The sequence below is a fragment of the Phytoactinopolyspora limicola genome (genome assembly GCF_011320225.1).
GTDB classification, from domain to species: domain Bacteria; phylum Actinomycetota; class Actinomycetes; order Jiangellales; family Jiangellaceae; genus Phytoactinopolyspora; species Phytoactinopolyspora limicola.
The window spans coordinates 229,332-460,017 of record NZ_JAAOEN010000003.1 but is presented as its reverse complement, the minus strand read 5'-3'; the positions used below and the strand labels follow the sequence as shown (position 1 = coordinate 460,017).

193 protein-coding genes and 2 pseudogenes (2 of these 195 only partly in view) are annotated in these 230,686 nt (G+C 67.1%); 120 read left to right on the top strand and 75 right to left on the bottom strand.

What is annotated here, in order from left to right; genetic code table 11:
• The 4 genes from G8760_RS11000 to G8760_RS10985 all read left to right on the top strand — a co-directional run.
• A protein-coding gene (locus tag G8760_RS11000) for a branched-chain amino acid ABC transporter permease (RefSeq protein WP_166350796.1) crosses the window boundary here: on the top strand, positions 1-168 show its final stretch. 729 nt of this gene lie to the left of the window's left edge; 168 of the gene's 897 nt are visible here — the last part of the coding sequence; its start codon lies off the left edge, out of view; it ends in the stop codon at positions 166-168.
• Positions 168-1,277, top strand: a complete 1,110-nt coding sequence (locus G8760_RS10995) for a branched-chain amino acid ABC transporter permease (RefSeq protein ID WP_166350794.1) — start codon at positions 168-170, stop codon at positions 1,275-1,277. Before G8760_RS11000 ends, G8760_RS10995 begins: the two co-directional genes overlap by 1 nt.
• A 20-nt stretch (positions 1,278-1,297) precedes the next feature.
• On the top strand, positions 1,298-2,581 hold the full coding sequence (locus G8760_RS10990) for an ABC transporter substrate-binding protein (RefSeq protein WP_166350792.1): 1,284 nt from the start codon (positions 1,298-1,300) through the stop codon (positions 2,579-2,581).
• A 79-nt stretch (positions 2,582-2,660) separates the two neighbouring features.
• Positions 2,661-3,899, top strand: coding sequence for a TetR/AcrR family transcriptional regulator (locus tag G8760_RS10985; protein WP_166350790.1), 1,239 nt, complete (start codon positions 2,661-2,663; stop codon positions 3,897-3,899).
• A 15-nt stretch (positions 3,900-3,914) separates the two neighbouring features.
• On the opposite strand, the gene G8760_RS10980 is transcribed toward G8760_RS10985, so the two are convergent.
• The 6 genes from G8760_RS10980 to G8760_RS10955 are packed head-to-tail and all read right to left on the bottom strand — an operon-like array spanning position 3,915 to position 9,516.
• Positions 3,915-5,480 (bottom strand): tannase/feruloyl esterase family alpha/beta hydrolase, encoded by a 1,566-nt coding sequence (locus tag G8760_RS10980; protein WP_166350788.1) that lies wholly within the window; start codon positions 5,478-5,480, stop codon positions 3,915-3,917.
• A gap of 29 nt (positions 5,481-5,509) precedes the next feature.
• Positions 5,510-6,655 (bottom strand): acyl-CoA dehydrogenase family protein, encoded by a 1,146-nt coding sequence (locus G8760_RS10975; protein ID WP_166350786.1) that lies wholly within the window; start codon positions 6,653-6,655, stop codon positions 5,510-5,512.
• Between the two features lie 7 nt (positions 6,656-6,662).
• Complete coding sequence (locus tag G8760_RS10970; RefSeq protein ID WP_166350784.1) at positions 6,663-7,493, bottom strand: SDR family NAD(P)-dependent oxidoreductase; 831 nt, start codon at positions 7,491-7,493, stop codon at positions 6,663-6,665.
• 24 nt (positions 7,494-7,517) lie between these two features.
• The gene (locus tag G8760_RS10965; protein WP_207782232.1) at positions 7,518-7,919 is read right to left on the bottom strand and encodes a MaoC/PaaZ C-terminal domain-containing protein; all 402 of its coding nucleotides are present in this window, start codon (positions 7,917-7,919) and stop codon (positions 7,518-7,520) included.
• Positions 7,916-8,329: an FAS1-like dehydratase domain-containing protein gene (locus G8760_RS10960; protein ID WP_166350782.1), complete on the bottom strand. Its 414-nt coding sequence runs from the start codon at positions 8,327-8,329 to the stop codon at positions 7,916-7,918. The genes G8760_RS10965 and G8760_RS10960 overlap by 4 nt, the downstream gene beginning before the upstream one ends.
• 2 nt (positions 8,330-8,331) lie before the next feature.
• Positions 8,332-9,516, bottom strand: coding sequence for a lipid-transfer protein (locus tag G8760_RS10955; RefSeq protein ID WP_166350780.1), 1,185 nt, complete (start codon positions 9,514-9,516; stop codon positions 8,332-8,334).
• Between the two features lie 196 nt (positions 9,517-9,712).
• Between G8760_RS10955 and G8760_RS10950 the strand changes: the two genes are divergently transcribed.
• The 3 genes from G8760_RS10950 to G8760_RS10940 are packed head-to-tail and all read left to right on the top strand — an operon-like array spanning position 9,713 to position 12,264.
• Positions 9,713-10,669 (top strand): ATP-binding cassette domain-containing protein, encoded by a 957-nt coding sequence (locus G8760_RS10950; protein WP_166350778.1) that lies wholly within the window; start codon positions 9,713-9,715, stop codon positions 10,667-10,669.
• Positions 10,666-11,415, top strand: coding sequence for an ABC transporter permease (locus G8760_RS10945; protein ID WP_166350776.1), 750 nt, complete (start codon positions 10,666-10,668; stop codon positions 11,413-11,415). The genes G8760_RS10950 and G8760_RS10945 overlap by 4 nt, the downstream gene beginning before the upstream one ends.
• A 12-nt stretch (positions 11,416-11,427) precedes the next feature.
• Positions 11,428-12,264: a DUF4097 family beta strand repeat-containing protein gene (locus G8760_RS10940; RefSeq protein ID WP_166350774.1), complete on the top strand. Its 837-nt coding sequence runs from the start codon at positions 11,428-11,430 to the stop codon at positions 12,262-12,264.
• Between the two features lie 2 nt (positions 12,265-12,266).
• On the opposite strand, the gene G8760_RS10935 is transcribed toward G8760_RS10940, so the two are convergent.
• Together G8760_RS10935 and G8760_RS10930 are read right to left on the bottom strand one after the other, a co-directional pair.
• Positions 12,267-15,401, bottom strand: a complete 3,135-nt coding sequence (locus G8760_RS10935; protein WP_166350772.1) for an ATP-binding protein — start codon at positions 15,399-15,401, stop codon at positions 12,267-12,269.
• Entirely contained in the window at positions 15,355-15,891 is a 537-nt protein-coding gene (locus G8760_RS10930) for a ribonuclease FAU-1 family protein (protein WP_166350770.1), read from the bottom strand. The genes G8760_RS10935 and G8760_RS10930 overlap by 47 nt, the downstream gene beginning before the upstream one ends.
• Between G8760_RS10930 and G8760_RS10925 the strand changes: the two genes are divergently transcribed.
• The 3 genes from G8760_RS10925 to G8760_RS10915 all read left to right on the top strand — a co-directional run bounded on the left by G8760_RS10925 (position 15,890) and on the right by G8760_RS10915 (position 19,982).
• A complete protein-coding gene (locus G8760_RS10925; protein ID WP_343074385.1) occupies positions 15,890-16,702 on the top strand; it encodes an ABC transporter ATP-binding protein in 813 nt (270 codons plus the stop codon). The two genes, G8760_RS10930 and G8760_RS10925, sit on opposite strands and share 2 nt — an antisense overlap.
• Entirely contained in the window at positions 16,699-18,186 is a 1,488-nt protein-coding gene (locus G8760_RS10920) for a hypothetical protein (RefSeq protein ID WP_166350766.1), read from the top strand. Before G8760_RS10925 ends, G8760_RS10920 begins: the two co-directional genes overlap by 4 nt.
• 254 nt (positions 18,187-18,440) lie before the next feature.
• A complete protein-coding gene (locus G8760_RS10915) occupies positions 18,441-19,982 on the top strand; it encodes a SulP family inorganic anion transporter (protein WP_166350764.1) in 1,542 nt (513 codons plus the stop codon).
• Between the two features lies 1 nt (position 19,983).
• On the opposite strand, the gene G8760_RS10910 is transcribed toward G8760_RS10915, so the two are convergent.
• Entirely contained in the window at positions 19,984-20,469 is a 486-nt protein-coding gene (locus G8760_RS10910; RefSeq protein WP_166350762.1) for a hypothetical protein, read from the bottom strand.
• Positions 20,470-20,812: 343 nt separating this feature from the next.
• Here G8760_RS10910 and G8760_RS10905 point away from each other — a divergent pair, with 343 nt between their 5' ends.
• Genes G8760_RS10905 through G8760_RS10895 form a run of 3 tightly spaced genes read left to right on the top strand, consistent with a single transcriptional unit; the run spans position 20,813 to position 23,414 of the window.
• Positions 20,813-21,541 carry an ABC transporter ATP-binding protein gene (locus G8760_RS10905; protein ID WP_166350760.1) on the top strand — a complete coding sequence of 243 codons (729 nt, stop codon included), beginning with the start codon at positions 20,813-20,815 and terminating at the stop codon, positions 21,539-21,541.
• Positions 21,538-22,797: a hypothetical protein gene (locus G8760_RS10900; RefSeq protein WP_166350757.1), complete on the top strand. Its 1,260-nt coding sequence runs from the start codon at positions 21,538-21,540 to the stop codon at positions 22,795-22,797. Before G8760_RS10905 ends, G8760_RS10900 begins: the two co-directional genes overlap by 4 nt.
• A complete protein-coding gene (locus G8760_RS10895; RefSeq protein ID WP_166350755.1) occupies positions 22,794-23,414 on the top strand; it encodes a hypothetical protein in 621 nt (206 codons plus the stop codon). The genes G8760_RS10900 and G8760_RS10895 overlap by 4 nt, the downstream gene beginning before the upstream one ends.
• Here the strand turns inward: G8760_RS10895 and G8760_RS10890 are convergent.
• Entirely contained in the window at positions 23,392-24,504 is a 1,113-nt protein-coding gene (locus tag G8760_RS10890) for a helix-turn-helix transcriptional regulator (RefSeq protein ID WP_166350753.1), read from the bottom strand. The two genes, G8760_RS10895 and G8760_RS10890, sit on opposite strands and share 23 nt — an antisense overlap.
• Before the next feature lie 158 nt (positions 24,505-24,662).
• On the opposite strand from G8760_RS10890, the gene G8760_RS10885 reads away from it, so the two are divergent.
• Positions 24,663-26,051, top strand: a complete 1,389-nt coding sequence (locus G8760_RS10885) for an FAD-binding oxidoreductase (RefSeq protein WP_166350751.1) — start codon at positions 24,663-24,665, stop codon at positions 26,049-26,051.
• A 28-nt stretch (positions 26,052-26,079) separates the two neighbouring features.
• Here G8760_RS10885 and G8760_RS10880 read toward each other — a convergent pair whose 3' ends face one another.
• Positions 26,080-27,435 carry a hypothetical protein gene (locus tag G8760_RS10880; RefSeq protein ID WP_166350749.1) on the bottom strand — a complete coding sequence of 452 codons (1,356 nt, stop codon included), beginning with the start codon at positions 27,433-27,435 and terminating at the stop codon, positions 26,080-26,082.
• A gap of 17 nt (positions 27,436-27,452) precedes the next feature.
• On the bottom strand, positions 27,453-27,776 hold the full coding sequence (locus tag G8760_RS10875; protein WP_166350747.1) for a hypothetical protein: 324 nt from the start codon (positions 27,774-27,776) through the stop codon (positions 27,453-27,455).
• Between the two features lie 204 nt (positions 27,777-27,980).
• Here G8760_RS10875 and G8760_RS10870 point away from each other — a divergent pair, with 204 nt between their 5' ends.
• Entirely contained in the window at positions 27,981-29,294 is a 1,314-nt protein-coding gene (locus G8760_RS10870) for an HNH endonuclease (protein ID WP_207782231.1), read from the top strand.
• On the opposite strand, the gene G8760_RS10865 is transcribed toward G8760_RS10870, so the two are convergent.
• Complete coding sequence (locus G8760_RS10865) at positions 29,266-31,788, bottom strand: DUF4118 domain-containing protein (RefSeq protein ID WP_166350743.1); 2,523 nt, start codon at positions 31,786-31,788, stop codon at positions 29,266-29,268. The genes G8760_RS10870 and G8760_RS10865 overlap by 29 nt on opposite strands.
• Positions 31,789-32,038: 250 nt before the next feature.
• On the opposite strand from G8760_RS10865, the gene G8760_RS30250 reads away from it, so the two are divergent.
• The 12 genes from G8760_RS30250 to G8760_RS10805 all read left to right on the top strand — a co-directional run bounded on the left by G8760_RS30250 (position 32,039) and on the right by G8760_RS10805 (position 45,960).
• Positions 32,039-32,215 (top strand): potassium transporter Trk, encoded by a 177-nt coding sequence (locus tag G8760_RS30250; RefSeq protein WP_166350097.1) that lies wholly within the window; start codon positions 32,039-32,041, stop codon positions 32,213-32,215.
• The gene (kdpF, locus tag G8760_RS10855; protein ID WP_166350741.1) at positions 32,212-32,301 is read left to right on the top strand and encodes a K(+)-transporting ATPase subunit F; all 90 of its coding nucleotides are present in this window, start codon (positions 32,212-32,214) and stop codon (positions 32,299-32,301) included. The genes G8760_RS30250 and kdpF overlap by 4 nt, the downstream gene beginning before the upstream one ends.
• Positions 32,301-34,013 (top strand): potassium-transporting ATPase subunit KdpA, encoded by a 1,713-nt coding sequence (gene kdpA, locus G8760_RS10850; protein WP_166350739.1) that lies wholly within the window; start codon positions 32,301-32,303, stop codon positions 34,011-34,013. The genes kdpF and kdpA overlap by 1 nt, the downstream gene beginning before the upstream one ends.
• A gap of 46 nt (positions 34,014-34,059) precedes the next feature.
• The gene (kdpB, locus tag G8760_RS10845; protein WP_166350737.1) at positions 34,060-36,174 is read left to right on the top strand and encodes a potassium-transporting ATPase subunit KdpB; all 2,115 of its coding nucleotides are present in this window, start codon (positions 34,060-34,062) and stop codon (positions 36,172-36,174) included.
• 1 nt (position 36,175) lies between these two features.
• Entirely contained in the window at positions 36,176-36,784 is a 609-nt protein-coding gene (gene kdpC / locus G8760_RS10840; RefSeq protein ID WP_166350735.1) for a K(+)-transporting ATPase subunit C, read from the top strand.
• Entirely contained in the window at positions 36,781-37,503 is a 723-nt protein-coding gene (locus G8760_RS10835) for a response regulator (RefSeq protein ID WP_166350733.1), read from the top strand. Before kdpC ends, G8760_RS10835 begins: the two co-directional genes overlap by 4 nt.
• Before the next feature lie 237 nt (positions 37,504-37,740).
• Positions 37,741-37,896 (top strand): hypothetical protein, encoded by a 156-nt coding sequence (locus G8760_RS10830; RefSeq protein ID WP_166350731.1) that lies wholly within the window; start codon positions 37,741-37,743, stop codon positions 37,894-37,896.
• Between the two features lie 88 nt (positions 37,897-37,984).
• Positions 37,985-40,351, top strand: a complete 2,367-nt coding sequence (locus G8760_RS10825; RefSeq protein WP_166350729.1) for an HAD-IC family P-type ATPase — start codon at positions 37,985-37,987, stop codon at positions 40,349-40,351.
• Positions 40,352-40,365: 14 nt separating this feature from the next.
• The gene (locus G8760_RS10820; RefSeq protein WP_166350727.1) at positions 40,366-41,226 is read left to right on the top strand and encodes a cobalamin-dependent protein; all 861 of its coding nucleotides are present in this window, start codon (positions 40,366-40,368) and stop codon (positions 41,224-41,226) included.
• The gene (locus G8760_RS10815; RefSeq protein WP_166350725.1) at positions 41,223-42,578 is read left to right on the top strand and encodes a cryptochrome/photolyase family protein; all 1,356 of its coding nucleotides are present in this window, start codon (positions 41,223-41,225) and stop codon (positions 42,576-42,578) included. The genes G8760_RS10820 and G8760_RS10815 overlap by 4 nt, the downstream gene beginning before the upstream one ends.
• On the top strand, positions 42,575-44,617 hold the full coding sequence (locus G8760_RS10810; protein WP_207782230.1) for an MMPL family transporter: 2,043 nt from the start codon (positions 42,575-42,577) through the stop codon (positions 44,615-44,617). The genes G8760_RS10815 and G8760_RS10810 overlap by 4 nt, the downstream gene beginning before the upstream one ends.
• On the top strand, positions 44,614-45,960 hold the full coding sequence (locus G8760_RS10805) for a TIGR01777 family oxidoreductase (protein WP_166350722.1): 1,347 nt from the start codon (positions 44,614-44,616) through the stop codon (positions 45,958-45,960). Before G8760_RS10810 ends, G8760_RS10805 begins: the two co-directional genes overlap by 4 nt.
• A 2-nt stretch (positions 45,961-45,962) precedes the next feature.
• On the opposite strand, the gene G8760_RS10800 is transcribed toward G8760_RS10805, so the two are convergent.
• From G8760_RS10800 to G8760_RS10780, 5 genes are all read right to left on the bottom strand, one after another.
• Complete coding sequence (locus G8760_RS10800) at positions 45,963-46,727, bottom strand: anti-sigma factor (protein ID WP_166350720.1); 765 nt, start codon at positions 46,725-46,727, stop codon at positions 45,963-45,965.
• Between the two features lie 2 nt (positions 46,728-46,729).
• Positions 46,730-47,326: an ECF RNA polymerase sigma factor SigK gene (sigK, locus tag G8760_RS10795; protein ID WP_166350718.1), complete on the bottom strand. Its 597-nt coding sequence runs from the start codon at positions 47,324-47,326 to the stop codon at positions 46,730-46,732.
• A gap of 230 nt (positions 47,327-47,556) precedes the next feature.
• Entirely contained in the window at positions 47,557-48,270 is a 714-nt protein-coding gene (locus tag G8760_RS10790) for a fasciclin domain-containing protein (RefSeq protein WP_166350716.1), read from the bottom strand.
• A gap of 69 nt (positions 48,271-48,339) precedes the next feature.
• Positions 48,340-49,875 carry a molybdopterin-dependent oxidoreductase gene (locus G8760_RS10785; protein WP_246222504.1) on the bottom strand — a complete coding sequence of 512 codons (1,536 nt, stop codon included), beginning with the start codon at positions 49,873-49,875 and terminating at the stop codon, positions 48,340-48,342.
• A gap of 73 nt (positions 49,876-49,948) precedes the next feature.
• Entirely contained in the window at positions 49,949-51,295 is a 1,347-nt protein-coding gene (locus G8760_RS10780) for an HNH endonuclease (protein WP_166350714.1), read from the bottom strand.
• 352 nt (positions 51,296-51,647) lie between these two features.
• On the opposite strand from G8760_RS10780, the gene G8760_RS10775 reads away from it, so the two are divergent.
• The gene (locus G8760_RS10775) at positions 51,648-53,375 is read left to right on the top strand and encodes a bifunctional 3'-5' exonuclease/DNA polymerase (protein WP_207782228.1); all 1,728 of its coding nucleotides are present in this window, start codon (positions 51,648-51,650) and stop codon (positions 53,373-53,375) included.
• A 30-nt stretch (positions 53,376-53,405) separates the two neighbouring features.
• Here the strand turns inward: G8760_RS10775 and G8760_RS10770 are convergent, their stop codons facing one another.
• Together G8760_RS10770 and G8760_RS10765 are read right to left on the bottom strand one after the other, a co-directional pair.
• Positions 53,406-54,983: a sialidase family protein gene (locus G8760_RS10770; protein WP_166350708.1), complete on the bottom strand. Its 1,578-nt coding sequence runs from the start codon at positions 54,981-54,983 to the stop codon at positions 53,406-53,408.
• Between the two features lie 110 nt (positions 54,984-55,093).
• On the bottom strand, positions 55,094-56,107 hold the full coding sequence (locus tag G8760_RS10765; protein ID WP_166350706.1) for a LacI family DNA-binding transcriptional regulator: 1,014 nt from the start codon (positions 56,105-56,107) through the stop codon (positions 55,094-55,096).
• 82 nt (positions 56,108-56,189) lie between these two features.
• On the opposite strand from G8760_RS10765, the gene G8760_RS10760 reads away from it, so the two are divergent.
• From G8760_RS10760 to G8760_RS29805, 6 genes are all read left to right on the top strand, one after another.
• Positions 56,190-57,551, top strand: coding sequence for an ABC transporter substrate-binding protein (locus tag G8760_RS10760; protein WP_166350704.1), 1,362 nt, complete (start codon positions 56,190-56,192; stop codon positions 57,549-57,551).
• Positions 57,548-58,411 carry a carbohydrate ABC transporter permease gene (locus G8760_RS10755; RefSeq protein WP_166350702.1) on the top strand — a complete coding sequence of 288 codons (864 nt, stop codon included), beginning with the start codon at positions 57,548-57,550 and terminating at the stop codon, positions 58,409-58,411. Before G8760_RS10760 ends, G8760_RS10755 begins: the two co-directional genes overlap by 4 nt.
• A gap of 4 nt (positions 58,412-58,415) precedes the next feature.
• The gene (locus G8760_RS10750) at positions 58,416-59,273 is read left to right on the top strand and encodes a carbohydrate ABC transporter permease (RefSeq protein WP_166350699.1); all 858 of its coding nucleotides are present in this window, start codon (positions 58,416-58,418) and stop codon (positions 59,271-59,273) included.
• 3 nt (positions 59,274-59,276) lie between these two features.
• Positions 59,277-61,400, top strand: a complete 2,124-nt coding sequence (locus tag G8760_RS10745; RefSeq protein ID WP_166350697.1) for a glycoside hydrolase family 2 protein — start codon at positions 59,277-59,279, stop codon at positions 61,398-61,400.
• A 68-nt stretch (positions 61,401-61,468) separates the two neighbouring features.
• Positions 61,469-62,122 carry a TM7S3/TM198-like domain-containing protein gene (locus tag G8760_RS10740; RefSeq protein WP_166350695.1) on the top strand — a complete coding sequence of 218 codons (654 nt, stop codon included), beginning with the start codon at positions 61,469-61,471 and terminating at the stop codon, positions 62,120-62,122.
• 122 nt (positions 62,123-62,244) lie between these two features.
• Positions 62,245-63,405, top strand: coding sequence for a fibronectin type III domain-containing protein (locus G8760_RS29805; RefSeq protein WP_207782227.1), 1,161 nt, complete (start codon positions 62,245-62,247; stop codon positions 63,403-63,405).
• A gap of 5 nt (positions 63,406-63,410) precedes the next feature.
• On the opposite strand, the gene G8760_RS10730 is transcribed toward G8760_RS29805, so the two are convergent.
• Positions 63,411-63,854 (bottom strand): DoxX family membrane protein, encoded by a 444-nt coding sequence (locus tag G8760_RS10730; RefSeq protein WP_166351151.1) that lies wholly within the window; start codon positions 63,852-63,854, stop codon positions 63,411-63,413.
• Between the two features lie 250 nt (positions 63,855-64,104).
• Here G8760_RS10730 and G8760_RS10725 point away from each other — a divergent pair, with 250 nt between their 5' ends.
• Together G8760_RS10725 and G8760_RS10720 are read left to right on the top strand one after the other, a co-directional pair.
• Positions 64,105-64,596, top strand: a complete 492-nt coding sequence (locus G8760_RS10725) for a MarR family transcriptional regulator (RefSeq protein WP_166351149.1) — start codon at positions 64,105-64,107, stop codon at positions 64,594-64,596.
• Positions 64,597-65,283: 687 nt separating this feature from the next.
• On the top strand, positions 65,284-65,802 hold the full coding sequence (locus tag G8760_RS10720; RefSeq protein ID WP_166350692.1) for a hypothetical protein: 519 nt from the start codon (positions 65,284-65,286) through the stop codon (positions 65,800-65,802).
• Positions 65,803-66,262: 460 nt separating this feature from the next.
• Here the strand turns inward: G8760_RS10720 and leuE are convergent, their stop codons facing one another.
• Together leuE and pdxR are read right to left on the bottom strand one after the other, a co-directional pair.
• Positions 66,263-66,937 (bottom strand): leucine efflux protein LeuE, encoded by a 675-nt coding sequence (gene leuE, locus G8760_RS10715; protein ID WP_166350690.1) that lies wholly within the window; start codon positions 66,935-66,937, stop codon positions 66,263-66,265.
• A gap of 70 nt (positions 66,938-67,007) precedes the next feature.
• Positions 67,008-68,405, bottom strand: a complete 1,398-nt coding sequence (gene pdxR / locus G8760_RS10710; RefSeq protein ID WP_166350687.1) for a MocR-like pyridoxine biosynthesis transcription factor PdxR — start codon at positions 68,403-68,405, stop codon at positions 67,008-67,010.
• A 47-nt stretch (positions 68,406-68,452) separates the two neighbouring features.
• Here pdxR and G8760_RS10705 point away from each other — a divergent pair, with 47 nt between their 5' ends.
• Positions 68,453-68,944, top strand: coding sequence for a carboxymuconolactone decarboxylase family protein (locus G8760_RS10705; protein WP_166350685.1), 492 nt, complete (start codon positions 68,453-68,455; stop codon positions 68,942-68,944).
• Positions 68,945-69,006: 62 nt separating this feature from the next.
• Entirely contained in the window at positions 69,007-69,708 is a 702-nt protein-coding gene (locus tag G8760_RS10700; RefSeq protein ID WP_166350683.1) for a GntR family transcriptional regulator, read from the top strand.
• An 11-nt stretch (positions 69,709-69,719) separates the two neighbouring features.
• Here the strand turns inward: G8760_RS10700 and G8760_RS29800 are convergent, their stop codons facing one another.
• The 4 genes from G8760_RS29800 to G8760_RS10680 all read right to left on the bottom strand — a co-directional run bounded on the left by G8760_RS29800 (position 69,720) and on the right by G8760_RS10680 (position 74,012).
• Positions 69,720-69,941: a hypothetical protein gene (locus tag G8760_RS29800; protein ID WP_207782225.1), complete on the bottom strand. Its 222-nt coding sequence runs from the start codon at positions 69,939-69,941 to the stop codon at positions 69,720-69,722.
• Between the two features lie 1,181 nt (positions 69,942-71,122).
• Entirely contained in the window at positions 71,123-72,439 is a 1,317-nt protein-coding gene (locus G8760_RS10690) for a cytochrome P450 (protein ID WP_166350679.1), read from the bottom strand.
• A 9-nt stretch (positions 72,440-72,448) separates the two neighbouring features.
• Positions 72,449-73,489, bottom strand: a complete 1,041-nt coding sequence (locus G8760_RS10685; RefSeq protein WP_166350677.1) for a hypothetical protein — start codon at positions 73,487-73,489, stop codon at positions 72,449-72,451.
• Between the two features lie 7 nt (positions 73,490-73,496).
• The gene (locus G8760_RS10680) at positions 73,497-74,012 is read right to left on the bottom strand and encodes a GNAT family N-acetyltransferase (protein WP_166350675.1); all 516 of its coding nucleotides are present in this window, start codon (positions 74,010-74,012) and stop codon (positions 73,497-73,499) included.
• A 62-nt stretch (positions 74,013-74,074) separates the two neighbouring features.
• Here G8760_RS10680 and G8760_RS10675 point away from each other — a divergent pair, with 62 nt between their 5' ends.
• Both G8760_RS10675 and G8760_RS10670 read left to right on the top strand, forming a co-directional pair.
• The gene (locus tag G8760_RS10675) at positions 74,075-74,341 is read left to right on the top strand and encodes a type II toxin-antitoxin system Phd/YefM family antitoxin (protein ID WP_166350673.1); all 267 of its coding nucleotides are present in this window, start codon (positions 74,075-74,077) and stop codon (positions 74,339-74,341) included.
• Positions 74,310-74,783 carry a type II toxin-antitoxin system VapC family toxin gene (locus G8760_RS10670; RefSeq protein ID WP_207782224.1) on the top strand — a complete coding sequence of 158 codons (474 nt, stop codon included), beginning with the start codon at positions 74,310-74,312 and terminating at the stop codon, positions 74,781-74,783. The genes G8760_RS10675 and G8760_RS10670 overlap by 32 nt, the downstream gene beginning before the upstream one ends.
• Here the strand turns inward: G8760_RS10670 and G8760_RS10665 are convergent.
• Complete coding sequence (locus G8760_RS10665; RefSeq protein WP_166350671.1) at positions 74,764-75,597, bottom strand: class I SAM-dependent methyltransferase; 834 nt, start codon at positions 75,595-75,597, stop codon at positions 74,764-74,766. The genes G8760_RS10670 and G8760_RS10665 overlap by 20 nt on opposite strands.
• A 1,416-nt stretch (positions 75,598-77,013) precedes the next feature.
• Between G8760_RS10665 and G8760_RS10660 the strand changes: the two genes are divergently transcribed.
• The 3 genes from G8760_RS10660 (at position 77,014) to G8760_RS10650 (ending at position 83,213) form a co-directional block, all read left to right on the top strand.
• A complete protein-coding gene (locus G8760_RS10660) occupies positions 77,014-81,477 on the top strand; it encodes a DUF6531 domain-containing protein (RefSeq protein WP_166350669.1) in 4,464 nt (1,487 codons plus the stop codon).
• A 741-nt stretch (positions 81,478-82,218) separates the two neighbouring features.
• Positions 82,219-82,527 (top strand): hypothetical protein, encoded by a 309-nt coding sequence (locus G8760_RS10655; RefSeq protein WP_166350666.1) that lies wholly within the window; start codon positions 82,219-82,221, stop codon positions 82,525-82,527.
• A 416-nt stretch (positions 82,528-82,943) separates the two neighbouring features.
• On the top strand, positions 82,944-83,213 hold the full coding sequence (locus G8760_RS10650; protein ID WP_166350664.1) for a hypothetical protein: 270 nt from the start codon (positions 82,944-82,946) through the stop codon (positions 83,211-83,213).
• A 335-nt stretch (positions 83,214-83,548) separates the two neighbouring features.
• Here G8760_RS10650 and G8760_RS10645 read toward each other — a convergent pair whose 3' ends face one another.
• A complete protein-coding gene (locus G8760_RS10645) occupies positions 83,549-84,085 on the bottom strand; it encodes a helix-turn-helix domain-containing protein (RefSeq protein ID WP_166350662.1) in 537 nt (178 codons plus the stop codon).
• Between the two features lie 156 nt (positions 84,086-84,241).
• On the opposite strand from G8760_RS10645, the gene G8760_RS10640 reads away from it, so the two are divergent.
• The 11 genes from G8760_RS10640 to G8760_RS10590 all read left to right on the top strand — a co-directional run bounded on the left by G8760_RS10640 (position 84,242) and on the right by G8760_RS10590 (position 96,306).
• The gene (locus tag G8760_RS10640; protein ID WP_166350660.1) at positions 84,242-85,882 is read left to right on the top strand and encodes an ABC transporter substrate-binding protein; all 1,641 of its coding nucleotides are present in this window, start codon (positions 84,242-84,244) and stop codon (positions 85,880-85,882) included.
• A gap of 2 nt (positions 85,883-85,884) precedes the next feature.
• Entirely contained in the window at positions 85,885-86,967 is a 1,083-nt protein-coding gene (locus tag G8760_RS10635; RefSeq protein ID WP_425502310.1) for an ABC transporter permease, read from the top strand.
• Positions 86,964-87,914, top strand: coding sequence for an ABC transporter permease (locus G8760_RS10630; RefSeq protein WP_166350658.1), 951 nt, complete (start codon positions 86,964-86,966; stop codon positions 87,912-87,914). Before G8760_RS10635 ends, G8760_RS10630 begins: the two co-directional genes overlap by 4 nt.
• On the top strand, positions 87,911-88,951 hold the full coding sequence (locus tag G8760_RS10625) for an ABC transporter ATP-binding protein (RefSeq protein WP_166350656.1): 1,041 nt from the start codon (positions 87,911-87,913) through the stop codon (positions 88,949-88,951). Before G8760_RS10630 ends, G8760_RS10625 begins: the two co-directional genes overlap by 4 nt.
• Positions 88,948-89,901: an ABC transporter ATP-binding protein gene (locus tag G8760_RS10620; RefSeq protein ID WP_166350654.1), complete on the top strand. Its 954-nt coding sequence runs from the start codon at positions 88,948-88,950 to the stop codon at positions 89,899-89,901. Before G8760_RS10625 ends, G8760_RS10620 begins: the two co-directional genes overlap by 4 nt.
• A complete protein-coding gene (locus G8760_RS10615; RefSeq protein WP_166350652.1) occupies positions 89,898-91,163 on the top strand; it encodes a metal-dependent hydrolase family protein in 1,266 nt (421 codons plus the stop codon). Before G8760_RS10620 ends, G8760_RS10615 begins: the two co-directional genes overlap by 4 nt.
• Positions 91,160-91,486 (top strand): TIGR04076 family protein, encoded by a 327-nt coding sequence (locus G8760_RS10610; RefSeq protein WP_166350650.1) that lies wholly within the window; start codon positions 91,160-91,162, stop codon positions 91,484-91,486. The genes G8760_RS10615 and G8760_RS10610 overlap by 4 nt, the downstream gene beginning before the upstream one ends.
• Positions 91,487-91,488: 2 nt before the next feature.
• Positions 91,489-92,508 (top strand): LLM class flavin-dependent oxidoreductase, encoded by a 1,020-nt coding sequence (locus G8760_RS10605; RefSeq protein ID WP_207782222.1) that lies wholly within the window; start codon positions 91,489-91,491, stop codon positions 92,506-92,508.
• Positions 92,505-94,199, top strand: coding sequence for a DUF885 domain-containing protein (locus tag G8760_RS10600; RefSeq protein WP_166350648.1), 1,695 nt, complete (start codon positions 92,505-92,507; stop codon positions 94,197-94,199). The genes G8760_RS10605 and G8760_RS10600 overlap by 4 nt, the downstream gene beginning before the upstream one ends.
• A gap of 1 nt (position 94,200) precedes the next feature.
• On the top strand, positions 94,201-94,608 hold the full coding sequence (locus G8760_RS10595; protein WP_166350646.1) for a nuclear transport factor 2 family protein: 408 nt from the start codon (positions 94,201-94,203) through the stop codon (positions 94,606-94,608).
• Between the two features lie 240 nt (positions 94,609-94,848).
• Positions 94,849-96,306 carry an HNH endonuclease gene (locus G8760_RS10590; RefSeq protein WP_166350644.1) on the top strand — a complete coding sequence of 486 codons (1,458 nt, stop codon included), beginning with the start codon at positions 94,849-94,851 and terminating at the stop codon, positions 96,304-96,306.
• On the opposite strand, the gene G8760_RS10585 is transcribed toward G8760_RS10590, so the two are convergent.
• Together G8760_RS10585 and G8760_RS10580 are read right to left on the bottom strand one after the other, a co-directional pair.
• Positions 96,303-97,235, bottom strand: a complete 933-nt coding sequence (locus G8760_RS10585) for a dihydrodipicolinate synthase family protein (protein WP_166350642.1) — start codon at positions 97,233-97,235, stop codon at positions 96,303-96,305. The genes G8760_RS10590 and G8760_RS10585 overlap by 4 nt on opposite strands.
• Before the next feature lie 38 nt (positions 97,236-97,273).
• Positions 97,274-97,999, bottom strand: coding sequence for a FadR/GntR family transcriptional regulator (locus G8760_RS10580; protein WP_166350640.1), 726 nt, complete (start codon positions 97,997-97,999; stop codon positions 97,274-97,276).
• A 41-nt stretch (positions 98,000-98,040) separates the two neighbouring features.
• Between G8760_RS10580 and G8760_RS10575 the strand changes: the two genes are divergently transcribed.
• Positions 98,041-100,752, top strand: coding sequence for an FIMAH domain-containing protein (locus G8760_RS10575; protein WP_166350638.1), 2,712 nt, complete (start codon positions 98,041-98,043; stop codon positions 100,750-100,752).
• A gap of 19 nt (positions 100,753-100,771) precedes the next feature.
• A complete protein-coding gene (locus tag G8760_RS10570) occupies positions 100,772-101,719 on the top strand; it encodes a succinylglutamate desuccinylase/aspartoacylase family protein (RefSeq protein WP_166350636.1) in 948 nt (315 codons plus the stop codon).
• A 15-nt stretch (positions 101,720-101,734) separates the two neighbouring features.
• On the opposite strand, the gene G8760_RS10565 is transcribed toward G8760_RS10570, so the two are convergent.
• Positions 101,735-102,301: a VanZ family protein gene (locus G8760_RS10565; RefSeq protein WP_166350634.1), complete on the bottom strand. Its 567-nt coding sequence runs from the start codon at positions 102,299-102,301 to the stop codon at positions 101,735-101,737.
• 286 nt (positions 102,302-102,587) lie between these two features.
• Here G8760_RS10565 and G8760_RS31090 point away from each other — a divergent pair.
• A pseudogene (locus G8760_RS31090) lies at positions 102,588-102,647 on the top strand (hypothetical protein); the annotation flags it as partial.
• Between the two features lie 327 nt (positions 102,648-102,974).
• Here G8760_RS31090 and G8760_RS10555 read toward each other — a convergent pair.
• From G8760_RS10555 to G8760_RS10545, 3 genes are read right to left on the bottom strand one after another with little or no spacing between them, the layout of a single operon-like run.
• Positions 102,975-103,376, bottom strand: coding sequence for a hypothetical protein (locus G8760_RS10555; protein ID WP_166350632.1), 402 nt, complete (start codon positions 103,374-103,376; stop codon positions 102,975-102,977).
• Positions 103,376-103,969, bottom strand: coding sequence for a nucleotidyltransferase domain-containing protein (locus tag G8760_RS10550; RefSeq protein WP_166350630.1), 594 nt, complete (start codon positions 103,967-103,969; stop codon positions 103,376-103,378). Before G8760_RS10550 ends, G8760_RS10555 begins: the two co-directional genes overlap by 1 nt.
• A 36-nt stretch (positions 103,970-104,005) precedes the next feature.
• Entirely contained in the window at positions 104,006-104,758 is a 753-nt protein-coding gene (locus G8760_RS10545) for an AraC family transcriptional regulator (protein WP_166350627.1), read from the bottom strand.
• A 54-nt stretch (positions 104,759-104,812) separates the two neighbouring features.
• Between G8760_RS10545 and G8760_RS10540 the strand changes: the two genes are divergently transcribed.
• Positions 104,813-106,006 (top strand): MFS transporter, encoded by a 1,194-nt coding sequence (locus G8760_RS10540; protein WP_166350624.1) that lies wholly within the window; start codon positions 104,813-104,815, stop codon positions 106,004-106,006.
• An 86-nt stretch (positions 106,007-106,092) separates the two neighbouring features.
• Positions 106,093-106,431, top strand: a complete 339-nt coding sequence (locus tag G8760_RS10535) for a hypothetical protein (protein ID WP_166350622.1) — start codon at positions 106,093-106,095, stop codon at positions 106,429-106,431.
• 8 nt (positions 106,432-106,439) lie between these two features.
• Here the strand turns inward: G8760_RS10535 and G8760_RS29790 are convergent, their stop codons facing one another.
• The 4 genes from G8760_RS29790 to G8760_RS10515 all read right to left on the bottom strand — a co-directional run bounded on the left by G8760_RS29790 (position 106,440) and on the right by G8760_RS10515 (position 111,346).
• Positions 106,440-108,035, bottom strand: coding sequence for a LysM peptidoglycan-binding domain-containing protein (locus tag G8760_RS29790; protein ID WP_207782221.1), 1,596 nt, complete (start codon positions 108,033-108,035; stop codon positions 106,440-106,442).
• A 16-nt stretch (positions 108,036-108,051) separates the two neighbouring features.
• Complete coding sequence (locus G8760_RS10525) at positions 108,052-109,518, bottom strand: hypothetical protein (RefSeq protein ID WP_166350620.1); 1,467 nt, start codon at positions 109,516-109,518, stop codon at positions 108,052-108,054.
• Between the two features lie 11 nt (positions 109,519-109,529).
• Entirely contained in the window at positions 109,530-110,450 is a 921-nt protein-coding gene (locus tag G8760_RS10520) for a phage tail tip lysozyme (protein WP_166350618.1), read from the bottom strand.
• A gap of 104 nt (positions 110,451-110,554) precedes the next feature.
• Positions 110,555-111,346, bottom strand: a complete 792-nt coding sequence (locus tag G8760_RS10515) for an alpha/beta hydrolase (protein WP_166350616.1) — start codon at positions 111,344-111,346, stop codon at positions 110,555-110,557.
• Between the two features lie 69 nt (positions 111,347-111,415).
• Between G8760_RS10515 and G8760_RS10510 the strand changes: the two genes are divergently transcribed.
• A complete protein-coding gene (locus G8760_RS10510; RefSeq protein WP_166350095.1) occupies positions 111,416-112,333 on the top strand; it encodes an aminoglycoside phosphotransferase family protein in 918 nt (305 codons plus the stop codon).
• Here the strand turns inward: G8760_RS10510 and G8760_RS10505 are convergent.
• The 5 genes from G8760_RS10505 to G8760_RS10485 form a co-directional block, all read right to left on the bottom strand.
• Positions 112,323-113,306, bottom strand: coding sequence for a carbohydrate ABC transporter permease (locus G8760_RS10505; RefSeq protein WP_166350614.1), 984 nt, complete (start codon positions 113,304-113,306; stop codon positions 112,323-112,325). The genes G8760_RS10510 and G8760_RS10505 overlap by 11 nt on opposite strands.
• Positions 113,303-114,190 (bottom strand): carbohydrate ABC transporter permease, encoded by an 888-nt coding sequence (locus G8760_RS10500; protein WP_207782220.1) that lies wholly within the window; start codon positions 114,188-114,190, stop codon positions 113,303-113,305. Before G8760_RS10500 ends, G8760_RS10505 begins: the two co-directional genes overlap by 4 nt.
• Before the next feature lie 32 nt (positions 114,191-114,222).
• Positions 114,223-115,629, bottom strand: a complete 1,407-nt coding sequence (locus tag G8760_RS10495; RefSeq protein ID WP_166350612.1) for an ABC transporter substrate-binding protein — start codon at positions 115,627-115,629, stop codon at positions 114,223-114,225.
• Positions 115,626-117,299 (bottom strand): glycoside hydrolase family 13 protein, encoded by a 1,674-nt coding sequence (locus G8760_RS10490; protein WP_166350610.1) that lies wholly within the window; start codon positions 117,297-117,299, stop codon positions 115,626-115,628. Before G8760_RS10490 ends, G8760_RS10495 begins: the two co-directional genes overlap by 4 nt.
• Before the next feature lie 71 nt (positions 117,300-117,370).
• Complete coding sequence (locus G8760_RS10485) at positions 117,371-118,378, bottom strand: LacI family DNA-binding transcriptional regulator (RefSeq protein ID WP_166350608.1); 1,008 nt, start codon at positions 118,376-118,378, stop codon at positions 117,371-117,373.
• 257 nt (positions 118,379-118,635) lie between these two features.
• Between G8760_RS10485 and G8760_RS10480 the strand changes: the two genes are divergently transcribed.
• Complete coding sequence (locus G8760_RS10480; protein WP_207782219.1) at positions 118,636-122,268, top strand: discoidin domain-containing protein; 3,633 nt, start codon at positions 118,636-118,638, stop codon at positions 122,266-122,268.
• A 175-nt stretch (positions 122,269-122,443) separates the two neighbouring features.
• On the opposite strand, the gene G8760_RS10475 is transcribed toward G8760_RS10480, so the two are convergent.
• The 4 genes and pseudogenes from G8760_RS10475 to G8760_RS10465 all read right to left on the bottom strand — a co-directional run bounded on the left by G8760_RS10475 (position 122,444) and on the right by G8760_RS10465 (position 125,173).
• Positions 122,444-122,965 carry an Rpn family recombination-promoting nuclease/putative transposase gene (locus tag G8760_RS10475; RefSeq protein ID WP_281355144.1) on the bottom strand — a complete coding sequence of 174 codons (522 nt, stop codon included), beginning with the start codon at positions 122,963-122,965 and terminating at the stop codon, positions 122,444-122,446.
• Between the two features lie 61 nt (positions 122,966-123,026).
• A pseudogene (locus G8760_RS30790) lies at positions 123,027-123,092 on the bottom strand (hypothetical protein); the annotation flags it as partial.
• Between the two features lie 36 nt (positions 123,093-123,128).
• Complete coding sequence (locus G8760_RS10470; protein WP_166350604.1) at positions 123,129-124,286, bottom strand: DUF4232 domain-containing protein; 1,158 nt, start codon at positions 124,284-124,286, stop codon at positions 123,129-123,131.
• A 56-nt stretch (positions 124,287-124,342) separates the two neighbouring features.
• A complete protein-coding gene (locus G8760_RS10465) occupies positions 124,343-125,173 on the bottom strand; it encodes a helix-turn-helix transcriptional regulator (RefSeq protein WP_166350602.1) in 831 nt (276 codons plus the stop codon).
• Between the two features lie 90 nt (positions 125,174-125,263).
• Here G8760_RS10465 and ilvD point away from each other — a divergent pair, with 90 nt between their 5' ends.
• Both ilvD and G8760_RS10455 read left to right on the top strand, forming a co-directional pair.
• Positions 125,264-127,117, top strand: coding sequence for a dihydroxy-acid dehydratase (gene ilvD / locus G8760_RS10460; protein ID WP_166350600.1), 1,854 nt, complete (start codon positions 125,264-125,266; stop codon positions 127,115-127,117).
• A 180-nt stretch (positions 127,118-127,297) separates the two neighbouring features.
• On the top strand, positions 127,298-128,617 hold the full coding sequence (locus G8760_RS10455) for an AAA family ATPase (protein WP_166350598.1): 1,320 nt from the start codon (positions 127,298-127,300) through the stop codon (positions 128,615-128,617).
• Positions 128,618-128,628: 11 nt separating this feature from the next.
• On the opposite strand, the gene G8760_RS10450 is transcribed toward G8760_RS10455, so the two are convergent.
• The 3 genes from G8760_RS10450 to G8760_RS10440 all read right to left on the bottom strand — a co-directional run bounded on the left by G8760_RS10450 (position 128,629) and on the right by G8760_RS10440 (position 131,227).
• Complete coding sequence (locus G8760_RS10450) at positions 128,629-129,396, bottom strand: hypothetical protein (RefSeq protein ID WP_166350596.1); 768 nt, start codon at positions 129,394-129,396, stop codon at positions 128,629-128,631.
• Positions 129,397-129,467: 71 nt separating this feature from the next.
• Positions 129,468-130,088, bottom strand: coding sequence for an FMN reductase (locus tag G8760_RS10445; protein WP_166350594.1), 621 nt, complete (start codon positions 130,086-130,088; stop codon positions 129,468-129,470).
• A 38-nt stretch (positions 130,089-130,126) separates the two neighbouring features.
• Positions 130,127-131,227 carry an LLM class flavin-dependent oxidoreductase gene (locus G8760_RS10440; protein WP_166350592.1) on the bottom strand — a complete coding sequence of 367 codons (1,101 nt, stop codon included), beginning with the start codon at positions 131,225-131,227 and terminating at the stop codon, positions 130,127-130,129.
• A gap of 163 nt (positions 131,228-131,390) precedes the next feature.
• Between G8760_RS10440 and G8760_RS10435 the strand changes: the two genes are divergently transcribed.
• Entirely contained in the window at positions 131,391-131,849 is a 459-nt protein-coding gene (locus G8760_RS10435) for a MarR family winged helix-turn-helix transcriptional regulator (protein ID WP_166350590.1), read from the top strand.
• Here G8760_RS10435 and add read toward each other — a convergent pair.
• Positions 131,842-132,846, bottom strand: a complete 1,005-nt coding sequence (gene add / locus G8760_RS10430; RefSeq protein WP_166351137.1) for an adenosine deaminase — start codon at positions 132,844-132,846, stop codon at positions 131,842-131,844. The two genes, G8760_RS10435 and add, sit on opposite strands and share 8 nt — an antisense overlap.
• Positions 132,847-132,972: 126 nt before the next feature.
• Here add and G8760_RS10425 point away from each other — a divergent pair, with 126 nt between their 5' ends.
• From G8760_RS10425 to G8760_RS10405, 5 genes are all read left to right on the top strand, one after another.
• A complete protein-coding gene (locus tag G8760_RS10425; protein ID WP_166350588.1) occupies positions 132,973-133,980 on the top strand; it encodes a hydroxyacid dehydrogenase in 1,008 nt (335 codons plus the stop codon).
• Positions 133,981-133,986: 6 nt separating this feature from the next.
• Complete coding sequence (locus G8760_RS10420; protein WP_166350586.1) at positions 133,987-135,279, top strand: enolase C-terminal domain-like protein; 1,293 nt, start codon at positions 133,987-133,989, stop codon at positions 135,277-135,279.
• Between the two features lie 21 nt (positions 135,280-135,300).
• Positions 135,301-136,686, top strand: coding sequence for an aldehyde dehydrogenase family protein (locus G8760_RS10415; protein ID WP_166350584.1), 1,386 nt, complete (start codon positions 135,301-135,303; stop codon positions 136,684-136,686).
• A 17-nt stretch (positions 136,687-136,703) separates the two neighbouring features.
• Positions 136,704-137,390, top strand: coding sequence for a phosphotransferase family protein (locus G8760_RS10410; protein ID WP_166350582.1), 687 nt, complete (start codon positions 136,704-136,706; stop codon positions 137,388-137,390).
• 76 nt (positions 137,391-137,466) lie between these two features.
• Positions 137,467-138,219, top strand: coding sequence for a maleylpyruvate isomerase family mycothiol-dependent enzyme (locus G8760_RS10405; protein WP_166350580.1), 753 nt, complete (start codon positions 137,467-137,469; stop codon positions 138,217-138,219).
• Positions 138,220-138,228: 9 nt separating this feature from the next.
• Here G8760_RS10405 and G8760_RS10400 read toward each other — a convergent pair whose 3' ends face one another.
• Entirely contained in the window at positions 138,229-138,978 is a 750-nt protein-coding gene (locus G8760_RS10400; RefSeq protein WP_207782217.1) for a helix-turn-helix domain-containing protein, read from the bottom strand.
• 79 nt (positions 138,979-139,057) lie between these two features.
• Here G8760_RS10400 and G8760_RS10395 point away from each other — a divergent pair, with 79 nt between their 5' ends.
• Positions 139,058-139,639: a TIGR03086 family metal-binding protein gene (locus tag G8760_RS10395; protein WP_166350576.1), complete on the top strand. Its 582-nt coding sequence runs from the start codon at positions 139,058-139,060 to the stop codon at positions 139,637-139,639.
• A 13-nt stretch (positions 139,640-139,652) separates the two neighbouring features.
• On the opposite strand, the gene G8760_RS10390 is transcribed toward G8760_RS10395, so the two are convergent.
• Positions 139,653-140,513: a helix-turn-helix domain-containing protein gene (locus tag G8760_RS10390; protein WP_166350574.1), complete on the bottom strand. Its 861-nt coding sequence runs from the start codon at positions 140,511-140,513 to the stop codon at positions 139,653-139,655.
• 126 nt (positions 140,514-140,639) lie between these two features.
• Between G8760_RS10390 and G8760_RS10385 the strand changes: the two genes are divergently transcribed.
• Positions 140,640-141,398: an SDR family NAD(P)-dependent oxidoreductase gene (locus G8760_RS10385; RefSeq protein WP_166350572.1), complete on the top strand. Its 759-nt coding sequence runs from the start codon at positions 140,640-140,642 to the stop codon at positions 141,396-141,398.
• Positions 141,399-141,492: 94 nt separating this feature from the next.
• Positions 141,493-141,855 (top strand): hypothetical protein, encoded by a 363-nt coding sequence (locus tag G8760_RS10380; RefSeq protein ID WP_166350570.1) that lies wholly within the window; start codon positions 141,493-141,495, stop codon positions 141,853-141,855.
• Here G8760_RS10380 and gap read toward each other — a convergent pair.
• A complete protein-coding gene (gene gap, locus G8760_RS10375) occupies positions 141,833-142,825 on the bottom strand; it encodes a type I glyceraldehyde-3-phosphate dehydrogenase (RefSeq protein WP_166350568.1) in 993 nt (330 codons plus the stop codon). The genes G8760_RS10380 and gap overlap by 23 nt on opposite strands.
• Before the next feature lie 62 nt (positions 142,826-142,887).
• Complete coding sequence (locus tag G8760_RS10370) at positions 142,888-143,691, bottom strand: ribosome hibernation promotion factor (protein WP_166350566.1); 804 nt, start codon at positions 143,689-143,691, stop codon at positions 142,888-142,890.
• Positions 143,692-143,844: 153 nt separating this feature from the next.
• On the opposite strand from G8760_RS10370, the gene G8760_RS10365 reads away from it, so the two are divergent.
• Positions 143,845-145,464, top strand: coding sequence for a cation:proton antiporter domain-containing protein (locus G8760_RS10365; RefSeq protein WP_166351135.1), 1,620 nt, complete (start codon positions 143,845-143,847; stop codon positions 145,462-145,464).
• 57 nt (positions 145,465-145,521) lie between these two features.
• On the opposite strand, the gene G8760_RS10360 is transcribed toward G8760_RS10365, so the two are convergent.
• Complete coding sequence (locus G8760_RS10360) at positions 145,522-147,441, bottom strand: glycoside hydrolase family 18 chitinase (RefSeq protein ID WP_207782215.1); 1,920 nt, start codon at positions 147,439-147,441, stop codon at positions 145,522-145,524.
• 220 nt (positions 147,442-147,661) lie between these two features.
• On the opposite strand from G8760_RS10360, the gene G8760_RS10355 reads away from it, so the two are divergent.
• Entirely contained in the window at positions 147,662-148,597 is a 936-nt protein-coding gene (locus G8760_RS10355) for a helix-turn-helix transcriptional regulator (protein ID WP_166350564.1), read from the top strand.
• Entirely contained in the window at positions 148,594-149,580 is a 987-nt protein-coding gene (locus G8760_RS10350; RefSeq protein WP_166350562.1) for a WYL domain-containing protein, read from the top strand. Before G8760_RS10355 ends, G8760_RS10350 begins: the two co-directional genes overlap by 4 nt.
• Positions 149,581-149,605: 25 nt before the next feature.
• Here G8760_RS10350 and G8760_RS10345 read toward each other — a convergent pair whose 3' ends face one another.
• Positions 149,606-150,934: an HNH endonuclease gene (locus G8760_RS10345; protein WP_166350560.1), complete on the bottom strand. Its 1,329-nt coding sequence runs from the start codon at positions 150,932-150,934 to the stop codon at positions 149,606-149,608.
• Between the two features lie 464 nt (positions 150,935-151,398).
• Between G8760_RS10345 and G8760_RS10340 the strand changes: the two genes are divergently transcribed.
• From G8760_RS10340 to G8760_RS10310, 7 genes are all read left to right on the top strand, one after another.
• A complete protein-coding gene (locus tag G8760_RS10340; protein ID WP_166350558.1) occupies positions 151,399-153,747 on the top strand; it encodes a M14 family metallopeptidase in 2,349 nt (782 codons plus the stop codon).
• Between the two features lie 130 nt (positions 153,748-153,877).
• Complete coding sequence (locus tag G8760_RS10335) at positions 153,878-154,549, top strand: response regulator transcription factor (protein ID WP_166350556.1); 672 nt, start codon at positions 153,878-153,880, stop codon at positions 154,547-154,549.
• Positions 154,550-154,556: 7 nt separating this feature from the next.
• Positions 154,557-155,936: a sensor histidine kinase gene (locus G8760_RS10330; protein ID WP_166350554.1), complete on the top strand. Its 1,380-nt coding sequence runs from the start codon at positions 154,557-154,559 to the stop codon at positions 155,934-155,936.
• Complete coding sequence (locus G8760_RS10325; protein ID WP_166350552.1) at positions 155,933-156,889, top strand: TAXI family TRAP transporter solute-binding subunit; 957 nt, start codon at positions 155,933-155,935, stop codon at positions 156,887-156,889. Before G8760_RS10330 ends, G8760_RS10325 begins: the two co-directional genes overlap by 4 nt.
• Positions 156,890-157,028: 139 nt before the next feature.
• Positions 157,029-159,695 carry an N-acyl-D-amino-acid deacylase family protein gene (locus G8760_RS10320; protein ID WP_166350550.1) on the top strand — a complete coding sequence of 889 codons (2,667 nt, stop codon included), beginning with the start codon at positions 157,029-157,031 and terminating at the stop codon, positions 159,693-159,695.
• A 68-nt stretch (positions 159,696-159,763) separates the two neighbouring features.
• A complete protein-coding gene (locus G8760_RS10315; RefSeq protein WP_166350548.1) occupies positions 159,764-160,837 on the top strand; it encodes a TAXI family TRAP transporter solute-binding subunit in 1,074 nt (357 codons plus the stop codon).
• Positions 160,838-160,909: 72 nt separating this feature from the next.
• Positions 160,910-162,928: a TRAP transporter permease gene (locus G8760_RS10310; RefSeq protein ID WP_166350546.1), complete on the top strand. Its 2,019-nt coding sequence runs from the start codon at positions 160,910-160,912 to the stop codon at positions 162,926-162,928.
• A 190-nt stretch (positions 162,929-163,118) separates the two neighbouring features.
• On the opposite strand, the gene G8760_RS10305 is transcribed toward G8760_RS10310, so the two are convergent.
• The gene (locus G8760_RS10305; RefSeq protein ID WP_166351131.1) at positions 163,119-163,760 is read right to left on the bottom strand and encodes an LOG family protein; all 642 of its coding nucleotides are present in this window, start codon (positions 163,758-163,760) and stop codon (positions 163,119-163,121) included.
• Positions 163,761-164,010: 250 nt separating this feature from the next.
• A complete protein-coding gene (locus tag G8760_RS10300; RefSeq protein WP_166350544.1) occupies positions 164,011-164,568 on the bottom strand; it encodes a hypothetical protein in 558 nt (185 codons plus the stop codon).
• Positions 164,569-164,779: 211 nt separating this feature from the next.
• Between G8760_RS10300 and G8760_RS10295 the strand changes: the two genes are divergently transcribed.
• The 3 genes from G8760_RS10295 (at position 164,780) to G8760_RS10285 (ending at position 169,988) form a co-directional block, all read left to right on the top strand.
• A complete protein-coding gene (locus G8760_RS10295) occupies positions 164,780-165,685 on the top strand; it encodes an ATP-grasp domain-containing protein (protein ID WP_166350542.1) in 906 nt (301 codons plus the stop codon).
• A gap of 126 nt (positions 165,686-165,811) precedes the next feature.
• Positions 165,812-167,101 (top strand): serine/threonine-protein kinase, encoded by a 1,290-nt coding sequence (locus tag G8760_RS10290; RefSeq protein WP_166350540.1) that lies wholly within the window; start codon positions 165,812-165,814, stop codon positions 167,099-167,101.
• A gap of 10 nt (positions 167,102-167,111) precedes the next feature.
• The gene (locus G8760_RS10285; protein WP_207782214.1) at positions 167,112-169,988 is read left to right on the top strand and encodes an FtsW/RodA/SpoVE family cell cycle protein; all 2,877 of its coding nucleotides are present in this window, start codon (positions 167,112-167,114) and stop codon (positions 169,986-169,988) included.
• Between the two features lie 22 nt (positions 169,989-170,010).
• Here G8760_RS10285 and G8760_RS10280 read toward each other — a convergent pair whose 3' ends face one another.
• On the bottom strand, positions 170,011-170,997 hold the full coding sequence (locus G8760_RS10280) for a rod shape-determining protein (protein WP_166350538.1): 987 nt from the start codon (positions 170,995-170,997) through the stop codon (positions 170,011-170,013).
• Between the two features lie 99 nt (positions 170,998-171,096).
• Here G8760_RS10280 and thrS point away from each other — a divergent pair, with 99 nt between their 5' ends.
• From thrS to G8760_RS30545, 3 genes are all read left to right on the top strand, one after another.
• Positions 171,097-173,094, top strand: a complete 1,998-nt coding sequence (thrS, locus tag G8760_RS10275; protein ID WP_246222502.1) for a threonine--tRNA ligase — start codon at positions 171,097-171,099, stop codon at positions 173,092-173,094.
• A gap of 64 nt (positions 173,095-173,158) precedes the next feature.
• The gene (locus G8760_RS10270) at positions 173,159-173,677 is read left to right on the top strand and encodes an HIT family protein (protein WP_343074384.1); all 519 of its coding nucleotides are present in this window, start codon (positions 173,159-173,161) and stop codon (positions 173,675-173,677) included.
• Between the two features lie 414 nt (positions 173,678-174,091).
• Entirely contained in the window at positions 174,092-177,655 is a 3,564-nt protein-coding gene (locus G8760_RS30545; RefSeq protein ID WP_166350536.1) for a S8 family peptidase, read from the top strand.
• Between the two features lie 8 nt (positions 177,656-177,663).
• Here the strand turns inward: G8760_RS30545 and G8760_RS10260 are convergent, their stop codons facing one another.
• Complete coding sequence (locus tag G8760_RS10260; RefSeq protein ID WP_166350534.1) at positions 177,664-179,814, bottom strand: elongation factor G-like protein EF-G2; 2,151 nt, start codon at positions 179,812-179,814, stop codon at positions 177,664-177,666.
• Between the two features lie 240 nt (positions 179,815-180,054).
• On the opposite strand from G8760_RS10260, the gene pgsA reads away from it, so the two are divergent.
• The 4 genes from pgsA (at position 180,055) to G8760_RS10240 (ending at position 183,347) form a co-directional block, all read left to right on the top strand.
• Positions 180,055-180,666 (top strand): phosphatidylinositol phosphate synthase, encoded by a 612-nt coding sequence (gene pgsA, locus G8760_RS10255; RefSeq protein WP_166350532.1) that lies wholly within the window; start codon positions 180,055-180,057, stop codon positions 180,664-180,666.
• The gene (locus G8760_RS10250; protein ID WP_166350529.1) at positions 180,663-181,604 is read left to right on the top strand and encodes a phosphatidylinositol mannoside acyltransferase; all 942 of its coding nucleotides are present in this window, start codon (positions 180,663-180,665) and stop codon (positions 181,602-181,604) included. The genes pgsA and G8760_RS10250 overlap by 4 nt, the downstream gene beginning before the upstream one ends.
• A complete protein-coding gene (locus G8760_RS10245; RefSeq protein WP_166350527.1) occupies positions 181,601-182,743 on the top strand; it encodes a glycosyltransferase family 4 protein in 1,143 nt (380 codons plus the stop codon). The genes G8760_RS10250 and G8760_RS10245 overlap by 4 nt, the downstream gene beginning before the upstream one ends.
• A gap of 70 nt (positions 182,744-182,813) precedes the next feature.
• Positions 182,814-183,347: a hypothetical protein gene (locus tag G8760_RS10240; protein ID WP_166350525.1), complete on the top strand. Its 534-nt coding sequence runs from the start codon at positions 182,814-182,816 to the stop codon at positions 183,345-183,347.
• A 33-nt stretch (positions 183,348-183,380) separates the two neighbouring features.
• Here G8760_RS10240 and G8760_RS10235 read toward each other — a convergent pair whose 3' ends face one another.
• Entirely contained in the window at positions 183,381-184,232 is an 852-nt protein-coding gene (locus tag G8760_RS10235) for a PAC2 family protein (RefSeq protein WP_166350523.1), read from the bottom strand.
• Between the two features lie 380 nt (positions 184,233-184,612).
• Here G8760_RS10235 and G8760_RS10230 point away from each other — a divergent pair, with 380 nt between their 5' ends.
• Together G8760_RS10230 and G8760_RS10225 are read left to right on the top strand one after the other, a co-directional pair.
• Positions 184,613-187,414, top strand: a complete 2,802-nt coding sequence (locus tag G8760_RS10230) for an ATP-binding protein (protein WP_166350521.1) — start codon at positions 184,613-184,615, stop codon at positions 187,412-187,414.
• A gap of 13 nt (positions 187,415-187,427) precedes the next feature.
• Positions 187,428-188,105, top strand: coding sequence for an HAD family hydrolase (locus tag G8760_RS10225; protein WP_207782213.1), 678 nt, complete (start codon positions 187,428-187,430; stop codon positions 188,103-188,105).
• A gap of 77 nt (positions 188,106-188,182) precedes the next feature.
• Here the strand turns inward: G8760_RS10225 and G8760_RS10220 are convergent, their stop codons facing one another.
• The 5 genes from G8760_RS10220 to G8760_RS10200 all read right to left on the bottom strand — a co-directional run bounded on the left by G8760_RS10220 (position 188,183) and on the right by G8760_RS10200 (position 194,652).
• Entirely contained in the window at positions 188,183-190,738 is a 2,556-nt protein-coding gene (locus tag G8760_RS10220) for an ABC transporter permease (protein WP_166350517.1), read from the bottom strand.
• A 4-nt stretch (positions 190,739-190,742) separates the two neighbouring features.
• Complete coding sequence (locus G8760_RS10215) at positions 190,743-191,507, bottom strand: ABC transporter ATP-binding protein (protein WP_166350514.1); 765 nt, start codon at positions 191,505-191,507, stop codon at positions 190,743-190,745.
• Positions 191,508-191,697: 190 nt separating this feature from the next.
• On the bottom strand, positions 191,698-192,381 hold the full coding sequence (locus tag G8760_RS10210) for a response regulator (RefSeq protein WP_166350512.1): 684 nt from the start codon (positions 192,379-192,381) through the stop codon (positions 191,698-191,700).
• A 2-nt stretch (positions 192,382-192,383) separates the two neighbouring features.
• Complete coding sequence (locus G8760_RS10205) at positions 192,384-193,607, bottom strand: sensor histidine kinase (protein ID WP_166350510.1); 1,224 nt, start codon at positions 193,605-193,607, stop codon at positions 192,384-192,386.
• Between the two features lie 136 nt (positions 193,608-193,743).
• A complete protein-coding gene (locus tag G8760_RS10200) occupies positions 193,744-194,652 on the bottom strand; it encodes a RecB family exonuclease (RefSeq protein WP_166350508.1) in 909 nt (302 codons plus the stop codon).
• Between the two features lie 125 nt (positions 194,653-194,777).
• Between G8760_RS10200 and G8760_RS10195 the strand changes: the two genes are divergently transcribed.
• From G8760_RS10195 to G8760_RS10145, 11 genes are all read left to right on the top strand, one after another.
• Complete coding sequence (locus G8760_RS10195; protein WP_166350506.1) at positions 194,778-195,884, top strand: site-2 protease family protein; 1,107 nt, start codon at positions 194,778-194,780, stop codon at positions 195,882-195,884.
• 68 nt (positions 195,885-195,952) lie between these two features.
• Complete coding sequence (locus G8760_RS10190; protein ID WP_166350504.1) at positions 195,953-196,810, top strand: tRNA (adenine-N1)-methyltransferase; 858 nt, start codon at positions 195,953-195,955, stop codon at positions 196,808-196,810.
• A gap of 140 nt (positions 196,811-196,950) precedes the next feature.
• Positions 196,951-198,639: a proteasome ATPase gene (gene arc / locus G8760_RS10185; RefSeq protein ID WP_166350502.1), complete on the top strand. Its 1,689-nt coding sequence runs from the start codon at positions 196,951-196,953 to the stop codon at positions 198,637-198,639.
• Positions 198,640-199,484: 845 nt separating this feature from the next.
• Positions 199,485-200,507: a Gfo/Idh/MocA family protein gene (locus tag G8760_RS10180; protein ID WP_166350500.1), complete on the top strand. Its 1,023-nt coding sequence runs from the start codon at positions 199,485-199,487 to the stop codon at positions 200,505-200,507.
• Positions 200,508-200,545: 38 nt separating this feature from the next.
• Positions 200,546-202,057 (top strand): depupylase/deamidase Dop, encoded by a 1,512-nt coding sequence (dop, locus tag G8760_RS10175; RefSeq protein WP_166350498.1) that lies wholly within the window; start codon positions 200,546-200,548, stop codon positions 202,055-202,057.
• 166 nt (positions 202,058-202,223) lie between these two features.
• Positions 202,224-202,445, top strand: a complete 222-nt coding sequence (locus G8760_RS10170) for a ubiquitin-like protein Pup (RefSeq protein ID WP_166350496.1) — start codon at positions 202,224-202,226, stop codon at positions 202,443-202,445.
• Between the two features lie 39 nt (positions 202,446-202,484).
• On the top strand, positions 202,485-203,294 hold the full coding sequence (prcB, locus tag G8760_RS10165; protein ID WP_166351123.1) for a proteasome subunit beta: 810 nt from the start codon (positions 202,485-202,487) through the stop codon (positions 203,292-203,294).
• Positions 203,295-203,380: 86 nt separating this feature from the next.
• Positions 203,381-204,115: a proteasome subunit alpha gene (gene prcA, locus G8760_RS10160; protein ID WP_246222510.1), complete on the top strand. Its 735-nt coding sequence runs from the start codon at positions 203,381-203,383 to the stop codon at positions 204,113-204,115.
• A 9-nt stretch (positions 204,116-204,124) separates the two neighbouring features.
• Entirely contained in the window at positions 204,125-205,486 is a 1,362-nt protein-coding gene (gene pafA, locus G8760_RS10155) for a Pup--protein ligase (protein WP_166350492.1), read from the top strand.
• A 147-nt stretch (positions 205,487-205,633) separates the two neighbouring features.
• Entirely contained in the window at positions 205,634-206,635 is a 1,002-nt protein-coding gene (locus G8760_RS10150) for an FKBP-type peptidyl-prolyl cis-trans isomerase (protein WP_166350490.1), read from the top strand.
• A gap of 87 nt (positions 206,636-206,722) precedes the next feature.
• Entirely contained in the window at positions 206,723-207,085 is a 363-nt protein-coding gene (locus G8760_RS10145; RefSeq protein ID WP_166351121.1) for an FKBP-type peptidyl-prolyl cis-trans isomerase, read from the top strand.
• A 37-nt stretch (positions 207,086-207,122) separates the two neighbouring features.
• Here G8760_RS10145 and G8760_RS10140 read toward each other — a convergent pair whose 3' ends face one another.
• The gene (locus G8760_RS10140; protein ID WP_166350488.1) at positions 207,123-208,205 is read right to left on the bottom strand and encodes a DUF3866 family protein; all 1,083 of its coding nucleotides are present in this window, start codon (positions 208,203-208,205) and stop codon (positions 207,123-207,125) included.
• Between the two features lie 136 nt (positions 208,206-208,341).
• Here G8760_RS10140 and G8760_RS10135 point away from each other — a divergent pair, with 136 nt between their 5' ends.
• The 6 genes from G8760_RS10135 to G8760_RS10110 all read left to right on the top strand — a co-directional run bounded on the left by G8760_RS10135 (position 208,342) and on the right by G8760_RS10110 (position 214,620).
• The gene (locus G8760_RS10135) at positions 208,342-209,319 is read left to right on the top strand and encodes a helix-turn-helix transcriptional regulator (RefSeq protein ID WP_207782211.1); all 978 of its coding nucleotides are present in this window, start codon (positions 208,342-208,344) and stop codon (positions 209,317-209,319) included.
• The gene (locus G8760_RS10130) at positions 209,316-210,317 is read left to right on the top strand and encodes a helix-turn-helix transcriptional regulator (protein ID WP_211198962.1); all 1,002 of its coding nucleotides are present in this window, start codon (positions 209,316-209,318) and stop codon (positions 210,315-210,317) included. Before G8760_RS10135 ends, G8760_RS10130 begins: the two co-directional genes overlap by 4 nt.
• 11 nt (positions 210,318-210,328) lie before the next feature.
• Complete coding sequence (locus tag G8760_RS10125; RefSeq protein WP_166350484.1) at positions 210,329-210,514, top strand: hypothetical protein; 186 nt, start codon at positions 210,329-210,331, stop codon at positions 210,512-210,514.
• Between the two features lie 69 nt (positions 210,515-210,583).
• The gene (gene tatA / locus G8760_RS10120) at positions 210,584-210,874 is read left to right on the top strand and encodes a Sec-independent protein translocase subunit TatA (protein ID WP_166350482.1); all 291 of its coding nucleotides are present in this window, start codon (positions 210,584-210,586) and stop codon (positions 210,872-210,874) included.
• Positions 210,875-210,898: 24 nt separating this feature from the next.
• Positions 210,899-211,762 carry a twin-arginine translocase subunit TatC gene (gene tatC, locus G8760_RS10115; RefSeq protein WP_207782210.1) on the top strand — a complete coding sequence of 288 codons (864 nt, stop codon included), beginning with the start codon at positions 210,899-210,901 and terminating at the stop codon, positions 211,760-211,762.
• A 110-nt stretch (positions 211,763-211,872) separates the two neighbouring features.
• On the top strand, positions 211,873-214,620 hold the full coding sequence (locus tag G8760_RS10110; RefSeq protein ID WP_166350480.1) for a DEAD/DEAH box helicase: 2,748 nt from the start codon (positions 211,873-211,875) through the stop codon (positions 214,618-214,620).
• A gap of 11 nt (positions 214,621-214,631) precedes the next feature.
• On the opposite strand, the gene G8760_RS10105 is transcribed toward G8760_RS10110, so the two are convergent.
• On the bottom strand, positions 214,632-215,540 hold the full coding sequence (locus tag G8760_RS10105; RefSeq protein ID WP_166351115.1) for a 5'-3' exonuclease H3TH domain-containing protein: 909 nt from the start codon (positions 215,538-215,540) through the stop codon (positions 214,632-214,634).
• Positions 215,541-215,650: 110 nt separating this feature from the next.
• Here G8760_RS10105 and G8760_RS10100 point away from each other — a divergent pair, with 110 nt between their 5' ends.
• On the top strand, positions 215,651-216,757 hold the full coding sequence (locus G8760_RS10100) for a M24 family metallopeptidase (protein WP_207782209.1): 1,107 nt from the start codon (positions 215,651-215,653) through the stop codon (positions 216,755-216,757).
• Between the two features lie 15 nt (positions 216,758-216,772).
• Here G8760_RS10100 and G8760_RS10095 read toward each other — a convergent pair whose 3' ends face one another.
• Positions 216,773-217,405 carry an NAD(P)-dependent oxidoreductase gene (locus G8760_RS10095; RefSeq protein ID WP_166350476.1) on the bottom strand — a complete coding sequence of 211 codons (633 nt, stop codon included), beginning with the start codon at positions 217,403-217,405 and terminating at the stop codon, positions 216,773-216,775.
• A 144-nt stretch (positions 217,406-217,549) separates the two neighbouring features.
• Here G8760_RS10095 and G8760_RS10090 point away from each other — a divergent pair, with 144 nt between their 5' ends.
• The 8 genes from G8760_RS10090 to G8760_RS10055 all read left to right on the top strand — a co-directional run bounded on the left by G8760_RS10090 (position 217,550) and on the right by G8760_RS10055 (position 224,315).
• On the top strand, positions 217,550-218,140 hold the full coding sequence (locus G8760_RS10090; RefSeq protein ID WP_207782208.1) for a TetR/AcrR family transcriptional regulator: 591 nt from the start codon (positions 217,550-217,552) through the stop codon (positions 218,138-218,140).
• Positions 218,141-218,215: 75 nt separating this feature from the next.
• Positions 218,216-218,656, top strand: coding sequence for an Lrp/AsnC family transcriptional regulator (locus G8760_RS10085; protein WP_166350474.1), 441 nt, complete (start codon positions 218,216-218,218; stop codon positions 218,654-218,656).
• A 106-nt stretch (positions 218,657-218,762) separates the two neighbouring features.
• Complete coding sequence (locus tag G8760_RS10080; protein WP_166350472.1) at positions 218,763-220,097, top strand: extracellular solute-binding protein; 1,335 nt, start codon at positions 218,763-218,765, stop codon at positions 220,095-220,097.
• A 10-nt stretch (positions 220,098-220,107) separates the two neighbouring features.
• Entirely contained in the window at positions 220,108-221,043 is a 936-nt protein-coding gene (locus tag G8760_RS10075; RefSeq protein ID WP_207782207.1) for a carbohydrate ABC transporter permease, read from the top strand.
• The gene (locus G8760_RS10070) at positions 221,040-221,870 is read left to right on the top strand and encodes a carbohydrate ABC transporter permease (protein ID WP_166350470.1); all 831 of its coding nucleotides are present in this window, start codon (positions 221,040-221,042) and stop codon (positions 221,868-221,870) included. The genes G8760_RS10075 and G8760_RS10070 overlap by 4 nt, the downstream gene beginning before the upstream one ends.
• Positions 221,867-222,739: an ROK family protein gene (locus G8760_RS10065; RefSeq protein ID WP_166350468.1), complete on the top strand. Its 873-nt coding sequence runs from the start codon at positions 221,867-221,869 to the stop codon at positions 222,737-222,739. Before G8760_RS10070 ends, G8760_RS10065 begins: the two co-directional genes overlap by 4 nt.
• Entirely contained in the window at positions 222,730-223,479 is a 750-nt protein-coding gene (locus tag G8760_RS10060; protein ID WP_166350466.1) for a GntR family transcriptional regulator, read from the top strand. Before G8760_RS10065 ends, G8760_RS10060 begins: the two co-directional genes overlap by 10 nt.
• Before the next feature lie 59 nt (positions 223,480-223,538).
• Positions 223,539-224,315, top strand: a complete 777-nt coding sequence (locus G8760_RS10055) for a sugar isomerase domain-containing protein (protein WP_166350464.1) — start codon at positions 223,539-223,541, stop codon at positions 224,313-224,315.
• Between the two features lie 7 nt (positions 224,316-224,322).
• Here G8760_RS10055 and G8760_RS10050 read toward each other — a convergent pair whose 3' ends face one another.
• From G8760_RS10050 to lat, 4 genes are all read right to left on the bottom strand, one after another.
• Complete coding sequence (locus tag G8760_RS10050; protein WP_166350462.1) at positions 224,323-225,498, bottom strand: acyl-CoA dehydrogenase family protein; 1,176 nt, start codon at positions 225,496-225,498, stop codon at positions 224,323-224,325.
• A gap of 68 nt (positions 225,499-225,566) precedes the next feature.
• Entirely contained in the window at positions 225,567-227,810 is a 2,244-nt protein-coding gene (locus G8760_RS10045) for a thiamine pyrophosphate-dependent enzyme (RefSeq protein WP_166350460.1), read from the bottom strand.
• A 1-nt stretch (position 227,811) separates the two neighbouring features.
• Positions 227,812-229,368, bottom strand: coding sequence for an aldehyde dehydrogenase family protein (locus G8760_RS10040; RefSeq protein WP_166350458.1), 1,557 nt, complete (start codon positions 229,366-229,368; stop codon positions 227,812-227,814).
• A 14-nt stretch (positions 229,369-229,382) separates the two neighbouring features.
• Positions 229,383-230,686: the 3' portion of an L-lysine 6-transaminase gene (lat, locus tag G8760_RS10035; RefSeq protein WP_166350456.1), read on the bottom strand. Its footprint extends 37 nt past the window's final position; only the last 1,304 of its 1,341 coding nucleotides appear in the window; its start codon lies off the right edge, out of view; it ends in the stop codon at positions 229,383-229,385.

Genomic DNA, 230,686 nt, shown 5'->3' with positions numbered 1-230,686 from the left:
GGGCTCCTGATCGGGCTGGCCGAGGCGTTGACCCGCGGCTATCAGGACCAGCTGTTCTCCTGGGCCGGCGACAACGTGTCCACGATCGTGCCGTACCTGCTGATGATCGCGATCTTGTTGATCCGCCCCTATGGGCTGCTCGGAACCAAAGAAGTGAGGCGGATCTGATGCTTAAAGGCGCCCAACGCCCACACCATCGACTCGTTCGCGGATACGCCGACGACCTCAAGCTGTGGCGCACCCCGTGGTCACGCTTCGGCCTAGCCGTCTTGGTGACGGTGTTCCTCGCCCTGCCGATCGTGGTTCAGCAGGACTTCTGGCTCTCGGTGCTCATCTATGCGGGTATCACCGCCATCGGTGCGATCGGACTGAACCTGCTCACCGGCTACGCCGGGCAGATTTCCCTCGGGCATGCCTTCTTCATCGCCGCGGGCGCCTACTGCGCGGCCCGCGTTGGCGGTGACCTCGGGCTGAGTATGCCCTGGTGGCTGCTCGCCGCCGCCGTCGCCGGTGGGGTACTCGGGGGACTCATCGGCCCCTTCACGTTGCGCATTCGCGGGTTCTACCTGGCGGTTGTCACGCTGGGCCTGGTTTTCATCGGTGAGCACGTCTGGCGCAACTACACCGGTCTCACCGGCGGCAACAGCGGAACCCCGGTGAACGCGGCGGCGGCCGTGGGCCCGGTCGACTTTAGTCAGCTCACCATCGCCGGTGAGACGTACTCGCGTAATCAGGGCTATTTCTGGCTGGTGTGGGCCTTGGTGGCGGTGGTCGCGCTGCTGGCGAAGAATCTCGTCCGGACCCGCCCAGGACGTGCGCTGCAGGCCATCCGAGACCACGACCAGGCCGCGGAGGTCATCGGTGTCCGGGTCGGTCGCCACAAGATTGGCGTGTTCGTCGTCTCTAGCGCGATGGCTGCCGTCGCCGGGGCCCTGTTCGGCTCCTATCAGCAGTTCGTCAGCCCCGACGAGTGGACTCTTCTCCTCTCCGTGCAGTACATCGTGATCATCATCGTCGGAGGTCTCGGCACCATCTTCGGATCCGTGCTCGGCGCTCTCTTCGTCGGCGGCCTGCCAGCGCTGATCGATCGATACAGCACCACGATCCCCGGCGTGCGCTCCGGCGCGGGGAGCGACGGCATCATCACCGCCTACACCCTCAACGCCATTCTGTTCGGCCTATTGATCGTGCTGTTCATCGTGTTCGAGCCCCGAGGCATCGCCGCGATGTGGCTACGGATCAAGGCCTACTTCACCTCCTGGCCATTCACCTACTGATCGCGAAGGAGACGCCCACCATGAGCACCCGAAAGATCCGAAGCGCAACAACCACACTCGCCGCCACCGTCACCGTCGCCCTGGCCACCGCGGCCTGCGGCGGTGCGGGCGGAACTTCTGACGACGCCGACCGGAACGCCGGCGAACCCGCCACGACCACCGGCTTCGACGGTGAATCGATCAGGGTCGGGGTGCTCGGCGCCTTCTCTGGTCCGGTCGCGGTCATCGGCGAACCGATGACCACCGGCCACCAGGTCTGGTTCGACCACGTCAACTCCGCCGGCGGCATCGCCGGGAGATACCCGGTCGAGCTCGTGCTGGAAGACACGCAGTACAGCGCCGACGTCGCGGTGCGGCAGTACAACAAGATCAAGGGGGACGTGGTGGCGATCGTCCAGCTGCTCGGCACCCCCTCGACCCAGGCGGTGCTCCCGCAGTTGGACAGCGACGGCGTACTTGCCGTACCAGGTTCACTCGACGGGCTCTGGGTCACCGAAGACAACCTGCTCCCGGTTGGCGCCCCGTATCAGATACAGGTCATCAACGCCATCGAGCACTACTTCACCCACGGCGGCGGCGACGATGCCGCCATCTGCACGATGGGACAGGATGACGTCGTCGGCGACGCGGCCGAAGACGGTGCCGAGCACGCCGCCGCCGAACTCGGCATCGACATCGCCAGCAAACAGCGCTTCAGCTCCGGCACCGAGAACTACTCGGGCCAGATCGGGGCGCTGCGCCGTGCGGGCTGCGACATGGTGGTGCTCGCCACGACACCCAGCGACGCCGCCCGAGTGTGGGGCGCAGCCGCGCAGGCCGGATACACACCGCAGTGGTACGGCGTAGCTCCGACCTACATGGGTGCCATGGCCGAATCGCCGATCGGTGAGTACCTCCAAGAGCACGTCATCGTCGTCTCTGAGGGCACCGAATGGGGAGACGACACCGTCGCGGGTATGCGCGAGCTGATCGCCCACGTCGAGGAGTATGCACCAGAGCAGCAACCCGACAGTTACTTCATCTACGGCTACCTCATGGCGCAGGCCTTAACAGCGGCGTTGGAAGCGGCCGTAGAACTCGGGGACCTGTCCCACGTGGGGGTTCTGGAAGCTGCACATGGCCTCGGTGTCGTGAGCTTCGATGGCCTGACGGGCGACTACCAGTACGGCGCCCCCGACTCGCGGGTGCCACCGCTGGAGAGCACCATGTTCGTCGTCGACCCGGAGAAACCGTTCGGACTGGCCGTTCTGGACAGCGCCGTCACCTCCGAGGCCGCCACGTCGTACGAGTTCGCCCTGGAGTAGCCCGCCTTTACGACCTGAGGCATCGCGCGGCGTCTAGAGTAATGGCATCGTCAGCGCGAAAGGGGTGGGAAGGCACACGATGCACACACCATCGGCGCGACGTAGCACGGCCCGCACCCGTCCCCGCAACCGCAGGGCGCTGATCCTGGCCGCGGCGGCTCGGCGGTTTCACCGCTACGGCTACCACCGGGTCAGCATGGCCGACATCGCACAGGACGTCGGTGTGACTCCCGGTGCGCTCTATCGCCACTTCCGCAACAAGCAGGAGTTGCTGAGCCACGTCATCGACCACTCGCTGGAAGTGCTCGACAACAGCCTGGCCAACCGCCAAGCGGGCGACCAACCCGAGCTACTGCTGTCCGACCTGGCCGAGCTGACCGTCGAGCACCGCGAGCTGGGTGTGTTGTGGCAACGAGAAAGCCGTCATCTGCCGGAGGAGCAGCGACTCGCCCTGCGTGAGCATGTGCGGACTCTCGCGGTCCGGATCGGGGAGCTGCTCCGGCAGACCCGAGCCGACATCTCACCCGCTGACATCGACTTTCTCACCTGGTCCACCACCGGCGTCCTGCTCAGCCCGTCCTTCTACGCCCTCGACCTGCCGTCCGACCACACCGTCGCCGTCCTGGTCACGCTCAGCCGGGCGGTGTGGGACAGCGATATCCACACCGGCCAGACCCAGTCCGTGCCGTACACCAACAACCGCGGTATCACCCCGGTATCGCGGCGCGAAGTGCTGCTCGGCGCGGCGATCCGGCTGTTCAACGAGCGCGGCTACCACGACGTCAGCATGGACGACATCGGTGCCGCCGCCGGCATCGTCAGCGCCAGCGTGTACAACCACTTCACCTCCAAGGCCGATCTGCTCATCACGGCATTATCCCGAGGAGCAGCCGGCCTGCAACTCGGACTGAGCCATGCCCTCGCACACGCGTCCAGTCCTCGCGAGGCGCTCGAGATGGCCCTGCGCAGCTACGTCGAGCTGATGATCGCCCACCCGGAACTGGTCGGCACCCTCCTGACCGAGGTCGCCCACCTGCCGGAGGAGGACAAAGGGCAGATCGTGGCGCTCGAACACAGCTACGTCGGTGAATGGCTACGGTTGCTGGGCGAGGCGAATCCGGCGCTGTCCGAACCAGAATCACAGATGTGTGTACAAGCCATCTTCACCATGGTCAACAATGTCGCCCGCACCAAACATCTGCGAACGCGCACCCACCTCGTCTCCGACACGGTCGCCGTCGGCCAGGCCATCCTTCACGCGGCGATCAGCCTGGGCGATTCCCGGCCCGACACGTCCTCAGTCGTGGCGAGCCGGTAACCGCGCCGGACTTCTTTACTCGCAGCTCCACAGATCGTCGCCGTTCTCTTTCGCCACGATCTGGGCAGGGTATGGGCACAGCGGAGCCTGGCGTTCCGCGGTTTCGTCCGTCGCGCGGAGCTCATCGGGTGCGGTGCCGTCGTGTACCCACTTCTCCATCGCGTCGAGCGCGTCGAAGTGGGTGAGCCCAGCGCCACCGCGGCAATGGTCCATTCCGGGCACGAGATAAAGGCGCGCCAGGTCGGCGATGTCGGAACCCATCGTCTCGTGGACCTGCTCGTAGTATCCGATGGTGTGCTGTGCGTTGATGGCGGGATCGGCTAGGCCGTGAGTCATCAGCAGGCGGCCGCCACGATCCTGAAACTCGGAGAGATCCGGATCGTCGGCGTCGAGTAAGGATGCGAGTTCGCTCAGGTGGCTGAGGTCGGTGTCCAGATCGAACGACGCGAGGTCGTACTCGGGATCGTCGAAGACGAAGTAGCGCAGGATCTCGCTGGCCAGGATCCAACCGACGGGGATGCCCTCGGCGGCCGGGAAGGTGAGTCCATTGTCACCTGGCACCGGCGCGACCATGCCGGTGAGGTAGGCCGGCCAGGTCGATTCGTGGCCGATCGGGTGACCGGGCACCAGATCGCTGCGGTCCGGCCAGCCACCGTGGATCGCCGTCACCGCCGCCGCTTGCTCCGCGGTCAGAATGTCGGCCTCGACCAACGTCGCCGCGACACCCCCGTCGATGCGGTCAGGTGCCACCACCAGGTCGGCCACCGCGGCATCGGCGGCGTACGCGGCCTCCAGGGTGGCCGCGTCCAGCGCGGCGATGTCCTCAGGAGGCAACCATGCACCTTCGGTTCGCAGCTGCGCCTGGATCTGCCATACCCACGACGCCACCATCGCGACGAGCGAAATACCCGGAGCGTGCACCACGATGCCATCGAAGTCGTCGGGATAACGCTGAGCGGCCATCAGACCTTGCCGACCACCGTTCGAGCATCCCTCGAAGTAGGAGTAGCGCGGCGTCGACGCGTAGTACTCCTCAACGATCGCCTTCGAGGCCAGCGTCGCGACATGTGTGCCACGGTGGGCCCAATCGAGCTGCGCCGGATAGTTGTGCAACGCCCAGCTGCCGTCGACCGAGCTTGCCCGGTGCCCCGTGTCGGTCGACGCCGCGGCGTGCCCGCGCACCAGACCCGCATCCAGACTGCCTACCTCGCCCGCGAAGCCGCCGACGCCTTGGAAGAAGAAGTCGCCCGTCCAGGTCGACGGGAGCCCGACGTGAAAGCCCACGTCGTTCCCATCGACGGTGTCGTCTCCGGGGGTACGGATCACGGCTTCGACCAGACAGTGTTCACCAACCCCATCGGCCTCGGCGACCAACGTGGTCGATTCCACGGTGACGCTGTCGGCGACGTAGCCGACCAGTGCGTCGCACTGCTCACCGGCGTCCTCGGAACTTAACTCCTTACCGAGCGGCGCTTCGCCGACGTCGTCATCGCCGGCGTCTCCGGCACAACTGACCAAGGCCACACAGACAACCGTCCCGGCTGCGATCCACGAACCGCGACGCGGCGTTCTATGAGACATGGGAAGCTCCCGTCGTTGATGAATATCCGTCAGTCCAGGTCGAGCGACCGGCCGATGATCTCTTTCATGACTTCCGTGGTGCCCGCGTAGATGCGGGAAATCCGCGAGTCCTGCCAGGCGCGGGCTATCGGGTACTCCAGCATGTAGCCGTAGCCGCCGTGCAACTGAACACAGGTGTCCATCACCCGGCCCTGCAACTCGGTGGTCCACCACTTTGCCTTCGCCGCGGTCACCGGATTCAGCTCACCAGCGACGACGTCCGCCACGCAGCGGTCGACATAGTGCTGGGCGATGTCGATCTCGGTGGCGAGTTCGGCGAGCCGGAAGCGGGTGTTCTGCAGCGCTCCAATGGGTTGGCCGAAGGCGGAGCGTTCCCGTACGTAGTCGATCGTCCAGCCGAGCGCCGCGACGGACTGGGCGACCGCGGACACCGCGCAGGACACCCGTTCCTGCGCGAGATTGCGGGTCAGGCCGGCGAATCCGTCGCCCTCACCACCGAGCAGGTTGGCCACCGGAACCCGGGCGTCGGTGAACGCCAGCTCGGCGGTGTCCTGGGCATGCAGGCCGACCTTGGCCAGATTGCGGCCGCGCTCGAAGCCTGGTGTGTCACGTTCCACGACAATGAGCGACAGGCCGCGGTGCGGGTGGTCGCCGGTGCGCACGGCGGTGATCACCAGATCGGCGTTGATGCCGTTGGTGATGAAGGTCTTCGCGCCGTTGACCACGTAACATTCGCCGTCGCGGACCGCGCGGGTGCTGATGCCCGATAGGTCTGAGCCGGTGCCCGGTTCGGTCATCGCCACGGCGGTGATCAGCTCCCCGGCGGCGATGCCAGGCAGCCAGCGGGCCTGCTGTTCGGCATTGGCCAGCTCCAGGAAGTAGGGCAGGCAGATGTCGGACTGAAGGGACAGGCCGAGGGTCGCGGGTGTCACGGCGGCGGCCGCGGCCTCTTCGGCGAACACGGTGTTGTAGCGGAAGTCCACCACACCGGCACCGCCGTGCCGCTCCGGCACGGCGGCGAACAGCCCGAGCTCACCGGCCTTGACGAACAGGTTGCGCGGCACGATGCCAGCCGTGTCCCATTCTGGGTAGTGCGGCGCGACTTCTCTGGTGATGAAGGTGCGCGCGCTGTCCCGGAAGGCCTCGTGCTCCGGCTCGAATAGGGTCCGTTTCATGATGGTCTTAGAACATGAAGCCGCCACCGCAGACCAGGGTCTGGGCGCTGACGTAGTCGGATTCGGGGATACAGAACAGGTAGACCGCCCCGGCCGCGTCCGTGGGGGTGCCGGCACGGCCGAGCGGGATCATCTGCTCCATGGTGGCGACCAGAGCCGGGTTGACGCCCACCTTGATCTCCTTGCCCGCGACCTCGATGGTTGAGTCTCCGTCGGCGCTCGCCTCGGTGAGCCGGGTCTTGATCAGGCCGAAGGCGACGGTATTGACGGTGACGTTGTAGCGGCCCCACTCTTTGGCCAGTGCCTTGGTGAGGCCGGTGACGCCGGCCTTGGCGGCGGCATAGTTGGCTTGGCCGGCATTGCCGCCGAGCCCGGCCACCGAGGAGATGTTGACGACCTTGCGGCAGGGAATCGGTTCACCGGCTTCCCTGGCCTGTTTGGCGGCGGCGGCGATCACTGGTTGGGCGGCGCGCAAGATCTTGAACGGCGCTGTGAGGTGTACGTCGAGAATGGTGTCCCACTGCTCGTCGGTCAACTTCTGGATGACCGAATCCCAGGTAAAACCGGCATTGTTGACGATGATGTCCAGGCCGCCGAAGGAGTCGACGGCGGTCTGCACGAACCGGTCGGCGAAACCGTCGTCGGTGACGCTGCCCGCACAGATCACGGCCCTTCCGCCAGCGGCCTCGATCGCCGCGGCGGTTGCCTTGGCGGGTCCGTCGTCGAGGTCGTTGACCACGACGGAGGCTCCATCAGCGGCCAGTTTGAGTGCGATCTCGGCGCCGATGCCGCGGCCGGAACCGGTGACGATGGCGACCTTGCCGTCCAGTTTTCCCATGGTGTTGTTGCCTTTCAGACGATGTCAGTTGATGGCGACGGTGGCATCGCCGGTGAGGGTGACCGTGCCGTCGGCGAGGGTGACGGCGAGCTCCAGCGTGGCCAGCCCGTCTTCGACCGACACGACGCGACCGGTGCAGGTGGGTTCGCCGTGCACCGGTGTGATCGACACGAACCGCACCCGGTAGGAACGGATCCGTTCCTGTGACACCCAGTCGGTGAGCAGCCGGCCGAGGTAGGCCATGGAGAGCATGCCGTGCGCGAACACGTCGTCCAGCCCCGCTGAGCGGGCCACGTCGAGGTCGATGTGTACGGGGTTGTGGTCGCCGGACGCCGCGGCGAACAGGGCGAGTGTGGTACGCGAGATCGGCTTGATCCGCAACGGCGGCAGTTCGGTGCCGGCCTCGATCGCGACGGTGGTGGTCATTGCGCTGGGCTCCTCACGATGATGACGGTGCTCAGGTCCGCCACGGATGAACCGTCGGCGCGCGACACCGCGGTCTCCTTGACGATGAACTCGAGTGCACCGCCGCCTTTGCTGTAGGTGTCGGCGATGCGAGGCTTCGCGGTCAGTACGTCACCCGCGTGGGCGAGCGAGTGATAGGTGAAGGACTGCTCTCCGTGTAGGACGAACCGCATGTCGACGCCGGCGTTGGCGAGCCACGCGAACGGGTTGGGATTCTCCAGCTCGATGGAGAACAAGAACGTGGGTGGCACGGCGAGGTCGGCGCTTATCTCGTGGCCGATCACCGTGCTGAAGAACCGCAACCGTCCCTCGTCGACGGTCATCGTCGTCGAGGGAAGCTCTGTGCCGATGATCGCGGGATCTACTGCCATGCTCAGCTCACCTTCTCGTACAGGGTCACCACGGCGGCGCCGCCGAGGCCGATGTTGTGCTGCAGGGCCAGGTGTACGTTGTCGACCTGCCGGGCCTCGGCCTGTCCGCGCAGTTGCCAGACCAGCTCGGCACACTGGGCTAGTCCGGTGGCGCCGAGTGGGTGGCCCTTGGACAGCAGACCCCCAGATGGGTTGGTGACGACGCGGCCGCCGTAGGTGTTGTCGCCGTCGGCGATGAACTTCTCCGCCGTGCCCTCGCCGGTGAGGCCGAGTGCCTCGTAGGTGATCAGCTCGTTGGCGGTGAAGCAGTCGTGCAACTCGGCCACGCGGATGTCCTCAGGGGAGACACCCGCGGCTTCGTACACCTGGTGGGCGGCGGCTTTCGACATGTCGTAGCCGACGAGTCGCATCAGGTCTCCGTCGAAGGACGACGCGGTGTCGGTGGTCATGGCCTGCGCCCTGATCGCCACGTCGCGCCGCAGACCGTGTTTTCGGGCGAACTCGTCGCTGACGATCACCGCGGCCGCCGCACCACACGTCGGTGGGCAGCACTGCAACCGGGTCAGGGGGCCGTAGATGGGTGGCGAGGCCAGTACTTCCTCGATGGTCACCGGGTCGCGGAAGACCGCGTACGGATTGTTGGCGGCGTGGGTGCGAGCCTTCACCGAGATGGCAGCGAACGTTTCCGGCTTGGTGCCGTACCTCCGTGCGTAGGCGGCACCGGCACCGCCGAAGTAGCGGGCCGCCATCGGCACATCGAGGTCCGCACCCAGCGCCTTCTCCAGCACGTCGTCGAAGCGGCCGAACGCGTTGGGCCGGTCGTCCCAGTGCGACTTCAACGCGCCGCGCTGCATCTGCTCGAACCCGAACGCCAGCACGCAGTCCGCGGCGCCGGAGGCCACCGCCTGCCGGGCGAGGAACAGCGCGGACGAGCCGGTGGAGCAGTTGTTGTTGACGTTGATCACCGGTATGCCGGTCATGCCGACCCGGTACAGCGCGTTCTGCCCGCTGGTTGAGTCGCCGTACACATAACCCGCGTAGGCCTGCTGGACCTGAGCGAGATCGACGTCCGCGTCGGCCAAGGCGGCGGCCACCGCACCCTCGGCCAGCACGTCGTACGTATCGCTCTTACTCGGCGTGGCGAACGGCACCATGCCGACCCCTGCCACCGATACACGTGCACTCATAAGACCTCCATGACTATTCAAGATTTACATCAAGCAACTGTACACAGGTCGACATGCTTCATCAAGATATCCGCGAGATAATCAGGACGATTAAACATTTACTACATGGTGCTGGGTGTGGCCAGTTCGGCGGTGTCAGTAGGCGTGACGGGTTCGTGTCAGGTCCGTGACAGGACGGCCCGGCACGGTTGGTGCCATGACGAACACAGCGATAGCGGTTTCGGGGCTACGAAAGGCCTTCGGAGACAAGGTCGTCCTCGACGGCATCGACTTCGATGTCAGTGCGGGCACGATCTTCTCCCTGCTCGGCCCCAACGGTGCGGGTAAGACGACAACGGTGAACGTGCTCAGCACGTTGATCAAGGCCGACGGCGGGACGGTCCGGGTCGCCGGACACGACGTCGAGTCCGAGGCCAAAGCGGTGCGTGCGGCCATCGGGGTCACCGGCCAGTTCGCGGCGGTCGACGAGTTGCTCACCGGGCAGGAGAACCTGCAGCTGATGGTCGACCTGAACCGTCGCATCTCATCCCGCGACGGCGCCAAGATCATCGCCGACCTGCTGGAACGGTTCGAGCTGACGGAGGCCGCGAAGAAGCCGGCGTCCACCTACTCGGGCGGCATGCGCCGCAAGCTCGACCTGGCGATGACGCTCGTCGGAAACCCTCGGATCATCTTCCTCGACGAACCGACGACGGGCCTGGACCCACGCAGCCGGCGCACGATGTGGTCGATCATCCGGGAGTTGGTGGCCGACGGCGCGACCATCTTCCTGACCACCCAGTACCTCGAGGAAGCCGATCAGCTGGCTGACCGGGTCGCGGTCCTCGACCAGGGGCACTTGGTCGCGGATGGCACTCCGGACCAGCTGAAGCGGGAGATCCCGGGTACTCACGTCCGATTCCGGTTTGCCACCGTCACCGAACTCGACACCGCGGCACCTCTGTTCGCCGACGCTACGCGGGACGACGAAGCCCTAACTCTGCGGGTACCCAGCGATGGCGGCACCAGGTCGGTGCGGGCGCTGCTGGACCGGCTCGACGAATACGCACTCAGCGCCGACGAGTTCTCCGTGCACACGCCGGACCTCGACGACGTTTTCCTCGCCCTGACGGGCCACACCACCACGACCGACACGACGGAGGCCGGGAAATGAGCAGCAAACCCCAATCGATGGTGATGCTGGGACGCAACGTCAAACACATCACCCGAAACCCGACCACCGTCTTCAACGCGGTCCTGATGCCGATCGTCATCCTCCTGATGTTCGTGTACATGTTCGGCGACGCGTTCGACGTCGGTGTCGACTACATCGACTACGCCACGCCGGGCCTGATGCTCCTGGCGGTGTGTTACGGGCTGAGCTCGACGGCGATCTCGGTGAGCTCGGACTTCACGAAGGGCATCATCAACCGCTTCAAGGTCATGGACGTCACCCGGGCTTCAGTGCTCACTGGCCACGTCGTCGCCAGTCTGCTGACCAATCTGATCGCCATCGCCGCGCTCATCGGAGTGGCCTTTCTGCTGGGATTCCGGCCGTCGGCGAGCTTCGCCGAATGGCTAGGTGTGGTGGGCATCGTTCTCCTACTCGGGTTCGCGGCCGGATGGTTCACCGTCGCCATGGGACTGGCGTCGAAATCCCCTGAGACGGCCGGGATCGCCGCTGTGCCGCTGGTGATGTTGCCCTTCTTCAGCAGCGCGATCGTGCCGGCGGAGACGATGGGGCCGGGTCTGCGGCAGTTCGCCGAATATCAGCCCTTCACCGCGATGATCGAGGCGATCCGCGGACTCCTGGAAGGCGCTGCGGAGAGCAGCGACGTGATCACCGCCATTGCCTGGTGCCTCGGGATCGCTCTCGTCGGGTTCCTGTGGGCCGGATCGACATTCAAGAAGCGCGCTTAGAAGGAGTTTGTGATGCCAACATTCACTACACCAAAACCCATCGCCGCCACCGTAGAGGTCGCCGGAGCCCAGGTGCAGGTCACCGCCAGCGATCGCACCGACACCGTCGTCGACGTCCGGCCCCTCGACCCGTCGAGGCGGAAAGACGTGAAGGTCGCCGAGAACACCAAGGTCGAGCTCATCGACGGTCAGTTGTCGGTCAAGATGAAGACCGCGGGGGACAAGAAGGGTTCGGTCGCCATCAGCGTCGATCTGCCCACCGGATCTCGCCTCGCCGTCTACCTCGCGCACTCCGTTGTCCGTTCCGGCGGCACGCTGGGTGACTGCGAACTGCACATGGCTTCGGGTCAGGTCCAGCTGGACAGCACCGACACCCTGAAAGCGAGCATCGCCTCGGGGGATGTCGAGATCGGCCACATCGCGGGGCGCACCGATATCGACGGCGCGGCATTCACGATGCGGATCGCCGAAGTTGAGGGGACAGTCGCACTACTGAATTCGGGCGGCCGGGCCTGGATTGGCCGTGCCGCGGCCGACGTCGGCCTCAGGAGCAGCAGTTGCGACTTCGACATCGACCGGGTCGACGGCAGTATCACCGCTACGACGAGCAGCGGTGCCATTCGGATCGGCCGAATGAGCAACGGCCGGGCGAACCTCACGAACGGCTCGGGTGACATCGAGGTTGGCATCGCCGAAGGCGCCGCCGCGTCCATCGACGTCAACAGCGAACGAGGAGCGGTGCACAACTTCGTCGCATCGCCCGGAGAACCAGGCCCTACCGATGCCAAAGTTTCGGTTCACGCCCGTACCCGGCACGGTGACGTCACCGTCCAGCGTGCCAAGAGTTGACCCTACGAAGCGAAGGTGTCCTCGACCAGATCAACCGGACTAGCCTGTGCACCCTGCTGCGTCACCTCGGCGAACCGTTGTTCGCCGAGGTGACGCAGTGCTGTGTGCTCGATCCTGGCCGCATCCGGATCGGAGCGGTCCGGTAGGCCGCGCAGGTGATCGCTGGCGGCGAGTAGTTGTGCTGCTTGTTCGTACTGCTCGAGGCGGAGGGCGAGGTCCGCCACGCCGACGAGAGCCTGCGCCACTACCGGTGGGGCTTCCAGCTCCGAGGCCGCTTGCCAGGCAACCACCCGGTGGGTGCGGGCTTCCCGGATATCGTCGGAGAGGTAGCCCAGGATGTGGTGGATTTGCGCCCGGACAATAGGCCGGTCGGCGGCATCACCCAAGAGGGTCGTCGCGGTTCCGAGATACTGCCGCGCTTCCTCCGTCTCGCCCCGCCAGCGCGCCAGCGCCGCGTTGGCGAGCGCGAGGTCGACCAGCGCATATGGCCAGGTGATCCCCTCGGCCTTCCGTTCGGCGTCGGCAATGGCGGCGGCGCTAGCCTCCTGATCTCCGTTCAGCCAGTACAACGGTGCCTGCAGGGTCCGCACCTCGATGACATCCTCGACGGCGCCGAGATCGGTGAGGACCGCAACCGCTTGGTCGTAGTACTCACAAGCGCTGGTGAGCTCGCCCCGCATCGCATGCTGGCGGGCCAGTTCGGACAGCGCCAAGTAGATCCCGAATCGTTCGCCGAGCGTCCGGAACTCCGCGAGCGCCAGCTCCAGTTGCGCTTCTACGTCCTGGCCGCCCTGGCCGAGCAAGGAGCGCATCTTGGCGAGCTGCCACCGCGCCATGGCGCGCACCCATGGATCAACACTGTCCAACAACGACTCGATCGCGGGCAACACTTCATCCGGCGCGTCCAGCATGCGTTGCAGCGGAACCGCGAACTCGAGCAGAGGGTTGCCGCCGCTGGAGCGCTGGCCGAACTGGTATGCCTTACGGATCCATTCCGCGCCGACGTGTTCATCGCCCTGTCCGGAGGTGACGAAGAGCACGACGAAGCCATACGTGAGGGCCCGAACCTCGTCGGGTACGTCACCGGGGAGGTCGGCGGCGGCGATCAGCAGGTCAAGGCCTTCGGTCCGGCGGCCACCGAGCCACCAGTACCAGCCGGTGGCGGCGGCAAGCCGCATCGCCATAGGCGCGTCACCGGCCGCGATCGCCCCGCGCAGAGCGGCGCTGATGTTGTCGTGATCGGCGGCCAGCGTGGCGAGCCAGGTCAGCTGCTCGGCGCGGCGTAAGTGTGGTTCGGCGGTTTCGGCGAGTGTGGTGAAGTAGGTGAGGTGAGCCTTCCGGGCCTGATCGGCTTCGCCGGCTTCGGCTAGCCGGTCCGCGGCGTACTCCTTGATCGTGGTGAGCATCCGGTAGCGAGGGGCGGCGCCACCTACCGCCACGAGCAGCGACTTCTCGGCCAGCGACGTGAGCAGCTCCAAGATCTCGCCCTCGTGGACCACATCGCCGGCGCAGACCTGCTCGGCCGCCTCCAGGCCCACGCCACCGGAGAACACCGACAACCGGCGCAGCACGGTCCGTTCGGCGTCGGTAAGCAGTTCCCAGCTCCAGTCGACCACGGCACGAAGCGTCTTGTGCCTCGGCAACGCCGTGCGGCTCCCGCTGGTCAGCAATCGGAACCGGTCGTCGAGCCGGTTGGCGAGCTGCTCGATGGTCATGGTGCGCAGGCGGGCCGCCGCGAGCTCGATCGCCAGCGGCATCCCGTCGAGCGCCCGACAGATGCGCACCATCATTGCCTGGGTGTGCTCATCGGTGCCGAGGTCCTTGCGTACCGCGCTGGCCCGGTCCCTCAGCAACGTCACCGCTGGTGAGGAGGCGGCCTCGGCACGGCTAGCGCCGGTGGGCACCGTCAGGGGTTCAACCTGCCACAATGCCTCGCCGGTGATACCGAGCGGCTCTCTGCTCGTCGCCATGATCCGCATCCGGCGGCACTCGCGAAGGACACGTTCGGCCAGCGTCGCCACCGACTCGATCACGTGTTCACAGTTGTCCAGGATCAGCAGCATCTCGCGGTCACGGAGCGCCGCGATCAATCTATCCGCCGGGCCCGTACTCGGGTCCGCGCCGAGGAGAGCGTCGCGGAGCCCGAGCCCAGCCAGGGCGGTCTGTGCCACGTCACCGTCGGCGCGGATGGGGGCGAACTCGACCAGCCAGGTCCCGTCCGGCAGGTCGCCGAGCATGGCTCGTGCCGTCTCCGTGGCAAGCCTCGTCTTCCCTGAACCACCCGGTCCGATCAGCGTGGTCAGCCGGTGCTTCACGACGAGTTCGCGGACCGCGGCGAGGTCAGCGTCGCGACCGACGAAACTCGTGAGCTCAGCCCGCACGTTGGTCGGGTGGTTCTCCTCCCGTCGGTCGACCTCGCCCCGCAGCAGTGCGACGTGCAGCGCCGACAACTCCGGTGAGGGGTCGACGCCCAACGTGTCCGCCAGAGTCTCCCGGGTGCGTTCGTAGGCCATGAGGGCATCGGAGTCCCGCCCCGCGGCCACCAGGGCTCGCATCAGCGCCGCGACCAGCCGTTCCCTTAGCGGATGCGCCGCGACCAGGTCGGTCAGTTCGGTGACCAGGTCCGCACCGTGGCCCAGTTGGACTTCGGCGTCGAAACGATCCTCCATGGCGACGATGCGGAGCTCTTCCAGCCGTGCCGTGGCGGCGTCGAAGGCGTCGCTGTCCTGTAGGCCGACGTCCTGCATGGCGGCGCCTCGCCACAACCCGACGGCTTCGCGGAGCAACTCGAGTCGTGTGGAACCCTCCTGTTGGCGCGCCTGGGCAAGGAGATGTTCAAACCGCAGCGCGTCGACGGACGCCGGCTCCACCACTAGCCGGTAGCCACCCGTCCGTCCCTCGATCGCGCCGTCGGGTAGGGCCTTGCGCAGTCGGGACACCAAGCGTTGCAGGGCATTGGCCGCATCGGCGGGTGGATTCTCTCCCCAAACCCAATCGACCAGCGTAGCTTTCGGAACTATCCGCCCGGGCGTAAGCGCCAGAGCGATCATGAGTGCGCGCAGCCGCGCACCCGGTACGTCTGCCGCCTCGCTACCGTCGGTGCGCACCTCGAACGGTCCGAGCATCTTGATTTGCACTCTGGCGATTCTGCCAGGCTGACACCGGCAATTGGGGGAGTGGCCAGCCCGGATCTGGTCGCCATAGTGGCCAATCGTCGTCGAAGGGTGCTCCGCGAGCCCGCGCTATTCCGAGGATGTCCCGCGCGTGGTGATGGAAGGATGCGGCGTCGGCTGCGGTGAAGCGCCCTGCCGCGACGGCGGCGTCCAGCTCGTCTTCGTCTTTGATCTTGGTCGATCCGTCGGCGCGGATGACGACGTCGAGCTCGTGATCACGCGTCACGATTCCGGCGTCGTCCCGGACGTGGACATCTTCGAGATTCACGTACCAGCAGAGGTGATGCCAGTGGTCGTCCCAGAAGAGCCAGACCGACCACGGCCGCCCAGTGGGCGCGATCTTCAGCGTTCCGTTGCCACGCCAGACGTCGCGTTCGGACGCTCGAGGGTGTTGGTGCCGTTCATGGAGCGGAGCGTGGCGGAGTTCTCGTCCGTCCGGCAGTGCGGCGCGCATGATAGGCGTGCCGGGCGCCAGCCACGCGACCAGGCCGTCGGCGGGGCGCCGGAAGGGCGGCGAACACCCGACTCAGCGACGACACCTACACCGTGATCATGTTGCGAATCCATTGCGGCACAGTCTAGGAGCCGGCAGGTATCGTGCGGTCGATGGATGGTGTTGCTGGGGTGGGGACCCCGATCCGATGATCGACGTCCGGTCCGTCTCCGTAGGGGAGGGCGACGTCGTACGGCTGAGGCCGACCTCATTCAGTGTTGTCCGAGGACAGTGCCTGAGCCTGACCGGTCAGAACGGGGCGGGGAAGACAACTCTGCTCTCCGTGCTGGCGGGCCTGGTAACACCGTCGTCAGGCACCTGTCTCGTGCGCGGCATGACACCTGATGACCGGAATCGGGAGTTCCGTCGCTGCCTGGCCGCGTCGATCGGTGCGCCGGCCTTCGCGCGGAACTTGACGGTTGCCGAGCACGTCGAGTTCGTATCGGACACCTGGGCGGGGTTCTTCGCTCCGGACGAGCCCATCGCTGATGACGCTCTTGCCGGGTTGGGGATCGATCACTTGGCGACGAGGTATCCGCACGAGTTGTCGACGGGGCAGGCGCAGTTGTTTGCGCTCGCGCTGGTGTTGTCTCGCCCGTTCGATGTTCTGATCCTGGATGAGCCGGAACAGCGGCTTGATGATGAGCGCGTGGACCTGGTGGCCGAGGTCATCGACCGGCTCCTGGCGGACGGTCGGACCGTGATCATGGCAACTCATAACGCACGCTTGCGCGCTCATTTCGCCGGCTACCAGATCCATCTCGAGGGATGACGACGCGGTTGACGTGGTCGAAGATCGCCAACGCGGCGTACATGTCCGTACTCGTGCTCGTTGTGGTCATCGGACCTCTGGGCTTGGCCGCCGTCACCGCCTTGCGCGATCCAGGCGCCTTGGCAGTGATGCAGTCGGACTCGATGACCGTCATCGTCGGCGCGGTGAGTGGGGCACTTCTCCTGCTGGCGTTCGGGTTCGGCCAGGTCAGAGGGCCAGCGATGCTGGACTCGTTCGCGGTCGACGTGGTGGTGCAAGGCCCACGCTCCCGTCGCGGCACCCTGGGCCGGCCGTTCCTCGTCGCGGCGGGGCTGCTGACGGTGTTCGTGGGTGTGTTGGGTGCACTTCCGCTGGTGATTCTGTGGCTCGAAGACGCCGTTGCGGTCCGGTCCGTCGTCGCGTTCACGTCGGTGAGCATCCTCGTCGGCGTCATCACCTCGGTGACCTGGCTGGCGGGTCAGGTTGTCAGCAGGCGCAAGCACGCGGCTATCGTCGTGGTGGGCGGCGCGGTCTACCTCGTCTACCTGCTGGTCGAACCCGTCCGGCCGGTCATTGCGTGGCATTGGGTTGCGGCGGGCTGGCCGGGCGACGACGGGCCGGGCGCGCTGGCTTTCGTCCTGCTCGCGGCCGTGGCGGCGGCCGGCGTCGTGGCCGTTCCGAGGTTGCTTGACACCATTCGCTACCGCGATCTGCGCGAACAGGCGCAGACGTTGTCGACGGCCGGATCGTGGGCGCTCACCGGTGATCTCGCGGGTGCTACGGCGGTCTTCCGGGCGCCACCCGCCGTGGGCCGGAACTGGCGCACCCCACGTCACCTACCGAAAGGCGCACGATGGCTGTGGCGTGACGTCCTCGCAATGTCGCGGAACCCGGCCAGACTTCTCCGGGGTGTGACGAGCGTCGGCGGGTGCGTACTCGTATTAGCCCAGGTTGATTCGGTGCCTTCGAGTATTCAGCCGGCACTCGTCGTACTGGCCGTTGTCCTGGGTTATTCGGGTATGACGGTTTTCGGTGACGGTTTCCGGCTTGCCGCCGACAGCGCTCCGCGGCCCCGGCTCGTCCGCTATACCGTTGGGCACCGGCTAGCCCTGCATTCGATGGCGCCCCTGTCCGTCTGTGTGGTGCTCTCGGCCATGGTGGCGGCGGGCACTGGAATGAGTGATCGGTTGTCGCTGCCGGGCGCGGCGCTCGCCCTCGAGTCGGTTGTCATCATCCTGATCTCGACCGCGTACGCCGCTGGCAAAGGGCCGATGCCGGTGTCGCTGTTGATGCCGGTGCCTACGCCATTCGGAGATGCGTCGGCACTGGCCATGTTCGCTTGGCAGTTCGACGGCCTCATTCTGTCCGCGGCCACTGTGGGTGCATGTGTGTACCTCTTCGTCACCACCGGCCTCGGCGCCTCATTCGTCGCCTTCGTCGCGGCCTTGCTCGTCATCGGTTATTGGGCGCGCCGACGGTACAGGGCGCTGAGCACCCCGGGGTAAACGACGTGTGACGTGATCAAGGGCACAGGGACAAGTTCGTTCGCGAAGGCGCTACTGGTCGGTCATCGGACCGTCATCCCCGTAAGATGCAATAGCGCGTGAAGCTCTCCGCGCCATATGCCTGAGAAAGACCCGGCACCACTGTGCTGGCCGTACCACCTTGCTCCAGCGCCGTCGACGTCGCTGTGTGAGCTTGAGACATGTCCGCCGCCCGGGGTGGCGGAGCTTCGCGCACCCGGGTGTCACACACGAGGATGACGTTGCCGACAACGCCTGACCCTGCCCTGTCCGCACAACCCCGCACCACCAACCTCAAGACCCGCGGCTCCAGCCTCTGGACTCGATTCCGGCAGGCCTGGCTGTCCAACCCGAAGGCGGACATCCTGGCCGGGATCGTCGTCGCCCTGGCCCTGATCCCGGAGGCCGTCGCCTTCTCGATCATCGCGGGGGTAGATCCGAAGGTTGGCCTCTACGCCTCCTTCTCCATCGCGATCATCATCTCCATCGCTGGTGGCCGTCCGGGCATGATCTCCGCGGCGACCGGAGCGATGGCGTTGGTCATGGTGCCGTTGGTGCGTGAGCACGGCGTCGAGTATCTGTTCGCCGCCACGATCGTGGCGGGAGTGCTCCAGGTGCTGTTGGGCATGCTGGGTGTTGGCCGGTTGATGCGGTTCGTGCCCAGAACCGTGTTGGTCGGGTTCGTGAACGCACTCGCGATCCTGATCTTCCTGGCCCAGGTGCCCCACGTGGTCGGGGAGTCCTGGCCGGTGTATGTCCTGGTGGCGGCCGGGCTAGCGATCATCTACCTGTTGCCGCGGCTCACCAAGGCGGTTCCCTCGCCGCTGGTGGCGATCGTGGTGCTCGGCGTCGCGACCGTCTCGTTCGGGATCAACGTGCCGACCGTGGGTGACATGGGGGAGTTGCCCAACGCGTTGCCGGTGATCGGGGTGCCGATGGTCCCGCTGACCCTCGAGACGCTGATGATCGTCTTGCCGTTCGCGGTGACCTTGACCTTCGTCGGGCTGCTGGAATCCCTCCTGACCGCGCAGATCGTCGACGACTACACGGACACGACGTCGAACAAGGACCGCGAAGCTCGTGGACAGGGCATCGCCAACGTCGCCACCGGATTCTTCGGTGGTATGGCTGGCTGCGCGATGATCGGCCAGACGGTGATCAACATGAAGTCGGGTGGACGTACCCGGCTGTCCACGTTCACCTCCGGTGCCACCCTCATCGTGTTGATCTTGGTGCTGGGTGACCTCGTCGCGGCCATCCCCATGGGGGCACTCGTCGCGGTTATGGTGATGGTGTCGATCTCGACGTTCGACTGGTCCAGCATCCGGCCCAGTGTGCTGAAACGGACGCCGCTCACCGAGACGGCGGTGATGGTGACCACCGTGGTGATCGTCGTGGCCACCCACAACCTCGCGTACGGTGTCATCGCCGGTGTGCTGCTGGCCGCGATCTTCTTCGCCCGGCGCGTCGCGCATCTGGTCGACGTCTCCAGCGTCCTGGACCCGGACGGCGGCATCCGGATCTACGCGATCACCGGCGAACTGTTCTTCGCCTCCACCAACGAACTGGTCCACAGCTTCGACTACGCCGAGCCGACGCCCCGGGTGATCATCGACCTGACCGACGCCCATGTGTGGGACACCTCAGCCGTCGCCACCTTGGACACCGTCGTCGCCAAGTACGCCGCACGTGGTGTCGATGCCGAGATCATCGGGCTCAACCCCCACAGTGCCGCGCTGCACGCGCGCACCACGGGCCAGCTCAGCGGCCAGCATTAAACTACATTTGGCGGTTCGGCGGGCGGGTCTTGGAAACCGCCGAGCGCAACCGGGCCGCGAGGGCCGGCAAGTCCTCCCGGACACCGAAGTGCCAATCCCACAACGTCTGGCAACGCACTGTTATGGCGACGTGATGGCCCTGAGCGATGACGGCCTCTGCGCGCAACCGTCCGTCGGGTCGGATCCGGACGCTCAGCCGAGTACTACGGTCACCCAGGCTGGCCGTCTCCGCGCTGGGCGCGACGGCGAGGTCGGTTAGCTCGTCAGCGAAGCGCAGCACGTCATCCCAGGCGAGAAAGAAGACACCTGACGTCAAGCGTTGCTTAAGGTCCGTCGACGGAAGAAGCGTGTCACCGGGCAGATCAATCTGGCAATGTGCATGTTGTGGGTCACCGCCGGGCTGGTCCATCCAACTGCGGCCACTACCAGCCGCGATGCGCAACCCGATGCCGTAGACCTGATCAAAGAAGGTGATCCTCTCCTGCACGTCCGGACATTACCACTGCCGACGGGAGATATCCGGAATCCGCACGGTTCGGCTTGGGGTCTATTTCTGGATGTGTTGTTTCCGATAACATTCGGTCACTTTCAGCCTCGGTTCAGCGAGACTGGCAGGCACCAAGGAGGGGGCGATGCCGTCGGCCGGGGTGCGTGCGCGGGGCCAGATACGGGTCACTCTCGACCGGCGTACGTTCAAACCCGACAAACACTCGTCCTGGATCTACCGGGGACCAACCAGCTACTGAGTTCGACTTTTCTTGCGCCAGGAGACAGCCGTTCGGTGTCTCCTGGCGCAACCTATGGGTTGCCTGAATGTTTGGGAGGAATGGGTGACGGTGTTGTCGCCGGGTGCCATCGTGGCTAAAGACCTCGTGAAGAAACACGGGCGTCGGTTTCAGTTGGGCCCGTTGTCGTTGCACCTTGAGCCTGGTGTGACGTGTCTGGTGGGAGCGAACGGCGCGGGAAAATCGACCCTGTTCCGGGTGGTGGCCGGGATTGACCGGCCAAGTTCAGGTTCGTTACGCCTCGAGGGGCCAGGAAGCCAGTTGCTTGGATATTTGCCGGAGGAGCTGGACCTGCCCAGAGCCGCGACGTGCGAGGAGTTCCTGCACTATGTCGCGTGGTTACACCGCGTGCCGAGGAAGGATCGCGATGCGGCTGTGACGAGTGTGCTGGAGCAGACTCGGCTGTTGGACCGTCGGCAGAGCAAGATCCGCGAATTGTCGAAAGGAATGCGGCAGCGGCTGGGGATTGCGCACGCGCTCGTTCACAACCCGCCGGTGGTTTTGCTGGACGAACCCAGCGGGGGACTTGATCCTCGGCAACGTGCGGTGCTGCGAGAAACGATCGTTGGGAACGCCCAGAACCGGGTGGTGCTTGTGTCGACGCACCTTGTTGAGGACGTCCGTGGGTTAGGTGGGCGGGTGATCGTCATCCGCAACGGTTCGTTGGTGTTCGACGGCTCGGTGGTGGAGCTGGAGCGCTGTGACGTGGCGTCAGCACCGGGGGAGACGCCGCTCGAGCGCGCCGTGTCCGGACTGATCGGAGAATCGGAGTGAGTGTGCGATTCGCGGCGGTCACGCTGTTTGGTGTGTGGGCGGCGCCGGTTCACCTGGTCGGGTTCATCCTTGACTTTTCCCTGACGGGGATGCCGTATCGCGGTGAGGGGATGTGGACCGTTGACTGGTTGTCCGGGGTGTTGTGGCTGGTCGGCCCGCTGGCCGCGGCGTTGAGCGCGGTGGATGCGGCTCGGTTCACCCGTCCGGGGCGGGTACATCTGGTGGTCACTGCGGCGGGGCATCAACGGCCGCTGGTGTGGGCGGCGATGTGGTGTGCGGTTCCGTTGATGGGTGTTCATCTTGTCGCTGTGGGCGTCGTTCTGGTGCTGGGTGGTGTCACCAGGCCTAGTGCGGGGTGGGGTCCGATGATGCTGGCCTTGGCAGTGGGCCTCCTGGTGATCGTTTGGTGTGTTGCCCTGGGGTCGGCGATTGGCCGTTTTCTGGGGCCGATCGTCGCCGGATTGGCGGCCGGGGTGGTCTGTGTGGTGCTCTTCCTGGTGATTGGTGATGAAGGCAGTGGTTTCTCGGGGCGGTTCGCGCTTCTTGAGACGGGTGCTGGATCGGCGCCGCGGATCGGCTACGGATACAACCTCGATTATCTGGGCGGGCAGGCTCTGGTGCTCGCCGTGACCGCAGGCGTGTTGCTTCTGCTCGGGGTTCGGGAGAGATCTGGCCGGGTGCTGCCCACGGTTGGCGGGGCGCTGCTGGCGCTTGGTGTGGTCGCGGTGGTGCCGGCTGCGTCGGCGGTGTTGCCGGGTGACCGTTATGTTGTTGATGCGTCTCCGCCCGATCACTGTTCCGGGTCTATGCCACGGATCTGTACGTACGTCGAGCATGATCGGGTTCGCGCGGATCTGGTCGCGAAGATCGAGGTTTTGTCGGAAGCGGCACTTGACGCTGGTTACCCGGCGCTGGTGCCGGACGCCGTGCACGAAAGGAGCCGCACCTACTGGCCCGACAACTTCGACACCCGCGGGTTCCAGATCCCCACCGAGGTACTGGAAGGCCAAGAGATGCAATGGTTTGAGGTCGCCTATGGGCTGGTCGACCCGGTTCATTGTGATGCCCTGAGGGCTGACATCGGACCCCCGGACGAGTTCTGGGGCGACTTAACGGCATTGATTTTCACCTGGCTGGACCTGGCGTCGCTCCCAACCGGGGACCGGTGGTTCGATCCGGACCACGACCGGTTGCTCTCGCCGGGTGAGACCACCGAGGTTATCGATCGGTTCGCCCGATGTGAGCTTGAGCGGTGACGACAGCCGGGCGAGCGTGGGTCGGCGTACATCACAGTCGGCTCGCTGGCCTCGTCATGATCATCACTGCCCTGGCGTCACTCATCTGCGCCGAGGTATCAGTACGACGGCTCGGTATGGTGGTGTTCGCGGACCCGGTGGCGGCACTGCTGCTGATTCCCGCCATCGCCGGGGTTGCCGCCGCCGTCGCCTGCGCCTATCCCACGAGCGCGCCGCTACCGGATCCGCCCAGGGCAGCGTTGGCCCGCCTGTTGTGGATCCTCACCTGGACCACCGCCGCGGTGGCGGCTGCCAGCGTCGGCGTCCTGGCCGGCGCGGACGTAGACGCGGCGCCCATCGCTCGCAATGTTCTGGTGTGTGCCGGGTTGGCGACCGTCATGGTTGTTGTGGGGCGGCCCTTGCTGACGTGGCTACCGCCCATGGTGGTGCTGCTGGTCAGTGCCATGTTCGGGATGCCGGACCAGTCTGACCCCGAAAGCGACGGAGGCGCCTATTGGTGGGCGGTGCTGATCGCGGATGAGGTGACTCCGGCAATGTGGGTGATGGCGGGAGGGCTGTTCCTCGTGGTGGTTGCCGCCTACGTCGCGGTGCCATTCAGTGGTGCACGACGTTGGTGACGGGGTAGGCGTGCTGGTGGAACATGGTGCTCATCAGCTCACCCCGCGACGTGGTGGCCGTCTTCGCGAAGATCGACTTTATGTGATCACGCACGGTGTGTTCGGAGATGAACAGCCGGGCGGCGATCTCAGCGGTACGACGGCCCGCCGTGAGCTCACCGAGTACCTCCTGTTCTCGGGCGGTGAGGTTGTAGGCGGCGACGAGCAGCGGCGTGATCTCGGACGGTCGCGAAGGTTCGATGACCAGGACGACGTTGACGATCTCACCCGAGCGTGCCGTCGTGCAGTCGCCCCGGAGGGTGAGCCATCGCCCGGATGAACCCCGAACCCGGGTGACCGGACGCAGTGCGCTGCCGTGGCCGGTGGCGCGAGCGCGGGCCAAGGTGACCACCATGTACGCCTGACCCGGCACTTGGACGTCGGGCCCGGCGTCGATGGGCAGCATGTCGAGTTCGTCCAGAAGGGCGGCCGCGTTCTCCGACATCGAGAGGATGTGCCCATCGGGATCGAACGTCACGATTCCGGGGATGACGTCGTCGTTGTCGTGGACCCCGGAGCCGAGGATTCTGCGCCGCAGAGCGTCGGCGATCGGCCGGCGAAGCTGTTCGACCCAGGCCAGCTCGACGTCGTCGAAGTCCTGAGTTCCGCTTTCACGCAGCAGATTCGCGATTCCCCAGCAGGCGCCATCCATGGAAAACGTGGTGCGCAGTTCCGGGCCGAACCCGACGGGTTGATACAGCTCGACGTAGCGCGGGCTCAGAACCGGGTGGTTCTGTGTCGCCCGGTGCAGGGTGGCCACGGCGCTAGCGTTGCGATGCAGGTCGGCGAACTTGTTGAAGTCCTCGGCGAGAAACTCGTTGTGGAACCACGGTGCACACATCGCCAGCGGGAGGTTGTCGACGACGGCGGCCGTAGCGACGATCGTGGTGTCCGGGTCGGTGGCACTGATGAAGGACGCACATACGCCGAGAGAGCGGGCGAAGACCTCCCGTAACGCGTCGACGAATTCTGTCGGTTCGACGGCGTCGGCGCATATTTCGTGAACGCGATGTGCGCCGTGGCGGAGCTGGACCGAGTCCGCATTCCCCATTGTCCGAGGCTACTCGCATGGAACGGCTCGCGATATCCCTAGCTTGAGGGGGACGCCTCGGCGAAGAACCCACTGCCGGCGGGATGGCCCCCGCACCCCGCACGGCGAAGACTGACCACAGCCATGAGGTGCCGACAACGATTAGCAGGGGGTCCGACATGACGATTTCCTTTTCCCGCCCATCACGCATCGACGCACTGACCACCGCGGTCCGCGGATCGGTGATCACTCCGGGGGATACGCGATACGAGACGGCTGCGGCCGCCTGGAACCTGGCCTGGACCCACCGGCCGGCGGCCGTCGTCGTTCCGGCCGACGAAGACGACGTCGTCGTGACCCTCGCTTACGCTCGCCAGCTGGGGTTGAGTGTCGCTGTCCAAACGACGGGACACGGCGTGGTGGTCCCCGCCGACGAGCAGTCCATTCTGATGGTGATGTCAGCGTTCGACGGCGTCCGCATCGATCCGGCCGCGCGCACCGCGACGATGGGTGGCGGCGTCACGTGGCGGCCCGTGCTCGCCGCTGCCCAGGAACACGGGCTCGCCCCCTTGCTGGGTTCGGCACCACACGTGGGCGCTGTCGGTTACACCGTTGGTGGCGGCACTGGCTGGTTGGCACGCCACTATGGGTTGGCGGTGGATAGTGTGCGCTCCTTGCGCGTTGTGCTCGCCGACGGCCGGGTGGTCGTCGCGACCGCGGAATCGTCGCCGGAGTTGTTCTGGGGACTATGCGGCGCCGGCGGCGGCACGCTGGGGGTGATCGTGGAGATGACGGTTGCCCTCGCCCCGGTCGACGAGGTGTATGCGGGTAACCTCTTCTATCCCGTCGACGCGGCCTTGGACGTCTTCGACCGGTTCCGCACCCGGACCGCCGACGCTCCCACCGAGTTGACCAGCGCGTTCAACATCACAGCGTTCCCGCCGCTGGATATCGTGCCGGAACCGCTGCGTGGACAGACGTTCGCCATATTCCGCGGCTGCCATTCGGGAGACCTCGCGGAGGGCAAGGCCATGGTCGACGAGTGGCGGCGGTGGCGGTCTCCGCTCCTGGACACGTTCGGGGTGCTGCCGTTCGCCCGCTGTGCCGAGATCTCTCAAGACCCCGTCGATCCGCTGCCGGCGGCGACCAGCGGGCGGTGGCTACACGAGGCAGGCACAAACGTGGGCGAAGCGATGATCGACGCCGTGGTGGGTGACCAACCGCCGTCTCCCGTCCTCTTCGCCGAGCTACGCCATGCGGGTGGTGCCATCTCCACACCGAATCCTCATGTGAGCTTCGACGCCCGCACTGGTGCGTACGTTCTCGAACTGGTCGGATTGATCATGTCGCCGGAAGCGGACGTGGAACTCGAGCAGCGGTTCGGCCACACCTGGGAGCGCCTGGCGGAGAACCTTGCCACGTTGCCGGGTTATCTCAACTTCACCGAGGGGCAGGAACGCCATGCCCTCGCCCGGCACGCCTTCGCCGCGGGGACCCGAGACCGGCTGGCCAGGCTGAAGCAGGACGTCGACCCGAGTGGGATCTTCCGCCACGGCATCGGCCTGTAAGCGGACTCGCCTCGTCCGACATGTGCTGTCACGGTGGTGTGGTGGGGACCCACACGCCGTCATGACGGTACTCGCGCCCCACATGATGCCGTTGAACGGCGTCGAAACCTGCGCCGGCCCCTACACCTATGCCTTTGATCTCGGCGTCGGCGAACCCGGCGACGTCATACTCACTGAGGGCGTAGGTATCTCGGTAGATGAAGCCTCGTTCCGCGATCTCGGTGGCCAGCCGAGCCGCCGCCGTTCCCGCCATCGAACTGACCGGGGTTCCGAGGCCGCCGAGAGTGTCGCGGATGAGCTCGGCATCGGCCGGCCAGTCGATGGGAAGCTCGCAGGTGAGCTCCACATACTGTGGGTCTTCGGTGCCCAACAGGGTGTCGCCTCGCTCGCGCACGTAGCCTTCGCCGATCCCGGCGGCCCGGAACCGGAGCGCGGTCGGGTTGCCGTTGGCGTCGAGGTCCAGTTCGACGAGCATCTCCCCGTCCAGGGCGAATCCCGCCTCGACGCCGAATGGGATCACGTGTGCGCTCCATGCCCACTCGGCGGTGCCACGGAGGTACACCGTGGCGGTGCCGTCGCGCCGATATGTTCCACCAAGGTAGTTGCCCCGTGCTGCCTCACCGCCGACGACCGCGAGTGTCCCCATTGCACGAGCTTGGGCGCGGCCTTCGACGCCGACCTCAGCGAACCATTCATCCGTCTCCGGCATCCAGGGCGTCTGCTGCTTGATCCATGGGTGAAACGGCCTGGGAACCGGCAACATATCGAGCGCGGTTGACGTGGCCCCATCCAGAACGAGGAACCGCTGTACCTCAGCCAGATCGTCGAAGTGGTACGCCGTGCCCTGCCGCAACGACAACATGACGTCGGCCGACGCAGACCCGCCGAGACCGTACTCGTTGCCATTGATGACGACGCCGGCTTGTGCTCCTGTGCCGATGCCACCACCCACCGCGAACTCTTGGCCGCGGGTGACCCGGAATCTGCCGTCGCTGAGCTCTTCGATGAGTACGTTCTCGCCTGTCTCCAAGGTGACGACGAACGTGGCGGACACATTGAGACCGCCGCCGAATGCCCGGAGAGCGATCGGATCGGTGAGTTGGTGGTTGAGCGCAGACTCGGAGAAGCTGACGACGGCGCGACCATCAGCAGCGCTGGTGTCTATCGCTTCGGCCAGCCGAAGCCGCGCGCGTAGCCCCGGTAACTCGTCCTGGGCCCACTGCCCGATGTGCACCATCTGCCGGAGTTCGTCCGCCGCCAATCCGTGGTACGACGCACGTGAGCGCAGCCGCGAAGCTGCCGCGAGTAATCCGGCGCCGCCGTCGTCGAGTGATCTGATCATCACCTGCATGGCTGGGATATCGATCTGCGAAATATCGTTCACCGTTGAGTCCTTCGTGCCTAATAGCCGGAGTTTCCGTCGAGCAGCATCTGGAGCGCAGCGGCCTCGCTCTCGGGTACCTCGGGTTCCGTGGTCCGGATTCTGTCGTCGATGTGGCCGAGGATGGTGTCAACCGCGCTACGCAGCCATTGATGGTGGCCGGTGAGTTCGGCCTCGAAGGCAGCCGCGGTGGTCCGTCCTCGCCACGCGCCGCTCTCCATCTGCTTCATTGCGTCGGACAGAGCTTCGCTCATGTCCGGCGCGAGCTGGTCGAGGGTGTGACGGAGCAGCTGCAGATCCACATAGACGGGGTTGGGCACAAGCGCTTCTTCAGGGTCGCTCATCTGGGCTCCAGTAGGCAGCCTGGTAGGACCTCTGCGCTTTGTGATCTTGCTGGGTGGCATCCTACGGGACGCGGGCCGATACTTTGCCTCTGGTTCGGACCGGTGCTGAGGCTCCTGTTGTAATGATAATGGTTGCCGATCTATAATCGAACACACGAACGAGCAGATGTGGGTGGTCCAATGGAAGTGGGCGGTTCCACGGACGTGGATGGTCGGGACACGGTGGCGGGTGAGCTCGCTGTGATGGTGTCCCGGCTGGCCGAGTTGTCCACCACCATGAGGGGCGACGCCGCGCGCATCGATGTGCTGGCTGGGTTGGAGCGGTTGAAAGCAGCCGCGGCGGCGGCGCAGTACGAGGTGATGGTCCAGTTCGCCGAGTCTCAGCGTGCGGCTCGGCGTGGGATGGGGTTCGCTGAGCGGCACGCCCTGCGGGGTGTGCCCGAGCAGATCGGGCTGGCCACCAAGACCTCACCCTCGGCCGCGGCGCGTCAGCTCGGCCGGGCCCGGGCGTTGACCTGCCACCTCCCGGCCACCTTCGACCTGCTACGCAGGGGTGAGATTTCCGAGTTCGCTGCCACGGTGATCGTGAACGAAACCTCCCACCTCGCCCCCGAGGAGCGCCGCCAGGTCGACGCGCGCCTCGCCAGCGGTGGGATCACCGGGGTGGGGGTGCGGCGGGTTCAAGGCCTGGCCCGGCGTTACGCCATCGAGGCTGACCCTGCCGCCGCCGTCGCCCGGGCCGCCCGAGCCCGCAAAGACCGCCGGGTCGGCATCCGCCCCGCACCGGACACCATGACCGTGCTCTCCGCGCTGCTGCCCTGTGAACAAGGCGTCGCGGCCTATGCTGCGCTGCGCCGCCATGCCGACGCGGTGATCGCTGGCGGGGACGGGCGCTCCCGGGATCAGATCATGGCCGACACCCTCGTGGAGCGGCTCACCGGGCAAGCCACCGCCGACTCCATCTCCGCCGAGATCGGGCTGGTCATGACCGACAACGCACTGCTCGGCGGAGACAACACTGAGGCGGCGGAGCTGTTCGGGTACGGACCCATCCCCGCCGAAACCGCCCGCGACATCACCCGTCGCAGCGCAGACAGCCATGACGGTGACAGCCATGGCCGTGGTGGTGACGAGCACCGGGCGCGGGTCTATATCCGCCGGTTGTTCACCGACCCGGTCACCGGGATCGTGGTCGACTGCGACCCCCGGCGGCGCCGCTTCGACGGGTCTCTGGCCCGGTTGTTGACCTACCGCGACGGCGGCACCTGCCGCGACCCGTTCTGCGACGCACCCATCCGGCACTTCGATCACATCCAACCCCACGCCCACGGTGGACCCACCACGCCGGCCAACGGGCGAGGCACCTGCGCCCGAGGCAACTACATCAAACAAATGCCGGGCTGGACCATCCGGCTGGTCGACCCGTACCGGCACACCGTGGAAACCACCACCCCCACCGGACACCGATACACCTCACACCCTCCACCCGCTAGTCAGCGGGGGAAAGGGCGATCCTGATCGTCAGGCCGCCGCCGGGGGTGGTCGCTGGCGTCAGCGAGCCACCCATGGCTTCGACCAGTCCGCGGGACAGCGCGAGACCGAGGCCGACGCCGGCGTCGTTGTTGGTGTCTCCGAGCCGCTGGAATGGGATGAAAATGCGGTCGCGGTCCGACTCCGGCACGCCTGGCCCGTGGTCGATGATGTTCAGCTCGACCTGATCACCGATCGTCGACGCTGCGACGGTGGGCGGGTGGCCGGCCGGGCTATGACGCAGTGCGTTGCCGATGACATTAACCAGCACGCGTTCGAGGAGGCCGGGGTCCGCGCGTACCGGGGGTACGGCGGCAGGAAAGTCCATAGCGACGGTGTGCCCTGCGGTTCCGAGCTCATCAAGGGCGCGGGGGACTGCGTCGTCGAGGGATACCTCGGTCAGAGTGACGCCCAAGGCCCCGGCTTGTAGCCGGCTCATGTCGAGCAGATTGGCGATGAGGCGGGCCAGCCGGTCGAGCGCCTGATCCGCGGTGGCGAGTAGTTCGTCCTGGTCCTCCTGGCTGAACTGGACCTCCTGGCTGCGCAGGCTCGTGACCGCCGCCTTCGCCGCGGCCAGCGGGGTGCGGAGGTCGTGACTCACGGCAGCAAGCAGCGCGGTACGCATCCGGTCTACCTCGGCGAGAGGTTTGGCCGCCGCGGCCGCCGCCGCTAGCCGTTCCTGACGCAATGCCAGGGCGGCCTGTGCAGCGAAGACCTCGATGATGCGGCGATCGCTAGCTGGAAGGGACCGGCCGCGTAATGCTAGCGACATGTCCTGATCGATAGACACCTCGACGTCGCCTTGCGCGGGAGTGGCGCAGACGGGTTCGCCAATATGGGCGGCGACGGTCCAACCGGTTGGGTCGGATTGTCGGGACGGGCCCGCCGGCACGTCGGGACGTCGTTCCAGGAGCGTCACCGACGTGAGGGCGAATGCTTCGCGGAGCCGTTCGAGCAACGCCGTCAACGGGCGCGAACCACGCAGGACGTGGCCAGCGACGGAGGCGAGTGTCTGGGCTTCGGTGCTGGCCATCGTGGCCTCACGGGTGCGCCTGGCGGCCTGGTCGACGACGACGCTGACCGAGACCGCCACCACCAGGAACACGATGAGTGTGAGCACGTTCTGCGCCCGGTCGATGGCGAACGTGTGGTAGGGCTCGGTGAAGAAGAAGTTGAGGAGAAGAAAACCACCAATGGCGGCGACGACGGCGGGCACCATCCCGCCGGTGAGCGCCACGGCGGTGACCAGGGCCAATACCAGTAACACCCCGCTCGGGAAGGAGTCCTCGTTGCGGGGCAGTCCGAGCGTCACCGCCGCCAGGCCGACAACGGTCAGGATGTACCCGACGAACCTCCGGTGTGCCGATAGCGCGCTGCCGGCCGCACCCCGGCGGCGGCCTTTACCAGCTTCTTCGTGGGTGACGAGATGAACGTCGATCGGGCCTGACAGCGCCGTGGCGGTCACGCCGACGCCGGGGGAGAACAGGTGCGCCAGCTGCCCACGCCGGCTGGCACCAAGGACAAGCTGGGTGGCGTTGACGCCGCGGGCGAAGTCGATGAGCGCCGTTGGCACGTCGTCGCCCAGGACCTGGTGGAAGGTGCCGCCGAGGTCCTCGACCAGCACCCGCTGCCGTTCGAGCAGGACGGGGTTGGCGCCCACCAGGCCATCACCTCCGGCCACGTGCACCGCCATCAGGTCTGCACCTTTGCTCCGTTCGGCGATTCGGGCGGCCCGGCGAATCAGGGTTTCTCCCTCGGGCCCACCGGTGAGGGCGACCACCACGCGCTCGCGCGCTTCCCACGGGGTGGCCACGCCATGCTCGCTGCGGTGCCGGTCGAGTTGTTCGTCGACCTTGCCCGCTAACCACAGCAGCGCCAGCTCACGCAACGCGGTCAGGTTCCCGACCCGGAAGTAGTTCGTCAGAGCCGCGTTGATCTTGTCGGGGCCGTAGATGTTGCCGTGTGACATCCGGCGACGCAGCGCTTCGGGTGTCATGTCGACGATCTCGATCTGGTCGGCGTTGCGCACCCACGCATCGGGCACGGTCTCGCGCTGGGTGATGCCGGTGATGCGCTCGACGACGTCGTTGAGCGACTCCATGTGCTGAATGTTCACGGTGGACAGCACCGTGATGCCGGCATCCAGCAGTTCGTCGATGTCCTGCCATCGTTTGGTATGACGTGAGCCGGGCACGTTGGTGTGTGCGAGTTCGTCGACGAGGACCACCTCCGGACGGCGCGTTAGTACCGCCGCGACGTCCATCTCCTCGAATTCCGCGCTGCGATAGCTGAGAGTGGCGCGGGGCACCACCTCCAGTTCGCCGATCATGGCCGCTGTTTTGGCCCGGCCATGGGTCTCGACGAACCCGATCACCACATCGGTGCCGCGCTCCTTGCGCCGATGTGCCTCACCGAGCATGGCGAAGGTTTTACCCACACCCGGTGCCGCGCCGAGATAGATACGTAGCTGGCCACGCGCCATGTCTTCTCCACCACTCCTTCCGGCCATCCATTGTCCTCGGTGCCGCGGCCGGTGCGGGCGCTTCCGGCGCTAAGGAACCGCTAAATCGGTCCGACCGGGCCGCTAAGGCTGCGTTATGCGCCTTGTCGCCGCGGGTTTGCCGCCAGAGAGTCGACCGGGGTGCGTTGTGCCGGTGCCACTCGGTCATCGTTTGCCACTCGGTCACCAGGCGCCCTCGTCTCTATCCACATCGAAGAAAGGAGTGCGACGGATGGCCGACAACCTGGCCGACGTCGTCTTCGTCCTGATCGGTATCGCGTTCTTCACCGCATGCGTCGGGTACGTGCGCGGCTGCGACCGGATCATTGGGCCGGACCAGACAGATCTTCCTGCCGACACCGCGCAGCAGCCATCCCACCCGGCGCCGATTGAGGTGAGCCGGACATGAGCTGGGACAACGTCGTCGCGTTGGTGATTGCTGTCCCGCTGGCCGGCTACCTGGTGGCCGCGCTGCTGTTTCCGGAGAGGTTCTGATGTCTGGCGCCGGTTGGGTGCAGTTCGTCGTACTGATCATTGTTCTGCTGGTCACGGCACCACTGCTGGGCCGCTACATTGCCCGGGTCTACGGTGACGAGAAGAAGGCCCCAGGTGACCGTGTCTTCCTGCCGGTAGAGCGGTTGATCTACCGGATCTGCAGAGTGGACCCGGAGCGCGAGCAGCGCTGGACCCGGTACGCGCTGTCGCTGATCGGGTTCAGCCTGGTGTCGTTCCTGGCGCTGTTCGGATTGCAGCGGCTGCAGGGTTCGTTGCCCCTGAACCCCGTGGAACTGCCCAGTGTGGCCCCGAACGTGGCGTTCAACGTCGCGGTCAGCTTCACCACCAACACGAACTGGCAGGCCTACGGTGGTGAGAGCACCATGAGCCACCTCACCCAGATGGGCGGGCTCGCGGTGCAGAACTTCGTTTCGGCCGCGGTCGGCATGGCGGTGATGGCGGCGTTGATCCGTGGGCTGGCCCGGCGGCGCGCGTCGACGCTCGGCAACTTCTGGGTGGACCTAACCCGCGGGACTGTCCGCATCCTGCTGCCGTTGTCGTTCCTCGTCGCTTTGGTCCTGATCAGCCAAGGGGTGATCCAGAACTTCAACGGGCACACGGTGGCCACCACGGTGGAGGGGGCCCGTCAGCTCATTCCGGGTGGCCCGGGCGCCAGCCAGATCGCCATCAAACAGCTGGGCACCAACGGCGGCGGGTTCTTCGACATGAACTCCGCGCACCCCTTCGAGAACTCGACCGTGGTCAGCAACTTCGTCGAAACGTGGGCGATCCTGATCATCCCATTCGCGATGGCCTTCGCCTTCGGCCGGATGGTCGGTGACCGCCGCCAAGGCCGCGCGGTCTTCGGGATCATGCTGGCCGTGTGGGGTGCGATGTCGATCGGCGCCATGCTCACCGAGAGCGGAGGTAACCCGCGCCTCGACGACCTAGGGGTCAGCCAGACGATCACCGAAGACCAGTCCGGTGGCTACCTGGAGGGTAAAGAGGTCCGGTTCGGTCCGGCCGCGTCCGGCCTGTGGGCAGCGTCCACGACGGGCACCTCCAACGGATCGGTCAACTCGATGCATGACAGCGCGACCCCGCTTGGTGGTGGGCTCGCGATGGCGCACATGATGTTCGGCGAGGTCAGTCCCGGCGGCGTGGGCGTCGGGCTGAACGGGTTGTTGATCATGGCGATCCTGGCGGTGTTCATCGCTGGTCTTATGGTCGGGCGGACGCCGGAGTACCTGGGCAAGAAGATCCAGGCGGCGGAGATGAAGCTGGTCATGTTGTACGTGCTGGCCATGCCGGCCGTGCTGTTGACGTTCGCGGCGATCTCCGCGGTGTACGGCAACGCCCTTGGGTCGTTGAACAACGACGGACCACACGGGCTGTCGGAGATCCTCTACGGATTCGCGTCGGCGGCGAACAACAACGGCTCCGCCTTCGCCGGACTCGACTCGAGTACCACCTGGTACACGACGACCCAGGGCATCGCGATGCTCGTGGGCCGGTTCCTCCTGATCATCCCGGTGCTGGCGCTGGCCGGATCGATGGTCCGCAAGGAACGTGTGCCAGCCTCGCCCGGCACCATGCCGACGCACACTCCGCTGTTCGGCGGGCTGGTGGTTGGCGTCGTCGTGATTGTTGCCGGACTCACCTTCTTTCCCGCGTTGGCTCTAGGCCCGATCGTCGAGCACCTGTCGCTCTAGACCGCGTCATCAGCCCTACCTGTCGCAAGGAGTACCACAACCACCCATGGAAACCATCGAGATGAACCGGTCCGCGGGCAGCAGCGCTCGGGATCGGCACCCGCTACCAAAACGGTCGTTGTTCGACCCCCGTATCGTGCGTGGCGCGCTGGTGGAGGCGGTGAAGAAGTTGCATCCGCGGGTCCAGGCCCGTAATCCGGTGATGTTCGTCGTCCTGGTCGGCAGTGTTGTCACCACGGTGCTGTTCATCGTGGACGCCGGTGGCAACACCGCTGCGGAGAACGTGTTCGCCGCCCTGGTCACCCTGTTCCTGTGGTTCACGGTGCTGTTCGCCAACTTCGCCGAGGCGATGGCCGAAGGGCGGGGCAAGGCGCAGGCGGACACGTTGCGCAAGACCCGCGCGGAGACGATGGCGCTGCGCCGCCGCCCCGACGGCACCGTCGAGAAGGTGCCCGCCACTCAGCTGACGGTGGGGGATGAGTGTGTGGTCGCCGCTGGTGAGATCATCCCTGGTGACGGCGATGTGATCGAGGGTGTGGCCAGCGTCGACGAGTCGGCCATCACGGGAGAATCGGCCCCGGTGATCCGCGAGTCCGGCGGTGACCGGTCTGCGGTGACCGGCGGCACCAGGGTTCTGTCCGACGTGATCGTGGTCCGGATCACCGCCCGCCCCGGCGAGACCTTCCTGGACCGGATGATCGCACTGGTGGAAGGTGCGGAACGGAAGAAGACCCCGAACGAGATCGCGCTCAACATCTTGCTCTCCGGGCTGACCATCATCTTCCTGCTGGCCGTGGTGACGCTTCAACCGTTCGCCTTCTACTCCGGCGCCCAGCAGAACGTGGTCGTGTTGATCGCGTTGCTGGTCTGCCTGATCCCGACGACGATCGGCGCGTTGCTGTCCGCGATCGGGATCGCCGGCATGGACCGGATGGTTCAACGCAACGTCCTGGCGATGTCCGGACGGGCGGTGGAGGCCTCCGGCGACGTGACGACGCTGCTGCTGGACAAGACCGGCACCATCACACTGGGCGACCGGCAGGCGGCGGCCTTCGTGCCTATGCCTGGTGTGTCGGAAGACCGGCTGGCGATCGCCGCCTACCGGTCCAGCCTCGCCGACGACACCCCGGAAGGGCGGTCCATCGTCAGCTACGCGAAGGCTCACCACGGCGTCGAAGGGCACGGCGTCAATGGGCACGGCCAGGGTGACACCGCGGTGCTCGTGCCGTTCTCCGCGACGACCAGAATGAGCGGCGTCGACGACGACGGCTACCAGGTGCGCAAAGGCGCCACCGATGCGGTGCAGCGGTGGGTCAAGGAGTCCGGCGGTGAGGTACCCGGTGCCTTGGCGGACGTGGCCGAGGGCATCGCCGGGGCCGGTGGTACTCCGCTGGCCGTCGCCGAGGTGCACGATGGGACCGCGCGGGTGCTCGGCGTCGTCCACCTCAAGGACGTCGTCAAGGCCGGGATGCGCGAGCGGTTCGATCAGTTGCGCGCGATGGGCATCCGCACCGTCATGGTCACCGGCGACAACCCGCGCACCGCCCGGGCCATCGCCGACGAAGCTGGCGTCGACGACGTGCTAGCCGAGGCCACCCCCGAGGACAAGCTGGCGCTGATCCGGCGGGAGCAGCGCGGCGGCGCACTGGTGGCGATGACCGGCGACGGCACCAACGACGCACCAGCGCTGGCGCAGGCCGACGTCGGCGTGGCGATGAACACCGGCACCCAGGCGGCCAAAGAAGCCGGCAACATGGTGGACCTCGACTCCAACCCCACGAAGCTGATCGAGGTAGTCGAGATCGGCAAACAGTTGCTGATCACGCGGGGTGCGCTGACCACCTTCTCCATCGCCAACGACGTCGCGAAGTACTTCGCGATCATCCCGGCGATGTTCTCCGGTGTGCTGCCCGCATTGGATCGGCTGAACATCATGGGACTGGCCTCGGCGGAGTCGGCGATCCTTGCCGCAGTGATCTTCAACGCGCTCGTCATCGTGGCGCTGATCCCGATCTCGCTGCGTGGAGTGAAGTTCCGGGCCTTGACCGCGGCCACGATGCTGCGCCGCAACCTGCTGCTGTACGGACTGGGCGGGCTGGTTGCCCCATTCGTCGGCATCAAACTCATCGATATAGCGATTTCCGCATTGGGAGTGTTCTGATATGCGTCGTCTCAGTATTCGGCTGAATGGTCCGTGGACCGGGCCGCTCACTGCGGCCGTGGGCATGCTGTTGGTGTTCACCCTGATCACCGGGGTGGTGTACCCGCTAGCGGTGACCGGCGTGGCGCAGGTTGCGTTTAATGATCAGGCCAACGGTTCGCTGCTGGAACGGGACGGTGAGGTGGTCGGCTCCCGCTGGATGGGGCAGCCGTTCACCAGCGTTGAGTACTTCCACTCCCGTCCGTCTGCCGTCGAGTACGACGGTTCGGCCAGCGGTGGGCACAACCTCGGCCCGACCAACCCGGTTCTGCTCGACGAGATTGACCGGTTGGCGGGGGAGTATCGCCAGGTCAACGGCCTGGCCGCGGATGCGGACGTGCCGGTCGACGCGGTCACCGCGTCGGCATCCGGTCTCGATCCACATATCTCGGTGGCCAATGCGGTCCTTCAGGCCGATCGGGTAGCCGTCGAACGTGGAGTACCGGTCGACGAGGTACTCCGGCTGGTGGACGAGCACACGTCTGGGCGCACCTTGGGTTTCCTCGGGGAGCGTGGAGTCAACGTGCTGGAGCTCAACCTCACGCTAGACGGCCTATCATCACGGTCATGACCACGGGGAAGGACGGCCCGGGAAAGGGCGCCACGGGCCGGGTGCTCGTCGTCGACGACGACCCCGGCATCCGTAAGACACTCGACGTCAACCTGCGGGCCCGGGGCTACGTCACCGACGTGGCCGGCACTGCCGAGCAGGCCCTGGAGTTGGCCGCCCGCCACCACCCCGACCTTGTGGTTCTTGATCTCGGGCTGCCCGGGATGGATGGGCTGGACGTCGTGCGTGGTCTGCGGGGGTGGACCTCGGTGCCGATTGTGGTGCTCTCCGGACGAGATACGGAGTCGACCAAGGTGCAGGCGCTGGACCTCGGCGCTGACGACTACGTGACCAAACCCTTCGGCATGGACGAACTGTTCGCCCGGCTACGCGCGGCGATGCGCCGGGCCGTGTTGCCCGAGGGCGCCGCGGTGATGAGCACCCCGGACTTCACCATCGACTTCGCCGCCAAGCAGGTGACCCGCGACGGCGAGCCGGTCCGGTTGACGCCTCGGCAGTGGCACATCGTGGAGGTCCTGGTGCGCAACGCGGGGCGGTTGGTCACTCACGAGCAGCTACTTCATGAGGTGTGGGGGCCTTCTTACGGAACCGAGACCAATTACCTGCGGGTCTTCATGACCCAGATCCGCCAGCGCCTCGAACCGGTGCCGTCCCGCCCTCGGTACTTCATCACCGAACCCGGCATGGGATTCCGTTTCGAGGCCGAGTCGCTGCCATGAATCCCAGTAGTAGGACGCAAGGATAAGAACATGACCGACAGCGACGCGCAGGCCAGCCACCATCTGCGTCGTCGCGGTTGGTGTGCACTCGGCGGGATACGTCGGGCTTGAGGTGCGGCCCGCCGCTCAAGGTAAGGACACGCCGCCGCACGGCAGCGGTTCATGATTGTTTCCGCCGCGGGTGGGTACTTCAGTGGTGTCCGATACATCCGATTTGATCGAGATTGGGGCGCCAGCATGATTGTCTTGGGCGTTGTTCTGCTGGTCGTTGGGCTCGTTGCGAACATTGGGCTATTGGTGACCATCGGGGTCATCGTGGCCGTGATAGGCGCTGTGCTGGGGTTGTTCGGTGCCGTTGGCCGCCCGGTTGGTGGTCGCCGGTTCTACTGGTAGTACGCGACCCTGCCGAGAAACCGTCACCCCCATTCGTCCTCCGCCGTATGCTGCCCAGAAGTGAGGGCTCTGGCACGGTGGGGGATGAATGGCTGTTGTGGGCGGTATCGATCAAGGGTTGACCTCGGCCGAGGTGGCACAGCGGGTGGCCCAAGGGCGTACCAATGACGTGCCGGTTCGGGCCAGCCGCGGCATGGGGGAGATCGTCCGGGCCAACGTCTTCACCCGGATCAACGCCATCTTGGCCGTGCTCTTCGTCATCGTCATGTCGACGGGGAGCTACCTGGACGGGCTGTTCGCCGGGGTCATCGTCGCGAACAGCCTCGTCGGCATGGTGCAGGAGGTCCGCGCCAAGCGGACGTTGGACAAGCTGACCATCGTCGGGCAGGCCAAGCCGCGGGTGCGCCGTGACGGCCAGGTAATAGAACTCGAACCCGACGAAGTGGTCGCCGACGACATCATTGAGATGTCCGCCGGCGAACAGATCGTGGTGGACGGAGACGTGGTCGCCGGCGAGGCCTTGGAGCTGGACGAGTCGATGTTGACCGGCGAGTCCGATCCGGTCATGAAGGTTGCCGGCGACCACATCTTGTCCGGCAGCTTCGTGGTGGCGGGTCATGGCGCGTACCGGGCCACCAAGGTGGGCCACGAGGCCTACGCCGCCAAGCTCGCCGCGGAAGCGGGCCGGTTCACGCTCGTCAATTCCGAACTGCGCAACGGGATCAACAAGATCCTCAAGGTCATCACCTATATGTTGATCCCCGCCGGGGTGTTGTCGATCTACAACCAGCTCGCCGGTGATCAACCACTCGACGAAGCACTACGCGGGATGGTTGCGGCGCTGGTCCCGATGGTGCCAGAGGGCCTGGTGCTCATGACGTCCATCGCCTTCGCGGTCGGAGTAGTGCGGCTCGGGCAGCGCAAGTGTCTGGTCAACGAGCTTCCTGCCATCGAAGGCCTGGCCAGGGTTGACGTGGTCTGCGCCGACAAGACGGGAACGCTAACCGAGAACGCCATGCGGGTAGCCGACGTCCGCCGGTTCGGTGACGGTGCCTCCATCGACCAAGCGTTAGGTGCGCTGGCCGCCGCCGACCCGAGGCCAAACGCGAGCCTGGCGGCGATTGGCGAGGTGTTCCCCAACCCGGAAGGGTGGGGTGTCGAGTCGGTGGCCGCGTTCTCGTCAGCGCGCAAGTGGAGCGGTGCGAGCTTCAACGGTCAGGGCCACTGGGTACTCGGAGCGCCGGACGTGTTGCTGCCGGCGCGCAGTGATGAGGCGCTCGAGGCGGAGCGGATCAGTTCGACGGGGCTTCGGGTGCTGCTGCTCGGGCGCGCCGACATAGCAGTTGACGCGCCGTCGGCTCCGGGGCGGGTGGCGCCGATGGCTCTGGTGGTGCTCGAGCAGAAGGTCCGGCCCGACGCCAAGGCCACCCTCGACTACTTCGCCGAGCAGAAGGTCACCGTCAAAGTGATCTCCGGCGACAACGCCGCGTCGGTGGGTGCGGTGGCCGCCTCGCTGGACCTTCCCGGCGCCGACCACCCGGTGGACGCACGCTCGCTCCCTGAGGACCCGGACGAGCTGGCCCGCGCTATGGACGCCTCCAGCGTCTACGGCCGGGTTACTCCGGTGCAGAAGCGGTCGATGGTCGGCGCCTTGCAGGCCAACGGGCACACGGTTGCGATGACCGGCGACGGAGTCAACGACGTGCTCGCTCTCAAGGATGCCGACATCGGGGTGGCCATGGGCTCCGGTACGCCGGCCACCCGGTCGGTGGCACAGATCGTGCTGCTCGACAACCGATTCGCCACCCTGCCGTACGTGGTCGGCGAGGGACGGCGGGTGATCGGCAACATCGAGCGGGTCTCCAATCTGTTTCTCACCAAAACCGTCTATTCGGTCATGCTGGCCATCCTGGTCGGTATCCCCGGACTGATTGGGTTCGACGCGCTTCCTTACCCGTTCTTCCCGCGCCACGTGACGATCACCGGGTGGTTCACCATCGGTCTGCCCGCGTTCGTTCTCGCGCTTGCACCCAACTATGAACGGGCCCGCCCGGATTTCGTGCGCCGGGTGATGCGGTTAGCGGTGCCGGCCGGTGTTGTCATCTCCGTGTCCTGCTTCACGTCGTACGTGCTCGTCTACGAAGGTATCGACGCGTCTGTGCAGGCCCGGACTCAGGCCAGCACCACCGCGCTCATCACGCTGATCGCCATCGCGTTGTGGGTGCTAGCCATGGTCGCCAGGCCATATACCTGGTGGAAAGCGCTGCTGATCGGGGCGATGGTGGCATCGTCGGCGCTGATGTTCATCACTCCGCTCACCCAGGAGCTGTTCCTGCTCGACCCGTCCAATCAGCAGTACACCCTGATTGGCGCCGGGTGCGCGGTGGCGGGGATCGCTCTCGTCGAAGTGTTGTGGTGGATCAACCGGATGGCTGAGCGGCGCCGCCTGTTTTAGTGCTAAAAAGGGGCATGCCTGTTGAAGTGTCCCGCGGGGCCGACGCGTCGATTGACCTCGCAGAGGTCGCGCGGCGGCTAGGCGTGCACTACATGACCGCCTATCGCTATGTGCGCATGGGCCGGTTACCGGCAGTGCAACGAGCCGGCCGGTGGTGGGTGCAGCCCGAGGACCTGGACACCCTGCGGCCAGGGCGCACCGACCCTGGCCAACGACGAGCACACCCACAGCCCCAGTCCCGGCGCCGCGCCCTACGAGCGCGACTGTTGGCCGGTGACGAGCCGGGGGCGTGGCGGATCATCGAGGCGCAGTTGTTCGCCGGGGCCGAACCTGCCACGGTGCTGGTCGAGGTCGTGGCGGCAGCGCTACGCGACATCGGCGACGGGTGGGAGCGAGGTGAGCTGACGGTAGGCGACGAACACCGTGCCACGGCGGTCGCGGTGCGCCTCGTCGGCCGCTTAGGAGCGGTATCGACCCGGCCCGGGCGGCGGCGCGGCACCGTTGTGCTCGCCAGCGCGCCATACGATTCACATGCTCTACCGGGCGCCATTCTCGCGACGGTGCTGCGCGGCGCGGGTTACCGTGTGGTCGAACTCGGCGGCGACACGCCGGCCGACGCGGTGGGTGCAGCGGCCGCCGCGGTGGGTGCGGGCCTCTGTGCGGTCGGGATCAGCGTCGGGGCGCGGGAACGGTTCGATGCGGTGCCGGGGGTGGCCACTGTGGTCCGCGATGCCGCCCCCGGTACCCCGGTGCTCATTGGTGGTCCGGCGGTGACGTCGGCGACCTTCGCGGCCGAACTTGGTGGCGACGGCTGGGCCGCGGACGGTTTCGGCGTCGTCGCCCTGCTCCGCGACATCGCCGGAGGGTCCGCATGACCGCCGTCGTTCTGTTCACGCGCGATCTGCGCGTCCATGACCACCCTGCACTGGCCCGGGCCTGCCGCGAGCATGCAACGGTGGTGCCGCTGTTCGTCGTCGACGGCCGGATCCGCCGCTTGACCACGGCCTCGCCCAACCGGGCGCTCTTCCTGGCCGAGGCGCTCGCCGATCTGCGGTCAGCCCTACGTGCGTTGGGTGGCGACCTGGTGATCCGCACTGGTGAGGTGGTGGAGGAAGCCATTCGGCTCGCGGTCTCCGCAGGTGCGTCGACGATCCTCGGCTCCGCGGATGTCAGTGGTTATGCCCAGGCTCGCGAGCAGGCGCTGGTCCGCGCGGGCCACCAGTCCGGACTGAAGGTCGAGTTCGGCCCAGGCGTGACGGTTGTTCCGGCCGGTGAACTGACCCCGGCCAGCGGTGATCACTATCGCGTTTTCACTCCGTACTTCCGGGCTTGGCAGGCCACCCGCTGGCGCGACGTCGTACCGGCCCCGTTGGCCGTACCGTTCCCGGGTGGTATCGACATCGGCAAGCTCCCGGCCGGCGACGACATCGTCGCGGGTGCACGTTCGCCGGTGTTGCCGTCGGGTGGTGAGGGGGCCGGCCAGGCGGCCCTCGACGTCGCTGTCAACGCAGTGCAGGCCAGCGAGCCGGACCGGGACGACCTCGCCGCCGACCAGACCACCCGGTTGAGTCCGTACCTGCATCTGGGGTGCGTGTCACCACTGCACGTCGCCCGGCGGTTCGAGAACGTCGCACCGGAGGTGGTCCGGCAACTGGCGTGGCGAGACTTCATGCATCAGGTAACCGCCGCCTTTCCCACGATCTCCACCCGCGACTACCGCCCGCGCGACATCACCTGGCGCGAAGACACCCACGCGTTGGACGCTTGGCGGGAGGGCCGTACCGGCTTGCCCATCGTCGATGCCGGCATGCGCCAGTTGCTCGCCGAAGGCTGGATGCACAACCGGGCGCGGCTGATCACCGCGTCGTTCCTGACCAAAACACTTCGGGTGCACTGGCGCCACGGCGCCGCACACTTCGCCCGCTGGCTGGTCGACGGCGACGTCGCCAACAACAACGGCGGCTGGCAGTGGATGGCCGGGACCGGGAACGACACCCGACCGAACCGAGTCCTCAACCCGATCCGGCAAGCACACCGCTTCGACCCCGAAGGGCACTACGTCCGGCGCTACGTGCCTGAGCTGGCACACCTCTCCGGCGCCGCGGTGCACGAGCCGTGGCGGCTTCACGACACCGAACGGGCCGACCTGGACTACCCACCACCACTGGTTGAGCCCGGAAACCCCGGCCGCCGCCCGTCCCAGCCAACCCTCTGGAGTGCTCGGTGAAGCAGAACACGCTCCGATCCCCGGTGGCTCGCTGGCTCCTGCCCGCGTTGATCGCCGTCGTGTGGGTTGCCCTGGGTGGGCTGCTAGGCCCGTACACCGGCAAACTTTCGGACGTACAAACCAACGACAACACGGCGTTCCTACCCAGCGACGCCGAGTCGACTCAGGTGGCCGACCTCCAACGGGCTGCCCAAGGCCAGGACTCAACTCCGGCGATCATCGTGGTGGAGCACGACGGCACGGACGAGAACATCACTGAGGTCGAGGCGCTGGCGGAACGCGTCAGCGGTATCCCCGGCATCGTTGGACCGCCGGCCACGGTGATCCCGTCAGCCGATGGCGACGCGGCACAGTTCGTCGTGCAGATCGAAGAAACGCAGGACGTCAGCAGTTCGACCGTGGTCGAGGAGATCCGGGAGTTCGCGGGGCAGACGCCGGGTGAGGTCTACGTCACGGGTCCCGCCGGATTCTCCGCAGACCTGGGGGAGGCCTTCGGCGACATCGACGGGTTGCTCCTCCAGGTCGCGGTAGCCGCTGTGCTGGTCATCCTGCTTGTTGTCTATCGGAGCCCGTTGCTGCCGATCGTGGTGCTCACGTCAGCCTTGCTGGCCCTGTCCGGTGCGGCCGGGGCGATCTACTGGCTCGCCGACCGCGAACTGCTGACCCTGAACGGTCAGAGCCAGGGCATCATGTTCATCCTGGTGGTCGGCGCCGCCACCGACTACGCGTTGCTGCTGGTCTCTCGGTTCCGGGAGGAGCTCCGCGGCCAGGCGTCGCGATTCGGCGCCATGCGTTCGGCGATCCGAGGCGCCCTGCCGGCCATCGTGGCCTCCGGTGGGACGGTCATCCTCGGCGTGTTGTGCCTTCTTGTCAGCGAACTCAACTCGAACCGCAGCCTTGGACCCGTGGCGGCCATCGGGATCGCGATGGCGCTGGCCGCGTCGCTGACCTTTCTGCCGGCGATCCTCCTGCTGCTGGGCCGGGCGGCGTTCTGGCCGTTCCGGCCGCGGCACGGATCCCCGGCTCCGGAGCGGTCCGGTGTGTGGGGATGGCTCGCGGCGCTGATCGGACGGAGAACACGTCCGGTGTGGATCCTGACCGTCCTCGGCCTGGCCGTACTGGCGGCTTTTGTTCCCAGGCTGGACGCGGACGGCGTCGCCCAGCGCGACCTGTTCCGTACCGACGTGGAAGCGGTAGCCGGACAGGAGGCGCTGGCGCGGCATTTCCCTGGAGGATCCGGTAGTCCGGTGGTGGTGGCGGGGCCCGACGATGCCCTTGACCAGGTGCTGGACGCGGCTAACGCTGACCCGGGCATCGTGGACGTCGAAGTGCTGACCGACGAACCGGTCATCGTCGCCGGTACCTTGGCCAACCCGCCGGATAGCGACGCGGCGAAAGACACCGTGATCCGGCTGCGTACCGAGCTCGGCGACGCGGTGCCGGGTGCGCTGGTGGGTGGCGACACAGCGGTCCAGTTGGATACCGACGCGGCCTCGGTGCGTGACCGGCAAGTCATCATCCCGCTGGTGCTGGTGGTCGTCTTCATCGTGCTGGCGATCCTGCTCAGAGCGCTCGTCGCACCGATAGTGTTGCTGCTGGCGAACGTGTTGTCGTTCGCCGCCACGCTCGGCGTGGCGGCGCTGGTGTTCGAGTTCGTGTTCGGCTTCGACGGTGTCGATCCGGCGGTACCGCTGTTCGGTTTCGTGTTCTTGATCGCGCTCGGCATCGACTATTCGATCTTCCTGATGACCAGGGTGCGGGAGGAAGCCGGGGTGATCGGGACCCGGCCCGGCATCCGGCGGGGATTGTCGGTGACGGGTGGAGTGATCACAAGCGCGGGTGTGGTGTTGGCAGCCACGTTCTCCGCGCTTGCGGTGGTGCCGCTCTCGTTCCTGATCCAGATCGCGTTCATTGTCGCCTTCGGGGTACTGCTTGACACGTTCGTAGTGCGCTCGCTGTTGGTTCCGGCGCTGGCGCACGACATTGGATCCCGCGTGTGGTGGCCTGCCCGCGCCGGGAGGAAGGGCGGAACGGGATGACTTTCATCTATCAGAGCGATGTGCCCGTGCCAATCGAGGAGGTCTTCGCCTGGCATGAGCGCCCCGGTGCGTTCACTCGGCTGCTGCCGCCGTGGCAGCCGGCGCGGATCACCCAGGAATCAGATTCCTTGCGCGACGGGCACGCGACGGTCAAGCTTCCGGGCGGTGTGACGCTGCGGGCCCAGCACCGTGCCGAGGAGTATCAGCGGCCACATCGATTCGCCGACGAACTGGTCGGCGCACCACTGCGCAACGCCGTCCCCTGGCGGCACGTGCACTCGTTCGAGAGTCTGGGCGAGTCCGAAACTCGCATCATCGACCGGGTGGACACTCGCGTGCCGAGGTCGATGCTGGAATCCACCTTTCGGTACCGGCATGACCAGCTAGCCGCCGATCTTGCCGCACATCAGCGTTCACAGCGATGGTTGTCCGGATCGGTGAGGTTCGCCATGACCGGTTCGTCCGGCCTGGTGGGCTCGGCGTTGTCGGCCTTTCTCACGACGGGCGGGCATTCCGTCGTCCGGCTAGTCCGGCGGCCGCCGCGAACCCGTGACGAGCGGCAGTGGAACCCGGATGACCCCAACCCGCGGCTGCTCGACGGGGTCGACGTCGTCATCCACCTGGCCGGGGCATCGCTGGCCGGGCGGTTCACCGAGGCTCACCGGCGGGCCGTCCGCGAGAGCCGGGTGGCGCCGACTCGGCGGCTTGCCGAGGTCGCCGCCCACGCATCGGACGGCCCGCACACCATGGTCACCGCGTCGGCCATCGGGTACTACGGCCCGGACAACGGCGACGAGATCCGCACCGAGGACAGCGACAGCGGTGCTGGTTTCCTGGCCGGTGTGGTGCAGGACTGGGAAGCCGCCGCCCAACCGGCGGCAGACGCCGGACTGCGCCTCGTGCAGGTTCGCACCGGCCTCGTGCTGACCCCGGCCGGAGGCCTTCTGCGGCTGCAACATCCTCTGTTCTGGACCGGGCTCGGCGGTCGGCTGGGTCATGGCCAGCAGTGGATGGCGTGGGTCGGGATCGATGACCTCGTCGATATCTACCTTCGAGCCGCCATCGACGAGTCCCTCAGCGGCGCGGTCAATGCGGTGGCACCGGAACCGGTGACCAACGCCGAGTACACCCGGACCCTAGGACGTGTGCTCCGCCGCCCGACGCTGCTGACGGTCCCGATGATCGGCCCGCGGCTGCTGCTCGGCGAGGAAGCTACCGAAGAGCTGGCCGCGGCGAGCCAACGGGTGTTGCCCGCCAGGCTCAGCGCCGCCGGTCACACGTTCCGGTACCCCGGCCTCGAAGCGGCACTACGCCACGTTCTCGGCCGACCGGCCCGGCGCTGATGTCATGCCGGCAGTTCTATGAGCATCACCGGGTCCGTCGTTGGCTGATCGGATCCGCCCGCCGGCTCGATGGTGACACCCAGATGATCCGCGTCGTCGAGTCCGTGTGCGGTGAATGGCCCGATCTCACCGTTGTGGGTGTCGCCGAGCACACCCGCGGACCGGGCTCCGTCGTCGCCGATGAACCACAGCTGGTAGGTGTGCTCAGTGGGTGCCGGGTCCATGCCGCTCATCTGGACCACCGCGATTCCCTGCGAACGGGCCATGATCACCATGCCGGAAGAACCGTCGGCCTCGGCCCGGATGAGTTCCATGTCCGGTGCGGTGACCAGTTCCCGCATCTGCGCGCCGATCTGCTGAGCTTGTTCGAGGTCTTGACGCGTCTCGTTGAGTTGCATACCCAGGGCGATGACCCCAGCGGCCATAGCCGCGGCCAGTCCGGTGGCCACCGGAGCCCACCAGCGTCGCCATGCCGGCCGGCGAGCCCCGACCTCGAGCACTTTGCGATCGCCGTCGTCGGTTGCCGCCTCGGGCGGAAGCGGGCGGACCTGCCGGATCCGGTGTAACACATTGGCCTTCATATCCGCGGGCGGAGATACGCTGGTTGCGGTGCCGAGCCGTGCGGCCGTTTCTCTGATCTCATCCACCTCGACTCGACACGCTCCGCAGTCAGCGAGGTGTCGCTCGAACAGTTCGGCATCCTCACCGGACAACGCGTGCAGCGCATACGGCGCGGCCAGGGTGTGGATCTCGGCATTCGTCGCCATCGTCATCTCCCCAGCCCCATGCAGTCGCGCAACCGGATCAATCCGTCTCGTAGCCGAGTCTTGACCGTTCCCAGGGGTGCATTCAAGAGCTGGGCGACCTCCCGGTAGGTGTATCCGTCGTAATAGGCGAGGGTCACGGATTCCCGCTGCAGGTCGGTTAGTGCGTCGAGGCAACGGCGGGTCTGTTGCTGCTCAAAACGGGATTCGACTTGCTCGGACACCTCGTCGAACGGGCGAGGTTCGTCCCGCGCGGCCGCCCGCTCTTCTCGGTCGGTGGCCGCCTGCTCACGGCGGACCCGATCGACGGCGCGGCGGTGCGCGATCGTCATGATCCACGCCATGGCGCTACCCCGCTCCGGGGTGTAACGCGACGCCATCCGCCAGATCTCGACCATCACATCTTGAGCGACCTCTTCGGCATGGGCGCGGTTGCGTAGCACCCGAAGGGCCACGCCCAGCACGGCGCCGGCAACCTCGTCGTAGAGCTGCTCGTACGCCTGAACATCACCGCGTGCCGACCGACTCAGCAACCGACCGAGGACGTCGACCCCGTCGGGCTCGGTTGGCTCCGGAGGCGGAACCGCGTGTAGGTCCGGCATCAGGAACACCAGCTGTAACAGGCCGTCGTCATGGTTCCTCCGTGCTCTTCAGCAGCCAACGTGTCACCATCGATTCGGCACCGCGTCGACGGCGGATTGGTGCCGACCAAGAAGAACGTCCACGCCACCATACTGACCGTCGGCGGCCCTCGAGTTAAGCGAAAGCAGGCGAAGCGCGGTCCCTTGCTCCCCCGAGGCAAGGGACCGCGCTACTTCTCAGATCCGCGCCGTCAGTCCATCGGCGGCAAGAGCACACCGTCGATGAGGTAGACCGTGGCGTTGGCGGTCTCGACACCGCCGCAGATCACGTTGGCGTCGTTCACCGCCAACATGTCCGGGCTTCCTTCGACGGTGACGGTGTCGCCCTGAACGGTTTCGTGCTCACCGGCGATGTCCTCAGGACCCACCTGGCCGGGCACGACGTGGTAGGTGAGCACCGTCGTCAGCAGATCGGCGTCTTCTGCGAGCGCACCCAGGGTTTCCTCGTCGACCTCGGCGAAAGCATCGTCGACCGGTGCGAAAACGGTGAACTCGCCGCCGTTGAGGGTGTCGACGAGGTCCACGTCAGGGTTGAGCTCACCGGACACGGCCGCCACCAGTGTGGTCAGCAGCGGGTTGTTCGACGCGGCCGTAGCGACCGGGTCTTGGGCCATTCCCTCGACCGAGCCGTCACCGTCGGGCACCATGGCGGCGTAGTCGGCGCAGCCCGGTCCGACCGGACCGGCCATGGCGTCGTCAGGAGCGTCGTCAGCTGTGTCTTCGTCGGGCTCATCGTCAGTGACGCCGTCGTCCATGTCCTCATCGGGAGCGTCCTCCTCGGGGGCGCTGACCGAATCGTCGGAGGTGGTGTCGTTGGCGTCGTCGCTACCACAGGCGGCCATGGTGAGCGACAAAGCGGCCACCGCCGCCAGAACTGCGGACGTGCGTCGGGTGGTCAGTCTCATGATCTGTTCCTTTCGAGTGAGTTCCTTGTGCTGTCCGGGATTCGTGGAGTGGAGGGTTAGATCTGCTCTTCAGACCACCTCCACCACGACGGAATGCCAGCCACTGGCGCCATCGGGAATCGGTGGTGCTTTGTCGCTGGTCTGAAGCTCGCCGTCGCCATCGGTGGCCCGGACTCGGAGGGTGTGCCGGCCGGGGGTGGCGTCCCAGTCCCAGAACCACTGCCGCCACGTGTCGGCGGATGCCTCGGCCGTCAGCTCAGCGTCCTGCCACGGACCGTCGTCGACATTGACCTCCACCCGGCTGATGCCACGGTGCTGCGCCCACGCCACCCCGGCGACGACATTCGTGCCAGCATCGAGGCGGGCGAACGAACCCGGAACGTCGATGCGGGATGCGGTCTTGATCGGTGCCCGATCCGCCCAGCCACGATCCGTCCAATACGCGGTGGCCTGGTCGAACCTGGTCACTTCGAGGTCGACGACCCATTTCGTCGCCGAAACATAGCCATACAGGCCGGGGACGACCATGCGGACTGGAAAACCGTGCCGTAGCGGCAACGGTTCGCCGTTCATAGCAACGGCCAGCAAGGCGTCTCGACCGTCGGTCAACACGTCCAGGGGCGTGCTGGCCGTGTAGCCGTCGACACTGGTAGAGAGCACCATGTCGGCGTTGGCGTCGGGGCCGGCCTCGAGAAGCAGCTCTTCGAGCGGATATCCACGCCAGACCGCGCTCCCGGCCAAGTTGCCGCCGATCTCGTTGGACACGCAGGTCAGGGTGATCATCCGTTCGACGAGCGGCAGCGAGACGAGCTGATCGAAGGTGAGGACAACGGTCCGGTCGACCATCCCGTGGATCCGGAGTTGCCAGTCGTCGGGATGGACGACGGGAACCTCAAGGGCGGTATCGACCCGGTAGAAGTCCGAGTTCGGCGTGGTGAACGGGGTGACTCCGTCGACGTCGAGTTCGACGTCCGCCGGCAGGCTCGGCGCCGGGTCCGCGGCCCGCGGCATCCGCAACCGGTCTCTGGCTTCCAGGACGTCCTGCCGGGTCTGGCCCAACCGGCGGCTACCGAGGAAGGCGAACACGGCGAGCCCGGCCGCACCAGCGGTCAACATGAGGAACCGGCGCCGGTCCGCGCCGGAGACTATGTTCGTCGGCTCCGACGGCTGTCGCACCAGAAGCCAGAGCGTGGTGATTCCCGCCGTGACGCCAATGATGGACGGAATGGCATACGCAGCATCGCTGCCCGGCCGGTTGACCGCGGCAGCAATGGCGGCTACACCGAGCAGTGCCACCAACATCAGGCCTAGCGGCGGCCTGCGCAGCTGCAACCAGCCCGCCACCGCCGCGAAAAGCGTCAGCACCGCACCAAGTGTCAGCAGCAGGACGTTCTTGTCGTTCTCACCGAACGTCGAGATGGCAAAACTCTTGAGCCATTCCGGGGTCAGATCGACAATCGTGTTTCCGACCGCGAAGAACGGTGAGGTCATCGGCCCCACCAGGAGACTGGCCAGCTCACCCACACCAAGGGTGACCCCGCCGGCGACGACACCAGCCAGGGCAGCCATCACCCCTGGCCACCGGAAGCGTCGTTGGTGCGTCATGCCCCTCGTTCGGACCTGTTCCGGACCCGGATTGGTGAACGATGCGGCGTAATCTGTTTGTTATTCGACGCCCTCAGGCGGCGCGTTGTCGTCCGCCGGGTGCCGGTGGGGGTTGTGAGGTGTATCGGTGTCCGGTGGGGGTGGTGGTTTCCACGATGTGCCGGAACGGATCGACCAGCCGGATGCTCCAGCCCGGCATTTGTTTCACGTAATTGCCGCGGGCGCAGGTGCCTCGGCCATTACCCGGCTTGGTTACTCCACCGTGGGTGTAGGGGTGGATGTGATCGAAATGCCGGATGGGTGCGTCGCAGTAGGGGTCGCGGCAGGTGCCGCCGTCGCGGTAGGTCAACAACCGGGCCAGGGTGCCATCGAACCGGCGCCGTTTCGGGTCACAATCGACCACGACCCCGGTGACCGGGTCGGTGAACAACCGCCGCAGAAAGACCCGTGCCCGCCGCTCGTCCTCACCCTGGCGGTCCCCGGCGCAGCGGGTGATGTCCCGCGCGGTTTCAGCGGGGATGGGCCCGTACCCGAGCAACTCCGCAGCCTCACCATCACCACTGCCACCGGCGCCGCCGTTGCCGCCGAGCAGTGAGGTGTCGGTCATGACCAGCCCGATCTCAGCCGAGACCGCGTCGGCGCTGGCCTGTCCGGTGAGGCGTTCGACGAGGGTGTCGGCCATGACCTGATCCCGGGTACGCCCATCACCACCGGCGGCGATCACCCCGTCAGCATGACGACGCAACGCCGCATACGCGGCCACGCCCTGTTCGCACGGCAGCAACGCCGACACCACGGTCATGGTGTCCGGTGCCGGGCGCACCCCGACCCGCCGGTCCTTACGTGCCCGGGCGGCCCGGGCCACCGCAGCAGCCGGGTCGGCCTCGATGGCGTAGCGCCGGGCCAGGCCTTGAACCCTGCGCGGCCCGATCCCGGTGATGTCACCGGCCAGGCGGGCGTCGACCTGGCGGCGCTGCTCCGGGGCGAGGTGCGAGGTCTCATTCACGATGAACGTGGCGGCGAACTCGGAGATCTCACCCTTGCGTAGCAGGGCGAAGGTGCCCGGGAGGTGACAGGCCAACGCCCGGGCCCGGCCGAGTTGACGGGCCGCGGCCGAGGGTGAGGTCTTCGTGGCCAGCCCGATCTGTTCGGGCACCCCACGGGTGGCGTGGCGCTCAGCAAATCCCATCCCACGGCGGGCCGCCCGCTGGGACTCGGCGAATTGCACCATCACCTCGTACTGCACTGCCGCGGCGGCGGCTTTCAACCGCTCCAACCCGGCGAGCATGTCGATGCGGGCCGCGTCATCAACGACGATGGCGGGTAGTTCGGCCAGCCGGGACAGCATCGAGGCCAGCTCACCCACCACCGTGTCCCGACCGTCCACGTCCGTGGAACCATCCACCACCTGCTCGTTCATACGTTCGATTCTACCCGTCTTACCAGCTTCAACACAACCAGTCACGCCAACCAATCAGTCGCCCCAGTCACCCCAACCCAACCAACCAGCCCAACCAACCAGCCCAACCAACCAGCCATCCGACCGCCCCAAGCCCGGTGATCGAAAACGCGATCCGGTCGCTATAGCGACACAAAACCGGCGACGATCACCGGGGTATGTGGCGGCATTGTGGCCCGGGACCCGCACAAACCCAACCACCCCGACCGCCCCGACCGCCCCGACCATCCCAACCAACCAGCCATGCCGATTCTTCGGCGCCTCGAATGACGACAGACGTGTCCGTGTCAGTGGGGGCAGGCAGGATGGTCAGGTGCAGCCAGTAGTGGTCCCCGAGCCGGACGGTGTGGTGCGTGTCGTGGGCGTTGGCCTGCCTGGTCACGAGCGACGAGTGGCTATGGGAAAGTTGGCCGCCGTGGTCCGGGAGGCTGAGACGGCGGCAGCCGCACGGCCGCGATGGACGTGGGATGACACGAATCGGTGGTACCCAGCCCTGCTGTCGGCCGGGGTAAGAGTCGAGCGTTCCCTGGATCTACGCCTGGCGCATCGGATCCTTCGGCAGTCGGCCCTCGTGACCTGGCCGGAGCCGGACGCGGCCCAGCCGGGGCGGTGGGATGGTATGCCGCCCGCCCCGCTGGGGGCGGGAGATCGTGACGAGCCGGCCCCCCTGTTCGCCGATCTAGTGTCGGCCGATGTGCCCGAGCCGGATCCCGTCGCGGAGCTTCAGGTGCAGAACGCGGCGGTCGCAGCGTCGCCTGCGGCCGGACGGCTCCGCCTGCTCGTGGCGGCCGAGTCCGCGGGTGCGCTGGCCGCGGTTGAGATGTATCACGCGGGGCTACCGTGGCGCGCCGACGTCCATGACGCGATCCTCACCGAGATACTGGGGCCGCGGCCCAGAGGAACGGAACGTCCGGCGCGCCTTGAGCAGCTCGCCGCACGGATCCGTGCGGCGTTGGAAGCTCCCGACAGTCTCAACCTGGACTCGCCCGGCGACCTCCTGAAGGCATTGGGGTACGCGGGGGTCGGCGCCCGGAGTCTTCGGAAGTGGGAGCTGGAGCGGCTGGACCATCCGGTCATCGAGCCGCTGTTGGAGTACAAGTCGTTGTACCGGCTCTTAACCGCCAACGGATGGGGGTGGGTCGACGCGTGGGTGCACGGCGGCCGGTTCCGCAGCGAATACATCGTGGGGGGTGTGGTCACCGGCCGGTGGGCATCGCGGGGTGGGGGAGCGTTGCAGATTCCGAAGAGTGTGCGACGGGCGGTGGTCGCGGACCCGGGGTGGACGTTCGTCGTCGCTGATGCCGCCCAGCTCGAGCCGAGAGTGCTGGCCGCGATGGCGGGTGACGAAACGATGGCCGCCGCCGGTCGCGGTACCGATGGCCGCGGCGCGGACATGTATGCGGGCATCGTGGCGTCTGGTGCGGTGGCCACCCGAGAGTTGGCCAAGGTGGGCATGTTGGGCGCGATGTACGGCGGAACTACTGGATCCAGTGCGCAGGTGTTGCCTCGGCTCGCGAAGGCTTTTCCACGTTCGCTGGCGTTCGTCGACGAGGCCGCCCAGGCGGGGGAGCGGGGTGAAATCGTGACGACCCATCTCGGCCGCAGCTCACCGCCGCCCGGTGCCACGTGGCATGAGCTGCAAGCCGGGGCATACCAGGACGACGCCGGTGAGAGTGCGGCCGCGAAGGCGAGGTCCTATACACGTTCGTGGGGCCGGTTCACCCGAAACTTCGTCGTGCAGGGTACGGCGGCGGAGTGGGCGTTGTGCTGGACCGCGTCGATCAGGCGGCGCCTGTGGGCACTGGGGGAGGCGCCGGATGCGGCGGGCGGAGTGGTGCCGGAGCCATTCTCCGCCCGTCCACATCTGGCGCTCTTCCTGCACGACGAGGTAGTGATCCACACACCCACCTCGATGGCGGAGGCAGTGGCCGACGAGGTCCGCGCCGCCGCCGGTGAAGCCGGGGAGCTTCTCTTCGGCGACTTCCCCGTGCGGTTTCCGCTGAGTATCACCGTGGCCAACTGTTACGCCGACGCGAAATGACCGAACGAGCCTCGCGCGCCGAACCCGCAGTTAGCTCGGCAGCACCCACTGTTGTGCACCGGAGCCGTTGCACTCCCACAGCTGGACTGGCGTGAAGTTCGCTGTGCCGTTGCCGTCGACATCCAGGCACCGTCCGAAGGCGCGGATAGTGCGGTCCGGCGACACCGACCACCGCTGGCCGGTAGCGATCCCGCAGGTCCACAGCTGGGCGGCGTTGCCGTTGACGGCGGTGTTGGTGTCGACGTCCAGGCATTTGCCGTCCGGGCCGACGATCTGACCGGTCGGGCCGGGAAGGGTGCCGATGCCGAACCGGACCTCACATTGGTTACCTTGACCGAGCCAGGTAGCCGCCAGGTACAGGTAGGTGGTGCCGTCCTCGCGCGGGATCATCGGTGTGGAGTATCCCGGGCACGACGGTACGCCGGGTGCATATCCGCCTGTCGGGTCGACGGTGACCGGGGTGGCCGCCTCGAACCACTCGCCGGCGCCCAGGTCGGTGTTGGCGAACAGCACGGTGCCGGATTCCGCCAGTACCGTCTTGTTGCCCGTCGGGCCCGCGACGACGCGCTGACCGGAGACCAGCAGGGTGCCGTTGGGGCCGCCGCCAGGTAGCCAGGAGACATACGGGGTGTGTAGCAGCTCGCGGTGATCTGGAGTGTGGACAAGGGTGCCGGGGTCGTCGGCCGGGCCCCAGTCGAGGCCGTCGTCGCTGAACTTGAGGTAAACCTCGCAGGCATGATCGGGGTCGGTGGCGTCCCGGCACATCTCGTAGGTCATGGCTACCCGACCGTCGGGTAGTTCCGCGAAGGTCTGCATACCCGGGCGGGCAAGGTTGTCGGCGGGGAAGGCGACGTCGTCGACGAGGGTCGTGCTCCACGTCGCGCCGCCGTCGGTGGAGGTGTAGTGGCCGATCTTCTGGTTGTTGGTGGGGGTGTTGGCCGGGCGCTCGTCGGAGATGAAACAGGCGAGGGTGTCGTCGTCGCCGACGAGGAAGGTGGGCTCCCAGATGCCGTGCCCCCAGGTGTTGGGCAACCCGGATGTCTCCGTGCAGTTCGACAGGAACTGCCAGGTGGCGCCGTGGTCGGTACTGCGGAACACCTCGACCTTCTGCGCCGTGTAGTTGCCCACCTCCCAGGCGGTGCCCGACGCCAGGATGTCGCCCTGATCAAGGCCCGGGATGTCGCGCGGCACCTCGAACAACGTTGGTGCTTCAAGATCCCAGCCAGGTGTGTTGGATCCGATCTCGGCGATCTCGGTCCAGTTCAGGCCGCCGTCGGTGCTGCGATAGATCGGCAACGTCGTTGGTGCGGCGTGGCCGCCTTTCGCGAAGGTGGCGAGCATCGTCTCCTGGGGTGATCCGTCGTGGTCGAGACGGATCGCTCGGGGGTAACCCGCGGTGCCGTTCGGATACTGGCCGAGATCGGGCGAATAGAGCACCGACCCGGTGGCGGTGATACCTGGGCCTGGGTCCGGTTGGGCCGATTCTGCCGGCGTGGTGTCTGATCCGGCGGCGACGAGGGTGCCGGTGCTGGTTAACGCGAGGATCAGGGCCGCTGGCAGAGCGAGTGCGGCTCGTGCTGCGGTGGCCCGGCGGTTGGTTCCCGTCATAGGTGTCCTCCCTCGGGGTGGGGCAGTCCACAATTTGCAGACGTTGCAAGAACCATGCCAGCGATTTGCCGACGTTGCAATAGGGGTGGCTTGGAGCCCCGCGCGGGTTCTTAGCTGCCCAAGGTGCTTTCCCGCGGTACGAGCCGGTGCTCGGCAACAACTTCTTCGGCGGGTGTGTCGGGATTATCGATACGGGCGACGATGCGTCGTACCGCCTCCCGGGCGATCAGCGGCGTATCGAGTGCCACCGTGCTGAGTGAAGGCTGGGTAAAGCGCCCTTCCTCGATGTCATCGATGCCGATCACCGCGACGTCGTCGGGTACCCGGAACCCGGAGTCGAAAGCCGCGCGCAGCGCGCCGACGGCGAGCAGGTCGGAGAAGCAGAAGATCGCATCCGGGGCAGGGGAGGTGCTGAGTAGCGCGGATGCCGCGGCATAACCGTCAGCGCGGCTGTAGTGTGCGGCCGGGGTGGCGTGCTCCGGCCTAGCTTCCAGTCCGGCATCGCGCAGTGCCGCCTCGTAGCCCGCGGTGCGCTGTAGCGGTGTGGCGTACTCTTCGAGCGGCTGGGTGCCGATCGCGGCAATCCGGGTGCGCCCGAGTGACACGAGGTGAGACACGGCATCGTGGGCGGCCTGGACGTTGTTGATAGCGACGTGGTCATAGCGGCCGTCGAACTCATGCTCACCCAAGAGCACCAGCGGCATACTCGTGGTGCCATGCATGTCGAGCAGCTCAGATTTGGTGACGAGTGGACTGAAGAGTAGGCCGTCGAAGAGCATGGTTCGGTCGTCGCCGAGGAGGAGCTGGCGCTCGCGCTCGTGGTCGTGGCCGGTCTGGTCGATCATCACCCGATAGCCGAGCTCGGCGGCGGCGTCGATGACGTCGCGGGCGAGTTCGCTGAAGTAGGGCACGTCGATCTCGGGGACCACGAGTGCCAGCATGCCCGTCCGTCCGGTCCGGAGGGTCCGGGCGACGGGATTCGGGCGGTAGTCAAGCTCCTCGATCGCGCGCATCACTTTCTGTCGCATCCGCTCGCTGACGTGCTCGTATCCGCTGACGACGTTGGAGACCGTGCGGACCGACACCTGGGCCAGATTGGCGACGTCACGAAGTGTTGCGGGCATGGTCGACATCTTAACGTTTACAACGTCGGCAAATGACGGCTACAGTTTGCAGACGTTGGAAAACCACGCGAGGAGTGTGTCCATGTATCGCCATCACCTCCGGCGCCGGCCCGCACGTCTGACCGTCGCCGCCGCCGTTGTAGTCGTGGGGCTCGGGCTCGCCGCGTGCGGGCCCGAGACCACCACCAGCGACGAAACCTCTCATATCTTGCAGGCCCCGGGCGCCGATCAACCCGAGGGTGAGATCACCATCTGGGATCGCTCCGGTGACCTCTTCGAGGTGTTCGAGGGGGTCATCGATGATTTCAACGCCACCTACCCGGGCATCACGGTTAACCACATCGCCGTCGACATCGACGCGAAGTTGCATAACACCCTGATCACCGGGACCGATGTGCCCGACGGTGTGTTCCTCGATGATGCCAAGATCGGCGGGTTCGCCGACTATCTCTGGGACCTCAGCGAGGTACTCGCGCCCTACACCGCTGACATCGCGCCGCAGAAGCTCGACGTCAACACTGTCGACGGTGGGATATTCGGCGTGCCCTTCGATCTCGACCCCGGTTTGCTCTTCTATAACGCCGCCGCGCTCGACGCCGCCGGAGTAGACGCCACCAGCATCGAAACTTACGACGACCTGCTCGATGCCGCCCGCGCCTACAAGGCGGCCGTACCCGGCTCAGGGCCGATCCACCTCGAGCAGTCGGCCTTCCTCGGCCAGCTCCAGCTGGAGATGTATGCCAGCCAGCTCGGGACATCGATCGCGGACGCCCACGGTGAGCTGCGCCTGGAAAGCCCGGAGTTCGAGCGGATCCTGACCTTCCTCGACACGGTGCGCGAAGAAGAGCTTGGTACTCGCGCCGAATACCTGACGCCTACCGACCTCGCCGAGTTGGAGAATGGCAACCAGGTCTTCTACCCGTGGGCCATCTGGTTCAGCTTCGCGCCGCAACAGTTGCTGACCGAGGCCGCCGGCGACTGGCGGGCCATGGAACTACCCGCATGGGACGCCGGTGGACCGCGCAGCGGGGCGATGGGTGGCTCGTCGTTCGTACTGCCTCGGGAGGGCGAGAACGCTGACCTTGCCTGGCTGTTCTACGAATTCCTGATGTTCGACGAGGCCGGCTACACCGCCGTGTGGGGGCCGAACGACGTCTATCCCACCGGTCTCAACACGTCGATTCCGAGCTACCAGCCCGCGGCGGACCCGGGCACGCCGCTGTTCGACCCGGTGGACGCCCTCGGCGGCCAGGACCTGTGGGTGGTAGCGACGGAGGCCGGAGCGCAGATCCCCGGTGGTGCTCCTACCCCCAGCTGGTGGGCGGGCGCCGTGGACTACCTCGGCAATGACATCCAGCGGATGCTCGATGGCGACTTAACCCCGGCCGAGGTCCTGAGCCAGGCCACCCAGTCGATCCAGACCAACCTGGTCGACCGCCAGTGAGAGGAGCGCGCCGGCGCCTCGCGCCGTACGTGTTCGTCCTGCCGTTCGTTGTGGTCTTCCTCGTGTTCAGCGTCTACCCGCTGATCTTCACCGCCCGGTTGAGCTTCACGAACTGGCGGGGGACGGGAGCCGCGGAATGGGTCGGCTGGGACAACTACACCTATCTCCTCACCAACCCGGCCTTCTGGAACTCGCTCGGCAATTCCGGTGTGTTGTGGCTGCTGATCGTACCCGTCCAGATCGCACTCGGGGTGCTCGTCGCCGTGCTGCTGAACTCGGCGACGTTGCGGCTGCGCGGCCTCTACCGGGTGGCGTTCATCGTGCCGTTCGTGACGCCGCTGGTCGCCGTGGCCCAGATCTGGGTGGTGCTGTTCGACCAAGGGTACGGGGCGGTTAATGCCTTACTCGGTGTGTTCGGTCTACCCGACGTTGGCTGGTTGACGACGAGCACCTGGGCCAAGCCGACGCTGGCGTTGCTTTTCCTCTGGAAGACGACGGGATTCATCGTGATCATCCTGCTGTCCGGTTTGCAGTCGATCAACGGCAGCCTCTATGAGGCGGCGGAGCTGGACGGCGCGTCGAAGCCACGGCAGCTCGTGAGCATCACCGTGCCGCTACTACGGCGAACCATCATGTTCGCCGTCGTTCTCCAGACCCTTGCGGTGTTTCAGATGTTCGCCGAACCGTTTGTGGTGACGCAGGGCGGGCCATACAACTCCACCACCACCGCGGGTTATTACCTCTACAACCACATCACCCGGGCAGACCTCGGGACCGGCGCGGCGAACTCGTTCCTGCTGGTGATCCTCGTCATGGCACTGTCTCTATTCTTCGTCCGGCTGCTGCGAGCGAAGGACTAACGCGATGACCGACATCACCACTCCCAGCCGGCGTATCGGCTCCCACGTGTTCCTGATGGTGCTGCTGGTCGCGTTCCTCGCGCCGGTGGTATGGGCGTTGCTGTCCGCCCTGAAACCAGCGAACGACATCATCCGCGCGCCACTCACCTTCGATCCCAGCACGGTCACCCTCGACAACTACATCGCGATGTTCCGCGACGTTCCGATCGGGCAAGGGTTCGTCAATACGGGTATCGTCTTGGTCGCCAAAGGCGCCATCACCATGTTTTTCGCCCCGCTGGCGGCCTTCGCCTTCGCGAAATACCGCTTTGTGGGCAAGAACGTCATCTTCGGCGCTGTACTCGTGACCCTGATGCTGCCGACGATCGTCCTGATCATTCCGTTACTCCTGCAGATGAAGGAGTTCGGCTGGGTCAACACCTATCAGGCGCTGATCTTGCCGGGGTCGGTCGATGCGTTCGCGATCTTCTGGATGCGTCAGGTGATCAGCGCAGTGCCCGACGAACTGCTGGACGCCGCCCGGGTCGACGGCAGCGGCGAGTTCGGCATCTTCTGGCGGGTGGTAGTGCCAGTCATCCGGCCCGGGCTGGCCGGTCTCGCGGTGCTGACCACCATGAACATCTACAACGACTTCGTCTGGCCGGTGGTGGTGGCGAGCTCCGACCGGATGGCCACCCTCCAGGTGATGCTCTCAACACTTGCGCAGAACATCACCGGCAACCGTATCGGGGCCGACTACGCCACCGTGACCGGCGAACTTCTCGCGGCGAGTTCCGTCGCGCTCATTCCGCTCCTGGTGCTGTTCATCCTGCTCCAGCGGCATTTCATCAACGGCATCCTGGCCGGCAGTGTGAAGGGTTGATGCATGACTCGGTTCCATCCTCAGTCCACGACGATCTGCGCGGAGTCCGACGCCGCAGAGGTCCCTCGGCCGGAATATCCCCGGCCCGACCGCGATCGCTCCGAGCGATGGCTCAATCTCAACGGTTCCTGGGACTTCGGGGCTCGAGGCTTCGCGGGGCAGATCACGGTGCCGTTCGCGTGGGAGAGCCAGGCGTCCGGAGTGCACCGCACCTGGCTGGAGCAAGGGACCTACCGGCGGTCCGTTGCGGCGCCCGTGGAGTGGGGGACGGCCCGCGTCGTCCTCTGCTTCGGTGCGGTTCACCATCACGCCGTCGTACGAATTGACGGAGCCGTCGTGGGAGAGCACGTCGGCGGTTACGAGTCGTTCGAGTTCGACGTAACCGACCAGCTCGTACCCGGCCAACCCGCTGAGTTGGAGGTGGTGGTCGCCGCGCCGGCCGACAAACGTGCCATCCCGCACGGCAAGCAGCGATCCATCCCGCGCGACGACTACGACGGTGTCTCGTTCACCCCGACATCGGGGATCTGGCAGACGGTGTGGCTGGAGGCGCGCGGGCGCACCTACGCACAGTCGGTGGTGTTGCGTGGCGACAGCCTGACCGGTATCGACGTGACGGTGCGGCTCGCGGGGGACACTCCCACAGCGGTGCCCGTGATGGCGTCCGTCGTCGGCTCCGGTGAAACACTCGAGCTGGTTGCCGACAACGACGGATCTGCCACCGGCCGGATCGAGCTGACCGACCCCACCCCGTGGACCCCTGAGCAGCCACACCTGTACCAGGTGGAGGTCTGGAGCGGATCCGGTGAGGGCGCTGACCGGGTGGTGGCGACCACCGGGCTGCGCCGCTTCGAGGCGCGCGGCGAGGAGCTGTACCTCAACGGTGAGCGCTGCTATCTCCGCGGTGTACTCGACCAGGGCTACTGGCCCGATACCGGGCTCACGGCGCCGGACACTCCTGCGCTGCTCCACGACCTGCAGCTGGCCCGTGACCTGGGATTCAACCTAGTCCGCAAACACCTCAAACTCGAAGAGCCGCAGTGGCTACACGAGGCGGACCGGATCGGCATGCTGGTGTGGGCCGAACCAGCCGGGCCGAGCCGGTTCTCACCCGAGGCGGCCGCCGCGTTCGAGGCGCAGCTACCGGCCATGGTGGAGCGCGACGGCAACCACCCGAGCATCGTCATCTGGGGTCTGTACAACGAAGAATGGGGCCTGGACTGGGATATCCCCGGGAGCCAACTCCGTGCCCGGGCTGCCGCCGACGCCTACCACCGGATGCGCGAGCTGGACGATACTCGGCTGATCGTGGAGAACTCCGGCTGGTCGCACGTCCGTACTGACCTGGTCGACTGGCACTACTACGAGCCTGACCTGGGAGAGTGGAAGAAGGCCATGGCCCGGCTGGCTTCGGGGGAGCAGGACACGTTCCCGGTCCGGCTCGGCCCTGGTTTCACCGTCGACAAGCCGCTTTATGCCAGTTCCGACGTGCCGCGTCGTGGCCTCCCGATCCTCAACAGCGAGTACGGCGAGGGTTTCACGAGTCTTGAACGGGCCTGGCATCTGCGCTGGGAGACCCAGGAACTGCGCCGGCATGACCGCTTCGCGGGCTACGTCTACACCGAGTTCGCCGACGTGGAACACGAAGCGGCCGGACTGCTCGACGCGGCACGTCGGCCCAAGGATTGGGGAGGGTGTATTCCAGCCAGTGTGAACGCGGATACCGTGCTGATCCTTGACGTCGATCCCCTGGTGGCGGGCGCTGACATCGAACCACCGGCAACGTCGTTCGGTTTAGATATCCGCGTGTCACACCACGGTCCGTCGTCGGCTTCCGGCGTTGTCTACGCCGCGTGGGTCGAGTCCGGTGCCCCCATTGACCGGATGGTGACCGCACCGGACGCGCGTACACCGCGGGTGGTGGCGGAGCCCTTCCGGTTGTCTCCACCGGCAACGCTGACGGTACCCGCGCACTCCGCTCCCGGCCGCCTGCTGCTGTGGTTCGCCGACCCCGACGGCCGCGTCCTCGCTCGCTCGTTCCTGGACGCCGCCGAGACGGAACCGCCCAACCGTCGCGGTGCTCGCCCAGGTGAATTCGTTGGCGCACCCGTGCCTGGCTTGGAGTAACCCAATGCACTAGTCCGATACCCGGCATCGCTCGTACCGTGGTCTTAAGCGGCCGCTAAGGAGCGGAGGTGGAGAAGGTGATGCCGGAGATCGTCGTGGGAGTCCTGGCGGTTGTCATCGGGGCCTTCCTGTGCCTGCGAGGCCACGTCGCGATGCGCTTCCTCCTGGCGGTCTGGGGTGCCTTCGTCGGTTTCGCGGTGGGTGCCGGACTGGTCGACCGGCTGACCGAACAGGGCTACCTCGACTCCCCAGCGGGCTGGATCGTTGCGATCCTGCTGGCCGCACTGTTCGCGGCCTTGGCCTACCTGTTCTTCGCCGTGAGCATCATCCTGGCGATGGCGTCGATGGGTTTCGTACTCGGCAGCACGGTGGCCGCCACGGTGGGAGTCGAGGAGGCGTGGGGCCTCGTGCTGATCGGGGTGGTGTGTGGGGCTGCGCTGGCGTTGTTCGCCATCGTCGCCAACCTTCCACAGGTGCTGCTGATCGTCATTAGCGCATTCGCTGGTGCGAGCGTCGTGATCACCGGCCTGATGCTGATCTTCGACGTCGTTGACATCAACGCCGTCGTCGACGCCGAGGTGACGGCCGGTGACCACCCAGTCTGGTATGTGAGCGGCCTGGTGCTCGCCGTGGTGGGCATTGTGGTGCAGGTGCGGCACGCCGCCGGTGCTGCCCGCCGCTCGGTGCGGGCTACGTGGAGCCAGCCAACCGCCGCCGGGTAACACCGCTCTAGCCCTCGTGTGATGCCCTGCTCAGAATTTGAGGGGTACACAAGGGGTCAAATCTGGCATATCGTTCCGCCTGGTTGCATGAACACATAGTTGACAGCTTCCGGGGGGCAGCTGTGACAGAAACCAACGTGGCCGACGCCACGATCGTCGTGGACGCAGCGGGAGCTGTGACCCTTTATGTAGCGCATCGATCCGAAGCGGTCGTCACTGGTACAACGAACGCCGTTGTCATCGGCGTGTTGATGGATGTGGTGCGGAATCAGCAACGGCCACTGACGGTGGTCACGTGGTATCCGAGCGGGCACCACACCGTGAATAGGTTCGCACCCGACGGAACGGTCACCGCACTCGGGGCGGGCGCGGCAGCGGCGGCTGTGCCAGCGGCGGCCGGTCAGCCGAGCGTGCCAACAAGGCAGCGTGGTCATCGTCGGGGATCGCCGAGGCTCGTCCGGCTGGCTGCGGTCCTTGCTGCTCCACTGGTGATTTCCGGCTCAGGTGGTGTGGTGCTGCCTGCGTCTGTCGATCTCACGGCCAAGGATGGGGCGCCGGTATACGCCCTGCCCTGGACGGGCAGTGCCCCTGGTGCACTAGATGCGTTAGGGGCGCCTGGCGTAGGTGGGCCGGCCGGTGGCTCGGGCGAGGCATCCGCGGTGCGGGCCGCATCGGTACCTGATGGGGCGGGGGCGAGTGGCTCGAGCCGTAGCGCCGGAGGCCAGGACGAGACCGGCCGAGTGCCGTCGTCGAATAGGCCCGACCGCGATCCTTCCGAGCGCGACCCAGGCCCGGACCCGCCGACCTCGGATCCCGATCCTGACCCGCATCCAGATCCTGACCCAAGCCCGGACCCGGATCCCGACCCGGATCCAGATCCCGACCCGGACCCAGATCCGGACCCGGATCCAGATCCGGATCCCGACCCGGACCCCGACCCGGACCCCGACCCGGACCCCGACCCGGACCCCGACCCGGACCCCGACCCGGACCCCGACCCGGATCCAGATCCCGACCCGGATCCGCCGGGGTCGGATGGCCTCGTCGTTGAGCTGCTGACCGATAGTTCGGTGACGTTGTCGTGGCTCGCCGCAAGTGCCCGGCTCGGCCTGCTTGGTTACGTCGTCCTCGTCGACGGCGTCACCGTGGTGCAAACGGGGGATACGAGGGTGCGGATCGGCGGACTGGAGGCAGGTGTCAGCTACCGCGTGTCGGTGGTGGCGCTCGACCTCTTCGGCGGGCTGATCCGGCGCGAGACTATCGAGATCACCACCACGTCATAATTCGGCTACCGGGATTCGGTGCCGGCGGCCTCGGTCTTCCACAGGCGTGGTCCTACGACGTGGTCGAGGCTGAACCGGCCGCTTCCCAGGCCGGCGAAGACAATGCTGGCCGCGCCGAGCGCCAGCACCAGCTCGGCGCCGCCCTGCTCGACGAACATGCCATTGCCGGCGTGGACGAAGATGTAGGCGCCGACCATGTCGGCCAGCAGGAATAGGGCGACGACGGGGGTGGCCACTCCGATGATGAGCGCTGCTCCTCCGACCAATTCGACCAGCGCGGAGAACCATGCCGCCGCCGTGGGTAGCGGAACGTCCATCTGGTCGAAGCTGGCGGCGACTCCGTCGATGCCGTAGTCGAACAGCTTCTGCCAGCCGTGGGCGATGAACACGGCTCCGATGCCGATGCGGGCGAGCAACAGGGCAACGTCGCGGGTCAGGGGCGAGCGAATCACAGGAACTCCTTGAGTCGATGTTTCGAGCTGGATGTACGTGGTATCAACCCACGGTGAGTTGAAGTTTCAAGTCAACCGTAAGCACTATGAACGATAGATTCAATGACTTGAAGCTTCAAGTCTTGGCTGGGGGGGGCGCTAAACGCCGCCGCGAACTGCGTATTCTGGCAGGGTGGGAGCTGATCCGGCAGACGTATCCGTCACAGGTGCACCATCGGCCGAACCACGCTGGCTGACCCCGGCAGAAATGGATGCGTGGCTGCCGCTGGCGGCCTTGATGACCAAACTTCCGGCGGCGCTCGACGCTCAACTCCGACGCGACGCCGGGATCAGCCATTTCGAGTACTTCGTGCTCGCCATGCTCTCTGAGGCAGCTGAGCACACCCATCGGATGAGTGCCCTGGCTGAGCGGACGAGCAGCTCCCTGTCCCGGCTGTCACACGTCGTGAAACGGCTCGAGCAGCGCGGCTGGGTGCGCCGCGCGCCATGTCCGGCGGACGGCCGCTACACCAACGCCATCCTCACCGACGCCGGCTGGGAGAAGGTGGTGGCCACCGCCCCTGGGCATGTCGACATCGTTCGGCGTCTGGTCATCGATGCCCTCACGGAGGAGCAGATCGGCCAGCTCCGCGATATCGGCCGGTCCATCGTGGACCGGGTGACTCCGGCGCTGACCGCCATGGCCGCCAGCACCGGCCAGGTGATCGACTCCGAATCGGAGCCGGATCCCGTTCTCTAGTGTCGGATGCACCAGCGGGTTCGTGGTGCGTCGTCGCTGGTCTCAGGGTAGTTCGTACACGTAGCTGAGTTGAGCACCCCGGTAGCTAGCTGTCACCCGCCGGCAACCAGGTTCCCTGGGGTCGCCGCCAGCGATCATGAACCAGCCATCCTCCGGAGTGTGCGCATTGGTGCCTTCCCCGTCGTTGGTAATAGGCGCTTGATCGACGTCCAGGCGTTCCCATACAACATCGATGTCGGGCTCAGGCTCAACGCTCCCCCCACCGAAGGAGGTGCTCCACCACACGCTCTTGCGCGGCTCGTAGGGGTCTTCCGCAGGCAGTACCGTCCACAGGTCTTCGGTGCCGAATCAGACCAGATCGCCGTGTAGCTCCCGTGGCAGGTCAGCCCGCAATAGCCGATGACGTCGGCCGTTCCCTTCCGCTCCACGGCCAGAATTCCTGGCCCGCCCCCTCACGCTCTGTGCGTATCTGGACGGCGATGTCCTCGACGGTTGGTCGGCCCTCGGGGTGTATCCGTCGATGCGGCGGCTCGCCGGTACCCGACATGATCAACCTACGTACGACACGTGGCGGTCGAGCCGCGTCTCCCCGTAGCGTGTGGCTTCTAGACGGTTGTCCGGCTAGAAATTTGTCGAGGAATCCTCAGGTTGTCAACAGTTCGGTACGGGTCCGACATCATTGTGCTCGTGGATGAGAACGAATGGGACAAAGAGGCGTGGCGCCAAGAGCAAGCTGAACTGGCGAAGCAGTGGAAGCAGCGCGCCGCCGCGGAGACCGCGTGGTGGAAAGAGCGGGAGGCCGCGCAGCTGGACGAGCGACTCCGGCAGTTCAACCTGATGTACGGCGGACTGATCGGTATCGGCATTGTCATGATGCAGCCGTTTCTGACGGCAGCGCCGGAGGTATTCGATCTGACCGCGAAGATCTGTGTGATCGCCTTCTCGGTTGCCATCCCGATCCTCGCCGCCCTTGTGGTGTTGAACAGCCAGGAAATGTATCGACGGCGGGTGGCCAGCTCTGCCTACGTCCAAGTGGCTCGGCAGACGGCCCTCGGGGTCGGATTCGTTGGCGTGGTCGCCGGGTTTTGGCACATCACGCCGATCGCCGGGGTGGGGGTTCTCGTCGCCACAGTGGTGGCTGTATCCGTTCAATCGGTGGGCTATATGCGCGTGGAACGGGACGACGCGGGTGCCGAGTCGGAATAAGAATCATTGAACTCTTGGAGGCTCGCCTACCCGAGGCAGGAGAGCGAGTGTCTCGTAAACCCGCTTCTCCTCACCGTCGCGCAAGGAACCAGGTTGACGAGACACTCGCTGCCCATTGTGGTCGTTGTAACTCTGCAGGTGTGATGTCTGCTGTTGGGTGGTGGCCCGTGGGGCGGGCGACCGTATCGCCAGGTTCGTGCGTTGCAACTCTGTCCCGTCCGGGGCGTCTCGGTGAGAACAAGGCTGGGTTGCTGAGTAAGAGTGCGGCAGGCACCTTCGTCGGACGTTATGGCGAGACGGAGGACGTCGTCGATACGGTGATGTGGCTGCTGCACGCAAGCTTAATCTCGGGCGAGACGGTCCACATCGAGGGCGGCGCCCGCCACAAGTCCGCCTGAATTCTAGTTTTCCATCTGGCGCGCCATCGACCCGGACATTGGAGGCCGGATCGCGAAGGGCGTCAACTCGCGCTAGTTAAGGAGAGTTTGACGGCGAAACCGAGGAACGCCCCGCCGGCGAGGGCGGACGAACCCGCTTGGAGCCGGCGCCGGCGCCGGAACGCCGCGGCCAGCCGGACCCCGGTGAAGATCAGGATGCTCAGGTAGGTCAGGCTGAACAACTGCACCCAGGCACCGAGTGCGAGGAACGACAGCGCCGGGTAGGGGTAGGCGGGGTCGACGAACTGCACGAAGAACGCGACGAAGAACAGAATCGCCTTCGGGTTGAGCAGGCTCGCTACGAGCGCGCGGCGGTACGGGCGTTCGGTGGCGGCGGGTCGGTTGGCGCCTGCCGGCGTCTCGGCTTCCGTCGTGCCCGCCGGGCGGTGTGCGCGTCGCCGCCAGAGGTGCCACGCGGCCCGGAGCATCCCGACGGCCAGCCAGGTCAGGTAACCGGCACCGAGGAACTTGACGATCGAGAAGGCCACCGGGCTGGTGTTGAGCAGCGACGCAACACCAGCCGCGGACAACACCATCAGGGCGGCGTCGCCGCAGAACACGCCGGCCGCGGCCTGGTAACCGGAGCGCACTCCGCGCCGCGCAGCCACGGAAAGGACGTAGAGCGAGTTGGGGCCCGGCATGAGAATGATCACGGCGAGACCCACGAGGTAGGTGGACAGATCGGTAATACCGAGCACAGCAGAACAGTGCCACAGGTCGGGCGGCCGGGCGAAACGGTTTTCGGCGGCAACCTGAGCCAGCCCATCCTCAGCCGGCGCCGCGGGGCTGCACAACCGAGCGGAGAGTGGCCAGCGCGGTGCCGAACATGCTCTCAGGTGGGGTGGAGTAGCCGACGACGAGCGCCGGTGCGCGGGTATGCCCGGGTGCCGTGTACGTGGTGAGTCCGTCGATGGCAAGGCCATGGCGTGCGGCCCGTGCCACGGTCTCCGCTTCGTCCACCCCGGGTGGTAGCTCCACCAGGGCGTGTAGCCCGGCGGCGATCCCGGTGACCCGTGGCGGCGAGGCCATCTGTTCCATGGTGGCGACCAGGCGGTCGCGTCGGCGCCGGTAGGCGAGTCGGAGGCGGCGGATGTGCCGGTCGTAGCCTCCTGAGGTGATCAGTTCGGCCAGGGTGAGCTGTTCGATGCTGCTGGGCAGCCTCCCGCTGGCTTGTTTGGCGGCGACGACGTCGTCGACCATCGGCGCCGGCAGGACGAGCCAGCCGAGCCGAAGACCCGGGGCGAGACTCTTGCTGGCCGTGCCGGCGTAGATGACGTGGTCGGGGGCTAGCGCCTGGAGTGCGCCGACGGCGGTGCGGTCATACCGGAACTCGCCGTCGTAGTCGTCTTCGATGAGGATGGTTCCGGCGGTGGTCGCCAGGTGGACGGCGGCTCGACGGCGGACGGGGGAGAGCGCGACGCCGAGGGGGAACTGATGTGCCGCGGTGAGGAGTAACGCGTCGCCCGGGGGTACGTCGTCGACGATGGCTCCCTGCTCGTCGACGTCGGTGGTGCTGACGGCCAGCCCAGATCGTTCGACAAGGCCACGGTGCAGGGGGTGGCCGTAACCTTCCATGACGAGCCGGCTCGCGCCGCGCTCCCGCAGGACCTCACACACCAGCTGCAACCCCTGGGTGACTCCGGGGCAGATGACGATGTGGTCCGGGGCGGCGAGCACACCGCGGACGCGGCCCAGGTACTCGGCCAGCGCCGTGCGCAGCTCCGGGTGTCCGCGCGGATCGCCATACCCGAGGGAGGTGTGCGACGCCGACGCCAGGGCCCGGCGGGCCGCCGCCAGCCATGCCGAGCGCGGGAAGGCTGAAACGTCGGGGTGGCCCGGCCGGAGGTCCAGGCGTGGCGGACGGGGTTCGTCCAGCCGCTTCGGCCGTTCCGGCGACGAGGCATGATGCTCGGCGACCCAGGTGCCGGCGCCGGACCGCGCCGCCAGCCAGCCTTCGGCGACGAGCTGATCGTAGGCGTGGGCGACGGTGTTGCGGGCCAGCTGGAGGTCGCGGGCGAGCTGGCGGGATGACGGCAGCCGCGCCCCGGGCCGCAGCCGGCCGTCCCGGATCGCCTGCCGGACCTGGTCTTCCAGGTCTTGTCGGGGTCGGGCCCCGGTGATCTCCACGTGCAGGTCGCCACCGAAAGTGGCCCACGAGACTGGCATGACAATGGACCATACCCGCGGTCCGCTTGCGGCCTAGCGTAGTTGTCATGACTACCACGACGAACCTGTCCGACATCGAACCGCGACTCGACTTCGACGCCCTCGCTCCCGGCGTCGCCGCTGCCGTCAACCGGCTCGACGGCGCGGCTACCGCGGCGCTCGACGACGCCGGCATCGAACCGATCCTGCGCGAGCTGGTGCGGGTGCGGGCCTCGCAGCTCAACGGCTGTGCGTACTGCATCGACATGCACACCAAAGACGCCCGGGCGCTGGGGGAGGCCGAACATCGCCTGTACGCGCTACCCGCCTGGCGGGAAACCGGCTACTTCAGTGACCGTGAGCAAGCCGCACTGGCGTTCACCGAGGTGGTCACCCAGCTCGCCGACACCCATGTACCCGCCGCGGCCTACGCCGACGTGGCGGCGGTGTTCAAGCAGGCGGAGGTGGCGGCGCTGCTCGGCCTGATCATGACCATCAACGCGTGGAACACGATCGGCGTCGCCACCCGGGCTTGGACACCCGGCTCTTATCAGCCCTGACGGGGGATTCGCTGCCGCGCGGGTGATAATCGGTCGGGTCAGCCAACCTCGTGGAGGCGAGTATGGACGGCACGACGAACGTGGCCGACGCCGGGCACCCCGCCGGCGAGCCGGCGGCCGGAAGTGTGGCCCGGTACCTGCGGGAGCGCATCCACGACGGCACCCTCGCGCCGGGCACCCACGTCCGCCAGGAGACGGTGGCGAACGACCTCGGGGTGAGCCGCCTCCCGGTGCGCGAAGCGCTGCGGCAGCTGGAGAGTGAAGGACTCGTGGTGATCCGCCCACACAGCGGGGCCCGGATCGCCGTGCTCGACTTCGAGGAACACACCGACATCTACAAGATCCGCGAACGCCTCGAGCCGCTCGCGCTGGCCGAGAGTATCCCGCACCTGAGCGCTGAGCAGATCGCCCACGTCGACACTCTGCTCGGCGAAGTCGAGGCAGCCGCCCCCGACCCCCCGGGTTTCCTCGACGCTGACCGCCGGTTCCACCTCGCGTGTTACGCCGGAGTGCCCACCCGCCGTTTGCTGCGCACGATCGAGGGGCTGTGGAACGAGACCCAGCGATACCGGCGCATTCTGCTGACCACCTTCACCGACGCCGACTACGAGACCGTCGCGGCGGAACACCGCCTCATCGCTGATGCGATCCGTGCCGGGAACGTTCGGGCCGGTGAGGACGTCGTTCGGATGCACATCGAACGCAGCCGGCTGCGCCTGGCGGCACACCGCGAGTTGTTCGACGCCGACATTTCACGCGGCTAACGTCGATGTGGTCAGGGCGTAGAGAGTAGTTCGAGAACGCGGTCGGTGAGTTCCACCTCGTAGGGAAGGCCGCGAAGGTCGCCGGCGGTCACCATCAGACCACGCCCTCGCGCCAGCTCGGCCAGCCACTCCCAAGGGTGGTCCTCGCCGGTGTCGTCATCGTCGGGCAGGACAGTGTTCAGGACGTCTCGAGTGATGGACTCCGGCGTCTCATCTCTCCAGACCTCGGACACGGACGAGACACCGGCACCCCAGCCAATTGTGAAGCCGAGACCGTCCCGTAAGATGATCTTTCGTCCGTCTTCCAAGAGGGCGAATTCACTAACTGAATAGCTCACCGCACGGCCGTCTTCCGAGGTACCACTAAGATCACATATGGCGCCAAGGCCGACTACATTATTCGGCTCGCCGAGGTCAGATCGTTCATTGTCAAGGAGAGCGTCTCCAGAGTTATTGGATTGGTTGTCGGATAAATAGGGAACCCATTTCCCGGCTTCGTGGTTATTCATTGAGGCTCCTGAGGTGTGCGCATGGGTATTCATGCGCCCTCTCTTCATCACTGGTTGCGCGCATTAGGATGGATAACATCTAAGATCACGGGAGGCTGAATACGTATAACCAGGCGGATCTGCCACTCCAATCAAGTCGACATCGACGCAGGCACGGTAGCCGACTGTGCCGGTTCCAGCGCATGTCACCCTCCCCGTAGCTCGCCGCCCGGACCCACCGCCGGCTCTGACGTCTTTGCTGTCGGTCGCGACGGTCCGCCATCCGCAGGTACCGTTGCTGCTGCACCATGCCGCTTGTAAATAGATATCCACGTTCGCCTTGCTGGGACACGTACCTCCGACAATCTTCCAGTATCCGTGCGCGGACACCGCCCTGGGTGAAGTAGAGGAAATATGTGGATTGTCGTTTGCTTGGCGGTACTTACATTTACCGGCTGTAATAATCCCAGACTCCGCCAGTGGGGCGGGGTCGTCTGTGACGGCCGAGGAGGGTGCCCAGTAACCTGCGTCCTCAGTTTCAGGCTCTAATGGGCCGGGTGTCGGCTGCCCGTAGGCAATTGGTGAAATCGAGACTAGACCTATTACAGCACAGGCAACAATGGCTAGGATGGTACCAACGCGCCGTTGATGGAAGTTTGGAGGTACCTATGCTGTGCATGACCCACTCTTCGACTCGGCATTCTCATCGTCGCCTTTCATCCGAGACCACAGGGCTAGACAACATGGGTTCCGATCTGCGGATATCTCTTCTTTCGTGGCGGTGGCTGGCTGATCGACGGGTAACAACAGAGTGTCAACTAGCTGAGCCGCGATAGAACTCAATTCCGCATTAGCGAGGCTACCGTGGAAAGCCAGCCGTGTGAATACCAGATGGATGGTCTGCCGTTAGGTTCGCCTTGGCGAACCTAGCGCTCAGGTGGTTCGGGGTGCATCCAGAGGCCATTCTTCGGCCGGAGGGTGATGAGCGGGTCGAGCGTGAGCGGGCGACCCGGCAGTGGGCGTAGGCGCCAGCGGCGGGCCACCGTCGCCAGCGCGAGCACCCCTTCGGTCCATGCGAACCCCTCGCCGATGCACCGGCGGATCCCGGCGCCGAACGGGAAGTACGCCCACCGCGGACGGTCCTTCGACGTGGCGTCGAGCCAGCGTTCGGGCCGGAACCGTTCGGGTTCCGGCCACCACCGGGCGTCGTGATGGATCACCCACTGCGAGAGCAGCACGAGGTCGCCGGAACGGATGGTGTGCCCGTCGAGATGGTGGTCGGTGAGCGCCTGCCGGGCCATGGTCCACGCCGGTGGGTAAAGCCGCAGCGCTTCGGAGATCACCGCGCGGCAGTACCGCAGCCGTTCCACGTCGCCCGGGGTGGGAGTGGTCTGCTCGAGCACGTCGTCGACCTCGGTGTGCAGCCGCGCCTCGGCCGAGGCGTCGTGAGCGAGGAGGTGGAAGGCGAAGGTTAACGCGTTCGCGGTGGTCTCGTGGCCGGCCAGCAGCAAGGTGCTGGCGTGGTCGCGGAGCTCCTGATGCGACAACGTCTGACCGTCGGGTTGGTGAACCAACGCTGAGAGGAGGTCACCGGCGTCGCTGGTATCGGCCCGGCGGGTTTCGATCACCCGGTCGACGACGTCGTACAGGCGGGTGCGGCCGCGGCGCAGCTTCCGGACCGGACCGATCGGGATCCGCTGCAGACGCCAGCCGAACGGCACGAACGCCAGCTTGTAGGCGGCGAGCAGGTCGGCGATGGCATGTTCGACGGTGCGGATGTCGTCGTCCCCGACGTCGGCGCCGAGCAGGGTGGTGCCGGCCGAAGCCAGCGTCAGTCGGACCGTCTCGGCGTGCAGGTCGATTGGCGTGCCAGGGGTCCACCGGTCGGTCATCGCGGTTGCCTGGGTGATCATCGACTCGGCGTAACCGGTGATCCGGCGCGAGTGGAACGCGGGCTGCACCATTGACCGGTGCTGACGATGCACGTCGCCCTCCGCCGTGAGCAATCCGTCGCCGAGGACGACGCGGGCCCGCTGGAGCACCGGGCCCTTCCGAAACCGGGCGGGGTGATCGACGAGCACGTCGCGCACGTGGTCAGGGTGGGTGAGCAGCCAGCACCGATACGGCCCAAGGGTGAGCCGGGCCACATCGCCCTGCTCGGCCGCCAACCGGGTCAGAAACCCGAGCCGGTCAGAACCGAACGCCAGCAGATCGCCGACGAACGGAAGGGAACGACGGGCCATACCGCAACGCTACGACCTCCGGCCCGGCACAACCAGGAGCGCGGCCAGGATGACGAGCACCCCCGCGGCCAGCGCGATGTAGACCCCGGTGCTCAACGTGGTGGTCAGCTGGTCGAACATGGCCGCCGAGGCGTCCCGGTCGACCGTGCCGGGCAACTGGTCGAGGCTGCGACCGCGGAGGAGGAGCAACCCGACGGCCGTTGCGACCATGGCGACCGTGATCCCCGCCCCGGCCGCCGCGAGTGCGAACCGGCGGCGTTGTGCCACGGCCACTCCGGCCACGATCAAGACAACCGCCACGATCGGCAGGACGAACCCGAGTGAGTCGAGTGTACGAAGTGTGTCGCGAGCTGCCGGTAGGTCGGGGGACTGGAAGAGAACGAACTCCGTCTCGGTGGAGGGGATCCGCTCGGCAAGCTCGAAACCGTTCTCGACGAGGTGGTCGCGGACGAGTTCCACCAGCGGCGCCAGATCGATCACGACGGACTCGTCGTCCGCGACCAACCCGGGCACATCACCGCGGCCGGTGACGATCTCCACCAGGGCGCGGTGGGCGGCCCGGTGGGCGGTCGACCACACCTCCTGGAACGCGTCGGTGCCCAGGACATCGTTGGTGCGCTCGGCGATCCACGAGGTGGTCATCTCGTCGATGGGTGTGGCTAGGGCGTCGAGCGAGGCCGCCATTGAGGTGCGCCCCCGCTCGTCTTCCAGCGTCCGAGCCGCCCGATCGACGACGGCCGCCGCGTCGATGTGGTCGCTGATCCGTTCCGCCACCCGGTCGGCCACCGCAGCCTGGATGGCCGGGTCGTCGGCCAACGGGCTGACCGTGTCGACGTAGTTGTCAGTGTCGGTGACCACCCAGCGCAGCCAGCCCGCCACCGCCGCTGGGACGAGAAGGGAGCAGCCCAGCACCAGCAGCACCGCGGAGACGGCGGTCCGCCAACGGTTCGCACCGGCGGAGCGTTCAGCGGGGGTGGGCTCAGAGGTCGCGGGTTCAACGGCGGCGGTGCCGGGTACCGGATCCGGCTCGCCCGGGGTGTCGATGGTCACGAGGAGATCATGCCGTACCGGACACCAGGTCGGCAGCCACTAACGAGCGCTCGAACCGGCGGCCTGGTTGGCCGTCGATATCGATGTCGCCAACGGCGACGAAGCCGGTGCGGTGAAGCACGGCCAGTGACGCCTTGTTGTCCAGGATTGTCACCGCGGTCAGCCTGGTCAGCTGGTAGGTCTCCGCTGCTAGCTGGCACACCTGCGTGACCGCGGCGGTGGCGAAGCCGCGCCCCCCGAAACGTTCGCCGATGCGGTAGCCGAGTTCGGCCGCCCCGTCGTTCACGTCGACGAGGTTGATTCGGCCCACGATCTGCCCCTCGTCGTCGACGATGACGTGGAAGAGGATGCGGCCCTCGGCTTGCTCGGCGAGGAGATCGTGCAGCCGAGCGGTGAACTCGGTGAAGAAGGCATCGCCACGATCCGGGATCGACCGGGCGAAGTACTCGCGGTTCTCCCGCTCGAAGGCGAGTAACGCGATGGCGTGCTCCTCACGAAGTGGCTGCAGCGTGACGGTGAGCATCCCCTGAGCCTAGCGGTGCCACCTCGTGCTACGTGGTGGCACGGAGTGCTACGGTCGAGCGCATGGGGGCGCAGCCGAAGATCACTCAACGAGATCTCCGACTCCGGTCGAAGGAGATCATGGACGCGGTCGAGCGTGGTGGTTCGTTCACCGTTACCCGGGGTGGCCAGGAGATCGGCGCGCTCGTCCCGCTCCCGCGTCGTCGTCGGTACGTATCCAGGGCCGATTTCGCCGCCATGTCCCGTGGCGCCCAGGTTCGTGACGTCGGCGTCATCCGGGCCGACCAAGCGGTCACGTATGACGAGGAGCTGGGCCACCGGGATGGGTAGTGGTGCTGGTGAACGTGGACTGCTCGACACCAACGTTGTGCTCCTGCGGCACCGAGTGGACCCGGCCGAACTGCCGGACGAGATGGCCATCAGCGCCATCACCCTCGCCGAGCTGTCCGCTGGCACGCACCTGGTCCGCTCCAACGACGAGCAGAGCGCCTACGACGAACACGAGGAGCGGGCCCGCCGGATCGACACTCTTCAACGCGTGGAGAGCGAGTTCGAGCCGATCCCCTTCGAGGCCGAGGCGGCGCGGATCTACGGACAGCTGACCGCAGGGGCCGTGGCAGTGGGGCGGACACCTCGCCGCCGGGTGGTCGATCTGATGATCGCCGCCACCGCCATCACCGAAGATCTACCGCTCTACACCACCAGCCCGGACACGTTCGTCGGGCTCGGCGGCTTGCTCACCGTCGTTCCGGTTACACCACGCGCGCGGTGAACAGCAGGTACTCCCACTCCATCCGCAACCGGCCGGCGCCGTGGCCGAAACGCCGGGCCAGCTCGTCGAGATCGTGGTCGAGTGCGGCCACCCGGTCAGGGTCGTCGGCGATGTTGCGATACACCGCGATCGTTGGACCGTAACCACGTTTGAAGTACTCGCGAAACTCTACGGGCTCGGCGAAGGCCTCGACGCGCAGCGTCCGCAGATCACCGGAGACGTCGCTGACGCGCTCGCCGAACAGGGCTCGCACGTGATCCAGGCTGCCCCACAGCGGTGGGGGCTGGCTGCCGGGTGGCGGCGGGGGAGCGTAGGGCTTCATCGCCGCGAACATCTGCCCAATGAAGCCGTCCGGGGTCCAACTGAGAAGCCCGATGGTGCCGCCCGGCCGGCATACCCGGACCAGTTCGTCCGCGCTGGCCTGATGGTGCGGTGCGAACATAACACCGACGCAGGACATCACCGTGTCGAATGCGCGGTTGGCGTAGGGCAGGTTCTCCGCGTCGGCCTCACGCCAGGTGATCCGGAGTCCGTAGTGCTCCGCCGCGGCACGTCCGGCTTCCAAGAGTTCCGGGGTGAGATCGCAGGCCACCACCTCGGCGCCAGCCAGCGCCGCCGGGATCGCCGCATTGCCGGCCCCGGCGGCGACGTCGAGAACAGCGTCGCCGGGGCCTACCTGGCAGGCCTCGACCAGGATGGTGCCCAGTTCGGGAATGATCTCGGCGGCGATACTCGGGTAATCGCCGAGGGCCCACATGGCCCGGTGACGTTCCTTGAGCGTACGATCGGCGGCGTCGTCAGTTGATCTGGCCATGACAGACCCCCCTGCATGGTGCGCTCCAGCGACGCCGGAGCGGTCTGATCCCCTCACGTCGAACGTACGCCTCACCTGGCCCGCCGGCTAGGGGGTCTGCCGAAGTAATCCGCAGTAAGCCTCCTTGTGGCCGCCGCCGTTGCGCTTTGCTGTGCCATAAGGAGGCTTACTGTTGCTCTGGCGACAGTAAGCCTCCTTATGGCGACGCGGTGAGCGGCAACAAGGCTCCTTATGGCCGCCGGCGTGTGCCCCCTCGGGCGCCCTGGTGCGCTGAGCGCTGGTTGGCGCGCCCGTTATGAGCCCCTTGTGGAGGCGTTCAGCGCGCGAAGCCAACGTGTCGGGTGACCGCGCATTCGACCTGCCGGACCAGCTGTGTCGATGGGCGGATCTGGTGTGCTGCCCTCGTCGGCCCGTTGATGAACATGGCGCGTATGCCTGTTTCACTATCGCGAATACCGATTGCTCTATTGCTAATGAATCCCGCGTTATGAACCGTTGAATGACGAGGGAAACATGACCCGTACGCCACGTATTTTCCGATTTGAGGGTTGCCGTCTGTAACGTCGGCTGGCATCCTCGGGGTCACGGAGATTGGTGGGCGAGGGGAGTTTAGTGGTGGATCGCCGATTCTTGGTTAATGCTGCGCGCCTAATTTCGACGGGGACCTGTGTGGCGTTGTTGGCTGCAGGGATGTCCGCACCGTCTAGTGCTGATTCTGTCGGGCAATTGGGAGCCTCCGGAATCGGTTCGACAAATGGTCGTCTGCTATCAGACCTTGCGGTTCCGCCATCACCGCCCGAGTTGGTTCCGGCAGAAGATCGCATTCCGGGATTCGGGTTGAAGCCCACGGCCGAGGTGCGCGAGAGTTTGCTGCTCGGCGGGACGGGTGTCGGGAGTGGGCAGACCGGACCAAGGGTAGGAAAGTCTGATGCTACTCAATCTCTGCCACTCATGAGCTTTACGGGATACGGTCCAGTCGAGGTCATTGCTGGATGTGCTACATGGGGAGATATTCGTTGGCGACACCCAGATGACGTCCTCCCGCATGAGCCAGTTCTGCTGGGGGATCAGGCTGTTCGCTTGCATCGAGCTAGTGACGACCAGGTCGTGTTTGATATTGCTGACTTCGACCTGGGTCTCATCGTTCGGCTGATGCGCGCTGTCAGAGTCTATGGAAGCGTTGGGGCTGAGGGTGCCTGTGAGCTTGATCCTTGGGGCGTTGAGCTAGAAGTGGGAACTGATTATTACCTCGCTGTCGCTTATAAAATCGATGGCGCGTGGAGCGACTTTGCCTACAGTGACCCATTTCCGGCGAAAGGTGTTCCTGGGTTGCCGGTAGAGTCGACGCTGGGGGATTGTTTCTGCGAGACGTCGACGGGGCGGTTGTTTCCGTTGAATGCGTTTCGTGGCGATCCGGTGAATACCGCGACCGGCGCGTTGATGGAGTCTGCGGTGGACGCCGAGATCGCCGGGGTCGGGCAGGGGTTTTCGGCGTCGCGGACGTATAACTCCAACAACGAGTATGTCGGGTTGTTGGGTAAGGGCTGGTCGTTTCCGTATGGCGCGGAGTTGGAGCAGGATGGGTCGGCGGTGACCTATGTGGCCGAGGACGGCCAACGGGTGACCTACACCGACGATGGTGGCGTGTTCCAGAAGCAGCCCGGGCATTCCAGTGAGTTGAAAGCGGCAGGCCCGGGGTTCGAGCTGGCGACGAAGAGCCACGAGTCGATCAGCTTCGACGCGCAAGGGCGTTTGATGAGCGCGGAGGACTCGTCGGGGCAGGGTGTGTCGTTGTCGTATTCCGGTGGGGAACTGGCGTCGGTGTTGGATGCGTCGGGTCGTGAGTTCGAAATCGAGTACAACACGGATGGGTTTATCTCGTCGATTACGGCACCGGATGAAAGTTCGGTGTTGTATTCCTACGACGGTGATCTGCTGGCATCGGTGACGGATGTGCGTGGTGGGGTGACCGAGTACGAGTATGACTCGTCCGATCGCCTGGTGAAGATCGTGGACGCTCTGGGGAACACGATTATGCAGTCCACGTACGACGCTGAGGACCGGGTGGTGCACCAGGTTGATGCCAGTGGCGGGGTGACGACGTTCGATTATGTCGAGGATGGCGAGTTCCTCACGACATATATGACGGACCCGAACGGTGGCGTGACGCGGGATCACTATTACGCGAATGTGTTGTTGGAGACCGAGACGCCGGAGGGTGCGGTCACCACGTATGTCTATGACGATCGGCTGCGGCTGGTGAGCGAGGTAGACCCGCATGGACGAGTCACCGACCACATCTACGACAGTGACGACAACCTGATCCGGACAGAGTACGCGAATGGTGACGTGGAGGAGTTCGCCTATTCCGGTGATGGCGAGTTGGAGTCGTCGACGTCGCCTGAAGGCCGGGTGAGCGAGTTCGAGTATGACTCGCAGCACCGGGTGGTGGCCGAGATCGATGGTGAGGGTGGGCCGACGTCGTACACGTACACATCTCGTGGGTTGGTCGAGACGACCACCACGCCGGAGGGGCGGACGACGGAGTTCGAGTACGACGCCGAGGGCAACCAGACGGCGCGGATCAGCCCAGAGGGTCACCGGGCCACCGTCGAGCATGATTCGTTGGGCCGGGTCATCGCGGAGACCACCGCGCGGGGTAACGAGTCGGGCGCTGATCCGGGTGATTTCACGAACACCTACGCCTATGACAACGCCGGGAATCTGATCTCGTCCACTGACACCGCCGGCGGTGTGACCGAGTATGAGTACGACCTGCTGGGTCAGCTCGTCGAGGTCACCGACCCGCTGGGACGGACGACGACTCGGGCATACGACGCGGCGGGGAATCTTGTCACGGAGACGGACCCGGACGGCGGCGAGACAACTCACGAATACGACCTGATGGGCAACCGGGTGTCCACGACCGATCCTGAAGGCGGCGTCACGACGTGGACGTATGACGGTGACGGGCGGAGGGTGTCGATGACCAGCCCGCGGGGGAACGAGGACGGTGCCGACCCGGCCGATCACACCTGGACGTATGAGTACGACGGCTTGGGGAATCTGGTGTCGGAGACCGACCCGGATGCCCGCCAAACCAGTTACGGCTACGACGAGCGGTATCGGCAGACGTCGATCACCAACCCGGCCGGGGAAACCACTGTCACCGAGTACGACGGTGACGGGAACGTCGTCGCTACAACAGACCCGCTCGGGCGGACCACTACCACCGAGTACGACGGGCGGAATCTGCCGGTTGAGGTGACCGATGCGGCCGGAGAGACCGCGACAACGGCCTATGACGGGGACGGGCTAGTGGTCGCGGAGACAACCCCGCTAGGCCATACCACCACGTACAGCTATGACGATGATGCTCGGATGGTGGGCCGGACCACTGCGCGCGGGAACGAATCCGGTGCCGATCCGGGCGATCACACGTGGGGCTACGGCTATGACGCCGAGGGCAACCAAGTATCGGTGACCGATCCGCTGGGGGCCGTGACGACGAGCGAGTACGACTCGGGTGGGCTGGTCACCTCACGCACCGACCCGGTCGGGTCGACCACCACCTTCAGCTACGACGTCGCCGGGCAGACGACCAGTGTTACCGGGCCGGACGGTGCGACCACGTCGTACACCTACACCGGAACCGGGCAGCTGGAAACGATCACCGACCCAACTGGGAGTGTCACCACCTACGACTTCGACGCCGCCCAGCGGCCGATCTCGATCACCGACCCGTTGCAGCGCGTCCGCACGTTCGGTTACGACGCGGACGGAAACCAGACCACCACGATCACGGCCCGCGGCCACGACAGCGGCAACCCGGCAGCGTGGACGATCGAGACCGAGTACGACACCCGCGGTCTACCCATCACCGTGGCCGGTGCGTCCGGGACCCGGACGTTCGGGTATGACGACGCCGGGCGGCTGAGCTCCTTCTCCGACCCAGGCGGCAGCACCACCCTTGACTACGACGCTGGCGGGCAGGTCACCACCGTGGCCCGCGGCAACGACGAATACTCCTACGGCTACGACGCCCGTGGGCTCGTCACCGCGGTCGAGTACCCCACCGGAGCCGCGTTCGAGCACACATATGACGCCGACGGCCGCCGGGTCGGCACCGACGTGCCGGGGGTGTACGAGCTGACCTATGAATATGACGCAAACGCCAACCTAGTCAAGACGGAGCACCCGAGGCCCGCCGGCACCATCGGACACAACACCTCCTCCCAGACCCGCACATTCGATGCCGCCAACCGGATCAGCAGGATCACTTACGCGCGTGGCTTGCAGCTCGGTCCCAACACCGTCTACAACCGCGACGCGGCCGGGCGGCTCGTCAGCAAGACTGGCGGTGGGCCGACCGAGTCGTACACCTACGACGACGCGGGCCGGCTGGACCGGGTCTGCTATGGACTCAGCAGCGGTGACACGTGCGACGACCAGGCCAGCGCATACATCGCCTTTACCTACGACGACGTCGGCAACCGGCTCTCTGAGGAACGACACGGCGTCGACGACCCCGGAACCACTACGTATACCTATGACGCCGCGCACCAGCTCCTCACCACCGGCACCACCACCTATACCCACGACGCCGACGGCAACCTCACTGGCGACGGGGACACCACCTGGACCTATGACGAGTACGACCAGCTCACCGGCATCGACGACGGCGCAGCCACGGTCGAGATCACCTACGACGCAACGGGTAACCGCACCGGCGTTGATCACGACGGCATACCCCGGACGTTGAGTTGGGACATCAACCACGCCCTGCCGATGCTCGCCCATGTCGACGACGGTGGCACCGGCACCACCTACATGTACGACCCGTTCGGTGACCCTGCATGGGCCGACTACGACGGAATCCCCACCGCGCTGCTGACCGATCATCTCGGTAGCGTCGTCAACGTGGTCAGACGCTCGAACGCGTCCACCATCTGGTCTGGCACCTATGAACCTTTCGGCGCCTACCGCACGACCACCGAGAACGGGCTCACCACCGGCCAGGTGGGGCTCGGGTTCACCGGCGAGTACCACGACCCCGCTACCGGCTTTTTGCACCTACGCCAACGCGACTACGACTCCGCCAACGGCCGCTTCACTACTATCGACCCGGCTATGCCGGGCGTCGGGACGCCGTGGGAGAGCCCGTATGCGTACGTGGGCAACCAGCCCACGGTGCTCACCGACCCCTCCGGTGCCTGCCCCAGCGTGGCCGTGTGTTGGGACAGATTCCTCAAGCCTTTCAAAAGCCACTCTTCCGCCGTGACAGGCGTCGCTGACGGCACGCTGAGCGCAGTCGAGAAGACAGCTCACGGTGCGCTGAAGCTCGCCAACGGCATGGAAGACGTCGGCTGGGACGGCGACCTCTTCGACAACCTCTTCGCCGATATGGCCGGAGACCCCGCCGCGTACAACCGCGGCTACCAGATCGGGTCTTGGGGAACCGCCGTTGCCGGTGGCTACAGCGGGCTCAGCGCCGTCACCCGCGGCATCCTCCGACAATGCCCACCCGGCCTCGTAGGCCGTTTGGGCGTCCCTACTGCTGCGTTCCCAGCCGCGACTGCAGGAAGCGCGATGCAGCCCCGTGTTCTCGCTGAAGCGGTGGCAAGCGCAACCGGCGGTATGCTAAAGGCCAATAAGGGTGGTTACACAATTACGATTCCGCACGGGAGACGAGGTATTGTCGTTCGAGTCATGGAACACGGAGGGACAAGGACCAACTATTACCGCGTCAGTGTTTCCGGAAAGGGCACATATACAACGTCTGGAGAGGCTTCTACGAACGCCAGGCTGACTCACCATGACATTACTGAGACTTCATTAGGTGACATTCTTTCGATCATCACAAGGATTAGTGGGAGTTAGTTGATGGCTACGTTGGACGATTTGTGGGGCGGTCAGCTGACATCAGTTTATCTTGACCCCATTGGCCATAAGTGCTGCCTAGAAGTTAAAGTCGTTGATGGAAAGATAAACTCATACAGAATCGAGTGCGAGGCGGTTGCAGATCTCCGTTTCTATAACGCTATCCCGTTACCCTGGTCCTATGCCGATGTGACTGAGGTGCACATGAATGTTGATGGGCATTCTGGGCACAACGTTCTGGAGTTCATTTTATGGTCGGAAGATGCTGGTATCGTTATTCGATGCGCCTCGGTTCAGGTCCAGGAGGCGTCGTGAATGATGTGCCCGCCTCATTCGGGAGGAAAGTGTTGGTAATGTTTAGGCGTTTGCAGTGGCGGACGCCGCTTTAGAATTGGAGTATGCGGGCTCGCTAATGGAGTGGTTTCCGCCGCAGCCACCATGGCCCCGTGAATTATCGGAATATGGGATTCCGTGTGGCTGTTTGCAGTAGAACGTGTGTAGTGCAGGCGGGCGGTGGCTGCGTTGCAATGTGAGGGCTTCCGATGCTGGGCTTCCTGCGTAGCTCATTTGAGAGACGCGACTCGCTTTGTCGTTTGGAGATGCGCCATCCTGGCGTGCCGGCCGTACTATCGACATTCGGTTCCCGATGGAAGCGGACCGGAAGGTGCACGGCGAATGGTAACGCCTGAGTCCGCCAGGTCGCTAGAGGAAGACCCTCTCGCTCGTGCTCCTGAGGATTGGATGTCGGCAGCCAAGGTCATCGACCTAGTCCGGAAGTCTGGCGCCACTGAGCCAGAAGACCTTCGAGACCCCTCGGTCGGCCTCATCGCCCGCCTTCTGCTTACCGGACTGGTCGTCGCGGGAGAGGTCGACGGCTCCGGTCATGTTCCCTGGGACTGTTCGGCCGCTGAAGCCATGGTGAGAATCGTTGAGGATTGGAATTCGCGGTCGGACCCCTTCGTCATGCCGGGGGAGATCGTATGGCTGGACACCACGCTGGCGGGGCACAAGATCGGTGAGATTGTCTGGCGACGGGAGCTACCCGGATGATGTGCCCCGCGTGGTGCTCGTGACCGCGCTCGCTGTGTGGGTCGGTGGCACCAGAGGTAGAGCCGTGTGGCAGCTTCAGCCTCTGGAGCTAGCGGGCGCTCGATGACGAAGTGAGCGATGCGGTGGGGATACCGAGAGTCCCCGAAGACTGACCGTGAGGCGAGTCGGGCTGATGCGACGCTTGGTGCAGCAAGTTGCGAGGTTGGGCCAGCGCCGCGGGCCGCGGAGTCGAAGGGCCGAACGGTGGCACCGTGCGGTAATAGGTCTCTTGACGCCGTAGTTCTCAAGCCCAAAGCTGCACAACTCGTTGATAACCTGCACAAAGGGAACGACGAACCCCGACAGGGGCGGGAACGGAACAAACCACGGACGCGATTCGCTGACTGGAGGAGGTCGGCCCTGACGACATGGTCTGTATGCATCTGGCCGCGCTGGAAGCTGAGCTGATCGCCGCCGGCATTCCCGAAACGGCCCGGGGCGCCCTGTGGTCGAAGAACTGCCGCGAGTGGGTGTACTTCGACGTGGTGCTGGACCTGGAAGCACTGACAAACCGCTTCGGGTTTGATCCCTGCGTGAACACTCACCAGAACCTCGACTCCCGGTCCGGCCTCGAAAGCGGCTTCGTCTGCACCAGATGCGACGACGCAGTAGTGGGACGTCTGAGCGGCGCGCCGCGCTACGCCTGACCGCCTCGACCAGCAGCAACGTAGAAGATGTGGCACGGAGCCCAGTGACCACCAGGTTGAAAACCACGCTTGGGATTGGCCCGGGGGCAGGGGCCGAGCTTGGCCATCCGCAGTAGGCCTCCTTGTAGCGGTCGCTTGCGGTACTTTGCGGTGCCATAAGGAGGCTTGTTGTTGCTCTGGCGACAGTAAGCCTCCTTGTAGCGACGCGGTAAAACGCGGCGCGTAGTTTACGGGCATGCCGTTACGCACACTCGTGTTGTACAAATTCGGGTGATGGTAAACCAGCTGGACCACGAACTCCCCGAGCATGCACGTGCCCGACGGCCAAGTGATGATCAGGGGGTTGGGGGAGTGACCATCACGAGGATCGACGCGACGTCGTCGGAGTCGTTGACGTAGCGGTGTGGCTGGCGGGAGTCGAATGTCACGGCCTCGTGGGCGCGGACCTGCTGGACCTGGTCTCCGACCTCCACCCGGATCTCGCCGGCGAGTACGTAGACGCATTCGGTGGACGGGTGGCTCCATGGAACCTCGGCGCTGGTGTCGCCCGGTGCGAGGTCGGCGTGGAGTACTTCCAGGTCTCCGCGTCCGGGGGTGACGCGTTCGTAGGTGACGAGACCGGCTGGTGCCACCATGCGGAAGCGCTGCCCGGGTCGGGACACGTGGACCGGCGGAGCGTCGGGCTCGTGAAAGAGCGAGGCCAGTTCGGCGTCGAAGACTTTGGCGAGTTTGCGCAGGGTGGTGACGCTGGGGTCGGTGCGTCCGTTCTCGATCTGGCTGAGTAGCGCCGCGGATAGTCCGGTCTCGTCGGCGACCTGCCGGAGGGTGAGGCTGCGGTGCTGGCGCAGTGTTCTCAGGCGATCACCGATCATGGCCACCTCGATGTTTCGTTACGGTGAAAATGTTTGACCAAGCTGTACAACAGGACTCTCGTCATGCTCTCATACGGCGTGGGGTCTCGCCAGAGACCGGCCGCAGTCGACACGTTGAGCAGCTCGCCGGGGTGAGCCGTCTCGGGATGGAGAAGCATGGTGCGAAGCCGGATCGGCCGCATGGCGGCCGTGATGACCGCGATGACCGCCGTCGTCGCGCTGTCTGCCTGCACTGCCAGTGGCGGGGGCGGCGGAGGTGGTGGGAACTCCGACGACGACGGAAACGGCGACGGCGACACTCCCGCCGGTGGCACGCTCACCGTGAGCACGTCGTTCGTCATCAACAGCATCGACCCAGGTCAGGTGTACGAAGCGACCGGAGCGCTGGCGGTCCACGCGATGTACGAGACCCTCGTGACCTTCTCGGGGTCCGACGTGTCGGATCCACAACCGCTGCTCGCGGAGTCGTGGGAAGCCAACGACGACGCCACCGAGTTCACGTTCCGGCTGAACGACGACGCGGTGTTCTCGGACGGGAATCCGGTCACCGCCGCCGACGTCGTCTTCAGCATCAACCGGCTCGGAAACCTCAAGGGCAGTCCGTCGGTCACGGTGGAAGGGCTCAGCGCCGCGTCTCCGGAAGAGGGCGTGGTGGTGGTCAGCAGCGAGCAGCCCAACCCGAACGTCCCCACCATCCTGGCCATGCCCGCCGCCGGGGTGTTGAACTCCGAGGTCGCCGCCGAGAACGGCGCCACGGACAGCGAGGACGCGGCGGCTGAGGACACAGCCACGCCGTTTCTCGACCAAACTTCGGCGGGCTCGGGCCCGTACGTCTTGGACTCCTTCGACCCGGCGTCGGAGATCGTGCTGGCCGCCAACGAGTCGTACTGGGGTGACGCCCCGGACTTCGACCGGATCGTCATCAAGAACGTCGAGGCGCAGAACCAGAAGCTGGCCATCGAACGCAGTTCGGGTGCCGAGATCGTGCTCGACCTGTCCGGCCGGTTGCTGGATGGGCTCGACGACTCGCTGCAGACGTCGGGTGCACTGGATACCTTCTACTTCGTCACGCTGCACCAGGACCCGGACGTCAGTGAAGTCTCCTCGAACCCGGACTTCGTCAAGGCGTTGCGCGCATCGATGGACTACGCGGGTATCGCCGCGTTGTTCGGTGACGACGCGCGAGCGGCCGCGGGCCTCGTCCCGCCGGCCTTCCCCGGTGCCCTGCCCGAGGACGAGACCAAAGCTCAGGATCTCGACGCTGCCGCCGACCACCTGGCCGCGAGCGGCATCGACGATCCGAGCATCTCGCTGATGTATCCGGCGATCACCTACCGCGGTGTGGACCTGGAGACGATCGCCACCAAGATCCAGAACGACGCCGGGGAAGCGGGCATCACCATCGAGCTGGACCCGCAGCCGATCGCGGCGTTCCTGGACGCACAGTCCGCGGGCCGGGTCGAGTTCCGGTTCAGCCCGCAGTCGCTCAACTACCCGGTCGCGTCGTCGCTGGTGAACAACTTCGCACCCGGGCAGCCGAGCGCCCTGCGCAGCGGCTGGTCCGAGGAGCTGGCCAGCGCCGAGATGATCGCCGCCGGGGAGGCCGTCTACGAAGCCCTCGACCCAGCCGCGCAGGACGCCGCGATGCAGGAATGGCAGCGGTTGATCGAGGCGGAAAGCCCGCTCATCCCGCTGGCGTACAACTCCGGTGTGGTCGTGGCCACCCCCGACCTCACGAACGTCGAGTACTCGCCGGCCGGCTGGCAGGTCGACCTGCGTACGGTGGGCCGGTCTTGACCCTGGAGACTGACCGGCCGGTGCGGGGACGCACCGGCCGGCCGCTCCGGTCGCGCCTGTTCCACGCGCCGTTGGCGCGGCTGCTGTTGCGACGCCTGGCGACGACGGTGGTCCTGCTCTTCGGCGTCACCGTGCTGACCTTCACCCTGATTCAGCTCGTGCCGGGCGACTCGATGACGGCGAGCCTGTCCGAGACGGCGCTCAACGACCCGTCCGTCGTCGCCGCCTATCGAGCGAAATGGGGGCTCGACGAACCACTCATCACCCAGTACGCCATCTACGTCGGCAATCTCCTCCAAGGCGACCTGGGTGTCTCTCGGCAGACCAGCCGCTCCGTACTCGGCGACCTGATGACCTACGTGCCCGCCACGTTGGAGATCGCGATCCCCGCGATGGTCCTCTCGGTGGTGCTCGGCACCGGGATCGGACTGTACGCGGCGCTGCGGCACGGCCGCAGAGGTGACCACGTGGTCCGGGTGGGATCGCTGCTGGGACTCTCCACGCCGCCGTTCTGGCTGGCGCTGGTCGCGCTCTACGTCTTCTTCTACCTGCTCGGTGTCGCGCCGTCCGGCGGCCGGCTGAGCAGCTGGATCACCCCGCCACCACGGGTCACCGGAATGATCACGGTCGACGCCTTGCTGGCGGGGGAGTGGATGATCTGGTGGGACGCGGTGCAACACCTGGTCCTGCCGGTGGCGGTGCTGACCTGCCTGACCGTGGCGGCCCTGGTGCGGTTCGTCCGGTCGGCGATGCTGGAGGTGCTGGACCAGGACTACGTCCGCGCTGCCCGGGCCAAGGGCCTGCCGACGTTCACCGTCGTCCGCCGGCATGTGCTGCGCGCCGGCTTGGTGCCGGTGATTACCGTGTCCGGTCTGGCGTTCGCCTCGTTGCTCTCCGGCACCGTGCTGGTGGAGCAGATCTTCTCCTGGCCCGGTGTCGGGCAGTACGCCTTCCGCGCCGCCAGCGGACTGGATCTGCCCGCGGTGCTCGGGGTCAGCTTGTTCGTCGCCGTCGTCTACACCTTGGTGAATCTGATGGTCGATCTGCTGTACGGCGTCATCGATCCGAGGATCCGGCTGTCATGACCAGTCCACGAATCGACGCGCCGCTGCCTGGCCCGCCAACCGACCCCACCACCCCGGGCGACGATCCCCGGGCTCGCCGGCTGCTCCAGCGGCGCCGATGGGCCGGTCGGCTCCGGGTCCGCTCGGTGTCCGGGGTGTGGCGTCAGCCGTCCGTCGTCGTCGCGCTGAGCCTGTTGGCGCTCTGGGTGCTGGCGGCGCTCTTGGCTCCGCTCGTCGCCCCCTACGATCCGGTGACGCAGTCGGCTCAGATCTACGCCTCGCCGTCGAGCCAGCACTGGTTCGGCACCGATGAGCTGGGCCGGGACGTCTTCAGCCGGGTGATCCACGGTGCTCGACTGTCGTTGCCCGTGGCGGTGGCGATCGTGGCGGTGGCCCTGGCGATCGGGACGCTGCTGGGTCTACTCGCCGGCTACATCGGGCGCGCCGTCGACGAGATCGTCATGCGCATCACCGACCTGTTCTTCGCGTTCCCGCAGATCATCCTGGCGATGGCGGTCGCGGCGGCATTCGGGCCGAGCACCCGTAACGCGGTCATCGCGCTCATCATCGTTTCCTGGCCGACGTATGCGAGGGTGATCCGATCCTCGGTGCTGTCGGTGCGCGGCTCGGACTATCTGGCGTCGTCGCGGCTGCTGGGGGTCGGTCCGGTGCAGGCGCTACGCCGCGACGTGGTCCCGAACTCCGTCGGCCCGGCGGTGGTGCTTGCCACCCTCGAACTGGGCAACGCGGTGCTGATGCTGTCCGCGTTGTCCTTCTTGGGCCTCGGGCCCCGCCCACCAGCACCGGAGTGGGGCGCGATGATCGCGGCCGGCTCGCGGGACCTGTCGATGTGGTGGGTCAGCGCCTTCCCGGGCCTGGCCATCCTCACCGTCGTGCTCGCCTTCAACATCCTCGGCGACGCGCTACGAGACCGGCTGGATCCGCGTTATGCGAGGGGGTTGTCGTGACACCGCTGCTCGACGTCCGTCACCTCGCCGTCTCCCTACCCGGGGCCGACGGGAGTCCGCTGCCGGTCATTCACGACGCCACCCTGCATGTCGGGCGAGGTGAGATCGTCGGCATCGCGGGGGAGAGCGGCTCTGGAAAGAGTATGACCGCGCAGGCACTGCTGGGCCTGCTCCCGGAGAACGCCCAGGTGTCCGGCTCCGCCGTGCTGGACGGCGAGACCGAACTGGTCGGGCTCGACGAGCGGGGCTGGCAGGGCGTGCGGGGTGTGCGCATCGCGATGGTCTTCCAGGACGCCACCGCGGCGCTGCATCCCATGTTGACCGTGGGCCGCCAGCTGACCGAACACCTCCGCCACCACCTTGGTCTCGACCGGCGAGGTGCCGAGCGGCGGGCACTCGAGCTGCTGGACCGGGTCCGGATCCCCGGCGGCCGGGGTGCGCTGCGGACCTATCCGCACCAGCTGTCCGGCGGGATGCGTCAGCGGGTGGCGATCGCCAGCGCCCTGGCGTGTGAGCCGGAGCTGCTCATCGCCGACGAACCGACCACGGCTCTCGACGTCACCGTCCAGGCCGGCATCCTGGAGTTGTTCGACGAACTACGCCGGGAGTCCGACCTCTCGGTGCTGTTCATCACCCACGACCTCGGGGTGCTGTCCGCGCTGACCACCCGGGCCTACGTGTTCTACGCCGGCCGAGTGATGGAGTCCGGTCCCACCGGGGAGTTGCTGCTGCGGCCGCGCCACCCGTACACGGCGGCGTTGCTGCGGGCCCGTCCACACGCGGACGACAGCTGGGAGGTCCGCGGCGGAACCGCCGCCGAGGCCCAGCCGAACGGATCGAAGCGGCCCCTCCCGATGACCACCATCCCAGGCAGCGCGGTCACCCCGGCCACCGCACCGCCGGGCTGTCCGTTCGCGCCGCGCTGCGGTTACACCGAGGACGGGTGTACATCGGAGGTGCCAGCCATGACGGCGGTGGCGTCGGGGCACCACGTCGCCTGCCGAGTTTTACCGGATCTCACGGAGGTGCCGGGATGAGTGCACTCAGGATCGACGACGCCGCCGTCGAGTACACCTCACGGGGGCGGGGCGCCGTCCGGGCGGTGGACGGCGTGTCGCTACAGGTGGAGCGGGGCCAGATCGTTGGGCTGGTGGGCGAGTCCGGATGCGGGAAGTCGTCGCTGGCCCGCGCGGTGGCCGGGCTGGAGCCGGTCGCCTCCGGTCAGGTACTCGTCGACGGCCGGCCGGTGTCGCCCCTGCGCTGGCGGCGACGCTCCACCCAGGACGTCCGCCTGCAAATGGTCTTCCAGAACCCATACGCCTCGCTCAACCCGCGGCGCACGGTGGGATCGCAGGTGGCGGACGGGATCGCCGTCGAACTGCGTGGGCAGGCGCGGCAGGCCGAGGTGATCCGGCTGCTGGAGCTGGTCGGTCTACCCGCGGACGCAGCGGAGCGGTATCCACATCAGTTCTCCGGCGGGCAACGCCAGCGGGTCGCGATCGCCCGGGCGCTGGCCCCAAGGCCGGAGGTGTTGATCGCCGACGAGCCGGTCACCGCGTTGGACGCGTCGGCACAGGCGCAGATCGTGAACCTGCTCGTCTCGCTGGTCGGGGAACTGGGCGTGGGGATCCTGTTCATCTCCCACGATCTCGCCCTCGTCCGGGAGATCGCCGACGTCACCGCCGTTATGTATCTGGGGCGAATCGTGGAGATGGGGCCGACCCATGAGGTGTGGAGTGCACCCCGGCATCCCTACACGCGGGCGCTGATCGAGGCGCTGCCGCGGATCACCGAACGGCCCGGCCTGCCGGTGCCGTTACGCGGCGAGGTCCCCGATGCCGCGCGGGTACCCGACGGCTGCCGGTTCCGGCCGCGTTGCCCCGTGGCGGTCGACGCCTGCGTCGAGTCGCCGCCGGTGACCACCTTCGGGCCGCACTCGGTGGAGTGTTGGCTGGCTGAACCCGCTCGAGAGGAGACCCGATCATGAGAAATGCCCTGACCCGGCCCGGGCAGGGGGCAGCCTTGGTGGACTGTGCCATCTGGGATGGACGGGCGGAATCCGCGGTGGGTGATCAGGGCCTGCGGGTGGCGCCGGACGGCACGGTGCGATCCGCCGGACCGGTAGAGGAGATCCTGAGCCAGGCTCGAGCGGACGGCGACGTCGTCGTCGAGCTCTCCGGGGCCACCCTCACGCCGGGCCTGGTCAACATGCACGTCCACCTCGGACTCGCGCTGCCCGGACCGATGGAGGAGGCCAACAAGGCCGCCACTGACGCCGAGCAGGTCTTGCTGCTCGCTGGAAATGCCCGCGAGGTGCTGCGGGCCGGTGTCACCACCGTGCGGCTGGTGGGGGAGAGCCGGTTCGCGGACATGGCGCTGCGCGCGGCGATCCGGCGGGGACAGGTGGACGGTCCCACCATCTATACCGCCGGGCACGCGTTGTGCTGCACCGGTGGGCATGGACACGGGGCCGACGCTGTGGAGGCCGACGGTGCCGACGGGTTCCGCCGGGCCACCAGAGAACAGATCCGGGCCGGGGCGGACCTGATCAAGGTGTGTATCTCCGGCGGGATCGCCGGTGAGCACGAACAGATCGACACCCCTCAGCTCACCGACGACGAGATGGCCGCGGTGATCTCCACCGCACACGACTGGGGACGTAAAGTCACCGCACACGCTGGCCCGGCCGGAGCGATCAGCCGGGCGGTGGAGCTCGGCCTGGACTGCGTGGAACACGGGTACCAGCTCGACGCCGCGTTGTGTGCCCGGATGGCCGAGCGTGGGGTGGCGTATTGCCCTACCATCACGGTGAGCCGGTGTGAGCAGTTCTTCCTGGACACCGGCGTTCCCCGGTGGATGATCGAGCGTGCGCTGGCCGCGGGCCCACGGCATTGGGAGAGTCTGCAACACGCCATCGCCGCCGGGGTGCCGATCATCATGGGCACCGACTTGCCGCCGCAGGTGCCGTACGACGAGACCACGGCGACGGTGCGGGAGATGGAGTTCATGGCCGAGGCCGGTATGACCGCCCACGCCGTTATGGTCTCCGCCACCAGCGCGGCCGCCGACTGGCTGGGGGCCGGAGACGATTGCGGCACGTTGCGTCCGGGTGCTCGGGCGGACGTGCTGCTGATGGAGGGCGACCCGACGACGGACGTGTCGGTGTTGCGGAGCCTGCACGGCGTGATCCAAGGCGGGCGGATCGTCCGTGACGACCGTGGACTGCTACGAACCGGAGGTGTGGTGTGAGCGAGAACGAGCGTGTCACCGAAGTGGCTGACCTTCGGGTGGTGGTGGATCGGATCGAAGGCCGCTCCGTGTGCGGAATGGAGGTGGGGGATTCGTGTGAGCTGACCCGGTCCAGCCAGCTCAGCATCCCGGCGGGCCGGCACTTCTGCCTCTACGCGCTCGCCGCCGCGTTCCCGCTGCTGCCAGCGATGCAGCGGGCACTCGACGACGGCGACTGGCTGGCCGGCGAGTCCGAGATCGCGTGTCCGGACCCCGAGGAACGCCTGATCATGCGGGTGGAACGCACCGGTGTCTCCCGGATTCCCACCGAGGAGCTGACCTGACCATGCGGATCACGGTAGCGGTGCAGTCGGACAAGGCCCTCGGTGACTACGCGGCAGCGGCGCGCAGAATCGAACAGCTTGGCTTCGACGGCCTGTCGGTCTACGCCGACCTCGGATTCCAGCCCCCGCTGCCCGCACTCCTGGAGGCCGCCGCCGCGACCAGCCGGATCTCGCTGATGCCGGCCTGCCTCAACCCGTATCTCACCCACCCGGTGGAGATCGCCGGGCAGCACGCGGCACTCGATGCCGCGAGCGGGGGACGCGCCCGGCTCGGCATCACCCGCGGGTCGTGGCTGTCACGCCTCGGGGTTCAGCAGCGGAAACCGGTGACGGCGGTGGCTGAGGCCGTGCGGGTCACCCGGGCGCTGCTGGCCGGCGACCAGACTGGTTTCGAGGGTTCGGTGTTCCGGCTCGATCCCGGCGTCGGGTTGGCCTACTCGCCGTTGCGACGCGACGTCGACGTCATGATCGGAACCTGGGGTCCACGGGGCGCCGCCGTAGCCGCCGAGGTGGCGCAGGAGGTTAAGATCGGCGGCAGCGCCAACCCAGCCATGGTCCGGCGGATGCGCGGCTGGCTGGACGCCGCCGGCGGCGCACACGTCGGAGTAGCGGTCGGTGCGGTCACCGTCGTCGACGACGATGGCGACGCGGCGCGAGCGTTGGCCCGACGTGAGGTGGCGATGTACGTGGACGTGGTGGCCGGGCTGGACCGGTCCGCCGAGATCGATCCTGACCTGCTTACCCGGATCCACAACTTGGTTTCACAGGGTAAGGCCGACGCGGCGGGTCAGCTTCTGCCGCGAGAGGTGTTGGATCTGTTCTGTCTCGCAGGGACCCCGGACGAGGTGGCCGAACACACGCTGGCCCTCGCGGCGGCGGGCGCCGCGAGGGTCGAATTCGGCACCCCGCACGGGCTTACCGGGGCCGGCGGCATCGAGCTACTCGGCACCCGGGTGTTGCCAGCGGTCCGGGCCGAACTGGGCATCGAACACGGCACCGGTGTCGCCGAGGTTCCAGCATGACCGGCGCCGCCGGAATCCGGGGGATCGCGGATGCTTACCTGGCTGGTCTGGCCCCGCTGGATCCTGTTGCGGCGGAGGCAGGTGGCCACGAGGCCACCGTCCGGGTCCCGCCGCTCGGGCCGGATGCGTTCGCCGAACGTGACCGGCTGGTCAAGGCGAGCCTGGCGCAGGTTCGCCGCTGGGAGCAGGAGACGGCGGAGACGCAGGCTTCGGTCACCCGGCCCGACCGGATACTTGGACTCGCCCTGGCCGAACGGCTCACCAGCGATGCCGCGCTCGACGAGGTCGGATTCACCCGGCGGTTGCTGGCGCCCCTCGCCACCCCCGTACACCTGCTCCGTCAGGTGTTCGACAACCTGCCGCGGGTGTCGGCTCAGGACTGCCGGGTAGTGCTCGACAACCTCCGTGCGGTGCCGCGTGCGCTGCGCGAATACACTGCGACGCTTGAGGCGGCAGCGGATCGTGGAGACGTGGTCGCCCGCCGTCAGGTGGAGATCTTCGCCGGCCAGGTGGACGCCTGGGTGGCCGCTGACTTCTACGGTGGGCTGACCGACGGCTGCCCGGCCGACGCCCCGGTTGCGGAGATGGTAGTCGCGGCACGTGCGGCCACCGAGGCGTCGGCGGAGTTCGCCCGATGGCTGCGGGAAGTTCTTGTGCCCCGCGCGCCGGTTCGTGATGCCGTCGGCCGGGACGTGTATCAGGTCACCGCCGGTGCGTTCCTCGGCGCCGACGTCGACCTCGACGAGTTGTACAGCTGGGGCTGGCAGGAGATAACCCGGCTCAACGGCCGCGCGCGAGAACTCGCCGCCGAGATCTGCGGTTCGGCGGACCCGGCTGCCGCATCAGCGGTGCTCGATGCCGACCCGGACCGCCAGGTGGCGACGGGGGAGCCGCTGCGGGCATGGTTGCAGGACCGGCTGGACGCCGTCACCCACGCCGTCAACGGAAAATGGTTCGACATCCCGGCGGCCACCCGGCTGGTCGAAGCCCGGATGACCACCGCTGCGTCGGGTGTTATGTACTACACACCTCCCGACGCGGGCCTCACCCGTCCCGGCCGGGTGTGGTGGACCGTGCCCGACGGTACCGATCACGTCGCAACCTGGCGGCATGTGAGCACCCTGCACCACGAGGGGATCCCTGGCCATCATCTGCAGTACGCCATCACCCACGGCCTGGTCGATCTGCACCCGTGGCAGCGGTACCTGTGCCACGTCCACGGCTACGCGGAAGGCTGGGCACACTACGCCGAGCAACTGGCCGCCGAGATCGGCCTGCTGGACGATCCAGGTGAGCATCTTGGCCAGATCTACGCCCAACTGTGGCGGGCCTGCCGGATCGTGATCGACCTGGGGTTACACCTGGAGCTGCCGATTCCGGCCGGCAACGGCTTCGTCGAGGGTGAGACCTGGACCCCGGAACGTGGTGTGCGGATGCTGCACCGGGTGGCCGGCGTCGACCCGCAGACCGCACGTTTCGAGGTGGATCGCTATCTGGGGTGGCCCGGCCAGGCGCTGGCGTTCAAGGTCGGTTCCCGGCTGTGGTACCAGGTGCGACGTGACGCGGAGCGGGCCTGGGGCGACCGGTTCGACCTCCGTGGTTTCCACTCGGCGGCGCTGGAGCTCGGGCCGATGGGGCTGGCGCCGCTGCGTGCGGGACTCACCGAACTGACGGGGGAGAGGAGAGCGTGAGATGACCGAGAACGTGGCGACCGAACCCGCCCGCGCGGAGGTCGCCGAGGTGATCGCCTCGCTCTACCGCAGCCTCGGCGACCGCCCCGCCTTCGACGCTCATCTCGATCCGGCCATCACCATCTGGGAGAGCGACGCACCCGAGCTGTTGCGCGGCCTGCCGGCCCTGGACGACCTGCGCGACCGCCGAGCGGCCGATCGCGCCGCCGGGCCCACCGTGCTCGGTGTCGCCCCGGAGGTGATCGGTGTGGACGTGTGGGGTGAAACCGCGCTGGTCCGGACCCTGCTACGGGTTGAGCTGGAAGGTGCGGCGGCGCCAGTGGTGCACCGCGTCACCGATGTCCTTCGCCGCACCGACCGGTGGCGCATCGTCCATCATCACGCCGAGCTGGAACGCGCGGGTTCTTAGCTTGGCGTTAACCTCTGTCGGTTGGTTCGGCCGGTTCGGCCGGTTCGGCTGGTTCGGGTGACTGGTGGGTGGTCTCGCGGCGTGTCGTGAGCAAGGCCGAAGGGTGTCGATCACGAAGACCACAAAGCGCGGATCTACCTTGCGTGGCCGGTTGTGTTGCTCGTTGTTGTGGCGGTAGAATCGAACGCATGAACGAGCCGGTGTGATGGTCGAGCCGGTGTGATGCGCGGGGTGGGTGCCATGGGCGTACGTGTGGTGGACGGTCCCACAGTGGTGGACCACCAGGACGGGGCCGCTGGCGCGGTGGCCGGCCAAGGTGGGGTGGCTGGTGAGGTCGCGGTGATGGTGTCCCGGCTGGCTGAGCTGTCCGCCGTCGTCGAGGATGATGCGGCGCGGGTGGATGTGTTGGCTGGGTTGGAGCGGTTGAAGGCAGCCGCGGCGGCGGCGCAGTTCGAGGTGATGGTGCGCTTCGCCGAGTCGCAGCGTGCGGCCCGGCGTGGGATGGGGTTTGCTGAGCGGCATGCTTTGCGGGGGGTGCCGGAACAGATCGGCCTGGCTACCAGGACCTCACCGTCGTCGGCGGCGCGTCAGCTGGGTCGGGCCCGGGCGTTGAGGTGTGATCTTCCGGGGACTTTCGCTCTGTTGCGGCGGGGTGAGATTTCTGAGTTCGCTGCGACGGTGGTGGTGGATGAGACCTCGCACCTGGATCCGGAGCTGCGGCGTCGGGTTGATGCTCGCCTGGCCGGTGAGGTGGTCGGGATTGGGGTGCGTCGGGTTCGGGGGTTGGCTCGGCGCTACGCCATCGAAGCCGACCCGGCCGCCGCGGTCACCCGGGCATCCCGAGCACGCACAGACCGCCGGGTCAGCATCCGCCCGGCGCCGGACACCATGACCGTGTTCTCCGCGCTGCTGCCCTGTGAACAAGGGGTCGCGGCTTATGCGGCGTTGCGTCGCCACGCTGACGGGGTGATCGCCGCCGGCGGTGATGAGCGTTCGCGGGATCAGATCATGGCCGACACCCTCGTCGAACGCGTCACCGGGCAGGCCACCGCCAACGCGGTATCCGCCGAGATCGGCCTGGTCATGACCGACACCTCACTGCTCGGCGGCAACGGCGGCGCCGGTGGCAGTGGTGGGGGTGAGGCTGCGGAGTTGCTCGGGTACGGGCCGATCCCTGCTGAGACCGCGCGGGACATCGCCCGTCGCGCCGCAGACCGCCGCGCCGGTGACCACCATGACCGTGACGACCATGACCGTGACAACCATGACCGTGACAACCATGACCATGGCGATGACGTGGGGCGGGCGCGGGTCTTCCTGCGGCGGTTGTTCACCGACCCGGCCGCCGGGATCATCACCGACTGCGACCCCAAACGGCGTCGGTTCGACGGCACCCTAGCCCGGTTGCTCACCTACCGTGATGGTGGGATGTGTCGGGACCCGTTCTGCGATGCACCGATCCGCCACTTCGACCACATCTACCCCTACACCCACGGCGGGCCCACCACCCCGGCCAACGGGCGAGGAACCTGCGCCCGCGGCAACTACGTGAAACAGATGCCGGGCTGGACCATCCGGCTGGTCGACCCGTACCGGCACATCGTGGAAACCACCACCCCCACCGGACACCGCTACACCTCACAACCCCCGCCCGCCCCCGGACACCGGGCCGGCGCCCAACCCCGCGCGGGTTCTTAGCCGTCGGGTGAGGTCAACAGCGGGTCGACGACCGCCGCGATCGAGTTGAGGAACTCGGCGTCCGGCTGGGTGAGTGGCGGCATAGCCGGAGAGTGGGCGCGGCCAAGGACGTGATTGACGGCCGCCTTGAAGGCACCCGCGGCGACCGATATACCACCCGCACCGGCGAGCGGAATGTTCAGCAGCTTGAGCAGGGCAGCGTAAATACCCTGGGACTGCGCGGCCGCTGAAAAGTCGCCCTCTCGGGCTGCGCTGTCGATAGCTGCACCTACCGCGGGAAGGATGTTGGCCAAGCCCGGAACAGAGCCGTGGAAACCCAGCGTGACGGCTGCGTCGATCGCGATCTCGGTCCCCATGTAGCGCGCGAAGTGGGAAATGTCGTCGGTGGCGAGGGTGAGCTCACGGGCGGCGGTGAGGTCTCCCGAGGAGTCTTTGACCCCCTGGATGATTCCGTCGCGAGCCATCTTTGCCGTCAGCTGTACCGGGAGTTTTCGAGGGGTGCGCTGAGGGACGTCGTACGCCAGGAGGGGGACGTCGATAGCGCTGGCTACGGCCGTGAAGTGGCGCTCCAGCTCAGAGTCCGAAAGATCGAAGAACAGGGGCTGCAATGCCAAGATCGCGTCGGCGCCGACAGCCGTGGACCCCATGGCGTTCTCCACGGTCTCAGCAGTGCCCAGGCCGGCCGCACCTGCCCAGACCGGCAATCGGCCGGCTACGGCGCGCACGACGGTTTCGGTCATCGTGATGCGCTGCTCTACCGTCAGATTGCCGAGTTCGCCCATTGAGCCATTAACCAGGACCGCCCGCACACCGCCGGCCACCTGGCGGTCGATCAGGGCGCGCACAGCGTCCTCGTCCGGTTTCCCGTCCGTGCTCGTCATGGCGACGAGTGGGGTGACGATGCCGATGGGCAGGGCATGGTGCAACATATCCGCTCCGTGTTTGGGTGAAGGCGTATCGCGAGGAGTCAGCGGCGCGAGCCGAGGCGCTCACGGACACCGTGGAAGTGTTCGGTCATGGCGGTGCGGGCAGCCGACAGGTCACGGCGCCTCACCGCGTCGTAGATCGCCTGATGGTGGCGGACGGTGTCCGAGGGCGACTCCTGTGTCGGCCCGTAGTAAGTACTGCCCGCCCGGTTGGATACGTCCCAGAAGGCGCCTAGAAGCGGACCGAGTAGTGAATTCTCGAGCGACTGGTAGAGAACCTCGTGGAAGGACCGGTCGGTTTCCGGATGGATATGGCCGACTTTCGCCTCTTTCTTCATCTGCTCGATGACCTCCGCTGCGGCGCTGAGATCAGGCGGGTCGGGAAGTTCGATGAGCTTGGCGAGCATGCCGTGTTCGATGACTTCTCGAATGTCGACGAGGTGCCGTAGGTCCTGCTCACCCGCCGAGAGGGCGATCTTGCTCTGAAACACGAGGCTTTCCACGATCCCCGACAGTGACATTTGCCCCACGTACGTCCCGAAACCGTGCCGGATCTCGACGATGCCGGTGGCCCGGAGGGCTTTGAGTGCCTCGCGGATGGAGCTTCGGCCCGCATCGAGACGCTCGATCAGGTCAAGCTCGGTGGGCATCGGGTCGCCCGGTGCGAGCTGGTCTTCGATGATGATCTGTTTGATCTGTTCCTGCAGCAGGTCGGCTGGGTCTGGCCTGCGTGCGCGATGTGGGCGGCGACGTACCCGGGTGCGCACCTCACGCAGCCCTGCCTGCTATGGGCCGGACGCCCACGTCGGTGAGTGCGACGCGGTCCGTCGAGCTCGGCTCAGGCACCTGGTCCCTCCGCTTCTTGGCCAAGGTCGCGAGCCTGCAATCCGCGGGCGATGGAGAATACGGCTTTCACCTCTCGGTGGTTGCCGGAGGTCGCAAGTACGACGTCGTCTACGGCGACTCCGACTGTGTGTCAATAGTCAACGGCGCACTTGGCACCCGAGACACATTTGATGGCGTCGTTCCCATAGATGAAAGGTTCCACCGGTGGCAGCTGGGTGTAGACGGGCTCGGACGTTTCTTCCTCGAGCTCGATGGGCAGAAAGTCGCGGCCTACGATACCGACATCAGCACGTCGACCACCGAGCCGGATCAACTTCGTTTTGGTTTGGATCCGAGCTCGCCGCCGTCCGGTCCGACGGAGATTTACCTCAGTGGTCTTGAACTCTCCCGCGATGTTGCCACCGCCTGGTATCGGCCCGACATCGCGACCGTCACCGTACTGCCAGCGTCTGACAGCAGGGGACTTGCCACCCTTGTTGGGCTCTCCGACGTCGATCCGCGCGATCTTTCCACCGGCAGCCTGGCTCTGCACTACTCGTTGAGCGGGGATGAATCGATTGCCGAGCTCACCACAACACCCACCACGAGCCACGTGTCGGCAGAGCTGGACCCCGCGGGGCACACCGGCGAGCTTGGCATCGTGTGTTCCCTCAGCCGCGGATCGGAGCTCTTGTCGAGGCCTGAGCGTCGCTGGAAAGCCCCGGACGAGGCAGAGGTAGTCAGCGCGGGATCCACCATTTCAGCGGTGCCGGAAATGGTGTCTCTGTTGAAGGACATCGATCAGTGTCAGACCGAAGATGGAGTTGATGCCGTCGCTGCGGGATGGAATCTAGGAACATTCGAATACGATGGCGGTGACGAGACCGGGCTATTCCTGGACAGCACCGAGTCGGCCGAACCTTTAGTAGTGCCGCTCAGCCTCAATGGCTGGCTAAGCGTGTATGTCGGATACCTCACAGGGACGGAGAAATTCTCGGTAGAGGTCGGCGGCCAGGCCCGGATCATAGAGATCGGCGATGCTCCGGAATTCGACCCGGACCACGCGTTCGGGCAGCGTGCATTGGGTGAGGTTGAAGCCTGGACCGGGCAATTCACGGGCGATTCGCTCATCATTGCCCCCGTCCTTGAAGCTCAGACGCGGATGGCCTACATCCGGGTCGTCGGGCTGACTGCCGATGAGACCGCGCTCGCAGCGGAGCCTGACGAAGGCCCAGCGGCGAAGCGAGTGGTGTACAACAACGACGGCTTATCGGACTTCTTCGAGGGGCGTTACAAGACCGTACCCGAGCTTCAGGAGCAAGTGGTGGACATCTATGCCGCCTCAGACGTCGAAGCGTTGACCTGGACGGCTGGTACCACCTTCTTGTTCACTCACACTAGTGAGTATGCGGGCGTTCCTTATGCGTCACTCACACCTGAACAAGAAGACCTCATGCGTGACGGCGACAAGGTCGCTATGCAAACCATCCTCGATTATGTCGACAACGACATCGTGCCGCTCGAAGTGGTGGCCGCGCGGGCGAAGCACCATGGCTTGGCTGCGTTCGCTGGTTTGCGGATGGACACGTTCTATTCCATGGCATCGTACCCCTGGTATAACGGAAATATCTGGGACGACTATCAAGATTCTCTCTTTAGAAACTACAACGGTACGACGAACGCTGCTCGTATGAGCTACAGTTTCGCCAAGTTCCGCACCTATATAAAGAATGTCCTCGTCGAACTAGCCAACATGGCGGACGTCGACGGAATCGACATGGACTTCTGCCGGTATCCCGAGCTTATTGGCTGGGAGCCCGATCTCCTGGACGCGTACTTTCAGCAGTATGGAACAGATGCTCGGACCGAGGTGACACCCGAGGGGAGTGAGCGCTGGCAGCAGTTCCGGGCAGACGTAGTAACCAGCGTGGTTCAAGAGATAAGAGCGCTGCTCCCGGAAAAGACGATCATAGCCCGGGTGCCACATGCCAATGCGCTTGCGTATGGTCTGGACATTGCTGCCTGGGTGGATCAAGAACTGATTGACGTTCTGGTTCCGTCTAACATCTCCCATGAGCAGTTCTGGGATAATGTCGACGAATTTGCCGACATCGTGGCAGGCACGAATGTGAGCTTGTATGGCGGTACTACTCATACCCTGTCCGGTAGCGACCTCACTCTCCTGGAACAGGAGTTGATCAAGCGCGGCTACTCCAGCGGTGTCGTGCGCAGCAGGATGACCGCAGATATGTATCGAGAGCGCGCGAATCAGTTCTACCGCGCTGGATACGACGGTGTCTACGTCTTCAATCACTGGCGCGGCACCGAGTCGATCGGCGTCATGGGCGATCGGGTGAGAAACGAAAAGTGGCGCGTGTTCGACTTGCCGGCATCGTGGATTCAAGGTGCGGTCACCGCTGAACAGGTGAGCCAGCAGACCGTAGCCGACCTCATGGCGTTGGTACGAGACCTCACCGAGTCCGGTGACATCAAACGGGGCTTCGCCGGCACACTCCGGGCGCAGGTCACCCAGATCGGAAGATTGATGCAACGCGCCGAAAGTGACGACGTGGTGGTCGATGGCTTCGACCGTTTCATCAGACTCGTCGATAAGGGGAAGCGTGCAGACCAGGTCAGTAGCGGAGCGGCGATCAAGCTGGTGGCAGCGGCCCGGCTGGTAGCCAGCCGGGTATGAGGCCCGAGGAGTATCAACGGTGACGAAATGGACCAGCCATCGCCTGGTGGCACCCCGGGATGCGGGTTTGGGTGTGACTCGACACCGGCTCGACTCCGGCCGGCCCGGGCCAAGGTTGATTGTTTTGGGCGGCGTCCACGGCAACGAAATCGGAGGCATCGTGGGTGCTGGCCGCCTCACGCTACAGCCGTGGCCGCTCCAGGCGGGCCTCGTGGACGTGATCAGTATCGTCCACGAGGCCGCCTATGCCGCCTTCAGCCGGACCGGCCCCGCGGACGGTCTCGATCTGGCCCGCACGTTTCCCGGCGATCCTGCCGGGACCCCGACCGAACGTTTGGCAGCCCTTCTGACAGATGAGGTCATCGCCGATGCCGATGGACTTATCGACCTGCATACCTCTAGCCAGGATGCGGACCTGCCGCTCTTCGCCGGAGCGCTCGGCGATGGCAGCGCCGTGGGGCATGCTTCGACGGCCATGGCTACGGCATTCGGCTTCGACGTCGTGTGGACGCACCCGACGCTCGGTGCGGGACGCACACTCACGATCGCAGCCGAACGGGGGATCCCCGCGATGTACGTGGAGTCACCGGTCGGCGGGGTGTTGTCGGAGAAGGTGGTGTCGAGTTACACCACCGGGGTCCTGCGAGTCGCGGAGTCGTGGGGGATGTTGCCCCACGGTTGTGCTCAACCCGGCCCACCCATTCGGCTCCGACTCCACGGCCCCGGCGACACGGACAGCTTCGTTGCCGCCGACCGCGACGGCCACTTCGTCGCCGACGTTGAGCTTCTTGCGTCGGTCCGCACAGGTGACCGCCTCGGCAGGGTGCTCGATTTCATGGGCAGAACCATCAGCGAGATCACGGCGGCCCGCGACGGCCACGTTGTTTTCATCCGGCGACTCGCGCCGGTCACAACCGGCACACCGCTGGTGGCGGTATGCGCTGCCCTGGTACCGGCCGCCGGGTGAATGAACCGGTCTTCGCTACGCGTTCGGAGTTCGCGGCGATGTCCGGTGCATGGCCGAGGCGGATGTCGCCATTCGGCGGCCACCATAGCCTAGAGCCAGACCAACAAAGATACCCGCCGAGCAGACGATCCAGTCTTCAGCTGCTGCGACTCGCCCAGGGACAAACAGGTATTGAGTTATCTCAATCATCAACGGAAACCCGACCGCTAGGATTGCTGCGCTCCACCGCCGCGAAGTATCTTGTAGTGCCAAAGCGAGGAAGATGCCGATCGGCACGAAGAGCGCGAAGTTGGCCGCCATTTGGGTAAGGGTCATTTCTTGCCCGAACCCGTCGAACAACCTGCGGAACGGAACTAATTCAAGAGTGCGGTTCTCCACTCCGTGCCCAGGGGACAGAGTTATGGCAACCGCCACGGCGACTGACGCCGCCAAGCCAGCCCAAGATGCACTTCTCCTTGCCGAAAAAACACCATACCGCCTATTTTTGAACAAATATATGACAAATGCAAGCGTGGTGATAATCAAACACATCGCAACGATTAAAGGAATCGTGTGGCCAAACGCACGCCAAATCTGGTCCATATCAGAACCCAAACACAGTGTTCGACTCTCGTCAACGAAGGCAACTGTTGGGGGGGGCATCGACGCCACGGTCACCGCCGCGCACTCGGGTTTAGGGGGCACATGGAGGTGAACCGAAGATCGAAAATGTTGAGGCCTGCATCGATGACTACGCTCGTGCGCTTCACGGTGTCAAGGTGAACTCGTCGGCGGCCGCCGATGGTGGCGGCTACCGAGGCGCTGGGCACCATGATGGCGGAGGTCGAACGTACCCGGCGGATCGATGTCTCGACCATGACGTCCGCACATGCCGGCATTCATGCAGGCCGGAATCGCGCATGCCCAGTTCGAGTCGATTCACCCCTTTGCCGACGGCAACGGACGCGTCGGCCGGGCCCTGATCAACGCCATCCTGCGACGCCGCGGCGCTACCGAGAGAATCGTCGTGCCACCAGCATCGGCTCTGGTAGCCAACCGGCAGCACTACTTCGACCTGCTCGATGACTACCGACGCGGTGACTTCCGGCCGATCGTCACCTCATTCGCGAGGGTGTCATCGATCGCCGCCTGTGCGTCTCGTGTCGCTGCGCTGCATCTAGATGAGACATGGGCGGTGTTGGGCATCGCGGGTGGGCGCATTCGCCATGGAAGCGCGGTGGGGAAGTCGATGCTCAGGCGTGGTGATCCGCAGTGGTCAGCTACCGAGGCGGACGATCTGGACAGCGAGTGCGACGAGGCTCTGCGCTCGTCGCACGAGCGGTTCGGCCTTCGACGATGTGATGAGTGCGACGCCGTATTCCACCTCGCCTTTTGCGGAGACAAGCTCGCGGAGGGCTTTCTCTGCCGTGGCTGCTTGAGGCCGTTGCCCCAGAGCCTGTCTGAGCTCTCTGGCGGCGGTGGCATGGTCTTTGCCCTTGCTCGTGGTTCCTGTGAGTGCAGTAACAATGGCGTCTTTGGCGCTGATGCCAGCATGGATGGCGTCGCCGGCTGCGGGAGTGTGCCGCTCAGCGGCGACATTGTCTTCTGCCGAGGCAAGGTACTCCTCGGCCTTCTTGAGGAAGTTCCTGGCGTGGTTGTGTTGTTCAGATGTGGCCATCATGCGGCTTTAGTCCTGTCGACCCGTGGAATTGAGCCGACCAGGGGAACGCCATCGGTGAGGATTTTGTCGACGACGGGTTCCCGGGCTGCTGCGAGGCGTGTGAACTCGGAACGGGAAAAAACAAGGATCTCGCAGTCGTTGCCGATGCGGCTGAGAACGGCATCTTCCAGTTCGGTGCGGCCATCCCAGCCGGATGGTGCGATCACCGCGAGGTCAACGTCGCTACCGGAATGGGCCTCGCCGCGGGCGAGGGAGCCAAAGAGGATGACTGCCTCCACGCTATCGCCGACGCTGTGTCGCACGGTGTCTGTCAAGGATGCCATCGGATCAAGCAGAGCGCGGAGTGGCGCTGTGAAGTAGTGGTCTTCGTTGATGGTGTGGACGGTTGCCCGCCCGATGGACTGGGTATGTGTCAGGCCAAGTTGAAACAGAGCTTTCAACGCCTCCTGAACCGACCAGAGACTGTGCCGGTCGCTGACCATCGCGTGAATCTGCCGTCCCGTCAAAGGAGCGTCGGTGCGCAGCAGTACTGCCAGCACCGTTCCTTGCGGGCCGGGGATCACGCCACCGAATGGCTCGTTGAACAGCATAGTTTTAGGGTACCGGTCATTTGACTGGCATGCCAGTCAAATGATCGGTCTGGCCCGGTGGGTGCCGGGAGTGTGGCCGAACATCGTCCGGAACACGTCGATGAACGCGCTGGCCGACGCCCATCCACAGGCGTGAGCGACGGTAGTAACAGGGGTGTCGTCGGCGAGCAGGACCACCGCGCGGTAGAGGCGCAGCAGGGTCCGCCACTGCGGGAACGTCATACCGAGATCGGCCTTGAAGAGCCGGGCGAGGGTGCGCTCGCTGGCGCCGACGACACGACCGAGTGCGGCGAGGGTCCGGGAGTCGGCGGGGTCGTCGTACAGGATGGCGCAGAGCTGGCGCAGCCGTGGATCAGTTGGGGTGGGTAGGTGGATGGGCTGTTGGGGTGCGGTCCGGACCTGGTCGAGCAGGACCGAGCGCAGCCGGCGCTCAGCTGGGGTGTCGTGGGTGTCGGTGCGGGTGTACTCGAGGATCAGCTCCCGCAGGAGCGGCGACACAGCGAGAACTGTGGGCTCGCTCAGTCCCAGCGGATTGTGCGTGGCGGGCAAGCCAACCAGGTGGAGTTCGAGGTCGCCGTGCGCCCGATGGGCGTGGACGGTGCCGGCCGGGATCCAGATGGCGCGAGTGGCTGGCGCCACCCAGGTTCCGGCGTCGGTGGTAATGGCGAGCACGCCGCGGGCGGCGTAGACGATCTGATGGTCGTCGTGCCGGTGCGCGCTGATGCCCACGCCGTGGGCCAGCGGCTGAGCCCGGGTCGGCGCCGAGGCGATGTGGCGGATTTCCGTCATCAGAAGACAGATTATCGGAAGCGCGACAGGCGACGCCGCGGCGACGATGACAGGGTGTCGAAGAACAGACCCATCACCGTCCTAGCCGTTGGACACGCCTGCGTCGACGTCTACCAGGGAGCGGTCGCCGCCCTGGTGCCGTTCTTCGTCGTCGAGCGCGCCTACACCTACGCGGCGGCATCAGGGCTGGTACTGGCCGCCTCGTTGTTGTCGTCGGTGGCACAGCCGCTGTTCGGCGCCCTTACCGACCGGCGAGCGGTTCCGTGGCTCCTCCCGGTGAGCACGATCGTCGGTGGGCTGGGCATCGCGGTGAGCGGTGTTGCTGGGTCGTACCCGCTGACGCTGGTGTTCGTCGCTATCTCGGGGATCGGGGTAGCCGCCTACCACCCGGAGGCGGCGCGGGTGGCGCGGATCGTCAGCCGCGGCGGCCACACGGCGATGGGGTGGTTCTCCCTGGGCGGCAACATCGGCTTCGCGCTGGCCCCGCTGATGGTGGCGGGGGTGATGGCCGCGGGTGGGTTGCGGCTGTCGCTACTGCTGATCGTGCCCGCGCTGGCCGGTAGTGTCCTCGGGCTGTCCGTGGTGCGCAGCCTGACCCGCGGCGTGCACCGTCCGCCGTCCACCCCTGATGACGGCGCAGGAGCCCCGAACGGCAACCAGTCCGTTTCGGACGATTGGTCATCGTTCACCCGGCTGTCGCTGGCCGTGGTGTGCCGATCGATCGTCTTCGTCGGCCTCAGCACCTTCATCGCCCTGTACGCGCAGCAACGTATGGACGCCGGAACGGCCGCGGGTACTGCCGCGCTGTTCGTGCTATACCTGGGCGGCGCCGTCGGGACCGTACTCGGTGGACGGCTGGCGCGGCGCTGGGACCGGGTTGTGGTGGTGCGGTGGTCATACCTGCTCTCGGTGGTGGCGGTGGCCGGTGTCGTTGTTGTTCCCGGCCCGGCGCTCTACGTCTTCGTCGCGTTGACGTCGGCCGGGCTCTATGTCCCGTTCTCCCTACAGATCACCCTGGCCCAGGACTACCTGCCGAACCGGGTGGGAACGGCCAGCGGCATCACACTCGGCCTCGCGGTCAGCGTGGGAGGAGTCCTGAGCCCGGCGCTCGGCCGGCTGGCCGACGTGGCGTCACTTCAGATAGCACTTGCGCCCCTGATCCTGATGCCGGCTCTGAGCTGGTGGGTGTTCCGAACTCTGCCCGAGCCCCTGGTACGAACTCCGGAGCAGGTAGCACCGAGGCGTTGAACGTGCCTTGACTACTTCTTGACCCCACAGCTGGAGCATGACGGATCGTGCGGGGCCTAACCCGCATCGGATGAAGGGGGAGAACCATGAAGAAGCGTGTCCTTGCTCTCGCATGTGGCGCCGGGTTCCTGTTCAGCGCGGTGGGGTTGGCACCGGCCCAGTCGGAACCACCACCACATCCACACATGCTCGTCCTCGGCCTCGAACTCGACGACTACGGCAACCCCGTGGGATTCCGGAAGTGTGTCGACCTCGCGGCCGGGAAGCCCGTGCCGTTGAACGCACACCACGCCCACATCCACACCGGCTCGGCCGGCGAGGCACTGTTTAACAAGGCCGGGCACGCTGCTGTCCCGGGTGCGCCGCTGACGCCGTGGAACAACTGTGCCGAGCTGATCGCCGATTTCTTCGGCCCGTCGTCCTGAGTCGATGACTACGGGATGGTGAGCTTCTGGCCGACCCGGATGACGTCCGGGTCGGGGCCAATCACATCGCGGTTGGCCGCATAGATCGAGCGCCACTGGTGGGCATCGCCGTAGAACTTGGCCGCGATCTTGCTGAGAGTGTCACCTTTGGCCACGGTGTGGCGCCGCCGTGGCTCTTTGCCCAGCAACTCCGGATCCGGATCGGGTGATCTGGGGAGCAGCCGACACTGCAGGGCGAGGACGAACACGTCGTTCGGGTCGGTGGTCGATTCGACGGTCGCCGAGCTCTCCGACCCGGCTCGCGGTGGCCGGTCGGGCCGGGGTGCTCTCGTACGCATCGACGGATAGTTCTTAGCGGCGATCTGCCGGGCGCGGGCTCCGGCCAGCAGCGGCGTGGTGTCCGTCGCGGCAGCGACCTGGGCGAACGACTGCCGAAGCGCCACCCGGGAGGTGAGATCGGTGACCGTGTACGGGCGGGCGATGTCCACCGTCTGGACCAGCGCCTTGGTCGGCAGGAACCCCAGACTCATCGCCTGATCGGTGGCCTGCTGACCGGAACGCTCGACGGTGATCCGGCGAGCAAGGACGAGGCCGACGACGTACGCGGTGCACTCACCGGTGGGCGGGGTCTGGCCATCGGAGAGCATCCGGGCGGCATCGGTGAACCGCCACGCTCGGGAGGCGAACAACGCTGGGGTGAACCAGGGCCGGCTCACCGTGACATACGAGTACTCGAACGTCACCCGGGTGATACCGGCGTCGGCGCTGCTGCCCAGCCGGCTGCGCAGCTCCGGTGGGGCCTGCTCGGCCAGCTGGCGCAGCTCGGCGGCGGTGACCGTGATCCGGGGCCACCCGGTGTCAATTACGTCGGACGGCAGGTAGCCAGTCGGCACGTACGACAGGTTCTCGACGGTGGACCGGAAGAAGATCTCCGGCATCAGCGGGTTGAACAGCCGGCGGAACCCTTCCCACACCGTGGCCGGCGAATCGGTGCCACGTTCGGCCAGAACCTGCCGGGCGGCCTCCACCTCGGCGCGGTGCCCAGGGCCGTGCCACGCCGCCAGGGCGGCGTCGATGGCGGCGCGCAGGTCTGGTTCATCGTCTTCCCAGGCCTTCCGCGCGGCCTCGTCGGCGGCCATGAGCGCTTCACCCTTGCGGTTGTTGTACTCGATCGATGCCGCCCGGTAGGCGTCGCGGTGCTGTTCGTACGCGACCACGATGTCGCTGGGGACCGGGACGCCGTCGGCACCGACCTCGTACAACCGCGCGAACGCGGCTTCATAAGCCGCCGTGCGTTCCGGTGTCGGCCGTGGCTCGAGTAACTCGACGACACCACCGGTCAGCAGATCTCCGTACACGTCCCACAGTCGATCACCAGCCGGCTGCCAGAGCGGCCCGGCGGGGATCTCGTTGACCAGGAGGGAGAACTGGGCGTGAGCATGAGCCCCCGCCGCACTGAGTTGGTCGTGGACCATCGCCCGCAGGCTGTCGGCCTTGAGACCGATGGGAGCCAGGGGAAACGACTGGTAGGCATGATCATCAGCGAACACCTGATTGACCTTGCCGGCCAGGCCGAGCACAACCGTCGCGTCGATGCCGCTCATGGTGCGCCTTCCTGAGCTACACGAACTCGGTGTCGTCGAGATCTTCGAGTGGGTTCGGCGCCTTGCCGATCAGATGGTTGACGAACCCGACGATCTGCATCCCGGGGACCGTCAGGGTCTTCCCCTCCGCCTCGCTCTTGAAGTTCTCGTTCTCGGTGGAGCGTTGGTAGTTGCCGGACAGCCGGACCGGCCCCCAACCGACCCCGCCGCCGACCTCGGTCTCCGCCGCCGTCTTGCGGAACGCACTAACGAACTCCTCGGAGGTGATCGTGACATCACGGACGAAGATGGCCTGGGTGGCGTAGCCGATGAACTCGCCCTTGGGTGGCCGAGCACCGTCGGAGGGAAGGTCGTCGAACATCCAGCCTTCACCCTTGCGCAAAGTCCAGCCCCGGTTGGAGAAGAACTCGGGGTAGAAACCCGCCCGCACGATGAGCGCCTGACACATCTCGAACTCCAAGGAGAAGTCGCTCACCTGGTGGTTCTCGGTGTAGGACGAGTCTTTCCGTTGGCCGTTGGCGCGGAAACTCCACAACCCCAGGTTCAGCCCACCACCGGCCCGCCACGACGTCTGCCGAGTGCTCTTGGCCCACTCGGTGGTGTTCTGAGACATCTTGAGCCCGGTCCAGCCACGGGAGTTGGCAAGATCGCCGGGGACGAGTGTGGTGTACGGGAACGACACCCCGACCTCTGGTGTGGAGATCTGTGCTTGGTCGTAGCGCTCCAACAGTTGCTGCTTCCAGAGCTTGAGGCTGCGCTGGGTGGTCTGGTTGATGTAGGCGTTGATGTCGTCGACCTCGTTGCGATACCCGCCGGAGGTCCAGGCGTCGGCGGCCGCTTTGACCTTGAGGAAGTAGTTCTGCTGGTTGAGGATCCAGTCGGCGGAGGCCTGTTTACCCTCCGCGCCGGTAGCGCCGGCGGCGGCCGCTCGCTTGCTGTTGTATTCGGTGGCGGCGTCCAGATACTTCACCATTTTGTCGTTGTAGGCGTTCATCAACGGCGATGGTTCGGTCACCTCGTCTTCCTCGTCGGTGACGAGATTGGTCACCTTCTTCGTCACCCACAGTTTGCCGCGCAGGTTGTCCAGCTTGGCCTGCTGCTCCTCGGTCAACGGGTAGTCGGCCACCTTGGAGAAACGCAGGATCTGCCGGTACATCTCACTCAACCGTTTCTCAGCGTCGGGTTTATACATTCCCGCTTGCTTTTCGCTGGTGTAGGCGAGACCGATATCGGGGATGAAATCGAGAAGTGTGGCCAAGTTGTACGCCTGAGCAGCGCGCTTGTTCTGGGTCTCGGCGTCCGCGGCGGAGAAGATCCCGAGCGAACAGAACTCGAGGTCCTCCGCACTGAACGGCAGCCCGGGCATGACCCAGGTAAAGAACGTGTTGTCATTCGGTTTGACTGTGTCGTCGTCGCCGCCCATCACCGTCTGATAGATCTGCTCGGTGAAGGCGGAACCGAGATCGTTGAGTGGGAATCCCATGATTCTGCGTCCTATCTCGGTTGCGCCTCGTGGACCCGCAAGGCCCGCGCGGCGTGGGTGCGGCGGCCACGGAAGACCTCCTGTACCCGGGGGTCGGTACGGGGCAGTTTGGTCCCGTTGTCGAGGATCGAACCGGGAACCTCGAAGTTGTACACCACCTCGTCGCAGGCGTCGTCGACGCTGACATCCGGCCGGCTGATTACCCCATGAACCCGGCGATACGAGGTACGTAGTTCGTGATCGAGGTAGTCCACGGATGCGTCCATGTCGAACATGACGTCGGCGCCGAGACGGGCACCGTTGTACTCGTGCTCGAAGAGACCGGCGCGGCGGCCCGGCGTGGTCCACTGCGCCAAACCCACGCCGGGAAGGGCCGGACCGGTCCGGGCGATCCGGTTGCGGTTCATCACCTGCTCGGCAGTGAAGTCGACGACGGTGCCGTCGAAATCTTTGGCCCGCATCGGGGTGCTCGCCCGGCTGCCTTCGATGCGTTGGGGGATGACTCCGGACTCGGCCCAGAGGTTGCCCACTACACCCGCGGCGCCGTTGACCGGATAGCCATAGTGGCCCACCAGGCGGTCCATGACGTAACGCATCCGGGTATCACCATCGACGGTGGACCAGTCGACACCCGTAGCTGGTGTCGGGCCAGGACCGGGCCCCGGACTAGGCCCTGGACCTGGACCGGGACTAGGCCCCGGGCCGGCCGCGGCGAGGGCTTCGCGGGTGCGGGGACCCACGATGCCGTCCACCACCAGGCCGTGCGCCGTCTGGAAGCCGCGAACAGCGGCCTCGGTCAGCGCGCCGAATATCCCATCGATCGGGCCGGGGTCGAATCCGGCGCTGGCCAGGGATTGCTGGAGCCGCTTCACATCGTCGCCCCGGCTGCCACGGCGCAGCAACCGCGTCGTCTCACGTGTCTGTTCGGGCATGGTCGGTCCCCTCTCGTCGTACCCACCCCGCCTGTCCGATGGCAGCCTGCCGCCACCGAGTCAAGGTTGAGTCAGCGTTGAGTCAAGCGTGCGGAAAGAGCAGGTCACGCCATTGGTCGAGGGGCCGGTGCGAGCCACCCGGCGAGACGACGGCCCAGGTCGGCCCCGACGGCCACCTCGGCGTGGCCGAAACCAGGCTCCAGCCAGAGAGTGCCCCTGGCGCCGGCCGCGGCGTTGAGCCGCTGTGCGTGTTCGACGGGGAAGAGGTCGTCGCGATCGCCATGGACGACGAGCAGCGGCGCGGCCAGCCGCCCGGCCGCCTCGACCGGGTCGATAGGTAGGGGCTCGGTCCATTCCCGGCTGGCGACCGTCGTGCGGCGCAGCATCCGGATGGTGAGACGTCCTCGGCGGCTGAGGACCAGCTGATGCAAGAGACGCATCCGGGGGGTGCCGCGGTAGTACCACTGCCCGGGGCCGCTGACCGCGGCGATCCGCTCGACCCCGCCGAACAGCGCCCCGTGCCGCAGGACGACGGCGGCACCGAGCGAGAACCCGACGGTAGCCACCGAGCGGTATCCGAGCCAGCGGGCCCAGCTAACCGCGGCGTCGACGTCGAGAACCTCACGCCATCCCAACGTGCATTCGCCCCCGGAACGCCCGTGACCACGGAGATCGATCAACACCACACCGGCGCGTTCCCGCAGCCAGGCAGCGATCCGGCGGAGCCGAGGATGCCCCGAATGGAGCATGAATCCGTGGGCGACGACGACGGCCAGGTCGCGGCTGCCGGACCGGGCGGGGGAGTGTTCGGCGTGGATGACGGTGCCGTCGTCGGTGAGCAGGCGTTGGCGGCGTGGGCCGATCCGCGACACGTCGACGTGCGGGTCGGCCACCATGATTCGAGGCTACGGCAGCGTCGGAAAAGTCGGTTGCCCGGGCGTAGCCGGATCGAACAGAATCCGGGGGTGGTTGACCAACAACAGCGTGATGGGCGAGCCGGGATCGACGCGGAGCTGGTTCGACGGCTGATCGCGGCGCAGTTCCCGCACTGGGCGTCGCTGCCGGTCCGGCCGGTGGAGGTCGAGGGCTGGGACAACCGCACCTACCGGCTCGGCGACGACCTAACGGTGCGGCTGCCCACCCACGAGGCTTACGTTCCGGCCGTCGAGAAAGAGCACCGGTGGCTGCCGCGGCTGGCCCCGGTGCTGCCGTTGGCTATCCCGGAATCGCTGGCCCTGGGGCAGCCGGGGGAGGGCTATCCACATCCGTGGGCGGTGCGGCGATGGATCCCGGGCGACACCGCCCAGCCGGAACGGACCGCCGACATGGTGACCTTCGCCGAGTCGGTGGGCGAGTTCGTCCTCGCGCTGCGACGAGCCGACCCGACCGACGGCCCGCTCGCGGGTGCGCACAGCTTCTACCGGGGTACGTCACCGGAGCACTACGACGACGAGACCCGCCGGGCGCTGCACTCCCTGGCCGGCCGGATCGACACCGAACGCGCCACCGCGGTGTGGAAGTCGGCGCTCGACGCGACGTGGACCGGCCCGCCGGTGTGGTTTCACGGCGACATCGCCCACGGAAACCTGCTGGTCCGCGACGGTTCGCTGACCGCCGTGATCGACTTCGGCACGTCGGGGGTGGGAGACCCGGCCTGCGACCTGGTGATCTCGTGGACTATGTTCTCCGGCCCGAGCCGCACCGCGTTCCGCGAGGTGGTCGAGCCCGACTCCGGGGCATGGGCACGTGCCCGCGGATGGGCGTTGTGGAAAGCGCTGATCGTCCTGGCCGGCACCATCGACTCCGACCCCGACACGGCGGCCGAACAGCGTGCCGTGATCGACGAGGTGCTGGCCGACCACGACCTCGAGGTCAGCCTTTAACAGCTGAGCCCAGGCTCACGTTGCGAAGGAACAGCCGCTGGAAGACCAGGAAGATGGCGATCGGTAGCAGTGTCGAGATGAGCAGCGCGGCGAGGAAGACGTCCAACTCCACCGTGTCGCGGATGGTGGGTAGCCGCACCGACAACGGTTGCAGCGTCGGCTCCGGCAGCACGATCAGCGGCCACAGGAAGTCTTTCCACGCGTTCAGCACGGCGAAGATCGACACCACGCCCAGGATTGGCCGCGACATCGGCAAGACCACCATCCACAGCAGCCGGAACGGGCCGGCGCCGTCCACCCTCGCCGCCTCGAACACATCCCGTGGCAGGTTGTCCATGAAGCGTTTGACCAACAGCACGTTGAAGGCGTTCGCCCCGGCCGGCAGCCAGATCGCCCAGTAGGTGTTCAGCAGAGACACCCCGAACACCGGGAGGTCGAGCACGGTCAGGAACAGCGGCACCAGGACAACCACGCCGGGCACGAACAACGTCGCTAGAACCGCACCGGTCACCACCGGGGAATACCGCGGCCGCAGCACCGAGAGCACATAGCCGCCGGTGGTGGCCACCAACAGCTGAACCACCCACGACCCCATAGCCAGCCAGACCGTGTTGGCGAAATACCGGCTGATCTCGGCCTGATTCCAAGCGGTGGAGAGATTCTCCCAGTCCAAGCCGCTCGGCCAGAACGCCATCGGGCTGCGCAGCGTGTCCTGCGTCGTACTGATGGCCGCCTTGGCCAGCCACAACATCGGCCCGAGACTGGCCACCACCAGCATGAACAGCACGGCCGTCTGCGCGATCCGCACGATCCAGCGGACCCGGCCGCGGCGGCGGTCGAAGACGGACAGGATGCCCCGGTCAGCGGGGTCGGACCGACGTGACCGGGGCTTCGCGGCCGGCGGGGCGGGCAATGGAGCTTCCGCCGGCCGCGAAGTAGTGGACCGCTCCGGGACGTGTACGGGGTTGCTCATGAGGTGCTCCAGGATCGGGTGGCGCGGAAGTACAGCGCGGACATAACCGCCAGGAACAGCGCGAGCAACAGCGACAACGCCGTCGCCGCCCCGTAGTCGCCGAATCGGAACGCATAGTTGTAGATCTGCAGAAGGATGGTGGTGGTGGCGTTGTTCGGGCCACCACCGGTCATCAGGAACGGTTCGGTGAACACCTGGAAGGTAGCGATCACCTGAAGGATCAGCGTGATCAACAGGATGTTGCGCAGTTGCGGCAGCGTCACGTGCCACACCTTGCGCCACACTCCCGCACCATCCACCTCGGCGGCGTCGTACAACTCGGTCCGCACCGACGTGAGTGCCGCCAGATAGATGATGACCGTGGCGCCGGCGTTCGCCCAGGTGGCCTGGAGGACCAGCGACGGCATCGCCATCGACGCGTCCTGGATCCACGGAAACGGGCCCAGGCCGAACCATCCGAGGACCGTGTTGAACACCCCGGTGGAGCTGGCATCGTAGAAGAACCGCCACAGCAGTACCGCAACCACCGGCGGGACCACCACCGGCAAATACGCCAGCACACTCATCAACCCGGTGAAGCGACGGAACTCCCGCATCAGTACGGCTAGCGCCAGCGGAACCGGGTAGCCGAAGATCAGCGCCAAGACGGTGAAGTACACCGTGTTGCGGATCGACGTCCAGAACAGCGGGTCGCTCAGCACCTTGGTGAAGTTGTCCAGACCGATCCAGGCGGGGGCGTCGACCAGGTTGGTCTCCTGGAAACTCATGACCACCGCTCGCCCGATCGGGAACCAGGCGAAATATCCGAACGCCAGCAGCAGCGGTATGAGCAGGACCAGCGTGCTCAGGCCGCCGCCGCGGACCCAGCGCACCGTCGCGTTCACCAGGAACCCTCCCTCTCAGGTGGCCGGGACTGTCAGTTGCTCTCGACCAGCGCGGTGACGTTGGCGTCGGCGTTGGCCAGCAGTTGCGCTATGTCGGCGTTCTTGTCGGTCAGCACGGCCTGGACGACAGCGTCGAGTTCGGCGTAGAGCTCCTGGCCACGCACCGGCGGTTCAGGCACGAGCGGCTGGTCGAGGATGTTGTCCTTGAAGAACCGCATCTGTTCCAGCGGCACGTTGACGTAGTCGGCCACCCACGCGTCGGAGCGGGCCAACTGGTCGGCGTCGAAGACCGGCAGTGCGGGTGTCCCGACGGGTGCGCCGCTGTCGGCGAGGGTCTGCGCGTCGGCGACGGCGGCGTCCTCGTCGGTCAGTTTGGCCATGTAGTAGAAGTCGATCCACGCCACCGCGGCAGCCCGCTCGGCCGCGCTAGCATCCGGACGGACACCAACGATGGTCCCGCCCCCGAGCACTCCGGCGTCGGCGCCGTTGAGCGGCAACACGGTGAGACCGTAGCTGTCGGGGTCGATGTTGTTCTCGGTGACCAGGCTGTTGTAGACGTCGGAGCCACCCATGTACATGCCGATCTGGCCGGCGGCGAACGCCTGGTTGATGGTGCCCCAGTCGAACAAGATGTTGTCACCCATCGACTGGTCGTCCCAACGCATCGTCTTCAGCATCTCCAGCCCACGGGCCGTGGCGGGGTTGTCGACGGTGACCGTGACGTCGTCACCGGCGCCCTCCTGCATCCGCCCGCCCAGGGAATACGTCAACGTGGTGAGCATCCAGCCGCCGGTGTTGTTCTGCGTCATCTGCGCGTAGCCGGCCTGCCCGGTCTCCTCGGCGATGGTCCGGGCGTACTCACGTACCTCGTCCCACGTCGTCGGAGGCTGGTCGGGATCCAGCCCGGCCTCGGCGAACAGTTCCCGGTTGTAGTGCAGACCGATCCCGTAGGCGGCGATCGGCACGCCGAAGATGGAACCAGTGTCGTCCTGTGCCACCTCGAGCACACTCGGGTTGACGTCGTCGGCATAGGGAAGTTGCCGGACCTCGTCGGTGATGTCGGCGACCTGACCGCGGGCGATCAGGCTCCCGCCGTCGGTGAACGGGAACTGGAACGTGGTCGGCAGGGTCCCGCCGGCGAGCTGCGCGGCGAAGGTGGTGACATCCCACTCGTACTCGCTCGGTTCGATGGTGATGTGTGGGTAGGCGGTTTCGAACTCGTCGACGCGGGCGAGGAAGGCCTGCCGGTCGCCCTCTTCGGTGGCTGGTGGCAGGTTGCTGACGCTGATGGTGACCTCGTCGTCGACGTTGGACTCGTCGGTAGCGCCGGCGTCGTCGTCGGTTTTGGTGTCGTCGGCGGAGTCGTCGCCACCGCAGGCCGCCAGGCCCAGGGTCACAACCAGGGCGGCGACGCCCATCCGGATACGGGTACTCGTCATCGTGCGGGCTCCGTTCGGTTCGGAGAGGGCGGGAAGCGTAGCCAGGCCGCGGTGTCGGGCGGGAGCTGGCCGTCGGGGAGCGGGCCGCTGGAGACCAGCACCCGCCCGTGTGGTGGTAGCGGGGTAGGTGTGGCCGACAGGTTGACCACACAGCACACGTCGCCTCGGGTGAACGCGAGGACGTCGGGGGCGCTGTCCAGCCAGCTCATCGGGCCGTCGCCCAGAGCGGGTTCGGCGCGGCGGATCCGCAGGGCGGTCCGGTAGAGGGAGAGGAACGACGCAGGGTCACCCGCCTGCTCTTCGACGGTGCGGTGGGCCCAGTTCGGGGGTTGGGGTAACCACGGCTCGGCCGCGGCCTCGGGTGGGCTAAAGCCGTACGACGGGGCCTGGCCGGACCAGGGCAGCGGCACTCGGGCGCCGTCCCGGCCGGGATCGACACCCCCGGACTGGGTGTACATCGGGTCCTGGATGTGCTCGAGTGGGATGTCTTCCACCTCTGGCAGCCCCAACTCTTCGCCTTGGTAGATGTACGCCGAACCAGGTAGCGCGAGAGCCAGCAGGGCGGCGGCGCGGGCGCGGCGCGCCCCGAGCCGCAGGTCCGTCGGGACACCGCGGCGCCGGGTCTCGAACGAGAACGACGTGTCGGCACGGCCGTACCGGGTGACTGGGCGGGTGACGTCGTGATTCGACAACACCCAGGTGGGTGGGGCGTCGACCGCGCGGTGGGTGTGGATCGTCGTGTCGATGCGGTCGCGCAGCCGGGTGGCGTCCCACGGGCAGGTGAGGAAGTCGAAGTTGAAGGCGGCATGGAGTTCACCCGGCCGCAGGTACCGCACTGTGCGGTGCATGTCCGGTAGCCAGATCTCGGCCACCAGTGCCCGTGGTTGGGGGTAGCTGTCGGCGATGTCCCGCCAGCGGCGGTAGATGCCGTGGAGTTCCTCGCGGTCGACGTGGGGATGATCGCCGGGAGCGAGGTTGGGGCCGACGTCGGGTAGTTCCGGGGCTTTCACCAGCAGCGCCGCGGAGTCGATGCGGATGCCGGCGACACCTCGGTCGAACCAGAACCGGATGACGTCCTCATGTTCGGCGGCGACGTCGGGGTGGTTCCAGTTGAGGTCGGGTTGTTCCGGGGCGAACAGATGAAGATACCAGTCGCCGGGGGTGCCGTCCGGGTTCTTCGTTCTGGACCACGCGGGCCCGCCGAAGTTGGAGGTCCAGTTGTTCGGGGGTTCGTCGCCCTGGGGACCGCGGCCGGGCCGGAACCAGAAGCGCTCGCGCTCCGGGCTGCCCGGCTCGGCCGCGACCGCGGCCGCGAACCAAGGGTGCTGATCGGAGACGTGGTTGGGGATGATGTCCACGATGGTGCGTAACCCGTGTTCGTGGGCTTCGCTGATCAGCTGCTCGGCCTCGGCCAGGGTGCCGTGGGTGGGGTCGATGGCGCGGTAGTCGGCGACGTCGTACCCGCCGTCGGCCATCGGCGACACGTACCACGGCGTGAACCACAGGGCATCCACTCCGAGATCGCGTAGGTACGGCAACCGGGTCCGGACGCCGGCGAGATCTCCGACGCCGTCGCCGTTCGCGTCGGCGAAGCTGCGGACGTACACCTGGTAGATAACCGCATCACGCCACCAGTGGGTGCGCTCGGTTGATGGTTGCCGGTGGCTCATGCCGCGTTACGTTAATGTTTCGACAAGACAACCGCAAGAGTTGAACAGAAGATTGCAGGAAATAGATTTTCTCAGGATCGCGGGGGTGGTGCGGTGGAGCCCCGGGCGACGAGCTCGGGCTCGAAGAGCAACTCGTCGGACTCCACGGCGCTGCCACCGATCAGGCCGACGAGCAGCTCGACCGCGGCTTTGCCCATTGCCTCGATGGGTTGCCGCACCGTGGTCAGGGGCGGTTCGGTGCAGTTCATGAGGGCGGAGTCGTCATACCCGACGACGGACAGATCTCGGGGCACGCTGAGACCTGCCCGGCGAGCCGCCCGGATCGCGCCGAGCGCCATAGGGTCGCTGGCGCAGACCACGGCGGTCGCGCCGTGGCGCAGCAGGCGGGTGGTCGCCGCGTGTCCGCCCTCCAGTGAGTGCATCGCGTGCTCCACGAGCTCGGCCGGTGTGTCGACCCCGGCCCTGGTGAGCGTGGTGCGGGCGGCGTCGAGCTTACGCTGGGAAGGTACGTGGTCGGCCGGGCCGAGGACGAATCCGATTCTGGTGTGGCCCAGTGAGATCAGGTGGTTCACCGCCTGTTCGGCGGCCACGGCATCGTCACACGACACCCGCGGAAAGGGCAGCTCAGCGCCGGCGTTGACGGTGACGGTGGGCAGCTTGCGCTCGTCGAGCTGGCCGTAGTGATCGTGGGTTCCGTCGAGTCCGCTGTAGAGGCCGCCGGCGAACAGCACACCCGAGACACGTTGCTGGAACAGCAGCTCGATGTAGTCCGCTTCGGTTACCCCCCCGACGGTCTGGGTGCACAGCACCGGAGTGAGGCCCTGCTGGGCCAGGAGTCCGCCAACCACATCGGCGAACGCGGGAAAGATGGGGTTCTGCAACTCGGGCAGGATCAGCCCGACCAGCCGTGCGCGATCGCCGCGCAGCTTGGTAGGTCTCTCGTATCCGAGCACGTCCAACGCGGTCAGCACCGCCTCGCGGGTGCTCTCGGACACGCCTGGTCGCCCGTTGAGGACTCTGCTGACGGTCGCCTCACTGACGCCGACCTTCGCTGCTACTTCCGTTAGTCGTCCAGCCATGCCCGCAAGCGTACCGCAAGTGTGCGCAAGAATCTTGCGGTCCTTGGTATCGAATGGCTCGTGGTCGCGGGGTGATTGTGCGAGATGACGAGAATCGGAGGCCCCGTCACCGTTGACGGATGTGATGACCGCGCAGTAATCTCTGGCTAGATTCACGCAAGAGTCGTGCATATCTACTCAAGATGTGTGCGGAGTCGTGGTCATCTGGCGGGCACACACGACGTGACGTTCCTGTTCCCCACGGAAAGGACACCGCGATGTCGCCGTCCAGACCATCCGTCCATCACCATCGCCGGTTGCGGGGTGCGGTCGCCAGCCTGGCCGCCGTCGTTCTCGCCGTGGCCGGCCTCGCCACCGCACCCGGCGGTGCGGCCACCGAAGCCGAGCCGGCGACGGCCCGGCAGAACCTCGCGGCCGGACAACCGACCACGGCCAGTAGCCACACCGATGTCTACGTCGCGAGTAACGCCACCGACGGCGACCAGTCGACCTATTGGGAGAGCGCCAACCACACGTTCCCCCAGTGGCTCCAGGTCGACCTCGGCGCTGCCGTCACCATCGACGAACTCGCCCTGAAGCTGCCGACGGTGAACTGGGCGGAACGCACCCAGACCATCACCGTCGAGACGAGCACCGACGGCTCGGAATACACCACCTTCCTGCCTATTACCGACGTCGTCTTCGACCCGGCCGAGGCCAACACGGCCCGGCTGTCCGCCGACCCCACCCCGGCCAGATACGTGCGGCTCACGTTCACGGCGAACACCGGCTGGCCGGCGGCACAACTGGCCGAACTCGAGGTCTACCGGCCCAGCGACGGCGACACCGAGCCGCCCACGCCACCGGGTGAGCTGAGCTTCACCGAGTCCGAACCCGGCCAGGTAGAGCTCAGCTGGGGTGCGTCGATGGACAACGTGGGGGTGGTCGCGTACGACATCTACGCCAACGGCGCGCTGCTCACCAGCGTCGACGGCGACGTACTGAGCTACGTCGACACCCGCTCACCGGCCGACACCGTCACCTACACGGTGCGGGCCCGCGATGCCGCCGGGAACACGTCCGCTCCGAGCAACGCCGTCACCCGGACCGGCACCGGCGGTAGCAGCACCGACCTGGCCGCCGGCAAACCGATCCAGGCGTCGTCGTCCGTCCATGTCTTCGAGGCCACGAACGCCAACGACGGTGACGTCACCACCTACTGGGAGGGCGCACCAGGGGCGTATCCGAGCACGCTCACCGTCGCCCTCGGCGCGGACGCCGTGGTGGACGAGGTGGTCGTCCGGCTCAACCCCGACCCGATCTGGGCAGCGCGGACCCAGACCCTGGAGGTGCTGGGCCGTAGCCAGGACGGCGGCGAGTTCTCCACCCTGGTGTCACAGGCGTCCTACGACTTCGACCCAGCGACCGGCAACACCGTCACCATCCCGGTCGGAGCGACCGTCGCCGACCTACGCCTTCAGTTCACCGCCAACACCGGTGCACCAAACGGTCAGGTCGCCGAACTGTTGGTCATGGGTACGCCGGCGCCCAACCCCGACCTGGTGATCACCGGCATGTCGTGGGAGCCGGGCGCGCCGGACGAGGTGGCCGAAATCGAGCTGTCGGCCATCGTCGAGAACGTCGGCGACCGCCCAGCCGGGGCCACCACCGTCGATTTCCTCGTTGCGGACCAGGTGAGCGCGGACGCTGACCTGGAGCCGCTGGCGGCCGGCGACCAGGCAACCGTGACCGCGACGCTCGAGCCGCTGGCGGCGGGGTCCTATACCGTCGGTGCCGAGGTGGATCCGGACGGGCTGATCGTCGAACGCGACGACACGAACAACACCTATCACCATGACGACCCGATCGTGGTAACCGCCATCGAATCGTCGGACCTGGTACCCGAGGTGTCGTGGACACCGGCCGGGCCCGGGGTGGGTGACGAGGCCGAGTTCCAGGTCACCATCACCAACCAGGGCAACATCGACACCGCGGCGGGTCCACATGACGTCACGCTGACCGTCAGCGACGGCGCCGGCGCCGAGGTGCACACCCTGACCGGAGCCCACGATGGTGTCATCGGCGCTGGGGATGCGGCGACGCTCGCCCTGGGAAGCTGGACGGTTGCCGAAGGGCGATACCAGGTGACCGTCGAGGTGGCACCGGACGCCAACGAACACCCGGTGAAACAGGGCAACAACACCGTGCGGGTGCCGCTGATGGCCGGGCGCGGTGCCACGCTCCCGTTCGACATCTACGAGGCCGAAGACGGCACCGTGGGTGGGGGAGCGCAGGTGGTGGGCCCCAACCGAAGTGTTGGTGACCCCGCGGGTGAGGCGTCCGGCCGGCAGGCAGTCACCTTGAACACCACCGGCGCCTACGTAGAGTTCGCCAGCCAGGCCGACACGAACACCCTCGTCGTGCGGGCCTCGATCCCGGACGCACCGGGCGGCGGCGGGATCACCGACACTCTGAACATCTACGTGGACGGCGACCTCCTGGCACCCATCACCCTGACGTCGCGGTACTCCTGGTTGTACGGCAACGAGGCCAATCCGGGAACATCGCCGGGCCTCGGCGACCCGCGCCACATCTACGACGAAGCGAACATCCTGTTCGACGAGGTGATCCCGGCGGGCAGCACCATCCGGTTGCAGAAGGACCCGGAGAACACCACCACCTACGCCGTCGACTTCATCAGCCTGGAACACGCCGAGCCGGTGCCCAACCCGGACCCGGCCCGATACGTCGAACCCGCCGGCTTCGGCCATGCCGACGTCCAAGCGGCGTTGGACCAGGTACGGATGGACTCCTCGGGTGACCTGCTCGGTGTCTACCTGCCGCCCGGCGACTACCAGACCGCACAGAAGTTCCAGGTGTACGGCCGGTCGATCGAAATCCTGGGCGCCGGACCGTGGTTCACCCGGTTCTACGCACCACAGACCCAGGCGAACACCGACGTCGGGTTCCAAGCGGACTCGTCGATGAATGGTTCGACGTTCCGCGGGTTCGCGTACTTCGGCAACTACACGTCCCGGATCGACGGACCAGGCAAGGTGTTCGACTTCCAGAACGTCGCCGACATCACCATCGACGACGTCTGGGTCGAACACTTCGTGTGTATGTACTGGGGCGCCAACACCGACAACATGACCATCACCAACTCCCGGATGCGCAATCTGTGGGCCGACGGGATGAACATGACCAATGGCAGCGCCAACAACCTGGTCAGCAACGTCGAGGCGCGGGGGACCGGCGACGATAGCTTCGCGTTGTTCGCCGCAACCGACCTGGGTGGCGGCGAACAGACCGGCAACGTCTACGAGAACCTGACGTCGCTGGTTACCTGGCGGGCCGCTGGCCTGGCCGTCTATGGCGGCTACGACAACGTGTTCCGCGACATCTACATCGCCGACACCCTGGTCTATTCGGGTGTCACTATCAGCTCGCTGGACTTCGGCTACCCGTTCGACGGCTTCGGCGCGAGTCCACCCACCCGGTTCGAGAACATCACCATCGAACGCGCCGGGGGCCATTTCTGGGGCGGGCAGACCTTCCCGGGAATCTGGCTGTTCTCCGCGTCGAAGGAGTTCCAGGGCATCCGGATCAGTGATGTCGACATCATCGACCCCACCTACATCGGCATCATGTTCCAGACGAACTACGTCGGTGGCCAGCCGCAGAATCCGGTGACCGACACCGTGCTGACCAACGTCAGCATCACCGGAGCGCAACGCAGCGGCGACGAATACGACCACAAGTCCGGCATCGGCATCTGGGTCAACGAGATGCCCGAGGCCGGTCAAGGCCCGGCGGTGGGCTCAGCGACCTTCTCCAATCTGACGCTGAGCGGCAACGCCGAGGACGTCCGGAATTCGACCGACACGTTCACCTTGGTCTTCGACGACTAGGTTTGTCGTTTAACCTCCGGTGTTGAGAATCACCGCAGGGGTTGATCTTGTTCGGCGTGTCGCCCGGGTCAATGGAGCGGCCATCGCCTGATGATCTTCAAGTTCTTATCAGAGAACGACGGAGACCAGAGGCGATGGCCGCGCTCAACGCGTTCGGCATCACCTTCGACGGTGACTAGTGGATGACGTCGTCCAAGGTGTCGGCGCCGAGGACACGGGCGGTCCAGGTTTCGAGTTGGTTGGTGGTCGCAGTGTGGAGGAGGTTGAGTGTGGCCTGGGGGAGTGGGCCGAACTTCAGCGTCAGTAGCTGCACGAGCGCCTCGGTGCGCCCTTCGGTGCGCCCTTCGGTGCGGCCTTCGGCACGGAGTACTTCTGCTGTGGTCATGTATGCCTCCTCTGCTTCTGGTCCGAGTGTGGCGAACAGGTCGTGTAGCTCGTCGGCGAGGCGAGGGTTGCCAGCGGCGATCTTGAGCAGCAGCAGGGTGATGCGTGCTGGTGAGGTTAGGGGGCGGGCCCGTAGGGCTTGTTCGTCGACGCGGGCGAGGTCATCGAGGAGGAACCGGAACCGGGGCAGATACACCTGCGCAGCTTCGGAGGTGTCGCGGTCGAGGTCGAGGAGGTCGACGATGTCGGTGGGGCAGGTCCATGGCCGGCGGTTGTGATGCACAACGACGGGGAGGACCGCGGGGAGCGTCATGACCGTCCAGCGGCGCGGTGAAGAGCAGGTCGGAGTGCCGCCAGCGCAAGGTGGGATCGACGAAGCTCCCTGAAACTGGGGCCAGCCGATCCAGATCGAGCCGGTCTACCAGAGCGACCGGTAACACGGCGCGCAACTGTGAGGCCGCGTTCGGTGCGCGCGCTCAGAAGGCGGTGCCGTCCGGTACCCAGCGTGTCACCGACACCTCGCCGCCGTCGACGATGTCGAGTGTGGACTGTGTCCACCGGTGGATCGCGTACTCGGCGGCAACCTCGACCGGTAAGGCGTAGGAGGTCAGCGGTAGCTCGGTCGGTACCGATCCGGGCCGGGCGGCGAGAATGATCTCCGCGGTGAGGCCGTCCCAGTTCCCCGCCGTGGGCATCGCCCGCCAGCTCACGGCGGCCAGCGCTCGGGCTCCGGCGGGAATGACCACCCGCTCGGTGTCGGGCTTCTCTTGCATCGTCACCCCGCCGAGGTTCACGGTGACGTCGAGTGCCCGCTCGTCGCGGGTGTGGAAGCCGACCTCCGGGTAGCCGTCGATGACACACGGCTCCGAACCGACGTTGGTGGCGCTGACGAACAACCATCGGCGGCCGGTGGCGGCATCGGAGTCGAGGACGGCCAGGTCGAGGTCGTCGTCGGCGCAGTCGACGGCGTGCGGATCATCGGGCCAGGGCAACGGCACCTCGACCGGTGTGGGCCGGGGGCTGAGCGACGCTACGTCGATGACGTCGGCGCCGTCGGCGGTCCGGATCTCGGGTACGGCGACGTCGTGGGCGAGGGCGACGTCGGCCACCTTCACCAGGTCGGATCCGTCACGGACGGTGACCTCGCCGCGCTCGCCGTCGAACATCGCACCGACGACACCGGGGGTCGAGGCCATCAGGTAGGCATCGGTCACCGGATCGATGCCGTCGGGTAGCGGATGTGCCAGTGCGGACACCTCCACGGCGGTCCAGTTCAGCCAGATCTCGATCGGCTCGGCCTCGGGCCATCCGGTGTTGACGATGCCCTGCGACACTTCCCGCGACCAGCTGACGCCGTACTCGAGGTGGGCCATCAGGTCGAGCCGGGGCACCTGCCGGCCGCCCTGGTTGATCTCGGAGATCGCGACGTCGGCAACAGCGGGCAGTTCGCGCAGTTCGGCGGCGACGTCGTCGATCGTGACCCCTGGCTCCGCGCTGCCGGCTGGGTGGTCCGGTACGACGGCGTTGGCGGCACTCGTCGACTCGCCGTCGCCGCACGCGGCCACCGCGAACAGGAGGACGGCGGCGAATGGGAGGACTGAGCTGCGACGGGGACGAATCAAGCGTTGGTGCACGTACCGGACTTTACCCCCACCGGATCAGCCGACCGTTGCGCGACACTAGTGACTCACTAGCCGCTGAGGGTCCGCATCTTCTCCAGGGTCCCGGTGTGGGGTTCGGGCAGGTACACCACGATGTGCAGATCCGGGAGGTCGGCGGGGGAGAGGCGGTGGTGCTCGAAGACGAGCTCACCGACGTCCGGATGGACGAACCGCCGCTCCCGGGAGGCGAAACGTTCGATCTCGTGATGCTCCCAGGCCCGGGCGAACTCCGCACTGTGGGACAACAACCGAGTAAGGAGCGTGGCGTGGCCGGGCTGGCCGAGCAGCGCACCGGCCTCGGCCCGATACTCCGCGAGGAAATGCCGGCTGGTGCTCTCCCAGTCCGGGAGCATCCGCCGCACCGCCGGATCGGTGAAGATCAGCCATAGGAGGTTGCGGTTCTCCGGTTCGACCGTGGCGACGGTCGGATAGAGAGCCTCATAGGCGTCGTTCCAGCCGGCGATCGACCACTCGGGTGTGACGACGAACGCGGGTGCGTGCCCCTGGGCATCGAGTAGCCGTTGGATATGCGCCGGAAGCGCCGCCGGGGCGGAGTCGTCGGCCTGGTCCGGGGTGTAACCGGCGAGGGCGAGGACGTACTCGTGCTCGGCCGGGCTCAGCCGCATCGTGCGGGTAATGGCCTGGAGGACCTGGCGGGACGGATTGATGTCGCGCCCCTGCTCCAGCCAGGTGTACCAAGTGACGCTGAGGCCCGACCGGTAGGCGATCTCCTCCCGCCGCAAGCCGTGTGTGCGGCTTCGGCCAACGGGTGGGAGGTCGAAGTCGGCCCGCACCAGCTGGGCGCGGCGTTTGCGCAGCAACCCGCCGAGTTCCTGCCTGCGCTGCGCCTCCTGGCTCATCGGCCGAATTGTAGAACGGTCCCTGGTGCTCCCACTACTAGAATCAGCGCTGTCTTCCACACCAGCCGCCGGGGTGCGGGAATGGTGGGTATGCCTGCTCTTCGTTCTAGAACGGTCACCCATGGGCGCAACATGGCCGGTGCTCGAGCCCTGCTACGGGCCGCGGGCGTCGACGGCGCGGACTTCGGCAAGCCGATCGTGGCGGTGGCCAACAGCTTCGCCGAGTTCGTCCCGGGCCACACTCACCTACAGCCGGTGGGCCGGATCGTCGGTGAGGCTATCGCCGCGGCCGGCGGAGTGCCCCGTGAGTTCAACACGATCGCCGTCGACGACGGGATCGCCATGGGGCACGGCGGCATGCTCTATTCGCTGCCGTCGCGGGACCTGATCGCCGACTCCATCGAGTACATGGTGAACGCTCACTGCGCGGACGCCCTAGTGTGTATCTCCAACTGCGACAAGATCACCCCCGGCATGCTGATGGCGGCCTTGCGGCTCAACATTCCCACGGTGTTCGTCTCTGGTGGGCCGATGGAAGGTGGCCGGGCGACCCTGGTCGATGGCACGGTGCGCACCGGGCTGAACTTGGTCACCGTGGTGGCGGACTCGGTGGCCGGTGACGTCTCCGACGACGACCTGGCCCGGATGGAGGCGCAGGCGTGCCCGACATGTGGGTCGTGTTCGGGGATGTTCACGGCGAACTCGATGAATTGCCTGACCGAGGCGCTCGGGCTCGCCCTGCCTGGCAACGGGACCGTGCTCGCTACCCACACGGCCCGGCGTGACCTGTATGAGCAAGCCGGCCGGACCGTCGTCGAGCTGGCTCGTCGATACTACGATCACGACGACGACCGTGCCCTTCCACGCACCATCGCCTCGTGGCCCGCCTTTCACAACGCGATGGCACTCGACATCGCCATGGGTGGCTCCACCAACACGGTTCTCCATCTGCTTGCTGCCGCCCACGAGGCCGGGCTGGCGTTCAGCCTCGACGACGTCGACGCGTTGTCCCGGCAGGTTCCGTGCCTGTGCAAGGTGGCGCCCAACGGCGACTACCTGATCGAGGACGTGCACCGCGCAGGTGGGATTCCGGCCCTGCTGGGGGAGTTGCACCGGGCCGGACTGCTGAACCCGGAGGTGTGGAGTGTGCATGCGACGTCGTTGGAGTCGTGGCTGGCCCGGTGGGACATCCGGGCCGCGAATGTGGATCCCGCCGCGGTCGAGTTGTTCCATGCCGCCCCCGGCGGGGAACGTTCGGCGCGGGCGTTCTCGCAGTCACGCCGGTGGGCGGAGCTTGACCTCGACGCGCAGGGTGGCTGCATACGCGACGTCGCGCACGCCTATACGAGTGACGGCGGCCTGGCCGTGCTTCGCGGCAATCTCGCCCCGGACGGGTGTGTCGTCAAAACCGCGGGGGTCGACCCGTCGATCTCCACGTTCACCGGGCCGGCTGTGGTGGTGGAGTCGCAGGAGGCGGCCGTCGAGGCGATCCTGGGCGGCCGGGTGCGGGCCGGCGATGTCGTCGTCGTCCGCTACGAAGGGCCGCGCGGTGGACCCGGCATGCAAGAGATGTTGTATCCGACGGCTTACCTCAAGGGACGTGGTCTCGGCGCTCGGTGTGCGCTGATCACCGATGGGAGGTTCTCTGGCGGGACGTCGGGTTTGTCGGTGGGTCACGTCTCACCGGAAGCGGCGGCCGGCGGGGCCATCGCGCTGGTGTGCGACGGAGATCACATCACCATCGACATCCCGGCCCGGCAGGTCACTGTGCACGTGTCCGACGAGACGTTGCGCGACCGGCGGGCGGTGATCGAGGCGGAGGGTGGCTACCACCCAGCCGAGCGGCCCCGAGTGGTGTCGTCGGCGCTGCTGGCCTACGCCGCCATGGTCACGTCGGCCGACCGCGGCGCGGTCCGTGACGTCGGCGTTCCGCGGCATCGGTAGCCGCCGGAGAACGTCGGAAACTGGCCAGGTGGGGCAGAGCGGTAAATACCTGGCCATACCGTAGGCTGATCACCTACGGTGATGTCGTCATGAATGTCTTCGCGGTCACACGAAGGTGCGCTTCCATCAACGAATGCGCGGCGGGAGGTGTTGCGCTCAAACGTTGAGGAGGTGCTGGTCATGAGCGTCGATCACGAACTAACCGATGATGTGGAGCACACACTTGCCGGGGTCCACCGGCGGATGCCCACCGACGTGCGCGACACCCTGACCTGGCTCGCCCACTTGCTGGATGCGGCGATGCCGTTGCGCGTTGCCGAAGACGAGGACGAGTTCGCTCAGCGCTATCTCGGTACCGGCGCCGCCGCACTGGTGGCCACCCGCGAGGAACTCGGGCCGGTCGCCGCGCAACTCGTCGCCCGGGTGTTCGGCGCCGACTTTCGTCAGCACCCGCCGGTGGAGACCGCCGGGTCCACCAGCGACGAAAGCCCCACCTGGGACCGGCTGCAGCTCGATGATGAGATCGAGACGGTGCCAAGTGCGATGGTGGCGGCGTTCGAGCCCGGGACGCTGGCCGATGTTCCCCTGGTCGTCTACGTCAGCACCAGGTGGGCTCAGAAAGAGTTCGTCATCTACTCCCGGGCCGAGGATGCCGAAGCCGCGGAACGTTACCTGCAGCAGGTGGTGGCGCGCGCCCGTGGTCCGGAGAATTACCTGCGAGGCCGCTGTCTCCACGTGACGGTCGACCACGGCCTCAAAGTGCGGCAGGTGCCGGTGCCGGAGGCCAGCCGCGGCGACGTCATCGTGCCCGCGGCGGTATGGGCGGAGATCGACCTCAACGTGGCCGCCCTGTTCCGCCGGCGGGCCTTGTTGACCAGCCTGAACCTGGGCACCAACCGCGGCGTTCTCTTGTATGGTCCGCCCGGCACGGGCAAGTCCGCCTTGTGCCGGGTGCTCGCCGCCGAATTGGCGGGGGAGGTGACCGTCGTGTTCTGTTCGGCCCCGGTGATCGCCAACCAGCTGGACACGGTCTACGACGAGCTCACCCGGCTGTCGCCGGCGCTGGTGATCATGGAGGATCTCGACCTCGTGGTCGGCAAACGCCAGCACGGCAACGACGCCGGCCTGCACAGCTTCCTGACCGCCCTCGACGGTGCCATGAGCAGCCATGAGGACGTCGTCACTGTCGCCACCACCAATGACGTCGGTATGCTCGACGACGCGGCGGTGCGGGCCGCCCGGTTCGACCGCGCCATCGAACTGGCCCTTCCGGATGCTCAGCACCGGGGTCGGATCCTGCAGCGTTACCTCGGTCCGCTGGGCGAACGCGTCGACAGCCAGGTGGTGGCCAACGCCACGGAAGGCGCTTCGGGAGCCGACCTGCGGGAGCTGGTGCGGCGGGCGGTGTTGTCCGACGGTGAAACGCTGACGACGTCCACCCTGATGTCGCTGGTGCGCTCCGGTGCTTGGGCCCCGGCCGACGTCGGCCTCTACCTCTGACCGCGGCCGGGTCAGCCAACCGTCGCGGCGACCTGATCCTGGATGGCGCTGCCAACAGCGGAGAGCCACGTGGCGGCGTGCCGCTCGGCGGGTAGTGCCAGGCAGTACAGCTCGACGAGCCCCCGGCTGAAGCCACCGTTGGTGCCGTAGACCATACCGCGCAGAGTGTGCCCGGCCGCCAGCTCCCGATAGCCCGTATGGGTGCGGCGTTCCTGCCAGGCCTCATCCGAGCGCGCCTCGAGCCATCCCTGCAAGGTCGGGGAGGCCGGGTTGCCGCGGGCGGCATAGTCGAGTACGTCCTGCCACCCGTGCAACCCCTGTGGCCGGGGCCGCATCAGCTGGTACGCCGCCCGGAACACCGCCCGGTGCACCTGATGGCGTTGCTCCGGGGGCGCACCGCGCAGCCACTCATAGTCGCGGGCGGCGCGCCCGAACACGGCGAACGGAGATGGATCGGTGAACCTGATGCGTTGCCCGATCTCGCAGAAGCGGTAGACGAACGGCGAGATCCCGTCGAGGTAGGAATCGTTGGAGGTGCCGTGCCCGTAGCCGAGGGCTAGCGCCTGGTGATAGTGGATCGCGTCCGGGCCCACCATCTTGTCGCGGCTCACCCCGAGCTCCACCGGCCGGGTCGGAGCCGACGAGCGGTGAAAACCCAACGACGGTTCCCAACACCAGGGATCACGCTGGTAGATCAGCGCGAACGCGGCGCTATGACCGGCCTGTCCGGCGAACGGCTGACAACGATGGCCACCGAGACCGCGGATGGTGGTGTTCACCTCTCGACTCTACGGCGTGGACAGCACCCCCTGCCGCTCACCGCGCCCCTCAAGGCTGGACTGCACCAGTACTACTGGCCGTTCAGCAGTTGCTCGAAGGGGACGTCGACGGTGAGCGGATCTCTGGACGCACGCGGCAGAGCGCGCCCGGTCACGAGCGTGGCGAGCTCGTCGGCGGCGCGGTGAACACGTTGCTGAAGCCCGCCCTCCTGCTCGCGGCCGGGCCCCCAGTCGGTGGACGCGGCGTACACCCCGGTCGGAACGGTGAGGGCGCGCAGGTAGGCGAACATCGGGCGTAGGTGATGGTCGAGCACCAGCGAGTGACGTTCGGTCCCGCCGGTGGCGCCGAGGAGAACGGGCAGGCCGGCCAGGTCGTCTCGGCCTAGGCCGTCGAAGAACGACTTGAACAGCCCGCTATAGGAGGCCGTGAACACCGGGGTGACCGCGATCAGCGCGTCGGCTCGCGCCAGCGACCCGACCGCGGTGCTCAAGGCGGGGCTGGGCACCTGTGTGACCAGGTGTTTCGCGATGTCGACGGCCAGTTCGCGTAGCTCGATGACGGTCACCTCCGACTCGTCGCCGTGCTCTCGCAGTATCTCCTGGGTGGTGCCGGTGAGCCGGTCGGCCAGCAGCCTGGTGGACGACGGTTGGCTCAGCCCGGCCGAGACAACGGCGAGTTGTCGAACGGTCATGGATACGTCTCCTCGGTGATGTGGCCGGTGTCGGGCGCTCAGTGCGTGGCGCTGGTGAGTGCCGCGTCGTCGCGGGCAGCCTTCAACGACGCGTGAGTAGGAGCGGAGGGCACGTGGGCGGGCCGGGCGGCGTCCATCTCCCGTCGCAGCACCGGCACGACCTCGCTGCCGAGGATCTCGATCTGCTCCAGCACGACGGGAAGTGGTAGGCCGGCGTGATCCATGAGGAACAGTTGACGCTGGTAGTCGCCCACGTGTTCGCGCATGGCGGCGTAGCGGTCGATCACCTGCTGCGGGCTGCCGACCGTTAGGGGTGTCTCGGCGCTGAACTCTTCCAGGCTCGGGCCGTGCCCGTAGACCGGCGCGTTGTCGAAATACGGCCGGAACTCGCGCACCGCGTCTTGTGAGTTCGCGCGCATGAACACCTGGCCACCCAGGCCGACGATGGCCTGGTCAGCTTGGCCATGGCCATAGTGTTCGAATCGTTGGCGGTACAACTGGACCATCCGCCTGGTGTGCGACATCGGCCAGAAGATGTTGTTGTGGAAGAAGCCGTCACCGTAGTAGGCGGCCTGTTCGGCGATCTCGGGGCTGCGGATCGAGCCGTGCCACACGAACGGCGGGATGCCGTCCAGCGGCCGCGGGGTGGCGGTGAACCCTTGAAGCGGGGTGCGGAACTTCCCGGACCAGTCGACCACGTCCTCGCGCCACAGGCGGTGCAGCAGCGCGTAGTTCTCCACGGCCAGCGCGATGCCGTTGCGGATGTCCTGGCCGAACCACGGGTAGACCGGCCCGGTGTTGCCCCGGCCCATCATCAGATCGACCCGGCCGTCGGCGAGGTGTTGCAGCATCGCGTAGTCCTCGGCGATCTTCACCGGGTCGTTGGTGGTGATGAGGGTGGTCGAGGTGGACAGCACGAGGTGCTGGGTCCGCGCGGCGATGTAGCCGAGCATGGTGGTCGGCGACGACGGCACGAATGGCGGGTTGTGGTGCTCGCCGGTGGCGAAGACGTCGAGCCCGACCTCTTCGGCCTTGCTGGCGATAGCCACCATAGCCTTGATCCGGTCGTGTTCGGATGCCGTGGTGCCCGTCGTGGGGTCGGTGGTGACATCACCGACGCTGAATATCCCGAACTGCATAGTTTCCCTCCTGATCGCGCAAAGTCCATGACGTTGCATAGACATGAACTCGTGGCGATGCAGGTATATTCCGACGTGGAGGCGGTGCTCGATGGGTCGCGTTCACGATGTATCCCGTCACGTCGATGCAGGGGCATCTCAAGCGGAGGTCAACGGGGAGAACATGAGCAGTGCGGAGACCAGGACGCCGACCCGGCGGTTCAAGGTGCACGTGTGGCGTTCGCTGATGGAGGTCCACGCCGGTGTCCTGGCTGAACTCGAACGGGAACTCACCACCCTCCACGGACTCACTCTCAACGAGTTCGACACCCTCGTCAACATCCCGCGGGACGGCATCCGGCCGGGGGAGTTGGCGCACCGGGTGATCCTGAGCCAGAGCGCCGTCAGCCGCCTCGTGGACCGGCTGGAACGACGTGGCTACGTGGTGCGGGAGGAGGCCGCGGACGATTCGCGCGGGGTGATGGTGCGGGTCACGCCGGAGGGCCGGGCTGTGCTGCACCCGGCGATCCGCACCAACGCCACCGTCGTCGAACGAGCCTTCGCGGACTGGCTGACTCCGGACGAACTCGACGTGCTGGACGGCGCGTTCGCCCGAATCCTGGCGAGGCAGCTGGTCAGCTAGCGGCGGCCACCGCGTCGACCTCAGCGAGGTAGGCGGCACGGAGGTTCTCCGGTAGCCAGGAGACCTCGAAGGAGTTGCGGGCGAGCTGGACCACCTGGTCGCGGCTGAGGGCAGCCTCGTCCGCGAGCTGGCGGAGGTTCTCGTTGACGTAGGCGCCGAAATAGGCGGGGTCGTCGGAGTTGACGCAGATCTTCACCCCGGCATCGAGTAGTCCGACGATCTGATCGGTTTTCATGCTGCCGGTGACCCACCGGTTGGAGACCGGGCACGAGGTGAGTCCGAGGTCGCGCTTCAGGATGGCGGCGACCAGTTCGGGGTGTCCAAACGCGTTGGTGCCGTGATCGATCCGGTCGACCTGGATGTCGTCGAGCACCTGGCGGATGTGCTCGTGGATGTTCTCTTGATCGATGTCGCAGTGCATGGTCAGCAGGTATCCCTCCTGCCGGGCCCGGGCGAAGACCGCGGCGAACTTCGACGGAGGGTTGCCGCGCTCGTCGGAGTCGAGACCGACGCCGAGGATCCAGTGTTTGTACGGCAGGGATTCCATGAGGGTGCTCATGGCGTGTTCGGCGGTGAAATCACGCAGGAAGCACATGATCAGTTCGGCGTGGACACCGAGGTCGCGACCGGCGTCGACGACGGCGCGCCGGAGTCCGCCGATCACCGTGGAGAACGGCACGCCGCGGCTGGTGTGCGCCTGCGGATCGAAGAAGATCTCCACGTGCCGGACGTTGTCGGCCGCCGCCTGACGCAGGTAAGCCATGGTGAGGTCGTAGAAGTCGTCGACGGTGACCAGGACCCGCATCGAGTCGTAATACACGGTGAGGAAGGACGCCAGCGAGTCGAAGGTGTACGACGCCCGGACCTCGTCGACCGTGCGGTGTTCGAGTTCGATGCCGTTGCGTTGTGCCAGGGTGAACTTCAGCTCCGGCTCGAGGGTGCCCTCGATATGCAGGTGCAACTCGGCTTTGGGGAGCCGGGCGATGAGGTCGGCCATGGCGGCGTCGGTCACGTGATCTCCTCGGGTGTGGATGGCATCGTCAACGCTACAGGTTGGGTCCGGCGGGGCCGGCGATGCGTCTTGATACTGTGCAAGCGGTTGCAGATTCTTGGGAGGAAGCCAATGCCGCAGCGCCCGCAGATCTACGTGGCCATCCGTCGCGAGGAGTTCAACCTGCTCTTCGAGCCGTCGGTGGCCGCGGAACTGGCCACCCTCGGCGACGTCGAATTCGGCCCCGACGGCCATCGTGTGCCCGTTCCGGACGACGTCGCCAGCCGCGCCGACATCCTCGTCACGTCGTGGAGCACTCAGCCGTTCCCGCCGCAGACACTCAACGGTGACCGGCTACGCCTAACCGTCCACGCGGCCGGGTCGGTCCGTGGCCTATTCCCACGCGCGGCGATCGAGAACGGCCTCGTTCTGGCACAAGGGGGCGCCGCCGCCATGGCAGAGGCCGTCGCGGAGATGTCGGTGGCGTTGTCCCTAACGATCCTGCGCAACGTGCACACCCATGACCGCGGGATGCAAAACAGCCGAGACTGGGCCGCGGCGGGCAACGGGATACTCGGCGGGTCGGTAGCGGCGCAGCGGATCGGCATCGTGGGCCTGAGCCGGGTGGGTCGGCACTACGCCCGCCTGATGAAGGGGCTCGGCGCCAGCCGGCTAGCGGCCTACGACCCCTATGCGGTGGCGGATCCTGGTGATGACCTGGACATCCAGCTCGTCGACCTCGACGAACTCTTCGCCACCAGCGACGTCGTCTGTATCTGCGCACCGGCCACACCTGAGACCCGCGGCCTGGTCGGGGCCCGGCAGTTGGCTCGGCTGCCCGATGGGGCAGTGTTGATCAACGCCGCCCGCTCGGTGATCGTCGACGAGTCCGCTCTGGTGTCCGAGCTCGTGTCCGGGCGCATCCGCGCCGGCCTCGACGTGTTCGACGACGAGCCGCTGCCCGCGGAGAGCCCGTTGTTCGGCTTGCCGAACGTCGTGCTCACGCCGCACGTAGCAGGTGGCACCGTGCAGGCTCGGGCTGGGCAGGGCCGCACCGTCGTCGAGGAGATCGGCCGGTTCCTCCGAGAAGAACCGTTGCGCCATCAGGTGACCGCCGAGATCTACGACCGGCTGGGCTGAGCACCGATGCGAGACACCGACGTACGTGTCGTCGACGCCGCCGTCACCTTCCGCTGGGTCGAACTGGACCACCCCCTCACGATCAGCGGGCGGGACATCTCCGGGTTCACCGTGGCGGAGGTCGGGGTAGAGGTCGAGTCGCGGCGCGGGCGCAGAGGCCGTGGCCGCGGCAGCACGGTGCTGTCAGTGCCGTGGGCGTGGCCCGGAGCCGACGGTGATCCAGGTGATCGCGACGCGACACTGCGGGCGCTGACCGAGCGGCTGGCCGTCGCCAGCACCGAACATCGGCTGGGTGATCCGATCGAGCTGTGGCTCGATCTGGAAGGCGACCTGGGTGAGGTGCCACGGCTGGCCGGCCTGCTGGCCCTCGGCGCGGTGGACAGCGCGGTACACGACGCCTGGGCGCATGCGGCTGCCCGACCGGCGATGTCCATGTATGACGCCGAGTGCCTCGGGGTCGACCTCGGTGCGATCGCCAGCGACCTATCCGGCCGGTATCCGGGGGACTACCTCACCGGTGACACCCACGATCTGCCGGTCCAACACGTCGTCGGGGTGGACGATCCGTTGACCCCGGCCGAATGCGCCGATGGTCGGCGGTCGCTGCAGACGTGGCTGGCCCTGGAGGGAACGCGGCATCTGAAGGTCAAAGTGGCCGGCCAGGACCCGTCCGACGACGCCCGCCGGGTGGCCGACGTGTTCGAGGTGGCTCAGCGCCGCCACCACCTCGGTGGTCGGGTCCTCATCGCGGTCGACCCGAACGAGGGTTATCGTGACGTGGGCGAGCTCGACCAGTTCCTCGATTCGTTGGCACGGCTCTCGCCACGAGCGGCGGGCGCGCTGCATTACCTCGAACAGCCGGTACCGCGCGACGCCGACCCGGCGCCGGAGCTGATGCGTGGGCTCAGCGAACGTGTTCCCGTCCTTCTCGACGAGGGTTTCACCGACGTGGCGGATCTGGTGCACCTGGCCGAACGGGGCTGGTCCGGCGTCGTCGTCAAAGCAAGCAAGGGGCAGAGCCCGGCGATGCTGGCCTACGGGGTGATGAAGGCCCGCGGACTGTGGGTCACCGTGCAGGACCTGACCACGGTCGACCTGGCGTACGTGCACTCGGCCCGGTTGGTCAGCGGGTTGGACCTGACGTCGCGACACCTGGAGTACAACAGCCGCCAATACGTCCCGGGCGGCAACGTGCGGGTCGCCGGCCGATATCCGGCTCTGGCGACGGTCCGCGACGGCCAGGTCCGTTACCCACTGTCCGATAGTTCGGGGCTCTACCAGCTCGCGGACCCCGTCTGACGGCCATGGCAAGGTGGGTGGATGAACCCGCCCGAACCCGCCGCCGACGTCGTGGGGAGACTGAGGGAGTATTTCCACGCCGGGTATACCCGGCCCGTGCACTGGCGGCGGCAGCAGCTACGGTCGCTGGGCCGGATGCTGACCGAACGGTCACCCGCATTCGAGCGTGCGCTGGCCGCGGACCTCGCCAAATCTCCCACTGAAGCGCAGCTGACCGAGATCAGGGTAGTGGTCGCCGAAGCCAACCACCTCGCCCGCCGGCTCCAGAGGTACCTGCGCCCCCGACGGCACCGGTTACCACCCAGCCTCTGGCCGGCGCGGGGCTGGACGGTCCGCGAGCCACTGGGTGTGGTGTTGGTGATCGCGCCGTGGAACTACCCGGTCCAGCTCGCGCTCACCCCGCTGGCCGGGGCCCTGGCCAGCGGGAACGCCGTGGTCGTGAAGCCGAGTGAGCTCGCCCCGGCCACCAGTCAGGTGCTGGCCGAGTTGCTGCCGCGTTACCTGGATCACGAGGCCGTGGTGGTACTGGAAGGTGGCCCCGATCAGGCCACCAGCCTCCTGGAGCAGCGCTTCGACCACGTGTTCTTCACCGGGAGCGCGTACACCGGGCGGATCGTCGCCGAGGCTGCGGCCAGGCAGCTCACCCCGGTCACCTTGGAGCTGGGCGGGAAATCACCGGTGTGGGTGGACCACACGGTGGATCTACGCGCCGCCGCCGACCGGATCACCTGGGGCAAGTTCCTCAACGCCGGGCAGACGTGTGTCGCTCCGGACTACCTGCTCACCACTGATGCGGTCGCCGACGCGCTGATCCCAGCGTTGCGCGCGTCGATCACCCGGTTCTACGGCGACGACCCGGCGGCCAGCGGCGACTATGGGCGGATGCTCTCCGCGGACGCCGTTGACCGGCTGCACCGGATGCTGACCACGGCCGACGTCGTCATCGGGGGAGCGGTCGATCCCGCGGCACGATATCTGGCGCCCACCGTCGTCGACGGCGTCACGTCACACGACCCGCTCATGCGGGAGGAGATCTTCGGACCGGTGCTGCCCATCGTGCGGGTCCCCGACGCCGCGGCGGCCATCCGCATCGTGCGTTCCGGTGAGAAACCGCTGGCCGTGTACGTCTTCAGCGACGATCCTGCGGTACGCCGGGTGTTCGCACAGCAGACATCGTCGGGAGCACTCGGACTGAATGTTGGCGTCGCCCACCTGGCCGCGTCGGCCCTCCCGTTCGGCGGGGTCGGGCCAAGTGGTTGGGGCCGGTACCGTGGTGAACACTCGATCCAGACGTTCAGCCATGAACGTGCGGTACTGTCGAAATCGTTGTGGCCGGACACCATGCGCACCGTGTATCCGCCCCTCGGCCGGATGGCGCGGTTCGTCGCCCGCCGGGTCATCCGCTGACCGGGAGACAGGTGAGCATGGACGAGAACAAGGCGGCGGTCCCGCAGCTTCGGCATGGTTACACCAACGCCACCCGGCGCACGCGCCAGTACGTCGAGAAGAAGTATCTCGGCCCGGACGCGGATAAGCGCCGCCACGCTGAGTATGTGGCGTTGACCCGGCTGCGCTCGCACCTACCAGTCCCAGACGTTCTTGCCGGTCCAGATGGCGGGTTGCGCATCGGCTACGTGGCGGGCGTTCACGGCCAGGAGCTGCTGATCAGTGCAGATCCGCGGCAGGTCCTCGGGGCGTGTGGGAGCGTATTGGCCCGGCTGCATGCCCTGGATCCAGCCGCCCTGGGCTACCCGGCAGGCGAGCCAGGGCAGTGTGTGGTCCACGGCGACTTCGGACCGCAGAACATGTTGCTCGACCCCACCGGCACGGTGGTCGCGGCGGTGATCGACTGGGAATTCAGCCGAGTCGGCGATCCGGTGGACGATGTCAGTATGGCCGAGTGGATCGTCCGCACCCATCATCCCGACCTCGCCGGTCAGTTCGACGCGTTTTTCGCCGGATACGGCGCGACGCCGGAATGGCCGCTGCGGCATGCGGCCATGGTGGCGATGTGCCGTCGGATGCGGTTGTTCTGCGAGCAGTGGGGCGCCGACGCGGGCGTAGCTCAGTGGGACCGGCGGCTCGTCGCAACCGAACAGTTCATCGAATGACGGTCCGGCGAGCGTCGTACTACAGTGATCGAATCCGGGTGTGGACGCCTGGTGTTCGTGCTGAGGAGACCGGACTATGGCAGACGGATCCACCCCAGTTCTCGAGGCGCTACGCGCCGAGCAGGAAGCGTTGGGCGAGGTGCTGGCCGGGCTGACCGACGCTCAGTGGGAGCAACCGTCGTTATGCGCGGGCTGGAGCGTCGGTGACGTCGTGCTACACCTCGCGCAGACCGAGGAAGCGGTAGCCGCACTCGCCGCCGGAGAGACCGACCGGCTACCTGGACCGTTCGGCTCCGGCACCACCGACGACGCCATGGACCGGTGGGTGCGGGCCGAACGTGGCCAGCCCTGGGCCGCCGTACTCGATCGGTGGCGGACGGCCAGCGAGCAGGCCCGGCGGGTCTTGTTCACCGGTGATCCGGATCGCCGGATCCAGTGGGTGACCAACACGCTGAAGCCGGCCACCCTGGCCACCACCCGGCTGGCCGAACACTGGACACACGCACTGGACGTCACCGAACCGCTGGGTTTGCCGTATCCGGACACAGACCGGTTGCGCCATGTCGCGTGGCTCGCGCACCGGACACTTCCGTACGCGTATGCGCGGGCCGGGCGCGACGACGCGCCGCCGGCGCGGCTGGAGCTGACCTCTCCCGGCGGTGAACCGTGGCAGTTCGGGCCGGTGGACGCCGAGGTCTCCATCTCTGGACCGGCCGGGGTGTTCTGCCGGGTAGCGGCTCAGCGGTTGGCCGCCGACGACGCTAGCGCGCTTGATCAGCGTGGAGAGCGAGCCACCGAAGTCCTGAAGACGGTGCGCACTTACGCCTGAGGGCGTTCCTCAAGCTCCATAGCGTCCCGCGTACCAGGTAGGCGACTCGCCGAACATCCGTTTGAAGTCACGTACAAAATGGGCTTGGTCCGCGTAGCCGAGGTCGACGGCGAGTTCTGCCCAGTCGATCGTTGCTCCTGCCGCGAGCCGCTCGGTGACCTCGTGGAGCCGGTACCGACGGATCACCCATTTCGGGCCGATGCCGACGTATTCGGCGAACAACCTCTGGAGCTGGCGTACCGTCATGCCGCACCGGCGGGCTAGGCCGTCGACCCTGGTCAGCTCCCGGCGAGCGGCGATCATGGCGACGATGTCGGCCGCTTCGGCCGCTCTGGGGTCGGGTACAGGGGCACAATCGCGGAGAAACCGCTCAACCGTTTCGACGGTGGGCGGGTCGGGCAACGCGGGGTCGAACACCTCAGTGGCAGGTAATGAGCGGTCGGTGATGGTGGCAACCGCCGCGCCGAGGAACGGACGGAAACAACCCGGCCGGAAGGCCACACCGAACACCGCGCTCTGCCCGTCGAGCACCCTCATCTGGTGCCGGCTGGCCACCCCGTGAACGGCGGCGCCGGTGTCGCGGAAAGTCAGGTGGACGTTGGGGTAGGGCACGATCAGCTGCCGGTACGGTGCCTCGTAGTCCCAGCTCACCATCCAGTAACGCTCGACGTACGGCGCGAGGTCGGGTGACGGGTCGGCGAACGAGTGCTGCTGGAACGTCGTCCAGGCACCGGCCAGCTCGCGGGTATCCCTGCCCACGCCCAGAGTGTATGCGGGTGATCCGGCGGTGTCGCGTTTGTTCAATACGGCGGGCCGCGTCGCGTGGTTGCCTGTTGTCATGTCTGACAGCGAATTCATCACCTTAGCCGCCGGCTCAGTGTCGCCGATCGTCCGCGGAATCGACGAGAGCCAACTCACGGCTCCCACTCCCTGCACGGAGTACGACGTCCGAGCCCTGCTGAACCACCTGCTGTTCTGGGGGCCGTCGTTGGTTGGCGCGGGGCACAAGGACCCCGTCCCGCCACCGGCGGAGGACGAGGCCGACGTTGACCTCACCGGTGGCGACTGGGCCAAAGCCGTGGAGCGGAACCTGGAGGGCCTAGTTGGCGCGTGGTCCCGGCCGGAGGCATGGGAAGGAACCACCCGGATGGTCAGCCCGGACGGTGTGCCGGCCAGCATGATCGGCGGCATGGTGCTGAGCGAGCTGGTGGTGCACGGCTGGGACCTGGCCCGGGCCAGCGGGCAGGTGCCGGTGTGGAACGATGCACTGCTTAACCGCGTCTACGCCGAGCTCACCGAGATGGCCAGCATGGGGCGTGAGATGGGGGCGTACGGTCCCGAGGTGCCAGTCGCGGAGTCGGCTCCGACCCTCGACCGCATCGTGGCTCTCACCGGACGTGATCCCAGCTGGAAACCGTGACCTTGAGCGGCCCTTAAGCTTCCCGGACGGCCCGGAGCTCGCCGGGACGGATCCCGTTCAGCCGGTCGAGGGCGAGGGCCGTCGCGTCGTCGGCCGGCACATGGACGATCAGGCGTTGACCAGGGCTGCCGGAGATCTCCAGAGATTCGTAAGCGAGCCGCAGGTCACCGGCCTCGGGGTGCACCATCCGCTCGATCCCGGCGTACTGCGGGACAGCGGGTGGGGCGGTGAGCCGATCGGTGAAAGCCGAACCCGCGGCGAACTCGATGTCGGCGGACAACTCGGCAGCGGACGCATCAGGATGGGCGAACTCGGCCCGGGCGTGCGCGAAGTAGCCGTCGGCGACGTGCTCCCAGTCCGGATACGCCGCACGGGCCCGGGGATCGGTGAACACGTAGCGCACCAGATTGGGGATCTCGACGTCGAGGGTGCCCAGAGGCTGGGCCAGGCGTCGATAACCACTGGTATAGGCGAGGACGTCCCCGATCCGATTGACGACAACAGCCGCACCGGGCTCGAACCTGTCCAGCAGGGTGTACACGCTGGGGCGCACCGCGTAGTCCGGGGTCTCGGGACGGATACACAAGCCACCATCGCCGCTGCTGAACTTCGCCACCCAGCGTAGATGCAACCGCTGTTCGGGGTTGAGCTGCAAGGCGTCGGCCAGAGCCGCCAGCACCTGTCCGGACGGGTGTCGGTCGCGTCCTTGCTCGAGCCGGGTCAGGTACTCGACGCTGATCCCGGCCAGCATGGCCAACTCGGCGCGGCGCAACCCTGGTGTACGCCGGCGCCCTGTGGCGGGCAGGGCAACCTCCTGCGGCGACACCGACTCACGCAGCGAGCGGAGGAATGCGCCGAACTCGTTCTGGCTCACATCCTCACGCTACCCGCATCGCCACCCAGTCAGGCTGGCCCTGTCAGGGCTAGTCTCAGCGCGGCCTCCCTGCCGAGCGGGGTTGGCGGCACCGTGGGGTGCGGTCACACCTACGGAGGAGAAGACATGGAACTAGGACTGGACGGTCGAACCGTCATCGTCACCGGCGCATCCGGCGGGATCGGCCGCCACCTCGCGCGGCGGTTCGCCGCGGAGGGCGCACACGTTGTACTGACCTATCGGAGGTCCCCTCATGCCGCTGAGTTGGTGGCGAAGGAGGTGGGGGAGCGGGCCATGGTCACCGCCTACGACATGGCCGACCCCGACGCCCCGGCCGAACTGGTTCGACAGGCGGTGGATTGGACCGGCGGCGTCGACGTGCTGGTGAACAACGCGGTCTTCTGGGGAAACGACGGCCCGACGCCAGGACAGCCGTTCGAGGACACCCCGGACGCCGACTGGACGGCTACTCTGCGCACGAACATCGACGGGGCGGTGCGATTGACCCGCGCCGTGGCCCCCCTCATGCGGGCTAGCCGTTGGGGCCGGATGGTGCATATCTCGTCGGGTATCGCCACCGACGGCATGTCGGGCGCCGAGTACTACGGCACTGCCAAGGCCGCACTCCACGGTTTCAGTCGATCCGTGGCCCTCAACGTCGGCCAGGATGGCGACATCTTGTCCAACGTCGTTGCGTTCGGACTCACCCGCACCGAGACCAACGCCGACTTCATCACCGAAGAGATCAGCCAGCACTATGAGCCAACGGTGCCGATCGGCCGACTCCTCAGTGCCGCCGAGGTGGCGGCACCCGTGGTGTTCCTCGGTTCGGCCGCCAACACTGGCATCACCGGGCAGGTGATCGCGGTGGCCGGCGGCGCCTGACCAGGGCCGTACCGGCGGTTGGCGGCGCGCCCGTCCGATGGTCTACCGTGGCGGACCGAGCAGTGGATCGCGACGGGAGGAACGGGTGGCAGACATGAGGGCAGCGACACTCGGCGTCGGAGGAATCTTGACGCTCGCGGGAGTCGTGGCCTACGTCGCGTCGGACGCGGCCAGCGCGACCGCGCTGATCCCCAGCGTCGTCGGGGTGCTGATCCTGGTGTGCGGCTGGTTGGCCGCCAACGAATCGCGTCGGCGGCACGCTTTTCACGCCGCGATGGTGATCGCCCTGCTCGGTGCGCTCGGTTCGCTGATGAACGTCGCTCAGATCGGCGACCTCATCGACGGCACCGCCGACCGGCCCGCCGCCATCGTGGTCAGCCTGATCATGTTCGTCGTGCTGGTGGCGTACCTCGTCATTGGGATCCGCTCGTTCATCAACGCCCGACGTACTCGGTGAGGTCGAGCAACCGCTCGGTGTAGCCGAGTTCGTTGTCGTACCAGCCGAACACTTTCACGAGTTCACCGTTGGCCTGGGTGAGTCCGCCGTCGAGCACACACGATGCCGGATCTCCGACGATGTCCCGCGACACGATCGGCTTCGTGGTGAACCGCAGGATGCCGCTGAGTTCGCCGGTCGCGGCGGCCGCGAAGGCGGCGTTGATCTCCTCGACGGTGACCGGGCGGTCGAGCACGGCAGCCAGGTCGGTGATCGAGCCGTCTTCGACGGGTACCCTCAGCGCTGCCCCATCGATACGTCCGGCCAGTTCGGGGAGAACCAGCCCGACGGCGCGGGCCGCGCCGGTGGTGGTGGGGATGATGTTGACCGCCGCGGAACGGGCCCGGCGCAGGTCCTTGTGGGGCGAGTCCAGCACCACTTGGTCGTTCGTGTAGCCGTGGACGGTGGTCATGACGGCTTTGACCAGGCCGAAGTTGTCGTGCAGCACCTTCACCATCGGCGCGACGCAGTTCGTCGTGCAGGAAGCATTCGAGATCACGTCGTGCCGGGCCGGGTCATAGGTGTGGTGGTTGACCCCCATCACCACGGTCAGGTCCACGTCTTTGCCCGGCGCGGAGATCAGCACCTTGGACGCACCGGCGGTGAGATGCCGGCCAGCCTCCTCACGAGTGCGGAACCGCCCGCTGGCTTCGATCACCACGTCGGCGCCGAGCCGCTTCCATTCGATATCGCGCGGGTCGCGGTGCGCGCTCACCGGGATGCTCTCACCGTCGATGAGGATGTCATCGGGGCCGTGTTCGACGTCGTTGTCGAGCCGCCCATACGTGGAGTCGTGTTCCAGCAGGTGCGCCAGGGTGGCGACGGGTGCGATGTCGTTGATGCCGACCACGGTGATATCGCGGTCGAGTGCGGCCCTGAGGTAACTGCGGCCGATCCGGCCGAACCCGTTGATCCCTACGCGGATGGTCATGGTGTTTCTCCTGTTGCTCGTCGTCGGTTGTGCTTCGTCGGCTGTTCGTCGTTGGATTGATGTCATCGAGCGGGTGTGATGAGCCCGTAGTGGCCGTCGTACCTGCGATAGACGACCCGGCCGCGGCCTACCGCGTCGTCGGCATAGAAAACGAAGAGTTGACGGGTGAGGTCCAAGCGATGGCGCGCTTCGTCGTCGGACAGGACTGGGGCCGGGTGCGGACTCAGGGTTAGTGCCGCGGGGAGGACGGGTTGGGCGGCGTCACCGGCGTCGCCGGGGTCGACGTAGGCCAGCCGGTAGCCGGTGGCTCCAGCCCGGTACACGATGCCGTCCTGACCGGTGTCGGCGTCGGTGAACAGGTAGAAGTCGTAGTCCATCTGGTCCATGTCGAGTGCGGCGTCGGCCGGTGTGATCCGGGCCGGGGCGTAGGTCTTGTGGGTGATGACCCGCCGCTCGCCGACCGGCCGCGGATAATATGGCGGCCGGTTCGTGGGGGTGGCTTGGTGGCGCCACTCGCCCGTCCCGCCGCGCGGCGTACCGCCCCGCCGCGCCTCCCAGTGCCGGGCCATCCGCGCCAACCCGCGTCGTAGCCGGTCTTCGACGAGGTCGATAGCTGCGAACGGGGTGTCCGCCGACACCTGCGCACGAAGCAGGCGGCCGTTGACATCGAGGTTGACTTGGACGGTCACGGACCGGCCCTGGCGGGGGTCGACACCACTGAAGCGGATCCGTGCGTGCAGGATCGGCTCGCTGGCATACCGGGTCAGCGCGGAGATCTTGTGACAGGCTCGGTCGCGGGCGGCGGCCGGCACCGCCGGGTCCGCGGAGATGTTGATCTCTGGAACGAGGGATAGCCCTGTGGTCATCGGGTGGTCTCCAGCGTCGGGGGGGTTGTTGGTTCCACCCTTTCCCGGCTGGCGGTCGCCTCATTAGGGGCGAAGGTCCCCACCGGGAGGGCCGGTCGGGCTTGGTCGGCGCGCCACCGGCTCCAGCTGCGGATCCCTGATAATTTGTCTGTGGTGGATCTGGAGCCATTTCCGCTGGTGGCCGCCGTTCTGGCGATCGCCGCCCTTGCCGCGTTGATCGCTACCCGACTGCGTCAGCCGCTGATCGTCGCCTTCATCGGCGTTGGCATCCTCGTCGGCCCGGCCGGTCTGGGGTGGGTGGAAGCCGACGGCACGATCGAGCTGCTGGCCGGGATGGGGATCGCCATCCTGCTGTTCCTGGTGGGCCTGCGGCTGGATCTCCATCTCATCCGGACCACCGGGCCGATCGCCTTGGCCACCGGTTTGGGGCAAGTGGCCTTCACGTCGATCGTGGGCTACGCGATCGCCATCGCGTTCGGCATGGACCGCGTGACCGCGTTTTACGTGGCGATCGCCCTGACGTTCTCGTCGACCATCATCATCGTGAAGCTGCTGTCGGACAAACGGGAGTTGGAGACCCTGCACGGCCGGATCGCCGTGGGCTTCCTGATCGTGCAGGACATCGTGGTGGTCCTGGTGATGATCGCGTTGACCGCGTTCGGCCAGGAGACCGGCGACAACGTCGCACTCGACGTCATCGGCGTCATCGCCAAGGGGGCTGGGCTGCTGATTGGCATCGGCCTATTGATGCGCTACGTGCTGCCGCGCCTGTTGTCACACATCGCGCGGTCGCAGGAACTCCTGGTGCTGTTCGGGGTCGCCTACGCGGTGTCGGTGGCGGCGTTCAGCGAATGGATGGGGTTCAGCTCGGAGGTGGGGGCCTTCCTCGCTGGGGTCTCGCTGGCCACGACGCCCTACCGGGACGCGCTGGGCGCGCGCCTGGTCAGCATCCGAGACTTCCTGTTGCTCTTCTTCTTCCTGGAACTCGGAGCCAAGCTCGAATTCGTCGACGCTGGCCGGCAGCTTTCCGAAGCGATGGTGTTCTCACTGTTCGTGCTGATCGGAAACCCGTTGATCGTCATCCTGATCATGGGCGTCATGCGTTACCCGGTACGGGTCGGCTTCCTCGCCGGCCTGACCGTGGCGCAGATCTCCGAGTTCTCGTTGATCCTTGCCGCACTCGGGCTTTCGCTGGGCCACATCACCGGTGCGACGGTCAGCCTGATCACCGTCGTCGGCTTGATCACCATCGGTGGTTCCACCTATCTGATCCTGTACTCCCATCAGATCTATGCCCGGATCGGCCGGTGGTTGCAGGTCTTCGACCGCTCGTCGGGCCGCCGACCCGACCCGGATGAGGCCGACGTCGAGGCCGATGTGATCCTGTACGGCCTAGGCCGGTTCGGGGGGCACCTCGTGCGCCGGTTGGTCGATGCCGGCTACCGGGTGCTCGCCGTCGACTTCGACCCGCGGAAAGCCACGGCGCAGTTGCCCGGCGTGACGACGGTGTTCGGCAGCGCCGAAGACGTCCACTTTCTCGAGTCGCTGCCGCTGGCGCGGGCTCGGTGTGTCATCAGCACGGTACCGACGCCGGAGATCAGCCGTGCCCTCCTGGACGGGCTGCGCCAACACGGCTACGAGGGTCGGATCGTGCTCACCGCCCACAATCGCCACGACATGCAGGCGCTGAGCGACATCGGTGCGGACGCCGTGCTGAATCCGTTCGAGTTGGCCGGCGCGGACGCCGTCAACGCGTTGGAGAACCTCTGGTGATCATTGGCTTTTGACTACCGGATCCGGTAGTCAAAAGCCAATGATCATGGGGTGGGGTTACTGGTGGAGGCCGGCGTGGAGGGCCTTGGTCAGGGTGGCGTTGGCGTCGTCGCCATCCAGCGACCACATCATGACTCCACCGAGGCCGTTGTCCTTCACGTAACTGGTCTTCTGAGTGAGCAGGACCGGATCGTCGTAGGTCCACCACTCGTTGCCGTCGTAGAGCCAGTAGGCACCCGTGCTCTCGTCCCGGAACCGTGGCCCGGGCTTGTTGACGAGCACCTTGTAGTCCTCGATGCCCGGATCCCAGGTACCTGGCGCGGGGCCCGTGGCCGTCTGGAACAGGCCGTTGGTGCCGCCGTTGGGTACCCCGGTCCAGCCCCGGCCGTAGTAGGGCACACCCACGACGAGTTTGTCCGCCGGCGCACCTCCGCTGAGGTAGGCCTGGATGGCGGTGTCGACGCTGAACTGGACGGGAGAGGGGTCGCCCGGGGTGTCGTAAATGTTGGATTGGTGGTTGGCGGTCATCTCCCAGGCGCCGTGGAAGTCATACCCCTGGACCGTGGCGAAATCGAAGTAGTCGAAGATCTTGTCGACCTCGAACCCGGCGTCGATCTTGCGCGGATCGGCCGGCAGGAACGCCGTGAGGTCGTAGGTGCGGCCGGTCTCCACCTCTAGTGCGTCCATCTGGGTGCGGAACTCCGCTAGCAAGGCGGTGAAGTTCTCCTTGTCCTCTTCCCGGATGATGTTGCCGTCGTCACCTTCGGAGCCGGGCCATTCCCAGTCGAGGTCGATGCCGTCGAAAACGCCGAACGCCGAGCCGGGGCCACCCGGTGGCTCTCCGCCCTGGATCGGGAGATCGCCACGCAGGTACAGGTCGATGCAGGACTTGACGAACCGTTCCCGGTTCTGTGGGAGCGCGGCGTTGGAGAAGTACGTGGACCAGGTCCACCCGCCGAGAGAGATGTAGACCTTCAGGTCCGGGTACATCTCCTTGAGCTTGCGGATCTGGTTGAAGTTGCCCTTCAGCTCTTGGTTCCAGACGTCGCCGACCCCGTCGACGCTCTCACTGGCGGAGAAGCCGCGCTGGTAGTCGGCCCAGGCGTCACCGACGCCGGTCTGGTTGACGATGAAGCACTCCGAGTTGGAGGACACGTTGCCGAACGCGTAGTTGATGTGGGTCAGACGTTCGGCCGCGCCGCTGGTGTGCAAGTCACGGATCATGAAGTTGCGGCCATAGATGCCCCACTGGGTGAAGTACCCGACGATACGGTCGTCTCCGGGTCCGGTGCTGGGAGGCAGGGTGGTGGCGGTGACCGGAGCGGTTTGATCGGAGGTCCCGGCGGCGTTGCGTGCGGCGACGGTGAACGAGTAGGTGGTCTCAGGGGTCAACCCCCCAACGGTCGCCTGGGTGGCCGTGGTGGTGCTGCGCTGGGAGCCGTCGACGTAGACGAGATAGTCGGTGGCGCCGGGGGAGGCGTCCCACGACAGCGTCGCGGCGGTGGCGGTGACGCCGGTGACGGTGAGCCCGCCCGGCGGGTCGGGTGGGTCTTCGGGTTCGGTCTCGCCGTCACACGGCTGACCGTTGATGGTGCAGCCGGTGGGATCGGACCAGGTACCCGAGTAGGCACCCTCGAACCCGATGGTCACCGACGCTCCGGGGGCGATCCGGCCGTTCCACGACTCGTTGGTGACCACATGGCGTTGGCCGCTGGCCTGGTGTCGGCCGTTCCAGACGCTGCCGACCGTCTGGTTGGAGCCCATGGTGAATTCAAGGGTCCAGCCGTCGGCGGCGGTCGAACCGTCGTTGGTGATCCGGTACTGGGCGACGTAGCCGGAACCCCAGTCGGAGGTCTTGGTGAACGTGGCGGACAGTTGCTCGGACGCCCAGCTATGTCCTGCCGACAGCAGCGCTGCCGGAAGCACGAGAGCCAGGCAGACGGCGAGCAAGCGGGGTAATCGTCGACGGCGGGGCACGATGCACCTCCTATAGATAAGAAACCTTCCTATTAAAGTCGCAGAGTAAGAGCGCATCGAGATGTCGTCGATCATCCGTTTGACCGATTGTCAAGATCGGAAAGATCGTGTATGACTGCGCGGAATTCGAGCTCGTATGGTTCCGTCACACCCGGAACACCGTTAGTGTCTCAGGCGAACACGCGACCAACAGCCGGGGAGCGCGGAGGGGGCGGAGCCGGTGGCGGGTGGACGTGACCAGATCGGACCGTTGGAGCGGCTGATCCGCATCCTGGTGACCCTGGACGAGGCCGAGCCACGAGGGCTGTCCACCGAGGACCTCATCGAGATCGCCGGGTACGGATCCACCAAAGACCCACACCGGCAACTGAACCGCGACGTCACCGAGCTGCGCAAGGTCGGCTGGGACATCCGCAACACCACCGAACGAGGGGTTGCGGGCCGGTACCGCCTGCATGCCCGAGACACCCGCCTGCGGGTCGACCTCGCCCCCCGACACCAGGTCCAGCTGGTGCGGGCCGCCTTGGCCGCCGGCGCCACCAACTTCGTGGACAAACTCGGTGACGACCTCTTCGATGCGGAACCGGCCGCCGACGCCGCGCTGGTCCGCACCAGTGAGCCACACCGGCCCGGCCACGATGCCCTGGACAAAGCCGCCTACGCCACCGAGCGCCGTTGCCTGATCGGTTTCCGGTACAAACACCGATGGCGGGAAGTACACCCGCACCTCATCCATCCGGGAGCGTCGGGTTGGTATCTCGTCGGACATGAGGACGCGGACCCCACCATCAAGCGGTTCGTCACCGACCGGATGGCCGACGTCGTCGTCGATCAGCCCGGCACGGCCACCGTTCCGGATGACCTGGTGTACGAGGAGCTGAACCCCATCACCTGGACGGTCGACCCGCCGATCGAGGTCGTCGTCGAAACCGCCCCCGAACACCGCCAGCAGGTCGAGATGATGCTGGGTAGCCCGCTGCGGTGCGACGACGTGGCCGGCAGCGTCCGGCTGACCATCGATGTGACCCACCGCGCGGCGTTCCGGGCCCGCCTGTACGAGCTGGGCACCCGGGTCCGAGTGGTCGGCCCGGATGAGGTCCGGGCCGAGATCATCGCCGAACTCGAACGCTTCACCACCCAGCAGGAGCTGACGTGACCGGCCCACCGGTCTACGTCCGCCGATTCGATCGGGTCACCCGAGCCCTGCACGTGCTGTCGATGCACGCCAACGGACTGCCGCTGGTTCAGTTAGCGCTCTCCCTGGACACCGATCCCGACGCGCTGCGCGAAGAACTACGGGTCTACTACGCCGCCGACATGCCGCTGCGGTACTACCCACGGATCAGTCGACCGTCCACCATCCGCTTCCACGATGCCGACGGGATCGACGCCCCGCCGGACGAGGCCGAATACGTCTCGGCCATCCCGCATTCCACCGCGGAAGTGGGGGCCGACTACGTCACGGTGGACGAACTCGCCCGGGTCTACCGGGCCGGTCAGGACCTGCTCGCCGTCGAGCCGGACAACGGCGATCTCGACGATGCGCTCGACTCGCTGATGGCTACCGCGCTGCAGGGTATCGGCACCAGGCGGAGCACGTGGCTGGCCGAACTCGTGGCCACGGTTGGGCAGGCACTGCGGAGCAACCGTAAAGTCCGCGTCAGGTATGCCCGCGCCTGGCAACCCGGCATCCGCGAGCACGTGATCTGGCCGTACCGGCTCACCAAGACCCGCCGCGGCTGGGAGCTCGACGCCGGCCTCGACGACGACCGCACGGGTACGTTCCTTCTGTCGGGGCTGCGGGACGTGCTGGTGCTCGAAGAGACGTTTCGACGCCCGGTCGACGTCGACGAGCGGATCACGGCCAACCGGCGGGTCGTCGTGGTGGACATCGCGGTCCCGCAGGATGCGCGGTGGGTGGTGGAGCGGTTCGCCGAATCGGTCGAGGTCGTCAACGAGACCGACGACGAGATCCGGATGCGGGCCCATCTGCTGGAGCCGGTCCGCGAGCGGCTGGCGCTGCTCCAGGTAGTCGCCGGGCCGAGCACATTCGTCTACACGCCCACACCTTTACGCGATGTCGGGACCGCGCTGGCGCACCGCCTGTTGGAGCACCACCGCAACAGCGACGGCGGCTGAACCTCGTTCGGTCAGGGCTACGCTTCTAGGCGGCGCGGGGTTGGGCGCCGACCCGGTGCCCTGGAGCAGGCGGGGGGTGTGAGGTGTATCGGTGTCCGGTGGGTGTGGTGGTTTCCACGGTGTGCCGGTACGGGTCGACGAGCCGGATGGTCCATCCGGGCTGTTGTTTGACGTAATTACCACGGGCGCAGGTTCCTCGCCCGTTGGCCGGGGTGGTGGGCCCGCTGTGGGTGTAGGGGTGGATGTGGTCGAAGTGCCGGATGGGTGCGTCGCAGTAGGGGTCGCGGCAGGTGCCGCCGTCGCGGTAGGTGAGCAGCCGGGCGAGGGTGCCGTCGAACCGGCGCCGTTTAGGGTCACAATCGACCACGACCCCGGTGGCCGGGTCGGTGAACAACCGTCGTAGGAAGACCCGGGCCCGCCGCTCGTCGTCGCCATCCTCGGCGCGGCGGGTGATGTCTCGGGCGGTGTCGGCGGGGATGGGTCCGGACCCGAGCAGATCGGCCGCCGCACCATCACCGCCGAGCAGCGAGGTGTCGGTCATGACCAGCCCGATCTCGGCGGATACCGCGTCGGCGGTGGCCTGCCCGGTGAGCCGTTCGACGAGGGTGTCGGCCATGACCTGAGCCCGCGTGCGGGAATCACCACCGGCAGCGATCACCGCGTCGGCGTGGCGACGCAACGCGGCGTAGGCGGCGACCCCTTGTTCGCAGGGCAGCAGTGCGGAGAACACGGTCATCGTGTCCGGCGCCGGGCGCACCCCGACCCGGCGGTCTTTGCGCGCTCGGGAAGCCCGGGTGACCGCGGCGGCCGGATCGGCTTCGATGGCGTAGCGCCGGGCCAACCGTTGAACCCGCTGCGGCCCGATCCCGGTGATCTCACCGGCTAGGCAGGCATCAACCTGACGCCGCTGCTCCGGGGCGAGATGGGAGGTCTCATTCACCACGAACGTCGCAGCGAACTCAGAGATCTCACCGGTGCGTAGCAGGGCGAAGGTACCCGGGAGGTGACAGGCCAACGCCCGGGCCCGGCCCAGCTGACGCGCTGCGGCCGAGGGTGAGGTCCTGGTGGCCAGCCCGATCTGTTCCGGCACCCCACGGGTGGCGTGCCGCTCAGCAAATCCCATCCCACGCCGGGCCGCCCGCTGAGACTCGGCGAAGCGCACCATCACCTCGTACTGCGCTGCCGCGGCGGCGGCTTTCAACCGCTCCAACCCAGCCAACACATCGATACGGGCGGCGTCGTCTTCAACGATGGTGGACAGTTCGGCCAGCCGGGACACCATCACCGCGACCTCACCAGCCACCGTGTCCCGGTCTTCCACTGCCGTGGGACCACCCATCGCCTGCTCGTTCATGTGTTCGACTTTATCGCCACAACAAGCGGTGACACAAGCGGTCACGTCAGGTAGGTCTAACTTCGTTGTCTTCGTGTTCGACGCCCGCGGCCTCGCTCACGGCACGCCGCGAGACCACCCACCAGTCAGCCGAACAAGCCGACAGAGGCTTAGCGCCAAGCTAAGAGGTCCCGCGATTAGGGCACCGGCTAGGGGTGGGGTCGGGCACCTGGATAGCGAGGCGGAAGGAGGCGGAAGAAGGAAGCGCGCTGGGTTTGTGCGTCGACTGATGAGCAACGTTGGTAATGCCGATCAGCTGACATGCCCGGGCACGCGAGCCCCGCCGACTTCCAAACTCGCGCGGGTTCTAAATGCTCAAAACCTCAGAATCTGCTCAATACCGGTTCACCGAGGTAGCCAGGACTGGTTGCGTGGTCCCACGCTTCTGCCCCCCAGCGGCATAGACGCCGCGATGAGGAGGTTCGATGAGCACGACCAGCATGACGAGCGCCGCGGGTCCGCCCGCGAGTGCCCGGCTCCACAGGGGCCGGCTCAGGCGGGCCGGTGCACTCGGCGTATCCGCTGCCATGGTCGGCGCCCTCTTGATGGGCGCGGGTACCGTGGCGTCGTCGGCGCAGCCCCAGCAGGCCGGCACGCCGGCTATAGAGCTGACCGCACCCACCAGCACCGATCCGGCCACCATCGACGCCGGCGACGTCGTCGACGTGTCCTTTACCGGCAACCGCGCCTGGCCGTTCGTCGTCGACTACCGGGCCACCCCGGGTGGTGACTGGGAAACCTTCGACGCCGACAGCGGCTCCGGCACCGCGGAACTCGGCGACAATACAGTCGAGGTGAGCGTTCCCGGCACCGCCGAACCGGGGGAGTACGACGTCCGGCTGCGGCTGTTCACCCCGGGGTCGAACCCCGACCGGCACCGCCCCCGGGACGAACACATCGAGACCGCCGCGTTGGTCGTCGCCGACGACGGCACCCGGCATTTCACCGACTTTTCCGGCGACGACGCCGGCGCCCCACCTGAAGGATGGTCCGCCCAGTGGCGGGACAGTTCGTGGACGGTGTTGCACGATCCGTCCCGGCTGCGTCACGAGGTGGACGAGGCCGGCGGTCGGCGCGCTCTGACCTGGGACGTGCCCGGCGCCGACGGCTGGATCGACGGAGACGTCGAGGTCAGCACCGTGGTCCAGCTGCCCGATGGGTTCACCGCCACCCGGTTCCAGCTGCCGATCCACGTCACGGGGGAGGCCGGCAGCGAAAGCGGGTACTACCTCGACGGCCGGTCCGGAAGCATCAGACTCAACCGCTACACGAACGGCTCGTTCACCAACCTGGCCGAGGCGGACCTGCCGTACACCATCGGGGTCGGCGCGTGGTACCACGTCGTGCTGCAACGCGAGGGTGACAACCTCCGGGCCAAGATCTGGCCGAACGGTATGGCCGAGCCGGAGGAATGGCTGGTCGAGGCGTCCGACTCCGCACACCACGCCGGCCGGGTGGGTGTGGCGCACCTGACCGCCGAGTCGGTCAACGACTGGGCGTGGTACGGCGTCGGCACCAGCGGCTCCAGCGCACCACGCGCACCCGCCGACCTGTTCCCGCTCCCGGATCCCGACCCACTGCTGACCGGGTTCGAAGAGCGGGCCGGAAGCCAGTGGACCGGCCATGATGAGGAGCTCGAATTCCTGGCCGCCGTCGACGCCGCCTCGGAGCGGATGACCTACGACGTCGTTGGGGAAACGGTGGAGGGCCGCCCGATCCACCTGGTTCGGCTCGGGCACCCGGCGCCGCCGGCTGACGCGGAGATCGCCGACGGAGCCAGCGTGCTGATCATCGGCACCCAGCACGGGAACGAGCCGGCGCCACGGGAGATGGCCCTGCAGATGCTGCGCGACCTCGCCCTCACCGACGACCCCGAGCTGATCGCCCAGCTCGAAGAGACCACCGTCCTGGTCATCCCGACGGCCAACCCGGACGGCCGGGAGGCGAACATCCGCCGGAACGCCGACGACGTCGACACCAACCGGGACCATCTGCACGTGACGACCCCGGAGGCCCAGGCGATGGCCAGGGTGCTGCGGGACTTCACGCCACACATCACCGTCGACGCACACGAGCGTCCCGGCGGCCGCAACCCGGACATGGAACTCCTCTGGCCACGTAACCTCAACGTTCACGAACCCGTACGTGAGCTGGCCAAGGAGATGGTGGAGGACTTCGTCTGGCCGGACACCGAAGACGCCGGGTACACCGTCGGCCTCTACGGCCCCAATCCTGGGTCGCCGGGTGACGAGAACGAGATGATCGGCCGCAACGTCATCGGCCTGCGGCACGGGCTGGGCATGCTGACCGAGACCGCCGGTCAAGATCCACACCTGGCTCGGGTGGACGCACAGATGGCGACGATGCACGGTGTCCTGCGGTTCCAGCGGGAGAGTGCGGAGGAGGTCGCGGCGGCGGTGACGGCGGCGCCGCTACACAAGGAGCAGGTCGGCGCCGACCAGTCCGAGCCGTTCTACCTGTTCGGAGCCGACAACGATCCGCCGGGAGATGGCGACGTGATGGACCCACCGCCTTGCGGTTACGTGATCACCGCCGCGCAGGCGGAGCTGATCGCCGGCCCGGTGGAGCTGTTCCCGCTCGTCACCGAGCAGGTGGGCGAGGACAGCGTGTTCGTCACTATGGCTCAGCCGCTGATGACGGTAGTGCCGTTGCTGCTCGACGGTGCCGCACGAGCCAACCTGGTGGACGGGGTCGCGCTGTACGATCCCGCCGAGTGCGCCAACCCCGCGTCGGTGACTCCGCCAGCGGAATAGCCGGACGCGGTGCGGTCCGGTCCCGGCACGTGTTGATAACGTGCCGGGACCCGGGCCGCGTGCGGCGCCAGGTCGACAGGCCGGGTGGTGTGACCTATGGTCGCCTGCTATCACCGTCGGGAGGTTCGTCGTGCGTCTGCTGATCGTCGAAGATGATGCTCACGTCGCCAGCGCCCTCGTGGCCGTGCTGAACCGGGCCGGGTACCAAACCGCCTGGGCCCAGGACGGCGCCAACGCGCTGGACAAGCTTGACACCGAGACCGACATGATCCTCCTGGATCTGGGGCTGCCCGACGTCGACGGGCTCGACCTCTGCCGCCGGATGCGCCGGCTGACCGACGCGCCGGTGGTGATGACGACGGCCCGATCCCAGCTCAGTTCCCGCATCCAAGGGCTGGAGGTCGGCGCGGACGACTACCTCGTCAAACCGTACGACGTGCGCGAGCTGCTGGCCCGCTTGGAAGCCATCAACCGGCGCGGTCGGTCACAGGTGCCGCGTACCGCCCTCGACGAACCAGTACGGGTGGGTGAGGTCCACATCGACCTCGCGTCCCGGTTGGTGTACGCCGGCAAACGGTCGGTGCCGTTGACCAAGAAGGAGTTCGACGTCGTGGCGCTGCTGGCGCGCCACCCCGGGGTGGCGCTACCTCGCGAACGGATCCTGCGTGAGGTGTGGCAGACCAACTGGCGTGGGCTCGGGCGCAGCCTCGAAGTCCATGTCGGCTCGATCCGGCGCAAGCTTGGCGAACACGACGTGATCGAGACCGTGCGCGGCGTGGGGTACCGTCTGGCCAGCGGGTAGGTGATGGGTGCGCGCTCGCCTGATCGTCATCCTCGTCGTGCCGCTCATCGCGCTGTTCGCTGTGCTCGCTGGGGCGTACGGCCGGAGTATCTCGCTGGCCGCTCAGCAGGAACTGTTCGTCGACCGGCTCGGTGATGCCGGCTATTTCGTCACCAGTGCACGGCAAGCCTTACGCACCGACGACCCCCTGGTGATCGAAGGGGAGCTCGAGCGCTACCGGCGGGTCTACGGCATCGGCGCGGCCGTGTTGGACCGGGACGGGCAGGTGTGGGCCACCAGCGGCATAACCCCGGCGACATTCGACGATGCGGCGATCGATGCGGTGCACACCGCGTTGTCCGGTCGCCGCGGCGACGCGCCCCGCACCGTGCTGCCATGGCGGTTCGCCGACCTCGTCCTGGCCGAACCGGTGCTCGACGACGGCGACCTGATCGGCGTCGTCGTGACCTCGTCGAACATGGAGTCTTTGAGCCGTGACGTATTGCGCCAATGGCTGCTGCTCGCTCTCGGAGGTGCACTCGCCGTCGGCGCCAGCTTGTTCTTGATCGCCCGGCTGGCCAACTGGGTGCTACGGCCGGTGCGACGGGTCGATTCGGCGATGAAGGAGATCTGGCAGGGCCACATGGAGGCCCGGATCTCCGATACCACCGGCCCACCGGAGCTGCGGCACATGATCGCGGTGTTCAACAGCATGGCTGAAGAGGTCGAACACCTGGTTCAGCGGCAGCAGGAGTTCGTGTCCAACGCCTCACACGAACTGCGCAACCCGCTGAACGCGCTCTTGCTGCGCATCGAACATCTCGCGATGGGGCTGCCGGACGAATGGGCAGAGGAGGCCGATCGGGCGCGGGAGGAAGGGCAGCGGATGGCGCGGATCCTCGACGCATTGCTGCTTCTCGCTCGGGGGCAGCAAGCGGTGCCCGAGGCGGGGCCGGTGGATCTAGAGGACCTGGTGCGGCGCAGGTTACGCGCCTGGGAGCCGATCTCGGCCGAGCAGGAGGTGACCCTTGCACTCCGGGATGGTGAGCGGGTGTTCGGGGTGGCTGACGAGATCATGATCGAGAGTGCGTTCGACGCCATCCTCGACAACGCGGTGAAGTTCTCCCCAGTGGGAGGCACGGTGGGGGTGACCGTCTCCAACGGCGGTGAATTCGCCGAGATCTCCGTGCACGACGACGGCCCTGGTCTCACCACCACCGATCTCGAACTCGCCACCGAGCGGTTCTGGCGCAGTTCGGGCCATCAGGACGTACCCGGCTCCGGGCTTGGCCTGGCCATCGCCACCGAATTCCTGACCTCGTGCGGCGGAACGTTGGTGATCACCCCCGGTCCGGATCGTGGCCTGGTGGTCACGCTGCGGGTTCCGGCGGGAGGAGATGCCGGATGAGCCGGTCGGGGGCCCTGCCGCGGGCGCTGACGGCGGCGCTGTTCACGCTGTTGGCCATAGCCGCGTGTTCGCGGGGTGCGGCCGAACCCGACGAGCAGTACGTCATCGCCGGCGGCGGCACCACCGGCGTCTACTACAACTACGGACATCACCTGGCCGCCGCCATGTCGGAGCGACTGGAGCTCAGCGTCCTCGTGGCCGAGACCAACGGTTCGGTCGACAACATCGAGCGGGTGGTCAGCGGTGCGGCGGTGCTGGGTTTCACCCAGGGTGACACCGCGGTGGACGCGGTCATCGGGCGAGCGCCATTCGCCGAACCGCTGCCGTTGGAGGCCGTCGCCCGGGTCTACGACGACTTCGTCCATGTCGTCGTACCGGCCGATTCCTCGATCACTGAGCTGCAGGACCTGCGTGGTCATCGAGTATCACTGGGTGCGTCCGGATCCGGCACCGAGATCATCGCTCAACGGTTGCTGTATGCGGCCGGGGTGGAGACGGACGAGCTCGACAACGCCGCGCTCGGCATCGACGGTTCCATCGACGCGTTCCGGCAGGGTGAGCTCGACGCGTTCTTCTGGGTTGGCGGGCTGCCGACGCCGGGGATGTCGTCGCTGGGTGCCAGCAAGGCCATCCGGCTGGTGCCGGTCGACCAGTACGTGGACCCGGTCAACGCCGCACACGGCGGCGTCTACCGGCATGCCGTCGTACCCAAAGGGATGTACGGCATCCCCGACAGCGTATCCGCGATGGCGGTCCCGAACTACCTCGTGACCTCCGCCGACGTGCCGGAGGATCTCGTCAACGACGCCGTACGGGTGCTCTTCGAGGAACGATCCTCGATCACCCGCCACGTGGAGGCCGCCGGCCTACTCGACCGACGGCGGGCGATCTTCACCGAGCCGGTCCGCCTGCACGACGGCGCTCTGCGGTACTACCGCGAGAACAAGCTCTAACCTCCGCACCCGATGCTCAATACCTCCTCAAGAGCCGTTCCGCCCAGCCACCTGCGCTGATTTCATCACATGAACCCCGGCGAGGCGGACGGTCGGGCGCGCACGTCAGACGGCACGGATCGGAGGGAGCTGAGCGGACATGAACAGCGAGAGCAACCGACGGCGATTCGAACTGGGACGGCGGCGATTCCTGAGCCTGCCCGTCGCGGGAGCCGTGACGGCAACGGTCGGCGCTCAGGGCGCCACCCCGGCCATGGCACAGAACACGGGGTCCGCGGATGCGGACTTCGACATCATCATTCGGTCCGGGACCGTCGTCGACGGCTCGGGCCGGGACGCGGTGGTCACGGACGTCGGGATCAAGGGTGGTCACATCGCGGCCCTGGGGGATCTCACCGGCGCGGGCGCCGGCACCGATATCGATGCACGTGGTTTGGTGGTCTGCCCGGGGTTCATCGACGTGCACTCGCATGGGGCACTGTCAGCGCTGCCGGTCGCGGAGAGTTCGCTGCGGCAGGGGGTCACCACCGAGATCCTGCACCCCGACGGCGGCGGGATCATCCGCATCGCGGAGCGGCTGTCGATCGAGGAGAACGGCCTCGCGATCAACATCGGCGCGTATATCGGCTTCAACGCCGTGTGGGGCAGCGTCGTCGGCAGCGAAGACCGCCGGGCCAGCGCGGACGAGGTCGACCGGATGCAGAAGCAGGTGATAGCCGGCCTGGAGAACGGCGCCTGGGGAGTGTCGGCGGGGCTGTACTACACACCGGCCTATTTCGCCCAGACCGATCAGGTGATCGACGTCTGCACCCCGGCCGGGCCGTGGCGGACCAACTTCCCCAACCACATCCGCAGTGAGAACGACGACGTCATCGAGGCCACCGAAGAAACCGTCGTGATCGGAGAGAGTTCCGGGCTGACCCCGGTGATCACCCACATGAAGGTCATGGGCCCCGGGAACTGGGGCAAATCCGAACAGACCATCGGGTTGCTGGAGGCGGCGAACGCTCGCGGCACCTACGCGGCCGCCGACGTGTACCCGTATCTGCGTAGCCAGACCGGAATCAACGCGACCATCCCGCAGTGGATCCGCGACGGTGGATCGGCGGCGATGTTCGAGCGGTTCGACGACCCCGAGCTGCGGCCGCAGATCGAGCAGGAGATCGAAGACCTTCTGCACAGCCGGGTCCCTGGGCCGGAAGACGTGTGGATCCGCTCGCTCGGCCAGACCCTGGCCGAGGTGGCTGCCACCCGTTGGGACGACTCACCGGTCAGCGCGGGTGAGGCGGTGATGCGGGTGCGCCGGGAAGAAGGCAACGAATCCTGTATCTGGACCTTCGGCGACGAGGACGACTTCCGCCGCATCCTGCTGAACCCCACCACCGCCGTGGGTTCGGACGGGGGAGCCACGACGTCGTCGACGGCACATTCCCGCAGCTACGGCACGTTCCCGCGGGTGCTCGGCCGCTACGTCCGCGAGGAGGGTGTGCTGAGCCTGGAGCAAGCCGTGTTCAAGATGACCTATCTGCCGGCCACCATGATCGGGATGGTGGACCGTGGGCTGCTCGCTCCTGGTATGGCCGCCGACGTCACCGTCTTCGACCCCGCCACCGTCATCGACCGGTCCACGTTCGAGCAGCCGCGACAGTTCTCCGAAGGCATCGAACACGTCGTCGTCAACGGCCGGCTGGCGTTGAGCGGCGGCGAGCTGACCGGGATCCAGGCCGGCCGGTCGCTGCGCCGGTCCCGCGGGATGATCACTCGACCCGCGTCGACACAGGGCGGCCGGGCCGCGGTGAACGGACGGGTGGAACCGGTCGACCGTCGTGAACCGGGCGGGCAGGTCTTCTCGACCAACTTCTCCGACGACGCCGCCGGCGCCGCACCAGCAGGTTGGACCCCACAATGGCGCACCGGTAGCTGGACCGTCGAGGACGGCCCGCGTCGGCTGCGGATGAACTCCGCCGCCGGCCGGCGGGCTCTTACCTGGGACGCGGTCGGCGAGGTCGACGGAGACGTCGAGCTCTACGGCCGGGTCCGCGGGGAGGGGCACGAGACGTTGTTCCACCTCGGTGCGCTGGTATCCGGTGACGCCACGAATGAGAACACGTATTTCCTTCGGGCCCGGCTGGAATCTGCCAGCGGCACCCCGAACCAGCTGCAGATCGGCCGTTACCTCGACGGTGGCTATTTCACCCAAGACAGCAAGACGATGCCGTTCCCGGTGAACGAGAACATCTGGTACCGAGTGCTGTTCCAGCGGGTCGGGCACCGTTTGCTCGGCAAGATGTGGCCGGACGCCGAATCCGAACCGGCCGACTGGCAGGTCCAGGTGTCCACCTACGACATCGACCAGCTTGGTGGCGGCTCGGGACTCGTCGGCCCGTCGCACTGCTGCTCCGGTGCGGTCACCGAATGGTCATATCTGAGCGCCGCCACCGGGGGAGAACGGGCGCCGCGGATGCCCGACGATCCGCCACCGTTGACGGAGGCGTGGGAATCGATCCAGGTCGCGTTGAACGTACGGGATCGCGGGGGAGAGACTACCGGCCAGCTGACCGTCACCGATCGAGACAGCGACCTCACCTTCCGAGCGACGAGTCTCGGCACCCTCCAGACCGCACCCGGCTGGGCCAGCCTCACCGGCCTCGGGGTGGCTGCGGGATCGGACGAGGAACACGCGTTCGTCGTGATCCTCGACGAGAAAGACCCACTCGCCGGAGACCGCACCACGGTCACCGTCGAGATCGAGGGCGGCTACCGGCGCACCGGTGTCCTCGGTAGCGGAACCAGCCGGATCGGGTGACACGGCGGCTGCGCCTCGCCGTCCGGCTGCAACGACACGACCTGCCCAACACTAGGAAGGACAGCATGATGAGAAGGATTCGCGCGGCCAGGGCCATCGCCCTGGTGGGGGTCGTCGCACTCGGCGTGGCCGCGTGTGGCGGTGACGACGCCGGCAGCAGCGACGACGGCGACACAGCCGCCACGGAGCAGGATCCCGATGACGGCGACAATGGGGACGACGACGCCGACGACGGGGACGACGGGGACGTTGACGAGGGCGACTTCGTCACCAGCCTGACCTTCGGCACCGGCGGCACGGCGGGTGTGTACTTCCCGCTCGGCACCGAATACGCCAACCTGTTCGAGGAACACATCGACGGCATCACCGTGAACGCGATCGAGACCGGCGCCTCCGTCGACAACCTCGGCCGGATCTTCCAGGGTGAGATGCAACTCGGCCTCACCCAGAACAACACCGCCATCGAAGCGGTCAACGGCCAGGGGGAGTTCGAGGGTCTGGAGCTCGACAACATCGGCTGGCTCGGACAGCTCTACCCCGAGGCGGCCCAGGTGATCACCCTCGAGTCCGGCGGCTACGAATCGATCGAGGACCTCGCCGGTCAGCGGATCTCGGTCGGCCCGCCCGGTAGCGGCACCCGGGCCGTCGCCCAGGCCATCCTCAGTGCCCACGGCATCGAGGACGGCGACTACGAGGCGTTCGAGGAGAGCTTCGGCGACGCCCGTTCCCGGCTGCAAGACGGCAACCTGGACGCCTCGATCGAGATCCTCGGTGTCCCGGCGGGTTCGCTGGACGAGCTGGCGGCCACCCACGACGTCCGGCTGCTCCCGATCGAGCAGAGCATCGCCGAGGACATCGCCGGGCAGACCGATTTCGAGGCGTACACCATCCCGGCCGACGCGTATTCGTTCCTCGACGAGGACATCAGCACCGTGTCCGTGTTCGCCGGGGTAGCCGCGTCGACCACGCAGGTCAGCCCGGATCTGGCGTACGAGATCACGAAGATCATCTACGAGCACTCCGGTGACATCTCGCTAGCCCAGGGTGGCCTGATCAACCTCGATGACGCGCTGCTGGGCCAGGGGAACCTCGACCTGCACCCCGGCGCTCAGCGCTACTTCGAGGAGCAGGGTCTCCTGTAGTCGAGTGATCGCCTGGCTCCGGGCCCCGGATCGGGGCTCGGAGCCAGGCGATCCGCGGACGCGGAAAGGGCGATGGTGAGCGAACGCGATACGACAGTGCACGACCCGACTGGTTCGGAGGTTGGGTCGGCGGCCGGCCAAGGGGAGGCCGTAGGCCAGCAGGAGGCTGCTGAACGGGCGCAGGAAGTACTGCGCCAGCACGACACGGCCAGCCGGTACCGTACCAATCTCGGGTGGTGGGCCTGGGTGGTCGCACCGCTGGCCATCGCCCTGACCGTCTTCCAGCTCTACACGGCCCTCTACGGGGCCCGGCCCACGCTCGTGCAGGGCGCCATCCACGTGGGCGCGGCCATGGGTCTGGTGTTCCTGCTTTACCCGGCGAAGGCGACGCTCAGCGGACGGCGTGGAGTGCCGTGGTACGACGTCGTGCTGGCGCTGGCCGCGCTGGCGGCCAACCTGTACATCGTCGTCGACTACACCCGGCTGGTCGGCACGGAGGTCCGCATCCTCGGGTACACCGACACCGACCACATCGTGGCCGTGCTCGGTGTGGTGCTGATCCTGGAGGGCACCCGGCGCTGCGTGGGGCTGCCGATCGTGATCATTGCCGGGGCGGCGATCCTGTACGGCATCTTCGGCGAGCACATGCCGATCTTCTCGCACGGCGGGTACAGCTGGGACTCGTTCGCCACCGAGACCTTCTTCACCAGCCGCTCGGTGTTCGGTACCCCGATCCAGGTCTCGTCGACGTTTATCTTCCTGTTCCTACTGTTCGGCGTGTTGCTGGTCCGCACGAACATCGGATCGTTCTTCAACGACCTCGCTTACCGCGCCACCGGCCGCTACTCCGGTGGCCCGGCCAAAGCCGCCGTGGTGGCCAGCGCCGCGCAGGGTATGGTGTCCGGCAGTTCGGTGGCCAACACGGTCGCGTCGGGTTCGTTCACCATCCCGATGATGAAACGGGCCGGCTTCAAGCCAACCTTCGCCGCCGCCACCGAGGCGTCGGCGTCGACCGGCGGCCAGCTGATGCCGCCGGTGATGGGGGCCGCGGCGTTCATCATGGCCGAGTACACCGGCGTGCCCTACAGCGAGATCATCATCCTGGCCCTGGTGCCCGCGTTGCTCTATTTCACCGGGCTATTCATGGGGATCCATTTCGAGGCGAAGCGGCGCGGCATCGTCGGTGCCCCGGTGAGCGAGCTGCCGCCGTTGCGGAGCCTCGCGGTACGGATGGATCTGCTCCTGCCCCTGGTGGTCATCGTCGGGCTGCTGCTGTCCGGGCGCACCCCGGCCAATGCCGCCCTGTGGGGCATCGTGACGGCGTTCGCGCTGAGTTTCCTCCGCTCGTCTACCAGGCTGTCCTGGTGGGGTGTGGTGCAGCTGCTGGAGGCCGGGGCACGGGTGGCGCTGCCGGTGATCGCGGCCTGTGCCACCGCCGGGATCGTCGCCGGTACGGTGACCGCGACCGGCCTCGGCGGCAAACTCGCCGGTGGCATCCTCGACCTCGCGTTCGGGCACTTCCCGCTGGTGCTGGTCTTCACGATGCTTGCCTGCCTGGTGCTGGGTATGGGGCTACCAACAACGGCGAACTACGTCGTGACCGCAACCATCGCGGCGCCCATTCTGCTCAACGAGTTCGACGTGCCGATCATCGCCGCGCACCTGTTCGTCTTCTACTTCGGCATCCTGGCCGACATCACCCCGCCGGTGTGCCTGGCCGCCTATGCCGGGTCGGGGATCGCGCAGGCCAATCCGCTGAAGTCCGGCGTGACGGCGCTGCGGATCGCCATCGTCGGATTCATCATCCCGTTCATCTTCGTCGTCGAACCAGCGTTGCTGCTCCAGGATACGAACGTCGTCGAGCTGATTCCCGTTGTGTTGACGGCGCTGCTCGGGATGCTGGCGATCAGCTCAGGGCTCACCGGATACCTCGTGCGCCCGGCCCGCCCGATCGAACGGTTGTTGCTGGTGGGCGCGGGAATCGCGTTGGTGTATCCGGCATTGGTGAGCGCGGTGCCCGCCGTGCTGCTCGTCGCCGGGATCGCGATCGTCCAGTACCGCACCCGGGAGGGCGCCACCACCCGTCGGTGATCGTTGCTGCTTTCGTTTCGCGCTAGGGGAGTGGAGTTGGTGTAACGAGTGGAGTTGGTGTCCGAACGGAGTGCCGGAGGTGCGGTCAGGGCGACACCAACTCAACTCCGCTGCTGCACCAACTCCACTGCATGCGCCAACTCCACTCCGCACACTGCTGATGGGCCGGAGCCAGAACCGTGGCTGCGACTCAGGTCTCGTCGGGAGAGAGGCGGACGAGTTCGGGTTGCGGCGGCGCCGGCTGACGGACCAGTTTCAGCGCGGTATCGACGTCGGTGGCGTGCTGGACGAGCGCTCGCCCGGCTGGGGAGACGAAGCCCTCGTCGACGGCGTGGTCGAGCATCGTCAGCACCGGAGTGAAGTAGCCGGTTCCGTCGAGCAGGACGATGGGCTTGTGGTGCAGGCCGAGCTGCGCCCAGGTGACGACCTCGAACAACTCCTCGAAGGTGCCGTACCCGCCGGCCAGCACGATAAAGGCATCGGACAGCTCGTTCATCGTCGCTTTGCGTTCATGCATGGATCCGACCACGCGCAGATCCGGCAGGTCGAAGTGGGCCACCTCGCGCAGGAGCAACGCCTCCGGAATGACACCGACGACGTCACCGCCGTTGGCCAGCGCCGCGGCCGACACCGCTCCCATGACGCCGATACGGGCACCGCCGTAAACCACGCCAATCCGCTCGGTGGCGAGGCGGCGCCCGAGTTCGGTGGCAACCGCGGTGTAATCCGGCCGGCTGCCCGGGCTAGAGCCGCAAAAGACACAGACCCGCCGGACGGGTTGGTCAGCGGCGGAGTGGGGAGAGGCAGCGCGGTCGGCAGAGTTGTGGTGCATAGGGGTCACACTGCCGCAGTTTATCGCTCGGACCGTCCGACTCTTATTCCAGAGCGGGACGGCCACGACCCAACGAGTGCCCGCGCCCCAAGACCGGCGTCGCGCCGCCGGCGATACCGATCGGTGGAAGGTTTTCGGCGTGACAGTGGAGGGTTCTCCTCGCTATAGCGCGTACAACCTTCCACCGTCACGTGCACGACCCAACTACGGCAAACGAAGCACTCCGACGTTGGCTTGTCACCGACCTTGGCTATCGGCGCACCTTGAGGTCGATGGAGACCACCGCCGCTGTGTGCCGATCCTGTGCGGTGATTTCGTAGAGCCCAGGGTGGAGTTCGATATCTGGGTCACTCGGGAATTCGATCGTCACGACCCCAGCGCGGTCCGGCATTCCTCCGCCGCGATAGACAAGGTGGCAAGGGCCTTCAGTGAGGTCGGGGCAGATTCCGCTGAGCTCGCCCACGAGGTGATCCGGTTGTGCGATCTCGACGTCGATATAGGTATTCGGTGTAGCGTCCGTTATTTCGATGGTGGTGTATTCACGAGCTGCAATGGAGATCTCACCCGGACTTATGCCAAGACCCAGCTCCTGGATGCGGTTGCGCCCGTCAGTTGGCGCTACAAGCGGAGTAGCTACCGTCCGTGCAGCCGAGGGTTCAGCGGACTGTGACTCCCGTCCACCCAGGTTGACCAGATCTTGGATGATTCCAGTAGCTAAGCCGGCGAGCACGCCAGCAATTAGGGCGGCAGTAAAGGCGACGGCGCCCCATGGGTGATGTCCGGAGGTCTTTCCGTTCTGGGCGGTCATGGCAGCGGCTACCCCTCATGTTCGACCAGATGAATGATCCCAGGCGAGTAGGTGTTTCGATAGACCGGTTGGTGCTCGGCGCGACCGTTTGGCATCAAGCGGGTCGGGTGGCGGTGTGTGCACCGATGGTTGGGGGAGCGAACGGGGTGCTGTGCCGGACTTCGCGTATCGTCGGTCCGTGCCGTCATACGAATCCGGGGGAGGACACACGATGACGCGGATTGCGCTGGTCACCTGCGCGGAGCTGGCTGAGCTTCCCGACGACGATCAGCTGCTATACGAACCTTTGAAAACACGCGGCATCGTCGCCGAACCGGTGGTCTGGGACGACACCGGAGTCGACTGGGGGTCGTACGACCTCGCCGTGCTCCGCTCCACATGGGATTACTCGCGCCGCCGCGACGAGTTCCTCACCTGGGCGGCTGGCGTGCCGCGGCTGGTCAACCCAGTAGACGTAGTGCGCTGGAACACCGACAAACGTTATCTGCGCGACCTCCGAGACGACGGTGTGCCGGTGGTCCACACCCGGTGGATCGCCCCGGGAGACACCATCAGCTTGCCCGGTGACGACGCCGACCTCGACACCCAGGCCGGTCTGGCCGCGGCCACCGAATACGTCATCAAACCCGCGATCAGTGCCGGTTCGGTCGACACCGGACGGTACTCCACCACCAACCCCGAGCATCGGGAACTGGCGTTGTCCCATGTGACCCGGTTGCTCGACCGGGGGGCCACGGTGATGATCCAGCCCTACCTGTCCGCTGTCGACGCGTTCGGTGAGACGGCCATGTTGTTCTTCCATGGGGAGTTCAGCCATGCCATCCGGAAGGGTCCGATGCTCGACGGCCCGGACCGCGGGGTGGCCGGGTTGTTCCGGAACGAGCGGATCACCCCGCGTGTCCCGTCGGCTGAGGAACATCGGGTGGCCGCTCAGGTGCTCGCGGCGGTGCCGGACGTGGCGCGACTGACCTACGTACGGGTCGACCTGATCCCGGGACCCGACGGTACGCCTATTCTGCTGGAGCTCGAGTTGACCGAGCCGAGCCTGTTCCTCGATCAGGACGACGCGGCTGCGGCCCGGTTCGCGGCCGCTATCGCCGCCGACGCCGACTCGTGATCGAAAACGGCGGACAAAGCCGCAACCGGCGGGGACAATGGACACAGAGGCGACGTCGCCGAACGTGCCATCGGCTAGGTACATCGGCGGCGTGCCAGTTCAGGCCACCTCCGTCGAGAGACCGCCATGGCAAACCAGACAGCGGCAGATCTGAGACGGCAGGTCAGGCGGCTACACAGCGCCTGGCCGGCGCGGCGGTGCCCTGCCGAGGAGATCCCGCGTCGGCCACCACCAGCTGACGAGGAGCTCGCGGTGCCGCTGCAGCGGCTGCTGACCGTTGCCACCCTCACCCCCGCCCAGGCGGCACTGCTGGCGCGGGATCTCGTGGGCGGGCTCGATGCCATCCACCGGATCGGCTCCGACGGAGTCGGTATCGACGCCGCGTCCGTGCGGCTTACCGGCACCGGCCAGGTGCGTTTCGATCCACTCTGGGACGGCGCTGACACCCCCGGCACGGCCGGGTCCGCGGCCGCGGTGCTCGATGAGCTGATCGCTAGTGCCCGGCGGGCCGGGCCGGGCCGGCAAAGCGCCGTCGCCCGGCTGATGCGCCTCGAAGAGGTCAACGGCGACGTCACCGCGTTGGCCGGGCGGGTGGGTGAGGTCGCCGACGAGCTGCTCGATGGCGGCAGCCCGCGCCGCGTCGAGCATGTGCGCAGGGGCCTCGGCGCGCTGGCGGTGGCCAGCCGGAGCCTCGACCCCGGCACGTCGGCCGAGGAACCCAGGGCCCGGGAGACAGCGGCGTCGGTTGCCACCCCGCTGACCCGGCGGCCGCGGTTGCCGCGGGACGGCCGGGTGCCGCGCCGGATGTTGTTTCACCGGCGCCGCCGCGGTGGCCGATTGAAGGTGTTCGTGCTGCTGCTTCTCGCCGCCGCACTCGTCGCCGGGGGTTGGTGGGCCGGTCCGCGCATCTGGGACGAGGTGCGCGACACCTGGGACGAGCTGTTCGGCTCCTCGGACCCGCCGCCGGTGCAGATCGAGCCGGTCTCGCCGCCACCGGAACCAGACGACGACGCCGACGAAGCCGATGGCGACGCCGACCCCGCTTCGGGCCCGGTGACGGCCGAGGCGCCGGCCCCGGAGTCGGCCGGCGCCGTGTCGGGTGTGCGGATGGAGACCACCGCGGGTACGTGTACGGCGGGCTCGCCGTGTCCGGTCCGGGTCGAGGTCGATCTGGATCCGGCTGGATCAGCGCGCCAGGTGACGTGGGGCTTCGAGATCGTCGACCGTTGTGCCGCCGAGTCGACCACCCAGGGTGGGGTCACCGTCACCGCGCAGTCCGGATGGACCCAGGTGTGGGGGTTGTCGCAGGTCGATCTGCCGGACGGCGCGGCGCTTGCGGTCTTCGCGGTCACCGACAGCCCAGACCAGGCCGCGTCGGGACCGATGCTGGTGCCCGAGGACGCCGACACGTGCTGAGGGTGTCGTCATGCCCACCCTCCAGAGCCGCCAGTGGGGGGTACTGACCCGCCCGGGTATCACCCCGTCGTCGCCGGCGCGGGCCCGCCCGATGGCCAGCGCTCGCACCGTCGACGTAGCGATCGTGGCCGCGGTCGCGGTGCTGGCCGGTCTCGGCGCCCTGAACCTCGTCACCATCGGCGCTTCCGACCTTGCCCTGCGCCAGCTTGCCATCGTCGCGGTAGGTGTCGTCATCATGCTGGTGCTCGCCCGCTGGGGTGCGGCCTTCTTGTCTCGCATCGGCTGGGTGCTCTATGCCGGCACCTTGCTTGCGCTGCTCGTGGTGCTAGCTGGTGACGACGGCACCCGGGGGGTGCGGCGGTGGATCGATCTCGGCTTCGTCACGCTCCAGCCGTCCGAGCTGGCCAAGGTTGCCGTCGTCGTGGTCCTGGCGGTGATGCTGGCACCGGGCTACACCCGGCGGCGATTCCTGGTGGCGCTGGGCCTGGCCGCCGCCCCGGCCGGCCTCATCATGCTGCAACCCGACCTCTCCACCGGCCTCGTGCTCGCCGCGGTCACCACGTTCGTCATCCTCCTGGCTCGGGTGCCGCTGCTTCCACTTCTGCCCCTGTTCGGAGCAGTGTTGGCGGTGTTGCCATTGGCGGTGCTGGTGCTGCGGCCGTACCAGCTGGGCCGGATCCAGGCGTTCATCTCCGGCGACCGCGACGCCAGCGGCTCGGGCTGGGCGATGCTTCAGGCCGAGATCGCTATCGCTCTCGGCGGGGTGACCGGCACGGCCGGCGAGCCGTTGCACGACCTCCGGGTGAGCTACCTGCCCGAGGCCGAACACGACCTCGCCTTCGCCAGCATCGTGCACAGCTGGGGGCTCGCCGCCGGGGTGGCGGTGGCCCTAGCGGTTCTGGTGATCGTGTGGCGGCTTGCCGTGATCAGCCGGACGTCGCGCTCACCAGAGGGTGCACTCCTGGCCGGCGGCGTAGCGGCGTTGCTCGGCGTCCAGACCGTCGTGTCGATCGCCGCCAACCTTGGCTTGTTACCGCACACCGGGTTGCCCATCCCGCTGTTCAGCTACGGCGGTACCGCCGCGCTGGCCACGTTGATCGCGCTCGGCCTCGTCCTCGCCATGCGGCGCGACGGTGATAGCCGCTGGCCGCTGTGGGACGTGCCAGCCGGCCGCCGGCGCCGACCCCGCTGGGCCCGCAGCGGTGCCGTGGTGCTCACCGCCAACCTGCTGGCGTTGTCGTATTTCACCTGGTACACCCAGGACGCCCGGGCCGACGAGCTCCGGGCGGCCAGCGACGAGCAGATGACCAGGTGTGTCCGGCTGCCGGCCGAGCGGGGTGTCATCGAGGACCGCACGGGCACGCCGCTGGCGATCACCCGCGACGAGTACGACGTCCGGGTGCTGCCGGGGATGTTTCCCGACACCGACGACGCCGCCGTGGCGCGCCTGGCCGACGCCGTGGGCGAGTCGCCCGACGAGGTACAGGACGTGTTGCACGGGCGCGGCAACGAGCTGACGGTCACCGTCGCCACCGTCGATCCGGACACCGCCGGACGGCTCACCGCCGAGGAACTGCCCGGCGTCTTGGTCGCGCCGTCGGAGCGGCGTGAGTACCCGTACGGCCAGCTGCTCGGCCCGGTGCTGGGGTATGTCGGCGTCGGCACGCCGGAGGACATGCAGCGCTGGCCCGATCTCCCGCTCGGAGCCACCGTCGGCCGGGCCGGGCTGGAACGACAGTACGACGACGTCGTGCGGGGCACCGATGGTGAGCAGTGTGTCTACGTGGACCCGGTGGGGCGGCCGGTGGCCGCGGCCGGCCGGGTCGATCCGGTCGCGGGCGACGATCTGCGGCTCCATCTCGACCTGGAACTACAGGAGCTGGCCGACCGGTCGCTGGCCGCGGCCATGGACACCAGCGGCGGAGATGTCGGCGCCGCCGTCGTGATGGACGCCAGCACGGGTGCCATTCTCGCTCTGGCCGGGCGGCCGGGGTACAACAACAACGTCTACACACCCCCGATCGACGTCGCGGCGTTGCGGGCGGAGGTGGAGGCGCCGGGGCTGCCGCTGACACACAAGGCCACCCAGCACGCGGCGCCACCGGGGTCGACGTTCAAACTCGTGACGGCGGCGGCGAATGCCGAACACGCGATTATCGCTCCGGACCGGGTGGTGCCCACCGGTGCGTCGTACACGTTGGGCAACCATACGTTCGCGAACTGGCGGCCGATGCCGCCGCACAACATGATCGATGCGATCGCGTGGTCGAACAACGTCTATTTTTACGACCTCGCCTGGCAACTCGGCGCGGACCGGCTGATCGGCACCGCACGCCAGCTCGGCGTCGGCGAACGTACCGGGATCGACCTGCCGGGGGAGAGCCCAGGTGTGCTGGACACCCCGGAGTCGGTGACGAACGCGGGTGGCACGTGGTATCCGGGGGCCACCGTGATCCTGGGGATCGGGCAGGGCCCCGTGGTGGCCACCCCGCTGCAGGCCGCCCGCTGGACCGCCGCTCTGTCCACCGGTGAGCTGGTCACCCCCCGGCTGGCGGCCGAGCACGGCGACGGCGCTACGGTCGAGGTGCCCGAACCTGAGCGGCTGGCTTTCGCCGGCCAGCTCGGTCCGGTCCGGGACGGCCTGCGGGCCGCCGTCACCGGTGGTACGGCGGCTCAGCTCGGGGTGCTCCCGGTGCCGGCGGGTGGCAAGACGGGGTCGGCGGAGAACCCGGCGTCGCCGCTGAGCGCACCGGACTCGTGGTTCACCGCGGTCGCCCCCGTCGACGATCCGGAGATCGTCGTCACGACGTACGTGCGTGGTGGCGGGATGGGCTCGGAGACCTCCGGCCCGGTGGCTCTCGAGCTGATGCAGCACTACTTCGAGTGAACTCCGGTGTGGCCGGGGTCGGTCATCCGCCGTAGGCCGCGAGCACCGGCGGATGGTTCAACGCCCGGGTGGTGCCTTCGGCCACGCAGGTGAGGGGCCGGCCGGCCAGCTTGACCGGGAAACCGAACGTCTCTTCGAGCAGCCGGGTGAAACCGGACATGAGGGCACCACCACCGATGGCGAGCACCCCGTTGCTCATGATGTCGCTGGTCGCCTGGGCTGGGAGATCCTCGAGGCAGCCGGTGAGGGTGTGGACGATCTCGTCGACGGTGCCCCGTAGCGCGTCCTTGACCTCGTCGGTTTCGAGGGTCATCAGCCGGGCCCGGCCGGTGGCGGCATCGCGGCCCTCGACGATCAATGGTGGATCGGTGACGTCGTCGACGGTGGACTTGATGGTCTCCGCGGTGAGGTCGCCCACCATGAGCCGGTGCTCGGCCCGCAGGTACTGGGTCAGGGTGCGGGTCAGCTCGTCGCCGGCCACCCGGCAGGTGCGAGAGGCGAGCACGCCGCCGTAACAGAACCCGGTGATCTCCGACGTGCCTCCACCGATGTCGACCACCATGTGAGCCCGCGACTCCAGGGGGTCGATACCGGACCCGAACGCGCCGGCGATGGGTTCGGGCAGCAAGGCGACCTTGCGCAGCCCGGCCTCGTGCGCGGTTTCCAGCAGCGCCCGGCACTCGAGTGTGGTGGCGCCGGCCGGTACCCCGATGACGGCCCGCCGCCGCTCTCCGGGCCAGCCACGCCGGCGGATCTTGCGCAACATGGCGACGATGAACGCCCGGGCGGATTCGAGGTCGACGACCACTCCGTCTTGGAGCGGCCGGACCATCTGGTAGCCGGCGGGGGTGCGGCCGGTGAGCGCCCGGGCGTCGCGACCGACGAGGACGGGTGTGGTGGGGTCGTCGGAGTGTGCGACCATAACCGACGGCTCGTCGAACACGATGCCCCGGCGTGGATGACCGACCACCGTGTTGGCGGTGCCGAGATCTATGCCGAAGCCGCCCACACCGACCTCCTTTATCTGTTTCTACTGTACGTCCCAGCACGGGTACCATCGAGCGAGTTCAGCCAACCGATGTCATTTCTCGACCTAAGGAGCAATGTCGTGTCCGAAAAGATCCACATCGTCGTCGCCGGAGCCGAGCGACAGGTGGATGCGGGCACGACGGCCGCCGTGCTGTTCGCCGACGAACCGGGGGTGATCGCCGCGCGGATAGGTGCCGAGCTGGTGGATCTGGACCGGGTGCTCAGCGACGGCGACGACGTCGAGCCGGTCCAGATCGACTCCGAGGACGGCCGGGCGATCCTGCGCCACTCCACCGCACACGTCCTGGCGCAGGCGGTGCAGGATCTGTTCCCCGACGCCAAGCTGGGCATCGGCCCGCCGGTGGAGAACGGCTTCTACTACGACTTCGACGTCGCCGAGCCGTTCACCCCGGAGGATCTCAAACGGCTCGAGAAGCAGATGCAGCGCATCATCAAGGAACGCCAGCAGTTCGCCCGCCGGGCGGTGTCGGATGACGACGCCCGGGCCGAACTGGCCGGCGAGCCGTACAAGTTGGAGCTCATCGGGCTCAAGAGTGGTGCGGAGAACGCTGCCGAGGGCGCGTCGGCGGAGGTCGGCGCCGGCGAGCTCACCATCTATGACAACGTCCGGCGTGGGGGAGAGGTGGCCTGGAAAGACCTCTGTCGCGGCCCGCACCTGCCTACCACCCGCCACATCCCGGCGTTCAAGCTCATGCGTGTGGCCGCGGCGTACTGGCGCGGCAACGAGAACAACCCCCAGTTGCAGCGGATCTACGGCACCGCATGGGAGAACAAGGAGGCGCTCCAGGCCCACTTGGAGCGGCTGGCCGAAGCCGAGCGGCGCGACCACCGCAAGCTCGGCGCCCAGCTCGACCTGTTCAGTTTCCCCGACGAGATCGGCCCCGGGCTGGCGGTCTGGCACCCGAAGGGCGCCACGGTACGGCGGATCATGGAGGAGTACTCGCGGCAGCGCCACGAGCAGTCCGGCTACGAGTTCGTCTACACCCCACACATCACCAAAGACGCCCTGTTCGAGAAGTCCGGGCATTTGGGCTTCTACAAGGACGATCTCTACCCGCCGGTCCACCTTGACGCCGAGTACGACGACGACGGCGCGGTGCGTAAACCCGGGCAGGACTACTACCTCAAACCGATGAACTGCCCGATGCACACGTTGATCTTCAAGTCCCGGGGGCGCTCGTATCGTGAGCTTCCGCAGCGGTTGTTCGAGTTCGGCATGGTGTACCGGTACGAGCGGTCCGGGGTCGTCCACGGACTGGTGCGTTCGCGGGGGTTCACCCAGGACGATTCGCACATCTTCTGCACCCCGGAGCAGCTCGCCGACGAGCTGGCCAGCCTGCTGGAGTTCGTCCTCGGGTTACTCCGCGACTTCGGGCTGACCAACTTCCACGCCGAGTTGTCTACCCGGCCGGAGAAGTACGTCGGCGCTATCGAAGACTGGAACCGGGCCGAGGCCGCCTTGGAAGCCGCCCTGAAGAAGGCCGAGCTGCCCTACACCATCAACGAAGGCGACGGCGCCTTCTACGCCCCGAAGATCGACGTACATGTCAGCGACGCCATCGGGCGCAGCTGGCAGCTGTCCACCCTGCAGGTGGATCTACAGACCCCGGTGCGGCTGGACGTCGAGTACACCGCGGCGGACGGCAGCCGACAACGCCCCTACATGATCCACCGCGCATTGTTCGGTTCCATCGAACGATTCTTCGGCATCCTGGTCGAGCACTACGCCGGGGCGTTCCCGGTGTGGCTGGCCCCGGTTCAGGTGGTGGGTATCCCGATCGCCGACCAACACGTCGAACATCTGCGGGCGGTAACCGAGCGGCTGCGCGAACACGGCATCCGGGTCGAGGTCGACACCTCCGACGACCGCATGCAGAAGAAGATCCGCAACGCCCAGCACCAGAAGGTGCCCTACATGCTGCTAGCCGGCGACGACGACGTATCCAAGGGTGCGGTCTCGTTCCGGTACCGGGACGGCACGCAGAACAACGGTGTACCGATCGACGACGCCATCGCGGAGATCGTCGACGCCGTTCGCCGCCGGATCCAGGTCTGATCACGCCGGCATATCCGAGGCCGGCCACACCGGAGAGTCGCAGGTAGTTCGGAGGTAGTCAACAGTGCCCGATCGATTGGAACGGCTGTGGACGCCCTACCGGATGGCATATATCCGGGGCGAGTCGGGATCGGGCGCCGAGCGGGATGGCACTACGTGTCCGCTGTGTACGATCCCGACGATGGACGACGACGCCGGCCTGGTCGTGGCGCGGGGAACCCACGTGTACGGGGTGCTGAACCTGCACCCCTACAACCCCGGTCACCTGATGGTGGTCACCTACCGGCACGTTGGTGATCTGGAGTCGCTCACCCCGGACGAGACGGCAGAGCTGTCCGCCATGACCCGCGATGCGATCGTGGCGATGAAGGCGGTGTCCGCACCCCACGGTTTCAACGTCGGCCTCAACCTGGGCGGCGTGGCCGGGGGGTCGCTCTCCGCCCACCTTCACCAACACGTCGTGCCGCGCTGGAGCGGCGATGCGAACTTCATGACCGTGCTCAGCGACACCAAGGTGATGCCGCAGTTGCTGGCCGACACCCGGGAGTTGCTGGCCGCGGGGTGGCCGAACACTACTGGCTGAGCCTGGCTGACAACCAGAGGCCCACGTCGCCGCGTCCTATCAGTGAGAGGACGGGGCAACCCGTCCGCGAGTTGATCGTCGAGGGGTTCGTGACATGGGTTCCGACTGTGAACGTACGCCCGGGGCCGGGCAGACACGTGCCGTGGAGTACACCGGAGCCGGCTGGCTTCACTGGTCCTCCATACGGCCTGACACCGATGAGCCAGACGCGCCGCCAGCCGCGGATCACCCTGACCCGCCTGACGACGGGTGGCTCATGGCGTGGTGAGCGCGGCACCTGGCGTCGGCAGAAGTAGGCCGATCGTGAAGATCCGATGAGGATCTTGTGCGAGATCGTTGATCTCCCTGGATCCGGAGATCGAAGAGCCATAGATTGCCGGTGTTCATGCGCCATAGCTGAGTACAAGGGGAAACATGCGAACTCGAAGGGTTCGGCTGGTCACCGTTCTGGTGGCGATGACGTCCAGTGTCGGGATGCTGGCCGTCGCCGGTGGGTGGCTGTCGGCGGCGACGCCGGAGAGTTCGGTTCCGGCCGCACTGGCGATGAACGCGGGCACCACGGTCACGTTGCTCACCGGTGACCGCGTGGTCACCGACGCCCAGGGCCAGGTGCGGACCGTGCTGCCGGCGGCCGGGCGGGAGCACATACCGGTCTCGGTGACGACGCGAGACAGCGGTACGTTCGTGGTGCCCGCCGACGCCGCGGGGTTGCTGGCCCGCGGCGCGTTGGACGAGCGGTTATTCAACGTGACCCGGTTGGTCGAGTACGGATACGACGACACGAACCGGGCCACGCTGCCCGTCATCGTCCAGCACACCACTTCGGACTCCGCCGCGCAGCGGTTGGTCGCCGCGGCGGCCGGAGCGGAGGCCACCCAAACGTTGCCGAGTGTGTCCAGCGTTGCCGCGGTGGTGGACCGCGCCGCCGGTGCGGCGTTCTGGGCGGCCGCCACCCGCGGCGAGGGGGCATCGACGGTGTTGGCCGACGGTGTCCAGAGGATGTGGCTGGACGGACCGGTCGAAGCGGCGCTGGAGGACAGCGTGCCGCAGGTCGGCGCCCCGGCCGCCTGGGCGGTGGGGCTCGACGGAACGGGCGCGACGGTAGCGGTGCTGGACACCGGGATCGACGACACCCACCCCGATCTGACCGGCCGGGTCGCTGCCGCGGCCAACTTCTCCGATGCTGACGACGCGCTGGACCGGGACGGACACGGCACCCATGTGGCCTCGACGGTGGCCGGTCAGGGCGATCGGTACCGCGGGGTCGCCCCCGGTGCGACGCTGCTGAACGGCAAGGTTCTGGATGACGACGGCTTCGGGTCGGAATCCACGGTGATCGCCGGCATGCAGTGGGCCGTGGAGCAGGGCGCCGACGTGGTGAACATGAGTCTCGGCGCCCCGGACACACCAGGTCTGGACCCGGTCGAGGAGGCCGTCGAGGCATTGTCGGAACAGCACGGCACCCTGTTCGTGGTGGCGGCAGGCAACGCGGGGCCGTCCTCGGTGGGGTCCGTCGACAGTCCGGCCGCCGCGCCGTCCGCGCTGGCCGTGGGGGCGGTCGACAGCAGTGATGTCCTGGCCGACTTCTCCAGTTGGGGGCCGACCTCCGATGGGGCGCTGAAACCCGATCTCACCGCGCCGGGGGTCGACATCACCGCCGCCCAGGCTGGCGGCAGCGGATACGTCTCACACGATGGCACCTCGATGGCCACACCCCACGTGGCCGGAGCGGCGGCCATCCTGGCTCAGCAGCACCCGGATTGGTCCGGCGACCAGATCAAGACGGCGCTCACGGCATCGGCGGAGTCGGACCGGCGTACGTCGGCCTACGGCCAAGGATCGGGACGGCTGGATGTCGCCCGGGCGATCCATCAATCGGTGACGACCGAACCAGGGGCGCTCGACTTCGGCGTGCACGAATACCCGCACGAGGCCGATCCAGCCGACGAGGTATTGACCTACCACAACCACGGCGCCGAACCGGTCGAGCTGGTGTTGTCGATCGACGGGTTCGACCCATCCGGCGAGCCGGCCCCGGACGGTATGTTCACCGTCGACACCACCGAGGTCATCGTGCCGGCCGGCGGCGCGGCCAGGGTGACCGTCACGGCTGACACCAGGATGGACGCCCCGCACGCCGGTTACGGCGGCACGATCACCGCGGCCGACGATAGCGGCGACGTCGTCGTGACCACGGCGGTCGGGGTGGTGCGGCAGGGTCCCCACCACGACCTCACCATGACGTTTCGCGACTTCGACGGAGCCCGCACCGCCGACGGCAGTATGTCGATCGACGGGTTGGACACCGAGTTCTGGGACTGGGTCGCGCCGGATGAGACCGGCCAGGTGACCCTGCGGGTCCCGGAAGGTGTCTATCACCTCGTCGGGGATCTGGAACCCGGCGACGGCATCTTCGCCCGCATGATCACACCGAAACTCGAGATCACCGACGATACCGAGATCGTGCTGGACGCACGGGACACCGAACCATTCGACATCACGATGCCCGATCCGGGTGCTACCGCGTCGTGGTCGGTATATGGCCACATGGTGTTCCATGACGGGTACGGCCTCGGCAACACCCTGATTATGTTCGACGCCGGTCCGGAGAACATCTGGCTGGCCGAACTCGGCGCACCGGTCTCGGCCGACGAGCTCCGGGCCGGTCTGGCCGGTGGGTGGGAGGCCCCCGGCCCCGGTGACTCAGCCGGGTGGTATCACGCCGCCTGGCAAGAGTCCGGCACTCTTCTGGCCGGCCTGGAACGCGAACCGACGGGCGACGAGTTCGAGCGGGTCACCATGCGGCTGGGCCACAGCTCGCAGCGGTCCGGAGCACTGGTAGCCAGCTGGACCGGCGTCGACGACGGCTTGATGACGATCGTCGTCCCCACTGATCTCCCCGCTGAGCGGACCAACCACGTGCTCGGCAGTGAAGGCCGGTGGTCGTTCGGCGCGGCTCAGCAGACCGAGGGTGAGGGCTTCCAGATAGAGACCTTCGTCCAGGAGGTCCCGCGTGGGCATCAGCCGGGCCGGGAGTCGGCACGGGACTACAACATCGGCGTGTTCGGTCCCGCCTTGGGGGTAGTGGACCCGTGGATCCCGCCGAGAGTGGTGCGCTCGAACGATGAACTGTGGGCGTTTGTGCCGATGTTCGGTGACGGCGCGGGCAACCCCGGGTATTCGGCTTACGACACCGCACGAACCCGGGTGCTGCTCGACGGCGCCGAGGTGTTGACCGTCGACGAGGCCCTGTATGACCAGGACATTCCGGTCGGGCCCTGGGAGGTTCCGGCGGGTGCCGGGCGGCTGGAGCTCAGCACCGAGGTCACCCGGCCGGAGGACGTGTCGAGGGTGAGCAGCCGGGTGCAGGTGACGTGGGCCTTCGACGTCGAGGCCGCACCGGAGGATGGCACCAACCAACTGTTCCCGCTGTCGGTGGTGCGGTTCGCGCCTGAGCTGTCGCTCACCAGCACCGCCGTGGCCGGGACGGAGCTCACCGTCCCGTTCGAGGTTCATGGCGCGGCGGCGGGCCAGGTGGACGAATTGACCATCGATGTGTCACACGACGACGGCGCATCGTGGGAACCGGCGACGATCACCGGAGAATCGTTCACCGTGATCCATCCCGACCAGCCGGGCAGTGTGTCGTTGCGGGCCCGGCTATCCGACGACGACGGCAACACGCTGGAGCAGACGATCGAGCGGGCCTACCTGACGGTGCCGGCCGAACCAGAACCCACGGACCCGCCGGACCCGACACCCACACCGGACCCGACACCGACGGCCGAACCCACCGTCACCCCCAAACCGACGGTGACCCCGGAGCCGAGCACCACCGTGACCCCGGCGCCGCCGGGCAAGGATCCCCGGTTGCCGGATACCGGCATCGCCCCGGTGGGATGGCTGCTGGGGGCGGGGGCCAGTGCCGTGCTGGCCGGGGGCGGGGCATCGTTGGTGCTGCGACGCACACGTGGGTGACGCCGTTGTTATCCGTCGTCGGTGGCCTTCGCCGCGAGATGGGCGGGCATCGCCTCGTACCGGGCGAACTCGCGGGTGAAGGTGGCGGTGCCGTGGCTCATGGCTCTCAGCTCGATGGCGTACCGGACTAGGCCGGTCTGGGGGACGTCAGCCTTGATCAGGCTGCGTCCCTGACCGACGGCTTCGGTGCCCAGTACGTGGCCGCGGCGGCTGGAGAGGTCGCTCATCACGGTGCCGACGTCGTCGTCGTTCACCAGAATGGACACTTGATCGAACGGCTCGAGTAGGCTGACACCCGCCGCGGCGGCGGCCTCCCGCAGCGCCAGCGCCCCGGCCATCTGGAAGGCCATATCCGACGAGTCGACACTGTGTGCCTTGCCGTCGAGCAGGGTGACCTTGATGTCGACCATCGGGTAGCCGGCCTTGGAGACCCCCTTCTCCATCTGGCTCCGGATACCCTTCTCGACCGATGGGATGAACTGGCGTGGGATCGCCCCGCCAACGATCTTGTCGACGAACTCGAACCCGGACCCCTGCGGCAGCGGCTCCGCCTCGATCTCGCACACCCCGTACTGTCCATGGCCACCGGACTGCTTGACGTGCCGGCCTCGGCCACCGCTGCGGCCGGCCAGGGTCTCCCGCAGCGGCACCCGCAGCTCCACGTGGTCGACCTCGACGCCGTACCGCTTGGCTAGGCGGTCCAGCAACACGTCGGTGTGCGCCTCGCCCATGGTCCAGAGCACCAGCTGGTGTGTCTCGGCGTTGTTCTCCACTCGCAGCGTCGGCTCCTCGGCGACCAGCCGGGACAGCCCTTGTGACAGTTTGTCCTCGTCGGCTTTGGTCCGGGCGACGATGGCCACCGGCAACATCGGCTGGGGCATGTCCCACGGGCGCATCAGCAGCGGCTGCTGCGGGTCGGACAGGGTGTCGCCCGTCTCGGCACGGGACAACTTGGCGACCGCGACGATGTCGCCGGCCGGTGCCTGCCCGACCGGCCGTTGGGTTTTTCCCAGCGGGGACGACAACGTGCCGACCCGTTCGTCTTCGTCGTGTTCCTCGTGTCCGCCGCCGGATAAGAAATGACCGGACACGTGGACCGGCAGATCTGGGCGTAGCGTGCCGGAGAACACCCGGGTGAGGCTGATCCGGCCGACGTACGGGTCGGTGGTCGACTTGACGACCTCGGCGAGCAACGGGCCGGCGGGATCGCAGCTGAGGTTGTCTCGCGGTTCGCCGTCGATGGTGGTCACCGCGGGCATGGGGTGTTCGGCGGGGGAGGGGAAGGCGCTCGTCATGACCTCGAGCAACTCGGTGGTGCCGAGTGCGCTCGCCGAACACACCGGCAACACCGGATAGAACGACGCCTGCGCGACGGCCTGTTCGAGGTCGTCCACCAGGATCTTGGGGTCGATCTCCTCACCACCGAGGTAACGCTCCATCAGCGTCTCGTCCTCGGACTCCTCGATGACACCTTCGATCAGCTCTCCCCGAGCCTCGTCGAGCCGCACGGCATCGGCGTCGGTCAGCTCGGCTTCGGCCCGTCGTCCGTCGGCGTACTGGTACAGCTTGCGGCTGATCATGCCAACGAGGCCGGTGGCCGGCCCGCCATCGGACACCGGTAGATAGAGCGGGAGTACCTTCTCGCCGAACGCGTCGCGGCAGGATGCGAGCGTGCCGGCATAGTCGGAGCGCGGGTGGTCGAGTTTGGTCAGGACGACGGCACGCGGCATCGACACGGCAGCACACTCGGTCCAGAGCATACGGGTGGTTCCGTCGATGGGCTCGGCGGTGGAGACGACGAACAACGCACAGTCCGCGGCCCGTAGCCCGGCCCGCAGATCGCCGACGAAGTCCGCGTAGCCGGGGGTGTCGAGCAGATTGACCTTCACCCCGGCATACTCGAGCGGAGCCAGCGCCAGGTTGACCGAGCGTTGCTGGCGCACCTCGGCCTCGTCGTAGTCGCTGACGGTGTTGCCGTCCTCGACCCGGCCCGGCCGGGAGATAGCGCCGGTAGTCGCCAGAAGCGCCTCTACCAGGCTGGTCTTTCCGGCTCCGGTATGCCCCACCAGGACGACGTTGCGGACCTCCCCGGCCGTCGGGGGGTCGGCGGTGCCGCCAACGGCCGTGGGGGTGTGTCCTTGAGAGTTTCGGCCCGCCATCGCGCCTGCCCTTCATCTCTGGCGGCGCCGCGTCGCCTCCCGTGCGTCGTCGGTCCCCCGCGTGCCGGCGCCGACCATCCTGCGTTGTGAATGCCACTCTGCTGTGCCATCCGAGGATCCGCAAGGGGCTGTCGAGATTCCATCTCCTACGATGGCGTGGCCGGACGTACCGTCTTCGGATGCGGCTGGCACAACCGACAGCCCCTGCCCGCCGCACGAGGAGCTTGACGAGACCAGGCCATGCTCGACAAATACACGCGCGTCTACACGACGCGGATCCTGACGCCCATCGCGCGGGCCTTCACCAAGGCGCGGATCAGCCCCGACGTCGTCACCATCGTGGGTACCGCCGGCGTCACCGTTGGTGCGCTGGCGTTCTACCCACGTGGTGAGTTCCTGGTGGGCACGCTGGTCATCACCGCGTTCGTCTTCGCCGACAACATCGACGGCATCATGGCCCGGCTGTCCGGACGGAAGAGCAATTGGGGAGCGTTCCTCGACTCCGTGTTGGACCGGGTCGGCGACGCCGCGATCTTCGCCGGCCTCGCGTTGTGGTTCGCCGGCGACGGCGACAACACGCGGATGACAGCCCTGCTCATGGCCTGCCTCGCCCTGGGCGCGGTGGTCTCGTACGCACGAGCGCGCGCGGAGAGCCTCGGCTATACCGCCTCCGGCGGGATCGCCGAGCGGGCCGACCGGCTGGTGGCGGTGCTCGTCACCACCGGCCTCGTTGGGCTGTTCGGCCTGTCTATCGTCGTCCTCGAGGTCGTACTCTGGTTACTCATGGCCGCCAGTGCGTGGACGGTGTTCCAGCGCGTCCGGCACGTCCACCAGCAGGCGGTCCAGGCATGACGCGCTTCGCCGACCGGCGCCGGCTCGCGCTGTACAGCGCAGGGTGGGCGGCCGTGCGGGCGCTACCCGAGCCGGCCGCCTATGGACTGTTCCGTACCCTGGCCGACGTTGCCTGGCGGCGCCGCGGCGGCGCCGCTCGCGGCTTCGAACGCAACCTGGCCCGGGTGGTACCCGACGCCGACCCCGCCGAGCTGCGTGCGCTCAGCCGGGCGGCGCTGCGTTCCTACATGCGCTACTGGTGTGATGCGTTCCGCATCGGTGACTGGACGCATGAGCGCATCGTCGGCCGGGTACGTACCCTCCATGAGGAGCGGTTCCGAGCACCGCTCGACGAGGGGCGAGGAGTGGTGGTCGCGTTGCCGCACATGGCGAACTGGGACCACGCCGGAGCATGGTCGTGCCTGACCGGCGCACCGGTGGCCAGTGTCGCCGAACGGCTGCGTCCGGAGAAGCTGTTCGAGCGGTTCCTCGCCTACCGTGAACAATTGGGTATGACCATCCTGCCGCTCACCGGCGCCGAGAACGTGATGAGCCGGCTCACCAACCATCTGGAGTCAGGGGGAGCGGTCTGCCTGCCGGCCGAACGTGACCTGTCCCGGCGCGGCGTACCGGTGACGTTCTTCGGCGAACCGGTGAGTATGCCGGCCGGTCCGGCCATGCTCGCGCTGCGGACCGGTGCGACCCTACTCCCTACCACTCTCGCCTACGAAGGCCGGGAGCCGAACCACGGCGTCGTGTTGTGGTTCCACGAACCTATCGAGATTCCAGCACGCCGCGCCGACCGCATCGCTACCATGACGCAGCGTGTCGCGGATGCCTTCGAGGTAGGCATCCGCCAGCATCCGGAGGACTGGCATATGGCCCAACGCATCTTTCAATCCGACATCGAGGCCGCCCGGGGATCCGAACACCCCGGCAGCACGTTGGCCGCGCCGTGAATATCGGGATCGTCTGCCCCTACTCGTGGGGTGTCCCCGGTGGGGTGCAATTCCACATCCGCGACTTCAGCGAGGAGCTGATGGCCCGTGGCCACACCGTGTCGGTGCTGGCACCCGGGGGAGAGGACGACGACGTCCCGCCGTATGTCGTCAAAGCCGGACGTCCGGTTTCGATCCCGTACAACGGCTCGGTCGCGCGTGTTTTGTTCGGCCCCCGCGCGGCGGCGCGGGTACGCCGGTGGCTCAGCGACGGCAAGTTCGACCTCGTGCACATCCACGAACCCGAAACCCTCAGCCTCGGCCTGCTCGCCACGTGGTTGGCCGACGTGCCGGCCGTGGCCACCTTCCACCAGGGTTCCAAACGTTCCCGGGTGCTCAGCGCCGGCCACGGCATTCTCCAATCCACTCTCGAGAAGCTCAGCGCCCGCATCGCCGTCTCCGACGAGGCCCGCCGCACCATCGTCCAACACCTCGGCGGCGATGCCGTCCTGATCCCCAACGGCCTCTACGTCGACCGCTTCACGGCGCCACCACGGCCGGAGTGGCAGGGGGCCGGTGGCACGTTCAGCTTCCTCGGCCGGGTCGACGAACCCCGCAAGGGACTGCCGGTGCTCCTGGGAGCCTGGCCCGCCATCCACACCGCGCATCCGGACGCCCGGCTGCTCGTGGCCGGCCCCGGCGATGTCGACGAAGCCCGCCGCAGCATCCCCGCCGAGCACCGCGACGCCGTGACCTTCCTCGGCGCCATCAGCGACGACGACAAAGCCGCCATGCTCGCTAGCAGCGACGTGTACATCGCACCACACACCGGCGGAGAGTCGTTCGGCATCGTGATCGTCGAAGCCATGGCCGCCGGAGCTCCCGTCGTCGCCAGCGACCTGGTCGCGTTCCGGGCCGTGCTCGACGACGGCCGGCTGGGTGCGCTCGTGCCGATCGGTGACTCCGAGAGCCTCGCCACCGAAGCCATCGCGCTGCTGGGCGACCCTCAGCGGCGGCAACGGTACCGGGATGCCGCGTCGGTGGCGGTGCGCCGCTACGACTGGTCGGAGATCGCCACCGAAGTGCTGGCCGTGTACGAGATGGTGATGGCGGCCGGGTCGCCGGCTGACGGTCCCCGATTCCGCTTGCCGGGCCGGTGACTCCGCCGCCGGGGCACGCCGCGACGGGCGGGGGAGCGCACGGGCAGCGGGGTAGGTAGGGTCGGACGCTGTGATCTGGATTCCGGTTGTTGTCGGCGTGCTCTTCCTGCTGGGTGTGTACCTGTCCTGGACGGCGGGGCGCCTGGACCGGCTCCATGCACGAGTCGACGCGTCGCGAGCCGTGCTGGACGCGGAACTGCTTCGGCGCTCGGCGTCGGCACTCGAACTGGCCACCGCGAACCTTCTCGACCCGGCGACGTCGGTCGTGGTCGCCGACGCCGCGTCCCGAGCCCGCACCGCGGGCGACAACGAGCGTTATCAGGCCGAGAGCGACCTCACCGCGGTGCTCACCGCCGCTTTGGGCGAACCCGAGGAGCTTGCCGCCTGGCGGGAGGACGTGCCGCTGCTGGCGGACGCGCTCGGCGAGTTGAGCCTGGCCTGCCGGCGTGCGGCGCACGCTCGGCGATTCCACAACGAGGTCGTGCGGGCCGCTCAGCGGCTGCGCCGTAAGGTTCTGGTGCGTTGGCTGCGGCTGGCCGGACACGCACCGTGGCCGGAGACGGCTGAACTCGACGACACCATCCCACGCGCGTTCAACAGCTGACGCGCAGCACGTGGGCCGGGGAGGGACTCGGCGTTACTGATCGCCGATGCCGCGCTGGCGGAGGTAACGCTCGAACTCGCGGGCGATGTGTTCGCCGGACGCCTCGGGCAGGTCGATGGCGTCGGAGGCTTCCTCGAGCCGGTGCACGTACTCGGCGACGTCGGCGTCCTCCTGCGCCAGCTCTTCGACGCCGTGTTGCCACGCTTCGGCCTGGTCGGGGAGGTCACCCAGTGGCACGGAGACCTCCAGCAGGTCCTCCAAGCGGCGCATCAGCACCACGGTGGCCTTCGGGCAAGGCGACTGACCGACGTAGTGGGGTACCGCCGCCCAGAGCGAGACCGCGTCCAACCCAGCGCGGGTGGCCGCGTCCTGAAACACCCCCACGATGCCGGTGGGTCCCTCGTACCGGGACGGCTCCAGGCCCATCGCCTCGACACCACCAGGCTCGCTGCTGGCGGCGGTGACCGGGACCGGCCGGGTGTGCGGGACGTCGGCGAGTAGGGCACCCAGCGTCACCACCCGTTCGATGCCGAGCTCGGCGGCCACTCCGAGGAGTTCCGCGCAGAATCCCCGCCACCGCATGTTCGGCTCGATGCCACGCAGCAGGACGAAGTCTCGGGGTAGGTCGGCGGAGGTGGCCACGGTCAGCCGAGTGGTGGGCCAACGCAGATTGCGCGCACCGTCGTTGTCGAGCGAGATGACGGGCCGGTTGACCTGAAAGTCGTAGTAGTCGTCGGGGTCGAGTGACGCCAGAGGTTCGGCCTGCCAGATCTGTTCTAGGTGCTCGACGGCGGCCGTGGCGGCCTCCCCGGCGTCGTTCCATCCCTCGAACGCGGCGACCAGCACCGGCTGGCGAAGCTGTGGAACGCTGTCCAGTTCGATCACGCTGGTCCTTCCCCTGCGTCGGCACGCATGCGTTCGACGTTACCTGGGACGGGCCCTCTCCGCGAACCCGAAACTGTCGGTGTTGTGCTTGAACCGCAACGGTTCGGGAACACCGTCGTTCCCTCGTGGTCCACCCTACGGTTAGTGCAGCCCGCGGTGCGCACTGGCCGTGGCCGAGTGTCGACGACCACCACACCCACCTGACCGATGTGGTAGGGAAACACCCGATGCGCGACGCGGATGGTGGTGAAACCATCTGGGACGTCATTGTGTCGCCGGCACCTCGATCCGCAGGGTCACGGCCGCGGCCCGGTAGCTCGTCTCCCGAGGGGACTCAGCAACGGATGATGGAGCAGCCGCGCCGCTGGCACAATCGATCTGTGTCGCCACCCGTGATCGGCCGCGAGAGTGAACTCGCGGTGGTGCGCCGGCTGATCGACGGGCTCGACGCTGGGCCCGCGGTCTTGGTGGTGGCAGGCGAAGCCGGGATCGGGAAAACCACCGTGTGGCAGGCCGGTGTCGACGACGCCGGCCGCCGCGCCCGCGTCATGACCGCCCGACCGGTCACCGCCGAGATGCGGCTGAGTTATGCGGGCCTGGCAGATCTGCTCGACGGAACCGAACGTGAGGGGTGGGCGCGGCTGCCCGCTCCGCAACGGCACGCACTCAACGCCGCCTTGCTGCGCACCGAGGGCGCATCGGGCGTACCGGATCCCCGCGCGGTCGGCGCCGGGTTGCTGTCGGTTCTGAAGGAGCTGGCCCGCCGGTCACCGGTCCTGCTGGCCGTCGACGACCTGCAATGGCTCGACGAACCAAGCCGCCGGGCTTTGGAGTTCTCGGTCCGACGGTGTACGGGACCGGTGGCCGTCCTAGCGACGTGGCGAGATGACGATCCGGCGGCAGGAGGCGGGGTGCGGCTCCCCGCAGCACACCTCCTGCCGCCCGATCCGTCCCGTCGTGAGACATTAACCCTGCCTCGGTTGGCCCGCGGCGCGATCCACGAGATCGTCCGGCGGCGGACCAACCGGCCACTGGCCCTCCGTTTGGTCGCGCGAATCGCCGACACCGCAGCCGGCAACCCGTTCTTCGCGCTGGAGTTGGCCCGTGCGGCGCGGCCGAACTCCGTCGACCTCGGCCCGATGCCGGCCAGCCTGCACGCCGTCGTCCAAGGACGCATCGAGGTCCTCTCGCCATTAACCAGGCACGTCTTGCTCGTCGTCAGCGCCTTGGCGTCGCGGCGCGCGGACCTCACTCAGGCGGCGATCGGAGACGTCGACCTGGTCCGGGCACTCGGCCCGGCGGAGGACCGCGGTGTGGTGACCGTCTCCGGCGGGCGGATCGAGTTCACTCACCCGCTGCTGGCCAGCGCCGTCTACGGCGACGCGGCACCTTCCACCCGCCGCGCGGTGCACCGGCGACTGAGCGAGGTCGTGGAGGACGTCGAGGAGCGCGCCTGGCATCTGGCCCGGTCGACGATCGAACCGGAACCACAGGTCATCAACGCCCTCGAAGCGGCCGCCGCGCAGGCCCGCGGCCGCGGAGCTCCGGCGTCGGCCGCTGAGCTCCTGTCGACCGCGATCGCCCTGGGCGCTGACACCCCGGAGCGGCGGGTGCGAAGCGCCCGTGACCATCTGGGCGCCGGAGACTCACATGCGGCCGAGGTGATCCTGACCGACGTCGTCGACCGGCTCGCTCCCGGCCCGCCACGGTCCGAAGCCCTCCGTCTGCTCGGCATGGCGCGATACCAGCTGGACGATTACGCCGCATCGGCCGACGTGCTGAAGCGCGCCTTCAATGAAGCGGCCCAGGACAGCACCCAGCGCGGTACCGCCGCTGTCGAACTCTGTTTCGTGCACGGGACCGGACTTCGAGCCGCCGAGGCATTCGGCTACGCGAAGATCGCCGTGCAAGCGGCGGAACAGGCCCATGACGCCGGTCTGCTGGCCGAAGCGCTGGGCTGCCTGGTGATGTCCGCGTTTCTGCTCGGCGACGACGTGGACGACGCCACGCTGGCTCGGGCGATAGCTCTGGAGGACCCCGATCGTCCCCTCCGCTCCATGCTGCGGCCCACGCTCATCGGGGGGATGGTCCACCTCTGGGCGCGGCGGGTCACCGAAGCACGCGCTCAACTCGCCATCATTCACCAGCGGTGCCTCGATCGCGGCGAGGAAACCGACGCGGACCTGGTGTCGGTCCTGCAGGTCGTCGCTGCCCTGTGGCAGGGAGATGTGGCCACGGCGCGGGAACTGGCCGACACGGCCGCCCACCGCGAACGTCTCGTCGTTCCTGGCCGTGCCCAAGCCATTGCCCGAGTGCACGTGGCCTACATCTGTGCCTGGCGTGGTGACGTGGAGCAGGCCCGTGAGGCGGGACTGGCCGCACTCGACCTGTTCGCCAACGAGGGTGCGGCCATGTGGTCACTCCACGCCTACGCGGCACTGTGTATGGCCGAGCTGTCCGTTGGAGACCATGGCGAGGTGGTGCGGTGGTTCGAGGCCGGCCGCATGGTCGGCGCCGCCGCGATGCAGGCCGACCCTGGGGTGTCATCGCTGATCCCCGATGTGGCTGAGGCGATGATCGCACTAGGGCGTCTCGATGAAGCGGAGACTTTGGTGGGTGTCCTCGAATCGAGCGGCACCCGCCCTTCGCGGCCGTGGGCGAGTGCCGTCGGGGCACGATCCAGGGGCCTGTTGTGCGTCGCCCGCGGAGACCTCGACGACGCCGAAGCCGCGTTCCACCATGCGTTGGTGGCACATGACCACCTGGGTCTGGGCTACGAGGAGGCCCGGACCTATTTGGTGATGGGACGGCTGCAACGGCGCCGCAACCGCCGGCGAGCCGCCCGCGCGTCGCTGGAACGAGCAGCCGAGTTGTTTCGGGAAGCAGGGGCGGCCCGGTGGGCCCGGAACGCCCAGGACGAAGTCCACCGGTTGGGGCTGGCCAGACCCACGGCGGCCAGCGTCGACGGGCTGACCCCCAGCGAGGAACGGGTGGCGGGGCTCATCTGCGCGGGCCGCACCAATCAGCAAGCCGCCGCGGAGCTGTTGGTCAGCCCTAAAACCGTCGAAGCACACTTGACCCGGGTGTACCGCAAACTCGGCATACGCTCCCGAGCCGAGCTCGGACGGGTCATGGCTGAGCGGGATCAGGTGCTGCCTCCGGCTGGGCAGCCTGGTCCGTGAGAGCATGGAGTACGTGGTCGCTACGCTTCCGGCTGCCGTTCTGTGGGATATGGACGGCACCCTCGTCGATACCGAACCGTTGTGGATAGCTGCTGAGGAGGACCTGGTCGCCAGGCACGGCGGCACGTGGACCGAGGCGGACAGCTTGGCGCTGGTGGGCAGCGACCTGTTGGTGGCCGGTGAGTACATCCGGTCCAAGGCGGATCTCCCGCTCAGCGCCGCCGAGGTGGTCGACCAACTTCTCGCCGAGGTGCTGGCCGGCGTCAAACATGGCGCCGAATGGCGCCCTGGTGCCTCTGAGCTGCTGGCCGCCCTACGCGACCATGGTGTGCCCTGTGGGTTGGTGACCATGTCCTACCGGGTGCTGGCCGAGGCCGTGGTGGCTCAGCTGCCCGCGGGGACGTTCGACGTCATGATCACCGGCGATGCCGTCACCCAGGGAAAACCACACCCGGAACCGTACCTGGCCGCGGCGGCCGAACTCGGTGTCGCACCGGCCGACTGTGTGGTTATCGAAGACTCACCCCCGGGAGCCGCGTCGGGTGTGGCGGCCGGGATGCGGGTTCTCGGTGTCCCGAACGCCGTCGAGATCGACCCGGGCCTAGGTGTGGTCGTGATCCGCAGTCTGGCCGGTGTCGTCCCCGGCGATCTCGCCGCCTTCTTCGACGCCGACGGCCCGATCCGCCGGTGACCTCTCGATCACGGACGGACCGGGCGCAACAGCCGCCGCGGCAGCAAGTAGACCCCACATGTGCTGCGGTTTCTCTCCTACTCGGTGGTGATGGCTCGTAGGACGTTCAACCGAGCCGCCCGGCGCGCTGGCCAGACCGCGGCCAGGATGCCCACCACCGCTGCCAGTACGAGGAACACCACCAGCTGGCTGATCGGCACGTCGAGGCTGGCCAATCCTTCATCGGCGAGGGCACGCTGCAACGAGATGCCGAACCCGAGCCCCAGTCCGATGCCGAGGACGGCGCCGAGCACGGCGATCGCGATCGACTCCAGCCGGATCGTGGTGCGTAGTTGCCGCCGGCTCAACCCGACCGCCCGCAGTAGCCCCACCTCCCTGGTGCGTTCCATCACCGACAGGGCCAACGTGTTGACGATGCCCAGGATCGCTACCAAGATCGCCAAGCCGAGGAGGGCGTAGACGATGTTCAGCAGTTGGTCCAGCTCATCGCGTTGCGACTGCCGGTAGTCCTCGTGGTTGCGGACCGTCACCATGGGCAGCTCGGCGGTGGCTTCGGTCAGACCCGTCTCGATAGCTCCGAGCTCGGCACCCGATGCGGCGATGACGAGCACGGTGGTGTCGACGGTGGGCGCCCCCACCTGCGTGAACGTGTCGAAGCCGACGATGTAGCCACCGGAGAGCAGTGGGCTGTCGGAATCGTAGTAACCGATCACCGGCACCTCGGTGGAGGCCCCAGCCATCTCGATGGTCACGGTGTCGCCGATCGCGACGTCGTCTTCTCGGCCGTCGCCGACCACCGCGCCGCCACCGGCGAGGTCACCACTACCCTCCACGATGTCGAAGTCGCTGGCCACCGCGAACGCGTCCGGTTCGATGGCGGTGATGGTCTCCTGGGAACCTTCGACGACGGCGAACGCCGAACGGATCGACGTCACGGTGTCCACGCCAGCGATGTCGCGGGCGCTGTCCGCCACCGTGGGGGAGAACGGCTCGCCCGCCGTGTTGTTGGTGATGACGAAGTCGGCGTGTAGCCCTTCGTCGAGTGCCTCGTCGATGCTCTTCTTGGTGGACGCCCCTACCACCGCGATCGCGGAGACCAACGCCAGTCCGATCATCAGCGCCGATGCGGTCGCCGCGGTCCGCCGTGGGTTACGCATGGCGTTCTGCCGAGCCAGCCGGCCGGTCGTCCCGAAGGCCGCGGAATACCAGCCCGTGATGACCTGGATCAGCGGCACCGAGATGATCGGGGCGAGCAACGCCACCCCAACGAACGTGGTGAGGATGCCCAGGCCGACGAACAACAACGCCTCCGGCACGGCGTCGGCCAACCCGGCCACCATCGCCGCCACACCGGCAGCTGTGAGCAGTCCGCCTAGCAATCCGTGGTTGCGTCGGGAAGAGCCGGTGATCGCCATGTCGTCGCGCATCGCCGCCACGGGAGGCACCTTCGACGCCCGCCGGGCCGGAGCCAGAGCGGCGACCATCGTCACCACGATGCCCACGGCGAACGCGACGATCACGGTCCGCGGCGCGAGCACCAGAGATCCGCTGAACTCCATGCCAAGCGCGCCGAAGATCACCTGCATCAGCCGGGCCAATCCAAGCCCGGCGGCCAGGCCCAACGTGCTACCGATCAGCCCCACCACAAACGACTCGATCATCACCGAGCGGGTGATCTGGGACCGCCGGGCTCCCAAGGCACGTAGAAGGGCCATCTCCCGGCTGCGCTGTGCCACCAGGATGGAGAACGTGTTGAGGATCATGAAGATACCGACGAACAACGCGACGGCGGCGAAGACGAGCAGGAAGGTGTTGAAGAATCCGAGACCTTCCTCGACGGCGGAGATCATCTCGTCGTCCACGTCGGCGCCCGTGCTCGCCTCCAACGAGTCCGGAAGAACCGCCGCTACGGTGTCGCGTAGCTCCTCGGCGCTCACGTCTGAGGCTGCGATGACCGAGATGATCGTGTACGCATCCTCCCCGTCGAGGAAGAGTTCCTGGGCGGTGCGCATGTCGAACGCCGTCATGGTCGCCCCGGCGAGGCCGTCGTCGTCGCCGCCGAACTGCAACACCCCGACGAGCTCCGCGGACAGTCTTGGCTCACTACCCAGGGTGACCAGGTCGACCTCGTCACCGACGTCCAAACCAGCCTTGTCGACGGTCCGGGCGTCGATAGCCACCTCACCGGGACCCTCCGGGCCGCGGCCATCGACGACGGTGACGACGGAGTCGTCGGCGAATGTGTCGGGGTCATACCCCACGCCCAAGCCGGGCCCGCCCATAACACCGACGATGTCACCGTCCTGGTCGAGTACCCCGACGCCTCCTGACTCGATTTCACCGTAGGCATCGGCCACCCCCGGCAAAGCCGCGATCTCGCCGACTAGATCGGCCGGGATGGAGACCGACGTGGTGCCGGCCAGCGCGGCGAAGCTGTCTTGGCCCTCCGGCGCGGCCGGGCGAACCAGAACATCGGCGTGCAGGTCGGAGAAGAGATCGCTGAACGTACGGTTGAGAGTGTCGGTGAACACGTAGGAGCCGGTGACGAACGCCACGCCGAGCACCACGGCGAAGGCACTCATACCCAGCCGCAGCTTGCGCGCGAGCAGGCTCTTGAGTGTGGCACGAAGCATGGACTCAGCCCACCTGTCCGGTACCGACGGCGTCGAAGCCCTTCATCCGCTCCAACACCTTCTCCGCGGTTGGATCGATCATCTCGTCCACGAGGCGGCCATCTCCGAGGAACAACACTCGGTCAGCGTGGGCCGCCGCGCCGGGGTCGTGGGTGACCATAACGATGGTCTGACCGAACTCCCGCACCGAACGGCGCAGGAAGGCCAGCACCTCAGCGCCGGATCGTGAGTCGAGATTGCCGGTCGGCTCGTCGGCGAAGACGATCTCGGGTTTGCTCAACAACGCCCGGGCACAGGCGACCCGCTGCTGCTGACCACCGGAGAGCTCATTCGGCTTGTGTTTGAGACGGTCGCTGAGGCCGACCGTCGAGATGATCGTCTCGAACCAGTCTCGGTCGACGCGGGTGCCCGCGATGTCGAGGGGCAGCGTGATGTTCTCCCGTGCCGTCAACGTCGGCACCAGGTTGAAAGCCTGGAAGACGAAACCGATACGGTCCCGGCGCAGGCGGGTCAGCTTTTTGTCGTTGAGCGCACTCAACTCGACATCGCCGATGAAGACTTGGCCGGACGTCGGTGTGTCGAGCGCGGCCATGCAGTGCATCAACGTGGACTTGCCGGAGCCGGAGGGGCCCATGATCGCGGTGAACTGGCTAGCGATGAAGTCGACGGTCACCCCATCCAGGGCGACCACCTGGGTGTCCCCGGCTCCGTAGACCTTGGTCAGGTCGACGGCTTTGGCCGCAGGCGGCCCGGAATCGTGGTTGGTCATCAAGAGATGCTCCCTCGGTTCGGCGCTTACACCCACGACTCTAGAGGCGCATCGGTCCAGCTAGATGGCATTCAGGTGGGGAGTGCGCACTCCGTCGCGAGGAGGACCCCGGACGCCGTCTCATCCTGCAGAAGGAGACTCAACCTGGCCGGCAACGATCACGTGACCGGGGCTGGGAGCCACGGCTGACTCATAGCGAGCCGGGGGTGATCAACCCGCTCTCGTAAGCGTAGATAGCGGCCTGAACGCGGTCTCGCACACTCAACTTGGTCAGCAGGTTGCCCACGTGGGTTTTGATGGTTGTCTCGGAGACCACCAGTTCGGCGGCGATCTCGGCGTTGGACATCCCGCGGGCGACCATCATCAGCACTTCGCGTTCCCGGGCGGTCAGATGGTCGAGGCTGGATGGCGTGGGAGCGTCGCTGGCCGGCAGCCGCGCCGCGAACATGTCGAGCAGACGCCGGGTGACACTCGGCGCCACGACGGAGTCGCCTCGCGCCACGGTCCGAATGGCGTGCACGAGTTCGTCGGCCGGCACATCCTTGAGCAAGAAGCCGCTCGCGCCGGCACGCAACGCTTCCACGACATACTCATCGAGATCGAAGGTGGTGAGCACCAGCACCCGAGGAGGCTGCGCGCGGGCGCTACCGGTAATGGCCCGAGTGGCCTGGACACCGTCCATACGTGGCATCCGAATGTCCATGAGCACCACGTCAGGTTGCAAAGCCCGGGTGTCGGACAGCGCGGCCTCGCCGTCACCGGACTCACCCACGACGGCGATGTCGGCTTCGGCCTCGAGGATCATCCGGAAGCCGGTACGGAGCAGCGGCTGGTCATCGACGAGCAGAACCCTAATGGGATGGGTGACCGTCATCTTCACACCGCCGGACGTTCGGAATGGTCGAAAGGGATCCGCGCCCGTACCTCATACCCGCCGCCTGGCTTGGGTCCGACCGCCAAGGTCCCACCATAGAGGGTCACCCGTTCCCGCATACCCAGCAGGCCATGCCCCGGGCGGCGGCCGTCGAGGGCGGCGGCCAGACCCCGGCCATCGTCGGTCACCGCGACGAGCAGCGCGTCGGACGTGCGCGACAGGCGCACCTCGGCCGTCGACGGTCCGGCATGCTTCAACGTGTTGGTCAACGCCTCTTGGACGATCCGGAAGACGGTGAGCTCGACCCCGGCCGGCACGTCGCGCACGTCGTCGTCGACGGTAAGAGTGACTCGCACCCCCGCACCCTGAACCTGCTCGATCAGATCCTCGAGATCCGCCACCCCCGGCTGAGGGCCCCGCATGGTGATCCATTCGGGTAAGTTCCGAGGCAACCCGCTACCGCGGAAGATGTCGAGGATGCGGCGCATCTCCGCCAAAGCCGACCGGCCGGTGGTCTCGATCGACCGCAACGCCTCGGCGGTGAGCTGTGGGTTCCGGGGCAACGATCGTTGAGCCCCGGCGGCTTGGACGGTCATCACCGATACGTGATGTGCGACGACGTCGTGGAGCTCCCGGGCGATCCGGGCACGCTCCTCGGCCAGCGCCGCCCGAACCTCGGCCGCGCGATCCTGCTCGAGGCGGTCGGCGCGTAGCTCCAACGCCGAGGCATATCGACGCTGCCGGTGCATGCTACGGCCGATGGCCAGCACACCGACGTACCCGAGTACGGAGAACCCGAGGTTGTACGTCGTAGCTGCGGACAGTCCAAGATCGTCGAACTCCACGATCAGATGTGTCGCGGTGACCGCGATCTGCGCGACCAACACCACCAACGCGCCGGCCAGGTTGGCGTAGGCGCCCGCGGAATAGATGGCGACGAGGACAACCAGCAAGGGGCCCACTGACGCGTAGTTCCACACCAGGTACAGAAGCATCCCGGCGCCGATCGCCAACCCGGACGTCACCGGGAAGCGGCGGCGTACGGCCAGCGGTGCGGTAGTGACGACGGCCAGCAGCAGGCAGAGTGCGTCGAAAGGCCGCGTTTCGACGTCTTCCAGGTCGTAGATGACCGTGGACACCACACTGACGGCGAGCAGAACCGCGACCACGAGGCCATCGAAGAGCCTGTGATCGATGCGCGCTCGCTGACCAGGCGGTTCAGTCATATACACCAACGGTAAGGGGCGGCATGAGCGATGCCTTCATCCCCGACGCCGAAGCCTCTTCTCCACCTTAAGGACGATCCGGCGGCAGGGGAGTGCCTTAGAACCCGCGCGTTCCTAAGGTGCGGCCCAGGCCGCCTCAGACGTCGGCCGCGGACGTCCGTGGCGACGGTGCTTCGGTGTCCGAGACCGAGATCACCGGCGCCTCCGGGAGCGGCGGCGGCGTGCCCCCGTAGGCGGGGCACAGCGCCTGGTGGGAACACCAGTCACACAGCCGGCTCGGACTGGGCCGCCAGTCGCCGCTGTCCATGGCACGCTGGATAGCCGTCCACAGCGCACCCAACTTGCGTTCGGTGGCGCGCAGGTCGGCCTCGTCCGGCTCGTACCGCAGGACCTCCCCGCTGCCCAGGTACACCAACTGCAACAGACGGGGGACCGTGCCGTGCAGCCGCCACAGTACGAGGGCGTAGAAGCGCATCTGGAACATGGCGCGCTGCTCGAAGCCGGCGCGCGGGGCCTTTCCCGTCTTGTAGTCGACCACCCGCAGCTCCCCAGTGGCGGGGGCGCGGTCCAACCGGTCCACGTATCCGCGCAGAGTCAACCCGGAATCGAGCACCGTCTCCACGTAGAGTTCCCGCTCCGCCGGCTCGAGCCGGGTCGGATCCTCCAGCTCGAAGTAGCGGCGGACCAAGCCCTCCGCGCCGCCCAGCCACTCGTCGAGAGCCTCGGCATCGGCACCGAACAACTCGGCCACGTCCGGCTCGTCGGCCAGCAGCTGCTCCCACGCCGGGCGGACCAGCTGGACAGCCTCGGCTGGGGTGCGTTGGTCGGCCGGGAGGTCGAACAGCCGCTCCAACACCGCGTGCACCACGGTGCCGCGGGTGGCGTCGGGGCTGGGAGGCTCGGGAAGCCGGTCGATGCTGCGGAATCGGTACAACAACGGACAACTCATGAAGTCAGCGGCGCGCGAGGGAGACAGGCTCCACACCGGCGGAGCCGGATGTTCACCGGCCGCAGTAGCCGCTGGCTGCGCCACTGGGGTGTTCATGCCCAAGAAGCGTAGACGACGGCACCGACAGGATCCCGGAGCGGCGCGGCCCATGGAACGGTTTTCCGACGAGGGCGGACCCCGCGGTTCCGTCCCCACCGTGTGTTAAGCCGTACGCTTCTCGTATGCGGTTCGGCGGCTGGCGCAATCTTCGGCTCGGACGGGTGGCCGGGATCCCCGTCCACGTGAGCCCCACGTGGTTCGTCGTCGCCGCGGTCATCACCGTTGGATTCCAGCCGTTCGTCGCCCGCACCTTTCCCGACCTCGGCTCCGCCGGGTACGTGGTCACCTTCGCCTTCGCCGTCCTCCTTTATGTGTCCGTGTTCCTTCACGAGGTCAGCCATGCGCTGGCCGCGCGGGCGTTCGGCCTGCCCGTGCGCGGCATCACGCTGCACTTCCTCGGCGGACACACCGAAATCGAGCGCGACGCCCCTACTCCAGGACGCGACCTGCTCGTGTCCGCCGCCGGACCAGCCGTATCGCTGGCGCTCGGAGGTTTGGCCCTGGCCGCGTCCATCCCGGTCACCGCCGACATACCCGAGTATCTACTCCGGGTGTTGGCCGCGGCGAACATCGTCGTCGGCGCTTTCAACCTGCTACCCGCACTACCACTGGACGGCGGGCACATGTTGCGGGCGGCCGTATGGCGGTTCACCGGCGACGAACACCGCGGCACCCGCGTAGCCGCCCGCGCCGGACAGGTCCTCGCGGTGCTCGTGTTGGCCGTCCCGTTCGCCGTCGCCGGAGGCCGGCCCACCACGTTCGGACTGCTCTGGGGGGTGCTCGTGGCCTTCATGCTGTGGAGCGGAGCCACTCAGAGCCTGGCCGTCGGGCGGATGCGGGCGCGGCTACCCGACCTAGACCCACGTCGGCTTCTCCGCCGAGCGGTGGCCGTGCCACCCGAACTACCGGTGTCCGAGGCGCTGCGCCTGGCCCGCGAGCGCGGCGCCAGGTCGATGGTCATCACCAACAGCGCCGGTGCACCCACCGCCCTGGTCAACGACGCCGCCCTCGCCGCGATGCCAGAGGAGCGGCGGCCCTGGGTGCCGGCCTCCGACGTCGCACGCCCGTTGCGCTCAGGCATGGTGGTGGGTGTGGACATGCGCGGTGAAGATCTCCTGCGTGCCATGCGCCATGAGCTGACATCCGAGTACCTCGTCGTCGACGAACAGGGCCGCATGCTCGGGGTACTGGCCGCGTCCGACGTCGACGCCGCACTGGCCGGCCGGTAAGCGGCCGGGGCGGGTAGCCGCCGTGCTGCCGGCCGGACGGACCAGCGCCGGTTGTTAGCCTTCGTCGCATGGCGACCACCGAGACCGCACGGCGTTCCGGCCCATTCCGGGCGGGTGATCAGGTTCAGCTCACCGACCCGAAGGGGCGGCACCACACCATCACCCTCGACCCCGGCCGGGAGTTCCACACACACAAGGGTTCGTTCAAACATGACGAGCTGATCGGCGCTCCGGAAGGCAGCGTCGTCGTCTCCACCGGTGGCACCACCTACCTGGCGTTGCGTCCGCTGCTGGCCGACTACGTTCTGTCCATGCCGCGCGGCGCCACCGTGATCTACCCGAAAGACGCCGCGCAGATCATCGCCATGGCCGACATCTTCCCGGGCGCACGTGTCGTCGAGGCGGGGGCGGGTTCCGGCGCCTTGGCCATGTCGCTGCTACGTGCGGTCGGAGAGCATGGCCATGTGCACTCGTATGAGCGACGCGCCGACTTCGCCCAGATCGCTACGGAGAACGTCGAGCGGTTCTTCGGCTTCAGTCCGCACACGTGGCGCCTGACCGTTGGCGATCTCGCCGAAGCCGTCGACGACACCGACGTCGACCGAGTGATCCTCGACATGCTCGCCCCCTGGGAATGCGTCGACGCCGTGGCCAGCGCCATGGTCCCCGGCGGGGTGGTGTGTTGTTACGTCGCCACCACCACTCAGCTGTCCAAGATCGTCGAGACATTGCGCGAACACGGCGGGTTCACCGAACCGGAGAGCAGCGAGACGTTGCTGCGCGGCTGGCACGTCGAAGGGCTAGCCGTCCGTCCCAACCATCGCATGATCGGCCACACGGGTTTCCTGGTCACCGCACGCCGCCTCGCCCCAGGTGTCACCGCGCCGGTCCGTCGCCGGCGACCCGCCCCCAGCGCACAGGCCTGACCGGACCGCGGCTCACAGCGAAACCTGGCCGCGCCGACGATCACGTCACCATCTCGTCACGAGAGGCCTACCGGAGGCGTGATCCGGGTATGCGAATGTAGGGTCAGGGATACGAGGAAGCCCGAGGAGGAGGTGCGACCGTGGCAACGCATGACGACGGCTTCGAGCACACACGCCGGGGAGCAGGGCGTGAGCCTTCCGAGCTCGCTGGTGAAGTGGCATTTCTCGAGGCGAGATTGGCTTCGGTCAACGCCCAGAACGAGCGGCTGGCGGCGACACTGCGGGAAGCCCGCGACCAGATCGTGACGCTGAAAGAAGAGATCGACCGGCTGGCTCAACCGCCATCCGGATTCGGCACCTACCTGGAAGGCCACGACGACGGCACGGTGGACGTGTTCACCGGTGGGCGAAAACTGCGGGTGGCGGTGAGCCCCGAGGTCGATTCGTCGATGCTGCGCCCAGGCCAAGAGGTCATGCTCAACGAAGCGCTCAACGTTGTGCGCTCGTTGGAGTTCGAGCAGGTCGGCGAGGTCGTCATGCTCAAGGAACTGCTGGCCGACACTGAACGCGCACTCGTCATCGGCCACACCGATGAGGAACGCGTGGTCCGGCTAGCCTCGCCGCTGCGAGACTCCGGCCTGCGTTCGGGTGACTCTCTGCTGCTCGAACCTCGTTCCGGCTTTGTCTACGAACGCATCCCCAAGAGCGAAGTCGAAGAACTCATCCTCGAAGAGGTCCCGGACATCGACTACGTCGACATCGGTGGCCTGAAAGGGCAGATCGACCAGATCCGCGACGCCGTCGAACTGCCATATTTGCACGCCGATCTGTTCCGAGAGCACCAGCTGCGGGCCCCCAAAGGGGTGCTCCTGTACGGCCCGCCCGGCTGCGGCAAGACACTCATCGCAAAAGCGGTGGCCAACTCGCTGGCCAAGGAGGTCGCTCGGAAAACCGGCCGGTCGGAGGGCAAGTCCTACTTCCTCAACATCAAGGGCCCCGAGCTGCTGAACAAGTACGTCGGCGAGACCGAACGGCACATCCGTCTGGTCTTCCAGCGGGCCCGGGAGAAGGCCAGCGAAGGCACCCCGGTCATCGTGTTCTTCGACGAGATGGACTCCCTGTTCCGGACCCGCGGTTCGGGTGTGTCATCGGACGTGGAGAACACCATCGTGCCCCAGCTGCTGTCCGAGATCGACGGCGTGGAGAGCCTCGAGAACGTGATCGTCATCGGCGCCTCCAACCGCGAAGACATGATCGACCCGGCCATCCTGCGGCCTGGGCGCCTAGACGTGAAGATCAAGATCGAGCGCCCGGACGCCGAAGCGGCCAAGGACATCTTCAGCAAGTACCTCACCACTGGCCTACCTCTGCACGGTGACGACGTCGCCGAACACGGCGGCGACCCCACGGCCACGGTGGAGGCAATGATCCAACGGTCGGTCGAGCGTATGTACTCCGAAACCGAAGAGAACCGGTTCCTCGAGGTCACCTACGCCAACGGCGACAAAGAAGTGCTGTACTTCAAGGACTTCAACTCCGGCGCAATGATCCAGAACATCGTCGACCGGGCGAAGAAGATGGCCATCAAAGACGCCCTCGACACCGGCGTCAAAGGTATCCGCGTGCAGCACCTGCTCAACGCCTGCTTCGACGAGTTCAAAGAGAACGAAGACCTCCCGAACACCACCAACCCGGACGACTGGGCACGTATCTCCGGGAAGAAGGGTGAGCGGATCGTCTTCATCCGGACCTTGATCTCGGGCAAGTCCGGCACCGGCGAGGCCGGCCGCTCGATCGACACGGTCGCCAACACCGGCCAGTACCTCTGACACCGGCTAGTACCTCTGACACCGGCTAGTACCTCTAACACCCGACCGCTACCTCTAACACCGGCTAGCACCTCTAACACCCGACCGCTACCTCTCACCAGGGGGCCGCGAGAACCGCTCGGTTCCGCGGCCCCAACGTCTGCCACCCCACCACTTGTGCACCTGATCTCCGTTTTGACGCCTGATCGTTTTCATGGCGACGATCAGATGCGTCGGCGGTGACGACGGCCAGTGCCGACGGGCGGTAGCGGCACCTGATCGTCTCCACGATGTGGGACGGTTGGCGATCAGATGCACAAACCGTCGCCTGGCGTCCGGTAGTGCATCTGATCGTGTTGCGATGGGCGCAAGGTGGACGTGCTGGGCGCGCGGGTGCCCGTCAACGGACGAGGGTAGGGCCGTCGGATGACGCTTGGTGCGCTGACCGCTTGTTGGTGTGGGTGAAATGTCGCAGATGTGGAGGCGGTCAACGCACCAACCCCAGGTCCTTGCACACCGGGCTACCCCGGTGAGCCCCGGGCAAATCCCCTGGGGAAGTCGGCGGGCCCCGCACGCCACCGCCGCATCCGCCCCGTGGGCGAACGCCGCATCCGCATAGCACGGTGCCGCCTCGAAAGGATCAGATGTGCTACCGGACGCCATACGACGGTTGGCGCATCTGATCGCCGACCGTCCCACATCGTGGAGACGATCAGACGCCGCTACCGCCCGTCGGCACTGGCTGTCGTCACCACCGACGCATCTGATCGTCGCCTTAGAAACGATCAGGCGTCAAAACGGAGATCAGGTGCACAACGGGTGTGGTGGTGGGGGAGTGCCCCGGGGCGGTCGCTAAGGTCGGCGTCATGAGTGACATCGACGAACGGGTGATCGGGTGGGGCATCGTCGCCACCGGTGACATCGCCCACAGCGTGGCCGCCGACCTGAAGCTCCTCGAGGGCTCCCGGATCGCGGCGGTCAGCTCCCGGGTCCAGGATCGAGCTGACACGTTCGCCCGGGAATTCGGCGTGACCACGGCTTATTCGTCGGTGCGGGCTCTTGTTGAGGATGACGCGGTGGATGTGGTCTACGTGGCCACCCCACACCCGCAGCATGCCTACGCCGTGCGGCTGGCGGCCGAGGCGGGCAAGGCGGTGTTGTGCGAGAAGGTGTTCACCCACTCGCTTGCGGAGACGGAGTCTCTGGCGGCCTACGCCGTCCAGCAGGGTGTGTTCTGCATGGAGGCTATGTGGACCCGGTTCAACCCACTCATCGTGAAGGCCCGGCAGATGGTGGCCGACGGTGTCATCGGTGACGTTCGGATGGTGAGCGCGGAGCTGGGTTTCGCGTCCACCCACGGGCCTGATCATCGACTGTGGAACCGCCCTTTGGGCGGGGGCGCGCTGTTGGATGTTGGTGTCTACACCGTCGGCTTCGCGCAGATGCTGCTGGGTGCTCCGGCCGAGGTCGCGGCCGTGGGTACGCTCACCGATCAGGGTGTCGACGCCGAGGCGGGCCTGTTGCTGAGTTGGCCCGGTGGCCAGCGCGCACACATGGACGTGTCGTTGCGATCGCCGTTGGCCGGCGCTGCCAGCATCGTCGGCACGACGGGACGGATCGAGTTCGCGCCGCGGTTCCACCACCCGGGGCGTATGACGTACGTGCGGACGCCCGAGCGTGGCGTGGAGCACCCGGAGGTGTTCCAGCACCTGTCGGAGGGGCACGGCTATGTGCCGATGCTCCGGGCGGTGGCGCAGGCGGTCCGTGAGGGTCGGACCGAGTGCCCGGAGATGCCGCTGGCCGACACCGTCGAGGTGATGCGAGTTTTGGACGACGCACTTGGTCAGCTCGGCGTCGAGTACCCGGATGTAGCACCGGCCGGGGCGTGATAAGTCGCCCCCGGCCGGGTGTCACGTAGGCTCGATACATGAGCGCACGCCGCATCATGGGGATCGAGACCGAATACGGCATCTCGGTGCCGAGCAACCCCGCCGCCAACTCGATGCTCACCTCGTCGCAGGTGGTTAATGCCTATGCTGGCCAGCGCGCCAGGGCCCGGAGGGCACGCTGGGACTTCGAGGAGGAGAACCCCCTGCGAGACGCCCGCGGGTTCGAGCTGTCGCGTACTGGCGCCGACCCGAGCCAGCTGACCGACGAAGAGATCGGGCTGGCCAACGTCATCCTCACCAACGGCGCCCGCCTCTACGTGGACCACGCCCATCCGGAGTATTCGTCGCCTGAGGTCACCAACCCTCTCGACGCGGTTCTCTGGGATAAGGCGGGGGAGCGGGTGATGGCTGAGGCCGCCCGGTTCGCCGCTCACCTTCCCGGTGCGGCTCCCGTCCAGATGTACAAGAACAACGTGGACAACAAGGGTGCGTCGTACGGCTGCCACGAGAACTACTTGATGAATCGGTCCACGCCGTTTGCCGACATCGTCCGGCATTTGGTGCCGTTCTTCGTTTCCCGGCCGGTGGTCTGTGGCGCCGGGCGGGTCGGCTTGGGGCAGGACGGCGGCCGCGACGGCTTTCAGATTTCTCAGCGGGCCGACTACTTCGAGGTCGAGGTCGGTTTGGAGACGACGCTGAAACGCCCGATCGTCAACACCCGAGACGAGCCACATGCCGACCCCGAGCGGTATCGCCGCCTCCATGTCATCGTTGGCGACGCCAACCTGTCCGAGATCTCCACGTACGTGAAGATGGGCAGCACGGCGCTGGTACTCACCATGATCGAACAGGGTTTTCTCGGCTGGGATCTGGCTATCGAGCGCCCGGTCCATGCGTTGCACGAGGTCTCTCACGATCCAAGCCTGCGTTACCTGATCGAACTCACCGACGGCCGGCGGTTGACCGCGGTGCAGTTGCAGGCGGAGTACGCCGAGCAGGCGCGCAAGTTCGTCGAGGATCGCTTCGGGCCGGACGTCGACCCGATCACCGCGGACGTACTCGATCGGTGGGAGTCGATCGTCACGACGCTGGGCAACGACCCCATGGCGCTGGCCGACCAACTCGACTGGGTGGCCAAGCTCGCGCTTCTGGAGTCCTACCGCGAACGGGACGGGCTGGACTGGTCGAGCCCCAAACTGCATCTGATCGACCTGCAATACTCAGATGTCCGCCCCGAGCGTGGCTTGTACCACCGGCTGGTGGCCAAGTCGCGGATGCGCAGGCTGCTGGATGACACCCAGGTCGCCCGGGCGGTGCATGCGCCGCCGGAGGACACTCGGGCATTCTTCCGGGGCCGTTGCCTGGACAAGTACCCCGAGACGATCGCCGCCGCTTCCTGGGATTCGGTGATCTTCGACCTGCCGGGGCACGACGCCTTACAAAGGGTGCCTACCCTTGATCCGCTGAGGGGCACCAAGGCACATGTGGGGCGCCTGCTGGACCGCTGCGACACCGCGGTTGACCTGGTGACGGAGCTGACCGGACGGTGAGCCCGACGCCGTCTCGCCCGGGGGGTCCGGCAACGAAAACGGCGGGGAGCTGCGTGCGCCGGTTCGCCCAAGGCGAAAGATCATGTGCATCACGAACCGGTCCCTAGGGCGCCGATGTCACTTGGGCCGGATAAGGTCGTACTGAGGCGACGATCGGAGGTTCACGATGGCGCGTGAGACAGGTGGCGGGCAGCAGCGTAAGCAGCCTCGCCGGAATGAAGACGCCGAGACCACAGAGGCCCAGGCGGCGGAGGCTTCCGAAGAGGTCAAGGACCGGCAGGAAAAGCTCGCCGACGATGTCGATTCGATGCTCGACGAGATCGACGAAGTCCTCGAGGAGAACGCGGAGGACTTCGTCAGGTCGTTCGTCCAGAAAGGTGGAGAGTAAGTGGACCTGTCCCAGATCGGACGGTTGCCAACGGCCTTCATGGTGTCGGGGACGTCGTCGTTCACCGACTTCCTGAGCCAGTACGCGCCCGAGCTACTCCCTGGACGGCGGCTGGCCGCTGACGCGGGGCGCGGCGATTTCTCCGGCTTGGCGCCACACGGCACCACCATCGTCGCGGTCACCTTCCCCGGTGGCGTGGTGATGGCCGGTGATCGCCGGGCCACAGCCGGCCACTTGATCTCCCAGCGCGACGCCGAGAAGGTCTTCCAGGCCGACGAGTACTCCTCGGTCGGCATCGCCGGCACCATGGGCATCGCGATGGAGCTTGTCCAGCTGTTCCGGCTGGAGTTGGAGCACTACGAGAAGATCGAGGGTACGGTCCTGTCGTTGGAGGGTAAGTCGAACCGCCTTGCCCACATGATCCGGGCCAATCTCGGGCTGGCGATGCAGGGCCTGGTGGCTGTCCCGCTGTTCGCAGGGTTCGACCTGGGTAGCGAGCGGGGCCGGATCTTCTCGTACGACCCCACCGGCGCACGCTCGGAAGAGCACGAGTATTACTCCGTCGGTTCGGGTTCGTTGTTCGCCAAAGGGGCGTTGAAGAAGCTGTACCGGGCCGATTTCACCGCCGAGGAGGCCGTGACGGCGTGTGTACAGGCGCTGTACGACGCCGCCGAGGATGATTCCGCCACCGGCGGCCCGGACCTGCATCGCCGGATCTTCCCTATCATCGCCGTGGTCGACCACGACGGCTTCGACCGCTATTCCGACGATGCCGTTGCCCCGATCGTCGATCGGGTCGTGTCGGCCCGCAGCAGCCGCCCGGACGGTCCCCAGGCGCCGCTGAACTAAAGAAGCCCCCGCATCCGGCTGATGCGCCCGCACCGCATTCGCTGATCTGACCACCCCCGGCCTCGAGAGGAACCCCACCGGTGTCGATGCAGTTCGGATACGTCTCGCCCGAGCAGATCATGAAAGACCGGGCCGATTACGCCCGCAAGGGCATCGCCCGGTCGCGTTCGGTCATCGTCATGCAGTATTCGGGCGGGATCCTGTTCGTGGCGGAGAACCCTTCGCCGTCGTTGCACAAGATCAGTGAGATATACGACCGCATAGCTTTCGCCGCGGTCGGCAAGTACAACGAATTCGAGAACCTGCGGCAGGCCGGAGTTCGCCTCGCCGACCTGCGCGGTTATGCCTTCGACCGAGTGGACGTGTCGGGCCGGGCGCTGGCCAACGTGTACGCCCAGACCCTCGGCACCATCTTCACCCAGGATCCCAAGGCATACGAGGTCGAGATCGTGGTGGCGGAGCTGGGCCGGGACGAGTCCGAAGACGAGATCTATCGCATCGTCTACGACGGCTCCGTCTTCGCGGAGAACGGTTTCGCGGTCATGGGTGGTCCGGCCGAGCAGGTCGCCGGGTACGTCCGTGAGGGGTTCCAGCGTTCGGCGTCGATCGAGGAGTCCCTGCACTTGGCGGTTGGTGCGCTGGGACGCAACGACGGAGGCGAATCGCGGCAGCTGTCCACGTCGCAGCTCGAGGTGGCCGTGCTGGAACGGCGCCGGCCGCGGCGTACGTTCCGCCGGATCCGTGGCGCAGCGCTGGAGACATTACTCACCGAACCGAATCGAGACGCAACAGAGACCACGTCTGACGATTCAGGAGACTAAAGTCGATTCATGGATCGACGCATTTTCGGGTTGGAGAACGAGTACGGCGTCACGTGCACGTTTCGCGGTCAGCGTCGGCTCTCGCCCGACGAGGTGGCCAGGTACCTGTTCCGGCGGGTGGTCACCTGGGGGCGAAGCAGCAACGTATTCCTTTCTAACGGGGCACGGCTGTACCTCGACGTCGGCAGCCACCCGGAATACGCCACCCCGGAATGCGATTCGATCACCGATCTGGTCGCTCATGACAAAGCGGGAGAGCGTGTTCTCGAGGGCCTCCTGGTGGATGCCGAGCGTCGACTCGCCGAGGAGGGCATCGTTGGTGATGTCTACCTGTTCAAGAACAACACCGACTCCGCCGGCAATTCCTACGGCTGTCACGAAAACTACCTGGTAGGCCGGCACGGCGAGTTCTCCCGGCTGGCTGACGTGCTGATCCCGTTCCTGGTCACCCGGCAGATCATCTGCGGCGCGGGTAAGGTGCTACAGACCCCGCGCGGCGCCATGTTCGCGGTCAGCCAGCGGGCTGAGCACATCTGGGAGGGTGTGTCGAGCGCCACCACCCGCAGCCGGCCCATCATCAACACCCGCGATGAACCCCATGCCGACGCCGAACGGTATCGGCGGCTCCACGTGATCGTGGGCGACTCCAACATGAACGAGTGCACCACGTTGCTCAAGGTGGGGGCCACCGACCTCGTTCTACGCATGATCGAGGCTGGTATCGGGCTGCGCGACCTCGGGCTCGAGAACCCTATCCGAGCTATCCGCGAGATCAGCCACGACATCACCGGCCGCCGCAAGGTACGCCTGGCTGGTGGCCGCGAGGCTTCGGCCTTGGAGATCCAGGAGGAGTACTTCACGAAGGCCCGCAACTTCGTGGAGCGCCGGGAGATCGACTCCCCGGTTGTGCATCGTGTGCTGGAGCTGTGGGAGCGCACCCTGAAGGCCGTCGATACCGGCGACCTGGGGCTCATCGAACGCGAGATCGACTGGGTCACCAAATACCGGCTGATCGAGCGGTACCGTGCCCGGCACGGCATGACGTTGTCGCACCCTCGTGTCGCCCAACTCGATCTGGCGTACCACGACATCCACCGCGGCCGCGGCCTGTACTACATGTTGCAGCGGCGTGGCGCGGTAGCCCGGGTCGCACGTGATCTGGAGATCTTCGAGGCGAAGTCGGTGCCGCCGCAGACGACGCGGGCCAAATTGCGGGGTGAGTTCATCAAACGCGCTCAAGAACGCCGACGAGACTTCACCGTCGACTGGGTGCATCTCAAGCTCAACGATCAGGCACAGCGAACGGTGCTGTGCAAGGACCCGTTCCGCTCCACTGACGAGCGGGTCGCACGCCTGATCGACAGTATGTGAGCTGGACTGTCACGTGGTAGCCAATCGCGGTCCGGCAGTGCCGTCCGACGCTCGGTAGGGGCGTTCTGGCAGCCACTGAGATCAAGAGTTAAGGTTGGTTCCTGCTTCGTCACGCGACCGCTCATCGAGCATTGAGGATCTATTCACGTGCGCAATCTACGCCTGTTAACTTCTGCGCTGCTCGCCTCCGGCTTGATGCTGGCCGCGTGTGGCTCCGACGACGACACGACGGCCAGTTCCGACAACGGATCGGAGAGCGCCAGCGGCATCAACGTGTCTGGTGAGTTCGGCGAGAAACCCACCCTGGAGGTTCCCGACGGCGAGCCGGCCGGCGAGCTCGAGGTCACGACCGTGACGGAGGGCGACGGCCGGGAGATCGGCGCCGACGACTACGTGTTGGCCCACTATCTCGGCCAGGCCTGGGACGAGCGAAACCCTGACGACCTCGACCCACAGGCGCTGGCTGGTCTCGATGACGAGCAGGCCGAGGCCGAGTCGGTGCCGTACGTCTTCGACAACTCCTACGACCGTGGGTCCGCCGCCGGTTTCTCCTTGAACCGGGTGATCGCGGGCTGGAAGGACGGCTTGACCGGCCAGAAGGTCGGTTCTCGTGTCCTGCTGTCGATCCCACCGGAGAGCGGGTATGGCGGCCAAGAGGGTCACGACCTCGCCGACGACACGCTGATCTTCGTGGTGGACGTCGTCGACTCGATCGCGCCGGACGCCGCCGCCACCGGTGAAGCCGTCGACGGCCTATCCGACGACCTGCCGGAGGTCGAAGGCGGCGAAACCGGCGCCCCAACCTTGAACTTCGAGGGTGCGTCGGAACCGCAGGAGTCGGACTCCACGGTGATCCTGCGCGGCGACGGCGACGAGATCCTCGACTCGGTGATCGTGCAAATGTTGGAGGCACCGTATCCCGACGGCGAAGGTGCCCAAAGCACGTGGGAGTTGGGCACCCCTGAAGAGGTCACCATCGACATGCTGGCGACGCTGCCAGGCTGGGACGATGTCGCCGACGGCCTCACCGTTGGCTCCCGGATCCTGACCCGGATCAGTGCCGAGGACGCGGCGATGCCTGGTGTCGAGGACGAGGAGCCGGAGGGTACTGCTCTCGTGCTCATCGTCGACGTGCTCGGCACCTACTGATGTACTGCCGATAGACCACATCGAGCTGGTCGGCGTATGCCGGCCAGCTGACCACTCATACCACCACACGGGGGAGTAGCACTCATGATGCTCGACCGTCCAGAGGTGGACTTTCCCGACGGAGAGCCACCCTCCGACTTGGAGATCACCGACCTTCATGTGGGCGCCGGCTCGCCAGCCGCCGCCGGCGCTGAGGTGACGGTGCACTATGTCGGCGTGGAATTCGAGACCGGCGAAGAGTTCGACGCGTCGTGGAACCGCGGCCAACCGGTGAACTTCCCATTGCGTGGCTTGATCCAGGGGTGGCAAGACGGCATCCCGGGTATGCGCGAGGGTGGCCGCCGCCGGCTGGTGGTACCGCCGCATCTGGCGTACGGACCGCCTGGCTCGGGGCACCGGTTGGCGGGCAAGACGTTGATCTTCGTGATCGACCTGCTGAACGTGCGCTGAGACGGCGCCGGTTCACGGCTGCCGACGATGGCCTCTCTTAGCTGTCATGGCTCAGGAGCGCGGCGGCGTGCCGGCCGGCCGCTGCGGCGGCGAGAAAGTACGCATGGTCCCGGTCGAGGCCGCGGCCCATCGTCGACAGGTGTACGGGGCTGGTGTGGAGGGCGTCGTCGAGCCCGTCGGGCGCTACGGTGATGACGTTGTGCCGGCCGGCCAACCGGGCCGCCTGAGCGGCCACGGTCTCCCCGAACTCGCCTTCTAGTTTCGGTACGACGACGTCAGCCGAGGTGAGCGCCACCTTGCCGTAGGCGGTGAGACTGTGATGGGAGACCCCGCGGTGTCGTTCACGCGGGTCGGCCTCGCTGATCCGCAACGATGCCACCGGCCGGCCGCCGAGTATGACGGTGGCGTTGACCGCCTCGCCGCAGGCCACGCCCGAGTAGCCCCACCGGGTGCCGGTGCCGAGGTTGCCCGGGCCTTGGGCGACTACCGCGATGTCGGCGTGCAGCACATGGCGGGCGGCCAGCAGGCCGGAGTGGAGGGTCACCGCTTCCAGGTCGCCACCGAAGGCCTGCCCGACGGTGACGGTGCCGGCCAGCCACCGGGCGTTCGTCAACGCGGCGACCGTCCGGCTGAACCACAAAGGCAGCGCGCCGCCATCGGTCATGACGTAGACGACCCGGCACTGCGGCGTGACCGTTCGTACTCCGGCCAGCACCGCTGGCACGGCCGAGTGCAGATCGGCGATGACCACGGGCATTCCGTCGAGGTCGTCGGCCGAACGGAGGGTCTCGTGCCACGGCGACTCTTGTTCGTCGGCGCCCAGGACGATCGGTTGCAGCGGGGTGTACCGCGCCTTGACCAAATGCCCCGGGCTGGGCTCCGGGTCGGCGGGCAGGCGGTCCGGGATAGCGACGACGTGTGCGTGCCCACCGGTGCCCAAGCCGAGGTCGAGGGCCGCTGTGTTCAGCAGTACCCGATCTCCGACCTGAGGGGTGCCGACCAGCGCGGTATACGCGAGGGCACGGACCTCGCCGTTGTTGGTGGTTGTGACCACCAGCTCTTGAACTCCGGGCCACGAAGCCCTGATGGCGCTTACCACGCCGTCCCGCCACCGAATCACGCCGACGAGCCTAGTGGAGGGGTAGTCTCACGGTGAACCTGGTGCCGTTGGCGTCGCCGGTCCGGCGCCCGGATGTACCCACCGTGTCGTGTGGGCGCCGCGTCACGACCGCCAGAGAATGTGTGAGGAGGTGCGCGTGTCTCAGCAGGCGAAGAGTGAACGTCTGATGAACCTGGTCATCTGTCTGTTGGTCGCGCGTGGCTACGTGCCGAAGAGCCGTATCCGCAGCGTCGTCGGCGGCTACGGCGACCAGACCGACGAGGCGTTCGACCGCATGTTCGAGCGCGACAAGGACGAACTGCGCGACGTCGGCATCCCGATCGAGATCGGCAGCAACGACCCTTTCGGCGAGGATGAACCCGGCTACCGCATCTCACGGCATGAGTTCGAGCTACCCGAGATCAGGCTGGAGCCGGACGAGGCCGCGGTGGTCGGGTTGGCCGCGCGGGCATGGCAACATTCCGGGCTGGCCGCGGCGGCCAGCACGGCGGTCGTCAAGCTTCAAGCGGCCGGGGTGGAGGCCGACACCCGGGCGCTGGGTGCGGTGGAGCCGCGAGTGGGGGGCGAGGAGCCGGCTTTCTGGCCGCTGTGGGAGGCGGTGCGGGACCGCCGGCCGGTGCGGTTCTGGCATCGCAAGGTATCCAGCGCCACCGGAATGCAACGACACCTGCGTCCTTGGAGCGTGTTGTCCTGGCATGGCCGGTGGTACGTGCTGGGATTCGACACCGATCGCGAGGACGCGCGGATGTTCCGGCTGTCGCGCATCGTTGGCGACGTCGAACCCGACGGTGAACCAGGCAGCTATGAGGTTCCGCCACCGGACGACGTACGGTCCGCGGCCAGTTCGCTGGCTCCCTCACCCGAGCACCGTGACCTCTCGGTGGCCACCCTGAAGGTGCGTGAGGGCAGCGGCCACACACTTCGCCGCCGGGCTACCGACGTCCGGCCGGCCGACGTGCCTGGTTGGGACGTGGTCACGGTGAGCTACTCGTCGCAGACCCGGCTGGTCGAGGAGATCGCCACCCATGGGGCCGACGTCGTCGCCCTGGAACCTGACGAGCTACGCAAACGTGTCGTCGAGTGGCTCACCGACATCGTGGAGGAGACACCGTGACCACGGGCCAACCCCGCCAGCGCCGAGCCGACAGTGCTCCGGCCCAGGTGTCGCGGTTGCTGTCGATGCTGCCCTACCTCCGCTCCCACCCCTATGCCCGGGTGGCCGACGTCGCAGCCCTGTTCAACGTGAGCGAACGTCAGGTGATCCGCGACTTGCGGGTGTTGTGGTTCTCCGGGCTGCCCGGCCTGGCCATGGGCGACTACATCGAGGTCGACATGGAGTCGGTCGAAGGTGAGGGGATCATCAGCGTCTCCAACGCCGACTATCTGGCCCGGCCGCTGCGGCTGCGGACCGATGAAGCCGTCGCGCTGCTGGTCGCGCTGCGGACGCTGGCCGACGTGCCGGGTTCGTTCGACCGGGAAGCGATCGACCGGGCTATCACCAAGTTGGAACAGGCCGCGGGCGAGGTCGCTGAGCGGGCGGCCGCGGTCCAGATCCAGGTGGACGGTGAGGCGGTCGCGGACGTCGCGGCCACTGTCCGGACCGCCCTCGACGAACGTCGGCGATTACACCTGTCCTACTGGGTGCCGGCTCGGGACGAGACGACCGAACGAGACGTCGACCCGATGCGGCTGGTGGTGGTAGACGGCCGGCTCTATCTGGAGGGTTGGTGCCGGCGCGCCGAGCAGGTGCGTCTGTTCCGGCTCGATCGGGTGGCCGCGGTCTCGATTCTCGACGCCCCGGCCGACCTACCCGACCAGGCCCGTCCGCGCGACCTCTCCGACGGGCTGTTCCAGCCCTCGCCGGATGACGAGTTGGTGACGCTTGAGTTGACGCGTGGTGGCCGCTGGGTCACCGATTACTATCCGTTTGAATCCGCCGAGGAACTCCCGAATGGTGGCATTCGGCTCCGGCTCTGGGTTCGCGACCGGCGGTGGCTGCGCCGGCTCATGTTGCGGCTCGGCTCCACCGGCCGGGTTGTCGACCCCGCCGACCTGGCGACCGAGGTGGTCGACGACGCCCGTGCCGCTCTGGCTGCCTACGAGGTGGGATAGGGTCGACACCGATGTCCACATTGGCGTTCTGGCTGTTTGTCGCGGTGGCGGTGTTGTTCGTCATCGCGGTGCTCGTCGTTGTGCTGGCGATCCGTTCCACCGCTCGCAAAGGCAAGGTCCTTTCTCAGGAAGTGGGCGCTCTTTCCCAAGAGCTGGATCACGTCGTAGGATCTCAGGGGAGACAGGGCCCGCCATAACGCTCCGCGGCGGTCCCCGCGCCCTGACGTACCATCGGTAGCACAGGCCGCATCAGGAAGAGGTCGAACATGGGCAACATCGGTACTTGGCAGCTGGTGATCATTGCCGCGATCATTCTGCTCCTCTTCGGCGCCAAGAGGCTGCCGGAGGCCGCGCGTGGCCTCGGTCGTTCGCTGAAGATCTTCAAGACTGAGACCAAAGGTCTCATGGATGACGACTCCAGGAAGGACGACGACTCCTTGGCCGACGACGCCCCGCAGTCGGCGTCCAGCACCGAGCGCGAGGCGCCCGCCGTCGAGCCCACCAAGGTGGAGACACCATCGGATCGGGCCAACGAGTCCACCAAACGCGACTCCTAACCCTCCGCGGCGGCTGAGCGAAACGTGGCGACCTTGATCGGCCGTCGCAAGAAGGGCTCTCGCCCGGACCGCGACCCCGAAGGCCGAATGACCCTCGTGGAGCACCTGCGAGAACTCCGTTCGCGGCTGCTCAAGGCTTCCGCTGCCGTCGTCCTGTTCGGTCTGGTCGGCTTCATTTTCCGCGACCAGATCATGGACTTTCTGCTGCAACCCATGTTCGATGCGGCGGAGAAGGCCGGGGCCGACGCACGGGCCATCTACCAAAGCCCAACCGACCCGCTGTTCATCCCGCTGAAGATCGCGATGTGGACCGGACTGGTACTGGGTGCACCGGTGTGGATCTACCAGGTCTGGGCGTTCATCACGCCGGCGTTGTACTCGAACGAGAAGAAGTGGGCCAGCGCGGTGGTCGGCGTGTCCGTGCCGATGTTCGCCGCCGGAGTGGGGCTGGCGTTGTGGGTTATGCCGCGGGCGTGGGAGTTCTTGCTCAACTTCACACCCACCGAGCTGGTGGAGAACTACGTCCCGTTCGGCGAATATCTGTCGTTCGTCATCCGTCTCGGCCTGGTGTTCGGCGTAGGTTTCCTGTTGCCCGTCTTCGTTGTGCTGTTGAACGCCGTTGGTGTGCTCCGGCACGAGACCCTGTCGACGGCGCGCCGCTGGGTCATCGTCGGCATCTTCGTGTTCGGTGCCGTCGCGACCCCCACCGGCGACCCTCTCACCCTCATGCTCCTTGCCACCCCGATGTGGCTGCTGTTCGAGGCAGCGGTGCTGGTCTGCCGGTTCCTCGACCGGCGCCGGGATCGTGAACGGGGCTCCGACCTCGCCGACGACGAAGCCACGCCGGACGAGATGCTCGACCGGATCGGCCGCGACGACGAGCAGTAGGCGGCCGGGGCGGCACCGCCTCCTGTCATGGACACGCCGACGGGTATCCGGACCACGACTCGCTGGGTCCACCGCGCGTTCCCGACGATTCGTTCTGTAGCCTGGGCCACATGAGCTCGCCCGCGGAGCGATACGCGGCGTCGCGGCGCCGGCAAGTCTCTCGTCGATCCTCGCTTGGTCGATTCCGGGCGGCGTACCCGTTCCCCCTCGACGATTTCCAGCTGCGCGCCTGCGAGAGCCTCGAACAGGGCCGCGGCGTTCTAGTGGCCGCTCCCACGGGGGCCGGCAAGACCATCGTCGGGGAGTTCGCCGTTCACCTGGCGCTGGAAGAGCGGCGCAAGTGTTTCTACACCACCCCGATCAAAGCGTTGTCGAACCAGAAGTACCACGACCTGGTGGCCATTCACGGTGCGGCGTCGGTCGGATTGCTCACCGGCGATACCACCATCAACGGCGAGGCGCCGGTGGTCGTGATGACCACCGAAGTACTGCGCAACATGCTTTATGCCGGTTCGTCCACCCTGTCCGGTCTCGGCTACGTCGTGATGGACGAGGTGCATTACCTGGCCGACCAGTTCCGCGGCGCGGTCTGGGAAGAAGTGATCATCAATCTCTCCGAATCGGTGAGTGTCGTCTCCCTCTCGGCCACGGTGTCGAACGCCGAGGAGTTCGGCGACTGGTTGACCACCGTCCGCGGCGACACCGACGTGGTGGTCGAAGAACGCCGCCCGGTGCCGCTGTGGCAGCACGTGATGGTCGGGTCGCGCATGATGGATCTGTTCGCCCAGACCGGCGCCGGAGACGATACCCGACGCGCTGTCAATCCGCAGTTGACTCGTTATACCCGCGGCGTGGACGACACCCGTGGCCATGGCGGCCGGCGTGGGGGCCGCGGCCCCCGCAACCGCCGTCCTCGTGACGGCGTCTACCCACCCGGCCGAGTCGAGGTGTTGGACCGGCTCGCCCGGGCGGATCTCCTTCCCGCCATCGTGTTCGTGTTCAGCCGCGCCGGGTGCGACGCCGCCGTCCAGCAATGTGTCGTCGCTGGTGTACGGCTTACCTCAGCGGACGAACGCGCCGAGATCAGAGCTATCGTCGACCAGCGCTGCGCCGGCATTCCGGACGAGGATCTGCGGGTCCTCGGATTCGACGCCTGGCTCGATGGCCTGGAGCGCGGGCTGGCCGCACACCACGCTGGTTTGTTGCCGCTGTTCAAGGAGACCGTCGAAGAGCTGTTCGTGCGCGGTCTGCTCCGTGCCGTCTTCGCCACCGAGACCCTGGCGCTGGGTATCAACATGCCCGCCCGCACCGTTGTGCTGGAGCGGCTGGTCAAGTGGAACGGCGAGTCACATGCCGACGTCACCCCAGGCGAGTACACGCAGCTCACCGGCCGCGCCGGCCGGCGTGGGATCGACGTGGAGGGGCATGCGGTTGTGCTCTGGCAGCCCGGTTTCGATCCCACCGCTGTCGCGGGGCTGGCCTCGACCCGCACGTATCCGCTGCGTTCGTCGTTCCGGCCGTCGTACAACATGGCGGTCAACCTCGTCGACCGGGTGGGCCGGGGCACTGCGCGCGAGATCCTGGAGTCGTCGTTCGCTCAGTTCCAGGCCGATCGAGCCGTGGTTGGCCTGGCGCAGCAGCTGCGCCGCAGCGAGGAGGCTATTCAGGGCTACCGCGAGGCGATGCGCTGCGACCTCGGAGACTTCGACGAGTACGCGGGTCTGCGGCGGGCCATCAAGGACCGAGAGAGCGCCTTGGCCAGGGAAGGCAGCGCACTCCGGCGGGCTGCCGCGGTCGATTCGCTGGAGCGGCTCCGGATAGGCGACGTCATCCGGGTGCCCGCCGGAAAAGCCGCCGGGCTGGCGGTAGTGCTGGACCCCGGTGTACCCGGCGGCTCGGCCCGCGGCGACGGGCCCCGGCCGACCGTTCTGACCGAAAGTAGGCAGGTGCGGCGGTTGTCGTTGACCGACGTGCCCGAGCCGGTCGAGGCGCTCGACCGGATGCGCATTCCACGGTCGTTCAACCCCAAAGTCCCGGCCGCCCGCCGGGAGCTGGCAGCTGCTCTGCGGGCTCGGGTGCTCGATGACGACCGACCTGCCCGGCGTTCGCGCCGCGCCGCGGCCACCGATGACGAGCAGCTCAACCAGTTGCGTCGGCAGCTTCGTGGGCATCCGTGTCACCGCTGCCCGGAACGGGAGGAGCATGCTCGTTGGGCCCAGCGAGCCCACCGGCTCGAGCGCGAAACCGAGCAGTTGTCGCGGCGTATCGAGTCGCGGACCAACACCGTCGCTAGGCAATTCGACCGCGTATGTGCGGTTCTCGACTCGCTCGGCTACCTCGACGGTGACACCGCCACCGACGCCGGCCGGCGGTTGTCCCGGTTATACGGGGAGCTGGATCTGCTCGCCGCGGAGTGTTTACGCGAAGGGGTGTGGGACGGTCTCGACCCGGCTGAACTGGCCGCGTGTGTGTCGACGTTGACCTTCGAGGCGCGCCAGCCTGACGACGCGGCCCGTCCGGCGCTGCCCGACAACGCCGTGCGGGAGGTTCTGAGCACCATGGTGCGGCTGTGGTCGGATCTCGACGCGGTGGAGTCCGACCACGGGGTCGATTTCCTCCGTGAGCCGGATTTCGGCTTCGCCGATGCGGCCTGGCGCTGGGCCAGCGGGCACCGCCTCGATTCGGTGCTGCGCAGCTCTGGTATGGCGGCGGGAGACTTCGTGCGGGCGATCCGGCAACTGTTGGACCTGCTGGACCAGGTGGCCGACGCGGCGGCCGGAACCGAGCTCCGCGAAACCGCGCGGCTGGCTGCTGGAGCGTTGCGGCGCGGTGTAGTCGCCTACGCCACCAGCGTCTGACGATCCTCCCGTCAGTAGCGCGGGAGTTCGGCCAGCGCTGTTGTCACGCGGGTCACCGACGAGCCCAGGCCCCAGCGCTCGGACAACGCCGCTAGTGCGGCCGGATCGGCTGGTGTGGCCGGCAAGTGGTCGTCGAGCGGCGGCACCGGAACGTCCGTGCGTACCGCGACGACGCCGGGTGCGACGGTCAGGTAGTCGCGGGCGTCGAGGACCCGCCGCCGGATGGTGGGGGAGAGGTCGGCGCCGGGATCGTCAGCGGCGGCGACGAGACTCTTGACATCGCCGAACCTGCCGACCAATGTGGCCGCCGTCTTGTCGCCCACTCCGCCGACGCCGGGCAGCCCGTCGCTGGGGTCGCCGCGTAAGGTGGCGAAGTCGGCATAAGAACGGCCCGGGATGCCGTATTTGGCGGCGACCGCCGCTTCGTCGATGATCTCGTGCCGGCCGACCCCACGTGCGGTGTAGAGCACCCGGACCCCGCGGCTGTCGTCGACGAGTTGGAACAGGTCGCGGTCGCCGGTGACGATGTCGACCGGTCCGGTGTCACGGGTGGCCAGAGTGCCGATGACGTCGTCGGCCTCGAACCCGGGGACCCCGACGTGCGCGATCCCGAGGGCGTCCAGCACCTCGAGAATGACCGGTACCTGGGCTTCCAGGGCGGGCGGAATGGTTTCGGCGTTGGTGGCGGCGTCGGCCACCCGATGCTGTTTGTAGCTCGGCAGCAACGCCACCCGGAAGGGAGGTCGCCAGTCGGCGTCGAGACACGCCACCAGGCGGGACGGCTGCCGGTCGGTGGTGAGCCGCGCGATGAAGTCCAGCAGCCCACGCACGGCGTTGACCGGGGTGCCGTCGGGTGCGGTGACTTTCTCCGGCACACCGAAGAAGGCGCGGAAGTACAGCGACGCGGTGTCGAGCAGCATGAGGCGGGTCACGGGGTCAGCTTGCCACGGATCCGGTGGGTCGGGCAGGATGCCGCGGCGCCGCCGGGTGGTGCTGGGCACCGGCGGGCGGAGATCGTAGGCTTCGGGCTGTGACGAACATCTTCGACGCCCGCCTGGACCGGGCCCGTGACGCGGCTACCGCCGCCGGCCTGGACGCCCTGCTCATCACTCCCGGATCGGACCTGCGTTACCTCACCGGGTACGCCGCCTTGCCGTTGGAGCGCCTCACCTGCCTCGTGCTGCCCGTCCACGGGCCGGCCAGCCTCGTTGTACCTGAGCTGGAGAAGCCCGCGGCGCAAGCGTCGCCGGCCGGCGATCTCGCGGTCGACATCCGCCCCTGGCCGGAATCGGCGGACCCGATCGCTCTGGTCGCCGACCTGCTTCCGGGCGTGCAACGGGTTGGGCTCGACGATCACATGTGGGCGGAGAAGGTGTTGCGGTTCCGCTCGGCCATGCCGGCGGCCGAACAACATGCTGCCGGGGCGGTGTTGTCGGAGCTGCGGATGCGCAAGGATGCCGCCGAGATCGACGCACTTCGAGAGGCCGGCGCCGCCATCGACCGGGTGCACGCCCAGGTGCCGCAGTGGCTGCGCCCGGGCCGCACCGAGGCCGAGGTGGGCCGCGACATCGCCGACGCCATCATCGCCGAAGGACACGTCACGGTGGATTTCGTCATCGTCGCCTCCGGACCGAATGGCGCCAGCCCGCACCATGAGACCGCCGACCGGGTCGTCGAGGTCGGCGACGTCGTCGTCGTCGACATCGGCGGCACCACCGAGGCGGGTTACTGCTCGGACTCCACCCGCACCTACGCGGTCGGACATGTTCCCGACGGTTTCGCCGCCGACTATGACGTCCTGCTGAAGGCGCAGATCGCCGCGGTAGACCGGGTCCGCCCAGGTGTCACCGCGGGGTCGGTCGACGCCGCGGCGCGGGATCTGCTCGACGAGGCTGGGCTGGGGGAGTACTTCATCCACCGCACCGGGCACGGGATCGGCATGGACTCACACGAGGAGCCGTACATCATCGGTGGTGACACCCGGCTCATCGAGGCGGGTATGGCCTTCTCCATCGAACCTGGCTTCTACAAGGCCGGGCAGTACGGCGCCCGCATCGAAGATATCGTCGTCGCCACCGCCGACGGGGTGGAGCGGCTCAATCTCCGGCCCCGCGAGCTGGTGATCGTCGAGGCCTGATCACACCGGTATTCGTCACCGGGCCACTCCGAGCGGGATACGGAAGGTGGTCTGGTCGTCGAGCACGTCCAGGATGGCGCTGGCGAGGTTCGCCCGCGCGAGGGCATAGCCGCGGCGGACGTTGGCGTTGTGCCGTACCCGGTACCGGCCGGTGTGCGCCTTGTTGGTCAGCATGGGCGGGCGCATGATCGTCCAATCGAGGTCGCTGTCCTGGACGACCGTTTCCATGGCCACCATGTCGGCGAACGGGTGCCGGAGCATCCGGCGGAGCATAGGTTTGACGACGAAACGGGTGAAGGGTCCGTCGCCGTCGGTGTACGGGCCGGCAGCGCTGATCAGGACAACTCGGCGGGCCTTGGTGGCGTGCATAGCCGCGGTGATGGCGTTGGCACTGCCGGCACATGCGTCCGACGGCCCCTTCTCGACCGGCCCGATCGCCGACACGACGGCGTCGGAGCGGGCGATGTGTGGTTCGAGTGCCACCGGGTCCATGGCGTCGACGGCGACCACGTCGAGCTGGTCGTGTTGGAGGTCGGCGAGTTTCGCCGGCGTGCGAACCAACGCGGTTACGCTGTGGCCGCGGCCCAGGGACTGGTCGACCAGGTGCCGTCCGGTGCCCCCGGTGGCGCCGAGAATGCAGATGTGCATAGATAGATTCACCTCTACGAGTGGTGAGTGAACACTTACTAACTATAGTGTGGTTAGTATTCACTCACCTGTCAAGCCGGCCCGAGCACGTCAGGCCCGACCGGTTTGTCGCTACTCGTCGACGCCGTCTCGAAGGGATGTCTCGTGGGAACCCGCGACTTGATACTCGACGCCGCCGCGCAGATCATGCGCGACGACGGCATCACCCGGGCGACCACCAAGGAGATCGCCCGCCGGGCCGGGTTTTCCGAAGCGACGCTGTACAAACACTTCGCCGACAAAACCGAGCTGTTCGTGGCCGTACTCGCCGAGCGGGCGCCCGGCCTGGCCGAGGTGCTGGCGACCCTGGGCGACCGAGTGGGCCGGGGGAGTGTCGCCACGACGCTGAGCGAGGTTGCGCGGTCCGCGCTGCTCTTCTACGACGAGACGTTCACCATGGCGGCGGGTGTTTTCGCCGACCGTCAGGTTTTGCAGGCACTCCGCGCCGACCTGCACCGGATCGGAGCCGGCCCCGAAGGTGTCAACCATGCCCTGACCAGCTACCTCACGAAAGAACGGGCGGCCGGCCGGGTGCGTGCGGACCTGGATCCGACGGCGGCGTCGTCACTGCTGCTCGGAGCCTGCTTGCAGCGGGCGTTCCTGCGCCATTTCTACGGCCGTGAGCTCGAGGATGCCGACTCCACGGCCACGGCGCTCGTCGAGACGTTGATCCGTGGCATCGGCACGTCGCACTAACGGTCGGGTCACGATCCAGCGCCACGCCGATGCAGGTCACGACGGTAGTCGTCACGGAGCATCTACAGTAGCGGGGTGGAAGACATCGACCGGCAGATCGTGTCGCTGCTCCTGCGCGACGGCAGGATGAGCTACACCGACCTCGGCAAAGCCACCGGCCTGTCCACCTCGGCGGTGCATCAGCGGGTGCGGCGGCTAGAAGAGCGGGGCGTCATCCGCGGCTATACGGCGGTGGTCGACCACGAGTCGTTGGGTTTACCGCTGACCGCCTTCATCTCGGTCAAACCGATCGATCCCAGTCAGCCCGACGATTCGCCGGAGCGGTTGGCATCCATCACCGAGATCGAGGCGTGCCACTCGGTGGCCGGTGACGAGAACTACATCCTCAAGGTGCGGGTGGAGAAACCCGGCGCCCTGGAGGATCTGCTGGCCCGGATCCGCTCGTCGGCCAACGTGTCCACCCGGACCATGATCGTGTTGTCGACGCCGTACGAGAATCGCCCCACCGTCGCCTGAACCTCGGGGATGGCTCGCCCCGGGGTAGCCCCGGACCGGGGAGCCATGTCATACTCGGCAAGTTGTTATAACATTCCAAACTTAGAACTACTTCGGAGGAGGCTGCATGCGCACACGAACCGCCCGGGCACGAGGTCTGCGCCTGGTATCCGCCGCCGCTGCCGTACCCCTCGTGCTGGCCGCGTGTGGCTCCGACGACGGTGGCTCGGCCGGTGGCTCCGATCCCGTGCGCATCTCGTTCCTGACCCACTGGGGCCCGGAGCAGGTCGCCATGCTGGAGGAGGCGGCCACGGAGTTCGAGTCGGAACACGACGGCGCCATCGAGGTGGAGATCCGCGCCGTCCCGTTCGCCAATTTGCTCAGCACCCTGCGCACCCAGGGCTCCTCGGCCAACGGCCCGACCATGGCCAGCGTCTACGACCTGTGGCTCGCGGAACTGGTGCGGGACGAATTGGCCGCGGCCGCACCCGACGACATCGCCAATGCCGTGACGGATGCCTGGCCGGACAACCTCGTGGCCGGTGTGACCAAGGACGACGCCGTCCGCGGCTTCCCGAACGAGGTCAACCTCTACGCCCTGAACTACAACACCGCCCTGTTCGACGAAGCCGGGATCGAGGCCGCGCCCACCACCTGGGCCGAGCTGTCCGACGCCGCCGACGCGATCTCGGCTCTGGGCGACGGCCGGCAAGGGTTCGGTGTGATCAGCAGCTGGCCGGCCGGCACGGTACACCCCTGGTTGTCCATGGTGGCCTCGAACGGTGGCGCGTTGCTCGACGCGGCCACCCCCACCCTCGACACCCCAGAGGTCGCCGCCGTGGCCGAACTCTACGCCGAGCTGGTCGACAGCGGCGCCACGGTGCCGACCATGAGCGGGGCCAACGCCAACACGACCGGGCCCTATCTGGACAACTTCGTCAACGAGAAGACCGGCATGATCATCATGGCGAACTGGTGGAAAGGTGCACTGCAGGAGGCGATGGGGGACCGGTTCGACGACGTCGCCGTCGCGCCGATCCCGGTGGGGCCGGACGGCACCAGCGCCAGCAGCGTGTCCTACTCCTGGCTGACCATCGTCAACGGCAACGCCCGCGATGAGCAGCAGGAAGCAGCCTGGGACTTTCTCACCTGGCTCAACGGTGACACGAGTGGTGCCGACGGGTCGTCGGCCATGGGCGACATCCTCATGTCCATGGGGATCCTGCCCAGCCGCACCAGCGACCTCGAGGCCCACGCCGATCAGTTGGCCGAACCTTTCCTCGCCGCCTACGTCGACCTCCTGCCCGACGCCACACCATTCCCCAGCGTGCTGGGTGGCGAGGAGATGACCGTGGCGCTCCAGCAGCAGCTCGAGCAGCTGCTCTTCGGCTCGGTCGACCCGGCCACCGCTATGGACAACGCGCAGTCCGAGGTGAGCTCGATCCTCTCCGCCAAGGAATGAGCGCTCACCTGTGACGACCGACGTACACACCGGCACGCCGGCCGCCCCGGGACGTACCCGGCGGCCGGCGCCTGCCCGGCCCAGCGAGCGGCGCTGGGCGGCGATATTCCTCTCCCCGGCCATGCTGGTGATCGGCATCTTCATGGTGGTGCCGATCCTGCTCACCGTATGGATCAGCCTCCACGAGTGGTCGATGTTTACCTCGCTCGGCGACATGACCTGGCGAGGTCTCGACAACTACGCCGGCCTCTGGTCCGATGCCGGGTTCCGTAACTCGCTACGCAACACCGTTCTCTACGTTCTGCTCGTCGTTGTGCTCACCATCCCCCTGTCGGTGCTGCTGGGCCTCCTGCTCTACTTCCCGACGATGCGTGGAAAGGCCGCGATCCGCACGGCGTTGTTCGCCACGTACGTTGTACCAACGGTGGCGATAGCGATGGTGTGGGGAGCGCTGTACGCACCGACCTATGGGCCGTTCGACCAGATCCTGGGTGCGGTCGGGATCACCGGGATCGGCTGGCTGAGTTCGCCGGATACCGCGTTGATCAGTTTGGTCGTCTTCCATGTGTGGCAGATGATCGGCTACTACACGGTGCTCGTGGTGGCCGGGCTCACCCAGATCCCAGGGGAGCTGTACGAGGCCGCTCGTGTCGACGGTGCCGGGTTCTGGCGGCAGACGACATCGCTGACCCTGCCGATGCTGGGCCGGACGATGACGTTCGTGGTGCTGATCGCCGTGGTCAACGCCATCCAAGTGTTCGACCCCATCTACATCCTCACCCAGGGTGGCCCGGCCGGGAGCACCGAGGTGTTGTCCTTCACCATCCAGCGAACCGCCTTCGAGTACGGTCTCGCCGGACAGGCCAGCGCCATGGCGTTCTCACTGTTCTTGCTCATGGTGGCGGTCGGAGCCGCCCTCATGGTGGCGATGCGGAGGCGGCGATGATCACCCGACGGCTACAGCGGGTGAGCCTGCGAGTGACCCTCGCCATGGTCCTCCTGGTGCCCGCGTTCCCGCTGTTCTGGATGCTCAGCTCCAGCCTGAAGAGCCCTCAGGAGCTGATGCGGACACCTCCGACGTGGTTGCCCTCCGAGCCGACCCTGGACGCGTACCGCACCGTGTTCGACGTGTTGCCGTTTGGGCGCGCCTTCGCCAATAGTCTGCTCGTCTCCGGGGTCGCGACGCTGTCCGTGCTGGTGACGAGCATTCTGGCCGGCTACGTGTTCGCGAAGTACCGCTTCCGGGGCCGCGACGCACTGTTCTGGGCGATGGTCGCCACGATGTTCCTGCCGCCGATCGTCACCCTCGTGCCGTTGTATTGGCTCGTCTCACAGTTGGGCCTGTCGGACAGCTATCTCGGCGTGATGCTGCCCTGGCTCGCCAACGGCTTCGGGATCTTCCTGATGCGCCAGTTCATCGCCGATGTGCCGGACGATCTGATCGACGCCGCCCGGCTCGACGGAGCGGGGGAGCTGCGTATCGTCACCAGGGTGGTGGCACCGCTGGTGCTGCCGGCCATCGTGACGTTGGGTGTGTTCGCGTTCGTCTTCTACTGGAACAACTTCATCTGGCCCCTGTCCATCTTGCAAAGCACGGAGAAGTTCCCCGTCGTGCTGATGCTGAGCCAGCTGCTGTCGTACAGCACCAGCGTCCAGTACCAGAACGTGGTGATGGCCGGTGCCGCTATCGCCAGCATCCCCACCATCGTCGTGTTTCTCCTCACCCAGCGGGTGTTCGTCGCCGGCATCGCCAGGTCGGGGGTGAAGGGATGAGCCACGGCACCTCCCTGCTCGGCGTGGACCTGGGCGGCACGTCCGTGCGGATGACGGTGGAACTGCCGGACGGAACCTCCACCGAGATCAGCCGGGAGCCGGCACCCCAGAACTACCCGGCGCTGCTGGACGTGATCACCGGATACGCCGCGACAGCCGGCCCGGTGACGGCGGCGGGCCTGGGCCTGCCCGGCACGGTCAGCGGCAACTCCGCCGGCTTCGTACCCGCACTGCGGTGGTTGGAAGGCCAACCGGTGGGGGTGGATCTCGCCGCCCGGCTCGGCTGTCCGGTGACCATCGGCAACGACGCGGCGTTCGCGCTCCTCGCCGAGGCCCGGCGCGGTGCCGCCCGCGGCGCCCGATCCGCCGTCCTCGTCGCCGTAGGAACCGGCATCGGTGGTGCGTTGATGGTGAACGGCCGGATCTGGCGCGGAGCACGGGGGAGCGCCGGCGCCTGGGGATGGCTCAGCATGCCGCGGACCCGGCCGGATCCGGCACACGGCGGGTTCGAGCAGGCCGCCTCCGGCACGGCGCTGCGGCACCTGGCCGCTCCGCTGGCCCCGGAAGCTCTCGCGGACCGGGCGCGGGCCGGTGACCCCGGCGCCGCCCGGCGGCTGGACGGCTACGCCCGGCGGCTCGGTCGCGGACTCGCGGCACTGGCCAGCATGCTGGACCCGGAACTGGTGGTGATCGGCGGCGGCGTGTCCGGCATTCTCGACGTCGTACACCCGGTGCTCGACGACGAATATCGCCGATGGGGTTCGCCGCATGGGCACGAGGTACCGGTCGTCCCGGCTGAACTCGGCTGGATGGCTGGGGTGGCCGGAGCCGTCGAGGCGGCCCGAAGCGGAGAAGAGGTATGGACATGACCGGTGCTGGCGGACTCGACCCGTCGTCGGGGGTGCCCTTGTACATGCAGGTCGAACGGGACTTGCAGCGGCGAGTGGACGTCGGCGAATGGAAGGCCGGCGAACAGCTGCCGGCCGAGGAACAGCTCTGCGAGGTGTACAACGTCAGCCGGGTCACCATGCGGCAGGCCCTGGCCAGGATGGCTGACCGCGGTGTCGTCGTCCGCGAGCGCGGTCGGGGCACGTTCGTCCGAGACCAGAGCCTGACCGCCGGCGCCCGGGGCGTCACGTCGTTCACCGCGGAGATGGCCGAGATCGGCGTCACCGCCGGCAGCCGCGTGGTCTCCGCCCGCACCACCACGGCCGCCGCGGCGGCTGTCCCGGACGACGCCGGCTTCGCGGCGGACGAGCCAGTGGTAGAGCTGCGCCGACTGCGCACCGGCGGTGGCCGGCCGGTGGGGGTACAAACCAGCGTTCTCCCGCTGGGCCGGTTCCCCGGCCTCGACGCGATCGACCTGGGCAGTGGCTCCCTCTACGGGCTGCTGCGCAGCCGGTACGGCGTCACCCCGCTGGAAGCGGTGGAGACGTTCACCGTTGGTGGTGTGCTCGCCGAAGACGCCGAGCTGCTCCAGGTGAAAGTTGGCACCCACGCGTTCTACGTCGAACGCATCACTTCCGACACCCGTGGACCGTTCGAGTTCTGCCACAGCGTCATGCGTGGCGACCGTTACCGGCTCCGACTTGGCCTACGCAACCCATGAACACGCGGTGTTCGGACCAACCCGGACGCCGCCCGTACCGAATGAAGAGAGGACGGTCCATGACTGTCACCACCGCCCGATACACCCACGCCCTGATCGAGCTGCTGGGCAAGCTCGCGGAGAGCCAGAACGACGTGCTCGACCAGGTCGCTGAGCGAGCCGCCGCCGCCTTACAAGGCGGGGGCTTGGTGCACCTGTTCGGCAGCGGTCACTCGGTGATCCCAACCATCGAGGCGTTTCCTCGGTACGGGAGTTTCGCCGGCATCCATCCACTGACCGATCCGCGGCTGATGTGGCACAACGTGCTCGGCCCCGGTGGGGTGCGCGAGCTGCTGTGGCTGGAACGCACCGAGAACTACATCGACAAGTTCCTCGATCACGAGCCGCTGAACGCTGGCGACGTGCTGGTGGTCTACTCCCACGGTGGCCGGAACTCGGCTGGGATCGAGGCGGCGATGTACGCACGGGAACGCGGCTTGACGACGGTCGCGGTCACGTCGACGGCCAACCTGAGCCGGCCGGCCGAACACTCCAGCGGCAAACGCCTGGGTGAGGTGTGCGACCTCGTGGTCGACACCGGGGTGCCGGTGGAGGACGCCGTTATCGACGTGGACGGCTGGAGCCGGCCGGTGGGTGGTGCGTCGACGGTCGTGGCCGCGGTGGTCAGCCACGAGATCCTGACGCGGACGGCCGCGGTGCTGGCCGGCGAGGGTGTGGAGCTGCCGACGTTCGTGTCCCCGACGGTGCCCGGAGCGAGCCTGGAGTCCAACGACGAGGTGTTCGACGCCCACCGGCGGCTGCTACACCGCGCGGAGCAGCGCGTACTAGACGCCTAACGGCGGGTTAGCTGAAGGCGGGGCTGCCGGTGAGGGCCTGGCCGATGACCAGTTGGTGAATCTCCGACGTGCCCTCGTACGTGAGCACCGACTCCAGGTTGTTCGCGTGCCGCAGCACCGGGTACTCCAGGGTGATGCCGCTGGCGCCCAGGATCGTCCGGCATTCGCGGGCGATCCCCAACGCTTCTCGTACGTTGTTCAGCTTGCCCAGGCTGACCTGGCGGTGCTCCAGCCGATGGGAATCCTTCAACCGGCCCAGATGCATGGCCAACAGGAATCCCTTCTGCAGCTCGAGTGCCATGTCGGCCAGTTTGGCCTGGGTGAGCTGGAACGACGACAGCGGGCGGTCGAACACCTCGCGGTCGGAGGCGTACTCCAGAGTGGCCTGCAGGCAGTCCCGCGCCGCACCCAGCGCACCGAACACGATGCCGAAGCGGGCCTCGTTGAGGCACGACAACGGGCCACGCAGCCCTGTCACGTCGGGCAGCACCGCGTCGGCCGGCAGCCGGACCCCGTCGAGGACCAGCTCACTGGTGACCGACGCCCGCAGCGACAGCTTGCGGCCGATGGTCGGCGCCGAGAAGCCGGGGGTGTCGGTCGGCACGGCGAAGCCGCGGATGCCGTCGTCGGTCTGCGCCCAGACCACGGCGACGTCGGCCACCGTGCCATTCGTGATCCACATCTTGGTGCCGTCGAGCACCCAGTCCGAGCCGTCGCGGCGAGCTCTGGTGCGCATGCCCGCTGGGTTGGACCCGAAATCCGGTTCGGTCAACCCGAAACAGCCGATCAGCTCGCCCGCCGCCATACCGGGTAGCCACCGCTGTTTCTGCTCCTCGGAGCCGAACCTCCAGATGGCGTACATCGCCAGCGATCCTTGAACCGATACGAGGCTACGCAGGCCGGAGTCGCCGGCTTCCAGCTCTAGGCAGGCCAGCCCGTACGACACCGCGTTGGTGCCCGCGCAGCCGTACCCGGTTAGGTGCATACCCAGTAGGCCCAGCTTGCCGGCGGCACGGGCCACCTCGCGGACCGTTTCGGGGCTGAGACCGTCTTCGTACCAGCCAGCGATATGGGGCCGGACGTGGTCGTCGACGAAGCGCCGAACGGTCTCCTGGATCGCCGTCTCTTCATCGTCGAGCAGGTGGTCGACCTTCAGCAGATCAAGCGGGCTGGTACCCGTCATCGCTCGTCTCTCCTCGCTGGTGTGTTCGAGTTGGAACGCCGTACTCCGCGCGGCCCACTCTGATGATGTCAACGCCGCCGGCGGGAACGCTGCCCACCGGGGTCGCGACGTTTCCGGTGGCGGCCGTCGTCGTCCGGCGCGGCCGGTGGCCCGACCATCTCGATGGCCGCCGACTCGATGTCCTCTTCACCGAGCAACACATGCGTCGCGGCCGGTCCGAGCGGCACGAAGCTGTCCTGGCTGGCGACCCTGGCCAGTCGCCCGGTAAACCCGTTCTGGATCAAGGCGCTGAGCACACCTTCTCCGACACCTCCCGACAGGCGGGTCTCGTCGGCGACGAGAACCCGGCCGCTGGCGTTGGCCGCGCGCAGGATGTCCGCCACCGGCAGCGGCGCCAGCCAGCGCAAGTCGAGCACACGGACGTGGATATCGCGTTCACCCAGCCGCCGGGCCACCCGGAGGCTCATGGGCACGCCGTTGCCGAAGGTGACGATGGTGAGGTCGGTGCCGGTGCCGTACTCGCGGGCGGCACCGATCGGCACGTGCTGCCCGGTATCGGCGGCCAGCCATTCGCCGTCGTCGGCGGTGTGCAGGTCGCGGGCATGGTAGAGCGCGATCGGCTCGACGAACGCCGACACCGTGCCGTCGACCCGGGCCGCGGCGAGGCACGTGCGCAGCATGGCAGCGGCGTCGTCGGCCCGCGCCGGGCAGGCCACCACCAGACCGGGGATATCTCGTAACACGGCCACTGCGTTGTCGTTGTGGAAGTGCCCGCCGAAACCCTTCTGGTAGGCCAGCCCGGCGATCCGGACCACCATCGGGTTCTTGTACGCGGCGGTGGAGAAGAACGACAGCGTGGCCGCCTCGCCGCGGAGCTGATCTTCAGCGTTGTGCAGATACGCCAGATATTGGATCTCCGGCACCGGCACCAGGCCGGCCAGACCGGCGCCGAGACCGAGGCCGAGAATCGACTGCTCGTCGAGCAAGGTGTCGAAGACCCGTGCCGCTCCGAAACGGCGTTGGAGCCCGCGGGTGACCCCGTAGACGCCGCCTTTGCGGCCGACGTCTTCCCCGAAGACGACAACACGCCGATCATGCTGGAGCGCCCCGGCGAGGGTTGCGTTGATCGACTCGGCGAGGGTGCGCGCGCGTGGTGGATCCTCATCTACGGGTGTGGCGAGCTCGGCGGCGACCGCTTCGACGTCGTCCGGACGATGAGGTGCCAGCGGCGCCATGACCTCCGCCGCCGCCGCCAGCTGGCGCACCTGCCCCAGCTCGGCGATGACGTCGTCGATGCCGGCCCGGATCCGGTGGTAACGCTTCGCGAGCACCTCCGGGGTGGCCGCCCCGGCGTCCACCAGCGCGCGCATGGTGCCGAGGATGGGATCATGCCCGTACCCGGCGGCGACCTCGGTGTGGGTCCGGTAGCTGATCTCCGCGTCGCTCCCGGCATGCCCGCCGAACCGGACGGTGGCCAGATGCAGGAACGCCGGGCGGCGTTGGGTGCGGACGAAGTCGGCCGCCTCGGCGGCTATGCGCAGCACCTGGGCGGTATCGGCGCCGTCGGCGAAGAAGTACCGCAACCCGGGCCGCGACCCGTAGGCGCTCTCGATCCAGCCCGACGGCGTACGCACCGAGATGCCTAACCCGTTGTCCTCGCAGACCAGCAGCAAGGGCAGTGGCAAGCCGCGATAGGTGGTGTTGATGGTGGTGTTGATGGCGCCCGCCGCGGTCGAGTGGTTGGCCGACGCGTCACCGAACGAACACACCACCACGGCATCGGCCGGCCACGCTCCGGCAACCCCCAGCCGGTGCGCCCGGTGCAGTGACATGGCCAGGCCCACGGCCCGGGGCAGGTGCGAGGCGATGGTGGATGTCTGCGGTATCACCGACAGCGCCGGATGGCCGAACACCTTGTGCCGGCCGCCGGCGATCGGCTCGTCGGCGGCACACATGACACCCTGCAGAATGTCTCTGGCCGGGTCGACCCCCTCCACCTGGGCCGCCCTGGCCACGTAGAAGCCACCAGAGCGGTAGTGCAACAACGCGGGGTCGTCCGGGCGCAACACCTCGGCCACGGCGGCGTTGCTTTCGTGACCGGCCGAGCCGATGGTGTAGTAGGCCCGGCCGGCGGCCTGGAGTTCACGCGCCGCGGCGTCGAGATGGCGGCTGGTGACCTGGGCGTCGAACACCCGCCACAGCGGCTCGGGGTCACCTGTCTCCGCGCTGGAGGCCCCGCTGGGCACCTCCAGTGTGGCGAGGTGGTCCAGCAGGGCGACCTGGGCGGCCTCGAGGCCAGCTGGGGTGTTCATCTCATTGTCCGCCGGCGAGCCGGAACTCGGTGTCGGGGACCAGCTCGGCGACGTCCATCTGCGCCTTCTGCAACCGGCCCGAGTAGTCCCAGTTCATCGACTGCCAGCGGGTGAATTGGTCGAGTACCCACAACCCGGACTGGCGTGAGCCGTTGCCCGACTTGCCATTGCCACCGAACGGTAGGTGGGCTTCGGCGCCGGAAGTGGAGTTGTTGATGCTGACCATGCCGGCACCGATCCGGCTGCGGAAGGCGAACGCGTCGGCCGGGTTGGTGGTGTAGATGGACGACGACAACCCATAACCAGGCGCGTTGGCCAACTCGATTGCCTCGTCGAAGTCGACGTACGTGGTGACCCCCACGATCGGCCCGAACGTTTCCTGATCGAACAGGGCGTCGCCGGGCCGCACGCCGTCGACGATCACGGGGTGGTAGTACAACCCCGCCGCTGGATCGCCTTGGAACCCGGCACGGGGGAGTTCCGCGGTGATCCGCCCCGGAGTGCCATACACGGTGTGATGGGGCTGGATCCACTCGAGGAACGTGTCGTAACGATCCGCGAACTTCTGATCCAGTAACGGCCCCATGAGGACGTCCCCGGTGGGGTCACCCACCGCGGCTGCCGCCGTGGCCGCGGCGAAACGCTCGACGAGTTCCGCGTGTTGGGACTCGTGGACGATCACCGTGCCCAACGACGTGCAGCGTTGGCCGGCGGTGCCGAAGCCGGAGAAGAGCGCACCCTCGACGGCGAGGTCGAGATCGGCGGTGGGCGTGACGACGAGGGGGTTCTTGCCACCGAGCTCGAGGCAGGCGGTCTGCAGGTTCCGACCGGTGAGCGCGCCGATCTCGCGGCCAACCTCGGGAGAGCCGGTGAAACCCACTTTGTCGATGGTGCCGTCGGCCAGCGCACGCTCCAACCCGGCGAACGTGGCCGGGCCGTCGGCGTGGACGACGTTGAACACGCCGGGTGGGAGCCCGCCACCGCGGACGAAGATCTCGTGGAAGGCGGCCGAGACCGCCGCGGAGTACTCCGCCGGCTTCCAGACCACGGTGTTGCCGCAGAGCAACGCCGGCACGATGTACCAGGACGGCACCGCGACCGGAAAGTTGCCCGCGGTGATGATCGCCGCCGTGCCGACTGGGTTGCGGAAGGTGAACAGCTGTTTGTCCGGCATCTCGCTCGGCACGGTCTGTCCGTAGAGCCGCCGGCCTTCGCCGAGGAAGAAGTCGCACGTATCGACGATCTCGCGGACTTCGCCGAGCGCCTCGCCGTAGGGTTTGCCGATGTCTCGGGTGACCAGCTGAGCCAGCTCGTGCATGTTGGCCTCGACCAGCCGACCGATATGGGCGATAGCCCGGCCGCGGACCGGTGGGGGGACCGCCGCCCACGCCGCCTGCGCCCGCTTGGCCGAGGCCGCGGCGTCGACGAACGTGCTGGCCTCGGCGAACGAGATCTCGGCGACGACCTCGTCGAGACGGGCCGGGTTATAGCTGGCGACCGTGCGGCCGCCTTCGACGGGTACACCGTCGACGACGGAGGTCACGAGCTTGTCTGGCATCGCGGTTCCTCTCTTCACGAAGTCTGCCGGACCACGGCTCGGGCGAACGCCGCCACCGCGTGGTCGATCTCATCATGGGACACCGACAGTGCTGGACGGAAGCGTATCGCTCGCACTCCGCTCGGCAAGGCGATGACCCTCTCGACTTCTCGCAGGTCGGTCAGGACGGCGTCGCGGGCCGCGGCGTCGATGAGGTCGACGGCTACCATCAGTCCACGTCCGCGTACGTTGGTGACGGCGCCGGGTGGTGCGTCAGCGGCGGCCGAACGGAGCCGGGTGAGGAAGTGCTCCCCCTTGGGACCGGCCGTTTCGATCAGGCCCGCACGCTCGACGATCTCCAGGATGCGGCGCGAGCGAACCATGTCGACGAGTCCGCCGCCCCATGTGGAGTTGATTCGACCGGATACCGCGAAGACGTTGTCGGGTACCTCGTCGACCCGGCCGCCGGCCATGATCCCGCCGACCTGGATCTTCTTGGAGAAGGCGACGATGTCGGGGGAGAGGCCGAGCTGCTGGTAAGCCCAAGGTGTACCGGTGGTGCCGGCGCCGGTCTGCACCTCGTCGACGATGAACAACGCGTCGTGTTCGTGCACCAGCTCTTGAAGGGCCCGGAGAAACTCCGCGCGCATGTGGTTGTCGCCACCCTCACCCTGGACCGGCTCACAGATGAACGCGGCGATGTCGTGTGGGTGCGCGCGGAAAGCGGCGCGTGCCTGCTCCAGTGCGCGCTGCTCGGCGGCGATGACCTCGTCGAGGTGATCGGCCAGCGGGAACCGGATGGCTGGGACGTCGATCCGCGGCCAATCGAATGTCGGGTAGCGGTCGGTCTTGTTCGGCTCGGTGTTGGTCAACGACATGGTGTAGCCGCTACGGCCGTGGAAAGCCTGGGTGAGGTGCATGATGCGAGTACCGAGCGAACGGTCGCGCCCGGCGGCCTCGTTGTGCCGGCTCTTCCAGTCGAAGGCGGCCTTGAGTGCGTTCTCCACTGCGAGCGCACCACCTTCGACGAAGAACAGATGGGGGAGTGCGGGGTCTCCGAGGACGCGGCTGAACGTGGCCACGAACTCGGCGAAGTGGGTGGTATAGATGTCGGAGTTCGCCGGCTTGTTGGCGGCGATCTCGGCGAGGAGTTCCATGAACTCTGGATCGTCCACGATTCCGGGCGGGTTGCAGCCCAGTGGTGCGGAAGCGAAGAACGTGTACATGTCGAGGTAACGGCTGCCATCGCGGGCATCCACGAGCCAGCTTCCGTGGCTTGCCGCGGTATCGAGCACCAGTTTGAAGCCATCGGTTAGCAGGTGCTCACCGAGAATGGCAC

What these genes read in the sequence shown, in the direction of transcription:
- G8760_RS10995 (WP_166350794.1), top strand. Translation starts at nt 168, where the DNA reads ATGCTTAAAGGCGCCCAACGCCCACACCATCGACTCGTTCGCGGATAC.
- G8760_RS10990 (WP_166350792.1), top strand. Translation starts at nt 1,298, where the DNA reads ATGAGCACCCGAAAGATCCGAAGCGCAACAACCACACTCGCCGCCACC.
- G8760_RS10985 (WP_166350790.1), top strand. Translation starts at nt 2,661, where the DNA reads ATGCACACACCATCGGCGCGACGTAGCACGGCCCGCACCCGTCCCCGC.
- G8760_RS10980 (WP_166350788.1), bottom strand. Translation starts at nt 5,480, where the DNA reads ATGTCTCATAGAACGCCGCGTCGCGGTTCGTGGATCGCAGCCGGGACG.
- G8760_RS10975 (WP_166350786.1), bottom strand. Translation starts at nt 6,655, where the DNA reads ATGAAACGGACCCTATTCGAGCCGGAGCACGAGGCCTTCCGGGACAGC.
- G8760_RS10970 (WP_166350784.1), bottom strand. Translation starts at nt 7,493, where the DNA reads ATGGGAAAACTGGACGGCAAGGTCGCCATCGTCACCGGTTCCGGCCGC.
- G8760_RS10965 (WP_207782232.1), bottom strand. Translation starts at nt 7,919, where the DNA reads ATGACCACCACCGTCGCGATCGAGGCCGGCACCGAACTGCCGCCGTTG.
- G8760_RS10960 (WP_166350782.1), bottom strand. Translation starts at nt 8,329, where the DNA reads ATGGCAGTAGATCCCGCGATCATCGGCACAGAGCTTCCCTCGACGACG.
- G8760_RS10955 (WP_166350780.1), bottom strand. Translation starts at nt 9,516, where the DNA reads ATGAGTGCACGTGTATCGGTGGCAGGGGTCGGCATGGTGCCGTTCGCC.
- G8760_RS10950 (WP_166350778.1), top strand. Translation starts at nt 9,713, where the DNA reads ATGACGAACACAGCGATAGCGGTTTCGGGGCTACGAAAGGCCTTCGGA.
- G8760_RS10945 (WP_166350776.1), top strand. Translation starts at nt 10,666, where the DNA reads ATGAGCAGCAAACCCCAATCGATGGTGATGCTGGGACGCAACGTCAAA.
- G8760_RS10940 (WP_166350774.1), top strand. Translation starts at nt 11,428, where the DNA reads ATGCCAACATTCACTACACCAAAACCCATCGCCGCCACCGTAGAGGTC.
- G8760_RS10925 (WP_343074385.1), top strand. Translation starts at nt 15,890, where the DNA reads ATGATAGGCGTGCCGGGCGCCAGCCACGCGACCAGGCCGTCGGCGGGG.
- G8760_RS10930 (WP_166350770.1), bottom strand. Translation starts at nt 15,891, where the DNA reads ATGCGCGCCGCACTGCCGGACGGACGAGAACTCCGCCACGCTCCGCTC.
- G8760_RS10920 (WP_166350766.1), top strand. Translation starts at nt 16,699, where the DNA reads ATGACGACGCGGTTGACGTGGTCGAAGATCGCCAACGCGGCGTACATG.
- G8760_RS10915 (WP_166350764.1), top strand. Translation starts at nt 18,441, where the DNA reads ATGACGTTGCCGACAACGCCTGACCCTGCCCTGTCCGCACAACCCCGC.
- G8760_RS10890 (WP_166350753.1), bottom strand. Translation starts at nt 24,504, where the DNA reads ATGGGGAATGCGGACTCGGTCCAGCTCCGCCACGGCGCACATCGCGTT.
- G8760_RS10885 (WP_166350751.1), top strand. Translation starts at nt 24,663, where the DNA reads ATGACGATTTCCTTTTCCCGCCCATCACGCATCGACGCACTGACCACC.
- G8760_RS10875 (WP_166350747.1), bottom strand. Translation starts at nt 27,776, where the DNA reads ATGAGCGACCCTGAAGAAGCGCTTGTGCCCAACCCCGTCTATGTGGAT.
- G8760_RS10865 (WP_166350743.1), bottom strand. Translation starts at nt 31,788, where the DNA reads ATGGCGCGTGGCCAGCTACGTATCTATCTCGGCGCGGCACCGGGTGTG.
- G8760_RS30250 (WP_166350097.1), top strand. Translation starts at nt 32,039, where the DNA reads ATGGCCGACAACCTGGCCGACGTCGTCTTCGTCCTGATCGGTATCGCG.
- kdpF (WP_166350741.1), top strand. Translation starts at nt 32,212, where the DNA reads ATGAGCTGGGACAACGTCGTCGCGTTGGTGATTGCTGTCCCGCTGGCC.
- kdpA (WP_166350739.1), top strand. Translation starts at nt 32,301, where the DNA reads ATGTCTGGCGCCGGTTGGGTGCAGTTCGTCGTACTGATCATTGTTCTG.
- kdpB (WP_166350737.1), top strand. Translation starts at nt 34,060, where the DNA reads ATGGAAACCATCGAGATGAACCGGTCCGCGGGCAGCAGCGCTCGGGAT.
- kdpC (WP_166350735.1), top strand. Translation starts at nt 36,176, where the DNA reads ATGCGTCGTCTCAGTATTCGGCTGAATGGTCCGTGGACCGGGCCGCTC.
- G8760_RS10835 (WP_166350733.1), top strand. Translation starts at nt 36,781, where the DNA reads ATGACCACGGGGAAGGACGGCCCGGGAAAGGGCGCCACGGGCCGGGTG.
- G8760_RS10830 (WP_166350731.1), top strand. Translation starts at nt 37,741, where the DNA reads ATGATTGTCTTGGGCGTTGTTCTGCTGGTCGTTGGGCTCGTTGCGAAC.
- G8760_RS10825 (WP_166350729.1), top strand. Translation starts at nt 37,985, where the DNA reads ATGGCTGTTGTGGGCGGTATCGATCAAGGGTTGACCTCGGCCGAGGTG.
- G8760_RS10820 (WP_166350727.1), top strand. Translation starts at nt 40,366, where the DNA reads ATGCCTGTTGAAGTGTCCCGCGGGGCCGACGCGTCGATTGACCTCGCA.
- G8760_RS10815 (WP_166350725.1), top strand. Translation starts at nt 41,223, where the DNA reads ATGACCGCCGTCGTTCTGTTCACGCGCGATCTGCGCGTCCATGACCAC.
- G8760_RS10805 (WP_166350722.1), top strand. Translation starts at nt 44,614, where the DNA reads ATGACTTTCATCTATCAGAGCGATGTGCCCGTGCCAATCGAGGAGGTC.
- G8760_RS10800 (WP_166350720.1), bottom strand. Translation starts at nt 46,727, where the DNA reads ATGGCGACGAATGCCGAGATCCACACCCTGGCCGCGCCGTATGCGCTG.
- sigK (WP_166350718.1), bottom strand. Translation starts at nt 47,326, where the DNA reads ATGCCGGACCTACACGCGGTTCCGCCTCCGGAGCCAACCGAGCCCGAC.
- G8760_RS10790 (WP_166350716.1), bottom strand. Translation starts at nt 48,270, where the DNA reads ATGAGACTGACCACCCGACGCACGTCCGCAGTTCTGGCGGCGGTGGCC.
- G8760_RS10785 (WP_246222504.1), bottom strand. Translation starts at nt 49,875, where the DNA reads ATGACGCACCAACGACGCTTCCGGTGGCCAGGGGTGATGGCTGCCCTG.
- G8760_RS10780 (WP_166350714.1), bottom strand. Translation starts at nt 51,295, where the DNA reads ATGAACGAGCAGGTGGTGGATGGTTCCACGGACGTGGACGGTCGGGAC.
- G8760_RS10770 (WP_166350708.1), bottom strand. Translation starts at nt 54,983, where the DNA reads ATGACGGGAACCAACCGCCGGGCCACCGCAGCACGAGCCGCACTCGCT.
- G8760_RS10765 (WP_166350706.1), bottom strand. Translation starts at nt 56,107, where the DNA reads ATGCCCGCAACACTTCGTGACGTCGCCAATCTGGCCCAGGTGTCGGTC.
- G8760_RS10760 (WP_166350704.1), top strand. Translation starts at nt 56,190, where the DNA reads ATGTATCGCCATCACCTCCGGCGCCGGCCCGCACGTCTGACCGTCGCC.
- G8760_RS10750 (WP_166350699.1), top strand. Translation starts at nt 58,416, where the DNA reads ATGACCGACATCACCACTCCCAGCCGGCGTATCGGCTCCCACGTGTTC.
- G8760_RS10745 (WP_166350697.1), top strand. Translation starts at nt 59,277, where the DNA reads ATGACTCGGTTCCATCCTCAGTCCACGACGATCTGCGCGGAGTCCGAC.
- G8760_RS10725 (WP_166351149.1), top strand. Translation starts at nt 64,105, where the DNA reads ATGGATGCGTGGCTGCCGCTGGCGGCCTTGATGACCAAACTTCCGGCG.
- pdxR (WP_166350687.1), bottom strand. Translation starts at nt 68,405, where the DNA reads ATGCCAGTCTCGTGGGCCACTTTCGGTGGCGACCTGCACGTGGAGATC.
- G8760_RS10705 (WP_166350685.1), top strand. Translation starts at nt 68,453, where the DNA reads ATGACTACCACGACGAACCTGTCCGACATCGAACCGCGACTCGACTTC.
- G8760_RS10700 (WP_166350683.1), top strand. Translation starts at nt 69,007, where the DNA reads ATGGACGGCACGACGAACGTGGCCGACGCCGGGCACCCCGCCGGCGAG.
- G8760_RS10690 (WP_166350679.1), bottom strand. Translation starts at nt 72,439, where the DNA reads ATGGCCCGTCGTTCCCTTCCGTTCGTCGGCGATCTGCTGGCGTTCGGT.
- G8760_RS10680 (WP_166350675.1), bottom strand. Translation starts at nt 74,012, where the DNA reads ATGCTCACCGTCACGCTGCAGCCACTTCGTGAGGAGCACGCCATCGCG.
- G8760_RS10675 (WP_166350673.1), top strand. Translation starts at nt 74,075, where the DNA reads ATGGGGGCGCAGCCGAAGATCACTCAACGAGATCTCCGACTCCGGTCG.
- G8760_RS10670 (WP_207782224.1), top strand. Translation starts at nt 74,310, where the DNA reads ATGACGAGGAGCTGGGCCACCGGGATGGGTAGTGGTGCTGGTGAACGT.
- G8760_RS10665 (WP_166350671.1), bottom strand. Translation starts at nt 75,597, where the DNA reads ATGGCCAGATCAACTGACGACGCCGCCGATCGTACGCTCAAGGAACGT.
- G8760_RS10655 (WP_166350666.1), top strand. Translation starts at nt 82,219, where the DNA reads ATGTCGGCAGCCAAGGTCATCGACCTAGTCCGGAAGTCTGGCGCCACT.
- G8760_RS10650 (WP_166350664.1), top strand. Translation starts at nt 82,944, where the DNA reads ATGCATCTGGCCGCGCTGGAAGCTGAGCTGATCGCCGCCGGCATTCCC.
- G8760_RS10645 (WP_166350662.1), bottom strand. Translation starts at nt 84,085, where the DNA reads ATGATCGGTGATCGCCTGAGAACACTGCGCCAGCACCGCAGCCTCACC.
- G8760_RS10640 (WP_166350660.1), top strand. Translation starts at nt 84,242, where the DNA reads ATGGTGCGAAGCCGGATCGGCCGCATGGCGGCCGTGATGACCGCGATG.
- G8760_RS10630 (WP_166350658.1), top strand. Translation starts at nt 86,964, where the DNA reads ATGACCAGTCCACGAATCGACGCGCCGCTGCCTGGCCCGCCAACCGAC.
- G8760_RS10620 (WP_166350654.1), top strand. Translation starts at nt 88,948, where the DNA reads ATGAGTGCACTCAGGATCGACGACGCCGCCGTCGAGTACACCTCACGG.
- G8760_RS10615 (WP_166350652.1), top strand. Translation starts at nt 89,898, where the DNA reads ATGAGAAATGCCCTGACCCGGCCCGGGCAGGGGGCAGCCTTGGTGGAC.
- G8760_RS10605 (WP_207782222.1), top strand. Translation starts at nt 91,489, where the DNA reads ATGCGGATCACGGTAGCGGTGCAGTCGGACAAGGCCCTCGGTGACTAC.
- G8760_RS10600 (WP_166350648.1), top strand. Translation starts at nt 92,505, where the DNA reads ATGACCGGCGCCGCCGGAATCCGGGGGATCGCGGATGCTTACCTGGCT.
- G8760_RS10595 (WP_166350646.1), top strand. Translation starts at nt 94,201, where the DNA reads ATGACCGAGAACGTGGCGACCGAACCCGCCCGCGCGGAGGTCGCCGAG.
- G8760_RS10590 (WP_166350644.1), top strand. Translation starts at nt 94,849, where the DNA reads ATGGGCGTACGTGTGGTGGACGGTCCCACAGTGGTGGACCACCAGGAC.
- G8760_RS10585 (WP_166350642.1), bottom strand. Translation starts at nt 97,235, where the DNA reads ATGTTGCACCATGCCCTGCCCATCGGCATCGTCACCCCACTCGTCGCC.
- G8760_RS10565 (WP_166350634.1), bottom strand. Translation starts at nt 102,301, where the DNA reads ATGGACCAGATTTGGCGTGCGTTTGGCCACACGATTCCTTTAATCGTT.
- G8760_RS10555 (WP_166350632.1), bottom strand. Translation starts at nt 103,376, where the DNA reads ATGGCCACATCTGAACAACACAACCACGCCAGGAACTTCCTCAAGAAG.
- G8760_RS10550 (WP_166350630.1), bottom strand. Translation starts at nt 103,969, where the DNA reads ATGCTGTTCAACGAGCCATTCGGTGGCGTGATCCCCGGCCCGCAAGGA.
- G8760_RS10545 (WP_166350627.1), bottom strand. Translation starts at nt 104,758, where the DNA reads ATGACGGAAATCCGCCACATCGCCTCGGCGCCGACCCGGGCTCAGCCG.
- G8760_RS10535 (WP_166350622.1), top strand. Translation starts at nt 106,093, where the DNA reads ATGAAGAAGCGTGTCCTTGCTCTCGCATGTGGCGCCGGGTTCCTGTTC.
- G8760_RS29790 (WP_207782221.1), bottom strand. Translation starts at nt 108,035, where the DNA reads ATGAGCGGCATCGACGCGACGGTTGTGCTCGGCCTGGCCGGCAAGGTC.
- G8760_RS10525 (WP_166350620.1), bottom strand. Translation starts at nt 109,518, where the DNA reads ATGGGATTCCCACTCAACGATCTCGGTTCCGCCTTCACCGAGCAGATC.
- G8760_RS10520 (WP_166350618.1), bottom strand. Translation starts at nt 110,450, where the DNA reads ATGCCCGAACAGACACGTGAGACGACGCGGTTGCTGCGCCGTGGCAGC.
- G8760_RS10515 (WP_166350616.1), bottom strand. Translation starts at nt 111,346, where the DNA reads ATGGTGGCCGACCCGCACGTCGACGTGTCGCGGATCGGCCCACGCCGC.
- G8760_RS10505 (WP_166350614.1), bottom strand. Translation starts at nt 113,306, where the DNA reads ATGAGCAACCCCGTACACGTCCCGGAGCGGTCCACTACTTCGCGGCCG.
- G8760_RS10495 (WP_166350612.1), bottom strand. Translation starts at nt 115,629, where the DNA reads ATGACGAGTACCCGTATCCGGATGGGCGTCGCCGCCCTGGTTGTGACC.
- G8760_RS10490 (WP_166350610.1), bottom strand. Translation starts at nt 117,299, where the DNA reads ATGAGCCACCGGCAACCATCAACCGAGCGCACCCACTGGTGGCGTGAT.
- G8760_RS10485 (WP_166350608.1), bottom strand. Translation starts at nt 118,378, where the DNA reads ATGGCTGGACGACTAACGGAAGTAGCAGCGAAGGTCGGCGTCAGTGAG.
- G8760_RS10480 (WP_207782219.1), top strand. Translation starts at nt 118,636, where the DNA reads ATGTCGCCGTCCAGACCATCCGTCCATCACCATCGCCGGTTGCGGGGT.
- G8760_RS10475 (WP_281355144.1), bottom strand. Translation starts at nt 122,965, where the DNA reads ATGACGCTCCCCGCGGTCCTCCCCGTCGTTGTGCATCACAACCGCCGG.
- G8760_RS10465 (WP_166350602.1), bottom strand. Translation starts at nt 125,173, where the DNA reads ATGAGCCAGGAGGCGCAGCGCAGGCAGGAACTCGGCGGGTTGCTGCGC.
- ilvD (WP_166350600.1), top strand. Translation starts at nt 125,264, where the DNA reads ATGCCTGCTCTTCGTTCTAGAACGGTCACCCATGGGCGCAACATGGCC.
- G8760_RS10455 (WP_166350598.1), top strand. Translation starts at nt 127,298, where the DNA reads ATGAGCGTCGATCACGAACTAACCGATGATGTGGAGCACACACTTGCC.
- G8760_RS10445 (WP_166350594.1), bottom strand. Translation starts at nt 130,088, where the DNA reads ATGACCGTTCGACAACTCGCCGTTGTCTCGGCCGGGCTGAGCCAACCG.
- G8760_RS10440 (WP_166350592.1), bottom strand. Translation starts at nt 131,227, where the DNA reads ATGCAGTTCGGGATATTCAGCGTCGGTGATGTCACCACCGACCCCACG.
- G8760_RS10435 (WP_166350590.1), top strand. Translation starts at nt 131,391, where the DNA reads ATGAGCAGTGCGGAGACCAGGACGCCGACCCGGCGGTTCAAGGTGCAC.
- add (WP_166351137.1), bottom strand. Translation starts at nt 132,846, where the DNA reads ATGGCCGACCTCATCGCCCGGCTCCCCAAAGCCGAGTTGCACCTGCAT.
- G8760_RS10425 (WP_166350588.1), top strand. Translation starts at nt 132,973, where the DNA reads ATGCCGCAGCGCCCGCAGATCTACGTGGCCATCCGTCGCGAGGAGTTC.
- G8760_RS10420 (WP_166350586.1), top strand. Translation starts at nt 133,987, where the DNA reads ATGCGAGACACCGACGTACGTGTCGTCGACGCCGCCGTCACCTTCCGC.
- G8760_RS10415 (WP_166350584.1), top strand. Translation starts at nt 135,301, where the DNA reads ATGAACCCGCCCGAACCCGCCGCCGACGTCGTGGGGAGACTGAGGGAG.
- G8760_RS10410 (WP_166350582.1), top strand. Translation starts at nt 136,704, where the DNA reads ATGGACGAGAACAAGGCGGCGGTCCCGCAGCTTCGGCATGGTTACACC.
- G8760_RS10405 (WP_166350580.1), top strand. Translation starts at nt 137,467, where the DNA reads ATGGCAGACGGATCCACCCCAGTTCTCGAGGCGCTACGCGCCGAGCAG.
- G8760_RS10395 (WP_166350576.1), top strand. Translation starts at nt 139,058, where the DNA reads ATGTCTGACAGCGAATTCATCACCTTAGCCGCCGGCTCAGTGTCGCCG.
- G8760_RS10385 (WP_166350572.1), top strand. Translation starts at nt 140,640, where the DNA reads ATGGAACTAGGACTGGACGGTCGAACCGTCATCGTCACCGGCGCATCC.
- G8760_RS10380 (WP_166350570.1), top strand. Translation starts at nt 141,493, where the DNA reads ATGAGGGCAGCGACACTCGGCGTCGGAGGAATCTTGACGCTCGCGGGA.
- gap (WP_166350568.1), bottom strand. Translation starts at nt 142,825, where the DNA reads ATGACCATCCGCGTAGGGATCAACGGGTTCGGCCGGATCGGCCGCAGT.
- G8760_RS10370 (WP_166350566.1), bottom strand. Translation starts at nt 143,691, where the DNA reads ATGACCACAGGGCTATCCCTCGTTCCAGAGATCAACATCTCCGCGGAC.
- G8760_RS10345 (WP_166350560.1), bottom strand. Translation starts at nt 150,934, where the DNA reads ATGAACGAGCAGGCGATGGGTGGTCCCACGGCAGTGGAAGACCGGGAC.
- G8760_RS10340 (WP_166350558.1), top strand. Translation starts at nt 151,399, where the DNA reads ATGAGCACGACCAGCATGACGAGCGCCGCGGGTCCGCCCGCGAGTGCC.
- G8760_RS10325 (WP_166350552.1), top strand. Translation starts at nt 155,933, where the DNA reads ATGAGCCGGTCGGGGGCCCTGCCGCGGGCGCTGACGGCGGCGCTGTTC.
- G8760_RS10320 (WP_166350550.1), top strand. Translation starts at nt 157,029, where the DNA reads ATGAACAGCGAGAGCAACCGACGGCGATTCGAACTGGGACGGCGGCGA.
- G8760_RS10315 (WP_166350548.1), top strand. Translation starts at nt 159,764, where the DNA reads ATGAGAAGGATTCGCGCGGCCAGGGCCATCGCCCTGGTGGGGGTCGTC.
- G8760_RS10310 (WP_166350546.1), top strand. Translation starts at nt 160,910, where the DNA reads ATGGTGAGCGAACGCGATACGACAGTGCACGACCCGACTGGTTCGGAG.
- G8760_RS10305 (WP_166351131.1), bottom strand. Translation starts at nt 163,760, where the DNA reads ATGCACCACAACTCTGCCGACCGCGCTGCCTCTCCCCACTCCGCCGCT.
- G8760_RS10300 (WP_166350544.1), bottom strand. Translation starts at nt 164,568, where the DNA reads ATGACCGCCCAGAACGGAAAGACCTCCGGACATCACCCATGGGGCGCC.
- G8760_RS10295 (WP_166350542.1), top strand. Translation starts at nt 164,780, where the DNA reads ATGACGCGGATTGCGCTGGTCACCTGCGCGGAGCTGGCTGAGCTTCCC.
- G8760_RS10290 (WP_166350540.1), top strand. Translation starts at nt 165,812, where the DNA reads ATGGCAAACCAGACAGCGGCAGATCTGAGACGGCAGGTCAGGCGGCTA.
- G8760_RS10285 (WP_207782214.1), top strand. Translation starts at nt 167,112, where the DNA reads ATGCCCACCCTCCAGAGCCGCCAGTGGGGGGTACTGACCCGCCCGGGT.
- G8760_RS30545 (WP_166350536.1), top strand. Translation starts at nt 174,092, where the DNA reads ATGCGAACTCGAAGGGTTCGGCTGGTCACCGTTCTGGTGGCGATGACG.
- G8760_RS10260 (WP_166350534.1), bottom strand. Translation starts at nt 179,814, where the DNA reads ATGGCGGGCCGAAACTCTCAAGGACACACCCCCACGGCCGTTGGCGGC.
- pgsA (WP_166350532.1), top strand. Translation starts at nt 180,055, where the DNA reads ATGCTCGACAAATACACGCGCGTCTACACGACGCGGATCCTGACGCCC.
- G8760_RS10250 (WP_166350529.1), top strand. Translation starts at nt 180,663, where the DNA reads ATGACGCGCTTCGCCGACCGGCGCCGGCTCGCGCTGTACAGCGCAGGG.
- G8760_RS10220 (WP_166350517.1), bottom strand. Translation starts at nt 190,738, where the DNA reads ATGCTTCGTGCCACACTCAAGAGCCTGCTCGCGCGCAAGCTGCGGCTG.
- G8760_RS10215 (WP_166350514.1), bottom strand. Translation starts at nt 191,507, where the DNA reads ATGACCAACCACGATTCCGGGCCGCCTGCGGCCAAAGCCGTCGACCTG.
- G8760_RS10210 (WP_166350512.1), bottom strand. Translation starts at nt 192,381, where the DNA reads ATGACGGTCACCCATCCCATTAGGGTTCTGCTCGTCGATGACCAGCCG.
- G8760_RS10205 (WP_166350510.1), bottom strand. Translation starts at nt 193,607, where the DNA reads ATGACTGAACCGCCTGGTCAGCGAGCGCGCATCGATCACAGGCTCTTC.
- G8760_RS10200 (WP_166350508.1), bottom strand. Translation starts at nt 194,652, where the DNA reads ATGAACACCCCAGTGGCGCAGCCAGCGGCTACTGCGGCCGGTGAACAT.
- G8760_RS10195 (WP_166350506.1), top strand. Translation starts at nt 194,778, where the DNA reads ATGCGGTTCGGCGGCTGGCGCAATCTTCGGCTCGGACGGGTGGCCGGG.
- G8760_RS10190 (WP_166350504.1), top strand. Translation starts at nt 195,953, where the DNA reads ATGGCGACCACCGAGACCGCACGGCGTTCCGGCCCATTCCGGGCGGGT.
- G8760_RS10180 (WP_166350500.1), top strand. Translation starts at nt 199,485, where the DNA reads ATGAGTGACATCGACGAACGGGTGATCGGGTGGGGCATCGTCGCCACC.
- dop (WP_166350498.1), top strand. Translation starts at nt 200,546, where the DNA reads ATGAGCGCACGCCGCATCATGGGGATCGAGACCGAATACGGCATCTCG.
- G8760_RS10170 (WP_166350496.1), top strand. Translation starts at nt 202,224, where the DNA reads ATGGCGCGTGAGACAGGTGGCGGGCAGCAGCGTAAGCAGCCTCGCCGG.
- prcB (WP_166351123.1), top strand. Translation starts at nt 202,485, where the DNA reads ATGGTGTCGGGGACGTCGTCGTTCACCGACTTCCTGAGCCAGTACGCG.
- prcA (WP_246222510.1), top strand. Translation starts at nt 203,381, where the DNA reads ATGCAGTTCGGATACGTCTCGCCCGAGCAGATCATGAAAGACCGGGCC.
- pafA (WP_166350492.1), top strand. Translation starts at nt 204,125, where the DNA reads ATGGATCGACGCATTTTCGGGTTGGAGAACGAGTACGGCGTCACGTGC.
- G8760_RS10145 (WP_166351121.1), top strand. Translation starts at nt 206,723, where the DNA reads ATGCTCGACCGTCCAGAGGTGGACTTTCCCGACGGAGAGCCACCCTCC.
- G8760_RS10125 (WP_166350484.1), top strand. Translation starts at nt 210,329, where the DNA reads ATGTCCACATTGGCGTTCTGGCTGTTTGTCGCGGTGGCGGTGTTGTTC.
- tatA (WP_166350482.1), top strand. Translation starts at nt 210,584, where the DNA reads ATGGGCAACATCGGTACTTGGCAGCTGGTGATCATTGCCGCGATCATT.
- G8760_RS10110 (WP_166350480.1), top strand. Translation starts at nt 211,873, where the DNA reads ATGAGCTCGCCCGCGGAGCGATACGCGGCGTCGCGGCGCCGGCAAGTC.
- G8760_RS10105 (WP_166351115.1), bottom strand. Translation starts at nt 215,540, where the DNA reads ATGCTGCTCGACACCGCGTCGCTGTACTTCCGCGCCTTCTTCGGTGTG.
- G8760_RS10095 (WP_166350476.1), bottom strand. Translation starts at nt 217,405, where the DNA reads ATGCACATCTGCATTCTCGGCGCCACCGGGGGCACCGGACGGCACCTG.
- G8760_RS10080 (WP_166350472.1), top strand. Translation starts at nt 218,763, where the DNA reads ATGCGCACACGAACCGCCCGGGCACGAGGTCTGCGCCTGGTATCCGCC.
- G8760_RS10070 (WP_166350470.1), top strand. Translation starts at nt 221,040, where the DNA reads ATGATCACCCGACGGCTACAGCGGGTGAGCCTGCGAGTGACCCTCGCC.
- G8760_RS10065 (WP_166350468.1), top strand. Translation starts at nt 221,867, where the DNA reads ATGAGCCACGGCACCTCCCTGCTCGGCGTGGACCTGGGCGGCACGTCC.
- G8760_RS10060 (WP_166350466.1), top strand. Translation starts at nt 222,730, where the DNA reads ATGGACATGACCGGTGCTGGCGGACTCGACCCGTCGTCGGGGGTGCCC.
- G8760_RS10055 (WP_166350464.1), top strand. Translation starts at nt 223,539, where the DNA reads ATGACTGTCACCACCGCCCGATACACCCACGCCCTGATCGAGCTGCTG.
- G8760_RS10050 (WP_166350462.1), bottom strand. Translation starts at nt 225,498, where the DNA reads ATGACGGGTACCAGCCCGCTTGATCTGCTGAAGGTCGACCACCTGCTC.
- G8760_RS10045 (WP_166350460.1), bottom strand. Translation starts at nt 227,810, where the DNA reads ATGAACACCCCAGCTGGCCTCGAGGCCGCCCAGGTCGCCCTGCTGGAC.
- G8760_RS10040 (WP_166350458.1), bottom strand. Translation starts at nt 229,368, where the DNA reads ATGCCAGACAAGCTCGTGACCTCCGTCGTCGACGGTGTACCCGTCGAA.